Annotated in this window: 186 protein-coding genes, 1 tRNA gene and 1 pseudogene; 106 read left to right on the top strand and 82 right to left on the bottom strand. The window is 57.7% G+C overall.

Going from position 1 to position 182,606, the window contains the following annotated elements; translation table 11 throughout:
• Window positions 1-14 precede the first annotated feature (14 nt).
• A tRNA-Met gene (locus tag ACR0I1_RS11750) sits at window positions 15-91 on the top strand.
• A gap of 1,436 nt (window positions 92-1,527) precedes the next feature.
• Here the strand turns inward: ACR0I1_RS11750 and iolG are convergent.
• The 6 genes from iolG to iolD are packed head-to-tail and all read right to left on the bottom strand — an operon-like array spanning window position 1,528 to window position 7,897.
• Window positions 1,528-2,517: an inositol 2-dehydrogenase gene (gene iolG / locus ACR0I1_RS11745; RefSeq protein ID WP_480591651.1), complete on the bottom strand. Its 990-nt coding sequence runs from the start codon at window positions 2,515-2,517 to the stop codon at window positions 1,528-1,530.
• 1 nt (window position 2,518) lies between these two features.
• Entirely contained in the window at window positions 2,519-3,349 is an 831-nt protein-coding gene (locus ACR0I1_RS11740) for a class II fructose-bisphosphate aldolase (protein ID WP_480706601.1), read from the bottom strand.
• Window positions 3,346-4,203, bottom strand: coding sequence for a 5-deoxy-glucuronate isomerase (locus ACR0I1_RS11735; RefSeq protein WP_480706599.1), 858 nt, complete (start codon window positions 4,201-4,203; stop codon window positions 3,346-3,348). The genes ACR0I1_RS11740 and ACR0I1_RS11735 overlap by 4 nt, the downstream gene beginning before the upstream one ends.
• Before the next feature lie 12 nt (window positions 4,204-4,215).
• On the bottom strand, window positions 4,216-5,193 hold the full coding sequence (gene iolC / locus ACR0I1_RS11730) for a 5-dehydro-2-deoxygluconokinase (RefSeq protein ID WP_480706597.1): 978 nt from the start codon (window positions 5,191-5,193) through the stop codon (window positions 4,216-4,218).
• Window positions 5,190-6,029 carry a phytanoyl-CoA dioxygenase family protein gene (locus tag ACR0I1_RS11725; protein ID WP_480706595.1) on the bottom strand — a complete coding sequence of 280 codons (840 nt, stop codon included), beginning with the start codon at window positions 6,027-6,029 and terminating at the stop codon, window positions 5,190-5,192. The genes iolC and ACR0I1_RS11725 overlap by 4 nt, the downstream gene beginning before the upstream one ends.
• On the bottom strand, window positions 6,029-7,897 hold the full coding sequence (gene iolD / locus ACR0I1_RS11720) for a 3D-(3,5/4)-trihydroxycyclohexane-1,2-dione acylhydrolase (decyclizing) (RefSeq protein WP_480706593.1): 1,869 nt from the start codon (window positions 7,895-7,897) through the stop codon (window positions 6,029-6,031). The genes ACR0I1_RS11725 and iolD overlap by 1 nt, the downstream gene beginning before the upstream one ends.
• 129 nt (window positions 7,898-8,026) lie before the next feature.
• Here iolD and ACR0I1_RS11715 point away from each other — a divergent pair, with 129 nt between their 5' ends.
• Genes ACR0I1_RS11715 through ACR0I1_RS11705 form a run of 3 tightly spaced genes read left to right on the top strand, consistent with a single transcriptional unit; the run spans window position 8,027 to window position 11,190 of the window.
• The gene (locus ACR0I1_RS11715; RefSeq protein ID WP_480706591.1) at window positions 8,027-9,130 is read left to right on the top strand and encodes a Gfo/Idh/MocA family protein; all 1,104 of its coding nucleotides are present in this window, start codon (window positions 8,027-8,029) and stop codon (window positions 9,128-9,130) included.
• 19 nt (window positions 9,131-9,149) lie between these two features.
• Window positions 9,150-10,043 (top strand): TIM barrel protein, encoded by an 894-nt coding sequence (locus tag ACR0I1_RS11710; protein WP_480706589.1) that lies wholly within the window; start codon window positions 9,150-9,152, stop codon window positions 10,041-10,043.
• 13 nt (window positions 10,044-10,056) lie between these two features.
• Window positions 10,057-11,190: a Gfo/Idh/MocA family protein gene (locus ACR0I1_RS11705; RefSeq protein ID WP_480706587.1), complete on the top strand. Its 1,134-nt coding sequence runs from the start codon at window positions 10,057-10,059 to the stop codon at window positions 11,188-11,190.
• On the opposite strand, the gene ACR0I1_RS11700 is transcribed toward ACR0I1_RS11705, so the two are convergent.
• Window positions 11,187-12,191, bottom strand: coding sequence for a LacI family DNA-binding transcriptional regulator (locus tag ACR0I1_RS11700; RefSeq protein WP_170395012.1), 1,005 nt, complete (start codon window positions 12,189-12,191; stop codon window positions 11,187-11,189). The two genes, ACR0I1_RS11705 and ACR0I1_RS11700, sit on opposite strands and share 4 nt — an antisense overlap.
• A gap of 187 nt (window positions 12,192-12,378) precedes the next feature.
• Here ACR0I1_RS11700 and ACR0I1_RS11695 point away from each other — a divergent pair, with 187 nt between their 5' ends.
• From ACR0I1_RS11695 to ACR0I1_RS11685, 3 genes are all read left to right on the top strand, one after another.
• Window positions 12,379-13,329, top strand: a complete 951-nt coding sequence (locus tag ACR0I1_RS11695) for a sugar ABC transporter substrate-binding protein (RefSeq protein WP_170395010.1) — start codon at window positions 12,379-12,381, stop codon at window positions 13,327-13,329.
• 87 nt (window positions 13,330-13,416) lie between these two features.
• A complete protein-coding gene (locus ACR0I1_RS11690) occupies window positions 13,417-14,541 on the top strand; it encodes an ABC transporter permease (RefSeq protein WP_170395008.1) in 1,125 nt (374 codons plus the stop codon).
• A gap of 1 nt (window position 14,542) precedes the next feature.
• A complete protein-coding gene (locus ACR0I1_RS11685; RefSeq protein WP_170395006.1) occupies window positions 14,543-15,331 on the top strand; it encodes an ATP-binding cassette domain-containing protein in 789 nt (262 codons plus the stop codon).
• Window positions 15,332-15,367: 36 nt separating this feature from the next.
• On the opposite strand, the gene ACR0I1_RS11680 is transcribed toward ACR0I1_RS11685, so the two are convergent.
• The 5 genes from ACR0I1_RS11680 to ACR0I1_RS11660 are packed head-to-tail and all read right to left on the bottom strand — an operon-like array spanning window position 15,368 to window position 19,568.
• A complete protein-coding gene (locus tag ACR0I1_RS11680) occupies window positions 15,368-15,910 on the bottom strand; it encodes a DUF3833 domain-containing protein (RefSeq protein WP_170514209.1) in 543 nt (180 codons plus the stop codon).
• Window positions 15,907-16,524 (bottom strand): DUF3833 domain-containing protein, encoded by a 618-nt coding sequence (locus ACR0I1_RS11675; RefSeq protein ID WP_170408586.1) that lies wholly within the window; start codon window positions 16,522-16,524, stop codon window positions 15,907-15,909. Before ACR0I1_RS11675 ends, ACR0I1_RS11680 begins: the two co-directional genes overlap by 4 nt.
• A complete protein-coding gene (locus tag ACR0I1_RS11670) occupies window positions 16,521-17,744 on the bottom strand; it encodes an MFS transporter (protein WP_480706584.1) in 1,224 nt (407 codons plus the stop codon). The genes ACR0I1_RS11675 and ACR0I1_RS11670 overlap by 4 nt, the downstream gene beginning before the upstream one ends.
• Window positions 17,744-18,283, bottom strand: coding sequence for a hypothetical protein (locus ACR0I1_RS11665; RefSeq protein WP_170394996.1), 540 nt, complete (start codon window positions 18,281-18,283; stop codon window positions 17,744-17,746). Before ACR0I1_RS11665 ends, ACR0I1_RS11670 begins: the two co-directional genes overlap by 1 nt.
• Window positions 18,240-19,568 (bottom strand): NAD(P)/FAD-dependent oxidoreductase, encoded by a 1,329-nt coding sequence (locus tag ACR0I1_RS11660; protein ID WP_480706582.1) that lies wholly within the window; start codon window positions 19,566-19,568, stop codon window positions 18,240-18,242. The genes ACR0I1_RS11665 and ACR0I1_RS11660 overlap by 44 nt, the downstream gene beginning before the upstream one ends.
• A 185-nt stretch (window positions 19,569-19,753) precedes the next feature.
• Between ACR0I1_RS11660 and ACR0I1_RS11655 the strand changes: the two genes are divergently transcribed.
• Window positions 19,754-20,479, top strand: a complete 726-nt coding sequence (locus tag ACR0I1_RS11655; protein WP_480706580.1) for an SDR family NAD(P)-dependent oxidoreductase — start codon at window positions 19,754-19,756, stop codon at window positions 20,477-20,479.
• A 2-nt stretch (window positions 20,480-20,481) separates the two neighbouring features.
• On the opposite strand, the gene ACR0I1_RS11650 is transcribed toward ACR0I1_RS11655, so the two are convergent.
• Window positions 20,482-20,769 (bottom strand): I78 family peptidase inhibitor, encoded by a 288-nt coding sequence (locus tag ACR0I1_RS11650; RefSeq protein WP_170394986.1) that lies wholly within the window; start codon window positions 20,767-20,769, stop codon window positions 20,482-20,484.
• Between the two features lie 129 nt (window positions 20,770-20,898).
• Here ACR0I1_RS11650 and ACR0I1_RS11645 point away from each other — a divergent pair, with 129 nt between their 5' ends.
• Entirely contained in the window at window positions 20,899-22,011 is a 1,113-nt protein-coding gene (locus ACR0I1_RS11645) for an S-(hydroxymethyl)glutathione dehydrogenase/class III alcohol dehydrogenase (protein ID WP_170394983.1), read from the top strand.
• 54 nt (window positions 22,012-22,065) lie between these two features.
• On the opposite strand, the gene ACR0I1_RS11640 is transcribed toward ACR0I1_RS11645, so the two are convergent.
• Window positions 22,066-23,004, bottom strand: a complete 939-nt coding sequence (locus ACR0I1_RS11640; protein WP_480706577.1) for a DMT family transporter — start codon at window positions 23,002-23,004, stop codon at window positions 22,066-22,068.
• A gap of 196 nt (window positions 23,005-23,200) precedes the next feature.
• Here ACR0I1_RS11640 and ACR0I1_RS11635 point away from each other — a divergent pair, with 196 nt between their 5' ends.
• Window positions 23,201-23,668: a DUF1203 domain-containing protein gene (locus ACR0I1_RS11635; protein WP_170566845.1), complete on the top strand. Its 468-nt coding sequence runs from the start codon at window positions 23,201-23,203 to the stop codon at window positions 23,666-23,668.
• Here the strand turns inward: ACR0I1_RS11635 and ACR0I1_RS11630 are convergent.
• Window positions 23,665-24,657: an ABC transporter ATP-binding protein gene (locus tag ACR0I1_RS11630; RefSeq protein WP_170514245.1), complete on the bottom strand. Its 993-nt coding sequence runs from the start codon at window positions 24,655-24,657 to the stop codon at window positions 23,665-23,667. The two genes, ACR0I1_RS11635 and ACR0I1_RS11630, sit on opposite strands and share 4 nt — an antisense overlap.
• Window positions 24,658-24,744: 87 nt before the next feature.
• Between ACR0I1_RS11630 and ACR0I1_RS11625 the strand changes: the two genes are divergently transcribed.
• From ACR0I1_RS11625 to polA, 3 genes are all read left to right on the top strand, one after another.
• The gene (locus ACR0I1_RS11625) at window positions 24,745-24,930 is read left to right on the top strand and encodes a zinc-finger domain-containing protein (RefSeq protein ID WP_480706575.1); all 186 of its coding nucleotides are present in this window, start codon (window positions 24,745-24,747) and stop codon (window positions 24,928-24,930) included.
• Between the two features lie 44 nt (window positions 24,931-24,974).
• Window positions 24,975-25,637 (top strand): YrbL family protein, encoded by a 663-nt coding sequence (locus tag ACR0I1_RS11620; protein WP_480706573.1) that lies wholly within the window; start codon window positions 24,975-24,977, stop codon window positions 25,635-25,637.
• A gap of 104 nt (window positions 25,638-25,741) precedes the next feature.
• Window positions 25,742-28,543: a DNA polymerase I gene (polA, locus tag ACR0I1_RS11615; RefSeq protein WP_480706571.1), complete on the top strand. Its 2,802-nt coding sequence runs from the start codon at window positions 25,742-25,744 to the stop codon at window positions 28,541-28,543.
• Window positions 28,544-28,588: 45 nt separating this feature from the next.
• Here the strand turns inward: polA and ACR0I1_RS11610 are convergent, their stop codons facing one another.
• On the bottom strand, window positions 28,589-28,819 hold the full coding sequence (locus ACR0I1_RS11610) for a DUF2798 domain-containing protein (protein ID WP_170408576.1): 231 nt from the start codon (window positions 28,817-28,819) through the stop codon (window positions 28,589-28,591).
• 73 nt (window positions 28,820-28,892) lie between these two features.
• Window positions 28,893-29,648: a hydroxypyruvate isomerase family protein gene (locus tag ACR0I1_RS11605; protein WP_480706569.1), complete on the bottom strand. Its 756-nt coding sequence runs from the start codon at window positions 29,646-29,648 to the stop codon at window positions 28,893-28,895.
• 179 nt (window positions 29,649-29,827) lie between these two features.
• On the opposite strand from ACR0I1_RS11605, the gene ACR0I1_RS11600 reads away from it, so the two are divergent.
• Window positions 29,828-30,835, top strand: a complete 1,008-nt coding sequence (locus tag ACR0I1_RS11600; RefSeq protein WP_480706567.1) for a DMT family transporter — start codon at window positions 29,828-29,830, stop codon at window positions 30,833-30,835.
• On the opposite strand, the gene ACR0I1_RS11595 is transcribed toward ACR0I1_RS11600, so the two are convergent.
• Window positions 30,760-31,338, bottom strand: coding sequence for a DUF1285 domain-containing protein (locus ACR0I1_RS11595; protein WP_480706565.1), 579 nt, complete (start codon window positions 31,336-31,338; stop codon window positions 30,760-30,762). The two genes, ACR0I1_RS11600 and ACR0I1_RS11595, sit on opposite strands and share 76 nt — an antisense overlap.
• A gap of 64 nt (window positions 31,339-31,402) precedes the next feature.
• On the opposite strand from ACR0I1_RS11595, the gene ACR0I1_RS11590 reads away from it, so the two are divergent.
• From ACR0I1_RS11590 to ACR0I1_RS11565, 6 genes are all read left to right on the top strand, one after another.
• The gene (locus ACR0I1_RS11590; RefSeq protein WP_170394959.1) at window positions 31,403-32,410 is read left to right on the top strand and encodes an AAA family ATPase; all 1,008 of its coding nucleotides are present in this window, start codon (window positions 31,403-31,405) and stop codon (window positions 32,408-32,410) included.
• Window positions 32,407-33,282 carry a DUF58 domain-containing protein gene (locus ACR0I1_RS11585; RefSeq protein WP_170733952.1) on the top strand — a complete coding sequence of 292 codons (876 nt, stop codon included), beginning with the start codon at window positions 32,407-32,409 and terminating at the stop codon, window positions 33,280-33,282. The genes ACR0I1_RS11590 and ACR0I1_RS11585 overlap by 4 nt, the downstream gene beginning before the upstream one ends.
• Complete coding sequence (locus ACR0I1_RS11580; protein WP_480706563.1) at window positions 33,279-36,041, top strand: DUF4159 domain-containing protein; 2,763 nt, start codon at window positions 33,279-33,281, stop codon at window positions 36,039-36,041. The genes ACR0I1_RS11585 and ACR0I1_RS11580 overlap by 4 nt, the downstream gene beginning before the upstream one ends.
• The gene (locus tag ACR0I1_RS11575; RefSeq protein WP_480706561.1) at window positions 36,038-38,080 is read left to right on the top strand and encodes a hypothetical protein; all 2,043 of its coding nucleotides are present in this window, start codon (window positions 36,038-36,040) and stop codon (window positions 38,078-38,080) included. The genes ACR0I1_RS11580 and ACR0I1_RS11575 overlap by 4 nt, the downstream gene beginning before the upstream one ends.
• 67 nt (window positions 38,081-38,147) lie before the next feature.
• Window positions 38,148-40,361, top strand: a complete 2,214-nt coding sequence (locus ACR0I1_RS11570) for a response regulator (RefSeq protein WP_170408570.1) — start codon at window positions 38,148-38,150, stop codon at window positions 40,359-40,361.
• Between the two features lie 9 nt (window positions 40,362-40,370).
• Window positions 40,371-40,832, top strand: coding sequence for a VOC family protein (locus ACR0I1_RS11565; RefSeq protein WP_480706559.1), 462 nt, complete (start codon window positions 40,371-40,373; stop codon window positions 40,830-40,832).
• Here ACR0I1_RS11565 and yaaA read toward each other — a convergent pair.
• The 3 genes from yaaA to ACR0I1_RS11550 form a co-directional block, all read right to left on the bottom strand.
• The gene (gene yaaA / locus ACR0I1_RS11560) at window positions 40,823-41,593 is read right to left on the bottom strand and encodes a peroxide stress protein YaaA (protein WP_170426033.1); all 771 of its coding nucleotides are present in this window, start codon (window positions 41,591-41,593) and stop codon (window positions 40,823-40,825) included. The two genes, ACR0I1_RS11565 and yaaA, sit on opposite strands and share 10 nt — an antisense overlap.
• 33 nt (window positions 41,594-41,626) lie before the next feature.
• Window positions 41,627-43,666: a DNA helicase RecQ gene (gene recQ / locus ACR0I1_RS11555; protein ID WP_480706557.1), complete on the bottom strand. Its 2,040-nt coding sequence runs from the start codon at window positions 43,664-43,666 to the stop codon at window positions 41,627-41,629.
• A 78-nt stretch (window positions 43,667-43,744) separates the two neighbouring features.
• Window positions 43,745-44,032, bottom strand: a complete 288-nt coding sequence (locus ACR0I1_RS11550) for a YggT family protein (protein WP_170394943.1) — start codon at window positions 44,030-44,032, stop codon at window positions 43,745-43,747.
• A 133-nt stretch (window positions 44,033-44,165) separates the two neighbouring features.
• Here ACR0I1_RS11550 and ACR0I1_RS11545 point away from each other — a divergent pair, with 133 nt between their 5' ends.
• From ACR0I1_RS11545 to smpB, 10 genes are all read left to right on the top strand, one after another.
• On the top strand, window positions 44,166-45,533 hold the full coding sequence (locus ACR0I1_RS11545; RefSeq protein ID WP_480706555.1) for an MFS transporter: 1,368 nt from the start codon (window positions 44,166-44,168) through the stop codon (window positions 45,531-45,533).
• Complete coding sequence (mepA, locus tag ACR0I1_RS11540; protein WP_480706553.1) at window positions 45,530-46,393, top strand: penicillin-insensitive murein endopeptidase; 864 nt, start codon at window positions 45,530-45,532, stop codon at window positions 46,391-46,393. The genes ACR0I1_RS11545 and mepA overlap by 4 nt, the downstream gene beginning before the upstream one ends.
• Window positions 46,366-47,250 carry an esterase-like activity of phytase family protein gene (locus tag ACR0I1_RS11535; RefSeq protein ID WP_480706551.1) on the top strand — a complete coding sequence of 295 codons (885 nt, stop codon included), beginning with the start codon at window positions 46,366-46,368 and terminating at the stop codon, window positions 47,248-47,250. Before mepA ends, ACR0I1_RS11535 begins: the two co-directional genes overlap by 28 nt.
• Window positions 47,251-47,341: 91 nt before the next feature.
• Entirely contained in the window at window positions 47,342-47,989 is a 648-nt protein-coding gene (locus tag ACR0I1_RS11530; RefSeq protein ID WP_170394930.1) for a queuosine precursor transporter, read from the top strand.
• Between the two features lie 263 nt (window positions 47,990-48,252).
• The gene (gene arfB, locus ACR0I1_RS11525) at window positions 48,253-48,672 is read left to right on the top strand and encodes an alternative ribosome rescue aminoacyl-tRNA hydrolase ArfB (RefSeq protein WP_170394928.1); all 420 of its coding nucleotides are present in this window, start codon (window positions 48,253-48,255) and stop codon (window positions 48,670-48,672) included.
• A 60-nt stretch (window positions 48,673-48,732) separates the two neighbouring features.
• Window positions 48,733-49,479 carry an SDR family oxidoreductase gene (locus ACR0I1_RS11520; RefSeq protein WP_480561903.1) on the top strand — a complete coding sequence of 249 codons (747 nt, stop codon included), beginning with the start codon at window positions 48,733-48,735 and terminating at the stop codon, window positions 49,477-49,479.
• 82 nt (window positions 49,480-49,561) lie between these two features.
• On the top strand, window positions 49,562-50,575 hold the full coding sequence (locus ACR0I1_RS11515) for a P1 family peptidase (RefSeq protein ID WP_480706549.1): 1,014 nt from the start codon (window positions 49,562-49,564) through the stop codon (window positions 50,573-50,575).
• A gap of 112 nt (window positions 50,576-50,687) precedes the next feature.
• A complete protein-coding gene (locus ACR0I1_RS11510) occupies window positions 50,688-51,101 on the top strand; it encodes a c-type cytochrome (protein WP_480706547.1) in 414 nt (137 codons plus the stop codon).
• A gap of 144 nt (window positions 51,102-51,245) precedes the next feature.
• Window positions 51,246-51,788, top strand: coding sequence for an isopentenyl-diphosphate Delta-isomerase (gene idi, locus ACR0I1_RS11505; RefSeq protein WP_170394917.1), 543 nt, complete (start codon window positions 51,246-51,248; stop codon window positions 51,786-51,788).
• A gap of 44 nt (window positions 51,789-51,832) precedes the next feature.
• Entirely contained in the window at window positions 51,833-52,315 is a 483-nt protein-coding gene (gene smpB, locus ACR0I1_RS11500; protein ID WP_170394914.1) for an SsrA-binding protein SmpB, read from the top strand.
• Here smpB and glpK read toward each other — a convergent pair.
• From glpK to panB, 3 genes are all read right to left on the bottom strand, one after another.
• Entirely contained in the window at window positions 52,312-53,790 is a 1,479-nt protein-coding gene (gene glpK / locus ACR0I1_RS11495; RefSeq protein WP_480706545.1) for a glycerol kinase GlpK, read from the bottom strand. The two genes, smpB and glpK, sit on opposite strands and share 4 nt — an antisense overlap.
• 70 nt (window positions 53,791-53,860) lie before the next feature.
• A complete protein-coding gene (gene panC, locus ACR0I1_RS11490) occupies window positions 53,861-54,712 on the bottom strand; it encodes a pantoate--beta-alanine ligase (RefSeq protein ID WP_170514138.1) in 852 nt (283 codons plus the stop codon).
• The gene (gene panB, locus ACR0I1_RS11485; protein ID WP_480706543.1) at window positions 54,709-55,548 is read right to left on the bottom strand and encodes a 3-methyl-2-oxobutanoate hydroxymethyltransferase; all 840 of its coding nucleotides are present in this window, start codon (window positions 55,546-55,548) and stop codon (window positions 54,709-54,711) included. The genes panC and panB overlap by 4 nt, the downstream gene beginning before the upstream one ends.
• Window positions 55,549-55,719: 171 nt before the next feature.
• Here panB and ACR0I1_RS11480 point away from each other — a divergent pair, with 171 nt between their 5' ends.
• From ACR0I1_RS11480 to ACR0I1_RS11460, 5 genes are all read left to right on the top strand, one after another.
• The gene (locus ACR0I1_RS11480; RefSeq protein WP_170408558.1) at window positions 55,720-57,207 is read left to right on the top strand and encodes an ABC transporter substrate-binding protein; all 1,488 of its coding nucleotides are present in this window, start codon (window positions 55,720-55,722) and stop codon (window positions 57,205-57,207) included.
• A gap of 155 nt (window positions 57,208-57,362) precedes the next feature.
• On the top strand, window positions 57,363-58,310 hold the full coding sequence (locus tag ACR0I1_RS11475; protein WP_480706541.1) for an ABC transporter permease: 948 nt from the start codon (window positions 57,363-57,365) through the stop codon (window positions 58,308-58,310).
• Complete coding sequence (locus ACR0I1_RS11470; RefSeq protein WP_170408556.1) at window positions 58,307-59,122, top strand: ABC transporter permease; 816 nt, start codon at window positions 58,307-58,309, stop codon at window positions 59,120-59,122. The genes ACR0I1_RS11475 and ACR0I1_RS11470 overlap by 4 nt, the downstream gene beginning before the upstream one ends.
• Window positions 59,119-60,717 (top strand): dipeptide ABC transporter ATP-binding protein, encoded by a 1,599-nt coding sequence (locus ACR0I1_RS11465; RefSeq protein ID WP_170515171.1) that lies wholly within the window; start codon window positions 59,119-59,121, stop codon window positions 60,715-60,717. The genes ACR0I1_RS11470 and ACR0I1_RS11465 overlap by 4 nt, the downstream gene beginning before the upstream one ends.
• Before the next feature lie 36 nt (window positions 60,718-60,753).
• The gene (locus tag ACR0I1_RS11460; protein ID WP_480706538.1) at window positions 60,754-62,205 is read left to right on the top strand and encodes an aldehyde dehydrogenase family protein; all 1,452 of its coding nucleotides are present in this window, start codon (window positions 60,754-60,756) and stop codon (window positions 62,203-62,205) included.
• Here the strand turns inward: ACR0I1_RS11460 and pncB are convergent.
• A complete protein-coding gene (gene pncB / locus ACR0I1_RS11455; RefSeq protein ID WP_170394888.1) occupies window positions 62,202-63,494 on the bottom strand; it encodes a nicotinate phosphoribosyltransferase in 1,293 nt (430 codons plus the stop codon). The genes ACR0I1_RS11460 and pncB overlap by 4 nt on opposite strands.
• A gap of 164 nt (window positions 63,495-63,658) precedes the next feature.
• Here pncB and ACR0I1_RS11450 point away from each other — a divergent pair, with 164 nt between their 5' ends.
• Window positions 63,659-64,189, top strand: coding sequence for a hypothetical protein (locus tag ACR0I1_RS11450; protein WP_480706536.1), 531 nt, complete (start codon window positions 63,659-63,661; stop codon window positions 64,187-64,189).
• A gap of 3 nt (window positions 64,190-64,192) precedes the next feature.
• Here ACR0I1_RS11450 and pncA read toward each other — a convergent pair whose 3' ends face one another.
• Entirely contained in the window at window positions 64,193-64,786 is a 594-nt protein-coding gene (gene pncA / locus ACR0I1_RS11445; protein WP_170408552.1) for a bifunctional nicotinamidase/pyrazinamidase, read from the bottom strand.
• Window positions 64,787-64,882: 96 nt separating this feature from the next.
• Between pncA and trhO the strand changes: the two genes are divergently transcribed.
• On the top strand, window positions 64,883-65,788 hold the full coding sequence (gene trhO / locus ACR0I1_RS11440; protein ID WP_480706534.1) for an oxygen-dependent tRNA uridine(34) hydroxylase TrhO: 906 nt from the start codon (window positions 64,883-64,885) through the stop codon (window positions 65,786-65,788).
• Between the two features lie 64 nt (window positions 65,789-65,852).
• Window positions 65,853-66,353 (top strand): potassium channel family protein, encoded by a 501-nt coding sequence (locus tag ACR0I1_RS11435; protein WP_480706532.1) that lies wholly within the window; start codon window positions 65,853-65,855, stop codon window positions 66,351-66,353.
• Between the two features lie 6 nt (window positions 66,354-66,359).
• On the opposite strand, the gene ACR0I1_RS11430 is transcribed toward ACR0I1_RS11435, so the two are convergent.
• Complete coding sequence (locus ACR0I1_RS11430) at window positions 66,360-66,689, bottom strand: hypothetical protein (RefSeq protein ID WP_170394874.1); 330 nt, start codon at window positions 66,687-66,689, stop codon at window positions 66,360-66,362.
• Between the two features lie 191 nt (window positions 66,690-66,880).
• Here ACR0I1_RS11430 and betB point away from each other — a divergent pair, with 191 nt between their 5' ends.
• Window positions 66,881-68,335 (top strand): betaine-aldehyde dehydrogenase, encoded by a 1,455-nt coding sequence (betB, locus tag ACR0I1_RS11425; RefSeq protein ID WP_480706530.1) that lies wholly within the window; start codon window positions 66,881-66,883, stop codon window positions 68,333-68,335.
• Window positions 68,336-69,015: 680 nt separating this feature from the next.
• Here the strand turns inward: betB and ACR0I1_RS11420 are convergent.
• From ACR0I1_RS11420 to ACR0I1_RS11400, 5 genes are read right to left on the bottom strand one after another with little or no spacing between them, the layout of a single operon-like run.
• A complete protein-coding gene (locus ACR0I1_RS11420; RefSeq protein WP_480706527.1) occupies window positions 69,016-71,163 on the bottom strand; it encodes a tetratricopeptide repeat protein in 2,148 nt (715 codons plus the stop codon).
• Window positions 71,160-72,029 (bottom strand): flagellar motor stator protein MotA, encoded by an 870-nt coding sequence (gene motA, locus ACR0I1_RS11415; protein ID WP_170408548.1) that lies wholly within the window; start codon window positions 72,027-72,029, stop codon window positions 71,160-71,162. Before motA ends, ACR0I1_RS11420 begins: the two co-directional genes overlap by 4 nt.
• Window positions 72,030-72,075: 46 nt before the next feature.
• Window positions 72,076-72,669, bottom strand: coding sequence for a MotE family protein (locus ACR0I1_RS11410; protein ID WP_480706525.1), 594 nt, complete (start codon window positions 72,667-72,669; stop codon window positions 72,076-72,078).
• The gene (locus ACR0I1_RS11405) at window positions 72,666-73,178 is read right to left on the bottom strand and encodes a hypothetical protein (RefSeq protein WP_480706524.1); all 513 of its coding nucleotides are present in this window, start codon (window positions 73,176-73,178) and stop codon (window positions 72,666-72,668) included. The genes ACR0I1_RS11410 and ACR0I1_RS11405 overlap by 4 nt, the downstream gene beginning before the upstream one ends.
• A 9-nt stretch (window positions 73,179-73,187) precedes the next feature.
• Window positions 73,188-73,685 carry a flagellar basal body-associated FliL family protein gene (locus ACR0I1_RS11400; protein ID WP_480591566.1) on the bottom strand — a complete coding sequence of 166 codons (498 nt, stop codon included), beginning with the start codon at window positions 73,683-73,685 and terminating at the stop codon, window positions 73,188-73,190.
• Window positions 73,686-73,804: 119 nt separating this feature from the next.
• On the opposite strand from ACR0I1_RS11400, the gene fliF reads away from it, so the two are divergent.
• From fliF to fliP, 4 genes are read left to right on the top strand one after another with little or no spacing between them, the layout of a single operon-like run.
• Window positions 73,805-75,394, top strand: a complete 1,590-nt coding sequence (fliF, locus tag ACR0I1_RS11395) for a flagellar basal-body MS-ring/collar protein FliF (RefSeq protein ID WP_480706522.1) — start codon at window positions 73,805-73,807, stop codon at window positions 75,392-75,394.
• A complete protein-coding gene (locus ACR0I1_RS11390; RefSeq protein WP_480706520.1) occupies window positions 75,394-75,990 on the top strand; it encodes an ABC transporter ATP-binding protein in 597 nt (198 codons plus the stop codon). Before fliF ends, ACR0I1_RS11390 begins: the two co-directional genes overlap by 1 nt.
• Window positions 75,983-76,270, top strand: coding sequence for a FliM/FliN family flagellar motor switch protein (locus ACR0I1_RS11385; RefSeq protein ID WP_480706518.1), 288 nt, complete (start codon window positions 75,983-75,985; stop codon window positions 76,268-76,270). The genes ACR0I1_RS11390 and ACR0I1_RS11385 overlap by 8 nt, the downstream gene beginning before the upstream one ends.
• Window positions 76,267-76,995: a flagellar type III secretion system pore protein FliP gene (gene fliP / locus ACR0I1_RS11380; RefSeq protein WP_480706516.1), complete on the top strand. Its 729-nt coding sequence runs from the start codon at window positions 76,267-76,269 to the stop codon at window positions 76,993-76,995. The genes ACR0I1_RS11385 and fliP overlap by 4 nt, the downstream gene beginning before the upstream one ends.
• Here fliP and ACR0I1_RS11375 read toward each other — a convergent pair whose 3' ends face one another.
• Together ACR0I1_RS11375 and ACR0I1_RS11370 are read right to left on the bottom strand one after the other, a co-directional pair.
• The gene (locus ACR0I1_RS11375; protein WP_480706514.1) at window positions 76,996-78,438 is read right to left on the bottom strand and encodes a sensor histidine kinase; all 1,443 of its coding nucleotides are present in this window, start codon (window positions 78,436-78,438) and stop codon (window positions 76,996-76,998) included.
• The gene (locus ACR0I1_RS11370) at window positions 78,435-79,172 is read right to left on the bottom strand and encodes a response regulator transcription factor (protein ID WP_480706512.1); all 738 of its coding nucleotides are present in this window, start codon (window positions 79,170-79,172) and stop codon (window positions 78,435-78,437) included. The genes ACR0I1_RS11375 and ACR0I1_RS11370 overlap by 4 nt, the downstream gene beginning before the upstream one ends.
• Window positions 79,173-79,389: 217 nt before the next feature.
• Between ACR0I1_RS11370 and ACR0I1_RS11365 the strand changes: the two genes are divergently transcribed.
• The 5 genes from ACR0I1_RS11365 to ACR0I1_RS11345 all read left to right on the top strand — a co-directional run bounded on the left by ACR0I1_RS11365 (window position 79,390) and on the right by ACR0I1_RS11345 (window position 84,477).
• The gene (locus ACR0I1_RS11365) at window positions 79,390-80,634 is read left to right on the top strand and encodes an ABC transporter substrate-binding protein (protein ID WP_480706510.1); all 1,245 of its coding nucleotides are present in this window, start codon (window positions 79,390-79,392) and stop codon (window positions 80,632-80,634) included.
• A gap of 57 nt (window positions 80,635-80,691) precedes the next feature.
• Window positions 80,692-81,564, top strand: a complete 873-nt coding sequence (locus ACR0I1_RS11360) for a carbohydrate ABC transporter permease (RefSeq protein WP_039543053.1) — start codon at window positions 80,692-80,694, stop codon at window positions 81,562-81,564.
• Window positions 81,557-82,456 (top strand): carbohydrate ABC transporter permease, encoded by a 900-nt coding sequence (locus ACR0I1_RS11355; protein ID WP_480706508.1) that lies wholly within the window; start codon window positions 81,557-81,559, stop codon window positions 82,454-82,456. The genes ACR0I1_RS11360 and ACR0I1_RS11355 overlap by 8 nt, the downstream gene beginning before the upstream one ends.
• 5 nt (window positions 82,457-82,461) lie before the next feature.
• Window positions 82,462-83,559: an ABC transporter ATP-binding protein gene (locus ACR0I1_RS11350; RefSeq protein WP_480706506.1), complete on the top strand. Its 1,098-nt coding sequence runs from the start codon at window positions 82,462-82,464 to the stop codon at window positions 83,557-83,559.
• A gap of 108 nt (window positions 83,560-83,667) precedes the next feature.
• Window positions 83,668-84,477 (top strand): methyltransferase domain-containing protein, encoded by an 810-nt coding sequence (locus tag ACR0I1_RS11345; RefSeq protein ID WP_170636568.1) that lies wholly within the window; start codon window positions 83,668-83,670, stop codon window positions 84,475-84,477.
• A 59-nt stretch (window positions 84,478-84,536) separates the two neighbouring features.
• Here ACR0I1_RS11345 and ACR0I1_RS11340 read toward each other — a convergent pair whose 3' ends face one another.
• Together ACR0I1_RS11340 and ACR0I1_RS11335 are read right to left on the bottom strand one after the other, a co-directional pair.
• Window positions 84,537-85,145 (bottom strand): MlaC/ttg2D family ABC transporter substrate-binding protein, encoded by a 609-nt coding sequence (locus tag ACR0I1_RS11340; protein WP_170408534.1) that lies wholly within the window; start codon window positions 85,143-85,145, stop codon window positions 84,537-84,539.
• On the bottom strand, window positions 85,135-85,950 hold the full coding sequence (locus ACR0I1_RS11335) for an MlaA family lipoprotein (RefSeq protein WP_170408533.1): 816 nt from the start codon (window positions 85,948-85,950) through the stop codon (window positions 85,135-85,137). The genes ACR0I1_RS11340 and ACR0I1_RS11335 overlap by 11 nt, the downstream gene beginning before the upstream one ends.
• A gap of 297 nt (window positions 85,951-86,247) precedes the next feature.
• Between ACR0I1_RS11335 and ACR0I1_RS11330 the strand changes: the two genes are divergently transcribed.
• The 4 genes from ACR0I1_RS11330 to ACR0I1_RS11315 are packed head-to-tail and all read left to right on the top strand — an operon-like array spanning window position 86,248 to window position 89,005.
• A complete protein-coding gene (locus tag ACR0I1_RS11330; protein WP_170394820.1) occupies window positions 86,248-86,703 on the top strand; it encodes a RidA family protein in 456 nt (151 codons plus the stop codon).
• Window positions 86,700-87,470 carry a glycerophosphodiester phosphodiesterase family protein gene (locus ACR0I1_RS11325; protein ID WP_170515125.1) on the top strand — a complete coding sequence of 257 codons (771 nt, stop codon included), beginning with the start codon at window positions 86,700-86,702 and terminating at the stop codon, window positions 87,468-87,470. The genes ACR0I1_RS11330 and ACR0I1_RS11325 overlap by 4 nt, the downstream gene beginning before the upstream one ends.
• A 45-nt stretch (window positions 87,471-87,515) precedes the next feature.
• On the top strand, window positions 87,516-88,703 hold the full coding sequence (locus ACR0I1_RS11320; RefSeq protein WP_480706503.1) for a GNAT family N-acetyltransferase: 1,188 nt from the start codon (window positions 87,516-87,518) through the stop codon (window positions 88,701-88,703).
• The gene (locus ACR0I1_RS11315; RefSeq protein WP_170394812.1) at window positions 88,700-89,005 is read left to right on the top strand and encodes a 4a-hydroxytetrahydrobiopterin dehydratase; all 306 of its coding nucleotides are present in this window, start codon (window positions 88,700-88,702) and stop codon (window positions 89,003-89,005) included. Before ACR0I1_RS11320 ends, ACR0I1_RS11315 begins: the two co-directional genes overlap by 4 nt.
• Here ACR0I1_RS11315 and ACR0I1_RS11310 read toward each other — a convergent pair.
• The 4 genes from ACR0I1_RS11310 to ACR0I1_RS11295 all read right to left on the bottom strand — a co-directional run bounded on the left by ACR0I1_RS11310 (window position 88,988) and on the right by ACR0I1_RS11295 (window position 90,518).
• Entirely contained in the window at window positions 88,988-89,296 is a 309-nt protein-coding gene (locus ACR0I1_RS11310; RefSeq protein WP_480706501.1) for a hypothetical protein, read from the bottom strand. The genes ACR0I1_RS11315 and ACR0I1_RS11310 overlap by 18 nt on opposite strands.
• Window positions 89,297-89,324: 28 nt before the next feature.
• Window positions 89,325-89,672 carry a penta-EF hand family protein gene (locus ACR0I1_RS11305; protein WP_170626752.1) on the bottom strand — a complete coding sequence of 116 codons (348 nt, stop codon included), beginning with the start codon at window positions 89,670-89,672 and terminating at the stop codon, window positions 89,325-89,327.
• 11 nt (window positions 89,673-89,683) lie between these two features.
• Window positions 89,684-89,929: a glycine zipper 2TM domain-containing protein gene (locus ACR0I1_RS11300; protein WP_170394802.1), complete on the bottom strand. Its 246-nt coding sequence runs from the start codon at window positions 89,927-89,929 to the stop codon at window positions 89,684-89,686.
• Window positions 89,930-90,032: 103 nt separating this feature from the next.
• A complete protein-coding gene (locus ACR0I1_RS11295; protein ID WP_170408529.1) occupies window positions 90,033-90,518 on the bottom strand; it encodes a peroxiredoxin family protein in 486 nt (161 codons plus the stop codon).
• Window positions 90,519-90,617: 99 nt separating this feature from the next.
• On the opposite strand from ACR0I1_RS11295, the gene ACR0I1_RS11290 reads away from it, so the two are divergent.
• The 4 genes from ACR0I1_RS11290 to ACR0I1_RS11275 are packed head-to-tail and all read left to right on the top strand — an operon-like array spanning window position 90,618 to window position 93,225.
• Window positions 90,618-91,829, top strand: coding sequence for an NAD(P)/FAD-dependent oxidoreductase (locus tag ACR0I1_RS11290; protein ID WP_480706499.1), 1,212 nt, complete (start codon window positions 90,618-90,620; stop codon window positions 91,827-91,829).
• On the top strand, window positions 91,826-92,383 hold the full coding sequence (rsmD, locus tag ACR0I1_RS11285; RefSeq protein ID WP_480706497.1) for a 16S rRNA (guanine(966)-N(2))-methyltransferase RsmD: 558 nt from the start codon (window positions 91,826-91,828) through the stop codon (window positions 92,381-92,383). Before ACR0I1_RS11290 ends, rsmD begins: the two co-directional genes overlap by 4 nt.
• Window position 92,384: 1 nt before the next feature.
• Window positions 92,385-93,020, top strand: coding sequence for an HAD family hydrolase (locus tag ACR0I1_RS11280; RefSeq protein ID WP_480706495.1), 636 nt, complete (start codon window positions 92,385-92,387; stop codon window positions 93,018-93,020).
• A gap of 25 nt (window positions 93,021-93,045) precedes the next feature.
• The gene (locus ACR0I1_RS11275; RefSeq protein WP_170394788.1) at window positions 93,046-93,225 is read left to right on the top strand and encodes a hypothetical protein; all 180 of its coding nucleotides are present in this window, start codon (window positions 93,046-93,048) and stop codon (window positions 93,223-93,225) included.
• Here the strand turns inward: ACR0I1_RS11275 and map are convergent.
• Complete coding sequence (gene map / locus ACR0I1_RS11270) at window positions 93,213-94,025, bottom strand: type I methionyl aminopeptidase (RefSeq protein WP_480706493.1); 813 nt, start codon at window positions 94,023-94,025, stop codon at window positions 93,213-93,215. The two genes, ACR0I1_RS11275 and map, sit on opposite strands and share 13 nt — an antisense overlap.
• 109 nt (window positions 94,026-94,134) lie before the next feature.
• The gene (gene sfsA / locus ACR0I1_RS11265; protein ID WP_170426107.1) at window positions 94,135-94,836 is read right to left on the bottom strand and encodes a DNA/RNA nuclease SfsA; all 702 of its coding nucleotides are present in this window, start codon (window positions 94,834-94,836) and stop codon (window positions 94,135-94,137) included.
• A 51-nt stretch (window positions 94,837-94,887) separates the two neighbouring features.
• Here sfsA and ACR0I1_RS11260 point away from each other — a divergent pair, with 51 nt between their 5' ends.
• The 5 genes from ACR0I1_RS11260 (at window position 94,888) to ACR0I1_RS11240 (ending at window position 98,760) form a co-directional block, all read left to right on the top strand.
• Window positions 94,888-95,610: a molybdopterin-binding protein gene (locus ACR0I1_RS11260; RefSeq protein ID WP_170394779.1), complete on the top strand. Its 723-nt coding sequence runs from the start codon at window positions 94,888-94,890 to the stop codon at window positions 95,608-95,610.
• Window positions 95,607-96,317 (top strand): GNAT family N-acetyltransferase, encoded by a 711-nt coding sequence (locus ACR0I1_RS11255; protein WP_480706491.1) that lies wholly within the window; start codon window positions 95,607-95,609, stop codon window positions 96,315-96,317. Before ACR0I1_RS11260 ends, ACR0I1_RS11255 begins: the two co-directional genes overlap by 4 nt.
• A gap of 25 nt (window positions 96,318-96,342) precedes the next feature.
• The gene (locus ACR0I1_RS11250) at window positions 96,343-96,900 is read left to right on the top strand and encodes a peroxidase-related enzyme (RefSeq protein ID WP_480706489.1); all 558 of its coding nucleotides are present in this window, start codon (window positions 96,343-96,345) and stop codon (window positions 96,898-96,900) included.
• A complete protein-coding gene (locus ACR0I1_RS11245; RefSeq protein WP_480706487.1) occupies window positions 96,897-97,796 on the top strand; it encodes an OmpA family protein in 900 nt (299 codons plus the stop codon). The genes ACR0I1_RS11250 and ACR0I1_RS11245 overlap by 4 nt, the downstream gene beginning before the upstream one ends.
• Before the next feature lie 148 nt (window positions 97,797-97,944).
• Window positions 97,945-98,760 (top strand): DUF2189 domain-containing protein, encoded by an 816-nt coding sequence (locus tag ACR0I1_RS11240; RefSeq protein ID WP_170514036.1) that lies wholly within the window; start codon window positions 97,945-97,947, stop codon window positions 98,758-98,760.
• Window positions 98,761-98,827: 67 nt separating this feature from the next.
• Here ACR0I1_RS11240 and ACR0I1_RS11235 read toward each other — a convergent pair whose 3' ends face one another.
• On the bottom strand, window positions 98,828-99,733 hold the full coding sequence (locus ACR0I1_RS11235) for a LysR family transcriptional regulator (protein ID WP_170394766.1): 906 nt from the start codon (window positions 99,731-99,733) through the stop codon (window positions 98,828-98,830).
• Between the two features lie 228 nt (window positions 99,734-99,961).
• On the opposite strand from ACR0I1_RS11235, the gene ACR0I1_RS11230 reads away from it, so the two are divergent.
• A complete protein-coding gene (locus ACR0I1_RS11230) occupies window positions 99,962-100,402 on the top strand; it encodes a DUF4399 domain-containing protein (RefSeq protein ID WP_170819197.1) in 441 nt (146 codons plus the stop codon).
• 26 nt (window positions 100,403-100,428) lie between these two features.
• Here ACR0I1_RS11230 and ACR0I1_RS11225 read toward each other — a convergent pair whose 3' ends face one another.
• The 3 genes from ACR0I1_RS11225 to ACR0I1_RS11215 form a co-directional block, all read right to left on the bottom strand.
• Window positions 100,429-100,818 carry a hypothetical protein gene (locus ACR0I1_RS11225; RefSeq protein ID WP_480706485.1) on the bottom strand — a complete coding sequence of 130 codons (390 nt, stop codon included), beginning with the start codon at window positions 100,816-100,818 and terminating at the stop codon, window positions 100,429-100,431.
• A complete protein-coding gene (locus ACR0I1_RS11220; protein ID WP_480706483.1) occupies window positions 100,815-101,066 on the bottom strand; it encodes a hypothetical protein in 252 nt (83 codons plus the stop codon). Before ACR0I1_RS11220 ends, ACR0I1_RS11225 begins: the two co-directional genes overlap by 4 nt.
• Window positions 101,067-101,162: 96 nt before the next feature.
• On the bottom strand, window positions 101,163-103,190 hold the full coding sequence (locus tag ACR0I1_RS11215; RefSeq protein ID WP_480706481.1) for an FAD-dependent oxidoreductase: 2,028 nt from the start codon (window positions 103,188-103,190) through the stop codon (window positions 101,163-101,165).
• A 137-nt stretch (window positions 103,191-103,327) separates the two neighbouring features.
• On the opposite strand from ACR0I1_RS11215, the gene ACR0I1_RS11210 reads away from it, so the two are divergent.
• Window positions 103,328-103,813 (top strand): RNA pyrophosphohydrolase, encoded by a 486-nt coding sequence (locus ACR0I1_RS11210; RefSeq protein WP_170426121.1) that lies wholly within the window; start codon window positions 103,328-103,330, stop codon window positions 103,811-103,813.
• A gap of 6 nt (window positions 103,814-103,819) precedes the next feature.
• On the opposite strand, the gene ACR0I1_RS11205 is transcribed toward ACR0I1_RS11210, so the two are convergent.
• The 5 genes from ACR0I1_RS11205 to ACR0I1_RS11185 form a co-directional block, all read right to left on the bottom strand.
• Window positions 103,820-105,157 carry a serine hydrolase domain-containing protein gene (locus ACR0I1_RS11205; RefSeq protein WP_480706479.1) on the bottom strand — a complete coding sequence of 446 codons (1,338 nt, stop codon included), beginning with the start codon at window positions 105,155-105,157 and terminating at the stop codon, window positions 103,820-103,822.
• Between the two features lie 83 nt (window positions 105,158-105,240).
• The gene (locus tag ACR0I1_RS11200; RefSeq protein WP_170466608.1) at window positions 105,241-106,230 is read right to left on the bottom strand and encodes an adenosine kinase; all 990 of its coding nucleotides are present in this window, start codon (window positions 106,228-106,230) and stop codon (window positions 105,241-105,243) included.
• On the bottom strand, window positions 106,227-106,871 hold the full coding sequence (gene nth, locus ACR0I1_RS11195; protein ID WP_170598366.1) for an endonuclease III: 645 nt from the start codon (window positions 106,869-106,871) through the stop codon (window positions 106,227-106,229). Before nth ends, ACR0I1_RS11200 begins: the two co-directional genes overlap by 4 nt.
• A 96-nt stretch (window positions 106,872-106,967) precedes the next feature.
• On the bottom strand, window positions 106,968-107,609 hold the full coding sequence (locus ACR0I1_RS11190) for a cysteine hydrolase family protein (protein WP_480706477.1): 642 nt from the start codon (window positions 107,607-107,609) through the stop codon (window positions 106,968-106,970).
• Between the two features lies 1 nt (window position 107,610).
• Complete coding sequence (locus tag ACR0I1_RS11185) at window positions 107,611-108,060, bottom strand: MarR family winged helix-turn-helix transcriptional regulator (RefSeq protein WP_170636552.1); 450 nt, start codon at window positions 108,058-108,060, stop codon at window positions 107,611-107,613.
• A 120-nt stretch (window positions 108,061-108,180) separates the two neighbouring features.
• On the opposite strand from ACR0I1_RS11185, the gene ACR0I1_RS11180 reads away from it, so the two are divergent.
• The gene (locus ACR0I1_RS11180; RefSeq protein ID WP_170394731.1) at window positions 108,181-109,032 is read left to right on the top strand and encodes a bifunctional helix-turn-helix domain-containing protein/methylated-DNA--[protein]-cysteine S-methyltransferase; all 852 of its coding nucleotides are present in this window, start codon (window positions 108,181-108,183) and stop codon (window positions 109,030-109,032) included.
• Between the two features lie 175 nt (window positions 109,033-109,207).
• The gene (locus ACR0I1_RS11175; protein WP_480706475.1) at window positions 109,208-109,642 is read left to right on the top strand and encodes a glyoxalase superfamily protein; all 435 of its coding nucleotides are present in this window, start codon (window positions 109,208-109,210) and stop codon (window positions 109,640-109,642) included.
• Between the two features lie 55 nt (window positions 109,643-109,697).
• Here ACR0I1_RS11175 and ACR0I1_RS11170 read toward each other — a convergent pair whose 3' ends face one another.
• Window positions 109,698-111,137, bottom strand: coding sequence for an aldehyde dehydrogenase family protein (locus tag ACR0I1_RS11170; protein ID WP_170394725.1), 1,440 nt, complete (start codon window positions 111,135-111,137; stop codon window positions 109,698-109,700).
• 218 nt (window positions 111,138-111,355) lie between these two features.
• Between ACR0I1_RS11170 and ACR0I1_RS11165 the strand changes: the two genes are divergently transcribed.
• The gene (locus tag ACR0I1_RS11165) at window positions 111,356-112,006 is read left to right on the top strand and encodes a peroxiredoxin (protein WP_170408508.1); all 651 of its coding nucleotides are present in this window, start codon (window positions 111,356-111,358) and stop codon (window positions 112,004-112,006) included.
• A 39-nt stretch (window positions 112,007-112,045) separates the two neighbouring features.
• On the opposite strand, the gene ACR0I1_RS11160 is transcribed toward ACR0I1_RS11165, so the two are convergent.
• Both ACR0I1_RS11160 and ACR0I1_RS11155 read right to left on the bottom strand, forming a co-directional pair.
• Window positions 112,046-113,041, bottom strand: a complete 996-nt coding sequence (locus ACR0I1_RS11160) for a Hint domain-containing protein (RefSeq protein WP_170566942.1) — start codon at window positions 113,039-113,041, stop codon at window positions 112,046-112,048.
• Window positions 113,042-113,357: 316 nt separating this feature from the next.
• Complete coding sequence (locus ACR0I1_RS11155) at window positions 113,358-113,987, bottom strand: TIGR02466 family protein (RefSeq protein ID WP_170426142.1); 630 nt, start codon at window positions 113,985-113,987, stop codon at window positions 113,358-113,360.
• Between the two features lie 250 nt (window positions 113,988-114,237).
• On the opposite strand from ACR0I1_RS11155, the gene ACR0I1_RS11150 reads away from it, so the two are divergent.
• The gene (locus tag ACR0I1_RS11150; protein ID WP_480706473.1) at window positions 114,238-114,804 is read left to right on the top strand and encodes a hypothetical protein; all 567 of its coding nucleotides are present in this window, start codon (window positions 114,238-114,240) and stop codon (window positions 114,802-114,804) included.
• Between the two features lie 36 nt (window positions 114,805-114,840).
• The gene (locus tag ACR0I1_RS11145) at window positions 114,841-115,341 is read left to right on the top strand and encodes a helix-turn-helix transcriptional regulator (RefSeq protein WP_480706471.1); all 501 of its coding nucleotides are present in this window, start codon (window positions 114,841-114,843) and stop codon (window positions 115,339-115,341) included.
• A 292-nt stretch (window positions 115,342-115,633) separates the two neighbouring features.
• On the opposite strand, the gene pnp is transcribed toward ACR0I1_RS11145, so the two are convergent.
• The 4 genes from pnp to ACR0I1_RS11125 all read right to left on the bottom strand — a co-directional run bounded on the left by pnp (window position 115,634) and on the right by ACR0I1_RS11125 (window position 119,130).
• Window positions 115,634-117,784: a polyribonucleotide nucleotidyltransferase gene (pnp, locus tag ACR0I1_RS11140; RefSeq protein ID WP_170394709.1), complete on the bottom strand. Its 2,151-nt coding sequence runs from the start codon at window positions 117,782-117,784 to the stop codon at window positions 115,634-115,636.
• Window positions 117,785-118,008: 224 nt separating this feature from the next.
• Window positions 118,009-118,377, bottom strand: coding sequence for a DUF1761 family protein (locus ACR0I1_RS11135; RefSeq protein ID WP_480706469.1), 369 nt, complete (start codon window positions 118,375-118,377; stop codon window positions 118,009-118,011).
• On the bottom strand, window positions 118,374-118,796 hold the full coding sequence (locus ACR0I1_RS11130; protein ID WP_170394703.1) for an SRPBCC family protein: 423 nt from the start codon (window positions 118,794-118,796) through the stop codon (window positions 118,374-118,376). The genes ACR0I1_RS11135 and ACR0I1_RS11130 overlap by 4 nt, the downstream gene beginning before the upstream one ends.
• Window positions 118,777-119,130 (bottom strand): metalloregulator ArsR/SmtB family transcription factor, encoded by a 354-nt coding sequence (locus tag ACR0I1_RS11125; RefSeq protein ID WP_170408502.1) that lies wholly within the window; start codon window positions 119,128-119,130, stop codon window positions 118,777-118,779. The genes ACR0I1_RS11130 and ACR0I1_RS11125 overlap by 20 nt, the downstream gene beginning before the upstream one ends.
• Before the next feature lie 268 nt (window positions 119,131-119,398).
• Here ACR0I1_RS11125 and ACR0I1_RS11120 point away from each other — a divergent pair, with 268 nt between their 5' ends.
• Window positions 119,399-121,000 (top strand): BCCT family transporter, encoded by a 1,602-nt coding sequence (locus tag ACR0I1_RS11120; protein ID WP_170394697.1) that lies wholly within the window; start codon window positions 119,399-119,401, stop codon window positions 120,998-121,000.
• Between the two features lie 116 nt (window positions 121,001-121,116).
• On the opposite strand, the gene ACR0I1_RS11115 is transcribed toward ACR0I1_RS11120, so the two are convergent.
• On the bottom strand, window positions 121,117-121,326 hold the full coding sequence (locus tag ACR0I1_RS11115; protein ID WP_170566948.1) for a hypothetical protein: 210 nt from the start codon (window positions 121,324-121,326) through the stop codon (window positions 121,117-121,119).
• A gap of 450 nt (window positions 121,327-121,776) precedes the next feature.
• On the opposite strand from ACR0I1_RS11115, the gene ACR0I1_RS11110 reads away from it, so the two are divergent.
• The gene (locus ACR0I1_RS11110) at window positions 121,777-123,024 is read left to right on the top strand and encodes an MFS transporter (RefSeq protein WP_170408500.1); all 1,248 of its coding nucleotides are present in this window, start codon (window positions 121,777-121,779) and stop codon (window positions 123,022-123,024) included.
• A gap of 389 nt (window positions 123,025-123,413) precedes the next feature.
• Here ACR0I1_RS11110 and rpsO read toward each other — a convergent pair whose 3' ends face one another.
• The 3 genes from rpsO to ACR0I1_RS11095 all read right to left on the bottom strand — a co-directional run bounded on the left by rpsO (window position 123,414) and on the right by ACR0I1_RS11095 (window position 125,461).
• Complete coding sequence (gene rpsO, locus ACR0I1_RS11105) at window positions 123,414-123,683, bottom strand: 30S ribosomal protein S15 (RefSeq protein WP_050605082.1); 270 nt, start codon at window positions 123,681-123,683, stop codon at window positions 123,414-123,416.
• A 143-nt stretch (window positions 123,684-123,826) separates the two neighbouring features.
• Entirely contained in the window at window positions 123,827-124,861 is a 1,035-nt protein-coding gene (locus ACR0I1_RS11100; protein ID WP_480706466.1) for a calcium-binding protein, read from the bottom strand.
• A 96-nt stretch (window positions 124,862-124,957) separates the two neighbouring features.
• A complete protein-coding gene (locus ACR0I1_RS11095; protein ID WP_170819207.1) occupies window positions 124,958-125,461 on the bottom strand; it encodes a DUF1643 domain-containing protein in 504 nt (167 codons plus the stop codon).
• Between the two features lie 106 nt (window positions 125,462-125,567).
• Here ACR0I1_RS11095 and ACR0I1_RS11090 point away from each other — a divergent pair, with 106 nt between their 5' ends.
• The gene (locus ACR0I1_RS11090) at window positions 125,568-127,016 is read left to right on the top strand and encodes a pyridoxal phosphate-dependent decarboxylase family protein (protein ID WP_480706464.1); all 1,449 of its coding nucleotides are present in this window, start codon (window positions 125,568-125,570) and stop codon (window positions 127,014-127,016) included.
• A 7-nt stretch (window positions 127,017-127,023) separates the two neighbouring features.
• Here ACR0I1_RS11090 and truB read toward each other — a convergent pair whose 3' ends face one another.
• The 3 genes from truB to rbfA are packed head-to-tail and all read right to left on the bottom strand — an operon-like array spanning window position 127,024 to window position 129,119.
• Window positions 127,024-127,932 carry a tRNA pseudouridine(55) synthase TruB gene (gene truB / locus ACR0I1_RS11085; protein ID WP_170426161.1) on the bottom strand — a complete coding sequence of 303 codons (909 nt, stop codon included), beginning with the start codon at window positions 127,930-127,932 and terminating at the stop codon, window positions 127,024-127,026.
• A 54-nt stretch (window positions 127,933-127,986) separates the two neighbouring features.
• On the bottom strand, window positions 127,987-128,727 hold the full coding sequence (locus ACR0I1_RS11080; RefSeq protein ID WP_480706461.1) for a phosphodiester glycosidase family protein: 741 nt from the start codon (window positions 128,725-128,727) through the stop codon (window positions 127,987-127,989).
• Window positions 128,724-129,119 carry a 30S ribosome-binding factor RbfA gene (gene rbfA / locus ACR0I1_RS11075; protein ID WP_480706460.1) on the bottom strand — a complete coding sequence of 132 codons (396 nt, stop codon included), beginning with the start codon at window positions 129,117-129,119 and terminating at the stop codon, window positions 128,724-128,726. The genes ACR0I1_RS11080 and rbfA overlap by 4 nt, the downstream gene beginning before the upstream one ends.
• Window positions 129,120-129,208: 89 nt before the next feature.
• Between rbfA and dapB the strand changes: the two genes are divergently transcribed.
• Entirely contained in the window at window positions 129,209-130,018 is an 810-nt protein-coding gene (dapB, locus tag ACR0I1_RS11070; protein WP_480706458.1) for a 4-hydroxy-tetrahydrodipicolinate reductase, read from the top strand.
• A 72-nt stretch (window positions 130,019-130,090) separates the two neighbouring features.
• Here dapB and tmpB read toward each other — a convergent pair whose 3' ends face one another.
• Together tmpB and tmpA are read right to left on the bottom strand one after the other, a co-directional pair.
• Entirely contained in the window at window positions 130,091-130,681 is a 591-nt protein-coding gene (tmpB, locus tag ACR0I1_RS11065; RefSeq protein ID WP_170648778.1) for a (R)-1-hydroxy-2-trimethylaminoethylphosphonate oxygenase, read from the bottom strand.
• Window positions 130,678-131,814 carry a 2-trimethylaminoethylphosphonate dioxygenase gene (tmpA, locus tag ACR0I1_RS11060; RefSeq protein ID WP_480706455.1) on the bottom strand — a complete coding sequence of 379 codons (1,137 nt, stop codon included), beginning with the start codon at window positions 131,812-131,814 and terminating at the stop codon, window positions 130,678-130,680. Before tmpA ends, tmpB begins: the two co-directional genes overlap by 4 nt.
• Before the next feature lie 99 nt (window positions 131,815-131,913).
• Here tmpA and ACR0I1_RS11055 point away from each other — a divergent pair, with 99 nt between their 5' ends.
• Entirely contained in the window at window positions 131,914-132,774 is an 861-nt protein-coding gene (locus ACR0I1_RS11055) for a LysR family transcriptional regulator (RefSeq protein WP_480614451.1), read from the top strand.
• Here the strand turns inward: ACR0I1_RS11055 and ACR0I1_RS11050 are convergent, their stop codons facing one another.
• Window positions 132,775-132,957, bottom strand: a complete 183-nt coding sequence (locus ACR0I1_RS11050; RefSeq protein ID WP_170394659.1) for a DUF1674 domain-containing protein — start codon at window positions 132,955-132,957, stop codon at window positions 132,775-132,777.
• Between the two features lie 90 nt (window positions 132,958-133,047).
• On the opposite strand from ACR0I1_RS11050, the gene ACR0I1_RS11045 reads away from it, so the two are divergent.
• The 8 genes from ACR0I1_RS11045 to ACR0I1_RS11010 all read left to right on the top strand — a co-directional run bounded on the left by ACR0I1_RS11045 (window position 133,048) and on the right by ACR0I1_RS11010 (window position 141,967).
• Window positions 133,048-134,307, top strand: a complete 1,260-nt coding sequence (locus ACR0I1_RS11045) for an RsmB/NOP family class I SAM-dependent RNA methyltransferase (RefSeq protein WP_480706453.1) — start codon at window positions 133,048-133,050, stop codon at window positions 134,305-134,307.
• Window positions 134,308-134,395: 88 nt separating this feature from the next.
• Entirely contained in the window at window positions 134,396-136,135 is a 1,740-nt protein-coding gene (locus ACR0I1_RS11040) for a heparinase II/III domain-containing protein (RefSeq protein ID WP_170566965.1), read from the top strand.
• A gap of 22 nt (window positions 136,136-136,157) precedes the next feature.
• Window positions 136,158-137,747, top strand: coding sequence for a bifunctional phosphoribosylaminoimidazolecarboxamide formyltransferase/IMP cyclohydrolase (gene purH / locus ACR0I1_RS11035; protein ID WP_480706450.1), 1,590 nt, complete (start codon window positions 136,158-136,160; stop codon window positions 137,745-137,747).
• A complete protein-coding gene (lspA, locus tag ACR0I1_RS11030) occupies window positions 137,747-138,217 on the top strand; it encodes a signal peptidase II (protein WP_170394647.1) in 471 nt (156 codons plus the stop codon). The genes purH and lspA overlap by 1 nt, the downstream gene beginning before the upstream one ends.
• Before the next feature lie 50 nt (window positions 138,218-138,267).
• On the top strand, window positions 138,268-138,783 hold the full coding sequence (locus ACR0I1_RS11025; protein ID WP_170566971.1) for a DUF3035 domain-containing protein: 516 nt from the start codon (window positions 138,268-138,270) through the stop codon (window positions 138,781-138,783).
• A gap of 85 nt (window positions 138,784-138,868) precedes the next feature.
• Window positions 138,869-140,209, top strand: a complete 1,341-nt coding sequence (locus tag ACR0I1_RS11020) for a M16 family metallopeptidase (RefSeq protein WP_480706448.1) — start codon at window positions 138,869-138,871, stop codon at window positions 140,207-140,209.
• Window positions 140,206-141,510, top strand: coding sequence for a M16 family metallopeptidase (locus ACR0I1_RS11015; protein ID WP_480706446.1), 1,305 nt, complete (start codon window positions 140,206-140,208; stop codon window positions 141,508-141,510). Before ACR0I1_RS11020 ends, ACR0I1_RS11015 begins: the two co-directional genes overlap by 4 nt.
• A gap of 292 nt (window positions 141,511-141,802) precedes the next feature.
• A complete protein-coding gene (locus tag ACR0I1_RS11010) occupies window positions 141,803-141,967 on the top strand; it encodes a hypothetical protein (RefSeq protein WP_170515005.1) in 165 nt (54 codons plus the stop codon).
• A gap of 69 nt (window positions 141,968-142,036) precedes the next feature.
• Here ACR0I1_RS11010 and ACR0I1_RS11005 read toward each other — a convergent pair whose 3' ends face one another.
• From ACR0I1_RS11005 to deoC, 3 genes are read right to left on the bottom strand one after another with little or no spacing between them, the layout of a single operon-like run.
• Window positions 142,037-142,852 (bottom strand): SDR family oxidoreductase, encoded by an 816-nt coding sequence (locus ACR0I1_RS11005; RefSeq protein WP_223117187.1) that lies wholly within the window; start codon window positions 142,850-142,852, stop codon window positions 142,037-142,039.
• A gap of 25 nt (window positions 142,853-142,877) precedes the next feature.
• Window positions 142,878-145,211, bottom strand: a complete 2,334-nt coding sequence (locus tag ACR0I1_RS11000) for an aldehyde dehydrogenase family protein (protein WP_480706444.1) — start codon at window positions 145,209-145,211, stop codon at window positions 142,878-142,880.
• 11 nt (window positions 145,212-145,222) lie between these two features.
• Window positions 145,223-146,221, bottom strand: a complete 999-nt coding sequence (gene deoC / locus ACR0I1_RS10995; RefSeq protein ID WP_170408484.1) for a deoxyribose-phosphate aldolase — start codon at window positions 146,219-146,221, stop codon at window positions 145,223-145,225.
• A gap of 199 nt (window positions 146,222-146,420) precedes the next feature.
• Between deoC and ACR0I1_RS10990 the strand changes: the two genes are divergently transcribed.
• From ACR0I1_RS10990 to ACR0I1_RS10965, 6 genes are all read left to right on the top strand, one after another.
• Window positions 146,421-147,374, top strand: coding sequence for a metal ABC transporter solute-binding protein, Zn/Mn family (locus ACR0I1_RS10990; protein WP_170408483.1), 954 nt, complete (start codon window positions 146,421-146,423; stop codon window positions 147,372-147,374).
• Between the two features lie 3 nt (window positions 147,375-147,377).
• Entirely contained in the window at window positions 147,378-148,181 is an 804-nt protein-coding gene (locus ACR0I1_RS10985) for a metal ABC transporter ATP-binding protein (protein WP_170426192.1), read from the top strand.
• Window positions 148,182-148,183: 2 nt separating this feature from the next.
• Entirely contained in the window at window positions 148,184-149,389 is a 1,206-nt protein-coding gene (locus ACR0I1_RS10980; RefSeq protein ID WP_480706441.1) for a metal ABC transporter permease, read from the top strand.
• Window positions 149,386-150,315, top strand: a complete 930-nt coding sequence (locus ACR0I1_RS10975; RefSeq protein ID WP_480706439.1) for a metal ABC transporter permease — start codon at window positions 149,386-149,388, stop codon at window positions 150,313-150,315. Before ACR0I1_RS10980 ends, ACR0I1_RS10975 begins: the two co-directional genes overlap by 4 nt.
• Before the next feature lie 283 nt (window positions 150,316-150,598).
• On the top strand, window positions 150,599-152,449 hold the full coding sequence (mutL, locus tag ACR0I1_RS10970) for a DNA mismatch repair endonuclease MutL (protein WP_480706437.1): 1,851 nt from the start codon (window positions 150,599-150,601) through the stop codon (window positions 152,447-152,449).
• 52 nt (window positions 152,450-152,501) lie between these two features.
• Entirely contained in the window at window positions 152,502-153,731 is a 1,230-nt protein-coding gene (locus ACR0I1_RS10965; RefSeq protein WP_480706435.1) for a DNA recombination protein RmuC, read from the top strand.
• A gap of 3 nt (window positions 153,732-153,734) precedes the next feature.
• On the opposite strand, the gene ACR0I1_RS10960 is transcribed toward ACR0I1_RS10965, so the two are convergent.
• The 3 genes from ACR0I1_RS10960 to ACR0I1_RS10950 form a co-directional block, all read right to left on the bottom strand.
• Complete coding sequence (locus ACR0I1_RS10960) at window positions 153,735-154,076, bottom strand: hypothetical protein (protein ID WP_480706433.1); 342 nt, start codon at window positions 154,074-154,076, stop codon at window positions 153,735-153,737.
• A 112-nt stretch (window positions 154,077-154,188) separates the two neighbouring features.
• Entirely contained in the window at window positions 154,189-154,839 is a 651-nt protein-coding gene (locus ACR0I1_RS10955; RefSeq protein WP_170648750.1) for a ChrR family anti-sigma-E factor, read from the bottom strand.
• A 10-nt stretch (window positions 154,840-154,849) separates the two neighbouring features.
• Window positions 154,850-155,365, bottom strand: a complete 516-nt coding sequence (locus tag ACR0I1_RS10950) for a sigma-70 family RNA polymerase sigma factor (protein ID WP_370644455.1) — start codon at window positions 155,363-155,365, stop codon at window positions 154,850-154,852.
• Between the two features lie 288 nt (window positions 155,366-155,653).
• Between ACR0I1_RS10950 and ACR0I1_RS10945 the strand changes: the two genes are divergently transcribed.
• The 4 genes from ACR0I1_RS10945 to ACR0I1_RS10930 all read left to right on the top strand — a co-directional run bounded on the left by ACR0I1_RS10945 (window position 155,654) and on the right by ACR0I1_RS10930 (window position 157,454).
• Complete coding sequence (locus tag ACR0I1_RS10945; protein ID WP_480706430.1) at window positions 155,654-156,424, top strand: DUF1365 domain-containing protein; 771 nt, start codon at window positions 155,654-155,656, stop codon at window positions 156,422-156,424.
• Window positions 156,425-156,511: 87 nt separating this feature from the next.
• The gene (locus tag ACR0I1_RS10940) at window positions 156,512-156,829 is read left to right on the top strand and encodes a DUF3775 domain-containing protein (protein WP_170408475.1); all 318 of its coding nucleotides are present in this window, start codon (window positions 156,512-156,514) and stop codon (window positions 156,827-156,829) included.
• 130 nt (window positions 156,830-156,959) lie between these two features.
• Entirely contained in the window at window positions 156,960-157,196 is a 237-nt protein-coding gene (locus ACR0I1_RS10935) for a DUF1127 domain-containing protein (protein ID WP_480706428.1), read from the top strand.
• Window positions 157,197-157,253: 57 nt separating this feature from the next.
• A complete protein-coding gene (locus tag ACR0I1_RS10930) occupies window positions 157,254-157,454 on the top strand; it encodes a DUF1127 domain-containing protein (protein ID WP_480563455.1) in 201 nt (66 codons plus the stop codon).
• A gap of 66 nt (window positions 157,455-157,520) precedes the next feature.
• Here ACR0I1_RS10930 and ACR0I1_RS10925 read toward each other — a convergent pair whose 3' ends face one another.
• From ACR0I1_RS10925 to ACR0I1_RS10910, 4 genes are read right to left on the bottom strand one after another with little or no spacing between them, the layout of a single operon-like run.
• Window positions 157,521-158,663 (bottom strand): saccharopine dehydrogenase C-terminal domain-containing protein, encoded by a 1,143-nt coding sequence (locus ACR0I1_RS10925; RefSeq protein WP_170394592.1) that lies wholly within the window; start codon window positions 158,661-158,663, stop codon window positions 157,521-157,523.
• Window positions 158,664-158,666: 3 nt separating this feature from the next.
• A complete protein-coding gene (locus tag ACR0I1_RS10920) occupies window positions 158,667-159,722 on the bottom strand; it encodes a saccharopine dehydrogenase (protein ID WP_170394589.1) in 1,056 nt (351 codons plus the stop codon).
• Window positions 159,723-159,736: 14 nt separating this feature from the next.
• Complete coding sequence (locus tag ACR0I1_RS10915; protein ID WP_480706426.1) at window positions 159,737-160,351, bottom strand: glutathione S-transferase family protein; 615 nt, start codon at window positions 160,349-160,351, stop codon at window positions 159,737-159,739.
• Between the two features lie 10 nt (window positions 160,352-160,361).
• The gene (locus tag ACR0I1_RS10910) at window positions 160,362-161,012 is read right to left on the bottom strand and encodes a histidine phosphatase family protein (RefSeq protein ID WP_170513888.1); all 651 of its coding nucleotides are present in this window, start codon (window positions 161,010-161,012) and stop codon (window positions 160,362-160,364) included.
• Between the two features lie 129 nt (window positions 161,013-161,141).
• On the opposite strand from ACR0I1_RS10910, the gene ACR0I1_RS10905 reads away from it, so the two are divergent.
• The 7 genes from ACR0I1_RS10905 to ACR0I1_RS10875 all read left to right on the top strand — a co-directional run bounded on the left by ACR0I1_RS10905 (window position 161,142) and on the right by ACR0I1_RS10875 (window position 170,751).
• Window positions 161,142-162,329, top strand: coding sequence for a Zn-dependent hydrolase (locus tag ACR0I1_RS10905; RefSeq protein WP_480706424.1), 1,188 nt, complete (start codon window positions 161,142-161,144; stop codon window positions 162,327-162,329).
• A gap of 291 nt (window positions 162,330-162,620) precedes the next feature.
• Complete coding sequence (gcvT, locus tag ACR0I1_RS10900) at window positions 162,621-163,718, top strand: glycine cleavage system aminomethyltransferase GcvT (RefSeq protein ID WP_480706422.1); 1,098 nt, start codon at window positions 162,621-162,623, stop codon at window positions 163,716-163,718.
• Between the two features lie 17 nt (window positions 163,719-163,735).
• Window positions 163,736-164,101 (top strand): glycine cleavage system protein GcvH, encoded by a 366-nt coding sequence (gcvH, locus tag ACR0I1_RS10895; protein WP_170393732.1) that lies wholly within the window; start codon window positions 163,736-163,738, stop codon window positions 164,099-164,101.
• A gap of 111 nt (window positions 164,102-164,212) precedes the next feature.
• A complete protein-coding gene (gene gcvP / locus ACR0I1_RS10890) occupies window positions 164,213-167,068 on the top strand; it encodes an aminomethyl-transferring glycine dehydrogenase (protein ID WP_170663326.1) in 2,856 nt (951 codons plus the stop codon).
• Between the two features lie 96 nt (window positions 167,069-167,164).
• The gene (locus tag ACR0I1_RS10885; protein WP_170596135.1) at window positions 167,165-168,160 is read left to right on the top strand and encodes a helix-turn-helix domain-containing protein; all 996 of its coding nucleotides are present in this window, start codon (window positions 167,165-167,167) and stop codon (window positions 168,158-168,160) included.
• 317 nt (window positions 168,161-168,477) lie between these two features.
• On the top strand, window positions 168,478-169,494 hold the full coding sequence (locus ACR0I1_RS10880; RefSeq protein ID WP_170394570.1) for a GlxA family transcriptional regulator: 1,017 nt from the start codon (window positions 168,478-168,480) through the stop codon (window positions 169,492-169,494).
• Window positions 169,495-169,602: 108 nt separating this feature from the next.
• Complete coding sequence (locus ACR0I1_RS10875; protein ID WP_480706419.1) at window positions 169,603-170,751, top strand: amidohydrolase; 1,149 nt, start codon at window positions 169,603-169,605, stop codon at window positions 170,749-170,751.
• A gap of 89 nt (window positions 170,752-170,840) precedes the next feature.
• Here ACR0I1_RS10875 and ACR0I1_RS10870 read toward each other — a convergent pair whose 3' ends face one another.
• Entirely contained in the window at window positions 170,841-172,820 is a 1,980-nt protein-coding gene (locus ACR0I1_RS10870; RefSeq protein ID WP_480706417.1) for a bifunctional 2',3'-cyclic-nucleotide 2'-phosphodiesterase/3'-nucleotidase, read from the bottom strand.
• A 240-nt stretch (window positions 172,821-173,060) separates the two neighbouring features.
• Window positions 173,061-173,450 (bottom strand): annotated as a pseudogene (locus ACR0I1_RS10865) (IS5/IS1182 family transposase); the annotation flags it as partial.
• A gap of 511 nt (window positions 173,451-173,961) precedes the next feature.
• Here ACR0I1_RS10865 and ACR0I1_RS10860 point away from each other — a divergent pair.
• Window positions 173,962-174,126: a hypothetical protein gene (locus ACR0I1_RS10860; protein WP_170732836.1), complete on the top strand. Its 165-nt coding sequence runs from the start codon at window positions 173,962-173,964 to the stop codon at window positions 174,124-174,126.
• Between the two features lie 104 nt (window positions 174,127-174,230).
• Here ACR0I1_RS10860 and ACR0I1_RS10855 read toward each other — a convergent pair whose 3' ends face one another.
• The gene (locus tag ACR0I1_RS10855) at window positions 174,231-174,887 is read right to left on the bottom strand and encodes a GntR family transcriptional regulator (RefSeq protein ID WP_170423179.1); all 657 of its coding nucleotides are present in this window, start codon (window positions 174,885-174,887) and stop codon (window positions 174,231-174,233) included.
• A gap of 138 nt (window positions 174,888-175,025) precedes the next feature.
• Here ACR0I1_RS10855 and dctP point away from each other — a divergent pair, with 138 nt between their 5' ends.
• The 7 genes from dctP (at window position 175,026) to ACR0I1_RS10820 (ending at window position 182,082) form a co-directional block, all read left to right on the top strand.
• Window positions 175,026-176,012, top strand: a complete 987-nt coding sequence (gene dctP, locus ACR0I1_RS10850; RefSeq protein ID WP_170423177.1) for a TRAP transporter substrate-binding protein DctP — start codon at window positions 175,026-175,028, stop codon at window positions 176,010-176,012.
• A gap of 101 nt (window positions 176,013-176,113) precedes the next feature.
• Window positions 176,114-176,656: a TRAP transporter small permease gene (locus ACR0I1_RS10845; protein WP_170423175.1), complete on the top strand. Its 543-nt coding sequence runs from the start codon at window positions 176,114-176,116 to the stop codon at window positions 176,654-176,656.
• Between the two features lie 5 nt (window positions 176,657-176,661).
• On the top strand, window positions 176,662-177,978 hold the full coding sequence (locus ACR0I1_RS10840; protein WP_170423173.1) for a TRAP transporter large permease: 1,317 nt from the start codon (window positions 176,662-176,664) through the stop codon (window positions 177,976-177,978).
• Window positions 177,975-179,231: a malonyl-CoA decarboxylase gene (locus ACR0I1_RS10835; RefSeq protein WP_170423171.1), complete on the top strand. Its 1,257-nt coding sequence runs from the start codon at window positions 177,975-177,977 to the stop codon at window positions 179,229-179,231. Before ACR0I1_RS10840 ends, ACR0I1_RS10835 begins: the two co-directional genes overlap by 4 nt.
• Window positions 179,232-179,236: 5 nt before the next feature.
• A complete protein-coding gene (locus ACR0I1_RS10830) occupies window positions 179,237-180,751 on the top strand; it encodes a malonate--CoA ligase (RefSeq protein WP_170465649.1) in 1,515 nt (504 codons plus the stop codon).
• Window positions 180,752-180,878: 127 nt separating this feature from the next.
• Window positions 180,879-181,286, top strand: a complete 408-nt coding sequence (locus ACR0I1_RS10825; protein ID WP_170423167.1) for a universal stress protein — start codon at window positions 180,879-180,881, stop codon at window positions 181,284-181,286.
• A 121-nt stretch (window positions 181,287-181,407) separates the two neighbouring features.
• Window positions 181,408-182,082 (top strand): adenylate kinase, encoded by a 675-nt coding sequence (locus ACR0I1_RS10820; RefSeq protein WP_480706414.1) that lies wholly within the window; start codon window positions 181,408-181,410, stop codon window positions 182,080-182,082.
• An 83-nt stretch (window positions 182,083-182,165) separates the two neighbouring features.
• Here the strand turns inward: ACR0I1_RS10820 and ACR0I1_RS10815 are convergent, their stop codons facing one another.
• Window positions 182,166-182,477, bottom strand: coding sequence for a helix-turn-helix domain-containing protein (locus tag ACR0I1_RS10815; RefSeq protein ID WP_480502965.1), 312 nt, complete (start codon window positions 182,475-182,477; stop codon window positions 182,166-182,168).
• Window positions 182,478-182,606: the final 129 nt, after the last annotated feature.

Genomic DNA, 182,606 nt, shown 5'->3' with positions numbered 1-182,606 from the left:
GTCACTTAAAGTGTCGCGGGATGGAGCAGCCCGGTAGCTCGTCAGGCTCATAACCTGAAGGTCGCAGGTTCAAATCCTGCTCCCGCAACCAACTTTAGAAAATCCAAACACAGCCCGTGCGGACTACAATTGATCAACCCGATCAATTGCTTAACGATCAAACCTCGTCAGGCTCATAACATGAAGGTCGTAGTATCGTAGTCTCTACTGAGATGGACAAAAAGACAACGACGATCCGCTTGTCAGCATGCCTCTTAGAAGAGTGAGCAATGTAGTAGAGTTATCAGTTAAATTCAAACTTTCGTCACTGGACGCTTTCGAAGTGCAGGTTTTTCCGTAGTCCCGAGGATCTTTCCGAAACATCTTGTTTCCAATTCACGAACTAAGAGTTTCGAATTTAGCCGTGGACACATTTTTGCCATAATGCCATCCTGGCACAGAGGGCGGCATGTCTTTATTTTTAGCACTTTCTAGTTTTTCCAACTGGATTTGAGGGGGTTACCTAGTTCGATATGCCGCCCCACGAGCAATCTTCTGATCGTCCAATGAATGAAGCGCATTCTCGGTGGCGTTGATACAATGCGCGTTCAAACCTTTTGTATCGCGCATCTGGGTGTAGTTATGGTGTACCTCGACAGCGCCATTAGTTTCTATGGGCGCAGTTTCAGGTATCTTTCCATTGATCGTTGCGCGCCGAATGATGTGCAATCGGCGATGCAGAGGTGCAACAGGTCAAGATAGAAATGCCATCAGAACGACCCCAACTAACGTCCTGAGAGCGGTATCTGAGCAAGTAAGCGCTGCCTGGATAGCAAGTTTCCGCGACGTAAACATAAGCTCACTTTTCGCCTTTCAAGACTTGCTCTATGCCGGGTGCAGCATTCCGGTGGGGGCCGATATGAAACTCAGTGCGTTGGAAATCCTTTGCGTCATTTTGGCAAGTGTTGTGGCAGTGGCTGGTTTTGCCGGAGCCGTGAATGCGCTTGTTTCAGCGATCTAATGTAGCACCGCAAAGTTGTAGGGCCTTTAGGCGCATGTTGTCGCGCTCGTGACAACTGTTCTCTCGGGGTGTCGGTGGCTTTGTAGTAAGACATTGAAACTAAAAAATTAAAGAAACACCATGCACTTCTTTTTCGTTCATCGTTGACGCCGTCGTCACCCAAAGTGAACAGGTCTAGGGCCCGAAAACAAGCCCGCTTCGTCCAAATCTCGCGGAGGCGGTATTAGATTGAAAGCGTCGCCTTACATTCCACATAGCAGAGGGGTTGGCGAGGGGGTCGAGCCAACCCCTCTGAAGGGGATACACGGAACAGTGAAAGTGGTCCGTTGAGCTCAGGTTATGCGATGCGTGTAGGCCCGTATATTGGGGGTTCCCCGTAGTTGGGAAAATTAATCTTTCAGACACATTCCGGACATCTCGCCCAGATACCAAAACGATACGGCGCGCCTAGAAGATGTCTGATGATTTCTTGAGGGGGTACGAGTTTGGCGCGTCGTACCTTGAACCTCGATGATTTCCCAAAAACCTCAAGCGAGGCTGATAACGATGCCCTGCTTCAAGGACGCGTCCGCCGCATCGGCCAGCAACTGAGCCCGCAGCCCATCGATGATACCTGGTGCAAGTTGTCCTGATCCGGACACAGCGGCAGTGAAATGGGCCATCTCGGCTTGATAGGCGCCTTCGTAGCGTTCAAGAAAGAAATGCTGGGCGGGGGCTTTGCGGAAACCCGACGGAGTCGCGACCTCAACCGCATTCTCCAACATGTTTTCGGCCCGCAACATGCCCTTCTCGCCATGCACCTCGATGCGCTGATCATAGCCATAGCTGGCGCGGCGCGAGTTGGAGATCTGGCAAATCTTGCCACTGGCTGTCGTCAGGGTTACGGCTGCGGTGTCGACGTCTCCGGCTTTGCCGATCTCGGGATCGACGAGCGATGATCCAACAGCGTAAACGCTGATAGGTTCTTCGCCCAGCAAGAAACGTGCCATATCCAAGTCATGAATCATCATATCGCGGAACAACCCACCCGAGCTTTCGATATAGCTGATCGGTGGCGGCGAGGGGTCGCGGGACAGAATGGTAACAATTTCGACCGCGCCGATCTCACCTTCGGCGATGCGGGATTGAATATTGGCAAAGCTCGGATCAAAGCGGCGGTTGAAGGCCGTCATGAAGGGCACGCCGGTGGCTTCGACCACCTTGATGCAATCGCGGATGCGGTCAGCGGACATGTCCACCGGCTTTTCGCAGAAGATCGCTTTGCCGGCATTCGCCGCTTTATGGATCAGATCGTAGTGGGTGTCGGTCGGAGTACCGATGACGACAGCATCGACATCTTTGCTTTCGATCAGTTCGTCCGCCGACAGGATCTGTGCGCCAGTTTTGTCGGCCAGCATCTGAGCCGGTTCTGTGAATGCGTCCGCCACTGCGCTCACCCGTGCGCCATCAATCTGCCCGATCGAGCGCGCATGAACCTGACCGATCCGCCCGCATCCCAATAGCCCAATATTCAGCATGTCATGCCCCTTTGAACGCTTTCAGTACTCGGCGCGTCGCCTCGACCACCGGTTCATGTGTATCTTTCAGTATTTGAACGCGGTCGAACCTGTCCGGATCGGCATTCACGGCCGTTCGCAGGGCATTCCCAAAGGCCATTCGCAGCTCGGTCCCGATGTTAAATTTGCAGATTTTCGATCCGCGCGCCAGCGCAGCACGTTGCGCAACCGGCACGCCCGAGCCGCCATGGATCACCAGAGGTATCTCGGTCACGGCTTCGATGGCGCGGATACGGGTCTCGTCCAGACCGCCCTCTTTGTTCTGCTGCAAGTGGACGTTGCCGACCGAGATCGCCATTGCATCCACGCCGGTCTCTCGGGCGAATTGCGCGGCTTCCGCCGGGTCGGTTCCGTCCGAACCTTCACCACCCGAATAGCCGACAAAACCGATTTCACCCTCGCAGGAGACACCAGCGGCATGGGCCATCTCGGCAATTGCAGTGGTCTCGGCGATATTCTGTTCCAAAGGCTTGCGTGAGCCGTCAAACATGACAGAGGTGAAGCCGCTGTCGATGGCGATGTGGCATTCGTCATGGGTGTAGCCATGGTCCAGATGCGCCACGACGGGCACGCTGGCACTTTCGGCCAGATGGCGGAACATCTTGCCCAGAACCGGCAGCGGCGTGTGTTCGCGGCATGATGGGCCGGCTTGCAGGATGATCGGTACGCCTTCGGCTTCGGCAGCGGCCACGTAGGCACGCATGTCCTCCCAGCCCAGCGTCACCAACCCGGCCACGGCATAGCCGTCGCGCAGCGCGGGTTGCAGCACGTCCGATAATGTCACAAGGCTCATTTGAACTTGGCCACCATGTCCATAATGCCCGGGATCGTATGCAGCTGGGCTGCATGGGTCGGTTGGAAATACTGCTTCAGCGAGCGCTGACTGAGCCCGCCGAGGATGGTGAAATAGTACATTTCATACCCCGGCAAAACTGCGCAGGGGTGATAGCCCTTGTCCAGCAGGATCGTCGAGCCATCCATGATGTGATAGGCATCACCCGGCTTGTTGTCTTCGCGCTGCAGCATCTGGACGCCAGAACCATAGTTGGGCCGGAAGCGGAAATTATAGGTTTCGTCATGGCGGGTTTCGATCATTTCGCCATCGTCGCTTTTGCGGTCGGTGTCATGTTTGTGGCTGGGAAAGCCGGACCAGCCGCCCTGACCCACGGTATAAAGTTCAGACACCAGCAAGCGGCCGACCTTGTCGTGATGGTTCGCGCCCAGAATGTGTTTGATCTTTCGATGGGTTTTGGTGTCGTCCGATCCATACTGCACCAGATCCAGCTCGGGTACGCGGACATCAAAGGGTTCAAGCACACGGTCGAATTTTGCGCCCGCGATGAAGGTTTCGGTTTCATCCGTCATGCAGGTTATTCGAACCTTGGCGCCGACGGGAACGTATACGCCCTCGGGCTCGCCATCCCAGACGTCGATGGTGCGGTTGCCAAGGTTGGTATAGATCGCGCCGTCCACATCGACATCCACGGTACCGGTAGCGGGCACGATGCAGGTCTCATAGCCCGGTACGGCATATTGGAACACCTCGCCCTTTTTCAGTTTGACGATGTTGAAATAGTTTAGCGGCACCAGATCATGGTCGGCATCGACGATAGGTTTGTTCTGGTTGTCATGGGGCGCAATATGCATCTGCGTCTCCTTTCAGGTATCCGTGGAGCCCGGGTGTTGGGCCAGAAATTCGTCAAGTTCGGGCGTCGTCGGCATGGCCCCGGCGCAGCCGGGTTTCGACACGACGATCGACGCGCAGGCCGAACCGCGCAGCACCGCATCGCGCAGGTCATGCCCCGCAGCGATCGAGGCCAGCAGACCGGCCAGAAAACTGTCGCCTGCGCCGTTGGGCTTCACGGCGGTAACCGGGTAGATGCCGGTGCGGACCTCTTGCCCGTCTGCCAGCGTAATGGCCCCCTCATGGCCCATCTTGTAGATCACCATCTTGCCGTTGGCCGCCAATTCGCGGGCCTTGTCTAAACCTTTTTCGATGCCGCCCGCCATAAAGCCGAACTCTTCATCATTGCCTACGATCAGATCGCTTTCATTCCCTGCGCGGGTCAGAACCTCTGAGGCGACTTCGGGTGATGGCCAACTATAGGGGCGGTAATCGATGTCGAAGATCACCGGCAGGCCTGAGGCGCGCGCATTTTCAAACGCGCGGTAGGTGGCCGAGCGTGAGGGTTCCGCAGCAAACACCGTGCCCGCCGTGATCAGGGCAGAGAAGGCGCTGTAGTCGACCTCATCCATATCCGCCTCGGTTACCTGGAAATCAGCGGCGCCGTTGCGGTAGATGACATTCTGAAAGTCTTCGATGCAACTTTCGTAGACAGCCAAGGACGTACGCGCCTCGCCACCCACAGCTCGGACATATCTCGTTTCAACGCCATAGTCGCGCAGCCGGTTCACACAGAACCGCCCCACGGCATCATCCGAGACCGAGGTGACCAGCGCCGCTTGCGATCCCAGCTTCACCAGTCCGGCGCAGATATTGGCGCTTGATCCGCCCAGATCGGCGCGAAACACCTGTGCGTCTTCGCTTTTGGTTCCGACCGGATCCGCAAACATGTCCATTCCGGCCCTGCCGAACACGGCAAAGCGGTTACCTTTTATACCTTCAATCAGAGTCACGTGCGCCCCTCGGTATTGCCTGCCCGCGCGGCATCCAGCACCTCGGGGTAGGGATAGTTCAAGCCCAGCAACTGCCGCAGATCGGGACTTGCCTGATCAAGGAAATCCTGCGGTAGCGCAGCGGGCATATCTTCCATCGGTTTAACCCATTTGGGCAGGTACTGGATCAGGATCGCGCTGCGGTCGTGATCCGCTTTGTTCGGCATCGCGCAATGCCACGTCACGCCATAGAACAGAGCAACATCGCCAGGCTCACCGGTCATCTGCTCGCATTTGTCATAGAACTTGTCTTCGGGCGTGGGATAACGCAGCTCTTTCTGCGATCCGGGTACATAGCCGGTCGCGCCGCTTTCCTTGGTGAACGGGTCCAGCAAAACCGAGACCTGTGCATTCATCGGAAATGATCCATTCAGACCGACGGGATGCGTTTCGGGGCTGTGAAAGTCCCAATAGGGATAGTCGACATGCGGCTCCTGCCCCGGCCCGCCCGGCAGGATGCGATTAGCAGCGATCGAGCCCATGATGAACTCGGTCCCCAGAAACTTGCGGAGGATATTCATCAGAACCGGATGCGCAGCCATGCGTGAAAACACGTCGCCCTTGGCCAACAGATTCCAGACCCGCCGCTGCAGGTTCAGTTTGCCATCCTCTTCCGCAGCGCCTTGGAAATGGGTCACTTTCTCGGCCGCCGTTTCGGATTCGGCCATGACGATGGCACGTGCCTCGGCGATCTCTTCAGGGGTGAAAAGGCCCGAGATTGCGACGACTCCATCACCGTTCATCAATTCATCCACAATGACGTCTGGGTCAGCCGTTTCTACCTTGAACCGTTTCATCAGATGCCCTTGCGTTGTTTTTCGCGGGTCGATTCCCATTCGACATGGGCGTCACGAACCCTTTCGTCAGCCGAAGTGTGGGGCGTTCCAACCTCCCACCATGCATGGCCTTCAGTGGTCCAGCCTTCATAGGCGTCCACGTCCATCACAATCACATATGTCTTGTCGCTGGCCTTGGCGCGCTTGAACGCTTCGGCCAGTTCCGCCGGGTTCGCGACCTTTTCGCTGGTGGCCCCCATCGAGGCCGCGTGGGCCGCGAAATCAACGCCAAAGGCTTCGGGGATGGTGGGGCAGTCTTCCAGCAGGTTGTTGAAGCTTTCGTTGCCTGTGTTGTTCTGCAGCTTGTTGATGACTGCAAAACCGCCATTGTCCAGCACCAGAACAATCATCTTCTTGCGGCTCAGAACCGAGGAATAGATGTCCGAGTTCAGCATCAGATATGAGCCATCACCGCAAAACGTAATCGTGTCCTTATCCGGCTCACGCTCAGATTGGGCAATGCGCGCGCCCCAAGCGCCCGCGATCTCATAGCCCATGCAGGAGAATCCGAACTCAACATCAACGGTGCCAATATCCAGCGTGCGCCAGTTGGCGGTGACTTCAGCGGGCAGACCTCCGGCAGCGGCGACCACGCGGTCACGCGGGTCGCAAAGTTCGTTCACAACGCCGATGGTTTGAGCATAGGAATTTGGACGGTTCCCGTAAGACACATTTTCGGCCACGTAGGCATCCCACTTGCGCCGTTCGACTTGTGCCAGAGCCACCCAGTCGGGCGGGGCGGTATAGTCAACAGCCTGTGTTAGAGCCTGAATCGACAGCTTGGCATCCCCAACAACTGGCAAGGACATGTGCTTACCCGCATCATGCCGCGCAGCATTGATCGAGATGAACTGAGCGTCCTTGGCAAAGGCAGTCCACGAGCCGGTTGTGAAATCCTGCAAGCGCGTCCCGACGGCGACAATCACATCGGCTTGTTCCGCAATTGCGTTGGCACTGTCCGATCCAGTGACGCCAATCGGGCCAATGTTCAGCGGATGGGTCGCCAGCATATTGGCGCGGCCCGCGATGGTTTCGACGACCGGAATCTGAAACTTTTCGGCGAATTCGGTCAAATCGGTCACGGCTTTGGAATACTGCACGCCCCCACCCGCGATGATCATCGGGCGTTTCGCGCCGGCCAACGCGGTAGCGGCATCGGTGATTTCATGAGCATCGGGAGATTGGCGGCGAATGCGATGCACTTTTTTCTCAAAGAACTTCACCGGGTAGTCATAGGTCCAACCCTGCACATCCTGTGGCAACCCAAGGAACGCCGGCCCGCAATCGCCCGGGTCCAGCATTGTCGCTATAGCGGCGGGCAGAGATTGAATGACCTGTGCCGGATGCGTGATGCGATCCCAATAGCGGCTGACCGGTTTGAAGGCGTCATTCACACCAAACGTCGGGTCATAGTAATTCTCCATCTGCTGCAGAACCGGATCCGGTAAGCGGGTGATGAACGTGTCCCCGCACAACATCAGCATTGGCAGCCGGTTCGCATGGGCCAGTCCAGCAGCAGTCAACAGATTCGCAGTGCCGGGGCCTGCGCTAGCGGTGCAGAACATGAATCGCTGACGCAGCCACTGCTTGGCATAGCCTGCGGCGGCGAATCCCATGCTCTGTTCATTCTGTCCGCGATACAACGGCAGCTCATCCCGGACAGTATTCAGTGCCTCGCCCAGGCAGGTTACATTGCCATGACCAAAAATCCCGAAGCCCCCGCCACATAGGCGATATTCCTGACCATCGATCTCTATAAACTGGTTCGACAGCCAGCGAATGATCGCCTGCGCCGTTGTCAGGTAAACAGTTTCGTGTTGCGCGGACATGTCTGCGGGCTCCTTTAGGAAAATTATGATGCAGTGCCGAATGCAGCTTGCGAGAGTCCTATTCTCACGATACAAGTTTTGCAACCGGTTGCAAATGGTTTTCAAGAAAAAGCGAGGGAGGACGTCGGAATGGCAGAGATCGGCATTGGCATTCTAGGCGGCGGATATATGGGCAAGGCTCATGCGGTCGCCATGTCCTCGGTTGGGGCAGTGTTCAACACGGCCTTGCGACCACGGTTAGAGATGGTGTGCGCCTCGTCATCGGAAAGCGCTGAGCGGTATCGTCAGGCCTATGGATTCGCGCGCTCGACGGATGACTGGCGTGTGTTGGTGAACGACCCGAAGGTAGAGGCCGTTGTGATCGCCACGCCTCCGGAAACACATCGCGAGATCGCTCAGGCAGCGTTTGCGCTGGGCAAACCTGTGCTGTGTGAAAAGCCTTTGGGCGCGTCGCTGGAGGATGGTGCGGCGATGTCAGCAGCGGCCGAGGCCTCGGGCTTGGCCAACATGGTTGGTTTCAACTATATCCGCACCCCGGCCAGCCAATACGCTCGCGCTCTGATAGCCGAAGGAGAGATCGGCGACATCACATGGTTTCGGGGTGAGCATACCGAAGATTTCTACGCGCACCCTCAAGCCCCGGCAACCTGGCGTACAACAGGAATGTCGAACGGAACGATGGGTGATCTTGCGCCTCATATGATCAATGCCGCACTGGCTTTGATCGGCCCGATTTCACGCGTGATGGCCGAGGTCGAAACCGTGCACAATAGCCGCCCGGGTGGCGAAGTTGACAATGACGACCACGCTCAGATGATGGTGCGGTTCGCGAACGGAGCAATGGGATCGATCTATATCAGTCGAATCGCGACTGGGCGCAAGATGGGCTATGCCTATGAGATCAGTGGCACCAAGGGTGCGATCCGCTTTGATCAGGAAGACCAGAACGTTTTGTGGCTCTACCGTATGGAGGGCCCCGAAGCTGAGCGTGGCTTTCGTAAGATCCTGACCGGCCCTGCGCACCCGGACTATGAGCCGTTCTGTCAAGGGCCGGGCCATGGCACGGGCTATCAGGATCAGATCATCATCGAGGCGCGAGATTTCCTGAGCGCGATCGAGACAGGTAAACCGGTCTGGCCGACCTTCCACGACGGGCATGAGGTCAACCGGGTCGTCGCTGCGGCATTGGCATCGTCAGCGGATGAAAGCTGGAAAAATATCGAAGATTTCTGAGCATCGGAGACAAGACAAGATGAGCATCAGAATTGGCAATGCGCCCTGTTCCTGGGGCGTGGAATTTGCGCAGGACCCGCGCAATCCGCATTGGAAAACCGTTCTCAGCGAATGCGCTGCGGCCGGGTATAAGGGTATCGAATTGGGCCCGGTGGGCTTCATGCCCGAAGACCCTGCGGTGCTGGCCGATGCGCTGGCCGAGCATGATCTTGAACTGATCGGCGGCGTTGTGTTCCGCAACTATCACGACCCCGACGCGTGGGAAGACGTGCTGGACGCCACCCACCGCACCGCTCGCGCATTGAAAGCGCATGGGGCGCAGCATATGGTGCTGATCGATGCGATCTCACCCCGCCGCGCGCCAACCGCTGGTCGCGCCGATGAGGCTGAGCAGATGGACAAGGCCGAGTGGACGGCGTTCCGGGATCGCCTTTCTGAAAGCGCGCGGATCGGGTCCGAGGAATACGGGCTGACCGTTGGGATGCACGCTCATGCTGCGGGCTTCATGGACTTTGAACCTGAACTTATCCGTTTGCTGGACGAGGTCGATGAAAGCCTTTTGAAAATTTGCTTCGATACGGGGCATCACTCTTATGCCGGGTTCGATCCGGTCGGCTTCATGAAGCGCTACGTTGATCGGATCTCGTACATGCACTTCAAGGATATCTCTCCGACAGTGAAAGCGGATGTAATTGCCAATCGGACGGGCTTCTATGATGCTTGCGGGCAGGGGATTTTCTGCAATCTGGGCGACGGCGACGTGGACTTTCCGACCGTTCGCCAGGTGCTGCTGGACGCTGGTTTCACAGGATGGTGCACGGTCGAGCAGGATTGCGACCCAACGCTCGACCCTGATCCTGTAGGGGACGCGCGGAAGAATCGTGAATACCTTGAATCAATTGGTTTCAGTTAAGGAGGTCCAGACCATGACCAAGCTGAAATGGGGCATGATCGGAGGCGGCGAAGGTAGCCAGATCGGACCGGCGCACCGGTTGGGGGCGCTGGCGGACGGGCATTTCCAATTCACCGCCGGAGCGCTGGATCACAGGCCTGACATTGGTCGCGAATACGCCCAACGATTGGGTATCGCGGCAGACCGAGCCTACGGCGACTGGACCGAGATGCTGGAAGGTGAGCGCGGGCGCGAGGATCGGATTGATCTGGTCACTGTAGCCACTCCAAATGCGACGCATTTCGAGATCACCAAAGCGTACCTTGAGGCCGGGTTCAACGTGCTGTGCGAAAAGCCCATGACCATGACGGTGGAAGAGGGCGAAGAGATTGTCAAAGTCGCCGAGAAATCAGGGAAGATTTGCGCGGTAAACTACTGTTACTCGGCTTATCCGATGGTGCGTCAGGCTCGCGCGATGGTGCGCGCAGGTGAGATCGGCAAAATCCGTCTGGTCGTTACCAATTTCAGTCACGGCCATCACGGAGACGCCACTGATGCTGACAATCCACGCGTGCGCTGGCGCTATGATCCTGCGATGGCGGGTGTTTCCGGGCAGTTCGCTGATTGCGGTATCCACGCGATGCATATGGCCGGATTCATTGCGGATGATGAGGTTGAGACCCTGTCTGCAGATTTTGCCTCAACCATTGGCAGCCGTGAACTTGAAGATGATGCCATGGTCAACTTCCGCACGACAAAAGGCGCTGTTGGCCGGTTGTGGACCTCTTCGGTCGCCATCGGTCGGCAGCACGGGTTCGACATTCAGGTGTTCGGAGAAACCGGCGGTCTGCGATGGGCGTCGGAGCAGCCGAACCAGCTTATCTACACGCCTGTTGGTGGTCGCCTGCAGATCATAGAAAAAGGCGAAGGCGGGCTGCATGAAGACGCGCAGCGACTCAGCCGGGTGGCGATTGCGCATCCCGAAGGGTTCCCGTTGGCGGTTGCGAATATCTATTGCGATCTCGCAGATGCTATTGCCGGGGAAACCCGCGACGGCTTGCCAAATGCGGCAGACGGCGTGCGGTCGATGGCGGCTGTGCATACAGCGGTCGAGTCGGCGAAAAAGGGCAGCGCGTGGATGGATGCCCGGCCACCGATGTTTCGTTAACTCTCAGATACGGGGCGCAATGTGCCCCGTTCCACCACCGAACATGGGAATATCCGCGCCTCCGGATATCGGTCGGGTTCGTTCAGGGTTGCCACCATTAGCTCGATCGAGGAACTCACGATTTGCCGGATCGGCTGATGGATGGTGGTGAGATCAATATTCTCCCACCGTGCCATTTCCATGTCGTTCAGGCCGATGATGCCGATGTCTTCGGGCACCTTTAGGCCACTATCCAGAATTGCGGACAACACCCCGATGGACAACACGTCATCGCCGCAGAAATATGCATCAGCCCGCTCAGATTGGAGCAAGCGTAGCATTTCCTGACGACCTGCATCGAATGAGTAAGCCTCAGCAAACGAGCAGGTCACATCAATGCTAGGATGCCGGGCCATCTCTGACATGAAGCCTGCATGGCGATCCTGGGTCGAGGTCGCCGCTTCGGGTCCGCCTAGAAAGGCTACTTTCGTATAACCACGCGCGACCAGCTCGCGGGCCGCCATGCGTCCGCATTCCACATTGTCAATCCCGACCACATGAACCTGCGGTGAAGAGGATGACCGGCCAAAGCTGTGCACCACTGGTACGCCAGCATCCCGAAACGCTTTTGCGAACCCGGGCGGTAAGGTCGACGACGCTACGACAACGCCATCGACCGAATATTGGCGCAGCATTCGTACCGAATTTTCGGGTTCAACCTCGTCGGTCAGATTCACCAGCAATGGGCGCAGGCCTCGGTCCTGCAGCCCCCTGGTAAAGAGGTCGAAAACTTCAAGAAATATCGGGTTGTGGAAGTTGTTCGAGACCAGTCCGATCAGCTTAGTTCGGCCTGTGGTCAGAGATGAAGCCAGTGCATTTGGGCTGTATCCCAGCTCACGCGCGGCCTTCTCGACTTTTCGGCGCATCTTGTCGGAAACCGAGGCCCCATCGGTGAAAGTGCGCGACACCGCCGAGCGTGAAACGCCGGCGCGTTCTGCAACCTCTTTCAATGTGACAGCCATGATCCGTCTGACCTTCCTGCGTTTAGTGGCAGTCCTTTTACCTGTATTCTTTGGCAGATACAGTATGAAACACATCTGACACCGTTTGCAACCGGTTGCAAAATTTTGACAGATATGCTCTAACTCGAGTCGGAGAGGTGCGAAGGACTGCCTCAATCCGCGATAACATGAGTTTTGGGAGGACATCATGACTTCACTGACGAAGAAGTTGGCGCTGGCGGCGGCGGTAGCTGCGACGCCTCTGATCGCAGCCACGGGCGCTGCGGCGGAAGGTGAGAAATACATTCTGGTCAGCCACGCGCCAGACAGCGACAGCTGGTGGAACACGATCAAGAACGGCATCGCGCTGGCAGGCGACCAGATGGGTGTCGAAGTCGAATACCGCAATCCGCCCACTGGCGACCTTGCTGATATGGCGCGGATTATCGATCAGGCGGCTGCTTCGGGTCCGAACGGGATCATTACCACGTTGGCGGATTATGATGTGCTGAGCGGACCGATCAAATCAGCGGTCGATGCGGGCGTTGATGTCATCATCATGAACACTGGTACGCCGGATCAGGCCCGGGAAGTTGGTGCCCTGATGTATGTGGGGCAGCCCGAATATGATGCCGGATTTGCTGCAGGCCAGCGCGCCAAGGGTGACGGCATCGGCTCGTTCCTTTGTGTGAACCACTATATCGTTCAGCCCTCAAGCCAGGAACGTTGTCAGGGCTTTGCAGACGGCTTGGGCATTGAACTGGGGGATCAGATGATCGACGCCGGCCAGGACCCAGCCGAGATCAAGAACCGCGTGCTGGCCTATCTGTCGGCGAACCCGGATACTGATGCGGTTCTGACACTGGGTCCAACCTCGGCTGATCCGACAATTCTGGCGCTGGAAGAAAATGGTATGGCCGGTGACATCTATTTCGGCACCTTCGATCTGGGTGGTGAGATTGTCAAAGGCATCAAGTCTGGCGTGATCCAGTGGGGAATTGATCAGCAGCCCTTCCTGCAGGCTTACCTGCCGGTTGTTGTGATGACCAACTACCACCGCTATGGCGTTTTGCCGGGCAACAACATCAATTCGGGTCCCGGCTTCGTAACTGCTGATGGTCTGACCAAGATCGAAGAATTTGCTGGCGAGTACCGCTGATTCTTACAGCGCGGGCGCCCCGCCAAAGCGGCGCCCGCCAACAACTATCTGACGCAAAATCACTGCTTAACTCGGAGGGGCGTTCTAATGAGCGAGTCTGCTCAAAACACGGCTGTAACCGACGAACGGATTAAAGAAATATCGCCGCTGCGCAAGGCCTTGATCCGGCCTGAACTTGGCGGGATGGTCGGCACCGTTGCCGTCTTCACCTTCTTCCTTTTGTTCGCTTTTGACAGCGGCATGTTCAATGCACAGGGCATGATGAACTGGTCGGTTGTCTCGGCGCAGTTCATGATCATCGCCGTGGGTGCCTGCCTTCTGATGATCGCGGGTGAGTTTGACCTGTCAGTCGGATCGATGATCGGCTTTTCGGGCATGATGATCGCAATTTTTTCGGTCACGCTGGCGTGGCCGGTCTGGATGGCCATTATCGTCACATTTGCGATGGCGGTGGCAATCGGCGCGCTGAACGGTTGGATCGTGATCCGGACTGGGCTGCCTAGCTTTATCGTAACGCTGGCCTTCCTGTTCATCTTGCGCGGCTTTACAATCTTCCTGCCGCAGGTGATCGAGCGCAAAACTATTATCGGCGGTGTGAAAGACGCAGCCGAAGGCGATTGGCTGGCGCCGATCTTTGGTGGTAAAATTTTGCAGGGATTGTTCCAATGGCTCGGGGATGCCGGGATTATCGCCGTATTCGAGCGTGGCACCCGCGCCGGTCAGCCAGTTGTGGATGGTATTCCAATGCTGATCGTCTGGGCGATCGCACTGATCATCTTTGGACACGTGCTGCTGACCAAAACGCGGTTCGGCAACTGGATCTTCGCCTCGGGCGGGGATGCTGAGGCGGCGCGCAACTCGGGTGTGCCTGTGAACCGGGTCAAGATTCTGATGTTTATGTTCACGGCCTTCTGCGCCACCGTCTTTGCCGTCTGTCAGGTGATGGAGTTCGGATCGGCTGGTGCTGACCGGGGTCTGCTAAAAGAGTTCGAGGCGATCATCGCCGTGGTCATCGGCGGCGCGCTTCTGACCGGAGGATACGGCTCGGTACTGGGCGCAGCGCTGGGCGCGCTGATCTTTGGGGTGGTGCAACAGGGGTTGTTCTTTGCCGGTGTCGAAAGCTCGCTGTTCCGGGTCTTCCTTGGGGTGATCCTGCTGGGGGCTGTGATCCTCAACACCTATATTCGCCGCATCATCACGGGAGAGCGTTGATATGAATCCCGAACATGAACCCATCATCCAGATGAAAAACATCGAAAAGCACTTCGGCAGCGTGATCGCGCTGGCGGGTGTCTCGGTGGACGTGTTCCCCGGTGAATGCCACTGCCTTCTCGGCGACAACGGTGCTGGCAAGTCGACCTTCATCAAAACCATGTCGGGCGTGCACCAGCCTACGCATGGAGAGATTCTGTTCGAAGGCCACCCCATGCATTTCGCCGACCCGCGTGATGCCATCGAGGCCGGGATCGCAACCGTGCACCAGCATCTGGCCATGATCCCGTTGATGTCGGTCTCGCGCAACTTCTTCATGGGTAATGAGCCGGTAAAGAAGGTCGGACCTCTTCACTTTTTTGATCATGACTATGCCAACAAGGTCACGATGGAAGAGATGAAGAAAATGGGGATCAACCTGCGCGGCCCTGATCAGGCGGTGGGCACGCTGTCAGGTGGTGAACGCCAGACCGTCGCCATCGCGCGGGCGGTGCATTTCGGGGCGAAGGTTCTGATCTTGGATGAACCGACCTCGGCCCTTGGGGTGCGCCAAACAGCCAACGTTCTGGCGACCATCGACAAGGTGCGCAAGCAGGGGATCGCGGTGGTCTTTATTACTCATAACGTCCGCCATGCGTTGGCAGTGGGGGACCGGTTCACGGTACTCAACCGCGGTCAAACGCTGGGTACGGCGCAGCGTGGCCAGATCACCCCTGAAGAGCTGCAGGACCTGATGGCCGGTGGTCAGGAGATGGTCGAGCTTGAAGGCAGTCTGGGCGGAACCGTCTGATACTTTTTTGCCCCGCTGGCTGTGCTGGCGGGGTGACTACTTCTTCTCGAAGTACAATATGACTTCACCCAGCCTTACGCCAAAACGCGAAACATAGGCTCGGTTCAATAACCGGTCATCCGACAACAACCACATCCAGTCATCAAAATTGACACGCATGGTGCCGTCTTTGACGGGCAGGTCGATTTTGTACTTCCAGTTAAACGTATCGCCCCTTTCGACCCCACTGGCTGTGCCCAGCACACCGGGAGCGGTGCCGGTCCAGGTGTCATCGCCGGTCTTGGTCAGGGTCCAGATCCGTTGTTCGGTCGCACCATCGTCATAGACGAAATCTTCGACAAGCGTCAGAGTCTCTCCGTCCCATGTGCCGTCAATATCGACCTGGAAGCGACGCGGGACATTACCTAGTACATCCTGAAACTGACCATAAGCGACAGTCTTACCTTCGAAGAACTCTTCAAGGTTCAGCTGACGATCTGACAGAAACGATTTTGGTATACGCGGTTTGGCCGAGCATGCGGCGAGGATGGCCAACCCCGCGATCGCGATACCTGCAATAAGGGTACGGCGGGCGATCATTGCAAAACCCTCAGCTCAGAGTCTGTATCGTGGCCGTTTGCGCCATGCAGATGGGCGGATTTCACTTCAGGCGCAGGGCGCATCGTGGCGACCAGCTCGGCCACCTTGATCCCGAATTTTCGCATCTCGGACCGGTTCATGATTACACCGTTCTCCGTCAGATACATCCAGTCGGTCACATCCAGTGTATGCCCGCCCGCGTCCTCGGGCAGGATGATGCGATAGGTCAGCTTGACGGTTGAGCCCGAAATCACGCCTTTTCCCTCGCCGACAATATCGTCCGCTGTTGCGGTGAAAGTGTTGCCCGTGCCCAACGTCAGATGCCATTTGCGGGTCATCTGTTTGCCGTTGGAATAGGTGAAATACTCGGACAGCGTACCGGTGTTGCCGTCCCATTCGCCCACCATACGCGCGACAAAGCTGTTCGACATCTTGCCATTCGGGCCATAGATCAATCCTTCGGACAGGATTTCGCCATTCAGGTTCTTTTTGAGTGAAAACTCAGGTCCGGTTCCGCTGTAGTCGGAGGGTGATTGCGAGCGGAAACTGAGGAACCGGTTCTTCACAGCAAACAGCGCAAAAATCGCAAGCAGACAGATCAGGAGCGTTTTCATTTGGCAGAGACCTCTGTCGGGAGGGTCAGGACCATGCCAAACGCTCCGAGTTTCAAGATGCAGGGCAGCACCGCATAGGCGAGGGTGAGTGTATTCAAAGCCTCGGCAGAATTGGCCTGTCCAGGTGTAAAGCCGCTGCGTTCCAGTAGCGGCAGTGTGAAAAAGGCGGCCAGAGCTAGACCCAGCTTACCTGCGAAAGACCAGATGCCGAACGCAGCAGATGCGTTCAGCCCGGCCCGGGTCAGAACGACCGAGAACATTGCAGGCAGGACAACCATGTCCGCCCCAAGCGCCGCGCCGGATGCGAGGCATATGATGGCGAAACCAATGAGATTCCCAGGGGCTAGAAGAGCGGCCCCGACAAAGCCGAGAATGGCCAGCGGCATGGCGATCATCAGAGTCTGTTTCGGGCCAATCCGATTGCTGAGCCTGGCCCAGAACGGAACGCTGAGCCCGGCGCTGAGGAAGAACAGGATCAGCAATGGCCCCGCTTTGCCTGGCAGTTGCAGCCGATCTTCAACAAAGAACAGAAACAGGGTCGAGGTGATGGCGACGGGCAGGCTGTTGACCAACGCAAGGGCAAGCAGACGTAAAGCCCCAGCCTGTCCTAGGCCTGCAAAGGACAGCCCTTGACCGGTGATCGGCGTGCGTCGCCACATTGGCAGGGTAACAGCCAGAGTCACAACGCTCAGAAGCCCGAGAAACATTCCAAAGGCCGGATACCCTTGCGCGGCTGCGCCAAGCGCCACGAACACAGCGGGTGCTGCGGCTGCTATGATAACTCCGGTCAGTTGTCCGCCTTCGCGGAAGGCGGCCAGTGTCATCAGTTCCTTCGCACTAGCATGTTTCGCCAGTGTGGCGCTGCGGCCATAAAGCAAGATGGTCCCGAGGCTGTAGGCCGAGAATAACAGGATCAGAATAGACACTAATATGGTGATACTTGCCCCTTCTGGCAAACCAAACAGCAATGGGAATCCAATCGCCAGACCCAGCGCAGAGGCGGCGGCAAACAACATTTGCCCACCGGGCCAGCGATCAATGGCCCAGCCAATCAGTGGATCTTGCACTAGATCGACCAGCCGGATGACCAGCAGAATGGTGCCAATCACCCCCAGCCCGATACCGAGATTCACGGCGGCAAAGCGCGGCAGGTGGATGTAAAGCGGGATACCTGCTGCAGCAAGCATCAGCGCATAGAGGCTGACACGCGGGTACAGCATCACTGCCCCTTCAACTGCTGTGTGAACGAGGCGGATCGTGTATTGTTACCCAGAAAAATTGACATGAAGCTGCGTGTGATACCCGGATTTGTCAGGGTGCAGGTTTTGCTTCCGTTGCGCCAGAAGCTGACGTTGTTGGGGCCTTGCGCGATGGCCAGGTAGCTATCGCCTTTGCTGACCGCCTGAAAACAGCCCTGCAATTGGGCTTCCGTCGGCGCAGGATTGCCTTGTCGGGCCATCTCTTCCCGGGTCGACTCGACCAGCGCTTTTTGTTTCAGGTTTTTTCGATAGGTCAATTGTAGGCCGAAATTCTCGTTCCAGCTGAATGCGGCACCGCCGGGCGTGTAAAGCTTGGCGTCATAGAGCGGCAGCCCCAGAAAACGGAATGTCCCGGTGCCGCGCAGCTTAGGGTCTTTTATTGCATCCGACAAAGGCGAAGCCGCCAGTCCGCCGGGGACCATCAGCGCCAGTGACAGCAGCGCAGCGCAACAGGTTCTATACGCTGGCCGAAACAGCGAGGTCCGTTTCAGGGATACCATTGTCAGCTCCGATGCTCTGCGGGATGGCGGTGAGGCGCTCGACAACATGCATTGCGCTGGCAATCCCGTCTTCGTGGAAACCATGCCGGTTATACGCCCCGGCAAACCAGGTTCGGTTCTGTCCCTGCATCTCGCGGATTTGCCCTTGCGCGCGCAGGGCGGCTTTGTCGAACACCGGATGGGCGAACTCGACCTCGTCATAGATTTTGTCCGCGGGAATGTCTGATGCGGCGTTCAGGGTCACAAACAGTGGGTCACTGTCGGGGATATTCTGAAGCCGATTCATCCAATATGTGACCCCAACATTGCCCTTTTGCGATCGATAGGTCCAACTGGACCAGCAAGCACGCCGCCTGGGCATTTGGCGGGGATCACAGTGCAGGATAGCTTTGTTCGGTTGATATCTAATCGCGCCGAGCGCCGCTTTTTCCGCTTCGGTCGCTGCATCACCCAAGATGGCGAGAGACTGATCGGAATGGGTTGCCAGTATGATTTCTTCAAACAGAGCGGCCTCACCTCCTGCATGGACGGTGACGCCCAGATCATGCCGCTCGATCCGCTGCACGGGTGCGGACAGTCTGATGTCAGCACCGCGCGCACGTAGCGCAGTTTCGATCCGGCGGACATATTCGATGCTGCCGCCTTTCACGGTGTACCACTGGTGCTGATTGGCACGGCCCGAGGCCAGCAGCGCGTGATTGCGGAAGAACTGCACCAGCGAGCGGGCTGGGAACTGATCGACGAACTCGACCGGAGTTGACCAGATCGCGCCGCACATCGGCATCAGATAATTGTGCCGGAACCAGTGGCCGAGACGCAGCTGATCCACAAGCTCACCGATCGTGGTGTCGTCGTCCTGCGCGGCTTCGGGGGCCTCTTTGCCAAACCGCAGGATATCGGCGATCATCTTGTAATAGGCTGGACGCGCGAGGTTGCGCTTCTGCGCGGTCAAAGTGCGCAGATTGTTCAACCCATATTCGATGCGGCCATTGTCGATAGTTGCACCAAAGCTCATCTCACTTTTGGTGACCGGCACGTTCAGCTCACCAAACAGCCGGGTCAAATAGGGGTATGTGACATAGTTGAAGACGATGAAACCGGTATCTACCGGCTGATCTCCGTTCTTTCCGGCCATCACCGTGCGGGCGTGGCCGCCCAGTCGGGGCTCAGCCTCGAACACGGTTATATCGTTGTCTTCGGAAAGGTAATAAGCTGCGGAGAGACCTGAAATGCCTGCGCCTATGACTGCGATTTTCTTGCGTACGCCCCGGGTTTCGTCGAACATTCCATCCTCGTTATTCGGTATTTACAACAAGATACGCAGGGAATGAGCCTTTGGATCAACCGCATTAGAAGTTTTTTTCCGACGCGCTATGTAGTGTTATCTGGCCGAATGCTACGAGCGCTGGGCGTGATCCATTGCTGCTGTCAGAACGTATTCGTCCTAGTAGTACGAAAAAAGACTTACGCATGAGCAGTTTTGACGGAAAAACCTATTGGATCATTGGCGCCAGCGAAGGGCTGGGCCGTTGCTTGGCCGAAAAGCTGAGCCGCGAAGGCGCGCATCTGATCCTTTCTGCTCGCAATGCCGAGCGATTGGATGAAATCTGTGGCACCTTGCCTAATGCACGTGCTGTACCGATGGATGTGACTGATCTCGACACTGTGCGCCGCGCTGTGGTGGAGGCTGGCTCAATTGACGCGCTTGTCTACAACGCAGGCGCCTATGAGCCGATCAGTACGTCAGATTGGGACACCGATGCCGCTTTGGCGATCAGCGATGTGAACTATTCCGGCGCGCTTCGGGTGTTGGGTGAAACCGTCCCAGGATTTGTGGGCTCAGGCAGTGGTGATATCACGCTGATCGGGTCGCTTGCCGGGTATCATGGGCTTCCCAATGCGATCTCGTACGGGGCCAGCAAGGCTGCGCTGATCTCGCTGGCCGAGACCATGCGGCACGATCTGGCAGGGTCAGGCGTGACGGTGCGCATTGTCAATCCGGGGTTCATCAAGACCCGTCTGACCGACAAGAACAGTTTCAAAATGCCGATGCTGATGACACCCGAAGATGCGGCCGATCGCGTATTGCGCGCCATGTCCCGTCGCCGGTTTCGAACCGATTTCCCGATACCGTTCTCATGGGTTGTGCGCTTGATCGATTATTTGCCCGATATTCTGGTGTACCGGGGAAAGTGACCCTATCCGCAAGTAAGCCTCTGAATTGTGCCTGCGCCGTTCACATAAACGTTCAGCCGGTCGATGCGATAATCCTGCGTGGCAATATCATCCGGGCCCAGAACGCGCGACCGTTCAGGCAGTTGGGCTTGTATGGTTGAAACCGGCTCACCAATGGTGTTCGCAAACGGTTCTCCCTTACAAAATGCAAGATCAACCGGTGCCTCCTCTAGTTCAAGCGCCGCGTCCTGCGGTGCAGAGGTCTCAGAACATGCGGTCAGAAGAATTAGGATCGGAAATAAACGGTACATTGGCGCAGGGCTTTCTGGTGATGTCGTTTCTGAAATATCAAAGATTTAGCCAACCTGTCATGAAAGCGCAGTTGAAAAAACCCTGTATTTGACGCAGGGTCGGGCAAAACAGACAGGGAGACAAGCACCATGCGTACCCGTGCCGCCGTCGCCGTTCAGGCAGGCAAACCTTTGGAAGTGATGGACGTAAACCTTGAAGGCCCCAAAGCGGGCGAGGTTCTGGTCGAGATCAAGGCGACAGGCATTTGCCATACCGATGAATTCACCCTGTCGGGCGCCGACCCTGAAGGCTTGTTTCCCGCCATTCTGGGCCATGAAGGCGCAGGTGTCGTGCTTGAGGTCGGCCCGGGTGTAACCAGCCTGAAACCCGGCGATCACGTCATCCCGCTTTATACGCCCGAGTGCCGTGAGTGCGAATACTGCCTGCATCCCAAGACCAACCTGTGCCAGGCAATTCGCGAAACCCAAGGCCAGGGCCTCATGCCGGATGGCACCTCGCGTTTTTCTACGTTGGATGGCGATCCGATCCTGCACTACATGGGCTGCTCGACCTTCTCGAACCATACGGTTCTGCCTGAAATCGCGCTCGCCAAAGTGCGTGAGGACGCGCCCTTTGACAAGATCTGCTATATCGGCTGCGGCGTGACCACCGGAATTGGCGCGGTGATCAACACTGCCAAGGTAGAAATTGGCAGCCGTGCCATCGTGTTCGGTTTGGGCGGTATCGGCCTGAACGTGATTCAGGGCCTGCGTCTGGCTGGCGCGGATCAGATCGTGGGCGTTGATTTGAATCCAGCCAAGGTGGAAATGGCGACCAAGTTCGGCATGACCGATTTCGTGAACCCCTCTGAGGTCGAAGGTGATCTGGTGCCGTATCTGGTCAACCTGACCAAGGGCGGCGCGGATTATACCTTTGACGCCACAGGCAATGTCGGCGTAATGCGCGCGGCACTGGAATCGGCTCACAAGGGCTGGGGTGAATCGATCATCATCGGTGTGGCACCTGCGGGCGCTGAAATCTCGACTCGACCGTTCCAACTGGTTACTGGCCGCTCATGGCGTGGCACCGCGTTTGGCGGAGCGCGTGGACGCACCGACGTCCCGAAAATCGTGGATTGGTACATGGACGGGAAGATTGAGATCGACCCCATGATTACCCACACCATGGGCCTGGATGACATCAACCACGGTTTCGACCTGATGCATAAGGGCGAGAGTATCCGATCAGTGGTCGTCTACTAAGGCTCTATAAGGGCTGAAATGGATTGCACGGCGCGCTGCAATGCGCGCCGTTTCTTATTCTCCGGGCCTCGTCGCTCCAGTATCTGACCGGGGCGACCTGACGCGCAGCACAGGCGTATTAGCAGAGGTAGTGTTTGATCGGCTCTCTCGCCAAACCACGAAAACACCTGATGCGATGATGATACTTGCGCCAACGGCGACCCAGATATCCGGGTGCTCGCCAAAGAAAATCACGCCGAAGATCGTGGCCCAGATGATCTGGCTGTATTGACTAGGGGCAATGACGCCGGCGGGGGCGGCGCGATAAGCAAGGATGATCAGGTGCTGTGCGATTACCGAGAACACCCCGACAAACGCCATCATCGCCAGATGCAGCAATGATGGTGGTTGATAAACTGCCGGTTGGGCGACGCTCATGACGGCGATGGCCAGCAGCATAGGATAAAGGATCAGGACGGCAGAGCGTTCTTCATTCCCGATTTTGCGGACAAGAACCGAAGCAAATGCGCTGCAGAAGGCTGCTGCCAGAGCCGCTAAATGGCCCAGGGTGATTTCGGTCGCGCCAGGGCGCAGGACGATCAGGACGCCGATCAGGCCGACGCCCACGGCCGCCCACCTTTGGGCACGGACCACCTCACCCAGAATCGGAATCGACAGAACAGTTACGATCAGCGGAAAGGAAAATAGCAGGGAATAGACTTCGGCCAGCGGCAGCACCGAAAAAGCGTAGAAGGCACAAGACATGGCCATGATCATCGTCGCTGATCGCAACAGCACCAACCACGGATGCCGCGGCAGGAAATTCCCAGTGGTCCGATCGGCTAGAATTGTTACTGCCATAGGGACAAAGGAAAACAGCGTCGCAAAGAAGATGATCTGCAAAACCGAATAGGTGCCACCCAGCACCTTGATCAGCACGTCATGCGTCGCGAAGACGGCAAAGCCTAAGAACGCAAAGGCAAGCCCACGAAGGGCGGAGTTCTGAGCGCTCATGACAAAAGCCTCAATCATAGATGGATCGTTTGGGGTGTTTGATGTTTGCTTAGACCCAAATTGGTCTGACGGGTAGCCCTTATTTTATCGCTAACATTCTTTTGCAGGCAGGGTTGCAGATTTTGCAATACGCAGGAAACGGGTCGAGTCCAAAACAAGCGATTGCCATGATCATCTCAAATCAAGGAGAAACAACATGCACGGAATTTCAGCCCTACCAACACAGCAGGTTCAGGCATATCGCGCCGGTGCGCCGGATGGATATGGAAACCCACCAGAGCGTGCGATTTCCAATGGGGCGGGCAACCCATGCCGTCATTGTTTGAAATACATACCGGAAGGCAAAGAGATGCTGGTGTTGGCGCACCGACCCTTCCCGGAAACGCAGCCTTATGCAGAGACTGGACCGATCTTCCTTTGTGCCGACCCCTGCGCACGCTATGAAAGTGAGGATGTGCTGCCCGAGGCGTTGACCGACTCGCCCAACTACCTGATCAAAGGGTATGGTCCGGACGACCGAATTGTCTATGGAACCGGGATCATCACCCCACAGGCGCAGTTGCATGAGGCGGCTAAAAAAATCTTCTCCCGCGCTGATGTCGCTTACATCCACATCCGATCTGCTCTGAACAACTGTTATCACGCACGGATCGATCGTGTCTAAAGCTTGACGCGGTGCATCCCCCGATGTGGTTGGTTCGGGTCGTTGACAGTTGCGTCGTCGACCCGACTGGAGGTCAACGCAAGGAACACATCCTCAAGATCAGCTTCTTCAGTGCGGACGTCCTGGATGCGAATATCGGCCTGACGTACAGATTCCAGCACCTGCTCGGCTGTAGTTAGGTTGCTGTGGTATTGCAGCACAAGGTCGCCGTTCTCACGTTGCGCTGCAATCACGTTATCCGCTACAGGCAGAGTCTGTATGGGGCTATCCGGCACGATCACCATGGTTCGGCTGTCCATGCGGCCCAGCAGATTGGCCGTGCTGTCTTGTGCGATCTTTTCGCCGTGATTGATAATGGCGATCTCGTCACACATCTCTTGCGCTTCTTCCAGATAGTGCGTGGTCAGGATGATGGTCATGCCCTGTTCGTTCAGCTTGCGCACATTGGCCCAAAGCATCTGTCGCAGTTCGATATCCACACCCGCCGTGGGTTCGTCGAGCACCAGAATCTTGGGATGGTGCACCAGCGCCTTGGCCAGCAGCAGGCGCCGCCGCATTCCGCCCGAAAGCGTGCGCGCATAGGCCTCGGCCTTGTCGGCAAGGCCAACGAGGTCGAGGATCTCATCGCTTCGCCGATCAGACTTGGGAACACCGTACAGCCCGGCCTGAACTTCTAATGCGCCTCGAGGTGTAAAGAACGGATCAAGGTTCAATTCCTGAGGCATCACGCCGATGGCGGCGCGGGATTGGCGCGGGTTTTGATCCTGGTCGAACCCCCAGATCGAGACGCTGCCAGACGTTTTGACCACCAGCCCCGCCAGAATGTTGATCAGGGTCGATTTGCCGGCTCCATTCGGGCCAAGCAGACCGAAAACGGACCCCTGCGGTACCGTCAGGTCGATCCCTTTCAAAGCCTGTTTCTCGGGCTGGCTCTTGCCGCCGCGATAGGTCTTGCGCAGTGATCTGATTGTGATTGCCGCATCGGACATGTGGCCCTTGCCCCCGGTTTGCTCATCGCCCATAAACGCACCTAATACATGCCCGCGAGGCCGACAACCAAAGAAGGATCGCCAGCCGTGACCATCGAAGCGCCGGAAACCAAGATTGTCGAAAATACCCGCGTCGCCTGCGATGGTGGCGAGGGTCCGCTGGGTCATCCGCGCGTCTGGCTGCAGATTCCCGAAGACACTGGTTGGGTCGAGTGCCCCTATTGCGATTGCAAATACGTGCTGCGTGGTGAGGACTCTGGTCAGGACGCGTAAGGGCGACCAGGACGGCAGGCGGTCGTAACTGGCGAGGATGGATAATGCTGTTCACAGCCAAAACGATTGACCTTTCCGACAGCCAGCCAATCGCGAACGGGACTGTGCGCAGTGTCTATGACTTTCCCGGTCATCCTGACCTACTGATCAAAGTTTTTACCCGGTCCCAAGATCGTGTCTCGCACAGGCTTGGCAAGCGACTGGCATGGAAACTGTTCCCCGAGGCGCAGTATCGCAGCACATTGAAAGAGCTGGAATGCGAACTGCGGGTATCGCTGAAACTCGGGACAGAAATTGAGCGTTCACCCCTGTCCAGGATGTTGGGCGTGGTTCAGACGACGCATGGGGCGGGGGTTGTTGTTGAGCGCATTTCTGGCATTGATGGCGGGCTTGCGCCCAAGCTTTATGAAGTCTGCCGCAGTGGATTGGACGCCCCGGTTTTGGAAGCGTTGAATGCATTCGTTGCGCAGATGTTTGACCTTCACATCGTCGCGCGCGACGTCAAAAGCTCGAACATCGTCTATGGAACGCGGGGGGCGGGCCCAGCCTGTTTCCTGATCGATGGATATGGTGAGCGGAACCTCATCCCACTGCGCAGCCTGTCCCCACGTCTGAATGATCGCTCGCTGAACAAACAGTTCTCGTTGATCGCGCAAAAAGCAGGCTTGGCTTGGAATGCGGATAAGCGCACTTTTTCGAATAGCTAAGGCCAGACCACGGGCAAATTAGGTCGCAACGAATTGGCCAGGTGGCCTCGTCTTTCGTGCAGCCCTTCTGTACAACTTGGCGCAACCCAGCGCAGGAGCCTCATATGACCACCACCCAATTCGGAAAAGGCTGCCATCTGCATCTGATTGATGGATCAGCCTTTATCTTCCGCGCCTATCACGCTTTACCGCCGTTGACGCGGAAATCGGATGGGCTACCAATTGGGGCGGTATCGGGGTTCTGCAATATGCTGCAGAAATATGTCGAAGGGAACGCCGGGCCGGATGCGCCGACCCATGTTGCGGTGATCTTCGACAAGGGCTCGCATACGTTCCGTAATGATCTGTATGATCTCTACAAGGCCAACCGTGAAGCGATGCCTGAGGATTTGCGCCCGCAAATGCCGCTGACTCGCGAAGCCACCAAAGCGTTCAACATCGCCTGCAAAGAACTTGAAGGCTATGAAGCCGACGACATTATCGCGACCCTCGCCGTTCAGGCACGTGAGGCCGGTGGGCGGGTGACCATTGTCAGTTCTGACAAAGACCTGATGCAGCTTGTGGGTGGCGGTGTCGAGATGCTGGATGCGATGAAGAACAAGCGCATCGATCGCGACGGGGTGGTTGAGAAGTTCGGCGTCGGGCCCGAGCGGGTTGTCGATGTGCAGGCTTTGGCCGGGGATTCGGTGGATAACGTACCGGGCGCTCCGGGCATTGGTGTGAAGACGGCAGCGCTGTTGATCAATGAATATGGCGATCTGGAAACCTTGCTGGATCGCGCTGAAGAGATCAAACAGCCCAAGCGCCGCCAGACCCTGATCGAAAAGCGCGACCAGATCGAGCTATCGAAGAAACTTGTGCAATTGGACGAAAACACACCGTTGGATTTCACTCTGGATGACCTTGAGGTGAAGGATCCCGATGCTGAGACTTTGATGAAGTTTCTGGCAGAGATGGAATTTCGTACGCTTACCAAACGCATTGCTGACAAGCTGGGCGTCGAGTCCCCCGTCATCCCCGATATATCCACGCCCGAGGCGGAGTCACAGGCCGAAGACGTCCCATTTGATGCAACGAAATACGAATGCGTGCGCGATGCAGCGGCATTGCAGAAATGGATCGATCAGGCCTACGAGCGCGGCTGGGTTGCGGTGGATACCGAGACCACCGGCTTGAATGAGATGATCGCCGATTTGGTCGGGATTTCGCTATGTGTCGAGGCGGGTGAGGCTTGTTACATCCCGTTGACTCACCGTGAAAGCGCGACCGATGATCTGTTCGGATCGGATGCGCTGGCCGATGGACAGATGCCGCTGGATGCGGCTCTAAACTTGCTGAAACCGATGTTTGAGGATCCGTCGATCCTGAAGATCGGACAGAACATGAAATACGATGCCAAAATCTTTAAGCGATATGGCGTCGACGTCGCCCCCATCGACGACACGATGCTGATGTCCTACGCCATGCATGGCGGTGAGCATGGGCATGGCATGGATACGCTATCTGAACGCTATCTGAGCCATACGCCGATTCCCATCAAACCTCTGCTTGGCTCGGGCAAGTCTGCAATCACTTTCGACAAGGTGCCGATTGACGAGGCCACGGCCTACGCTGCCGAGGATGCGGACATCACCCTTCGCCTGTGGAAATTGTTCAAGCCGCAGTTGCATCAGGTGCAGGTGACGACGGTGTATGAAACACTTGAACGTCCATTGGTGCCGGTTCTCAAAGAAATGGAGATGCATGGCATCAAGGTCGATCGCGATGTTCTCAGCCGAATGTCAAATGCATTTGCGCAGAAGATGGCCGGATTAGAGGCTGAAATCCACGAATTGGCGGGTGAGAACTTTAACGTCGGTTCGCCAGCGCAACTGGGTGAAATCCTGTTCGACAAAATGGGGCTTGAGGGCGGCAAGAAGGGCAAGACCGGTAAGTACTCGACCGGGGCGGACATTCTTGAGGACCTTGCAACGGAACATGAACTGCCGCGCCGGGTGCTGGACTGGCGGCAACTCTCCAAGCTGAAATCGACCTATACGGACGCGCTGCAGACCCATATCAATCCTGATACGGGCCGGGTGCATACGTCATATTCGATTACGGGGGCGAATACGGGCCGTTTGGCCTCGACCGATCCGAACCTGCAAAACATTCCGGTGCGTACTGAGGAAGGTCGGCGCATACGTGAGGCGTTCATTGCCGAGCCGGGCAATGTGCTGGTCAGCCTTGATTACAGCCAGATTGAGCTACGGATACTGGCCCATATCGCCGATATTCCGACCCTGAAACAGGCGTTTGCGGATGGATTGGACATTCACGCAATGACAGCGTCCGAGATGTTTGATGTTCCGTTGGACGAGATGACGCCGGATATCCGTCGTCAGGCCAAGGCGATCAACTTTGGTGTGATCTACGGCATTTCGGGCTTTGGGTTGGCGCGCAATCTGCGCATTCCCCGGGCGGATGCGCAGGGTTTCATCGATCGCTATTTCGAACGTTTCCCGGGCATCCGGCGCTATATGGACGACACGATCGCGTTTGCCAAAGAGAATGGCTATGTCCAGACCCTGTTCGGCCGGAAAATCCATACACCCGAGATCAATGCCAAGGGGCCGCATGCGGGGTTCTCGCGTCGTGCTGCGATCAATGCTCCGATCCAAGGGACGGCAGCAGATGTGATTCGGCGCGCGATGGTGAGGATGCCGGATGCGATCAACGGCTTGCCCGCCAAGATGCTGTTGCAGGTGCATGACGAGCTGCTGTTCGAAGTGGCTGAAGAGGCTGTGGATCAAACCATTTCGGTCGCGCGCGCGGTGATGGAAGGGGCGGCTGATCCGGCAGTGAAGCTGGATATCAAGCTGGTCGCGGATGCCGGACAAGGCGCGAACTGGGCCGAGGCCCATTAGGGGCGGCGCTGCTCATCAAGCCCTGCGGGCCCTCTTTGCAGCGGGTCAGGCTTCTGGCCTGACCAGGCGGGCGATCAGGCGTTTTACGAAAGGGCCCAGCGTCAGGATGACGGTAAAGGCGATAGGCCAGCAAAAGGCCCAAGAGGCCATCCAGTCTCCGAGTGTTGAAGGGCTGAAGCCGATAGCTTTGAGCGTGGCTATGCCGGTGACGACGCAGGACATCAGGCCGGACATGATCAAGGCGAACAGGGCATTGGCATAGCGGGCAGATATCATGCGAGGCATCCTTGGCGTGTCGATGCCCTCAATTGCGCCATTTCAGTCTGAAAATCCAGCGTTCATGCAGGGTTTAATACTGTATCCAAGCCAGTGAGTCCTCAGTCCGCCGGGTTGAGGGGTTGTATTCGGCGCTGACCCAGCCGCTGTAATCCGACTGGTCCATCGCAGCAAACAACGCGGCAAAGTCCATTGTACCCAGCCCGGGTTCCGAGCGATCCGGCGCAGCCCCGATCTGTGCATGGACAATACGGGGCTGAAAACGGTGCCAAATCGCCAGCGCGTCGCCGTGGATCATCTGCGCATGAAAACTGTCATATTGTAGGCCGACATTTGCGCGGTCGACGCGGTCCAGCACTTCGGCGGCCAGATCATAATTGTTCAGGAAGTAACCGGGTTGCGATACGGGGTTGAGCGGTTCGATTGTAAACCGCTGTGCCGGCGCGAGGTCGGCGGCCCATTGCAGGTTCTCGACAAAACAACGCAGGGCCTCGGGGCCGGAAGCGTATCCGGCCATAACGTGAATCATCTCTGGCCGCAGCACATCCGCGTAGCGCAGAACGCGCCGGATATCGGACTTAAACCGGTCGGAGCTGCCGGGCATGGCGGCGTAACCCGGTTCACCGCCGGTATAATTCGGGGGCGGGGCGTTGATCAGCACCAGATCAAGCCCGCTGGACAGCAGCGCGCGGCGGGTCTCTTTGGCTGCGAGGTCGTAGGGGAAGAGAATTTCAACAGCCGTAAACCCGGCCTGCGCGGCGGCTTGAAACCGGTCGAGATAGGGCAGTTCTGCAAACAGCAGTGAAAGATTGGCGGCAAATCTGGGCATCGGGCATCCGGTGTCGAACTTTGCAGAGCCTAGCGATCACGACGGCCACGTGAAAGAGACTGAAAACGACAGATTGTCGAAAATCGGCCAGATAAAGGCTTTCGAATCAGGGACCATCAGGCTCGAGCGGTATCCCGTTGCGAGGGCCGCGCCAACAATAAGGTCTGATCACGATGGCCATGAGCCCTGAACCCGCGCGCGGGACCGCTATAGCTGTATCTGACGGTCGACAGACCGCGTTCACCGGAAATACGCTGGCGGTGGCTTCGATGCTGACGTGGGCGGCGGGGTTCCCGGCGGCTGAGATCCTATTGCAAAGCTGGCCACCTATCGCACTGTTCGCGGCACGGATGTCTCTTGCGGTGTTGGTCATGGTACCAATCTGGCTGATTCTGGACGGACCGGCTCAGGTATTGCGCGCCCGTTGGGGCCATGCCCTCGTGGTCGGCGGTTTGGGGCTAGGGTCGGGGATGTTCCTGATCCTTGTAGCGCAGAAGCTGACTGACCCAGTTACCGTTGCCATTATCGCCTCGTGTGCGCCTTTGATCGCTACGATCATGGAGCTTGTGGCGGGAACGCGGCGATTGCGCTGGAGCTTTGCGCTGGGATTGGTGATTTCAATCATTGGCGGCCTGATTGCCACCAGCGCGGTGGCACCGGCACAATTAGGACTGGGCGCGATGTGCGCAGTGGTGTCTACCGCGCTGTTCTGTTGGGCCAGCATGGCCACTGCGCGCGACTTCCCCGAGCTTAGCCAGTTGGGCCGTAGCACCATTACATTGGTCGGAGGATTGTCGACCGCAGCCATTCTGGTGCCGTTAGCCGGATTGCTGGGGCTAGAGGTCTTGCCTACACGCCCCGTAGATGTGGCGCAGATGGGTATGTTGGTGTTCTACGCACTGTTCTCACTGGGCCTGAGCCAATTTTTCTTCATAGCATCAGTGGGAAAACTAGGGGTCGCCCTGGCGTCATTCCACATCAATATCGCGCCATTTTATGTGATGGTGATCATGATGGCGCTGGGCGAGGACTGGAACTGGACCCGCGCGCTGGGCGCGTCGCTGGTGGCGCTTGCGGTCGTGCTGGCGCAGGACCGCAAACCGCGACCGGTTCAATCCTCTAGCACATCAGATGCGATCAGTGGGAAAAACTGGCCGTCCGACCAGACGCCAAACCAACCGTCGTGATGTCTGGCGATCTCGACCAACCGGTAAAAGCTCTTGCGATCAATACGCGCCTCAAGATTCGCGCGCACCAATATGTAGGGTGAGGGCTCATCAGTTTCCGTATTTAGGACAATGCGAATCGGGTGATCGGGCCCGGCGATGGCTGTATCGCCCACTTGCGTCGTAAAAGTCAGACGTTGGGCTTCGCCTTGTCCCTCATGCTCAAAATCAACGGCAACAAACGGCGCATCCTCGACGGTGATTCCCACCTTTTCAGCGGGAGTGACGAGAAAGTACCCACCCTCTTCTTTCTTAAGAATTGAGGAAAATAGCTTAACAAGCTCGACCCTGTTGATCGGTGACCCTAGATAACTCCAAGTGCCATCTTTGGCGATCCGAATGTCCAGATCGCCACAAAACGGAGGATTCCATAGGTGAACGGGCGGCAAACCCCGCGTTTTGGCCGCTTTGACCGAAGCCGCCAGACCGTCTGGTGAAGGGGTCACGGGTTTTTGTCCGCTCATTGCTTTTGCCATTTCCTCTCAGCGCGATACACTTCAATCATAACAGTCCACGGAAGGGAACCTCATGTCCGAACCTGCCGACCTCGTGTCCGAGATCGAAGCGCTGGAAAACAAGCTGCAAGAGGCCAAATCCTCGATCACCCGCCGCTTTATCGGGCAGGAGAAGGTCGTGGACCTGACCCTGACCGCGCTTTTGTGCGGCGGTCACGCGCTGCTGATCGGTCTGCCGGGGCTGGGCAAGACGCGGTTGGTCGAGACGCTTTCGACCGTGATGGGCCTGCATGGCAACCGCATCCAGTTCACGCCGGACCTGATGCCTGCTGATATTCTGGGCTCGGAAGTGCTGGATACTGCCGAAGATGGCAGCCGCCATTTCCGGTTCATCTCCGGCCCGATTTTCTGTGAGTTGCTGATGGCGGACGAGATCAACCGTGCCAGTCCCCGGACCCAATCGGCGCTGTTGCAGGCGATGCAAGAGCGTACGGTGACAGTCGCGGGCGAAGACCGCGAATTGGGCGTACCGTTCCATGTGCTGGCAACGCAGAACCCGATTGAGCAGGAAGGGACCTATCCATTGCCCGAAGCTCAACTGGACCGGTTTCTAGTGCAGGTCGACGTGGAATATCCGGATCGCCAGACCGAGCGTGATATTCTGCTGGCTACCACGGGTGTTGAGGAAGCCGAGGCGCATCAGATTTTCACCAAAGAAGAATTGCTGGCCGCACAGGTTCTGTTGCGCCGGATGCCTGTAGGAGAGTCGGTTGTCGAACTGATCCTCGATCTGGTCCGCGCCTTCCGCCCGGATGAGGCAGGTGTGTCAGAGCGGGTGAAGGAAACTGTTGCCTGGGGTCCCGGACCGCGCGCTGCGCAGGCTCTGATGATGACCGTGCGCGCAAATGCGATGCTGGAAGGCCGTTTGGCCCCCAATGCCGAGGATGTTCTGACCATGGCGCGTCCGGTTCTCAGCCACCGTATGGCGTTGAACTTCGCGGCGCGGGCACGTGGTGACAGCCTCTCTGACCTGATTGAGTCCACCGCTACTGGGCTGGTCCGAACTGAGGCCGCGGCGTGAGCGCCGCCCAGACCCTACGCGAACGCTCCGAGGCCGAAGCGTCCCGGTTGCCGCCGTTATTGGCGCGGGCCGAGCATCTGGCCGGAACCGTTTTATTGGGCGATCACGGGCGGAGACGCTCGGGTCTGGGGGATGATTTCTGGCAGTACCGCCCTGCGCAGATTGGCGACAGTCGCCGGTTGATCGACCATCGCCGTTCGGCCCGTGGTGATCAGCAGTTTGTACGTGAGCGCGAATGGCAGATTGCACAGTCGATCATGCTTTGGGTCGATCAGGGCGCGTCGATGCGGTTTGCTTCGGACAAGAACTTGCCGACCAAGGCCGATCGTGCGCGCCTGCTGGGGCTGTCGTCCGCTATCCTGCTTGTGCGTGGTGGCGAGCGCGTTGGTCTGACTGGCACGACGCTGCCCCCGCGCAGGGGGAATGCTCAGATCATTCGGCTGGCCCAAGCCTGGTCTGAAGATGCGCAAACCGATTACGCGCCACCCGAACACCGCGCCATGATCCCGCATGCGCGTGCGGTGTTTATCTCGGATTTTCTTGGGCCGCTGGACGAGGTCGAGCTGGCCCTTACCAAAGCCGCTGACCGGGGCGTGCGCGGCGTGTTGCTGCAGGTTCTGGACCCCAGCGAGGAGTCCTTTCCCTATTCGGGACGTACCATTTTTGAAAGTGTTGGTGGCACCGCTCGACATGAAACCTTGAAGGCCGCTGATTTGCGCGATCGTTATCTGGATCGCTTAGCGGCGCGCAAGGATGCGCTGACCCACCTGTGCCGCGCGACTGGCTGGCAGATGGGGCTCCATCACACCGATGACAGCGCTCAATCGGCTCTGTTGTGGCTTTATCGCGCCTTAGATGGGGGTGCGCAATGACGGTTCTTGCAGGAATCGGATTTACCGCGCCTTGGGTGCTGCTGGGTCTTCTGACCCTTCCGATTTTGTGGTTGATTCTGCGTGCCGTCCCACCTGCACCGATCCGACGTCTTTTCCCGGCGGTCACCTTGCTGCTGGGATTGAAGGATGATGAAAGCGTTTCGGACCGTACACCATGGTGGTTGCTGCTACTGCGGATGCTGGCAGCCGCAGCGATCATCATCGGGCTGGCAGGGCCGGTGCTGAACCCCTCACGCGATGAGACCGGATCCGGGCCGCTTCTGCTGGTGCTGGATGCAAGCTGGGGGGGCGCGACACGTTGGTCCTCGACACTTGATCAGATTGATGCGCAATTGACGGAAGCCGGGCGGGCGGGTCGTCCTGTGTCGATCTTGCGTCTGACTGAGCCTGAGGCACCTGTGTTTCAGGCCGCCGAGGCGTGGCGTGGGCGTCTGCCGGGCCTTACACCGATGCCGTGGCAGCCAACCGAAGCGCAGATTGACCAAACTCTGATCGCGTTGGGACAGGTCGAAGGTGGCTTCGACACCCATTGGTTCAGCGACCGTCTGTCCTATGTCGGCCATGATCGTTTGACTTCTGCCCTGCAGGCGCGTGGGGACGTGATTGTCTACCAATCCTCTGCACCTGTCACCGCGATCTTGCCCGCCACCTATCAGGACGGCGCAATCCGACTAAGCGTACAGCGCGCTAATCCAGGACCAGAGGAAAGAGTCACCGTTCTGGCGCAAGGGCGCGACCCGGCAGGAGCAATGCGGGTGCTGCAATCGACCAATCTTGAGTTCGAAAACGGCTCTACGCAGGCGGAAATTGATCTTGCGCTTCCATCGGAACTGCGCGCACGCATTACACGGTTCGAGATTCAAGGCCAGCGCTCTGCCGGTGCCATTACACTGACAGATGACAGCCTGCGTCGACGCGAAGTGGCGTTGATCGCAGGCACCCTGAACCGCGAAGGGTTAGAGTTACTGTCGCCGCTTCACTACCTGACACAGGTGCTGATTCCGACTGCTGATTTTGTCGAAGGCGGCCTGGCCGAGGTTCTCCCCGCGAACCCGGATGTGATCGTATTGGCGGATGTGGCCAAGCTGTCCGAGTCGGAACAGGCTGAAGTCGTCGAATGGGTTGAACAGGGCGGCCTACTGCTGCGCTTTGCCGGCCCACGCATGGCCGCCAGCGATCTGGGGCGCGATACTGAGGATGCACTGTTGCCGGTTCGACTTCGTAGCGGTGGCCGCTCGGTCGGCGGCGCCATGAGCTGGGGTGAAGCGAAGGGGCTTGCTCCGTTCACTGAAAACTCGCCGTTCTATGGGTTGGAGATTCCTGCGGACGTCTCTGTGACCACTCAGGTCATGGCACAACCAGATCCTAATTTGGCGGATCGGGTCATTGCGTCACTGTCGGATGGCACACCATTGGTGACCCGAAAACCGCTGGGGCTGGGGCAGGTGGTTCTGTTCCATGTCACGGCTGATGCGGAATGGTCCAGCCTGCCGCTGTCCGGGCTGTTTGTCGAAATGCTCGACCGGCTTGCCGTTGCCTCTGCTGCCAAATCGCGTCAAGAGGCTCAGATGCAGGGCACCGTATGGGAGCCGATTCAAATAATGGATGGCTTCGGTGTTTTGACTGACGCAGGAACGCTGCCCGGTGTCGATGGAGACGAACTGGTTTCTGGGCAAATCGGGCCGGACCTGCGCCCGGGGCTTTATGAAAACGGCAAGCAGAAACTGGCGCGGAATGTTCTTGCCGAGGATGCTGTACTATCCCCGGTGATCTGGCCGTCTGACGTCCCAATCCGGGGTCAGGAGATCAGCAATGAGACTCCGTTGGAAGGGCTGTTGCTTGGCCTTGCATTGTTGTTGCTGACAATCGATGTGATTGCCTCTTTGGCGTTGTCGGGGCGCTTGGCCAAGGCAACCCCTGTTGCATTTGCGCTTGCTGCCCTGTTCCTTGCCCCCGAGGTGCGGGCACAGACCCCTGAAGACACCGATTTTGCATTGAACGCGACGCATGAGCTTGTGCTGGCCCATGTACTTACCGGGAATGCTCAGGTCGACGATATCGCGCTGGCCGGGCTGCGCGGGTTGGTGCAGACGCTGCATTTTCGCACTTCGGTCGAACCCGCCGACCCGATTGGCATCGACCTTGAACGTGATGAGCTTGCATTCTTTCCGCTGCTCTATTGGCCTGTTACTCCGGACCAGCCGCAGCCCTCGATTGAAGCTTATGCAAAGCTCAACGCCTATCTGCGGTCGGGTGGGATGATCCTGTTTGACACGCGCGATGCCGATATCGCCGGTTTCGGGGCCTCCAGTCCCAATGGGCGCAAGCTACAACAGCTGGCGGCACCGCTGAATATCCCCTCGTTAGAGCCTGTTCCGCGTGACCACGTGCTGACTCGCGCCTTCTACCTGTTGCAGGATTTTCCCGGACGATATTCTGGCACCGAGGTCTGGGTCGAAGCCGCGCCACCCGATGCCGAGCAGATCGAAGGAATGCCCTTCCGAAACCTCAACGATAACGTGACCCCGGTGGTGATCGGCGGTAATGACTGGGCCGGGGCCTGGGCGGTGGATCGCAACGGTCAGTCCCTGTTGCCCGTGGGTCGCGGTTATGCCGGAGAACGACAGCGCGAGTTGGCCAATCGGTTTGGGGTTAATCTGGTAATGCATGTGCTGACCGGGAATTACAAATCCGATCAGGTTCACGTGCCCGCGCTTTTGGACAGGTTGGGACAATGACCGGAACCGTCATATTTGACCCGCTAATCCCGTGGCCGTTTCTGGCAGCCGTGGCATTGATTGCCATGTCAGGTGTGGTTCTGGCGCTTTGGCGCGGTCTGTCGGGCTGGGCCCTGCGCGGCTTGGCGGCCTTGGTCATCCTCGGGGCGCTTAGCGGTCCTGTTTATCAGGTCGAAGATCGCGCGCCGCTTACCGACATCGTGTTGATGATTGAAGATGAAAGCGCCAGTCAAACCCTATCGGATCGTGCCGAACAGACTGCTCAGGCTGCCAACGACCTCGCGACCGAGATCGAAGCTCGAGACAATACCGAGCTGCGCCGCATCCAGGTTGGTGACGGCGATGGTGACGAGGGCACGCAGGTCATGGCTGCGCTGAACGCGGCGCTGGCCGAAGAACCCCGTGCGCGGATTGCGGGCATTATCGTGGTGTCAGACGGCATCGTTCATGATGCAGACCTGGCACCCGACCTGCCTGCTCCAATGCATCTGTTGCAGACCGGGCGGGAAGGCGATTGGGATCGGCGCCTGATCGTGCGTAACGCCCCAGCCTTCGCCATTATCGGTGAACCCGTGACCCTGACCCTGCGCGTCGAAGATACTGGCGCTGCGCCTCCTGGAGTTACTAACGCTCCGCTTGAGATATCCGTCGATGGAGGTGAACCCGAGCAGTTCACCATTCCAATCGGTCTGGACGTCGAGCTCCCGATCACGCTGCCGCATGGTGGTCGGAACGTCATCCAGTTCACGGTCCCGCAGGCCGAGGGCGAACTGACCGACCGCAACAACACGGCTCTGATCCAGATGAACGGTGTGCGGGATCGCCTGCGTGTTCTGCTGGTATCGGGCGAGCCGCATCCGGGCGGGCGTACTTGGCGCAACCTGCTGAAATCTGACAGCTCGGTTGATTTGGTCCATTTCACCATCCTCCGGCCGCCGGAAAAACAGGATGGCGTACCGGTGGATGAGCTCTCACTGATTGCCTTCCCAACGCGAGAGTTGTTTCTGGAGAAGATCAATGATTTCGACCTGATCATCTTTGACCGCTACAAACGGCGCGGCATCCTGCCTGCGATCTATCTGGATAATGTTGGCGACTATATCGTCAATGGTGGCGCGGTGCTGGTCGCTGCTGGCCCTGATTTTGCCACGGCTGACAGCCTGTACCGATCCCCGCTTGGGCCGGTCCTGCCCGCAAAACCCAGTGCGCGGGTTTACGAGGAACGGTACGTGCCCATGGTCACCGATCTGGGCCAGCGTCATCCGGTTACCGCTGATCTGGGCGATGCTGAGACTTGGGGCGCTTGGCTGCGCCAGATCGATGTCAGCCAGCTGTCCGGCAATATGCTCATGACCGGCGTGGATGATCGTCCGTTGCTGCTGTTGGATCGCGTGGGTGAAGGCCGTGTGGCGCTGATGGCATCAGACCACGCCTGGCTATGGAGCCGCGGCTTTGAGGGTGGTGGCCCGCAGCTGGAACTACTCCGCAGGCTGGCGCATTGGATGATGAAAGAACCCGAGCTTGAGGAAGAGGCGCTGTGGGCCGAAGCGAACGGCCAGTCCATGCGTATTATCCGTCAAACGCTGGAGGATGAGGTTGGCCCAGTCACGGTCACCCTCCCCAATGGTGACACCTTGGAGATTACGCTAAACGAAGTCTCGCCCGGTCGGTTCGAGGCGCAGTACTTCGGCCCTGAAATTGGCCTGTACCGTCTGGAAGAGGGTGCGCATTCTGCCGTGATCGGTCTTGGTCCTGCTGCACCAAAGGAATTCGAGCGCACGATCGCGACCGATGAGATTCTAAGCCCCGTTCTGGCCAGCCTGCGCGGGGGAACGATCCGGTTGGAAGAGGGTCTGCCCACAATCCGGAATGTCCGTGCGGGCCGACCGGCAGCAGGTCGGGGCTGGATCGGTCTGACCCCGCGCGACGCCTATGAAACTCGCGATGTTACACAGGCCGGGTTGCTTCCACCCTGGCTGGTGCTGTTGCTGGCCGGTGGGTTCCTCTTGGCCGGTTGGTTGCGTGAGGGACGTCGCTAACGCTGCTTAAGCACTTTTTCATGCTCTACCGCGATGCTCTGAGCAGATTATCGCGGGAAAACTTTACATGAGTCTTGCTGAGAAACTGGCGCAGGAACGGCGCGCACGACTGGCGGCCGAGCGGTTGTTGCATCTGAAACAGGCCGAGTTGTCTGCTGCCAACCGCAAATTGGGACGTCATGCTATCGCATTGACACGTCAGATCGATGAGACTCAGGCCGAGGTTGCGACGGTTCGCGATGAAAACGAAAAGGTCAAATCCGATCTGACCGTGGCCAATGCCAAGATCGAAGAGGCTGAACGCCGCCTGTGGCATTCGATCCAGACCATCCCTGACGGGTTTGCCTTTTTCGACGGCAACAACACACTGATCGGTGCCAACGCCGCTTACCTAAGCGTTTTCGATGGGCTGGAAGAGGTCGCGCCGGGGATCAGCTACACGCGTATTCTCGAAATTCTGACCCATGAAGGTATCGTGGACATCGGCGCGGAGAATATCGCGGACTGGCAGGCGCGTATGCTTGCACGCTGGGCGCAACCGCACCCCGAACCCGAGGTGATCCAGTTGTGGAACGGCCAGTATATCCGGCTGATTGATCAGCGGGGCCACGGCGGTGACGTGCTGAGCCTGGCGTTGAACATCACAGCCTCGGTCCGGCATGAGGCCGAGCTAAACGCTGCACGTGAACGGGCCGAGGCCGCAAACCGCGCCAAATCCGCCTTTCTGGCCAATATGAGCCATGAGATTCGCACGCCGATGAACGGGATCGTCGGTATGACCGAACTGCTGACCGAAACCCCGATGAACGAAGAACAAAGGCTCTATGTAAGCACAATTCGCAATTCGGGCGAGGCTTTGCTGGTCATCATCAACGATGTTCTCGACTATTCCAAGATCGAGGCCGACAAGTTGACGCTGCACCCCGAACAGTTCGATTTGGAGCGCTGTATCCTTGAGGTCGCGATGCTGTTGCAACCCAGCGTACGCGACAAGGGCCTGACCTTGCTGGTGGACTATGACCTGTTCCTGCCGACGCTTTATGTGGGTGATCCGGGGCGGATTCGGCAGATTCTGACCAACCTTGTCGGCAATGCAGTGAAGTTTACCGCGCAGGGCCATGTCCTTATCCGGGTGACCGGTGTTCCTGACGCGACAACTGAAACCTGCGACATCCACGTGGCCATCGAGGATACGGGTATCGGAATCAAAGCCGACAAGGTCCCGCACATCTTTGGTGAATTCAATCAGGTTGAGGATGCCCAGAACCGCCAATTCGAAGGCACGGGTTTGGGGCTGGCAATCACCAAGCGGCTGATCTCGATGATGGGCGGTGCCGTCTGGGTCGAAAGTGACGCGGGCAAAGGATCTTGCTTTGGGTTCCGTATCACACTGCCCACGGCTGAGGGTCCGCAGCCCGTTCCGCCTGATCTGGCGGGGCAGTTGGGCCGTGTTCTGGTGGTCGAGGATATGGCCGTCAACCGCGCCATTTTGACCAAGCAACTGAGTCGCCTTGGGTCTCAGGCGCTCACCTGTTCAACAGGGGCTGAAGCGCTTTCTGCAATGGACAAAACTATTGATCTGGTGCTGTGCGATCACGATCTGCCGGACATGGACGGTCTGGAACTCGCCACAACACTGCGCGACAAAGGATGGGGTGGTCTGCCAATTGTGGTGATGTCGGCCAATCCGGGTGTGATTCATGCCGACCCGGCCCATCGCCTGATTGACGGCGTATTGCAAAAGCCCATTCCTCGCGCCGAGCTGTATTCACGGCTGATGGCGCTGGGTGCTCCTGTATTCAAGTCGGATCGCAGTGACGACTGCGTCGCTGATCCCGAGACTCATGCGCAAGTTCCGCAGAATCAGAGGCTGATGCGGGTTCTGGCAGCCGAGGACAATCGAACCAATCAACTGATCCTTCAAAAGATGACCAAAGATCTGAATATCGATTTGAGATTCGTCTCCAATGGGTTGGAGGCGATCGAAACCTTCGCCAGTTTCGACCCGGACCTGATTTTCATGGATATCTCGATGCCCAAGATGGATGGGAAAGAGGCGACGGGTGAAATCCGGCGGCGCGAGATCGGAACGGATCGACATGTTCCCATAGTGGCCCTGACGGCCCATGCCATGACAGGGGATGATCAGGGCATACTGGCAGCCGGGCTTGATCATTATCTGACCAAACCGTTGCACAAGAAACTGATCCACAAGATGATACTGGAACATCGTCCAGCCGATGCCCAATTGGTCGGTGCAGAAGGTGAAAGTACGGAATAGGATCGATTTATGTCAGATGAGCGCGGTTTTCGCCCCCGGGGATTGGGTGAGATTGCAATTCGCTGCACCGATATGGCGGCAATGGTGTATTTCTATGAGAAGGCGATCGGGTTGCAGCGATTGCAAGGCGACCATAACAGCGCCATCACCTTTTTTCGGATTGCCGAAGGGTTTGGTGGACATACACAGGTGCTGGCCCTGTTTCACCAGTCTGTTGGCTCTGAGCGTGGATCGGGCCAGACTGGCGCGGCAGTGCCAGTAACAGGGGGTGCCTCGGCCCTGCACCATATCGCGCTGTCGCTGCCCTTTGTCGAACAGGATGCTGTCATGCGCTGGTACGACCAGATCGACCAGCCTTATCGGGTCGAGCATTTCGGCTGGATCGGCTGGCGCGGTATCTTCACCCAAGACCCCGAAGGGAACACCGTTGAGCTTGTAGCCTACGACCCTTCACTGCTCGATCAGGCCTGATAGGGGCGAACAAACACAGGTTTGTAGTCGTCAGACAGATCTGCCCTGTATTCATAACCACCGCTGTCGAAATCCAACAGGCCAATGGGATCGGTCAGGCGGTGCTGGATGATGTAGCGTGCCATCGCACCGCGCGCTTTCTTGGCGAAGAAGCTGACGATCTTGGGGGTGCCGCCCTTGTCCTCCATGAAGACCGGGGTCACAACGGGCAGCTTCAGTGCCTTCAGGTCGACCGCGCCGAAGTATTCCTGACTGGCGCAGTTCACCAGAACCTTGCTGTCAGTTTCGGCGGCCTGCGCGTTCAGCACCTTGCTTAGCTGATCGCGCCAATATTCGTACAGGTTTTTTCCGCGTCTGGTTTTCAGTTTACTACCCATCTCAAGCCGGTAGGCCTGTATGGCATCCAGCGGGCGCAATACGCCATAAAGCCCGGACAGAATGCGCAGGTGATCCTGTGCCCAGGCCATTTCGTCGGCATCCAGCGATGCGGCTTCAAGCCCTTGATAGGTATCGCCGGCAAAAGCCAATGCGGCAGGGCGTGTCGTCTCCGCATCGGGCGCGTCCGAGAACATACGATACCGGTCGCGGTTCAGGCGGGCCAAGTCGTCGCTCAGGTCCATCAGTTTTTTCAGATCGCCCAATGTCAGATTGCGTGCGGTCTTCGACAAGCGGATCGCGTCATCCTGAAAATCGGGTTGGGTTACTTCGACGTTTCGTTCTGCCCAATCCAGCCGCTTGGCCGGGGAAATCACTACCAGCATATCCGCCCTCGTTTCTCGCCTGTTCAGGCGTTTCTAGCCCGCCTGTCGCAGCACGTCCAGAAACGCCGCGCCAAACCTTTCGTGACGACGGTCACCCAGAACCTGCTCCATCGCTCGTGGATCATCCGGGTGCAGTTGCGCCACTTTCGCCAGTTGCGAAGCCGTACAGCTTAGTGGTTTGTCGATCCCGTCGGGGCCACGCGACAATTGCGATTGAACCTCAAGCAACTGATCGTAAATGTCGCCCTGATTGCGGCCGGCAAGTTTGCGCCTTGCGGGGTGCAGCTCTTCTACCGCGCCGGTCAGCACCTCAAGGAAAGTGGAACCATAGCGTTCCAGTTTCTTTGACCCGATACCGCTGATCCGCGCCATGTCATCCAGATTTGCAGGTCGGGTTTCTGCCATCTCGATTAGGGTGCGATCAGGAAAAATGACATAAGCCGGGACCCGAGCGGCCTCGGCCAGTGCGCGCCGCTTGGCCTTGAGCGCCGAGAGCAGCGGCGCGTCTTCCTCGGACACCATCGCTTTGACAGCGGGTCGTCGGGTGGCTTTGCGGATGGTATCCTTGCGCAGATCGATCAGCGCTTCACCTTTCAGGATGGGTTTGGCGGCTTCTGTCATACGCAGCGCGCCGTGGCGTTCAGGGTCGGGGCGCACCAAATCATGGCCCATCATCTGCCGGAAGATCGCTTGCCATTGCGGGCGCGACCAGTCCTTGCCGATGCCGTAGGTGGACAGATTGTCGTGTCGCCGTGCGCGAATTTTATCGGTCTCGTTGGCAAGCAGAATGTCGATCAGATGACCTGCCCCGAACCATTCCTCGGTGCGTAAAATCGCGGACAGAGCCATACGGACGGGCGTTGTGCCGTCGAAGATTTCTGGCGGGTTGTCGCAGAGATCGCACTTGCCGCAGGATTCAGCCTGTTCCCCAAAATACCCCAGCAAGGTCTGGCGGCGGCATTTCAGTGCTTCGGCCAATCCCAGCAGCGCGTTAAGACGCGCATGATCCGCCATGCGCCGTTCAGGTGGGGCCAGCCCTTCGTCGATCTGTGAGCGTCGTAGTCGTATATCGTCAGGCCCGAACAAGGTCAGGGTCTCGGCTGGTCCACCATCGCGTCCGGCACGACCGATTTCTTGATAATAGGCCTCGATCGATTTCGGCAAATCCGCATGGGCGACCCAGCGGATGTCCGGCTTGTCGATACCCATGCCAAAGGCGACCGTAGCGACGACAATCAGCCCGTCCTCGCGCGCAAAGCGAGCTTCCACGATGCGGCGATCCTCGGCCTCCATCCCGCCGTGATAGTGGCAGGCCGTGTGACCTTCGGCGCGCAGGGCTTGCGCCAGCACCTCGGTCTTGTTGCGGGTCCCGCAATAGACGATGCCGGATTGGGTTTTGCGCGCGGCAGCGAAATCGAGGATCTGTTTGCGCGGTCCATCCTTGGCGGCAAAAGCCAGATGGATATTGGGCCTGTCGAACCCCCGCAGGAATTTGCGCGGCGCGACACCGTCGAACAGTTTTTCGACGATCTCGTCCTGCGTTTCCGCATCCGCTGTCGCGGTGAACGCGGCGAGGGGAACATTCAAAGCGCGCCGCAGCTCTCCGATCCGCAGATAGTCAGGGCGGAAATCGTGGCCCCATTGGCTGACACAATGGGCTTCATCCACCGCGATCAGATTGACGTTAATCCTACGCAGCATCCCCAGCGCCGACCCGGCGGCCAGACGCTCGGGCGCCATATACAGAAGCTTGAGCCGCCCAGCCTCTAATGCGTCCCATACCGCATCAGTTTCTTCGGGGGTGTTGCCCGAGGTGAGCGCGCCCGCCTCGACACCGGCTTCCTGCAGCCCACGCACCTGATCGCGCATCAAGGCGATCAGCGGAGAGATCACAACAGTCACGCCGTCTCGCAGCAACGCAGGTAACTGAAAACATAAGGACTTGCCCCCACCAGTGGGCATGATCGCCAGCACGTTTTCACCTGCGGTCACGGCGTCGACGATCTCTTCCTGACCGGGGCGGAAGTCGTCGAATCCGAAAACGTCTCGCAACAAGGGTGCGGAGTCGAACATGCGACGGAGGGTCCTGTTTTATGGTTTATCTGCTCTTAAGACAGGACCATCACATACTAAGATTCGGTGAACAAGAGGTCAGTAGAAATAGACCGCGTTGTTGATCAGGATGATCCGCAACGCATAGACCCCGATCAGCACCACCAGAGGGGTCAGATCCAGACCGCCCATGGCGGGCAGAATGCGGCGAATGGGGCCGTAGATCGGCTCTAACAAACGGTTCAGTCCGTACCATATTTGCGCCACCAGTTGCTGGTGCAGGTTCAGCACCTGGAAGTTGATCAGCCAGCTCATGATCACATGGGCAAGGATGATGAACCAGACAATGTCCAGGATCAGCAGAAGGATTTGGATCAGCGACAGCATGGGCACTCCGTTCGTCAATTGTCCTGAGACCTAAGCGTCACAGCCGCAAAGAGCAAGTGCGCCCCAACAGAACGCTTGCGAATTGACCCAAAGCCCCGTCTTATGATCGCAACAATAATAATATGGGGCAGAGATGGCTGATATTTCCAAGCGTAAGCGCATCTGGGGCTGGTGGTTTTTCGACTGGGCCAGCCAGCCGTTCCATACATTGCTAGTGACCTTTGTCTTTGGCCCCTATTTCGCCGGGGTGGCGGCTCAATACTATGCGAATACCGGATTAGACACCGATGCAGCGGCGGCGCAGGCGCAGACCGTCTGGGCGAATTGCCTGACCATAACTGGGCTGATCATCGCGTTCGGAGCGCCCCTGTTGGGCGCGATGGCGGATGTTTCGGGTCGACGCATCCCGTGGATTCTCGGGTTTTCGGTGATGTACGCGGTGGGGTCTGCCGCGTTGTGGTACACGATGCCCGATGGCTCGAACATGTGGTTGATGCTGTCGGCTTTTGGTCTGGGCTTTGTGGGCGCAGAATATGCACTGATCTTCATCAACTCTCAGCTGCCCGATCTGGGTGACGATAGAGAAGTGGGCGAGATTTCAGGTTCGGGCTTCGCCTTCGGCTATTTCGGAGGCCTGTTGTCGCTGGCCATCATGCTGGCGCTGTTTGTTGAACAGCCCAACGGCAAGACCTTGATTGGTATGAATCCGTTGTTCGGGCTGGATGCGGCAACGCGTGAAGGGACGCGGTTTGTCGGCCCCTTCACCGCGGGATGGTTCGTGTTGTTCATGGTGCCGTATTTCCTGTGGGTTCGGGATGATCCTGAGACCAACAAACAGGGTAGCGTGGGTGAGGCGCTGCGCTTGCTGGGCAAGTCCGTGGCGGCGCTGCGTCACCGGGTCAGTCTGGCGACCTATCTGGGGTCTTCTATGTTCTATCGCGACGCGTTGAACGGGCTATACAGTTTCGGAGGCGTCTATGCACGGCTGGTGCTTGAATGGGATTTGATCAAGATCGGCGTGTTCGGAATTGTCAGCGTTCTGGCCTCGGCCATCTTTGCCTGGATCGGAGGCAAGATGGATCGTAAATACGGCCCTAAACCGGTGATATTGGTTGCGATTTGGGTTCTGATCTTTGTCTGCGTAACGGTTGTATTGATGGATCGAACACAGATCTACGGAATTTCATTGCCCTTAGGCTCGGGTCTGCCGGACATGGCGTTCTTCGGGTGCGGAGTTCTGATCGGCGGCATGGGAGGTATTCTGCAATCCGCCAGCCGTTCAATGATGGTACGCCATACTGATCCCGCCACCCCGGTCGAGAGTTTTGGGCTGTACGGGCTTTCGGGTCGGGCGACCGCCTTTGCAGCGCCGCTATTGATCGGAATAGCAACAGTAGCAACCGGTAGTGCAAGACTGGGGGTGTCACCGATCATTCTGTTGTTTATTCTGGGCCTAGTCCTGATGCGCTGGGTGAAACCGGAAGGGGATCAGAGCAGATGATTTTACTACGTTTTTTGGCCGTTCTGGCCGCAATAGTACTGGCAGGCGTGGCCACGGCACAGCCCTTGGCCAAACAGTTGTTTGGAGCCCAGAAGGTGGGGTCGCAGCAAAAGTCCGCCGCATTCGGCAGTTATTCGCGCGGGTGCGCCGCCGGGTCGGTGCAACTCCCTGAAACCGGGCCAACTTGGCAAGCCATGCGCCTGTCGCGCAATCGCAATTGGGGGCATCCTCAGGCGATCGACTATGTGCAGGATCTCAGCCGGTTTGCCGCGAAACAACCGGGGTGGAATGGTCTCTATATCGGGGATATCAGCCAACCGCGGGGGGGGCCGATGACCTCGGGCCATCGTTCGCATCAGTTGGGTTTGGATATCGATATCTGGATGCTGCCGGGCGATAACATGCGCCTAAGCCGCAAAGCACGCGAGAATATCTCGTCTATATCCTTGCGCCGCGCGAACGGCGCGTATGTAAACGGCAACTGGACCAAGCAGCACCATGCGGTATTGCGCGAAGCCGCTAAGGACAAGCGCGTTGCCCGGATCTTCGTATTCCCGGGTGCAAAGGTGCAGATGTGCAATGACGAGAAGGGCAACAAAGCCTATCTGCGCAAGATCCGGCCATGGTGGGGACATCACTATCATTTCCACGTGCGGCTGAAATGCCCGAAAGGATCGAAAGGCTGTGTAAATCAGGACCCGCCACCCAAGGGTGATGGTTGCGCCGAGGCGCAGCAATGGGTGCGCAATATTCTGAACCCACCGCCACCTGATCCAAATGCGCCGCCGCCCAAGAAACGTCGTGAATATCGAATGGCGGACCTTCCCCAGCAATGCGCCGCAGTCTTGCAATCCAACTGACTGTTGCAACGCTGTTGGCCAGTGCCGTTTCGGCAGTTGGTACCAGCCCGGCAACGCTTCTAGCCCGATTTGACTGGTACAACAGTGCCGGTTGGTTTGGCGGGTTCTCGGCCCTTCATTTGTCGGAAAACGGCCGGCAAATGATCGTGCTCGGCGACCGGTCGAGGCTTGTGACCGCGCGGATCAACCGGGATGGAGACCAAATCAGGAATATCCAGATACTGAGATACGGACCCATCTTCTCGAGCAAAGGGCGCAGCCTGAGCGGTCGGGCAGGGGATTCCGAAGGGATCGCTGTCGCTCCGGATGGGAGCCTATATATCTCGTTCGAAGGTGTGCACCGAGTGGTCCATTATTCCACACCGGGGGCCAAAGCCAAGGTATTGCCCCGCCCGGAGGCTTTTCATGATTTAGAGCGCAATGGCTCGTTCGAAGCATTGGCGATCGATGATCGGGGCAGGCTTTACACCCTGACCGAGAAATCCCGCACCGCAGACGGTAAAATCCTCGTCTATCGGTGGGATGGCCACCACTGGACAAGGCCGTTTGTTTTGCCGCCGAGTGGAAGGTTCCTGCCGGTTGCGGCAGATTTTGGACCCGATGGGCGTTTGTATGTGTTAGAGCGCGCGGTGTCATTTTTCGGCTTCCGCTCGCGACTGCGGCGCTGGGTGATCGCAGATGATGCACCCGTGTCACAAGAGATTCTGTTCGAAACCAGCACCGGGACGCATGACAATCTCGAGGGCCTTTCTGTCTGGCGCGATGTGCAGGGGCGGCTGCGCGCAACGATGATTTCCGACGACAACTTCTTCTTTCTGCAACGCACTGAATTGGTCGAATACTTGCTGCCTGATTGACAGGCGGCAGACAAAGGTCTAAACGCACGGCCTGCCTCGGGATGAGCCTGGGGCCAAGTCGCCGCTACCTTGTCAAAACGGGCATCTGAAAATGCAACGCAGCTTTATTCCCGGCATCCTTGCCATGGCCTCGATCGTCGTGGCCTCAAACATCCTGGTCCAGTTCCTGATCCTTGACGGCCTGTTGACCTGGGGTGCCTTCACCTATCCGTTGGCCTTTCTGGTCACCGACATCATGAACCGCGTCTACGGCGTGGGTCCGGCCCGCAAGGTCGTATTCGCCGGATTTGTCACCGGTATCATCTGCTCGCTGATCGGCAGCCAGATCATGCTGCAGGGTGACGGCTTCACCTATGCCGCCGTGCCGCTGCGCATCGCAGTCGCTTCGGGCACCGCCTTCCTGATCGCGCAATTGACCGACGTCACTGTGTTCAACTCACTGCGTGGTGGCCGCTGGTGGCGCGCGCCGCTGGTGTCGACACTGGTCGGTTCAGCGCTGGACACCGCGATCTTCTTTACGCTGGCGTTCTCGGCCTCGGTTACCGTCTTTGGTGCCAATGCAGACGCTGCGATCAACTGGGCGTGGGAGCCTGTGCCCTTCATGCTGTCCGGCCCGATGGCCCCGCTGTGGGTGACGCTGGCCTTCGCTGACTGGCTGGTGAAACTGTCGCTGGCACTAATCGCCCTGATTCCGTTCAAGGTGATCGTCGCCCGTCTGACCGCTGCACAGCCTGCGTAAAAAAGTTCTTTGAGATTGGCACAACTTGTGTCACGCTCCTTGTTAACCGCAACAGATAGAAAAGGAGGTGATCCAGTGTCGAGAAAGAGATTGGAGAGAGGTGTTGGAACAACCGGGGGGATCGCCTGTTAAGGCAGCCCTTGGCGGAGCGCTCGCTCCGGCTGGTCGATTGATCTAACCGACCCAACCTCCTGAACTTTCGAAGGGCCGTCCCGCCGGGGCGGCCCTTTTTGTTTTCAACTGCGCCCTGTAAGGTCCGATCCATGTTGCGCATCACCGACGATATCGCCCTGCAAGACTGGGAAATGACCGAAAGCTTCGTGCGGTCCTCTGGTCCGGGTGGGCAGAACGTCAACAAGGTCTCCACCGCCGTTGAGCTGCGGTTCGAGGCCGCGCGCTCACCCTCCTTGCCTGATCCGGTCAAGACACGTTTGAAACGGCTGGCCGGACGTCGCTGGACCAAGGACGGCGCCATCATCATTCAATGTGAAGAAACACGGTCTCAGGCCCGCAACCGCGACATCGCGCGCGCCCGGTTGGCTGAACTGATCACGCGGGCTTTGGTCAATCCCAAGCGCAGGATCGCGACCAAACCCACTTATGGTTCGGTCAAGCGAAGGCTTGCTGCTAAGAAAGCCCGCGCGGATGTCAAAGCCCTGCGAGGCAAAGTGTCCGAAGATTGATCTGGCAGTTTCGCTGCACGTTGCTACTCTGCCGGTGCAAGACGCAGGGGAGGTAAAGCCATGAGGCTTGAGGGAAAAACCGCCATCGTAACCGGCGGCGCATCCGGGTTCGGCGCAGGGATTGTGCAAAAATTCTTGGCCGAAGGTGCCCGCGTGATGATCGCAGATATCAATGGCGAAGCGGCTTCCGACATGGCGTCCGCGGAGGGCACGAATGCCATCGCACAGCACGTTGATGTCTCGGATGCGGCATCGGTTCAGGCCATGGCACATGCGGTATCGGAAGAATTCGGAAAACTTGATATTCTGGTGAATAATGCGGGCGTGACGCACCTGCCGGCCCCACTTGAGGACGTCGATGACGATGAATTCGACCGCGTCTTCGCCGTGAACATGAAATCCGTCTACCTGACCGCGCGCGCCTTTGTTCCGCAGATGAAGATACGCGGCGCGGGGACGATCCTGAACGTGGCCTCAACGGCAGGCCTGTCGCCGCGCCCTAATCTGAACTGGTACAACGCCTCCAAAGGCTGGATGATCACCGCGACCAAGACGATGGCCGTCGAACTTGCCCCCTCGGGCCTGCGCGTTAACGCGATCTGCCCGGTGGCGGGTGAAACCCCGCTGCTGAAATCCTTCATGGGTGAAGACACCCCGGAAATCCGCGCCAAATTCCTGTCGACGATCCCGCTTGGTCGCTTCTCAACCCCCGAAGACATGGCAAACGCCGCCTGTTTCCTCTGCTCGGACGAGGCCAGCATGATCACCGGCACAGCCCTAGAAGTGGACGGAGGCCGATGCATCTGATCCGCCCTTCATCTGGCCATAAATATCTCCGCCGGAGGCAGCGCGCCCCGGCGCGCTTTTTGGCCCAGTGCGCGAGACGAAAATGAACCCCGGACCCAGAAACCTGATCACTGATGTCGCTGGCCTCAAGGTTGGCAATGCGCACGATGATACGCTTAAATCAGGCACAACTGTCCTGACGGCGGACAACCCGTTCATAGCTTCGGTTCATGTGATGGGCGGCGCCCCCGGCACGCGTGAGACCGACCTTCTGGCGGTCGACAAAACTGTTGATCGGGTTGACGCGATTGCTTTGTCCGGCGGCTCGGCCTTTGGACTGGATGCGTGCTCGGGCGTTTCAGACGCATTGCGCGCTCAGGGGCGCGGATTTCAGGTCGGTTCGGCCGTCGTGCCCATCGTGCCGGGCGCGATTCTGTTCGATCTACTCAATGGTGGAGATAAGAACTGGACCGAAAATCCTTATCGCGATCTGGGGAAGTCTGCGTATTTGACCGCCTCACCAGAATTTGAACTGGGCTCGGTGGGGGCTGGTACCGGCGCATTGGCCGCGATGCACAAGGGTGGCTTAGGCTCGGCTTCGTTAAAGCTTGAGGGTGGCGTAACCGTCGGCGCGCTGGTGGCGGCCAATCCGCTTGGCAGCGTAACCACACCGGGTGATCGGCATTTTTGGGCTGCGCAGTTTGAGATCGATGGCGAGTTCGGTGGATTGGGGCCAGATCCGACCTCGGGTCTTGGTTCCTCTCTTGTCAGCCGTAAGGCGCAGATGATGCATTCTGCTCCGCCAGATCGCGCAAACACCACGATTGCTATAGTTGCAACTGATGCAGCGCTGACCAAACCGCAATGCCAGCGTCTGGCGGTAGCAGCCCATGACGGCATCGCCCGTGCCATTGTTCCTGCGCACACGCCTGGCGATGGAGATCTGGTATTTGGTCTCAGCACCGGCGCGCGCACGATTGGCCCCGAGGCGATGGCGATGATCGGCCATGCGGCCTCGATCTGTCTTGCGCGCGCGATTGCACGGGCTATCTATCTGGCTTCCCCCCGCGCTGGCGACCTGCTGCCCTGCTGGTCGCAGTTACATGACTTCGGTTAAGTACGACACCGATCGCCTGTGACACAGTGCCGTCGCGCGGCAATCTGCGCGTTGACTCTCTGCTGTGCCAGCGATCCATTCGGTGCAGCCAATTCATATCGGAGCAAAAGCTATGAATCGTATCCTTGCCACCGTAATTGCCGGTCTGCTGGCCCTTCCTGTCTATGCAGAAGGTGATGCCGAAGCGGGTAAGAAGACCTTCAACAAATGCAAATCCTGTCACATGATTGCTGACCCTGCGGGTGAAGTTATCGTTAAGGGCGGTAAGACGGGTCCGAACCTGTACGGAATCGCAGGCCGCACCGCCGGCACTGAAGAAGGCTTCAGATACGGCGACAGCATCGTGGCCGCGGGCGAAAATGGGCTGGTCTGGGATGAAGAGACTTTCGTGGCCTACGCCCAAGACCCCAAAGCATTCTTGAAAGACTATTTGGGGGAAACCTCGGCCAAGTCGAAAATGACCTTCAAGCTGAAGAAGGGCGCCGAAGACGTTTACGCCTATATCGTGAGCGTTTCGGGAGAGTAACTCCGCCAACAGGTTTACAGACGAACTTCGAAATGCCGCAGCCCCTGCGGCCTTTCGTGCGATTGATTGACATTGTAATCAGCGCCACTTTGGGGAAAACCGGTAAGGCCATGTGCACCGGAGATCGCCAACAGGAGACGACAGATGGGAATCTTGATCCCGGCTTGGGTTGAGGGCGAACTGACACCCGTCGACAAGCTGGAGGCGCATGAAAAGGGGCTGCGACACAAGGCTGTGTCCGTGTTTGCCGTGCGCGGGACCGAGATATTGCTGCAACGCCGGGCGATGGGCAAATACCACACGCCGGGTCTATGGGCGAATACCTGTTGTACGCATCCGGATTGGGACGAAAGCGCTTCGCATTGTGCCGTCCGGCGCCTGCGCGAAGAATTGGGCATCACCGGACTTTACCCCGAATACCGGCATCGATTGGAGTATCACGCCGATGTCGGCAACGGAATGGTCGAGAACGAGGTGGTCGACGTCTTTCTGGCCCATGTTCGTGGAGCCTTGAAAATCGAGCCTAACCCGGAAGAAGTGATGGATATCCGCTGGGTCGATTACCACGATCTGCTGGCCGAGGTGAAGCGGCACCCCGACCGTTTTACCCCGTGGCTCAAGATTTATCTGCACAATCACGCTGACACGATATTTGGACCTGACCTGATAATCTCGGCCAATTCATAACCCTGCCTTGCAAGGCGGACGCAAGCGGCATACATCAACGCGTCATGGCCAAGCAGAAGCAGAACACTGACCCGAATTACAAAGTGATCGCCGAAAACCGGCGTGCGCGCTTCGATTATGCGATCGAAGACGATCTCGAATGCGGTATTGTCCTGGAAGGGTCCGAGGTCAAATCCCTGCGTGCCGGTGGGTCGAACATTGCTGAAAGCTATGCGTCGGTTGATGACGGAGAGCTATGGCTGATCAACAGCTATATCGCGCCCTATGAGCAGGCCAAGGTCTTCAAACATGAAGAACGCCGCCGCCGTAAACTGCTGGTGTCACGCAAGGAACTGTCGAACCTGTGGAACGCGACCCAACGCAAAGGCATGACGCTGGTGCCGCTGGTGCTTTATTTTAATCACAAGGGTCGGGCGAAGCTGAAGATCGGCATCGCCAAAGGTAAGAAGCTGCACGACAAGCGCGAAACGCAGGCCAAGCGCGACTGGTCACGGCAGAAACAGCGCTTGATGAAGGACCACAGTTAGAACGCCATGGCCGCCTGAACCGCGCGTTGCCAGCGTGCATAGGCCGCGTCTCGGTCAGCTACGGGTTTTGCAGGCTCAAACCGCCGGTCCAGATCCCAGGTTTCGGCGAATCCGGCCTGATCCGGGTAGACACCCGCTTTCATGCCCGCCAGCCATGCGGCACCAAGCGCGGTGGTTTCCTGCATCACCGGGCGGTCGACCGGGGCGCCCAGAATGTCGGAAAGCCCCTGCATGGCCCAGTCCGAGGCGCTCATTCCGCCGTCGACGCGCAGGATCACGTCAGTCTCTGCGCCCCAATCGCCCTGCATGGCGTGCCACAGGTCGCGGGTCTGGAACGCGATGCTTTCCAGCGTGGCGCGCGTGATTTCGGCGCGGCCTGAATTGCGAGTCAGGCCAAAGATTGCGCCCCGGCAATCGGGTTTCCAATAAGGCGCGCCCAGCCCAGTAAAGGCAGGGACGAGAACAACGTGCTGGTTCGGATCAGCTTTGGCGGCCAGTTCACCGCTTTGCGGTGCGGTTTCGATGATTTGCAACGCATCGCGCAGCCATTGCACCGCCGCACCGGCAATGAAAATCGAGCCTTCAAGCGCATAGGTTTTCTGCCCGTCCAACTGATAGGCAATTGTCGTTAGCAGCCGGTTTTTCGATTCAACTGGCTGCGTACCGGTGTTGAGTAGTGCGAAACAGCCCGTGCCATAGGTGGATTTCATCATGCCCGGCTGGAAACAGGCCTGTCCGATGGTGGCAGCTTGCTGATCCCCCGCCACGCCGAGAATTGGAATATTACCGCTAAACAGCGAGGTCGATCCGAAGTCTGCGGCGCAATCGCGCACGTCGGGCAACAAAGCTTGGGGGATGTCCAGCAAGTCGCAGATCTCGGTACTCCATTCCCCTTTGTGAATATCGAATAGCAATGTGCGGGCCGCATTGGTGGCGTCGGTGGCGTGCACACGCCCTTGTGTCAGTCGCCAGATCAGGAAGGTATCGATTGTGCCGAACAGCAGTTCTCCGGCGGCAGCACGGTCGCGTGCGCCGGGGACGGTATCCAGCAACCATTTGACCTTTGTGCCCGAAAAATAAGGATCTAGCAGCAGACCGGTCTGGGCAGTTACGTCATCCTCGCATCCCGCTTTGCGAAGACGCTCGCAAATCTCAGCGGTGCGACGGTCCTGCCAGACGATTGCGTTGTGAATGGGGGCCCCAGTGGCGCGATCCCAGATGACAGTGGTTTCGCGTTGGTTGGTAATCCCGATACCAGCGATCTGTGCCGCGGATACACCTGTCGTTTGCATCACTTCACGACAAACCGTCAGAACGCTGTCCCATATCTCCTCGGCATCATGCTCAACCCAGCCTTCCTGTGGGAAATGCTGTGTAAACTCGTGCTGCGCAGTGCCGACGCGCTGCATTTGCGCGTCGAACAGGATTGCACGAGACGATGTGGTGCCCTGATCGATTGCCAGAATATAGGTCATTCCTGCGCCCCTCCCGCTTTGGTTTTGCAGGACTTTAGCGCAAACACAACCAAACGTGCCAGAGGGGAAATCAGACCGGAGACACCGGTAGATTGTCGATCAGCCGCACGCCGTCGACCAAGGCTGCCGCAAACAGTCGTGCGGGTCGTTTGGCATGGGTCATAGGCTCCAGCGTTTCAGCGCAGCGTAGTTGCAGATACTCCACTTCGTTGAAACCGGCGGCCAAAAGATCGGCCTGTGCCTGAGAAGCCAAAGCTTCGAATTCTTCGCCGTTTTCCAGCGCCTGAACAACTGCACGCATGATACGATGTTTTTCGGCTGCGATGGCCAGACCATCCTCGGATAGCCTTTGATTGCGCGAAGACATTGCTAGGCCCGAAGGTTCACGCACCGTGGGGCAACCAATCACCTCGATAGGGATATCGAGGTCGCGGGCCATCCGGCGGACGATCATAAGCTGCTGATAGTCTTTTTCCCCGAAATAGGCTCGATCCGCTTGCGTTTGCAGGAACAGCTTGGCGACAACTGTTGCCACACCATCGAAATGACCCGGGCGAAATTCTCCCTCCATCGCGTCGGTCAGACCCGAGACCGAGACTGTGGTGGCGAAGCCATCAGGGTAAATCTCATCCGGGTCGGGCACGTATATCGCATCGACGTTGTAAGGCGCGAGCTTTTTCGCGTCTTCTTGTTCGGTGCGCGGATAGTTGGCGAGGTCTTCGGGGTTGTTGAACTGCTTGGGGTTTACAAAGATCGTCACGATCACCCGGTCGCAAGCCGTCTTCGCGGCTTCGGCCAGCGACAGATGCCCCTGGTGCAGCGCACCCATGGTGGGGACAACTCCGATCACCTCACCATTCAGATGCCAATCACGGGTCAGAGCGCGCAAGTCTGCCAGTCGACGCAGAATAGGCGCGGTCATGACTTGGGTCCTTTGTCGGGTACGGCATCGGCAAAGACATGTTCGTCTGCCGGGAAGCTTCGCGCACGAACCTCGGCTGCGTATTCAGCAATGGCGGCTTCGGCCAGCGGGCCAAGATCAGCATAGCGTTTGACGAATTTCGGTTTGAAGGCGGTGAAAAAGCCAAGCATATCGTCCACCACCAGAATTTGCCCGTCGCACCCGGCCGAGGCACCAATGCCGATTGTGGGGATCGCAATCTCAGCGGTAATCCAGTTGGCCAAACCCTGCGGAACTTTCTCTAACACGACCGAAAACGCGCCTGCGTCGGCGACGGCCCGGGCGTCGGCCAATACGGCATCGGCCTGTTCGTCGCGCCCTTGTACCTTATAGCCACCCAAAGTGTTTATCGACTGCGGTGTCAGGCCAATGTGTGCCATCACCGGGATCCCGCGTTTGACCAGAAACCGGATGGTTTCAGCCATCTCGACGCCACCTTCCAGCTTAACCGCCCCAGCTCCTGTTTCCGACATCAGCCGGGCTGCGTTGCGGAATGCCTGAGCCGGGTCATGCTCGTAGCTGGCGAAAGGCATGTCGATCACCATCATTGCCTTGTCCAGACCACGGGCAACGGCCTGGCCGTGCATGATCATCATCTCCATCGTCACACCAAGAGTCGACGTCAACCCGTGCAACACCATGCCGACGCTGTCACCGACCAGAACGAAGTCACAATGCGCATCCATCAACTGCGCCATCGGTGTTGTGTAGGCGGTCAACGAGACCAGTGGATCAGTACCTTTCCGGGCGCGGATATCCTCGGCGTTCGGGGCTTTCTTGCGGGCGGTGGCGCTCATGCTCGCTCCTCGCAGGGTTCATGTTGCAGCGCGGCATAGCAGATGCGGCAGGCGCAAAGAAACCCCGGTTGCGCCAACAATTCCTTGATTGACCCCGGGTTTGCGAGGACATTGGTCGCAGATCGGCCCGAAAAAAGCAGGGCTAGCCAATTTCAGTGGGGAGAGATTTTCATGACAAAGCAGCGCTTTCGCTCGTTCGCGTCGGCCCTGGTCCTTGGCGCGGGCCTGTTTGCCACGCAGGCCATGGCCAAATCTGACATCACCATCGCCATGCAGCTTGAGCCACCGCATCTGGACCCGACCAGCGCTGCGGCGCAGGCTATCGATTCGGTTGTCTACACCAATATCTTCGAAGGCCTGACCCGGTTCATGGGGGATGGCTCGGTGGTGCCGGGGCTGGCCGAAAGCTGGGAAATCTCGGATGACGGTACCGTTTACACATTCAAGCTGCGCGACGGTGTGACATTTCACGATGGCACAACGATGGATGCCGAGGACGTCAAGTTTACCCTTGATCGCGCCACGGCAGAAGACAGCGCCAACGCGCAGAAGGCTTTGTTTGCGGGCATTAAAAGTGTCGAGGTGGTGGACCCCCTGACCGTTCAGGTGACGTTGAATGAGCCAAACGGGAACTTCCTTTTCAATCTCGCCTGGGGTGACGCGGTGATCGTTGCGCCCGAAAGCATCGAGAATATCAAGACCAACCCGGTTGGCACGGGGGCCTTCACCTTCTCTGACTGGCTGCAGGGTGACAGCATCATCCTGAATCGCAACCCCGACTATTGGGGCGAACAGCCCGCGTTAGAGACCGCAACGTTTAAGTTTATCTCGGATCCGACCGCCGCCTTTGCCGCCATGATGGCCGAGGATGTAGACGTGTTCGACAACTTCCCCGCACCCGAGAATCTGCCGCAATTCGAGGCTGATCCGCGCTTTCAGGTTCTGGTCGGCTCGACCGAGGGAGAAACCATTCTGTCGACCAACAACAAACAAGCCCCGTTTGATGACATATTGGTCCGACAGGCATTGGCCCACGCGATTGACAGGCAGGCAATCATTGATGGGGCTATGTTCGGCTATGGCACACCCATCGGTACGCATTTTGCTCCGCATAATCCGGCTTACGTCGATCTGACCGGCAATTCGGCCTATGACCCGGAAAAAGCCAAGGCGCTGCTGGCCGAGGCCGGGTATCCCGATGGGTTCGAGACCACGCTGCACTTGCCGCCGCCTTCCTACGCCCGACGCGGGGGTGAAATCATCGCTGCGCAACTGGCTGATATTGGCATCACCGCCGAGATCATCAATGTGGAATGGGCGCAGTGGCTGGAAAGCGTGTTCAAGGGCAAGGAGTTTGGCCTGACCATCGTCAGCCATACCGAGCCGATGGATATCGGTATTTATGCCCGGCCCGACTATTACTTCCAATATGACAGCACCGACTTTCAGGCATTGATGGACACGCTGAATTCGACCACGGACCCTGATGAGCGCACACGTTTGCTGGGTGAGGCACAGCGCTTGATTTCGACCGATTACGTCAACGGGTACCTGTTTCAACTTGCCAAGCTTGGCGTGGCCAAGGCCGGTGTTGAGGGGCTATGGGAAAACGCACCCACGGCAGCGATCGATCTGACCGGGATCAGTTGGTCCGAATAGAAGAACAGAGTTGGACCGGGGCGATGGCCAGCGCCCCGGCGCGAACTGTTGCACCATGAAACCCACAAGGATTCTGGCTTGGCGGGTTTCTTTTTGTCTATCTTCTCGTGCCTTAGGCGCTGGACCCACACGGGATGTGACCCTAACGTTTCCAAATGCTCCGCTACGCCCTCAAACGTCTGCTGTCGCTGATCCTGAGCCTGGCCGTCGCCTCGGTTGTCATCTTTGCAGTGATCGAGGTCGCGCCCGGTGATCCGGCGTCGTTCATGCTGGGCGTGAACGCGCAGGCCGATACATTGACTGCGCTGAGAGCTGAACTGGGCCTCGATGTCTCGAAGATCGAGCGGTACTTTAACTGGGTCGGCGGGATGCTGGTAGGGGATTTTGGTACGTCCTACACCTATCGCACACCCGTGTCGCAGATGATCGCAGATCGATTGTGGGTGTCATTGCCGCTGGCTTTGTACGCGCTGACCCTGTCCACGCTGATTGCTTTCCCCGCCGGTATCTACGCAGCCTCACGGCGCGGCAAACCGGGTGATCTGACCGTGATGGGTGCGACTCAGCTTGGTATCGCGGTGCCAAATTTCTGGTTCGCGATGATGCTGGTGCTGGTCTTTGCCATCAACTTGCGTTGGTTCAATGCCGGCGGGTTTGCAGGGTGGGAGAACGGCATTTGGATCGGTCTACATTCGCTGACCCTTCCAGCCATTGCATTGGCCCTGCCGCAAGCGGCGATCCTTGCGCGGGTTATGCGCTCGGCTCTGTTGGATATTCTGGCCGAGGATTTTATGCGCACCGCACGCGCCAAGGGCCTTTCGCGTCGGCAGGCGCTTTGGCGACACGGAGTGCGGAATGCTCTGATCCCGGTACTGACGATCATTGGACTCCAATTTTCCTTCCTGCTGGCGGGTTCGATCATCATCGAACAGGTGTTTTATCTACCTGGCCTCGGGCGGCTGGTTTTTCAGGCCATATCGGCGCGCGATCTGATCGTCGTGGAATCGGTCGTTATGCTGCTGGTCTTTGCCGTCATCATGGTGAACTTTTTTGTCGATCTGGCCTATGCCGCAGTCGATCCAAGGCTGAGGAGCAGGACATGAGCCGCAACCTGATCCTTGGCGCAACGCTGTCCTCACTGGTGGTGCTGGCAGCGCTGGTGTCCTTTGTCTGGACCCCATACGACCACGCCGCGCTGAGCATTCCGGCCAAGCTGCAGCCACCCAGCGCACAGCACTGGTTCGGTACCGATCATTTCGGACGCGACATGTTCTCGATGATCATGGTTGGTGCGCGCACCTCGATAGCGGTGGCGCTGGTCGCGGTCGGGATTGGCATGGCGCTGGGAGTTCCCTTGGGTCTGGCTGCCGCTGCGCGCAGTGGATCGTGGCTAGATGAATTCATCATGCGCGGCAATGATCTGGTCTTTGCATTCCCCTCTCTCGTCATCGCCATTCTGATCACCGCCGTCTTTGGTGCCGGGGCCATAAACGCGATCATCGCCATCGGTATCTTCAACATCCCCGTTTTTGCCCGCATCACCCGAGGCGCAGCTTTGTCTCTTTGGGAGCGCGAGTTTATCCTTGCCGCCCGCGTGTCAGGCAAAGGCGCGGCACGGATATCGGCTGAACATATCCTGCCCAATGTCGCCAATCTGCTGATTGTTCAGGGAACAATCCAGTTCTCACTTGGCATTCTGGCCGAGGCTGGGCTGTCCTATGTCGGTCTTGGTGCGCAACCCCCTACGCCAAGCTGGGGCAGAATGCTGGCCGATGCGCAGACGATGGTTAGTTTTGCCCCGCATTTGGCTCTGATTCCGGGTCTTGCCATCATCGTGACGGTTCTTGGCCTGAACCTTCTGGGTGATGGCTTGCGCGATTGGTTGGACCCTCGGATACGGGTGGCCCGCGCATGAGTCTTTTGCAGATCAAGGACCTCTCGTTGGCTATCCACGGCACGCCGATTTTAAAGAAGATCAACCTGTCGATTGCCCCTGGGCAGATCGTGGCTGTGACCGGAGAAAGCGGTTCGGGCAAATCAATGACAGCCTTTGCCGTGATGCAGTTGCTGCCAAACGATGCCGAAGTAGATGGGGTGCTAGAGTTAGAGGGCCAGAACCTGCTGAACCGGTCTGAGGCCGAGATTTGTGCGCTGCGGGGCGCTGCGATCGGAATGGTTTTCCAAGAGCCGATGACTGCCCTGAACCCGGTGAAGACCATCGGCGATCAAGTTATGGAGACTATCCTGATCCACAAGGCCATGCCCCCGGCCAAAGCGCGCGCTCGGGCCGAAGAGGTTCTGGCCCGGGTTGGATTGCCAACCGACAGGTTTCCGTTGAAGCGTTATCCTCACGAACTGTCAGGCGGTCAGCGCCAGCGAGTGGTGATCGCCATGGCGATTGCACTGCGCCCCCGACTCTTGATCGCGGATGAGCCGACAACGGCGCTTGATGTGACCACGCAGGCGCAAATCCTTGATCTGCTAAAAGGGCTCGTGTCGGAGTATGGCATGGGTCTGCTGATGATCACGCATGATTTGGCGGTGGTTGCAGACATGGCGGATCAGATTGTGGTCATGCGGCATGGGGAGGTTGTTGAAACGGGCGCAACAGATCATCTCCTGCGCCATATGCAGCACCCTTACACCCGTATGCTGTTCGAAGCTTCGGGGCATCAAGTCAACCTGCCGACCTCTCCTGCACCGCGAGCGTTGCTTGAGGTCGAGAACGTGGTGCGGGACTACCGTCTGCCCCGAACGCGCCTGTTTGCCACGCCCGGTCATCATCGGGCCGTCGATCAGGTCAGCTTTACCCTGAATCGGGGGGAGCGTTTAGGGCTGGTTGGAGAGTCCGGTTGTGGAAAATCGACCCTAACACGAGCTATTTTGGGCTTGGAGGAGGTGCAGCAAGGCCGCATTTCCCTTGATGGTCAGCCTGTTTTCACCGGCCACAAACCCAATCTGGCAGTGCGACGCAAGATGCAGGTGGTGTTTCAGGACCCTTATGGCAGCTTCAATCCCCGCCATCGGGTCGCGCGCCTGATCACCGAGCCATTTCATTTGCTGGACACCCCGCCAACCGGTTCTGAACGGCAGGATCGCGTCGCTGAGATGCTTACCGCCGTTGGCCTAAGCCCCGATGATGCGGGCCGCTACATTCACGAATTCTCGGGTGGGCAGCGGCAACGTATCGCTATTGCGCGCGCTCTGATTATTCGACCCGAGTTGATCTTGTTTGATGAGGCTGTCTCGGCGCTGGATGTCTCGGTCCGCGCCCAAGTTCTCGACCTGCTGGCCGAGCTTTGTGCGGCTTACGATCTGACTTACCTGTTCATCAGCCATGACCTGAGCGTGGTTCGAACCATCACCGACCGTGTGTTGGTGATGCAGGCCGGCAAGATTGTGGAACAGGGTGAAACCGAGCAAGTCTTCACAGAGCCTCAGCATCCTTACACAAGAACTCTGATCAATGCGGCACCGAAATTGCCGGAGACTGGACGAGGCGCTGCATGAAAAACCCTTGTATAGAGCCTGATATTGGAGCTTCCGATGACTAACCCCCTCTGGTTCGATCCCAACCTTTGCCTAATCGGCGGAGAATGGAAAATGCCCGCGTCAGGTCAAACCTTGCCGCTGGTGAATCCCTCGGACGGTTCCGAAATTTGCCAGATCGCTCGAGGTGGCCAAACCGATATTGACGCTGCAGTGCGGGCCGCCCGATCCGCGTTCGATGGCGATTGGGGTCGCATGACGGCCCTGGAGCGAGGGCGTATCCTCACCCGACTGGGGCAACTGGTTCTGGACCGAGTGGATGATCTGGCACAGCTAGAGGCGATGGATGTCGGCAAACCGTTGACCCAAGCGCGGGCAGATGCGGTAGCATTGGCGCGGTATTGCGAATTTTATGGTGGTGCTGCGGATAAAGTGATGGGCGAGACCATTCCCTATCTGGATGGCTATACCGTCTACACGTTGCGCGAGCCGCACGGTGTGACCGGCCACATCGTGCCGTGGAATTATCCGATGCAGATCATTGGCCGTTCTGTCGGGGCGGCGCTGGCAATGGGTAACGCCTGTGTTCTGAAACCGGCGGAAGAGGCCTGCCTGACCGCACTGGCCTTCGCGCATCTGGCGATACAGGCGGGCCTTCCGCTTGGTGCCCTGAATGTGGTGCCCGGCCTGGGGGCTGAGGCGGGCGCGGCCCTGTCGGCACACCCGGGTGTGGATCACATTTCATTCACCGGTTCGGTCGCGACAGGCGCGTTGGTTCAGCAGGCGGCGGGTCGAAACGTTGTTCCGGTGACACTGGAACTGGGCGGCAAGTCGCCGCAACTGGTTTTCGATGACGCCGATCTGGATGCCGCGCTGCCGTATCTGGTGAATGCGGGTATACAGAATGCGGGCCAGACCTGCTCGGCCTCGTCGCGCATTCTGGTGCAGCGCGGTGTTTATGATGCGGTGAAATCCCGTATGGCCTTGGCATACCAAGAGCTTACCGTCGGTCCGGCGATCCGGGATTTGCGCGTTGGTCCGCTGATCTCAACACGGCAAAAAGAAATCGTGACCGGTTTCCTTCACCAAGGCTCGGACTTGGCGATTGCCGCCGAGGGCCAGATTGCGGCTGGCGCACCCGAATCCGGCGCATATGTCCGGCCCACATTGTTCTCGGATGTGCCGCCCGATCATGCCTTGGCGCGGGATGAGATCTTTGGCCCCGTACAGGTTCTGATCCCGTTTGACACCGAAGAACAGGCTCTAACCATAGCAAATAGCACCGAATATGGCCTTGTTGCCAGCGTCTGGACCCGAGATGGTGGGCGGCAGATGCGGCTGGCCAAGGGTTTGCGTTCGGGGCAGGTGTTCATTAACAACTACGGCGCGGGCGGAGGTGTCGAGCTGCCTTTTGGCGGCGTTGGAAAATCCGGCCATGGCCGCGAAAAAGGGTTCGAGGCGCTTTATGGGTTCTCGCAGCTCAAGACGGTTGCGGCCTACCACGGCTAAACGATCACTTCGATCGGCTCCTGCGCTCCAACGCCAAAGACGCGCTTGTACCGCTCAATCTGCTCGGCGGGTCCCATCGCCTTTTCCGGGTTGTCAGATAGTTTGACCGTCGGGTAGCCATTGGCCGAGACCGCCTTGCAGACTAGCGAAAAGGGAGCCAATGCGTCATTCGGTACAAGTTCGCGGAAGTCATTGGTCAGCAACGTACCCCAGCCGAACGAGACATTGGTTTGATCCGCGAACTGAGCGTGCAATTCGCGTATCTTGTCCACATCTAACCCGTCCGAGAAAATAACCCGCTTCTGCGTCGGGTCTTCGCCGCGTGATTTCCACCAGTCTATTGCGATTTTTGCGCCGGTTGCGGGGTCGCCGCTGTCAACGCGAATGCCGGTCCAGCCTGCCAGCCAGTCAGGCGCGCGGTCCAGAAACCCTTTGGTGCCATACGTGTCGGGCAGAATGATGCGCAGATTTCCATCATGTTCCTCGTGCCAGTCGCTTAGGACGTCATAGGGCGCCTGGGCAAGCGCGGCGTCGTCTTCGGCGAGCGCAGAATACACCATAGGTAGTTCATGTGCGTTGGTGCCAATAGCCTCAACTTCGCGTCGCATTGCGATCAGACAGTTGGACGTTCCGGTAAAGGACGATCCCAAACCTTCAATCATGGCCTGCACACACCAGTCCTGCCAAAGGAAGGAATGCCGCCGCCGCGTGCCGAAATCCGCGATCCCAAGCCCCTCAATAGTGCGAAGCTGGGCTATCTTTTCCCATACGCGTGTCATTGCACGGGCATAGAGCACCTGTAGTTCGAACCGGCGCATATCGTTCAGAACCGCGCGTGAGCGTAATTCCATCAGTACGGCCAGCGCCGGGATCTCCCATAGCATGACCTCGTGCCACTTACCCTCAAAGGTCAGCTCATACTGATCACCCTTACGCTCCAGATGGTAAGGGGGCAGGCGCAGGTTCTCGAACCATTCCATGAAATCCGGGCGGAACATCTGACGCTTGCCGTAGAATGTATTGCCCCGCAACCACGTGCTTTCCCCACGACTCAGACTTAGCGAGCGGATGTGATCCAACTGCTCGCGCAGCTCGCCTTCATCGATCAAACGGGCCAATGGCACGTGATTCGACCGGTTGATCAGCGAAAACACCACATCGGTTTGGGGCTTATTTCGAAACACTGACTGGCACATCAGCAGTTTGTAGAAATCTGTGTCGATCAATGACCGGATAATCGGGTCAATCTTCCATTTATGATTGTAGACCCGCGTCGCGATATCGACCATGGGGACCTCCTGCAATTTCCGTTGTTAGATCAATCGGAGCACGAAATGGCAAGAGTCGCGGAATTGGGAACAATGCCCACGACAGAACACATTACGGGCTTATTGTGGGTTTCCTTCACGCTTTAGTGAGGGGTGGGGATGGAACTGAAGGTTGAAGTTAGTGAATGAGTCTCGAGTACGATTTTGACATTGTTGCAATAGCTCCGGATGAGGTTGATCCTGAGCATGGGCAAACATCGATAACTGGGCGGCCCCCGGTGCGGGCGCGGTTCAGGGATATCAAGACGGCAGACGCTTTGCGCGCTGCATCGCCCAAGATTCGCAGAATATTTCTGGAATCAGGATTTAGCCTGAACGAGTCTGATGGGCATCTTGCCCGCGGTTATTTTCGGCCAGAAGACGCTGAAGATCGCCTCCTGATCCTAAAGCGGCTTTTTGCGAATATCCGGAATATGGGTATCCAGGGAGAGTATAGTGGTGAGTTCGATTTCCATCACTTCTTGGGCCATATCAGGACCGCAAAGCCCGGGACCGTGAACCGGAAAATGCCCGAGCGACAATTGCAAGCGCCACGCCCAAGACCAGTGCGTCCAAAGCGTCGCACGGTTTCTGGGCGTATCGGTTTCGCGTTAGGTCTTGCCGTGATCCTGTTTGTGTTTCTGAAACTGCTGGCCGAGCATGGTGCCGCGCTTTGATCCTCAGGCCAGTGTCACACCTGCTGCGCGCATGGCCTGTTCTGCGACAGCCAAAGATCCGTCCATATCAATGGCGCGGCACAAGTTGCTTAAGACAGTGACATCAAACCCCAGCTGTGCCGCATCTACCGCCGAATAATGCACGCAGAAATCTGTCGCCAAACCGACCATGGTCAGCTGCGTGATCCCGCGCGTCTCAAGATAGCCTTTTAGACCAGTGGGCGTGGAATGGTCGTTTTCGAAAAACGCGCTATAGCTATCGATAGCGCTGCGAAATCCCTTGCGGATGATCAGATCGCCATCTGTTCGCAAATCCGGATGGAAGTTCGCGCCTGCGCTGCTCTGAACACAGTGATCGGGCCACAAGACCTGAGGGCCATAAGGCATGTCGATCATCTCGAACGGCGCTTTGCCAGTATGAGAACTGGCGAATGAAGAATGCCCCGCCGGGTGCCAATCCTGCGTCAGGATCACCGTATCGAATGTATCCATGATTGCGTTGATCGGTGCGACGATCTCATCCCCTCCGGCTACGGCAAGTGCACCGCCGGGGCAGAAGTCATTTTGAACATCAATCACGAGCAGCGCGTGGGACATATCGGCCTCCTTCGATTGTATTATCGGTATGGTGCACTGCTGCGATCGTCAATGCGGTCTCTTGTGTGTTTTTGCCAAGGGCATTAGATCGCCCACATGTACACAATCGCTGCCCTCTATCATTTCACGCGTTTTCCCGACCCCGATGCGCTGCGCCCTGCCTTGCAGGAGCTTTGCCGCGCGCAGTCGGTAAAAGGCACCCTGCTGCTGGCGCAGGAGGGGATCAACGGCACCATTGCCGGGCCCTGCGCCGGGATTGATGCGGTGCTGGCGCATATACGCGCGCTGCCAGGATGCGCGGATCTTGAGTGGAAAGAGGCGACCTCGGACCATCCACCCTTCGGCAAGATGAAGGTACGCTTGAAGAAAGAGATCGTGACGATGGGCCAGCCCGATGTCGATCCACGCGCAAATGTCGGGAATTATGTCGAGCCTGAGGACTGGAACGCGCTGATCCGTTCGGATGATGTGGTGGTGATCGATACCCGCAACGATTACGAGGTGGCGATTGGCACATTCGAGGGTGCAATAGACCCTAACACGGCCAGTTTCCGCGATTTCCCGGCGTGGTGGGAACAGAATAAGGATCGCTTTCACAACAAACGCGTTGCGATGTTTTGCACCGGAGGCATCAGGTGCGAAAAGTCCACCAACTACCTGCTGGGGCAGGGGGTCGAGGATGTCTATCACCTGAAAGGCGGCATCCTGCGGTATCTGGAAGAAACGCCGCCCGAGGACAGCACTTGGCAGGGTGAGTGTTTTGTCTTCGACAACCGCGTCTCGGTTGGTCATGGTCTGGTCGAGGGGCCGCACAAGCTGTGCCATGGCTGCCGCCGTCCGATCCTGCCCGAAGATGTGAAACGCCCTGAATACGAGCATGGCGTATCCTGCCATCGGTGCATCGATGAGACATCGGAACAGGACAAGGCGCGGTTCCGCGAGCGGCAAAAGCAGATACAGCTGGCCCGCGCGCGGGGCGAGGAACATCTGGGTTCTGACTGAAATCAGCTTGCAGGCCGCGTTTGAAATCGGATGATTGTGCGCAAGCCCAACCGACGGAGCGCCCATGACCCACGAACCGCGAACCCTGGAAGAATGGAAATCGACCCTGTTGGCGGCGGCTGGGCTGGTCTTGGCCAGCTTTCTTGCATGGTACGGCCTGTCGCGCCTGAACGAAGCCACAGCAGGCGACACCATTGGCACTCTTTCTTCGGTAGGCCTTCTGATCTGGATCGCCTCGCAGTCCTGGTACTACATGACCCAGGTGAAATCCCCCCGGAGGTTGTTGTTCCTGATGGGGGTGTCCTTCATCCAGGTCGTGCCATTCCTGTTCGCAGCCGTCTACGGCGCGTTTGGATATAACGACCATTGTGTGATCGGCGCCGAAGGGCCAGCCGATATTCTGTATTTTTCATACGTCACCTTCACAACGGTCGGATATGGGGACATGTCCCCAACTGGCTTTTGCCGTGGGCTGGCTGTGGCCGAGGCTGTGACGGGTTACATCCTGTTGGGCATGTTTGTGGCCGCCGCCGTCGCGCTATACGCGCGCAACCACGGCAAATAGAGCGATCTATTTATTATGATCGATCCAGCGCGACATCATTTGTTTGTCGCGGAAACATTCGGACGGGATCGGGCGGCGCTTGCTGCGCGAGATACGTTCGGCAAAAGCAACCTGCTTACCTGTTGGGTAGTTTGCAAAGGGCGACGGATCATGCGGCTTATGGGCTGAAATCCAGTCTGACAGGGATTTGCGGTCACGCTGCGCCTCGACCGGAATCTCAAGCGCTGATTGTTGCGCGATGGCGCGGGCAAAGCGCATCTGCCGATCTGTAACTGGCAGCAGGTGATAGTCGTTTGTTGGGCCGCTCAGGGCGGAATTTCGCATGTTCTGGGCCATCGGGTAATCCTCTGACTATGTAGAACATAAATAGAACATTAACCTTTCGTTTCAAGGGAAGACCCTTTGGATTAGGCGAGAACCTGCCAATTCGCGGCTTGATTGACTGATCAGTCAATAATCGATAATTCGATCCTCAACGCACGCGATCTCTTTGCCTAAAGAGATTTCTGAACACAAAGGGAACCGGCATGAAGTTTCAACCCAAGGCCAGCCATTTCATCAATGGCGAGTATGTCGAGGACACCAATGGCGCGCCCATCGACGTTATCTACCCCGCCACTGGAGAGGTCATCGCACGGCTACATTCCGCCACGCCTGAGATTGTTGAAAAGGCTCTAAACAGCGCAAAATCGGCCCAAGCGGCTTGGGCTGCCCTATCGGGCACCGAGCGAGGCCGTGTGCTGCGACGCGCGGCCGAGATCATGCGGGATCGCAATCGTGACTTATCGATCATCGAAACCCATGATACCGGCAAACCTTTGCAGGAAACGCTGGTGGCCGACGCTACCAGCGGCGCGGATGCTCTGGAGTATTTTGGCGGTCTGGCGGCCTCGCTGACCGGCGAACATATCCCTCTGGCAGACGGGGATTTTGTCTATACCGTCCGCGAGGCGCTCGGCGTTTGTGTGGGCATTGGGGCATGGAACTACCCGACGCAGATCGCTTGCTGGAAGGGTGCCCCGGCGTTGGCGTGCGGAAACACAATGATCTTCAAGCCTTCCGAGACTACTCCGCTGTCGGCATTGCAAGTAGCCGAGATTTTGATCGAGGCAGGTGCACCCAAAGGCGTCTATAACGTTGTTCAGGGCTACGGTGATGTAGGCGCCAGCCTGGTGACCGACCCCCGAGTGGCCAAGGTCTCGCTAACAGGGTCGGTTCCAACGGGCCGCAAGGTGTACGCTGCTGCCGCCGATGGCATGAAACATGTCACCATGGAATTGGGTGGCAAGTCCCCGATGATCGTGTTCGACGACGCCGACATCGAAAATGCCGTGTCAGGCGCTATCCTGGGAAATTTCTACTCCTCGGGACAGGTCTGTTCCAACGGCACTCGAGTTTTTGTGCAAAAGGGAATCAAGGAAGCGTTCCTTAAGCGCCTGTCTGAACGCCTTGCTACGGCGAAAATCGGCGACCCGATGGATGAAGAGGTCAACTTTGGCCCGATGGTCAGCGAAAACCAGATGAATATCGCGCTTGGCTATGTCGAAAAGGGGAGGGCCGAAGGCGCGCGGCTGATCTATGGCGGCGAACGGGTCGAAGGCGATGGTTTCTACATGCAGCCCACGGTTTTTGCCGATGTTAAGGACGATATGACAATCGCGCGCGAAGAGATTTTCGGCCCGGTGATGTCGGTGCTGGACTTCGACACCGAAGAAGAGGTTCTGGCCCGTGCCAATGACACCGAATTCGGTCTGGCCGCCGGCGTCTTCACCAACGACCTGACCCGCGCCCACCGCATCGTGGCAGGTTTTGAGGCGGGAACTTGCTATATCAACACATATAACCTGGCCCCGGTAGAGGCGCCTTTCGGCGGCTCCAAGATGTCGGGCGTCGGTCGCGAGAACTCGAAACTGGCAATCAACCACTTCAGCGAGATGAAGACAGTCTACGTCTCGATGAATGATACGGAGGCCCCATACTGAGTAAATCCGGTTGAATAGTCTCTGTTCTTGATGGTTCACGTCGGGGACAGAGCACATGCTGGCTCGTACATATGACTAAATTCCTCAAGACGCCTCCTCCGCAAACCGGAGATCAGCCTGTGAAAACACACGCCCAAGCTTTTGTGATCGGTGCAGTTTGATCCTTTATCATCTGGCCAAGTTTGGTTGGATTGACGTGGCGATGCTGGAAAGGGTGAGCTATTTTCGGGCCAACCCCAGACCATGTCCCCGGCACAATACGCAATGCCAATTGTAGCGATTGTTTTGGCGGTGCATGTTCGCATCTGGGCTGAACACATTTCTGGGGCGGGTCTGCCGGATCCCGATGTGGCAACCGTAGTGCCCTGGAATACGGTTTCAGAAAGTCCGAGTCACTCGGCCCGGTTTACCAAGGGCAGATGTGGTGATCGTAATCTCAGATGGAGTTGTCCGAGAACCAGCACACTTGAACGCGTGCGGTGGTCCTGAATGATCATTGAGCCAGCTGTAGATCTTCGACACGTTCACTGAGTTTACCGCCACTGTCCCATGGGCATCATGGATTGGCGCATAGGAAGTCCAAATGAATTCAATACCTTTGTTAGAGGCTGATTTTGGCGTCTATCAGCCTACAGGCCAAAGCAGTTACACTTGTCTCTGCAAGAACAGACTTCCAAGGTTCAGTTCGGGTCGATTGCGCGCACTGTCTCAAGCATTTCAGTGATCTGCGCGCGTGCGATGGTGCTGTCCTGTATTAGCATTGCGGCGTCCGACAATGGCTTGTCCGGCTGTCGCGCAACCGGCTTGATCAGGGATGTTCGGATGCGGGACAAATCGGTGAAGGTGTTTGACCTCTCTTCATCCGCACCGCCGGAGCCCGCCAACCAGTTGTATCGATCGGCCATCTCGTGCTTCCCGCCTGCCTGCAATGCGCGCGCGACGGCATCGAAATCCTGTGTTTGCATCATGGCCTGGGCGCGCAACTCTTGCGCGGTGTCCGAGGAATCGTCCGCGATTTCCAGCAGCGCCTGACGGGGACGGTTGTCCATCAGAGCCGCCTTTGCCCGAAGCCGAGCACGATCACGGCTGCGTTCCCGATCTTGCGGTCGGTTTGCCAGCGCGTAAGCCTGCGCTGAAAACCCAAGGTCAGCCAATCGCTCTGCCATGGACACGGCAGTTTCGACCGCCAGCGCGTTGCGTCGCCTGTCCTTCAATTCCATCACATGGCGCAGGAAAGTAATGTCGTCCGCCCGCTCCGCCAGCAATTGGAACACCTGATCTCGTGTCCTCTGCCATTCGTCGGAATCTGAGACATCCTCAAAACCGGCAAGAGCTCCGGTAAAATCCTGGGACAAAGCCATCGCCAAAGCGTGAGCACGCGCCAACATCGGGCCAAGTTCGGACTTCCGAAGCTCGCGCGCATAACTTGCAGCTAAATCGAGGTCGCGGGGCGAGACCGTACCCCGGTCCGACCACCGCTTTTCGATCAACCGCGCAAGTGCCAACGGCGCATCGGTCGCGGCATCGGGCGCCGATATGACCTCGGTCAACAGCGTTTCCGCGGTATCGGTATCCCCTGCAGCATCCGCGATTTTGGCTTGGGCAAAGGTTACATCAGCGGGTTCGTCCTCTAAGATCCGTTCGACCGCACGCAAGATCCGGCGCGATGCTTCAAGCCGGCCTGCCGAGACAAACATCTCGGCGATATCCGGGCCGAGATGTTGCCTGAGATGCCACGGCAGCCGACCAAAACTGCGTTCGATCGCTTTCACATGCGCATCGGATTGAAGTTTACCCTCACTCAAAAGCGCCCAGAGTGCGGCGGCACCATCACATCTTTGCTGCCCTTCCAAAGGGTTCGGCGTCGGTGCAGGCAACCCGTCCATCACTGATGCGATGGCCGCTACTCTGCGCTGCTCAACCGAGGTCTCCGACAACAAAGACAGGGCTTGGTGCGCTTCTACACCGAACCCGAAATACGTATAGAGCTTCGCCAAATCCATTGCATACGCCTGGTCGACACGATCGAATTCCTGAAATAGCCCGACCCGCAATTCGGCCACATCCTCGGAAAATGATCGAGCGCCCGACCATGTCTCAAAACCCAGTTCGCTGACCGTGATACATTCCGGTTTTCTATCAATCTGAGGAACTGCCAGATTGCCCAGCCCCGAAATCTCATCGAGCACTGAAGACAGTCGCAGATTTGGCACCAGCTTTTCCGAAGATCGCAGCGGACCAAAACTGGACGATTCCCTGCGTCCGACACCTGCCAGTTCAAGATCAACAACCTCTCGATCAGCGCTTTGCAATATACGTGATGCCAACTGCTCCTCAAAATTTCGTTGATTTAACTGCAGCAAAGGCAAGGCCAGTTCGGTGGCTGGAATATCAGTAGGTAAGGGTTTTGGGGCCGGGATACTTGCAGTCCTGGGAAGCGCCTCTGGCTCTACCGGGTCATTTGCAGGTGTACCCTGGCCGGGTGCGATATCTATGACAACCATAGTTTGGCGATGCAGAAATGCCGTTGCCACGCAGTCGCACCCAAATGTCATCTCCAACGCTGCACCTGGCCCGGCCTGTTGAAGCGATTGCAGACGGTTCCCCGACAGGCGGTCGAAGACAGCTGAAGTGTTGAATGTCGCATTATCGATGCCAATGCTCAGCCGCGCGCCGTTCTCGACCGGATCCAACATCCAACCGGTGCCAGAGGGGACCTGTACCACCAGACGCGTGTATCCCTCATGCTCGCCCGATCGCACGGTCAAAGCCTGTGCTGACGCGCTTGTGCCCCATGTGAGCAAGACCAAAGACAATGCGCGGATCATGCTGCAGCCTGCTTGAGTTCCTTAAGCGCGTCTTCAAGTTCCGAGAAACCGGGCCGGTTGTGGGTCGGTGTGTTCTGGCGGCCGACCTCTATACACATGGCCGCGTTGTGGTTGTGAAGATTAGCCACCAGAACCTCTTTGATGAGTTGGTAAAAGTGGTTGTCTTCTTCGACAACAGATTTCAGCTTGCCCGCAAAAGGGCCCACCAATCCATAAGCCAGAAAAACCCCCAGAAACGTCCCAACCAACGCGCCGCCGATCAGCTTACCTAGGACTTCCGGTGGTTGGTCGATTGATCCCATCGTCTTGATCACACCCAGAACGGCGGCCACGATCCCCAGAGCGGGCAACCCGTCAGCAACGGTTTGCAGCGCGTGGCTTGAATGCATGGCATGGTGGAAGTTCGCCTCCATCCGCTTCTCCAGCACCTCCTCAACCTGGTGCGGGTCGTCATAGTTCATCGCCGCCGAGCGCATGGTGTCACAGATCAGGTCCACCGCTTCTTTGTCGGCTTGAATCTTGGGATATGCGGAAAATAGCGATGAGCTTCCTGGCTCTTCAATGTGCTGCTCTACCTCGACCGGGTTCGCGCGTGCGATCCGGATCAGAGAGAATAACAAGCATAACAGATCGCGATAATCCTCGGGCTTCCATTTGGGTCCTTTAAAAACTTTCGCGATATCCTTGGCGGTGTGTTTTACGCCGCCGATATCATTGCTGATCAGAAATGCGCCGACTGCGGCCCCTCCGATCATCATCATCTCGAAGGGCAGTGATTTCATAATGATGGCCATCTTTCCGCCTGCGGCAAGGTAGCCGCCGAATACCATGACAAAGATGACGGCAATTCCGATGAGCCCGATCATGAAAGGTCTCCAGCGTTGAGGGTGCAGATAGATATGGCCATGAGGGTCATTCCTGTGGGGCACGTGCATTGCGCCCGGCCATGATCAGGCTGATGGTGTAAGCAGCCTCGGGGCTGAGACCGGCCATAACTTCAGCGGCAGCTTCCGGTGGCATGCGAGACAGGAAGCCAGCGGCGAATACCGCGTCCATCGTTTCGAACAACGCGGCGGCATCTTTGGGCTTCATGCTCTGATACACGTCAGTCAGTTGTGTCAGATCGTTTTCGGCGGCCTTTTCGGCAATCGCCACCGTTTCACGCAGAGTGTTCTCGGCGTCCTCCAGCATGGTGAGCCGGGTTTCGATGGCCTGATCGGCAATGTCGAGCGCCCGTTCCCGGTCCAAAATCGTGCTTTCACGCTGGTTTAGAGTCTTTTCACGGCGCAATAGTTCCGTAAGCAGCAATTGTAGATCTGCCGCATTCGCCTCTTTGCGTTCACCATCGACCGGCGAGGCCATGTTTGGTTCTGCGCCGCGGGCAAGTGCAGGCCCGGCCTCAAGCCCGATGCGAATAATCGCAGAGCCGACCATCAGCAAGGAAATGATGGTCAGAACACCGCCCCGCGCTCGGCGATCAGGCGCTTTTGCCCGGTTGCGACTCATTTCGCTGCTCCGCCAGATGGAGCGGCGTGCCGAAAAAACATCAGGCCTTCTGGTTTCTTTGCGGGCGGCTCTTGTGGCGTGTCCGATGGCTCAGTCGAGACCTCAGTTGGTTCACCAGACGGATCGGATGCAGTTTCTTGTGCTTCGCCGGGCTGCTCAGACCTGTCCTGAGCAGGTGCGTCATCTGGCTGATCCATGGGAACGTCCGGCTCAGAGGGCTCTTCCTGAACGACATCGTGCATCGAGGCCATCATAAGCTCCAACCGTTGTGCGACGGTTTCCGCCCGTTCGGTCAGCGTCTGCAACGCGGTGCCGGAATCATCCGAAGCCTGACGCGCGCTATCCAGCGATTTTCGCAACTCTTCTGCTTGCGAGGACAGCACGGAAACGGCGCCACCCACACCCTTCTCAAGATCGGTAAACCGCTTCAGGCGTCGCGACAGAACGAAACAATACAGACCAGCCCCAAGAGCGCCCGCAACCAGAAGAATATCGGCAATCAACTCCACCATCGCCTCCTAATTCAGTACAAATTCCATGACCAGAACGTCACGCACACGGCCTTCGCCCACGACGATCCCAATGCGTCGTAGCAGATGTCCGCGGATCCTCATCAAAGCCAGAGAATCTTCCAGATCGGTTAACTCAAGGGCGCGCAAATAGCTGTTCAGAACGTCCATGATTCGCGGCTGCATCTTTTCAACCTCGGCGGCGTAGCCCGCGTTCACTTCAAGCTGCGCGTGAAATTTCAAATGTCGCGAATCATCTGACTTGACCGAGATTATCACCGGCGGAAGATCGACAAATTTCACATCGGGAAGTGCCTTTACGGAAGCGTCTTCGCCTTTCTTTTTGGCCTCTTTCACCATCTCGGACCCACCTATGGGAAGCAGGCCGGATGCAGTTATGAAATAGCCGCCAACACCGCCCGCGATAGCCAGAATCAGCCCAAGCAGAAAGCCTTTTTTCCCTGATTTTTTAGGGGCTTCCGCCTCATCTGCAGTTGCGTCGGTCATGCCGTCCTCATGAATCTGTTCGGCAACCGTCATAACCCCTCAGGGACTAACCGATTGTTAAGGGCAATCGTCCAAACAAGGGCAGAGCCGCACAGAATGTCGGTGAGTCGGAGGTAAGCGTGCAGCAGATCGGAACTGTCTGGGCAAGTTTGGACAGGCGCAAACAAATTATCGTGGCCGGTGCCGTGGCACTGGTGTTTCTGGGTGTGCTTGCGATGTCACGGATTGTGACAGCGCCGTCGATGACGCTGCTTTATGCGGGGCTCGAAAGCGGTGCGGCAGGGGATATCGTGCGGGCGCTGGACCAGCTTGGTGTGACCTATGAAATAAGGGGTGGCTCGATCTACGTCCCCGGCGTTCAGCGGGATGAGTTGCGGATGACTTTGGCCAGCGAGGGCCTGCCTGCGAACGGCAATCGCGGTTACGAACTGCTGGATTCGCTCAGCGGCTTTGGCACTACGTCGCAGATGTTTGATGCCGCCTATTGGCGCGCAAAAGAAGGGGAGCTGGCGCGCACGATCGTGGGCAGCCCGCATGTCAGCAAGGCCCGGGTGCACATCGCCAACAGCTCCTCCAACCCGTTTCAGCGCAGCATAGCACCAACCGCTTCGGTTTATCTGGTCCCGTCGGGTGCACCGATTAACGGAGATCAGGCAAAGGCGATCCGGTTTTTAGTGGCGTCGGCGGTTAGCGGGCTGGCACCGGAAAACGTCACTGTGATTGATTCAAACGGGGCCGTGATTGGCGCGCAGGACACGGCGGTGGCAGCCGATACTGCAGATGATAAGGCGCGCCAATTGCGTGAGAAAGTTCTACGTCTGATCGAAGCCCGGGTCGGGGTCGGCAACGCGGTGGTTGAGGTCAGCGTAGATACGGTGACCGAAACCGAGTCTATCCGGGAACGTCGCTTTGACCCCAAAGGCCGTGTTGCGATCAGCACGGATGTTGAAGAACGGTCGGACAGTGCGCGTAATCAGTCGGCGGATGTGACAGTGGCGTCGAATCTGCCGGATGGCGACGGGGCAGGAGGCGATGAATCCAATTCGAATGCCACTCAGACCCGCGAACGGGTGAATTATGAGGTGTCAGAGACCGAGTTGGAAGTTCATCGCGCGCCAGGTGCGATCAAACGTCTGACTGTCGCGGTGCTGGTCAATGGTGTTCGAGCGGCAGGTACAGATGGCGTCGAGATTTTTGAACCCATGCCGCAGCCCGAGCTTGATGCACTGCAAGAGCTTGTGGCTTCTGCGGTCGGGTTTGATGCTGAACGCGGCGACGTCATCACACTGAAATCGCTCGACTTGCCCATGGTTGAACCCCAGGGCGAGTTGGTGTCCGGGTCGATCTGGCAGAACATGCATATCGACGCTATGTCGCTAATCCAGATGGTGGTTTTGGCGCTGGTTTCCCTTGTTTTGGGTCTGTTTGTCATACGGCCAATTCTGACGAAATCTGCAGCATCGGCGCTGCTGCCAGCAGGTGCACCGGTCGAGGTCGCCCCAGCGCCTTCCCTGACCGGGGAAATTGCGACCGCAGATGTGCAGGACTTTGCACCGCTCGCGGATGCGGCGCAGCCGAGTGTTCCGGCGATTGCCGCTGCCCGCGGCGAGGATCCCGTTGACCGTTTGCGCGCCATGATCGGCGACAAGCAGGAAGAGACGGTTGAGATCCTGCGCAGCTGGCTTGAAGAAGGCGGGGAGAAGGTGTGATGTCGATCGCTCATCTTCTTGAAGACTTCACTGCCCCTGCGGCTGGGGTGGCCGTACATCTACTGGATGAAGACGCACTGGAAGAACAGCGGCTTGCTGCATTTGAACAAGGCTATGGGGCGGGCTGGGAAGATGCGGTTCAGGCGCAGGAACAGACTGGCACACAGCTAAGCTCCGATCTGTCGGTGACGTTATCCGACCTGTCCTTTACCTATCAAGAAGCATTGACCCGCATGACCCTGTCGCTGGAACCGATGTTCCAGAGCCTGGTTCAGACTATTCTGCCTGAGACGATCGAGCATGGCTTTGCGAAGCGATTGACCGAGCAGATTTGCGACATGGCGCGTGAGCAGGTCGGCCAGCCACTGCAGCTGACTGTTCCGGCGGGCACTTCGGATCAGGTCGAGGCGATGCTGCCGCAGGATATCTCGCCGCGTCCCCAGGTCATCGAGGATGTCTCGCTCCAGCCGGGACAGGCGCGATTGCAGGTGGGGATCGCCCAACGCGAGGTGGACTGCGCTGCCTTGCTCTCATCCATTGCTGCAGCGTTCGACGCATATCTGTTTGAAGCAAAAGAGGCTTTGTCAAATGAGTGATCCTCAACCACCGAAACCCGAAAAACCCAACCCGTTCGAGACTGTTCCGATCGAAGTCACCGTCTCAGTCGGGCGTGCGCGGCCTTTGATCCGTGACCTGTTGAGCATGGGTGAAAATGCCTTACTGACACTGGACAAGCGGATCGAGGATCCGGTTGACCTCTATGTCGGGGATCAATTGGTCGCGCGCGGTCTGTTGGAAGAGATGGAGGGCGATCAGGCCGGGCAACTGGCTGTTCGGCTGACCGAAATCTCAGATCTACAGAACGGGATCGGATGATGCGCCACCTGTTTTGGTTGGCATTTTTGCTGGTCATACCCTCCGGTGGCGCGGCGCAAGAACTGTCGCTGTCCCTGGGCGAGGGCGGGTCGATCTCGGCCCGGACCATCCAGTTGATTTTGCTGATCACGGTGCTCAGCCTGGCACCGGGACTGGCGATCATGATCACCTGTTTCCCGTTTTTGATCACGGTTTTGGCGATCCTGCGGCAAGGAATCGGCTTGCAGCAGTCACCGCCAAATATGTTGATCGTCAGTCTGGCGCTGTTTCTGACCTATTTCGTCATGGAGCCGGTTTTTACCGAGGCGTGGGAGACCGGGATTCAGCCGATGGTCGAGGAAACGCTTGACGTAGAGCCTGCGCTGGAACGCGCGCTGGTGCCGTTTCGCAGTTTTATGGCAGCGCGCATTGATGTCGACACGTTTCAGGCCATGGCAGACCTGCGCCCGGATGATGCTGCGATCCAACTATCGCCCGAGGCCCCGTTATCCGTGCTGATGCCGTCCTTCATGTTGTCGGAAATCGCGCGGGCCTTTCAGATCGGGTTCCTGATTTTCCTACCTTTCCTGATAATCGATCTCGTTGTCGCAGCGGTTTTGATGTCGATGGGAATGATGATGGTGCCCCCGGCTACAGTCTCGCTGCCGTTCAAATTGGCGTTTTTCGTCATCGCTGATGGCTGGGCCTTGATCGCCAGCGCCTTGGTGCGCAGCTATGCGCCATGACTATTGCCGTGTGATCTGTAGTCGGGCGCGCAGACCCTGATCTCCGGCCTCGAAACTCAGCGTTCCGCCATGTTGTTCGGCAACGGTGCTGACAATTGTCAGGCCCAATCCGAACCCGTCCGAAGATCCGATGTTTGATCCGCGCTGGAACGGTGCCAGTAGCGCCTCGATATCCGCGACCGATAGGTCGGTGCCCTTGTCCTCGACGACGATCGTGGCGGTCTGAGCATCGGTTTCCAGTTCAACCTCGGCGTGACGACCGTATTTCAGGGCATTATCGATCAGATTGGACAAAGCTCGTTTCAATGCGATGGGCTGACCCGTCACCAGGATGCGCCGCGTTTCCGGCAGCGACGCATGCCCACGGCGTGACATGAAAACAGACGACGCACTTTCGACGATAACGGGATCAACGGCTTTCAACGACACAGGCCGGTCCATATCCTGATAATCGGCCACAAGCGACTCAACCAGCGAGGTCAGCGATATCTGGCGCGGTTCCTCGACGCTGAGTTCCGATCGCGTGTAAGTAAGCACGCTTTCTATCATGCCGGTCATCTGGTCCACGTCGGCCTCGAGCTTTTCGCGCAACTCGCCATCGGGAATCAGCGCCGCACGCAGCCGGACGCGGGTTGCAGGTGTCCCCAGATCGTGGCTGACGCCCGACAGTACAATGGCGCGTTTCTCAAGCTGCGCACGTTCGGCATCCAGGTGATCATTCACCGCAGTCACGATATCGCGCAGCTCTTCGGGCCCGTCCGCGTCATAGCTTTGCGGCCCGCCGCGACGTCGGCGGTCGCCTAGTGCCTGAGCGAAACGTGCGAAACTGTCAGAAACATTCCCGACCGAGGTCAGAAGCACCGCCAAGGACACAATTCCCAGCAATATCGCGGGCAAACGCAGATCAACCGGCGCAGCCTTACAGCCCCAGATTTCGGTGCCGTCGACTTGCTGCCAGACTCCGCGCCCGAATTGCGCGATCAGGATAGGTTCGCTGCAATATGTGGCCAACAGACGGGTCAGGTTCCCCATCTTCTCGGGGCCGGTCTGATCGCTGCCAGATACGATGTCTGAAACCGGATAGACCAGTCGATCCGATAACACCGCAAGCGTCAATTCGCGGCCACTCAGGGGGGCTGAACTGTCGGTCAGAATCGACAGATTGGTGACAAAGCGGCGATCCGCAAAGCCGGGCATTTGCTGGAACGCTCCCCTATCAGCAAGCGCGGCTGCCTCGGTTGGCAATGGGTTGATCAATAGGCCGGGTGGCGGCGCCATCCCCGTTCGCAAGTCTTCGTATATGGTGAAACCGGCAACAAATGCTGCGGTCTGATACCGGTTCCAAGCCTGTGCCGAGGTGAACCACATCCCGGCAGCCACCAGCCCCGCGACAAAGGCGGACAGGGTCCAGAGCCACCCAATACTGCGCAGGCGCAGGGTCATGCTTCCTCATCCACCATAACGTCAGCGGTAAACAGATAGCCAACACCGCGCTCGGTGCGCAGCATCTGGGGGTCTTTCGGGTTGGCCTCGATTTTCGACCGCAACCGCCCCACCAGCATATCTATGGCACGGCCTTGCGCCTCGGGCTTGTCGGCCTCACCGGTTACATCCAGTGCGGCGGCGATCTCATCACGGGTCAGCGGAATATGCGGGTTCGCCAGCAAAACCTTCAGCAGGGCGGTCTCCCGTTGGGACAGGGAAACCAGATAGCCTTCGGGCGAATGCACCTCGTCCCGTTTGCCGTCAAAGACCCAGCCGTCAAAGTGAAAGGTGCGCGTGCGGCGGCGGTATGCCAGCGAAGGCGTGCGTCGGGCGCGTTGCATCACCGCACGGACGCGGGCCAGCAACAGTTGCGGGTTGAATGGTTTGGCGATGTAATCGTCTGCTCCAACCTCATATCCTGCCATGCGCTGATGATCCGCCGACAGGGCCGAGACCAGAATGATCGGTACATCCTGTTCGGCCCGCAACCGGGCACAGATCTCGACGCCGTTTTCATCGCCCAGCATCACGTCCAACAGGATCAGGTCGATCCGCCCCGAGGTTAGATGCGTGCGTATTTGACTTTCGGAACTGGCAGGCAGAGCAATATACCCGTTCTGCTGAAAGAACTGGGTCATCATCGACCGCATCTCCGAATCGTCGTCCACCACCAGGAGCCGGGGAATGCCCACTCTGTTTCTCCTCCTCAGGGTTCTCCGTCGCCGCCAATTGTAACGAATGGAAACGGATTCAAGGCCAACGTAACACGGGGTAACAAAAGCGGTGAAAATTTCCACCTTGTCAGGATATTGCATCGCATTCTGCGTTGCCAGGCGGCAATCTGTTAGCGCTATATCGCGTATGGCCGCCCTTGGGGTGGCACCGAATTCTCAGGGAGGAGAACAAAAAATGAAGCGTTTTGCATTTGCCACCGTGTCGACATTGGCCGTAGTGGCCGGGTCGGCTGTTGTGGCTGAACCAAAGGCCGAAGTTCTGCACTGGTGGACGTCCGGTGGTGAGGCGAAATCGGTCGCGGTTCTGCAGGAAGAGTTCGCCTCGAACGGCGGCACATGGACCGATATGCCGGTCGCAGGTGGCGGCGGCGATGCGGCCATGACTGCGCTGCGGGCCCGGGTTCTTGCGGGTAACGCGCCGACTGCTGTTCAGCTGAAAGGACCTGCCATTCAGGAATGGTATGAAGAGGGCGTTTTGGCAGACATTTCATCCGTGGCAGAAGCCGAAGGCTGGGCCGATGTGCTGCCAGCATCGATTGCAGGCCACATGATGTGCGAAGGTACGTGGTGTGCAGCACCTGTGAACGTGCACCGCATCGACTGGATTTGGGCCAATGCTGACGTTCTGGCCGCCAACGACATTGAAATGCCCACAACATGGGAAGAGTTCAACGCCGCTGCCGAAAAACTGCAGGCTGCCGGAGTGATCCCTTTGGCCCATGGTGGCCAGGCATGGCAAGACGCCACAGTGTTCGAAGCGGTTGCGCTGGGTCTGGGTGGCCCCGAATTCTATCAAAAAGCCTTTGTTGATCTGGACCCCGAGACGCTGACCTCGGACACCATGGTGCAGGTCTTTGATCAGATGCGCACCCTGCGCGGTTATGTGGACGAAAACTTCTCAGGCCGCGACTGGAACCTTGCCACCGCCATGGTGATGAATGGCGAAGCAGCCTTCCAAATCATGGGTGACTGGGCCAAGGGCGAATTCCTGGCGGCTGGCAAGAAGCCCGGCGAAGACTTCCTGTGTGCCTCGACCCCCGGCGACGGATATCTGTACAACGTCGACAGCTTTGCCATGTTCGAAGTGGAAGGTGATGACAACCGCGCTGGTCAGGAATTGCTGGCCAAGCTGATCGTCGCGCCGAAATTCCAGGAAGTGTTCAACCTGAACAAGGGCTCGATCCCTGCGCGGACTGATGTGGCACTGGATGCGTTCGACATCTGCGCGCAAATCTCGGCCGAAGATATGGGTTCGACCTCGGCAGGCGGTTCGCTGCTGCCGTCTTATGCCCATGGCATGGCGCTGCGCGGGTCGCAGGCCGGTGCGATTACGGATGTTGTGACCGCACATTTCAACTCGGATATGTCCTCGGCTGACGCGGTTCAGCAACTGGCGGACGCGGTAGCAAACAGCTTCTGATCCAACACGCTCTGCCCCCTATAATGCGGGGCAGAGCATCTTTCCCCGGAGGCTAAAATGTCCGAATGGCTGGAAAACCACCTGCCCAAGGTGGTGCTGGCACCGTCGTTCATCGCCGTATTGATCTTTGTCTACGGATTTATCGGATGGACCGCATGGGTGTCGCTAACCCGATCGAAACTACTGCCGAAATACGAGATCAAAGGCTTCATTCAGTACGAACGCCTGTTCGACTCTCCCCGCTGGGATACGGCGATCAACAACCTTTATATCTTTGGTGCGCTGTTCATCGTGATCGCGATGGTACTGGGCCTGTTGCTGGCCATCCTGCTGGATCAGAAGATCCGCGTCGAAGGCGCGATCCGGACGATCTACTTGTACCCGATGGCGTTGTCGATGATCGTGACAGGTACGGCGTGGAAGTGGATTTTGAACCCGGGCCTGGGCATCGAATCCATGGTGCAGGGCTGGGGCTTTCCGAATTTCGAATTCGACTGGCTGGTGAACCCTGACTATGCGATCTACACTATCGTGATCGCCGCGATCTGGCAGAGTTCCGGCTTCGTCATGGCGTTGTTTTTGGCCGGTTTGCGTTCGGTCGATGGCGAGATCATCAAGGCCGCACAGGTCGATGGTATCCCCACGTGGCGCATCTATACGGCGATCATCATCCCTTCGATGGCCCCGATTTTCCTGTCTGCTTTCATCGTGCTGGCGCACCTCGCAATCAAAAGCTTCGACCTTGTCATCGCCCTGACTGGTGGCGGTCCGGGCTACGCAACCGATCTGCCCGCTACTTACATGTACGCCATGGCCTTTTCGCGCGGCGATATTGGTCAAGCGGCCTCGTCCGCGATGATCATGATGCTGGTCGTCTTTGCCATCGTGGTTCCCTATCTTTACTCAGAGCTGAGGGCGAAAAATGACTGATCTGTCGATGCCCCAAACACAAACCCGCACCCAAAGCGCTACGGGCAAGATTGCCCTGCGTTGGTTGCTTTATATCCTGCTTGGCCTGTTTGCACTGTATTACCTGATGCCGCTCTTCGTGATGTTGACGACTTCATTGAAAAGCCTTGAGGAAATCCGCACCGGCAGCCTGGTTTCGCTGCCGCGAGAGGTCAGCTTCGACGCCTGGAAAACCGCATGGTCCGGCGCTTGTACCGGTATCCAGTGTGAAGGTTTGCGACCCTATTTCTGGAACTCGGTTCTGATCGCGGTGCCTGCGGTATTTTTGTCGACCCTGTTGGGTGCGCTGAACGGCTATGTCGTGGCGCAATGGCGGTTCAAAGGGGCCAATATCATCTTCTCGCTGATGCTATTCGGTTGCTTCATCCCGTTCCAAGTTGTTCTGCTGCCAATGGCACGTCTGCTGGGTATGATGGGGATTGCCGGGACCATTCCGGGCCTGATCTTTGTCCATGTGATCTACGGGCTGGGCTTCACCACGCTGTTCTTCCGCAACTACTATGTCACCATTCCGGCCGAGCTGACCAAGGCCGCTCGTGTCGACGGTGCAGGCTTCCTGCGAATTTTCTGGTCAATCTTCCTGCCGCTGTCGCTGCCGATCATCGTGGTGACCGTGATCTGGCAGTTCACGCAGATCTGGAACGACTTCCTGTTCGGTGTGTCGTTCAGCCAAGCAGGGACACAGCCCGTGACCGTTGCGCTCAACAACATCGTAAACTCCACCACCGGCGTCAAAGAATACAACGTCGACATGGCCGCCGCGATCATCGCGGGGCTGCCGACGCTGCTCGTCTATGTCGTTGCCGGTAAGTATTTCATCCGCGGCCTGACCGCTGGCTCAGTGAAGGGATAAGACCCATGGCTCCCATCCTTGATATCAACAAACTCTACAAGAATTACGGCGCGACCGAGATTCTGAAAGACATCAACATCTCGATTGAACCGGGCGATTTCCTGGTGCTTGTCGGCCCCTCGGGCTGCGGTAAGTCTACGCTGCTGAACTGCATTGCGGGACTGGAAGAGATCACCGGTGGCACATTGTCCATCGGTGGCAACGATATGACCCATGTCAGCCCCAAGGATCGCGACATCGCGATGGTGTTCCAGTCTTACGCTTTGTATCCGACCATGTCGGTGGCCAAGAACATCACCTTCGGCATGAAAGTGCGCGGGGTCGATCAGGCCACGCAGGAAGCCAAGCTGAAAGACGTCGCCTCCTTGCTGCAGATCGAGCCATTGCTGAACCGCCGCCCCAGCCAACTGTCGGGTGGTCAGCGTCAGCGGGTCGCGATGGGCCGGGCGTTGGTGCGCGACCCCAAGCTGTTCCTGTTCGATGAACCGCTGTCGAACCTTGACGCCAAGCTGCGGGTCGAGATGCGGACCGAGATCAAGAAGCTGCACCAGACACTGGACGCCTCCATTGTTTATGTCACCCACGACCAAATCGAAGCGATGACGCTGGCCACCAAGATCGTGGTCCTGAAAGGCGGGATTGTACAGCAGATCGGTACTCCGGCTGAGATCTACAACAACCCGGCCAACCTGTTTGTGGCGGATTTCATGGGCTCACCTGCGATGAACCTGATCCCGGCACAGGCATCGAACAATGGCTCGGGGACGCAAATCTCGATCGCGCGCGAATCCGGTGAAACGCTGGTTCTGAACGATGCACGCGTCTTGTCTCTGCCGCAGGATGTCATCCTTGGTCTACGCCCTGAAGATATCGCCGAGGCGGGGTTCCGCGCTGGCGCAGGCGTGCAGGAAGCCGCCTGCATGGTCGATATGGTCGAACCCGCAGGGGCAGATACCTATGTGGTGTCGGAATTGGGTGGCAAGCAGGTCACGGCGCGGCTGCATGCTGAAACCAGCGCGCAGGCCGGTCAATTGCTGAACCTGGCGTTCGACATGAGCAAGGTGTCCTACTTTGCCAAGGAAACGGGTGAACGGCTGAATTAAGTTGCCGTTGGCCCGCACCAACCCGGGGTGGGCCATACCAATCACAGTCGGTTTTGGCCGGTAAATTTGAAATATGCTATCTTGGGACGTAGCGAAGGGAGGCGCGCTATGTCCGATCCGTATTCCGATCTGGCCGGGCAGGATACCTCGGTCCAAGAGCGTATCGCCGAAGCTATGGAAGCGCGGTGTCTGGAGCCAGCGCAGAAAGAGATCAGGGATAGCTATCTAAGTGATTTGATTGTCCCTGAGGGCGGGTTCGCGGTTGAGCTGGGTTCAGGCACCGGGCACATCACGCAAGAGCTGCTGTCAGTTGGCGGGGTGGAGCGCGCGCTCGGCATTGAGCCCTCACCGGTTATGGTCGAACGTGCGAGAAACAGCTTCGCCAGCGAGAGCAATCTTGTTTTTGAAACCGGCGATGCAAAGGCAACCAGGCTTGAAGATAGCTCAGCAGACCTTGTTCTGGCGCATACACTGTTGTGCCATGTACCCGGCCCCGAAGATGTGGTTTCCGAGGCCTTTCGGATACTGAAACCGGGCGGGATATTCGCGATTTGCGATGGGGACTACGATACCGCCACAGCGCAGATTGCCGATTTTGATCCTCTGGATCAACTCATTCGGTTCATGATCAATCAGAACGTCACCAACCTCTGGATCATGCGCCAGATTGGCGGTGCACTCTCTCAAGCAGGTTTTGAGTTGGGCCGTCGCCGGGGACACGGTTATGTGGCCGAAGGAGAGGCGACTTACTTTCTGACCGTTATCGACCGTGGTGCGGATCGAATGGCCGAGACCGGGTTGTTGGCGCCTGAAACGGCACAGGCGCTGAAATCCGAGGCCCGGGCGCGTGTGTCTGCAAACACGTTTTTTGGCTACATGTCTTATGTCAGCCAGATCGCGCGCAAGCCTGCAACCTGAACAAAAAAGCCACCGCGCGAACGGGTCGAGCGGTGGCCGGCGTAGGATAATACCTCTGATCAGCCAGTCTTTTTCAGATCCTTGATCAGGCGATTCAGGTCGCCGCCGCGCGCATCCAGCATTGCGCCAATCTCTGTGCGCTCGGTCAGCAACAAATTCACACCTTCGATGAACATGTTGTAGAACTTTCCACGACCCGATTTGTCGGACACCAGGAATGTCACTTCGAACGGGGATGAGCCGCGCAATTTGACCGAGGTTCTGACCTCGTATCCGGTCTTGATCTTGCGCGCGTTACGCACGGTGACCTCACCGCCGATGAACTCGCGGAACCGGCGACCATATTTGCGCGAAATATAGCCTTCGAACGCTTTGGTGAACTGACGCAGCTGTGCGGATGAGGCTGTGCGTGCATCCGCCCCCAGCGCATAGCGGGCCATGATCGGCACATCACCGTATTGCACAAAGATCTTTTGAAAATCACGCAGCATGGCATTTTCGGATTTACCCGAGTCAATGATACGCGTGATATCGGCCACAACGCTGTTGACCAGCTGTTTGGCCTGCGCTTCGGTCAGCGCGAACGCGGGCAGAGGCAATGCGGCAACTGTCATCCCGGTCAGGGCGGTGGCCACAAAACGGCGTCGGTTCAACAGGTTATTCGGCATAGGGGTCCTCGTACGGGTCAAGATAGGGGTCTCTGACAGGGTCGGTCCCGGTGGTGGCGTAGGGATCGTCATACAGACCCAAATAGGCGTCTTCATCATCCCTTGCCAGTTCAAAGCGGCGATTTTGCAGGTAGATCGTGCGCGCTTGCGCGTAACTGTCTGCACTTTCGTACAGAATCGAATCAACTGTATCCGAGAACCGACCGCGATCTCCCATCCGCCGCACGACCTCGGCATAGACACCAATATTGTCGACCGGGCGGGTCGGGCTAAAGTTGATCGGATTCGAGAACAGGTTGACCACAACGCCGACCGCATCGCGCGCGGTGGACGGGCCGTAGAAGGGCAGTTCCACATAAGCACCTTCGCCCACGCCCCAGACATGCAGGGTTTCGCCGAAATCAGTATCAACAGGCGGCAGGTTCAGCTCATCCGCCGGGGCTGACAGGCCAAAGCCGCCCACGGTCGAGTTGATCAGAAAGCGCAGCAGCGCATTGCCGGACTGTTTCAGATTGCCTTGCAGCAGATAGTCCAGCGCCTGCCCGGGCATCGTCAGGTTTTCGGCAAAGTGATTGAAACTGGTAACCATCGGATCTGGTACGATCTTCACATAGCCTTTCGAGGCCGGTCGGAACAGGAATCGGTCCACACCCAGATTGAACTTGTGAATGCCCCGGTTGGTCCCTTCATAGGGGTCAAAAATCTCACCCCGCGCCGCTGCGTCCTGAGGCTGCGTCGCGCATGCCGATAGGACCGTCAGGATGCCGAATATGATCAGGTGCTTCAGACGAATGTAACTTGGCACTGTCTTCGTTACTCCGAAAATTGCCCAGCGGTATCCGGGCCTTCAATCAATACAGCCTTTGCACCCTTGGTGGCGCAATTGGTCTCACATAGAGGTTTCGCGCAGGATTTGAAACAACAACTCGCGTTTACCTCAGCCGATGGGGCGACGTAAAGTGACACGAATTCAACACTTCCTGAATAAGAGAAGACCTGCCCAGTTTGCAGGCAATGGGAAAAATCCCGCTTTCACGCTTTCGGAAACAGGTTTTCCCGGTTAGCGTCCGCGCGGAATCACTATGAGATGAGGATAATCCACATGAGCATCGCAGCAAAACTGGACAGCCTGGGTGTCAGCCTGTCGGACGCACCTGCTCCGGCAGCGAACTACGTTCCTTTCGTGCGCATTGGCAACATTGTCTACGTGTCGGGCCAGATCTCCAAGGCGGATGATCTGATCACTGGTAAGCTCGGTGATGATATGGATGTTGAGGCAGGCGCCGCTGCAGCCAAAGTCTGCGCCATCAACCTGTTGGCTCAGGTCAAGGCGGCCTGTGGTGGCGATATCGACAAGCTGGTGCGCGTGATCAAGCTGACCGGTTTTGTAAACTCGACCGCTGATTTCACAGAACAGCCGAAGGTGATCAACGGGGCCTCCGACTTCCTGGTCGAAGCGCTGGGCGACGCCGGTCGTCATTCGCGCTCGGCCGTCAGCGCAGCCTCATTACCTTTGGGTGTTGCCGTTGAAATCGAGGGTATTTTCGAGGTTCAATGAAACCGTCCCTTCCGTCTGAGTTCCTGCAGCGCCCGATAGCACATCGCGCGCTGCATGACATTTCTGATCAGCGGCCCGAGAATAGCCGGGCCGCCATTCGTGCCGCAATTGACGCCGGTTATGGGGTCGAGATTGATCTGCAACGCACCCGTGACAATCGGGCCATGGTGTTTCACGACTATGACATGACACGTCTGACCGGGCAGCCCGGACCGATCCAACAGATCACCGAGACACAAGCGCGGGCCCAGACGCTTCTGCATTCTGACGGTGAAGGTATCCCCTCGCTCGAAGAGGTGCTGGCCATTGTTGCAGGACGGGTGCCCTTGCTCATCGAGCTGAAGGATCAAGATGGTGCAATGGGCCCCGATATCGGCGCTTTGGAAGCAGATGTTGTAAGCGCACTGAAAGACTATGAAGGCCCGGTCGCGTTGATGTCGTTCAACCCGCATTCAGTCGCAGAGATTGCACGCCTTGCGCCACATTTGCCGCGCGGTCTCGTTACCAGCTCTTATGAGCCCAAGGTCGAGCTTCTGCCGCAAGCCGTCTGCGATCATCTGCGCAACATCCCGGATTTCGACCGCGTTGGAGCCAGCTTTATCAGCCATGAAGTCATCGATCTTGACCGCCCCCGGGTCGCTGAGTTGAAGGCACAGGGTGTGCCGATCCTGTGCTGGACCGTGCGTTCGCTTGAACAAGAAGCAGAGGCACGCAAGGTTGCCGATAATGTTACGTTCGAAGGCTATCTGGCCGAACATCCCGCTTGATCCCGGCGCGCGCGATCACAGATAAAGGTGCAGCGCGGAGGGGATATGGATCAGGCACAGATTGAGGTTCGGGTTCTGACATCGGTCTCGCAGATTTCCGCGAGCGACTGGGACAGTTGCGCCTGCCCTGAGGTTGCCGATGGCGGGCGACCGCTTGATCCGTTCACGACACATCGGTTTTTGCATGCCCTGGAAGAAAGCGGCTCGGTCGGGCGTGGTACTGGCTGGCAGCCGCAATACCTGACAGCCTATCTGGACGGGATGCTGATTGCGGCAGCCCCGATGTTTGCCAAGTCGCACTCCCAGGGTGAATACATCTTCGACCATAGCTGGGCTCATGCCTATGAAAGCGCGGGCGGGCGATATTATCCCAAGCTGCAGATCGCGGTGCCCTTCACACCCGCGACTGGCAGGCGTTTTTTGGTGCGACCCGGCTACGATGCTGTCGGGATCTCGGCGCTGGTGCAAGGAGCGGTGCAACTGGCCGCCGAGAATCGGATTTCTTCCCTGCACGCGACCTTCTGTACCGAGGCCGAGGCGCTGGCAGGGGAACAGATGGGCCTGATGGTGCGTCACTCGCAGCAATTTCACTGGCTCAACGACGACTACACAAACTTTGATGGCTTTCTCGCCGCGCTATCTTCGCGCAAACGCAAGAACATCAAAAAAGAACGCGCGCAGGCCTGCGATTTCGGCGGACAGATTCGCACCATCACCGGCGATGATCTGCGGCCCGAGCATTGGGATGCCTTTTGGCGGTTCTATCAGGACACCGGCGCGCGGAAATGGGGCTCACCTTATCTGACGCGGCAATTCTTTGATATCGCTCAGGAAACCATGACAGATGACATCGCTCTGGTGCTGGCGGAACGCAACGGATACCCCATCGCAGGGGCGTTGAACTTCATCGGGCGGGAAACGCTCTTTGGCCGCTACTGGGGCTGTGTCGAGCATCACCCCTGCCTGCATTTCGAACTGTGCTATTATAGGGCGATCGACTTTGCCATTGCAGAAGGACTGGCCCGGGTTGAGGCCGGTGCACAGGGCGAGCACAAGCTGGCGCGCGGCTATCTGCCAACGCGCACGCATAGCTTGCATTGGGTTGGCGATCCGGGTTTTGCTGATGCGGTTCAGAAATATCTGGACGCCGAGTCCCACGCAGTGGGAGAAGAGATCGAGATTCTGACGGATTATGGCCCGTTCAGGAAATCGAACCCGGAGGAACAGCAATGACCGAACTTCTGTCAACCGAGACCCGCGGCCCGCTGCTGGACCCGCTGTTCAGAAATGGCTGGACCATGGTCGAAGACCGCGATGCGATCACCAAGACCTTCATCTTCGATAATTTTGTCGCCGCCTTTGGCTGGATGACGCAGGTGGCGATCTGGGCCGAGAAATGGAACCACCACCCCGAATGGTCGAATGTCTACCGCACGGTAGAGGTGGTCCTGTCGACCCATGATGTTGGCGGTCTGTCTGCACAAGACGCCAAGCTGGCGCGTAAGATGGACAGCCTGCTAACGGTCTCCGCGTGAACCCGTCCCACCGGCCAGCAATGTTGCCGTTCCCAGCTGCTTGAATTCTGCCGGGGTGATTGTGCCGTCGCTGACATTGATATTGCCCGGAATTCTGATCGTACGGGTGCCGACGGACCGCACGCTGCGGGCCGACGGATTGATGTCGAGACACCGATTTTCATAGCAGGTCAGACCGCTGGTATTGATCTGAATCTGCACATGACCATCAGGGCCGCTGATCACCGGGGATTGCTGTACGTCACATGCGGCCAAAGCCACCAGGCTACCGAGGCAGATCCATTTATTCATGACACGCTCCTGCCAACCAAGTTGGCGTTTAATCTAAGAGACCGTTGCCATCCTTATCCGCAGCGTCAAAATCGTTCTGCATTTGGCTGACATACTCTGCCTTTGAGATAAGACTGTCGCCATCCCGGTCAACGGCTTCGAACTGTTTGATATCCAAGAACGGTTTTGCTTCGCTCAGGCCCAGAGTGCCGTTCTTGTCTTCGTCCATTGCCTGAAATGCATAGTCCGAGAAGGCGTTGAATTCGTCCTTGGACAGGAAGCCGTCATTGTTGGTGTCGATGTTATTCAACTCGGCCTCGTGCAGTTCTGCGACAGTCTCGGCGTTTGCAGCAGCAGCCATCACGAATACGGTGGTGATAATCAATACTCGTTTCATCTCAAATCTCCTCAGCACGCGTAACGTTCGCCAGACACGCCACCCGCAGCGGCGCCCGCCGCCGTCAGGATGGTCTTGCCTGAACCACCGCCAAATTGATTGCCGATCACTCCACCGATCAGGGCGCCGCCTATGGTACCACTCAGGCAGGCGATCTCGTGCTGTCGGGCAGCCTGTTGTTGGGGTGTGGGTGCAGGTCCGCACGCCGCCAGGGCCCCGGCGGTGCCAAGAAACAATGTAAGCAATTTCAGTCGCATCAATGAACTCCCCAGTTGTATGGGCCAAGTATTGGCGCATCGGGGCGTTGCATCAAGTTAAATGCGTTTCACGTGGCCCCGGTCAAACCGGGGCCGACAGGGATCAGATACTATCAAGCAGGCCTTCACCAGCCGAGACCTCACAGACACCGGGGTTTTCTTCCAGATTCATCGCCACAACCTTGCCGTCTTCAACCAGCATTGCATAGCGTTTGGAGCGTGCAATCAGGCCTACGGGCGGGGCGTCGAAATCCATGCCGATCGCCTTGGTAAACTCGGACGCCGCATCGGCCAGCATGGTCAGCCCGGCCGCTGTTGCACCGGTGCTTTCTCCCCAGGCGCCCATCACGAAAGGGTCGTTGACCGAGATACAGATGATTTCCTCTACACCCTTGGCATCGAACTGGTCCTTGGTCCGCATGAAGCTTGGTACATGAGCGGTTGTGCAGGTTCCGGTGAACGCACCGGGTACAGCGAAGATCACAACCTTGCGCCCTTTGGTCTTGTCTGAAATCCGAACCTCCTCGGGGCCTTCGGCACCCATCTGGATCAGCGTGGCCTCGGGCAGCATGTCACCTGTTGCAATCATTTTTACGCTCCTGTCATTTGGATTTGCAGAGTCGGGCTTTGCCGCAATATAGGTGGTCGAAACAAAGTAACCACGTGAATTCTGCAGGGTGAGCGAAACATGAGCCATATTGTCGTGATCGGGGCAGGGCAGGCCGGTGCTTCTTTGGTAGCACGGCTGCGCAAGGACGGGTTCGAAGGTGACATCACCCTGATCGGTGCCGAGCCGCATTTGCCCTACCAACGCCCGCCCTTGTCCAAGGCTTACCTGTTGGGCGAGATGGAGCTGGAGCGCCTGTTCCTGCGGCCCGAGAGCTTCTATGCCGAAAACAACATCACCCTACGGTTGGGTCAACGTGTGACGGCGATTGATCCAAAGGCCAAGACGGTGATCCTCGGCGATGAGGTGATCACCTATGATGAACTGGCGCTGACCACTGGGTCCGACCCACGCCGCCTGCCCGCAGCGATCGGGGGCGATCTTGAGGGTGTCCATGTGGTGCGAGATCTCGCCCATATCGACGAGATGGAACCTCGGGTATCGGATGGCGCCCGCGCGCTGATCGTTGGTGGCGGCTATATCGGGCTTGAAGCCGCCGCCGTTTGTGCCAAGCGCGGGGTCAAGGTGACTTTGGTCGAGATGGCCGACCGCATCCTTCAGCGTGTCGCGGCCAAAGAGACAAGCGACTACTTTCGCACGCTGCACACCGAATACGGGGCCGACATTCGTGAGGGCGTCGGGTTGGATCGTCTGGTTGGTGAAAGTGGCAAGGTGACGGGCGCCGTCCTGACCGATGGCACCCAACTTGAGGTGGATTTTGTTGTCGTCGGCGTCGGCATCGCGCCGTCGACTCAACTGGCTGAAATGGCCGGGTTAGAGCTGGATAACGGCATCAAGACCGACGCCCATGGCCGCACCTCAGATCCGTCGATCTGGGCGGCGGGCGATTGCGCGTCGTTCCCGCATGGCGAAGGCCGTATCCGCCTGGAAAGCGTGCCGAACGCCATTGATCAGGCCGAGATCGTGGCCCAGAACATGTTGGGCGCGGCTAAGGATTACACTGCAACGCCATGGTTCTGGTCCGATCAGTATGACGTCAAGCTGCAGATCGCCGGGCTGAATACCGGCTATGACCGTGTGGTGACTCGCAAGGGTGAGGGCGCGACGGTGTCCTTCTGGTACTACAAGGGCGATCAGCTGATCGCGGTCGACGCGATGAATGACCCGCGCGCTTATATGGTCGGCAAACGCCTGATTGATGCGGGCAAGACCGCTGATCCGGCTGTTGTTGCCGACCCAGAAGCGGACCTGAAACCGCTGCTCAAAGCGTGAGGATCATCGCCGGAGACTTCCGGGGCCGGGCTCTGACTTCGGTTGGCAAAGGCGATGCCGGTGCGCATCTTCGCCCGACCACTGACCGGGTAAGGGAAAGCCTGTTCAACGTTTTAAATCATCAGATCGACTTCGACGGCTTGCAGGTTCTCGACCTGTTTGCGGGCACCGGTGCATTGGGACTTGAAGCGCTGTCTCGCGGCGCGTCCCACGTCACGTTTGTCGATGATGGGAGGGTCGCGCAGAGTCTGATCCGCAAGAATATCGCCCTAACTGGCAGTGCCAGCCAGACCACTTTGATCCGGCGGGATGCGATCCGTTTGGGCGAAAACCCGGGCGCTGTTTGTGATCTGGTTTTTCTGGATCCGCCTTACGGAAAAGCTCTGGGTCAAAGGGCACTGGCCGCCGCCACCCAAGGTGGTTGGCTGTCTGATGACGCTCTGATCGTCTGGGAAGAAAGCACCCCAATGACTGCGCCCGAGGGCTTTACGCTGCACGACACGCGGAAATATGGCGACACGCATATCTCGCTAATGTGGCGCACAGGGGGCTGAGATGCACGATCTGGTTATCTTTGATTGCGACGGCGTTCTGGTCGATAGCGAGGTTTTGTCCAATCAGGTCATGGTCGACAATCTCGCTGGCCATGGCCTGCACTTGTCCTTAGCCGAATGCATGTCCCTGTTTGTTGGCGGCACCATGACCGGTGTGCGCGACAAGGCGCGCGAGCTGGGGGCTGATCTGCCGGATGACTGGACTGATCAAATCTATGCGGAAATCTACGAGACGCTGAAAGCAGGCACGCCTCTGGTCGCGGGTATCCGTGAATTGCTGGCGCAACTGGATGCAAGCGACATTCCCTACTGTGTCGCCTCAAATGGGCGGCCTGAGAAAATGAAGATCACTTTGGGCCAGAATGGTCTTTGGGAGCGTTTTCAAGATGTGATGTTTTCGGCTCAGGTGCTTGGAACGGGCAAGCCCGACCCGACCCTGTTCCTGACCGCTGCCCAGCATTTCGGCGCAACGGTGCCGGTTGTGATCGAAGACAGCGAAAACGGTGTCACCGCAGCAATGCGCGCCAATATGCGCTGCCTGGGCTATGCGGCCCATGATGATGGTGTGCGATTGGAAGAACTAGGGGCCGAAGTGTTCTCCGACATGTTACATGCGCCCAAGCTTTTGGGACTTTGAGCCATAAACGTGTTATGCTTGGTCCATGGACCGCGCTATCACACCTCCGCTCTGGGCTTTTTCGAAAGACGCCGACACCACAACTGGGCCTCCGCCCAAACCGATGCGCGCGCCGGTGTTCATTCACGACGCGGTCATCCCGTGGCGGGATGAAACCTTGCTACTGAAGCTACTACGCGATCAGGCGACCGATCAGGACGAATAGGTCGGGTGATATTTGCCGCCCGGTGACAAGGTGAAAATCTCAACCCCATCTGCGGTCACACCGACCGAATGCTCGAACTGCGCCGACAGCGATTTGTCGCGGGTCACGGCAGTCCAGTCATCGGACAGTGTCTTGGTTTCAGGACGCCCCAGATTGACCATCGGCTCGATGGTAAAGAACATGCCCTCTTCCAACACAGCTCCGGTACCCGGACGACCATAGTGCAGGACATTTGGTGGCGCGTGGAACACCCGGCCCAGACCGTGGCCGCAGAAATCGCGTACAACGCTCATCCGATGCGCCTCGACATAGGCCTGAATGGCGTGGCCGATATCGCCGAAGGTATTGCCCGGCTTGACCTTCTCGATACCTTTGAACAGTGCGTCGTGGGTCACCTGAATCAGCCGTTCGGCCTTGCGCGGCAATTTACCCGCCACATACATGCGCGACGTATCACCGAACCAGCCATCAACGATGACGGTCACGTCGATATTCAGAATGTCGCCATCCTTCAGCTTTTTGTCACCCGGAATGCCGTGACACACCACGTGGTTCACGCTGATGCAGCTGGCGTGCTGATAACCCTTGTAGCCAATGGTTGCCGATTCCGCACCTGCATCCTCGACCATCTGAGTGATCAGCCCGTCAATCGCACCGGTGGTCTGGCCGACAAAAACATGTTCAGCAATGTCATCCAATATCCGCGCAGCCAGCGCCCCTGCCGCATGCATGCCGGCAAAGTCACTCTGTTCATAGATGCGGATACCGTCTTTGGTCAGACGGCCACGATGTTCTTTCATCGGTGCGGGACTCCAAATATTTCACGCAGCACTTCTTTTACGCTGCTTGTGCAGAAAGTACCAGAGGGCTCGGTTTTCAACTAGTAAATAGGGTCTATCAAAGAAGTTTCTAGCCCGCGCCCCATTGCCGGGCGGGCTCAACCCAGACGCCTTCGGGCGTGATCCGAGTTCCAACGACAAAGCGTTCAACCCCTATCGCCGCCTCAAACGCCGCCGCATAGGCTGGGTCAATATCATCGGCCAGTGCAAACCGATCGCAATCGGTCCTTTGCACCAGATAAAGCATGATCGCCCGATGGCCCTGTACGGCCATCTTTGCCAGTTCGCCCAAATGTTTGGTGCCGCGTGCGGTGACGCTGTCGGGAAACTCGGCGAGGCCCGCTTGGCGTGAGAGGGTGACGCTTTTGACCTCGACATAAGCATCGGGTAGGCCCGGCCCGGTCAGTAGGAAATCGATACGGCTGTTTTCACCGTATTTGACCTCGGGGCGCACGGTTTCATAGGCGGCCAGCTCGGGGATTTCACGCGCCTCGAGCGCCAACCGAAGCGCCTTGTTGGGGACTGATGTGTCGACCCCTGTGAAATGCCCGTTCTCATGATCGACCAGCCGCCAGCCGTATTTCAGCTTTTTCTTCGGATCGTCGTTGGGCTCCAGCCAGATTTTCTCACCCGGTTCTGCCAGCCCCATCATTGAGCCCGGATTGGCGCAATGGGCTGTCACCTCGCGCCCGTCTTCCAGCCTGCAGTCTGCCAGAAAGCGTTTGTAGCGGCGGATCAGTCGAGCGGGGACAAGGGGGGTTTCAAATCGCATGGCCAAGGGCCTATACCTGCCCTAACGGTCGATCAAGAGGGAGGGCGCGTCATGGCCAATCCAACCGCTGCAATGTTGGTGATCGGGGATGAGATCCTTTCGGGCCGCACCCGCGATGCCAATATGCATTATCTGGCTGGAGAGCTGACCAAACACGGCATTGACCTGAAAGAGGTGCGCATTGTCAGCGATGATGCACCCGCGATTGAGGCAGCCGTAAGGGCGCTATCAGAGGCCCATGACCATGTGTTTACCAGTGGTGGTATTGGTCCGACCCATGACGACATCACCGCTGACTGCATCGCCCGTGCCTTTGGCGTGCATATCGATGTTCGCGACGACGCGCGTGCATTGCTTGAGGCGCATTACGAGAAATCCGGGCTGGAGCTGAACGACGCTCGCCTGCGCATGGCGCGTATTCCGGAAGGGGCCGAATTGATCGACAACCCGGTCTCGACCGCGCCCGGCTTTACCATCAACAACGTCCATGTCATGGCCGGGGTGCCTTTGGTTTTTCAGGCCATGGTTGCGAGTGTTCTGCCTTCGCTCATCGGAGGTAGCCCGCTTTTGTCGCAGACGCTGCGTGTGGATCGGGGTGAAGGCGATATTGCAGCAACTTTGGCCGCACTGGCCAAAGACTTCGGCGATCTTTCGATCGGCTGTTATCCGTTTCAGACGAATGGCGTCTTCGGAGCCAACGTCGTCGTGCGTGGCACCGAGGGTGGACGGATCGATGCCGCCATGACCCGCCTTGCGAAAGAGATCGAGCTTTGAATCCCGATTGGGCCGCTGTTGTCGATGGCACATGGCCTGCCGCCGGCTATCAAACGCAAGGCCCATTTCGACTGCGGCAAGGACAGGGCGGAGGTTCACGCGTCTCTGCCGCCAATCGCACCGGGGACGTCACCAGTGCCGATATCGATGCGGCCGAAAGCGCCATGCAGGCGATGGGTCAAAAACGCCTCTTCTGCCTGCGGCCCGGAGATGAGGCGCTGGATGCCATGCTTGCGCAACGCGGCTACGACATCCTTGATCCGGTCAATATTTATTCCTGCCCGGCGCAGCAGTTGACCGATATCCCGATCCCGCGCGTGACTGTTTTCAACATCTGGGAACCGCTGGCCATCATGCGTGAGATCTGGGCGCAGGGCGGTATCGGCCCCGAACGGATTGCGATCATGTACCGGGCACCGGGCCCAAAGACCGGCCTTTTGTTGCGCCACAGCGATCAGCCCGCAGGAACCGGCTTCGTGGCGATCCATGAAGGTATCGCGATGGTTCACGCGCTGGAAATCCTACCGGATCACCGCCGCAAGGGGTTGGGCCAGTGGGCCATGCGCGCCGCGGCCTTTTGGGCGCTGGACAATGGCGCGCAGACGCTTAGCGTGATCTGTACCAAGGCGAACGCGGGGGCCAATGGCCTCTACCACTCGCTTGGGATGAAGATCGTCGGAGAATACCACTATCGCCAGCGCGTCTGAGGAGGACGAATTGACCAAACAGGACATGCCTACTGCCCTGGATCTGCCAATGGTGGACCCACTACCGTCAGAGACGCAGAAATACTTCGATATATGTGTCGAGAAACTGGGAATGGTGCCGAATGTCCTGCGCGCCTATGCCTTCGATATCGACAAGCTGAATGCCTTCACTTCGATGTATAATGATCTGATGCTGGCCGATAGCGGGCTGACCAAGCTGGAACGCGAGATGATTGCGGTCGTGGTGTCCTCGATCAACAAATGCTTCTACTGCCTCGTGGCTCATGGCGCAGCGGTGCGGCAGCTTTCGAGCGATCCGCAGCTGGGTGAGATGCTGGTCATGAACTACCGCGTCGCCAAATTGGACGCGCGCCAACGTGCAATGCTGGATTTCGCCGCCAAGATGACCACCGCCAGCACCACAATCGAAGAGCCCGATCGCCAGCAATTGCGCGACGCCGGGTTCTCGGATCGCGACATCTGGGACATTGCCAATGTCACCGGTTTCTTCAACATGACCAATCGCGTCGCCAGCGCCACTGCGATGGTCCCTAATCCCGAGTATCACGCCCAGTTCCGATGATCCGTTTCCTGTTTCTTAGCCTCCTTCTGGCTGTGCCTGTGCAGGCGCAGGAACTGACGCTGCCTGCCAACGCCCGGCAGATATCTGACCGCACCAGCGCGCTGGACAGCTATGATTTGCCGACCGGTGAGTTTGCCGATGGCTCGGTTCCGTCGCGCACCGTCGAAGGGCGTGTTGAGCGGCTGACATGGCGACTACAGGCTGGATCCAGCACAACGCTGCAAATTCTCGCGCCGCTACGGGATCAGTTGCAGGAACAGGGCTTCGAAATCGCCTTCGAATGCGAGGCGCGCTCCTGTGGCGGGTTCGATTTCCGCTTCGGCACCGAGGTGGTGCCGACCCCCGACATGTATGTGGCGATACACGATTATCGCTTTCTGTCCGCGATCCGGGGCGCGGAGGTATTAAGCCTGCTAGTCAGTCGCAACCCGCCGGATGGCTATGTGCAGATGATCCGGGTAACCCCGCAAGGTACGCAGCCTGCGCAGCCACTTGTGATCGAGGAAACCGTTGAGGGCCCTGCCGGATTGCTAAACGATCTCAGCAGTACCGGACATGTCATCCTTGATGACCTGCACTTTCGCACCGGCGAAGTCGCGCTGGGCGAAGGGCCGTTTGCCTCGCTTGCGCTGCTTGCGGGCTATCTGGCCGACAATCCGTCGACCCGTTTGGCGCTGGTAGGGCACACGGATGATACGGGCGCATTGCAGGCCAATATTGCGGTCAGCACCAAACGGGCGGAAGCCGTGCGTGCGCGCCTGATCGAAGCGCACGGTGTTGCCGCCGACCGGATCGAGGCGCAGGGCGTAGGCTATCTTGCGCCCATCACCTCTAACGCTACGCCCGAGGGCCGCGATCTCAATCGCCGGGTCGAGGCGGTGTTGCTGGTCAACTAACAGGCGCGAGCACCGCGGACGCCCTGTGTCCCCCTTGCCCTGATGGCGCGGCCTGATGCACACTTGCAGCTAATCGGTGCGTCTGTCTTGCCATCAGGCCTGTTGGCAGGCAGTCCCACCAGTCACCATGCTTTGGGAGGAATGCGTCATGGCATCCAAAACCGAAGATACCACTCCGCCGGATAACACGGTCCCACAGCAATCCATGCCCGAGGTTAACAGGCTGACGGCCGAGGATATTACCGCATCGCTGAAGGCCGGGTTTTCCGACTTCCTCGCACACCCGGTCATGAGCGGCTTTTTCGGCCTGTTCTACGCGGTTTTCGGCATCCTGTTCGTTTGGTGCCTGGTCGGGCTTGGCAAGATCTGGATGATCATTCCTGCCGCCGTAGGCTTTCCGCTGGTTGCCCCATTTGCGGCCGCCGGGCTTTATGAAATGTCCCGTAGGATGCAGAAAGGAGAAAGCTTCGGTTGGTCCGAAATCCTCAGCGTCATGGCCCATCAACGCAAGCGCGAGATGGGTTGGATGGCCTTTGTCACCCTGTTCATTTTCTGGGTATGGACCTACCAAATCCGCCTTTGGCTGGCGATCATCCTGCAAAAGGCGTCCTTCTCGGATTTCGAAGGGTTCATGAACACCATCTTCTTCACACCGCAAGGCTGGACCTTTCTGGCGGTCGGCACCTGTATCGGCGCTTTTTTGTCGGCGGTCCTGTTCTCGGTGACTGTGGTGGCCATGCCCATGCTTCTGGATCGGGAAACCAACTTTGTTTCCGCCATGCTCACGTCCATTCGCGTGGTCGCTGAAAGCCCGGTGGTAATGCTCAGTTGGGCGGCGATCATCTCGGTCACCATGCTGTTGTCGCTGGTTCCGGCGTTTCTGGGGCTGATTTTCACACTGCCGATCCTGGGCCACACCACGTGGCACCTGTATCAGCGGGCCGTATCACCAGAGACTAACTGATGCATCGCTAGACAAAAAAAGACCCGTGCTATTCAGCACGGGCCGTTTAGGTGCCACAGGGAGAATTCTACCAATCCATCGGACCCTTTTCGGCAAAGGACTCGACAAGAAAATCAATGAAAGCCCGCACCTTGGGCTGGGTGAACCGGCCCGGCGGGTAGACCGCATAGACGCCCTGAACCTCATCCGGCAGCGATGGCATGGCGTCTACCACCTCGCCCGATTTCAGTGCTTCGGCATATAGATAGCTGGGCAGATGCGCGATCCCAAGCCCCGAGATCGCGGCGTTCAGCAGCGACTGCCCATCATTTACGCTCAGCCAGCCAGCAGTGCGGACCTGACGCTTCTCGCCCGAAGGCGCCGTCAGCTTCCACACGCTGCCCGAGGATTGGCTGGAGTAATGCAGCAGTTTGTGTTCGTTCAGATCGTCGATCTTCTGCGGGCGTCCGAACTGCTCGATATATCTCGGCGACGCGACCATGCGTTTCACTGTTTCGGTCAGCTTACGGGCGCGCAGCGTGCTGTCTTCCAGCTCGCCAATGCGCACGGCCACGTCAAAGCCTTCGGAAATCAGCTCAACATAGCGGTTGTTCAGAACCATGTTCACGGTGATGTCCGGATAGGCCGATAGGAAGTCCGACAGGACCGGCGACAGGTGATTGACGCCAAAATCTGTTGCCACAGAGATCCGCAGCAGACCAGAAGGCGCAGATTGCATCGAAGTCACCAGCGCATCCGCTTCGCCTGCGTCGTTCAGCACGCGACGGGCGCGATCATAATAGGCCAACCCGATCTCGGTTGGCGAAACCCGGCGCGTTGTCCGGTTCAAAAGCCTTGCCCCCAACCGCGCCTCGAGGCTCGAGACGTGTTTAGACACGGCTGATTTGGAGATGCCCATTTTCTTGGCCGCGTCGGTGAAACCACCCTGGTCCACCACGTTGGAAAAGGCCTCCATTTCAGTTAGTCGATCCATTCTCGTTCCCCAGGTCTTCCGTTCGTTGTCTCTTTATCGCGATCAATCTGGGCAAGAACTGGGCAGACATGGGATAATATCAGGGTTTTGAATCGGATCGTTTGCAACTAGGAAACGCCCGGGCCTATATGCCGCGGACCATGCCTTTCGATACAAAACCCCGTTTTCTGGACTTTTTTCCAATCGTGCTATGATGAGAATGGCATTTTTGTGACCACGGAGGAGACTATGAAAGCCCTATTTGCTGTCATTACCCTGTGTCTGACCGCCAGCCTTGCGTGGGCCGGAGGGGAAACACCATCGAATCCAGATGCGAAGGTCTATTTCGTCAACCTGTCTGACGGGGACACCGTGCAATCACCTGTGACCGTAGTCTTTGGCCTCAGCGGTATGGGCGTTGCCCCTGCAGGAACCGAGAAGGAAAATACAGGGCACCATCACCTCCTGATTGATCGCCCACCACTTGGTCAGGGAGAAGACGGTGCGGACGAACTGTCATACGGTCTGCCCGCAGACGACAATCACATTCATTTCGGTGGCGGTCAGACCGAGGTGACTTTGGAACTTGCTGCGGGTGAGCATACTTTGCAGCTGGTGCTTGGGGATGCAGGCCACGTCCCTCATGCGACGCCCATTGTGTCCGAGGTGATTACGATCACTGTAGAGTAACAATTCACCTTCGCCGCAAAACACGATTATGCGGCGGCAGGCAGCAGGAATATATCGCGGGCAAGCTGCATGTTGAGACGTTCCGCAGAATACCATTGGTTGAGTACTGACTTGGCCATCAGGTCGGAATTTTCCTGTGCGAAACTCTTAAAGTCAGTAGCTTGCGTGTTGGCCAGCCGCTCTGCGATCAGGCTCATGAATGCGTAGGTGATTGTCAGATTGAACTTGTCCGGTGCGCCTGCGTTCGCTGCTAACGTGCGAATTCCCTTAGCGTAGATCGCTGCGGCATCGATGAAATCATACTTGTGTAGCAGGTCATAAGCGACTTGCACATGTTCGGCGTGTCCGAACGTTGCGTTGTCGATTGCGTGTGCTTCAAATGCGATGGTGACGTCGGCGTATCGCGATGCGCTCATTCTTCATCCTCCTTGAAACGGTGGCTGTCTTCGGCTGTCCAATCGAAGTCGTAGACACTTTTGAGCTGTTTGATCTTCTTCAGTGTCTCTTCAGAGAAGGCTGGCTTGTTCTCAAGGCTGTGCAGCGCGATGCCCTCAATCAGGTCGCCAAGGGTCATGTCCAGCGATTCTGCCAGCCCTTTGAGAACTTTCAGAAGCCGCTTCTCGATTCGAATTCCTGTTTGGGTGCGTTCTATTTTCTGACTCATGTTGTACATATGTATATTGATAACAACTGAGTCAAGGAAAACGAAAAAAGCCGCCTCTTCCGGGGCGGCTTTCTCCAGCGCACTGGCATTACAACGTCAGAACGCTGCTGCCAGACGTGTGCCCTGATTGATCGCACGTTTGGCGTCCAGCTCAGCTGCCACATCTGCTCCACCAATCACATGCGGGGTCATTCCACGTTCGATCAGCTCATCCGCCAGCGATCGGTCCGAGACCTGCCCGGCACATAGGACGATCGACTCGGCTGCGATCACGGTTGGATCATCGCGGGTTTCACCAAAGCTGACATGCAGGCCGTCCTCGTCGATGCGCTCATAATTCACACCACCAACGAAACTGACGTCCTTCATCTTTAGCGTCGCGCGGTGGATCCAGCCCGTTGTCTTTCCCAGCCCCTTGCCGTGACGCTGCGCCTTGCGCTGCAGCAGCGTGACCTGCCGTGCTGGTGCTTCGGGCTGCGGGCCCTCGGGGGCCAGGCCCGAGCGGTGTTCTGCGGGGTCGGTCACGCCCCACTCCTTCATCCACAATGGAAGGTCCGTGGTTGGGCTGTGACCGTCTTCCAGCAGAAATTCGGAGACATCGAACCCGATGCCTCCGGCCCCGATCACGGCGACGGTGCTGCCGACCTCGGCCTTGTCGCGCAGCACGTCGATGTAGCTGAGCACATTGTCCCGATCCTGGCCGGGAATCTGTGGATCACGTGGAGTGACACCGGTGGCGATGACCACCTCATCATAACCGGTCAGATCATCCGCGCTGACCTCGCGGTTCAGTTCGACCGTCACGCCTAGGTCGTCCATCATGGTACGGTACCAGTCGACCAGTCCCCAGAACTCTTCTTTCCCTGGCACCTGTTTGGCCATGTTCAACTGCCCGCCTATCTCGGCCGCGCGATCAAACAGGGTTACATCATGGCCGCGCTGGGCAGCTGTCATCGCGGTGGACAAACCTGCAGGGCCAGCGCCGACAACGGCCACTGTCTTGCGTGTCTCGGCCTTGCCGATCACCAATTCAGTCTCATGACAGGCGCGCGGATTCACCAGGCATGAGGTCAGCTTGCCGCTGAAAGTGTGGTCCAGACAGGCCTGATTGCATGCGATGCACGGGGCGATCTTCGCGGCCTCATCCGCAATCGCCTTGTTCACGAAATCCGCGTCGGCCAGCATGGGCCGCGCCAGAGACACCATATCGGCGCAACCGGTCGATAGAACTTCTTCGGCAACCTCAGGCGTGTTGATCCGGTTCGAGGTGATCACTGGAATCCCGACTTTACCCATCAGCTTCTTGGTAACCCACGCAAATGCAGCACGGGGAACGCTGGTGGCAATCGTTGGAATCCGCGCCTCGTGCCAGCCGATACCGGTGTTGATGATCGTTGCCCCGGCCTGCTCAATCCGCTGCGCAAGTTCAACGACTTCGTCATGGGTCGACCCATTGGGCACAAGATCAATCATCGAAAGGCGATAGATGATGATGAAATCGCTCCCCACGGCTTCCCGCGTGCGGCGCACCACCTCAATGGGCAGACGCATCCTGTTCTCGTATGACCCACCCCAGCGATCCTCGCGCTTGTTGGTGTGGGTCACGAGGAACTGGTTCAGGAAATACCCCTCGGAGCCCATGATCTCGACCCCGTCATAGCCCGCCTTCTGGGCCAGAACAGCCGCGTTGACGATATCGCCGATCTGCTTCTCGATGCCCTCTTCGTCCAGCTCATGCGGCGGAAACGGAGAAATTGGAGATTTCACCGGGCTGGGGGCGACGCATTTCGGCCCATAGGCGTACCGCCCCGCATGCAGGATTTGCATGGCGATCTTGCCGCCAGCCTCATGCACGCGTCGGGTGACGATGGAATGGTTCGCCACCTCTGTATCGTTGGTCATCATCGAAGCCCCCGGCAGCACCGAGCCTTCAAGGTTTGGGCCAATCCCACCGGTCACCATCAGCGCCACACCGCCGCGCGCCCGGTCTGCGTAGAATTCAGCAACCCGATTCCAATCGCCAGTCTCTTCCAGCCCGGTATGCATCGAGCCCATCAGCACGCGGTTCTTCAACGTGGTAAAGCCCAGATCCAGCGGGGCCAGCATGTTTGGGTACGCAGTCATGGCAAACTCTCCCTCCCGACTTTGACCGTCAGATTGACCTTCGCGTCACCTTTGTCACGCGAAACCTAACGTCATTCCCTTTGCCTTTACTGCGGCGCTTGCTAGAGACGCAGCAAAGCTTAATCACGAGGCCGCGCATGACCCCTGATGAAATCGCCAAACTGCCCTATCGCCCCTGCGTGGGACTGATGTTGATGAATGCCGAGGGTCTGATCTTTGTCGGTCAGCGCAATGATCGCCACAAGGACGCCTGGCAGATGCCTCAGGGCGGCGTGGACAAGGGCGAAGACCCGCGCGATGCGGCCCTGCGCGAGCTTTGGGAAGAAACTGGTGTAACCAGCGATCTGGTCGACATCATCGCCGAGACCGACGGCTGGCTGCCCTATGACCTACCGCATGACATTGTGCCGAAAATCTGGAAGGGCCGGTATCGCGGACAGGAGCAGAAGTGGTACCTGATGCGGTTCTTAGGCCGGGATGATCAGATCGATATCGCAACCGAGCACCCCGAGTTCACCCACTGGAAATGGCAGACCACGACGCGGCTGGTCGATGAGATCGTGCCGTTCAAAAAGGACGTCTACCAGCAGGTGCTTTCTGCGTTTCAGCCGCATCTCGGGTAGTTCGGGTTAGGAACCAAGCGCCGTAATCACCGCTTTGGCCAGCGGCAGCGGGGAATAACCGGTATCGGACGGTGTAAGCCCCAATCGCACGATCACCAAATCACGCGAAGGGAATATCCCGACCGATTGCCCATCATGTCCGGCCATCCAGACTGCATCTTCGAACGGGGGTTCTCCACCCGGCACGTCGCGCCACAAGTGACCTTTGGCATATGCCCCGCCCGAGACAGCAACCGGTTCGAACATCCAGTCAGTGAACCTTTCGGGCAGAATTTGCTGCCCTTCCCATGTGCCGCCCTGCAGCAGGAATTGCCCATATCGTGCCCAATCCCGCGCTGTGGCGTACATATAGCTTGAGCCGACAAAGGTGTCAGAAACATCAGTTTCAAGTATGGCCGAGGTCATGCCCAGTGGCAGCAGGAGTGCGCGCTGCGGATAGGACAAGCTGTCATCTTTGATCTGATCCTGCCAGACCCGCGCCAAGACGGTGGATGTGCCCGACGAATAGTTGAATTCAGTATTTGGCTCAGCCTCGGCCTCAAGCGAAGTGACAAACCCCGCCATGTCGTCGCTCAGATATAACATCCGAGTCACGTCCGAGACGTCACCATAGCCTTCGTTCCATCGCAGGCCGCTGGACATGGTCAACATATCCTCGACGGTAATGTGTTGCCGGTTGTCCTCTGCCCAATCGGGAAATGAGTCGACCAGTGTATCCGTCAACTTCATCTGACCGGATTTTATCAGCGTTCCAATCAATCCAGAGGTTATGGTTTTGGTCATTGACCAGCCCAGAAGAGGGGTATTTTCGTCGAATCCATCCGCATAAGCCTCACCAATGATCCGGCCATCATGCACCACAACTACGGCGCGGAAGCCCTCTCCCAGAATGGTCGGGTCCGACAGAACCATTGCCAATTTGGAGTTCTGCGTTGGGGCCACTGTGGTGCCTTCCGGCCAAAGTGCATCAGACAGCGCGGGCAGAGTGTTTAGCTGGGTGTTGACCGGTTGGGCCTCATGCGTATTCGCACATCCCAGCCCCTCGCGATATTGGCTGGTCGCAGGGGCGAAGATCCCGAGTAGCTTTGCAGATACTGATTGCGCCTCGGGGTCAACCGAGACCGAGACGTGTTTCAGCAACGGATGCCCGGGCGCCTGCACATCAACCGCCAGAACCTCTTGCGCATCCCGCCCGGCGATGAACACGTTAGAACAGACGATCTTGGCCGAATAGTTGGTCCCGACTCGCAACAGGTCGGGCGGAGAGATCAGCAGGTACCCAACGCCGGCCACAAGCCCCAACGCCAATGTTCCTGCGGTGATCCTGAGTGCTCTGCCCAACATGAATTGGCTCCCCCCCTTACATCCAAAAAAAGGGTAGCCATCCCGAAATGTGACGCACCAGCGTTACGTTGCGTTTCGCGGGATCAGAGCAATCCCTCAGCCCGCAGCAATTCCTGCATATTCGCCTCGGGCCGGGGGCCGATATGGCTGATGACTTCGCGTGCGCAGACGTTGCCAATTTTTGCGCAGGTCTCGTAATCGCGGCCCGTCGCCATGCCGAACAGGAATCCGGCGGCGAATTGATCGCCCGCGCCGGTCGCGTCCACCGGTACGACCTTTTCAACCGGTACATCGATGCGCGCGTTGCCGTTCAGAACAGTCACCCCGTCGCCCGACCGGGTGCAAACGACCAGAGGGCAAATCTCGGCCGTTTTCGCCAGCGCCTCCTCAAGATCGTCGGTTTCGAACAGCGATTTGATCTCGGCCTCGTTGCCGATTACAAAATCCAGCTCATTCTCGATCAGCAGCAGGAAATCGACCCGGTGCCGTTCTACACAGAACGGGTCAGAAATGGCGATGCCCGCCTTGCCGCCACCCTTATGGCAGTTGCGCGCGGCTTCAAGGAACGCGGCTTTGCCCTTTTCCTTGTCGAACAGATAGCCCTCGAGGAACATGATCTGGCTGTTGCCCGCGACGTCTTCCGAGACATCCCGAGAAGACAGCTCGGACGAAATACCCAGATAGGTGTTCATCGACCGCTCGCCATCCGGTGAGACAAAGATCATCGAACGCGAGGTTGGCAGCTCGCCCCCCGGCACCGGCGGGTTCACAAAATCCACCCCGTCTTCGTTCATCGCATCGGCATAGAAACGGCCCAGCGCATCATCATGCACCCGCCCGATAAACGCCGAATCCAGACCCAGTGCACCCGCACCCGCAATGGTATTGGCAACCGAGCCACCCGGAGTCTGCACCCGGCCTTCCATCGAGGCGTACAGTACCTCGCCGCGTTCCTGTTCGATCAGCTGCATGATGCCCTTTTCGATGCCCATCAGCTCAAGGAAACTGTCATCGGCTTGGGAAATCACGTCCACAACGGCGTTTCCGATGCCGGTCAGTTGGTAGGTTTTCATAGAGTCTTGTCCTCAAATTCGCAGAGATCGCGGATGATACAGGTAGGGCACTGCGGTTTGCGTGCCTTGCAGTGATAGCGGCCATGCAGGATCAGCCAGTGATGCGCATGCAGCTGAAAGTCGGTCGGTATGTTGTCTTCGATGGCGCGTTCGACGGCGTCCACATTCTTGCCCGGACAAATGCCGGTGCGGTTACCGACGCGGAAGATATGCGTGTCCACCGCCTGCGCCGGATATCGCCACCACATGTTCAGGACAACATTGGCTGTCTTGCGCCCCACACCCGGTAGCGATTGAAGCGCCGCGCGGGAGTTGGGCACCTCACCGCCATAGTCTTCGACCAGAATGCGACTCAGCTTGATTACGTTCTTGGCCTTCTGGCGGAACAGGCCGATGGTCTTGATATGTTCGATCAGACCTTCTTCGCCCAGATCCAGCATCTTCTGCGGCGTGTCGGCGATCTTGAATAGCGCGCGCGTAGCCTTGTTGACGCCGGCATCGGTCGCCTGCGCTGACAGTGCGACGGCAACGACCAGAGTATAGACGTTTACATGCTCCAACTCGCCCTTGGGTTCAGGGTCGGCGTCGTGAAAACGCGTAAAGATCTCGCGGATCTTGTGGTATCCAAGTTGTTTGGCCATCCGAGCCTTAATGCCCTGCCAGACAAGCGGTCGCAATTGAAAAGGTGCGTTTTGGTTTTGCCTAGGCGCGGGTCTTGGTCGATTTATCCCTATGCCTCACGTCTGCAGTCGGAAATCCACCCCCGCCGTTGCAAGTTGATCCCTGATCCCCTGCCACCGGTTCGGATCAGCTGCCAGTACAGCCGCCGGATCGATCTGAACCCGATATCCTCGATTAAGCGCGCCCTGCGCGGTCTTATTCACGCAATGACACCCGTCCAACCCTGTCAGAACCAGCGTTCCGATCCGTTTGTCTTGCAGGAACCGTTCAAAGCCCGGCGAAGAAAAGGCGTCACCTACGGATTTTACAAACTCGGCATCGGGATTCAGCGCAAGACGCGGATCCAACCCAACTCCGTCGGAACCTGCGTTGCCGCGCCCCTGATTGAACCACCCGTTCAGCAAGTTCGCCAGCCGTCCCTTGAATTCATGACGGATGGCAATCACGGACCAGTCAGACTGGCGGGCGCTGTCCGTCGTTGACCGGATCGTCGACAAGACACCTTCAATTTGTGCGTCATCCCAGGTGGGTATCGAGGTAAAATCTGTTTGCATATCGATCACCAGCAGCGCCGTTTCAGGCCGCGATGCCAGGTCTATTTTGGCTCCGGTTGTCGGAGTGCCAATCTTTCGGATTTGCAAGAGGATGTACAACACGGCGATCATGATGCTTGCCGCCATTATCCAAAGGACGGTCATGTCAGGCCTCCTTGGCGAGTTCTGCGAAATAGCGGGTCAGGGCCAGCTGAACCTTGTGATAGGCGGCAAGCTCTGACGCAGAAAAATCCTGTGCAAAGCGTGTCAGCTTGGCCATCTCATCCGCTCTGATAGCCGTGATCGTCTCTTCGCCCGCAGGGCTCAGCCGGTAGCAGTAGGTGCCTGCACGTTTGGGATTGGGCTGGCTTTCGATCAGCTGTGCGCCCATCAGCTCTTTTAAGATGCGCGAGACATATTGTCGTTTCAGCTGCAGCTCGGCGCATAGCACCGGGGCTGTCGCGCCGGGAGATAGCGACAGACCTTCCAAAAGGGCACGTTGCCCGACGGTCACGCCTTTGCGCTGGCTGCCCTGCTCAACCGCTGCCGTGATGTTCCGCAGCAAAGGCCGGGTGGCCTGAACTGCCTGATAAAGCTGATCCAACCTGTGTCCCATACCTGAATGGTAGGAGAAATCGATTTGATTCGTCAACTCAGTTGACAAGATAAAGCGCAGGTTCCGGGTCGCAAGATCGACAGGGGCAAGTTACTGTTCCTGTAACTGATGAGGTGACCGATGAACGTCCAGACAGCAGAAAGCGGATATCATTATAACGTCATGCGGCGCGCGATCGAATTGATCGATCAAGGCGGAGAGAGTCTCAGTCTTGATGAGTTGGCTCGCCAGATGGATATGAGCCCTGCCCATTTTCAGCGTCTGTTCTCACGCTGGACCGGGGTCTCTCCGAAGCGATACCAGCAATACCTGACCCTTGGCCATGCCAAAGCTCTGTTGCACGAGCGTTTCACCACGCTGGAAACCGCTCATAATGTGGGGCTGTCCGGCAGTGGGCGGCTTCATGACCTGTTCCTGAAATGGGAATCCATGAGCCCCGGTGAATATGCCCGCAAAGGCGCAGGTCTCACGATCTACTGGGGCTGGTTCGAGTGCCCCTTTGGCCCTGCGCTGGTTATGGGAACTGACAAGGGAATCTGTGGAATCGCCTTTGGGGCCGAGACAGGCGAGGAGGCGGCGATGGAAGACATGATCTCTCGTTGGCCCAATGCTGATTTTGTCGAGGACCCCATGCGCCTGCGGCCTTGGGTGCTCAGCGCCTTCGGTGCGGCCAGCGACCGGTTGGAGCCGACCCCGCTCTACCTGATCGGCTCACCACTGCAGATCAAGGTATGGGAAGCGCTGATGCACATCCCTTCGGGCCAGGTCACCACCTATTCCGAGATCGCGCAGCGGGTCGGCTCACCCCAAGCGGTGCGCGCCGTGGGCACCGCAGTTGGGCGCAACCCGGTCAGTTGGCTGATCCCCTGCCACCGTGCCTTGCGCAAATCGGGCGGCTTAGGCGGCTACCACTGGGGGCTGCCCGTCAAGCGCGCCATGCTGGCCTATGAGGCGGCGCAGGCCGACGCCTGATTGACATTCTGGCGCGTCGTTGCCATATGCACGGCAGGTTCGGGTCCCCTGCCGTTCGCGGCCTTAGGCTTTGGTGAAACCCGATTGAATCACATCTGTTGCCCTTTCCAGGCGCGCGGATGGCAATGCGAACCCCGTCCAGATTTCGCGCCCGTTTCAGGAAACGAGGCACACCATGACACATACTCAGATCATCGCTCCGGTTGCGGAGCTGAAAGAGCAGGCAAAACGCCTGCGCAAACGCCTGCAGGACGCCGGAGTGAAGCTATCGCATAGCGAGGCGCTGGAACTGTTGGCGCATCAACTCGGTGCGCGGGATTGGAACACGTTGCACGCGATGGCAGGAAATCGAGTGCAGTTGCGCGTCGGTGACCGAGTTGAGGGTCGATATCTGGGTCAGCCCTTCACCGCCGAAATCCGCGGTCTGACCATGATTGGGGATGGCGGACATCGCCGGGTGACCCTTCAGTTCGACGTGCCCGTAGATGTGGTCCGGTTCGACAGTTTTTCGTCCCTTCGCCAGCGGGTGACAGGTGAGATTGGCTGGGATGGTCGATCCACCCGCCACACGTCGGACGGAGAGCCGCAGCTTATCGTCCGACCTGCCTAAGAAACAAAGCGAGGCACCCTTGGGGTGCCTCACATTTTGATAGCACCAAGATTGACTATTCGGCGGCCCAACCGCCAACGGCCTTGACCTCAAGGAAGTCCTCCAGTCCCCAAACCCCGCCTTCGCGGCCATTGCCGGACTGTTTCATCCCACCAAACGGGGACCCAGCGCTGCGCGACTGGCCGTTCATCTCAACCATGCCCGACCGCAAGACGCGAGCCATTCGGTTGGCGCGTGCACCGTCTTGGGTCTGAACATAATTGGTCAGCCCGTAAGGTGTGTCATTGGCAATCTCGATGGCTTCTTCTTCGGTGTCGAAGGGGATCATGGTCAGAACCGGGCCAAAGATCTCCTCGCGCGCGATCGTCATCTGGTTATTGGCATCGGCAAAAACCGTTGGGCGCACATAATAGCCCTTGTTCAGCCCCTCTGGCCGACCCGTGCCGCCTGCAACCAGACGCGCGCCCTCATCAATTCCTTTCTGGATCAGGTCCTGAATTTTGGTCCACTGCACTTCGTTCACCACCGGTCCGATATGTCGGCCTTCCTCGGCGGCACTGCCGACGGTGACCTTGTTTGCCACTTCGGCGGCTGTCTCAACCGCCTGATCATAGATCGGACGCTGCACCAGCATCCGGCTGGGCGCGTTACAGCTTTGACCGGTGTTGTTCATCATGTGCAGGACGCCGCGTTTTACAGCCTTTTCGTCGGCATCGGCGAAGACCACATTGGCCCCTTTGCCGCCCAGTTCCAGATGCACTTTCTTCAGTGTATCCGCCGCATTCTTGGAAATCGCAGTGCCCGCGCGGGTCGAACCGGTGAAGCTGACCATATCAACATCTGCGTGCCCCGAGAGCTGAGAGCCCACGCCCACGCCATCGCCATTCACCAGGTTGAAAACACCAGCCGGGAAGCCAGCCTCATCCATCATCTCAGCAAAGATCATCGCGTTCAGCGGGCTTTGCTCGGACGGTTTCAGCACCATCGTGCAGCCCGCAATCGCCGCCGCGCCGACCTTGAGCGTGACCTGATTCATCGGCCAATTCCATGGGGTGATCAGGGCTGCCACACCCACCGCTTCATATATGATCCGGTCATTCGGCGCATGATCGCCCAACGGACGTTCGAATTGGAACGCCTTGGCGGCACGGATGAAGTTTTTCAGGTGATAGATCCCCGCGCCCGATTGCTGGCTGCGCGCCATTTCGATCGGTGCACCCATCTCCATCGACATCGCCTGGGCCAGATCCTCAGAGCGGGTGGCGTAAATATCGACCAGTTTCTCGACCAAAGCGATGCGCTCGTCCACCGGGGTTGCCATCCAACCAGGCAGAGCAGCTTTGGCCGCGGCGACCGCTGCGTTAGTGTCAGCCTCTGACCCTAGCGAGATCACCGCGCATGGTTCTTCGGTCGACGGGTCGATCACTTCGAAATCATTCGGCTCTGATGGGGCGACCCATTTGCCGTTGATATAGAAATCGCGTTTTTCGATCATGGCTCATCCTCCGGATCAGGAATCAATCGACCGAACGGTCGGTTTTCATTCGCACTCTGTCACCCACCCGGGTGTCGGGCAAGGGTAAAACATAATTTGATCAAATTATCTACCTACTGAATCTTCTGACAGCGCAACATGAATGGTTTAACCTCTGCGCAAAGTGATTAGGTTGGCAGCAATCGACTCGCGATTTTTCACAGGAAAGGAGTTTCCCAATGGGTTTGCGCATCAATGATACGGTCCCGAATTTCACCGCAGAGACAGATCAGGGCACCGTCCAGTTTCATGACTGGATTGGCGATAGCTGGGCCATCCTGTTCTCACACCCCAAGGACTTCACTCCTGTTTGCACGACCGAGTTTTCGGCAGTTGCGCAGCTGAACGATGAATGGGCGGCGCGGAACACCAAAGTGATCGGCGTGTCGGTCGATGGTGTCGAAGATCATAAGAAGTGGAAAAAAGATATCGAGGCCTATGGCAACGCCAACCCCGGCTTCCCGATCATCGCCGATGACGGTCTGGCTGTTTCCAAAGCCTTCGACATGCTGCCGGCCGAGGCCTATCTGCCCGACGGCCGCACGCCTGCCGACAGCGCAACTGTACGCTCTGTCTTTATCATCGGACCCGATAAGCAGTTGAAACTGTCCATGACCTACCCGATGACCGTGGGCCGCAACTTTGCCGAGATTCTGCGTGCGCTGGATGGCCTGCAGATGAGCGCCAAGGGCGTGGCAACCCCCGCAAATTGGGTGCCGGGTGAGGATGTGATCATTCCACCTGCGGTCTCCAACGATGAGGCAAAAGAGAAGTTCGGCGAGTTCGAGACGATCTTCCCCTATCTGCGCAAAACCAAAGCGCCGTCGTAATCGGATCAACGGGCAGGGGGCGAAAGCCCCCGCCTTCTTCTAATGCGCAAACGCCGAGGTTGCGCCGCAAGGGGCAGATAGCTCCGGGCGCAGCATCTGCACTTCGTACGGTTTCAGAACCGGCAGCACCGTATCACCATAGCCGCCTGTATCGGAATGAAGCTCAGGGAACAGCTCGAATAGTTCCTCCTTCACTGCACTGCTCATCGCGTCCAGCGTATATCCGCCGGGATAAAACGATTCCGACCACAATCCTTCGACATTCACCAGCTCATGCTGGTCGAATAGAATGTGAATGTACTCGACGCCCCCGCTTGGCGGAACTTGCGTGATAGACTTGCCGTTGAGCAGAGACTTGGCCGTCGCCAACATCATCGGGTGACTATGATGCAATTCCAATGCAGGTGAGGACACGACAACCCGATGCTGAGGTGACAGCAGCAGATCTCGCGATGGTGTCTGCGGCCCAAGACTGCCCGCACTGATCCGGATCGGGCAATGCTTAGGGGTCTGTCTCAGATCCGCCTCACTCAGCCGTCGCCGACCCACCCAGCGCACGGCCCGACCGGTGCCATCTGCGGTGATCACATGATCGCCTGCTTTGACTTCTTCGATCAGACGCTGGCCCGATGGTGTCAGAATATGTGACCCCGAAGTAAAGCAGACAAAGCTGGGAAGGTTATCATATTCGACCGCAGGTGCAGTACTCTGGGCCAGTGAGTTGCCTGTCAGTACATCGTTAACAGCAACGTTTCCCGAGGTCACAACGATGTATTGCGTACCCGAGAATTGCAGCAGTGTGTAGGTGACCGGTGCACCTCCGACCGTCGCGCTGTAGCCTTCAAATATCTGAAAGCTGCCGGAGTTGTTCAGCCCGGGGATTGGGAGGGTATCGAACTGTTGGCTGCCGTTGTTGTCCGGATTTTCGAGAAAATTATCATCATCAGTAATGGTGACCTGAAACCCCTGGGTCACCGTCACACTGGGGTTGCCAAACGGATCTCCGTTGATCTCAAAGATGGTGATAGAGGCCAAAGCGCGGCGACGTCCCAGATGATTTGGATTTCCTTAACTTTGAGCTAACTCAACTTAGAAGTGTTAACATATCGTTTACCGTGACGCGCAGGGCTCGAAAGCGGCACTGATCGAAAAAGGCAGATTGGCTATGGTTGGATCGACTGTGGGCACGCCTGCCGAGGTGGTGGTTGGGATCGGATACGTCAGTTGAACGCGGTCTCGCTGCCAAAGGATTGTAGCTTCTGATGGAAACTGAAAGCCGCGCTGACTGCGTTGACCAGGCGAAACATTGCCATGATGTTCGATACCACAGAGGCTGCGTATCTCGAGGCGATTAACTGGGATCCGATTTTGGACGTCGAAAGGTTGCGTTGAAGGCAACCGTGACGCGGCTTTCTTTACTTTGGTTTGGGTGGACCCAATGAGTCAGATAGGATGGAAAAAGGATCATTTCGCCGGCTGCCGGGCGCAGCTTCTTTTTGTTCCGAAACGCACTCGCCTGAAGTATGCGCCAGTGAGGCAACTCGTTTCGGGGGTCGAGAAACTCAATCATTCCAGACGAACCTTCTTCGATCTCGGGTTGAGAAACATAGTACACTCCAGACCAATGCGCGCCGGGATGAGTATGCGGCGCATTGTACCCGCCGGAAGGATTGTCGTTTATCCACCCGAACAGTTTCAGGCGAAGTTTATCCAGTTCAACCTTGTCGGAGACCTTTCGCGTTATTTGAAACACCGCATCTTCGGCTGCGTCTCGCAAATTCTGAATAGCGGGCGTATCGCGATCAAAGAGGTTTCCGTTTGAGTGCCATCCGCCGCGATTGGATTTTGAGGCACCCTCGTCTTCCTCACGCATCTTTTCGGCCTCAAACAGAATCGCCGCATTAAGCGCTGCACTGTTAGGCACCACAAATCGCATCATTGGAGTAGAGAAGAGCTTTTCGAATTTCTTGGCTTCGGGCATATCCTCGGTGTCACCTTCAAAAACTACATGGCTGTAAATTCAGATCGGTCCGAGATCAAATTCAGGAATTTGCTCCTGAAAAATTTTTCGGCGCTCTCCAAATCCACGTTCCCGCACATTGCGCGCATTACCCAGTACCGTTGAGGATATAGTTCTTTGGTTCAAGTCTGGCCTAACCAACCTAAGTTATATTCCCATCGCAAAGCGCCGATGTTTTAGTTCAATTGGCAATTCCTTTGAGGATGGGAACATGAACAAGAAAACTATCGGTCTGACATCAACTTTCGTTCTGATGGCCACCACGGCGCTTTCGCAAACCACCAAGCAAGACATCATCGACGAACTCACAGAACAAGGTTTCCAACGAATCGAAATAACCAACACGCTGTTTGGGAATCTTCGCTTTGAAGCGACTGGACCTGGAATCGAGAGAGAAGTGGTGCTGGGGAAAGACGGAACCATCGTTCGGGATCGTTCAGAGCGAGACGATGAGTTCGACGATGAGGAAGATGACGACGAAGATTTTGATGACGAAGATGACGACGAAGATGACGACGAAGGATTTGATGACGAAGGTGACGATTACGAAGGCGATGGTGAACGCGACAGCGAAGGCGACGATGGTGAACGCGACAGCGAAGGCGACGATGGTGAGCGCGACAGCGAAGGTGACGATGGCGAGCGCGATAGCGAAGGCGACGATGGCGAACGCGATAGCGAAGGCGATGACGGCGAACGCGATAGCGAAGGCGACGATGGCGAGCGCGACGGTGAAGGTGACGATGGCGAAGGGGATGACGAAGGCGACGATGATTAATTCAGCTTCCAACTTGAGCCCAAGCGAGATTGGGGTTTGAACAAATGGTTTAAAAAAGAAGCCATGTTCAAAGCGGGGATCGCTGTATATGCGATCTCTGCTTTGACGTTTGTGATCGAATTGATTGGCGAAATAACAGGGTACTACATTTTTTCCGCGAGTTGGGTGGTCCATGAAATCACGGCTCTCATCACCCTATTTGGGTTTATTCTTGGGGGGCTTTTGATTTGGCAAAGCCACAGGCTGTTTTTGCGACGTCACCAAGAAGTCAAACAGAACCTGCGGAAGGCTCAAGGCGAGTTTTTTCGAATGCTGGAACTACAGTTCGACCGTTGGGGCCTTAGTGCTGCGGAACGAGATGTTGCACTTCTCACCGTAAAGGGCCTGTCCCTCGCAGAAATAGCTAAACTGCGCGAGACCAGCGAGGGAACAATCAAGTCCCAGAACAATTCAATCTACAAAAAAGCCATGGTCAAATCGAGGACGCAACTGTTAGGCGCGCTCATAGAAGAGCTTTTGATCGAAGAAAAGAAATAAACCAAGAAACGATCGGATATCGTCGTAAATTCATTCATTTATCGGCAATGAGTAGAAAAGAATGCCCAAGTAGATGCCCCGGGCCTGTAAAGCCAACGTTATAAGTGGTTGCGAGGCTCTGTTTCAGGGCAATGCACTCAACAATCAGAATTGTAGCCTCATCAAAATTGAAGCCTACCCCAGCAAGCAGATGGTCGGCACATTCCACAGCATCGCTACGGCACTCGTCATTCGCCCAAAGAAAAAGGCCCCGGCGGATTACCGGGGCCTTCGTTCTTGCAAAAGAGGCAGATTACTCTGCGCTTTCCTCTTTCTTTTCTTTCTTCTCGGGAACGATCTCTTCGCCGGTTTCCTGATCGACAACTTTCATCGACAGGCGCACCTTGCCGCGATCGTCAAAGCCCAGCAGCTTGACCTTTACTTCCTGACCTTCTTTCAGAACATCCGACGGATGGTTCAGGCGTCGGTTTTCGATCTGGGACACGTGCACCAGACCGTCGCGCTTGCCAAAGAAGTTCACGAAGGCACCGAAGTCGACGATCTTGACCACTTTACCGGTGTAGATCTGGCCTTCTTCCGGCTCAGCAACGATCGAGTGGATCATCTCATAGGCCTTCTTGATCGATTCACCGTCGGGCGACGCGATCTTGATGACGCCGTCGTCATTGATGTCAACCTTGGCGCCCGAAACCTCGACGATCTCGCGGATGACCTTACCGCCCGAGCCGATCACTTCGCGGATCTTGTCGGTGGGGATGTTCATGGTCTCGATGCGCGGCGCGTGGACCGAGAATTCGTTGGTTTCGGACAGGGCTTTGCCCATCTCACCCAGAATGTGCATCCGGCCGTCCTTGGCTTGCGCCAGGGCTTTCTCCATGATCTCAGGCGTGATGCCCGCAACCTTGATGTCCATCTGCAGCGAGGTGATGCCGTTTTCGGTACCCGCAACCTTGAAGTCCATGTCGCCCAGGTGATCTTCGTCACCCAGAATGTCCGACAGGATGGCGTATTCGCCGTCATCTTCCAGGATCAGACCCATGGCCACACCGGCAACCGGTGCTTTGAGCGGAACGCCCGCATCCATCATCGACAGCGAACCGCCGCAGACCGACGCCATTGAGCTGGAGCCGTTGGATTCCGTGATCTCCGACACGATGCGGATCGTGTAGGGGAAGTCGGTCGCCGCAGGCAGAACCGCCTGCAGGGCACGCCATGCCAGCTTGCCGTGGCCGATCTCACGACGGCCCGGACCACCCACGCGGCCAACTTCGCCAACCGAGTAGGGAGGGAAGTTGTAGTGCAGCAGGAAGTTCGATTTGAAGTTGCCGTGTAGCGCGTCGATGAACTGTTCGTCGTCACCGGTGCCCAGCGTGGTCACGGCCAATGCCTGAGTCTCACCACGGGTGAACAGGGCAGAACCGTGGGTCCGCGGCAGCATCGAGGTTTCTGCGACGATCGAACGGATATCGGTGGTCGAACGACCGTCGATACGCTTGCCGCCTTTGACGACGTCACCGCGCAGAATGCCAGCTTCCAGCTTCTTCATAGCGGAACCGAGGTTGCCGTCTTCTAGTTGCTCTTCGGTCAGCGCTTCCTTGATCGCTTCACGGGCCGCGGCAACAGCGGCGGTGCGCTCTTGCTTGTCGGTGATCGCGAACGCGGCGCGCATCTTCTCTTCACCGGCAGCCGAAACAGCGGCGGACAGCTCCGAGTAATCGGGGGCGACAAATTCGAACGGCTCTTTCGCGGCTTCTTCGGCCAGCGAGATGATCAGGTCGATCACGGGCTGAATTTGCTCATGCGCGAAGTTTACCGCGCCCAGCATTTCCGCCTCGGACAGTTCGTACGCTTCCGATTCCACCATCATCACGGCGTCTTTGGTACCGGCGACAACCAGGTCCAGACGCTGTTCAGGGTTCAGGCGCAGGTCCTGCATGTCGTCGACGGTCGGGTTCAGAACGTATTCGCCATCCTCGAAACCAACGCGGGCACCGGCGATCGGACCCATGAACGGCGCGCCGGAAATGGTCAGTGCGGCAGAGGCTGCGATCATCGCAACGATGTCGGGGTCGTTGACCAGATCGTGGGACAGCACGGTGCACATCACCAGAACTTCGTTTTTAAAGCCGTCAACAAACAGCGGGCGGATCGGACGGTCAATCAGACGCGCGGTCAGCGTCTCTTTCTCGGTCGGGCGCGCTTCGCGCTTGAAGAAGCCACCCGGAACCTTACCGGCGGCATAGTATTTTTCTTGATAGTGCACGGTCAGCGGAAAAAAATCCTGACCGGGCTTTTGAGCACGGGCAAAGGTCACGTTTGCCATGACGCTGGTTTCGCCCAGCGTGGCAATCACGCTGCCGTCGGCCTGACGGGCAACCTTGCCGGTTTCCAGTGTCAGCGTCTCTTCGCCCCACTGAATCGATTTCTTTGTTACATCAAACATATGCGTATCCTAGAACGGAGCACTCCCGCCCCTGCGGGTCTCCGGTTTGCATGGCGGCCCCATTGCCGCCGACCCCACTTTATCTTCCATTCGAGTGCCGGGGTCAGGGCACAACGTCTCAGATGACAGGCCCATACATCAGTTTGCAAGCTTTGGAAAGTCGGGAGTTTTTGGGGGGCAGGGGATTGCCTAACCCCCGCCCAAGCTGGGCAGGGGCCGATGTATCAAAGGATAGCGTGCGCCATTATCATCACCACGCCGCAGCCCAGCGCATATCCGGTGTCGACTGCGATGGCGAAGCCGCTTTTCTGTGCCCATGCCCCGACCGATGCGGCCTGAGCAGCCACTGCGAGGATCGCCAGCACCGCAACGCCAAGGCTGTTGTTGGTCTCGGTCACCGCGATCACAGCGGCTAGCAGGATCAGGAAAACGATCTGGGCCGCCATCTGCGGCAGGGGTGGAGATTCGGGCGGGGTGGGGTCGATCCGTGTTCCCTCGGCCCAGCGTTTCTGAAAGCCGACGGGTCCGTAGACCAGCCAGCCCAGCAGAAAGGCCGCGATCACACCCACGCCAAGGGCGAGCCAGTTGATCACAGCGCACCCTCCAGCGTCTCAAGGATTCGGGTCCAGCCACCTTCGTGATTGTTGCGGCTTTCTTCCGAAGGGAAGCGGATGTGGTGCAGGCGCAATTCCGTACCCTTGTCGGTGGGCGTGAAATCTAGCGTCACGGTGGAATCGTCCTGACTGTAAGGCGAGTTCCAAGTGAATTGCAGCCGATTGGGCCGGTCGATCACCTTGTATTCGCCCTCATGCGGAAGGTCCCCGGCCTCGGGCGCGCGCATGATGATCTTGAACCGGCCCCCTACCTTGGCGTCAGAATAAGCTTCGGGCACTGACATGTTGGGACCGGGCAGCATGAACTTGGCCAACATTTCCGGGTCTAGCCAAGCATCAAAAACCTTTTCCGGCGGGTGCGGAATGGCGCGGGTTATTTCAAGGGACAGTTCCGTCATCTTCTGGGTCCTCCAAAGCAGTTTCCAAGGCGTCCAGCCGAAGCGCCCAGATCGAACGCAGCCCGGCGAACCAGTCATCCACGGCTGACAAGGGGGCCATCTGCACCTCGATCAGATGCTCGCGCCATTCCGTCCGACGCCGCACCAGCCCGGCATTCTCGAGCACCTTGATGTGCTTGGACACCGAGTTGAGGCTCATATCGAATTGCTGCGCAATATCCGTCACCCGCAAGGGGCCCTGCTGCGCGAGCATCGTTAGGATCACGCGGCGGGTTGGGTCGGACGCGGCCTTCAATATAGCGCTTAGGTCATAGCGATTCTCTCGTTCAACCATTTGGATGAATTACATGCCTTTTCTGCTTCAGTCAACCATTTGGTTGAATAACAGGATATTTGCAGCTCTGAAAGCTAATTCGGTCGCTCCCACCGCCTAACTATTCGCGAAATCGAATATATTTGGTGAAAATTTAGTATCCGTATAGGCTGAAACCACCATACCTGCGGTCGAAACGACGGAAACGCGCCAAGGTAATACGAATATCACCTCCGTCCGCCGGTCGAATACCTTGGCGTTTGCAAGTAGCGAACAGAAGGGCAGACGCATGGCACAAACCAAGAAAATGCTGGATCCGGATCCCCGGATTTATGACTTTGAGACCGAATATGAGCTTGGACAGGACAATGTCCGGCCTTTCGGTCTGGATATCCATAACCCGGTCTTTTTGATCTCAAGCATCCTGATCTTCGCGTTCGTCCTGATCGCGCTGGCAAATCAGGAATCCGCAGCCACGTTCTTTGGCTGGCTCCGGCCATGGCTGACCAGCACGTTTGACTGGTTTCTGGTGCTGTCGGTTGACGCAATCACCCTGTTCTGTCTGGTGCTGATCATCTTGCCTGTGGGCAAGGTGCGGATCGGCGGCAAGGACGCCAAACCCGACTATTCCTACGCCGGATGGATCGCGATGATGTTCGCGGCCGGGATCGGCATCGGGCTGTTGTTCTTCGGCGTGATGGAGCCGGTCTATTACAACTTTGCAGAAGACGGCAACGCCCGCCCGCTGGGCATCGATATCGCTGTGCCGGGTAACGAATATATCGGCATTGTCGGCACGATCCATCATTGGGGTCTCGAAGGCTGGGCGGTATATGCGGCCGTTGGTCTGGCGCTTGCAATCTTCAGCTATAATCTCGGGCTACCATTGACCCTGCGTTCGGCTTTTTATCCGATCCTGGGCGAGCGCGTCTGGGGCTGGTGGGGCCACATCATCGATACTCTGGCAGTATTCGCGACCCTCTTCGGCCTGACCACATCATTGGGTTTGGGCGCACAACAGGTGGCCGCCGGGCTGTATGAGGTCTTTGGCATCGAACCCAGCCCCACCGTCACCGTCCTGCTGATCATAGGCATTACGATGATCGCACTGGGCTCGGTCCTGATGGGCATGGATGCAGGAGTCAAACGGTTGAGTGAGATCAACATGATCATGGCCGTAGGACTGTTCATCTTCGTCATTGTAGTTACCGGTGTCGGCACCGCCATTGCACGGTACTTCAACGTGATGGTGGATTACGTGACGCACCTGCCTGCTCTGTCCAATCCGTTCGGTCGGGAAGACACCAGCTACTTCCACGGCTGGACAACCTTCTACTGGGCCTGGTGGATTGCGTGGTCACCTTTCGTGGGCATGTTCATCGCCCGCATTTCCAAAGGTCGTACGGTGCGTGAGTTCGTGATCTGCGCCTTGTTGGCACCCACTGCGGTTTGCGCCCTGTGGATGTCGACCTTTGGTGGCGCCGCAATTGACATGCTGAACGCAGGCGGAGCAGAGGGCGTCCGCGCCACAGTGATCGAAAGCTATGCCCCCGAGGGCGCGCTGTTCGGCTTCCTGAAAGAGCTGCCGCTTTACGGCATCATAGCCCCGATCGCTCTGATCCTGATCGTTGTGTTCTTTGTCACATCGTCGGACTCAGGCTCGCTGGTGATCGACACGATCACGGCAGGCGGAAAGATGGACGCACCGGTTGTGCAACGCGTGTTCTGGTGCACGCTTGAAGGCCTCGTCGCAATCGCACTGCTGCTGGGCGGAGGTCTCTCTGCCTTGCAGGGGGCAGCGGTGTCGACTGGAATTCCGTTTACCTTGGTGGTTCTGATCATGTGCTACTGCCTGTGGCTGGCGCTTAAATCAGAAAAGGCCAAGATGTAACTGGGATTATCCTGAGAAAGCCGAAACGCCCGCCAATTCGGCGGGCGTTTTTGGTCCGGAGCGGCCCCTGTAGTGCGTACCCATGCAGAAGTCGTCAGGAGCGTACCAAACGGCGGTCAGTGCAGCGAATCCTTGCGTTTGCCTTGGGTTGGATATTCCATCTTTTCATCTTCTAGGATCCCGCGAAGAACCGCCGCTGTCTCAACCTTCGAAATTGCCTTCTTATGGTCGTAGGGATTATTCAAAATCGACCGCGCATTTGTGGCGTTGGACGTCTCGGACATCTTGGTTGCAAACACCCGGCTCAGAATTGTCTTCAATGGCATCATTCAACTCCCGCAACATATGGTCATCAAATCCTTGCCGCTGCGGGTCAGGTCCAAGCCACTTGAGGGAAGGGCTCAAAGACCAACTTCCGTGAGTGTGAACCCGCAGCGACACCGTCCATGTAAGAAAAATGGGGTGCCGAGAAAGGGGGAAGAAATCTGCTGTTTGCATCATTTTTTTGACCGCTTGGAAAAAAAATCACGGCACTGCTTACGCTTACGTCAACCTTCTAACCTAGGGCCCGGCTTTCGCGACGCGGCGTCACAATTCGAAATCCAAGGTCAGCCCCCCGGATACCGCTCGTCGCCGCGCCAAATTGGACAGAAAACAAAAGAGCCCATACCCTGACTCCGGGCAACTCTTGGCGCAGCGCGTGTTTCTTGTGATGTGGCCGGCCCCCTCGACGTTTTGAAATTGGATTATTCCGGGACCGTAATGGGGAAGCTGTTATGAACCTTTCACGATTGTCTCTGTTGCTGGTCGTATTCATTGACGTGATGGGTTTTGGATTGATCGTGCCGATTTTCAACACGATCCTGCTGGATCCACACCAGGCTTTCCTCGCACATGGAACAGCGACGAATATCCGCCAGCTCGACTATACGATTCTGATTGTCGTCTTCTTTCTGTTCTACTTTTTCGGGGCGGCCTTTATCGCCAAGTTGTCGGACTATATCGGGCGTAAAACAGGCATCATGATCTGCCTTACCGGTGCCCTGATCGGCTATGTTCTGACTGTGGCCGCGATCATGACGTCCAGCTATTGGCTGTTACTTTTGGGGCGCGCCATTTCCGGGTTTACGACGGCCAACCAACCCATTGCGCAGGCCGCATTGATCGACATCAGCCATGACGATCAGGAGAAATCAAAAAACCTCGGGATGATTGTTGCGGCATCCGCGCTGGGCCTGCTCGGGGGGCCACTGATTTCAGGATTGCTCAGCGACCAAAACCTGATGGGGTCATTTGCGTCACTGGAACTGCCTTTCTACGTCGCCATTGCCCTGATCCTGATCAACATGGCACTGATTCTGTTCTTCTTCTCCGAACCCGGTTTCAAAAGACAAAAAATTGACTTCGGGCTTTTAGATGTTGTTTTGAACCTGTGGAAAGTCTTCTCGCACCCGGTCGTTTTGCGGCTTTCGGTCGTCATGTTGTTCTCGCTGATGTGCCTGAATGCGTTTTTCTTCTTCATCGACACGTATCTGCTGACCCGGTTCAAGTTCAGTACGCTTCAAAACAGCATGGCCCTCGCCGTGTTCGGAGGCTCCATGGCCTTTGGCAGTGCCTACCTCACCGCGCCGCTGCACGAGCGCTATAAAAAGTTTCCGATTCTGTATGTCTCCATTGCAGCGATGGCACTTGGGATATTGGCCTTCATGCTGAACCCCATGGCCGATCTGACCTATGTCCTGATTGTTCCGATAACCATCGCGTTCGCGATCATGTACCCGACCATGCTTTCGTTGTTTTCCGCGAGCGTCGGCCCAACCGAGCAAGGTTGGGTCATGGGTGTGACAGTCGCCATCTACGCGTTGGGCTCCGGGACCATTACGGCCCTCAGCGGGTCCCTCATGGCTATCAATTTGCGGATGCCTTTCGTGCTCGCGGTCATCTGCGGTGTACTGGCATTGATTGCGATGGCGAAACTGTTTCGCCATCCCGGCGTTCAGGCGCTTGATACCAAAGGCAAGTAGGTTTCATCAGTGTGTCCCGAACGAAAATGGGCGCGCCCGCTACAGGCACGCCCAGTAAAAAAGGGAGGACTATGAAAAACCTGACGCTCGAAACAAAAGAAGCGCCTACTCACTAACATCCTCAGAATGGCGCAATCTTTGACCGCGTTCAGTGAAGTGGTTCACAGGAAGTTAAAAAAAAAGTTTGCGCTTCTTTGCGTAGCGGTAAGGTTTGGGCCGCAGGTATGTGTGTGCCGTCTCTCATGAACATGGCGGGAAATTCGCGCGCCGCACAGTTCACTAGATTAGACAGTGACCAAAACAAATACGCCCACCAAATGGCGGGCGTACAAGATGTACTATTTGTACGAACAGGGCCTCAGCGCCTGTACAACATGAACAAAACGCGTTTAGCGGCGGATGCCCAGCTTTTTGATCAGGTCCTGATAGCGTGCTTCTTCTTTGCCCTTCAGATAGTCCAGCAGCTTACGGCGCTGAGCAACCATCTTCAGCAGACCACGACGACCGTGGTTGTCTTTCTTGTGGGTTTTGAAGTGCTCGGTCAGGGTGTTGATGCGCGAGGTCAGGATAGCAACCTGGACTTCGGGCGAACCAGTGTCGCCGTCCTTGGTTGCGAATTCTTTCATGACGCGTGCTTTATCAGCGGCAGTAATCGACATCGGGGTCTCCTTTAAAGGTTAGAGTTGATGGCGCAGGCCGGGATGTCGTCCAGCACAGGCCCATGGAGAAAACCGCACCGATTCCGATGCGGATGGGCGCGTATAGGCGCATTCACCGCAAATGGCAAAGGGATTCTGCAGGCTCAACTGGTGAAGGCGTACTGCTCCAACTGGGCTTCGGTCACAAACTGAATATCTTCAACAGTCAGTCCCTCTGCGCCAAAAAGCTGAGCGACGTCTTCGCCATTGACCCGAACATGGGTCAAGCTGTTGTTTTCACTGTCCTGTTCGATCGTTAATTCCGGTTCTTCCGGGTTGTCCCAGGTGATCAGAAGCTTGTCGTGACCGATCTGGAAATCCATGATTGTCGTGGCTTCCTGCTCGGGGTCGGACTGCACAACGATCTCGTCCTCACCCTCTCCACCTGTGACCACATCGCCGTCTTCGGCAAGAATGACGTCGTCCCCAGAGCCCCCGTTTAGGAAGTCGCGCGCAGGCTCGTCCGGGCCGTCTTCTCCGGACAAGATGTCATCACCATCTCCGCCAAACAGGGCGTCTTCACCGGCACCCCCAACAAGGTAGTCGTCGCCATCTCCGCCTTGTAGCGCGTCGTCGCCGTTATCGCCGCTTAACGTGTCATCGCCCTGACCACCAAAAAGCCGGTCATTCCCATCACCGCCGCTCAGATCATCTGTTCCGAAATGACCATACAGGTCGTCATTTCCTGACATTCCGTCCAGCGCGTCGTCACCATATTCACCATGGAGCACATCATTCCCGAGGTTGCCAAACAGGACGTCCCCGCCACCACCGCCATACAACACGTCGTTGCCGGCGCCGCCGTCGATCCAGTCGTCCCCGCCATATCCGTTGATCTGATCGTTGCCTTCCTGCCCGGTCACAACATCCGCATCCTCATCGCCCGCAATGACCAGATCGCCCTCATACTCAGACACAATCTCGCCAGTGTCAGAGTCGGTTTCCTCGGCAGAGCTGGGCTCGTCGACATTCTCGTCCGCGTCAAGCAAATTGCCTTCCGACAGGTCGTCGTCGGTCGTTTCCTCGATGCGATCGTCTTCCTCCTCGTCATCGCCTTTGTCTTCTGGCACAAGTACGTCGCTGATTGCGTAGGCCGCACCACCCATGGCGGCCATTCCGAATAATCCGATCAGAAACATATCTACCCTCCGCAAGCACAATGGCTCCGAGTGTAAAACATCTCATGCAAACAATGGCTTGGTCAAAGCGAAGCTGAGAGCGTGGTTAATCCTTTATCACCAGGGTTCGGGCTGCTGAGTGTACGCAATGTAGAGAGGATGCTTCGGATGCCCGTCCTTGGTCAGCCCAAGGTGGAACAAGGGCTGGCCCGTGCCGCGCAGCAAGTCCTCAACTGCGGGGCCGCGTTCCAGATGTGCGCCATGGGTGCCCCAGGCGGCGATGACCTGATCCGCCCATTCCACGCCGTCCAGGATGGCTGCGTCATTCTCAGGCCCCACCGGATCTGCAGATGCACGCATCTTGCGCGGATCAGTGTCGCGCCAGGCAAAGATATTGGTGACCTGAAAAGCTCCGAAACCCAGTGTGCGTGCGCGACGCTCGCAACGTTCCACCGTGGGGTCGTTCTGCACCTCGGTCGCCGTCGACGGATTCAGCATCACAAACAACGCCTTGCGGCCCCCCGGGTTCCAGATACGGGTCAGGCTATAGCGGTATTTTTCGCAATCGGAGTAGATAGCAGTCGAGGGCGCGTCGCCCTTGGTATGAGAACGGGTGATCATGCAGTCGGGTTTGGCTGGAATTAGGCCCGTTTACAAGGGGCGATGTCCTGATCCTTAACTTGTGCTATACCTGCCTTCATTTGAACGGCTTATTCTGGGGGAAGACATGACATTCGAGACATTGGATCCGGCGGATTGGGAGCAGACCCGCAAATTAGCACATGAGATGTTGGATATGGCGTTGGATCATACGCGTGATGTGCGTGATAGGTCGATATGGAAAGATATGCCGACTGTTATACGCAACGGGTTCGAAACGCCTGCACCTCAGCAGGGTATGCCGTTGGGTGATTTGATGGATGATGTCCAGTCTCAGGTCATGCAGTATCCAATGGGCAATATTCATCCCCGGTTTTGGGGCTGGTATATGGGCGCGAGCAATTTCACAGGCGCGATGGCGGATTTTCTGGCTGCGGTTCAGGGATCGAACCTAGGGGGAGGGAATCATGCGGCAGCCCTGATCGACCGACAAGTCGTCGACTGGCTACGCGAGATGATCGGTCTGCCGGAAGGAGCCAGTGGGACATTGGTCAGCGGCGGCAGCGTGGCAAACTTGATCGGGCTGACGGTGGCCCGCAACGTTAAATCCGGGATCGACATGCGCGAAGAGGGCATCGCCGCCATGGATAAGCCGATGCGGTATTACGGATCGGATCAGATGCACAGTTGTCACCAAAAGTCGCTCGAAACACTGGGTCTGGGCAACAAGGCGCTGCGGCGTGTTCCTACGCAAGACGATTTGACGATGGATCTTGAAGCGCTTGCCGGCATGGTCGCGCAGGATCGCGCAGACGGCCTTAAACCCGCTTGTGTGATTGCCACCGCCGGAACCGTGAACACAGGCGCCATCGACGACTTGTCGGCGATTGCCGATTTCTGCCGCGAGGAAGGCCTGTGGTTTCATGTTGACGGCTGTATCGGTGCGTTAATTGCAATCGCCCATGATAACAGTTGGCGCGTGTCCGGCATCGAACGCGCGGATTCCGTCGCGCTCGACCCACACAAATGGTTACATGCGCCTTTCGAAGTGGGTTGCGCATTGGTGCGAAGCCATGATGCCCACCACGCGACATTTACTCTGACCCCGGAATACCTGGAACCGCAATCCCGAGGCGTCGCCGGGGCGGCGTTTTTGCACGATTACGGCATTCAGACTTCGCGTGGGTTTCGAGCGCTCAAGGTCTGGATGTCCTTGAAGGAGCACGGCGTTCAGAAATTCGGCAGGCTCATTGATCAGGATATCGAAAAGGCGCGTTATCTGACTTCGCTGATCGAGGCAGAGGATGACCTCACCTTGATGTTCCCCACCAACATAAACATCGTTTGTTTCCGCTATGACCCGGGCGGTCTCAGCCCCGAAACTCTGCGTGCGATTAACAGCGAAATCATGTTGTGCCTGCAAGAGGAAGGCACAGCGGTTTTATCGGATACAACGGTTCAGGGAGCGCATTGCCTACGGGTGGCGGTCAACAATCACCGCACGCAAAAGCAGGATCTGGATCTACTGGTTTCCGAGATACTTCGACTGGGTCACAAATTGCGTATCGCCGCCTGAACAGTCATCAGTTGGCGGCAAAGACGCGGCTTGGGTGCAATTCGCCCGACTTGTAAATTCCTACGGCCACGGCCTTGCCATCCAGCGAGGCCCAGGCCTCGTCGCCGTATTCCACGTCAGAGGCGAGCACCATGCCCGGATTGCCATTCCTCAGACGGGTGGCTCCTTCAGAGGTGCATTTCAGCTCGGGCAGGTCCGACAAGCCGGTTTCCAGCGGATGCAGATAATCATCCAGAGCGGTGGTTTTGGCCATCTCGTCGATCTGTTCGATGGTCAGGCCATCCTCGGCCTCAAACGGGCCGGACCAGATGCGGCGCAGTTTTTTCACGTGGCCGTGGCAGCCGAGCGCCTCGCCCAGATCACGCGCAATGGAACGGACATAGCCACCTTTGCCACAGGTCATCTCCAGCACGACGTGGTCTTCGTCGGGGCGGTCGATCAGCACCAGTTCCTCTACCCAAAGAGGGCGGGCGGTCAGTTCCACATCCTCGCCATCTCGGGCCAGCTTATAGGCGCGTTGACCGTCGATTTTCACGGCCGAGAACTTGGGCGGCACCTGTTTGATATCGCCCAGAAACGGGCCGAGCGCTTGTTTGATATCCTCATCCGAGGGGCGCGCAATGCTCTCAGCGATGACTTCACCCTCAGCATCATCGGTGTTGGTGGCCTGCCCCAGCCGCACGGTGAAGGTGTAGGCCTTCAGCGCATCGGTGATGTAGGGGACGGTTTTGGTTGCCTCACCCAGCGCAACGGCCAAAACGCCGGTTGCCTCTGGGTCCAGCGTGCCCGCATGGCCCGCTTTCTTGGCGTCCATCGCCCAACGCACCTTGTTGACCACCGCGGTCGAAGTCATGCCAGCGGGCTTGTCCACCACCAGCCAACCGGAAATGTCGCGGCCCTTGCGTTTGCGTCCCATACTACACCTTGAGTCTTGCTGAGGCGCGCGAGTTAGCGGATCGTTTCGATGCTGTCAATTTGCCGGAACGTCCTCGACGACACCCACGATGGGTCCCAGCGAAAACCCGATATCCGACCGGTTGCTGGCGCGATCATACATGCGGGAAATGTTGCCATCCAGAAACAGCGCATTCGGTGTTTTTAAGACGTCGCGGAATAGGCTGCCGAATTCATAGAAAGTGACGTAATCGTCCGATATCGCAAACACCACACGCGTGCCATCGGCGCTGGTGCCCACCCCGTTTCGGGTGTAGCGCGAGGTTGAATCCGGCAGAAAGCGAGGGTGTAACTCTCCGTTGATCACCAGCATGGGGCCCGATTGTGTCGCAAAGCGGCACTGCGGCGCCTGATCGACGAAATCCAAAGTCTCGAACACATCGGCACGGTTTTCACGGATGCAGAACACACCGTTGGGCAGCAGTCCGAAATTGCCGGGTCCGGCATTCGGTATCACGCGCATCTGCTCTTCCCCGTCTTCGACATAGTGGCCGACGGGCGAGCGGTCGTCATGGTACATGCCCGCATTCATCGCAAAGACGAGCCTTTTCCCCTGAGGCTCCAACGCCTCATTCACCGAAGAGAAATGACCCAACAGATCGCCATTTTCATCGTTCAGAAACAGGCGCAAATCTTCCGAGGTATCCACCTCGCAAACCGTATATCGCTTATCCTCATGAGTCAGCTTCTCGCAAGTGACTGCAGAGACTTGCGCGGCCCAAAGGACAGCACACAGCGTGACAAGGGTACGGATCACTCGTCCAGATCGCGGCGTACCGCGTCCTGATTAAACATACGGCGGGTGTCGTCCAGTCGATCAAACGTGTCGTCCAAACGGAACCGCAGGTCGGGTGAGAATTTCAGGCCCACCTTCTTGCCCACTGCGCGCCGCAGTTCGCCCTTGTTGCGGGCCAGCAGGTCAATCACGTCTTCCTGCCCTTTGCCGCCCAGGGGCAGCACATAAGCGGTGGCGATCTTCAGATCGGGCGAGGTGCGCACCTCACCCACGGTGATCGACATGCGGTTCAGGTCGGGGTCGTGGACATCTCCGCGCGCCAGAACCTCGGACAGGGTGCGGCGGATCAGTTCGCCGACGCGCAGCTGTCGTTGGGATGGGCCGGGGCCATCGTGGAATTTGTTCTTTGCCATGCCCCCGATCTAAGCCCAAAGCGGGGCTTTGCCAAGCGGGCGCGAACGGGTTAGGAGGCTTTGAGCCGACTTTAGAAAGGACCAGCGCAATGACCCATATTCCGGGGATCGTTATCACAGGGGCTTCGGGCCGTATGGGGCAGATGCTGATCAAGACCGTGTCTGAGAGCGATCAGGCGCGTCTGGTTGGTGTGGTCGAGCGTAAGGGCCATGACTGGATCGGTCAGGATGTAGGTCAGGTGATGGGCGGGCAGGCGCTCGGTGTTACCGTTACTGACGATCCGCTGGAGGCATTTGCACAGGCACAGGCCGTCATCGACTTTACTGCGCCCGAAGCGACACTGGAATTTGCCGCACTGGCCGCGCAGGCGCGGTGCGTTCACGTAATTGGCACTACCGGCATGAATAACGAACAGATCGCCGCGCTGGAACCTGCCGCGCGCCATGCTGTGATTGTGCGGGCCGGGAATATGAGCCTTGGGGTCAATCTGTTGGTGCAGCTCACCAAAAAGGTTGCCGCCGCGCTGGATGAGGATTTCGATATCGAGGTCATCGAGGGGCATCACCATCACAAGGTCGATGCGCCTTCAGGCACAGCTTTGATGCTGGGCGAAGCCGCCGCCGAGGGGCGCGGTGTCAAGTTGTCGGATGTGGCCGATAGGGGCCGCGACGGTATTACCGGTGCGCGCAAACGCGGCGACATCGGCTTCCACGCCATTCGTGGCGGAGACATTGTCGGCGAACACGATGTCCTGTTCGCGGCACCCGGTGAGCGTATCGTGTTGCGCCATCTGGCTACTGACCGTGCGATCTTTGCCCGTGGGGCGCTCAAAGCCGCGTTGTGGGGTCAAGGCAAGGCGCCGGGCCAGTATGACATGGTGGATGTTCTGGGGCTGTAGGCTTTAGGATCAAGAGCCAAGAAAATTCGACGAATTTTCTTGGCTCTATCGATCGGGCAGATGAAAGTTGTCTCAGCTTGCCTGAATGTGCCGGTCGACCATCCGTTGTACCATCGGTGCGAAATGGGCGAAATCCGGGGTCTCCATATCAGCGCGTTTTCCCGCTTCGTCCAGATAACGGACCTGAATGATTTCTTTCAGGTTCGGATTTGCCTCGAACTCGGCTATCTCCTTGGCACTCATCGGACCACCCTGCAGTTCCAGCGTATGGACTGAGGCTGCGGACAGGCGATTGAAATACTCCGGCTTGGTGGCGCAGAGATACCGCTTGGCTGCCACGTGGTACCGGCAGCAATCGGTGATGACCGACGGAAAGAACTGCTCCAACACCTCGGCACCTGCATCTTCATGATGCCGGTCCTCGGTATCGTCCGGATGGTAAGTGCCGAATTCCGAAGTAAAATGGCCAATGTCGTGCAACAGCGCACCGACGATGATTTCTTCAGACTGTCCGTTCTGTTCCGCAATCGTGGCACCTTGCAGCATGTGCTGGGCCATGGTGACGGGTTCCCCCAGATATTCCTCTCCCCCCCGACGATCGAAGATGTCACCGATAAAGGCCACGATATTGTCCCGGTTTAAGGTCGAGAAATCGGGTTTCATTCCGCCGCCTCCGGTTGTGTCATCTGCATGGCGGCCAGTGTCGAAAGCAGCCCATCCTTGTCAGCATAGCATCCCTGCAACCAGCGAGACCCGGCCCCGGAATAGCCCAGCCGTGCATGCATTACGCGAGTGTTGTCGACGATGAAACTTTCGCCCGGTTCCAGCTTGAAAGACACGCCCATAGCGGGATCGTCAATGATCTCGCCCAGCTGGCGATAGGCTGCATAGTAGGCTTCCATCTTGTCAAAGGGTACATCCACGAACGGCGCAGACGAGCGGTTGTTGAAGCGAATGCCGATCAACTCGCCATCGGGGGAAAGCTCGATCATCGGGCGACGTGACCGCAAACAGACCCCGTCCGAACCTTTATACTCGAACCGTGCCGGATAGCCTGCAAGCAAGGCGAAGCCCTCGGGGTTCAGATCGCGCAGACGCTCAGCCGCGCGGAAACCATCGACAACGATGGAATCGCCGCCTTCGGCCGAATTCTCAAGGCAGTAGAGGATTTGCAGTGTCGGCACCGGGTCGCGATAAGGGTTGTCGGTATGGGCCTGCAACCCCAACCCAGTATAGGCGAGGTTGGTCGGGTTCACCTCGGTCCGAACTTCGAAATAGGGGCCATAATTTGTCTGGCGCACGTAGCCGAACAGATCGGCCACTTTCAGCAGCGATTCCGGCTCGGTCGGGCCACCTGTCAGCTTGGCAAAGCCGTACTCCGCGACGGCAGCCAGCCAGCTGCGCTTGGCCTCAGGGTCGGTGTGCACCCTTTCCCAGTCACCGCTGGGGGCGCTGATACCACGCTCCCATGTGGTGACGCCGGATGCGGTGCGGCCAACTTCTTGCGCCTGTTCGCGGTCATAAACGTGATCGGCCAGCCAATCGGCAGGGAACATCACGGATTTGTTTTCGGGCTGAAAGGTAACACTCAGATCGCCATTTTGGATCTCGGCAGCGCTGACCGAGATATCGGTGGGGATATCGCCGATGGTAATCAGGCGCTGCCCGTTGCCGGGGGCGCGGGTCTCGGGGTCCAGCGCATTGTCGCGCAGCCAAATGGCGTGAAATCTGGCCTGGGTACCATCGGAAAACGCGATAGTGACCACAGATGGGTCGAAAGTGGCTGAGCGCAGCATGGGGTCTCTCCTGTTCGGCGCGGGCTTTGCTTGAGGAGATACGCGCTCCGTGGCATTACTACAATTAAACCTTATTGCCACTGAGGGCTGGGAATACTTATGGCTAAGAAGAAGATTGGACTACCTCCATTGGACTGGCTGCGTGTGTTCGAAGCCGCCGGGCGGCTGGGTGGTTTTTCTGCTGCTGCGCGCGAATTTGGTTTGACGCAGGCGGCGGTCAGTCAACGGATAGGCAATCTTGAGGCGTGGCTGGGCCGGTCATTGTTTGTGCGCGAAGCCCGCGGTGTTTCGCTGACCATCGAAGGCGAAAGCTATCTGCCATTGGTGCAGGACAGCCTGCAAGCACTGGAACGCAATACCGAGGATCTGTTCGGCAAAACTCCGCGCGAGCTTCGGGTCGCGGGACTTTCGTCGCATATCCACGCGCTGGTTCTACCAGCCTTGCCCACGTTCCTTGAGGCGCAGCCAAATGTGCGTGTAATGACAGATTCGATGGCCCGCCGCGCCTCGCTGGAGGAAGAACGTACTTGGCTGCAGATCCGCTATGGCAGAGGTGTCTGGCCTGGACGAAAGGCAAAGCTTATTGCGCCCGAAGTGCTGGCACCGATGGCCGCATCCGGCATCAACTGGGGTGCGCCGCTGATTGATTTGCGCGGAGAACGCCCCGGTTGGAAGGACTGGGCGCAGGTAGCGGGGGTTGATGAATTACCGGCTGGCCGGATCAGTTTTGATTCGGTAGGTCACGCGATCACGGCGGCGCGTCAGGGCATGGGGATCGCGTTGGGTTCACTACCGTTGGCTTCGGGCAGCTTAAAGACTGGTCAATTACACAGATTGGATATGCCCGAGCTTAGGACAAAGGATGGCTATTGGCTGACATGGCCCGAGGATCGGGCAAGGTCGAAACGGCAAAGGGCTTTGATAGACGACTTTCTGCAAGCGCTGCGGGGCGGGGCCTGATCAGAAGTCGATGGCGATGCCCTTTTTTTCCCAATCACCATAGCGGGCCGGATCGGGACCGTCGCGCCCACCCAGTTCCTTGGGCTGCGCCTTGGCTTCCGCTTCGGCCTTTTTGCGACGTTCCTCAGCCTCGGCCAATGCGCGCTGAGCGGCGGGGGGCAGGTCTTTGCGCTCGTCACTCATGACATCGGGTTCCTTTCTGTTCAGGGCCTTGATATACGCCCTCGTCCGCCCAAGGCAATGCGGCAAAAGTCACGAGAGGCACTCAGCATCATGTCAAACTCTGCAACCGCCGCGCGGCGCAGTGCAATCTATCTGCTGGATCAGATATTGGGCGAGGGGCGGCTGTTACCTGAATGTCTGGCGGCCGGCGCATTGGATCGTCTGGTACCCGAGGATCGCGCGCGCGCGCAGCGTCTGACTATTGAAACCCTACGCGGACTTGAGCGTGCCGACCGGCTGTTGGCGGATCACTTGCGGCAGACACCGGCGCTAACGGTGCATAACGCGCTGCGGCTTGGAACGGTCGAGTTGTGTCAGGGCGAGGCCGCGCATGGCGTGGTCAATTCGATGGTCGAGATCGTGGGACGCTCGCGCAAGCATGGGCGGCTCAAGGGGTTGGTGAATGCAGTCTTGCGCAAGATTGCCGCCGATGGACCGGATGCTTGGCCCAAGATGCGCGTGCCCCGTCTGCCCGACTGGCTGCGCGATCCTCTGATCATGGCGTGGGGCGATGACGCAGTAAAGGGTATGGAACAGGCCCATTTCAATGGTGCACCGCTGGACGTGACGCTGAAACCGGGCGCTGAGGCGCCGGGCGGAGAAGCCCTGCCCACCGGCTCAGTCCGTTTGCAGGATGCGGGGCAGGTGTCGGCTTTGCCGGGCTACAAGCGTGGAAACTGGTGGGTTCAGGATGCGGCAGCGGCGCTGCCTGTGCGCGTGCTGGCCCCGAAAGCCGGGGAAAAGGCGTTGGACCTTTGCGCTGCGCCCGGTGGCAAAACGTTGCAATTGGCTGTGGTAGGGGCAGAGGTCACGGCGCTGGATATCTCTGAAACACGGTTGGAGCGGGTGCGCGAGAACCTGAAACGGACAGGTTTGGAGGCTAAGGTGATCGCTGGTGATGCGCTGGACCATCGGGGCCAGTATGATGCCATCCTGCTCGACGCGCCGTGTTCGGCCACGGGCACGATTCGCCGCCATCCTGATTTACCCTTCGCCAAGGATGGCTCGGAATTCGGGGGATTGATCGAGCTACAGGCCCGTATGCTGGCCCATGCCTGGACCCTGCTCAAACCCGGAGGCCGATTGGTATATTGCACCTGTTCCTTGTTGCCGGACGAAGGAGAGGTGCAGATCGAAGAGGCGCTGGATCAATATCCGGATATGCAGATTGACCGTGCGGCGCTTGAGATTGCGGGCGTTGAACCGGACTGGATTACAGAAGAAGGTGGCTTGCGTCTGCGCCCGGATTTCTGGCCGGACAAGGGTGGCATGGACGGGTTCTATATCGCCTGTCTGAACAAATCCGCTTGAGGCGACGCTTTTCGATGACTTGACGCGCGGACCGGTCTATCGTGTGTTCAAGCGCCCGCAGAGCGCAAGGGGCAGAGTCGCAAGCGTCATGTCAGAATCGGACACAATGGCCAATCGCTGGATGCGGTTTCAGAACCGCCTTTACGCGCGCCTGAGCCAAAGGCGGAAGGCGGTTTCGGGATTCGTCAGCCAGCCTGAGCCGCGCACCGTCGGTTCGTTTGCACGCGGGCGACAACTGGTGGCCGGGAATCTCCTTTTCGCTGGATATCTGGTCGAGGCGGATGACACCGATCTCTGGGATGTTGCTGCGCCCAGTCCGGATTTTGATGATGAACGCCACGGTTTCATCTGGCTGGATGATCTGGCAGCCGTCGGCGATATGCGCGCCCGTGAAAAGGCGCAGCGATGGGTCTGGGGCTGGATCACCGCACATGGGCGCGGGAAGGGGCCCGGCTGGGCGCCGGACCTGACCGGGCGCCGGGTGATGCGCTGGATCAACCACGCGCAATTTCTGCTACGCGGCGCTGACGAAGCGCAAAGCAGAGCTTTCTTCCGCTCCTTGGCACAACAAACATGGTTTCTTTCCAAACGCTGGACAGCAGCAACACCAGGATTGCCGAGATTCGAAGCGCTCGCAGGGCTGGTTCAGGCTGGTTTGGCCCTGGAGGGGTTGGAGCAACTGGCTGATCCCGCATTGCGCGCACTGGCCCGGGAATGCGACCGCCAGATCGATGCCGAGGGCGGCATTCTCACCCGCAACCCTGAGGAATTGCTGGAGGTCTTCACTCTGCTGGCCTGGACCTCTGCTGCACTTGGTGAAGTTGGCCGAGGCACGCCTGCCTCTCAGACCGGGGCGATCAAGCGCATTGCACCTACTCTGCGAAATCTGCGTCATGCAGATGGATCTCTGGCCAGATTTCACGGGGGCGGGCGTGGGCTTGAAGGGCGGCTGGATCAGGCACTGGCACAAAGCGGTGTCAAGCCGCAGCAGCATTCGGACCTGTCAATGGGTTATGCACGGCTTGCCGCCTCGAGAACCACGGTTCTGGTGGATGCCAGCGCGCCTCCCAAAGGTGCTGCGTCGTTCAACGCCCACGCATCCTCGCTTGCGTTTGAGCTGACCTCGGGGCGCCGTCCTCTGATCGTGAACTGTGGATCAGGCGGCAGTTTTGGGCAGGAATGGCGCAGGGCAGGGCGCGCGACCCCGTCGCATTCGACCCTATGCGTCGAAGGGTATTCCAGCGCCCGGCTTGCAGAAGGCGCAAATGGGTCGTCGCAGGAAGCATTGGTGGATGGCCCGCAGGATGTGCCCGTGGATTTCGAGGATGCATTCGAAGGCACCCGCTTTATGGTGGGTCATGACGGCTACGCTAAAGTGTTTGGCCTGACCCATGCCCGCACGCTTGAACTGCGCTTTGACGGGCGTGAGCTGGTGGGCGAGGATATTCTGCTGACCGCAACCGACAAAGCCAAACGGCAGTTCGATCGCGCGATGGACGGGGCAGGTCTGCAGGGGATAGCCTTTGACATCCGGTTTCACCTGCATCCTGACGTTGATGCGGCACTTGATCTGGGTGGCGCTGCGGTGTCGATGGCGCTCAAGAGCGGTGAGATATGGGTTTTCCGCCATGATGGCGTTGGAAAGTTGTCAGTTGAACCAAGCGTTTACCTTGAAAAAGGCCGTTTGAAGCCACGCGCGACAAAACAGATCGTTCTATCTGGGCGCGCAATGGAGTATGCGACGCGCATCCGGTGGACGCTCAGCAAGGCTCAGGATACAGCCTATGCCGTGCGGGATACGCACCGGGACGAGCCCGTTTTCGACTGACGCCAAAAGGACCTTTGGACCCATGACCGACCTTCACCCCGTGCGCCGCGCGTTGCTTTCCGTTTCCGACAAAACCGGGCTGATCGAGCTGGGAACGGCGTTGGCCGAACGCGGGGTTGAACTGCTTTCGACCGGCGGTACCGCGAAGGCGCTACGCGATGCGGGGTTGGAGGTGAAAGATGTCAGCGAGATCACCGGCTTCCCCGAGATGATGGATGGCCGGGTCAAAACGCTGCACCCGATGGTCCATGGCGGGCTGCTGGCTCTGCGCGATAATGACACCCATGTCGCCGCGATGAACGAACATGGTATCGGCGCAATCGATCTGCTTGTGGTAAATCTCTACCCATTTGAAGCGACCGTGGCCAAGGGCGCTGCCTATGATGAGTGTATCGAGAACATCGATATCGGCGGCCCAGCCATGATCCGTGCCGCATCGAAGAACCATGCTTTTGTAAACGTGGTTGTGGACGTCGAAGACTACTCGTCGCTGCTGGATCAGCTGGAAGAGAATTACGGTAAGACTTCTCTGGGCTTCCGTCAGTGGTTGGCGCAAAAGGCCTATGCCCGCACTGCCGCTTATGACACAGCCGTGTCTAACTGGATGGCCGATGCGCTGGAGCTTGAGGCCCCCAAACGCCGCGCCTTTGCCGGTGAGCTGAAACAGACCTTACGATATGGCGAGAATAGCCACCAGTCGGCAGCGTTCTATGTAGATGGCTCGGGTCGTCCGGGCGTGGCGACGGCGGTACAGCATCAGGGCAAGGAACTGAGCTATAACAACATCAACGATACCGATGCCGCCTTTGAGCTGGTGGCCGAGTTCGACCCGGCCGAAGGGGCAGCTTGTGCGATTATCAAGCATGCCAATCCGTGTGGTGTAGCGAAAGGTGCGACGTTGCTTGAGGCCTATAAAGCCGCGTTCGACTGCGACAGGACGTCGGCATTCGGCGGTATCGTGGCGTTGAATCAACCGCTGGACGCGGAAACCGCGCAGGAGATCACGGGGATTTTCACCGAGGTTGTGATCGCTCCGGGGGCGTCAGACGAGGCCAAGGCGATCTTCGCCGCCAAGAAGAACCTGCGCCTGCTGACGACCGAAGCTCTGCCGGATGTGACCGCCGGTGGTAAAACTGTGCGACAGGTGGCCGGTGGCCTGCTGGTGCAGGACAAGGATAACGGCTTTGTTGGTATGGATGATTTGAAGGTGGTCACCAAAGAAGCGCCATCTGAGGAGCAGATGCGCGACCTGCTGTTCGCGTGGAAAGTGGCGAAACATGTCAAATCCAACGCCATCGTCTATGTCAAAGACGGCGCGACCGTGGGTGTCGGCGCGGGGCAGATGAGCCGCGTTGACTCGGCACTGATCGCGGCAAAGAAAGCCGAGCGTATGGCTGATGCGCTGGGCTTGCCCCAGCCGCTGACCATCGGTTCGGCCGTAGCTTCTGATGCATTCTTCCCCTTCCCCGATGGGCTTATGGAGGCCGCCGAGGCAGGCGCAACATGCGTTATTCAGCCCGGCGGTTCGATGCGTGATGATGAAGTGATCGCGGCGGCAGATGAAGCCGGTCTGGCCATGGTCTTCACCGGCATGCGGCATTTCCGTCACTGATGCGCGGTTCGTTCATCCTATGGGCCGGATTGGCGGCGTTTTTGATCGACCAGATCAGTAAGTATCTGGTCGTCCACGTAATGCGCGTGGCGCAGGGCGATATCGACGTGCTGCCACCGCTTCTGGTTTTCAGATACGGCGAGAATCGCGGCATCAATTTTGGCCTGTTTCAGGGCGACGGTGACGCCGCCCGCTGGGTGCTGATCGGGGTTTCCGTGGCGATCTGCCTGGGCGTCCTGATCTGGCTGGGCCGCATCGCTCCTACGAAGCTTCAACAATTCTGCGGGGGTCTCCTGATCGGCGGTGCGCTGGGAAATGTCGTGGACCGGGTGCTTTACGGCTATGTTCTCGACTTTTTGAACATGTCCTGCTGCGGGATCAGCAACCCTTTTGTGTTCAATCTGGCGGATGTGTTCATATTTGCGGGAGCTTTGGGATTGGTCCTGTTCGATGGCAAAAAGCCCTCGTGACCTGCCGGTCGATATGCGATAAAAGCGCCTGAAACTGGCTGGAGACACTGATGCGTATGCCACGCGCCATTCTTGTTCTGACACTCGCCGTTGTCGTTGCGGGCTGTTCCGATATTGGTTTGCGCAATCTTGATCCGCCCGGAGCGGGGCCGGATGAATTTTCGGTATTGCCCGTCAAGCCGCTGACCCAGCCCAAGGACTACGCCTTTCTTCCAGCGCCGACTCCCGGCGGTGCAAACCTGACCGATCCTAACCCCAAAGCGGACGCCGTTGTGGCGCTGGGTGGTAGTGAGGCAGCGCTGAACCCGAATACCTCAATACCGGCCAGCGATGCGGCGCTTGTGACGGCCTCAAGCAGATATGGCGTTCCTGCCAATACGCGTCAGATAACGGCCGAAGAGGATGCGGCTTTCCGCAAAAATCGCGGTCGCTGGACCCGCCTGCGCCTGTTCCCGGTTGATCGGTACTCGCAGGTCTATGAACGTCAGTCAATCGATGCGAACGCGACCAATGAAGCGGCGCGTCGTCGTGGGATCGAAACGCCGTCGGCCCCGCCGCTGGAATGAATTCTTCTTAACTTTCCGTCATTGGCCTTGAACCCCGGCGGCACCACCGTAGTTTGAATATCAGAAATGAAACGGAGGATGCCCCATGGTTCGGGCCCTGGCATTGTCGGCTGCCCTGATCGCCGCCACCCCCTTGTTCGCGAAAGAGGGGCAAGAGGCTGTCACCACATTTACGCTGGAAAACGGCATGGACGTCGTAGTGGTCGAGGATCATCGCGCTCCTGTTGTGCAGCATATGGTCTGGTACCGGGCCGGATCCGCCGATGAACCGATCGGATCCTCTGGCGTTGCGCATTTCCTGGAACATCTGCTGTTCAAAGCCACCGACACAATGGAGGCGGGCGAGTTGTCAGCCACTGTCGCGGCCAATGGCGGCAATGACAACGCTTTCACTTCTTACGACTACACCGCCTATTTTCAGCGCGTCGCCGCTGACCGGCTGGAACTGATGATGCGGATGGAGGCAGATCGTATGCGCAACATCCGCCTGACCGAGAATGATATCATCACCGAACGCGACGTGGTTCTGGAAGAGCGTAATCAGCGGACCGAAAACAATCCACGCGCTCTGTTCGGAGAACAGATGAATGCAGCACAATATTTGAACCACCGTTACGGAGCGCCGATTATCGGCTGGCGCCATGAGATGGAGGCGTTGGATATGGACGACGCCCTGTCCTTCTACCAGACCCATTATGCACCCAATAACGCCATATTGGTCGTCACCGGAGATGTTGACCCCGACGAGGTCAGGGCGTTGGCCGATCAGTACTACGGTGTCATCCCAGCCAACCCTGATTTGCCCGAGCGGGTACGCTCGCAAGAACCACCCCAGACTGCCGAACGTCGCCTGACCTTCAAGGATGCGCGTGTCGCACAACCCTACGTGCAGCGCAGCTATCTGGCCCCTGAACGGGACGCCGGTGAGCAGGAGAAGGCCGCCGCCCTGTTCCTTTTGGCGGAGTTGCTGGGAGGAAGCACAACCTCATATCTGAACGAAAAACTGCAATTTGAGCAGCAGAAGGTGGTCTATACCGGTGCGTTCTACAGGGGGGTCTCATTGGATGACACGACCTTTGATCTGATCGTTGTGCCGGCTGAGGGCGTTTCGCTTAAGGATGCAGAGGATGCCATGGATCAGGCCGTTGCGGATTTCATCGCGGAAGGTGTCAATGATGAAGACCTGGAGCGCATTAAGATGCAGCTCCGCGCCGCGCAGACCTATGCGCGCGATAACGTGGACGGTATTGGAAACCGCTATGGTCGTGCGTTGACCAGCGGGTTGACGGTCGAGGATGTGCAGGCCTGGCCCGACATCCTGCAGGCTGTGACGGGTGACGAGATCATCGCGGCTGCCCGTGAAGTGCTGCAACCTGAAACCTCGGTCACTGGCTGGCTGATGCGTGACGATGAGGTGACACAATGAAACGGTTTGCCGCAACGCTGATTGCGCTGATCATTGCCCTTCCCGCCTGGGCCGAGATTAAGATCAAAGAGGTAACCTCGCCCGGTGGTATTACCGCTTGGCTGGTCCAAGATCATTCGATCCCCTTCACCGCGCTGGAACTGCGGTTTCGTGGAGGAACGTCGCTGGATGATCCCGATAAACGCGGCGCGGTCTATCTGATGAGCGGCCTGATTGAGGAAGGCGCCGGCGACATGGATGCCCGCACCTATGCACGCGAACTTGAATCTCTGGCAGCGTCCTTCAGCTACAGGGCAACAGATGATACGGTCTCCATTTCGGCGCGGTTCCTGACTGAGAACCGGAATGAAGTGATTGATTTGCTGCAGACCACGATTCATGAACCGCGTTTCGATGAGGATGCGATCGATCGGGTGCGCGCTCAGGTGATTTCGGGTCTGAAGTCCGACCAGACTGATCCAAGCGATATTGCCGGACGCAGTTTTGCTGAAATGGCATATGGGGATCATCCTTATGCGTCGGACGGTAAAGGTACGATTGAAAGCGTTTCAAGCCTGACCCGCGACGACATCGTCGCTGCCTACGACAATGTCTTTGCCAAGGACAGACTGTACGTCGGGGCTGTCGGCGACATCACAGCAGAAGAGCTGGGGGTACTGTTGGACGAATTGCTGTTGGATCTGCCAGCAACCGGGAAACCCATTCCAGACAAGGCGAAGGTCACCATTGACGGCGGTGTCAGCGTAGTGGACTTCAACACTCCGCAATCCGTCGCCCTGTTCGGGCAAAGTGGCATTGATCGCGACGATCCCGATTTCTTTGCGGCCTATATCCTGAATCACATTCTGGGCGGCGGCGGATTCGAAAGTCGCCTTATGCAGGAAGTACGTGAGAAACGTGGTTTGACCTATGGCGTGGCGACCTATCTGGTGCCCAAGGATCTGGCGTCGGTGTATCTGGGCTCGGTCTCATCTGCCAATGACCGTATCGCCGAAGCGGTCGAGGTGATCCGACAGGAATGGGCGCGCGCGGCTGCGGAAGGTGTGACGCAGAAAGAATTGGATGACGCCAAGACCTATTTGACCGGGGCCTATCCGCTGCGTTTTGACGGCAATGGCCAGATTGCCGGAATCATGGTCGGGATGCAGATGGAAGATCTGCCTATCGACTACATTGCGACTCGCAACGACAAGGTGAATGCAGTGACCTTGGAGGATGTGAACCGGGTGGCGTCTGAACTGCTGAACCCCGAGGGTCTGCATTTCACCATCGTCGGCAAACCGGAAGGGGTGGACGGCTGACGTCGTCCATCTACCCGCTGCCGAACAGAATTATTCGTTGTTATTGAATGATTTTTCTTGGAATTGACGGCAGGGGGTGATGCGAACCACTGGCGGAAACAACGAGTTTGTGACCTCTTGCAGGGCGCAGCGCCTGACAGAAGATCGGCAATTCTCCGCCTTAAGTAATCGTTAACTCGCCTTGGCCATACTTTGGCCAGAAATGTCGAGAATTCTATGTTAGTCGGGAACGGAGATGGGATTCAGAAGATCAACATCTCCTGAGACGAGGCTTGGGACGGATAGCGGCACCATGATAGTTGCGATAATGGGATTGGGAATACTTGCAGGGTTTTTAACCTTTGCTGCCGCTTTGGTTGTCGGTCAATCTCTGCTCAGCGCTTTCGCACTTTACGTGGTGGCTGGTACGCTGACATCGCTTTTGGTAGCAGCGGGTATCTATTTCAGAAGCTCTTGAATTTGGTAGGTTGGAAATAAAGCCCAGCGACTGAAAAGTTTGTCACCAATCGGACCCCTGTGTTCTAACCTAAGCCTGGCCCTTTTTCGCTGCGCGCAGCATCTGACCCATCATCTGGCCAAACTTGCCCGAGCCGCGCTGATACAAAGCCCCGTCAACGGCCATGACTGTTCCGCTGATATAGCTCGCCATATCAGAGCTAAGGAATAGGCAGGCATTTGCCACATCCTGGGGCTGACCCCAGCGACCCAGCGGGACGTCCCGACGCAGCTCTTCATGGGCATTTTCGGTAGGGGCCAGCCGTTTTGCGCCTTCGGTTCCTTCGATAAAACCCGGAACGACCGAATTCACGCGAATCCCTTCGACGCCCCATTCCATTGAAAGGGTTCGGGTGATCTGATCAACGCCCGCCTTGGCGGCGCAAACATGGGCTTGCCCTTCGTAAGGCAGATAGGATTGCGGGGCCGAAATGTTGATAATGCTGGCACCGGGACGTTTGAGATAGGGGTAGGCCCCTTTCATGACGTGGATCGTGCCCATCAGATCGATATCTATGACCGCCTTGAATGCATTGACCGACATTTCAGATGCCAGCGCTGGGAAGTTGCCGGCAGCACCAGAAATTAGGACATCGAAATCTCCAAAAGCGTCGTGGAATTGCTTAAGGCCTTCGGCTACGGCCTCTGGATTGCGAACGTCGAACGCCGCTCCGATCGCGTCGGATGCGCCTGCTGCTTTCAACGCGGCCACGGTATCATCGACCTTTGCCTGCGACCGGCTGGCGACAGCCAGATTAGCACCCGAGGCCGCAAAGGCCTCGGCAATGCCGCGATTGATACCGCTGGTGCCACCAATGACGATGACGGTCTTACTTGAAAAATCCATTTAGGCCTCCGGTGGTACGGGGGCCTTACTCTCCGTAGGGCACCCAGATGTTTTTCACTTCGGTCGCAGCCTGCAGGAAGCGGCGCGAATGGTCCACGCTCCAGTCAAATGCCGTCGCGTTATTGACCCAAGTCCGCTTCAGATTTCCGGCCGAGACGACCTCGATATCTTTAGACAGATCGGTGGACGAGAACGACCAGACCGCATCCACGTTCAGATGCGAGGCCAGCGGCTTTGCCAGCTCTGCGTGGCTGCCGGTCAGGATGTTGACCACACCGGCGGGCACGTCCGAGGTTTCTAGGATCTGGTAAAAATCCGTTGCTGCCAGCGGGTAGGGCTCACTTGCCGCCAGAACCACCCGGTTGCCCATCGCAATCGCCGGAGCCATGGCTGAGACCAGGCCCAACAGGGGCGCTTCGTCGGCGCACAGGGCGCCGATCACGCCAACGGACTCTTTCATGGCAATCGCCACACCTCGGATCGGAACGCCATGCACCTGACCGTCATACTTGTCAGCCCACGCAGCGGCGGAGAACAGGCGCTGGATCGAGGCCTCAACCTCTTTCGCGCCGTCCTTTTTGCCGGTCATTGCGTCGATACGAGCGGCGAACTCACCCGCACGCGCCGAGAGGTTTTCGCCGATGTAGTACAGGATCTGAGCCCGCAGATGGCCGGTGGTCTTGGACCAGCCCTTGGCCCCTGCCGCCGCCTCAACCGCATTGCGCACGTCCTTGCGGTTGGCCAGTCCCACATGGCCCAGTAGGCCGGACTTGCCCCAGACAGGTTTCGAATAGCCGCCATCGGGCCGCGCCTGCTTGCCGCCGACATACATCTTGGCGGTGCGGTCAATAGGATCGACGGGAGCGCCTTCGCCCATTGCCGCCTCAATCTTTGTCAGCGGTTTGGCCTTGGCTTTGGGCTTGGTATAGGCCGTCAGCCCTTCCCAACCGCCTTCACGGCCAAAGCCGCTTTCGCGTACACCGCCGAACCCGGCAGCAGCGTCGAACAGGTTGGTTGCGTTCACCCAGACCACGCCCGCAACCAGCTTGGGCGCGATGTCCAGCGCGAGGTTTACGTTTTCGGTCCAGACCGTTGCGGCCAACCCGTAACGGGTGTTGTTGGCCAGCTCGACCGCCTCTTCCGGAGTGCGGAAGGTCGAGGAGACCAGAACCGGGCCAAAGATCTCTTCCTGCATCAGCGGGTCCGAGGTTTCGAGGCCCGAGATCAGGGTCGGCGGGTAGTAGCAGCCATTTGCGGGCAATTCGCAGGCGGCTTGATGCACGTGGCCAGCCGTGTTGCTCTCGACCTTGCCTTTGATGGTCTGCAGCTGAACAGGGTCCACCACAGCGCCCACGTCGATGCATTTGTCCAGCGGATCCCCGATGCGCAGTGTGTCCATCCGGGCGCGCAGTTTGTCATGAAAACGATCAGCGATACCCTCCTGCACCAGAAGGCGCGAACCTGCACAGCAGACCTGACCCTGATTGAACCAGATTGCGTCGACCAGACCTTCGATGGCTGAATCAATATCGGCGTCATCAAAGACAACATAAGCAGATTTGCCGCCCAGTTCTAAGGTTAGTTCTTTGCCTGATCCCGCTGTCGCTTCACGGATACGCCGCCCAACTTCGGTCGAGCCGGTGAAGGCGACCTTGTCCACATCCGCGTTCACGATCATCTCGCCCACCGCACCGTCTCCGGTCACGATATTGACGACGCCTTTCGGCAGACCGGCCTGCGAGCAGATATCAGCAAAGAGCAGTGCGGTCAGCGAGGTGTACTCGGCCGGCTTCAGAACCACGGTGTTGCCCATGGCCAACGCAGGCGCGATCTTCCACGCCAGCATCAGCAGTGGGAAATTCCAGGGGATGATCTGGCCGCACACACCCAAGGCTTGCGCATCGGGTAGCTCGCTTTTCATCAGCTGGGCCATGCCCGCGTGGTAATAGAAATGCCGTTGCGCCAGCGGGATGTCGATGTCGCGCGATTCACGGATCGGCTTACCGTTGTCGAGGCTTTCGAGCACGGCAAACAGGCGCGAATGCTTCTGCAGCAGGCGCGCAATCGCATAGAGGTATTGTGCCCGACCCGCACCGCCCAGCTTCTCCCACTTGGGTTGCGCATTGCGAGCGGCAGAAACGGCGGCGTCCACGTCAGCCTGTTTCGCTTGTGTCAGCTTGGCCAGAACCTCTCCGGTTGCTGGGTTGCGGCTGTCGAATCCTTTGCCGGGTTTGGTAAACGCGCCATCGATGTAGTGGCCGAACTTGTCGCCCTGATCGACCAGCCAGGCCAGTGCCTCGGCTGCGCTTTCGGGGGCAGGGCCGTAGTCCATGGTCTCGAAAATCTCTTTGACTGTCATTGTTTTTGTCCTCAGCCCATGGAGTGACGGTAACCGGCGGAGTATGCGCCGGTGACATAGTGTTCCAACTGCCGCTCAATGTCGCCCAGCAATGATGAGGCACCAAAGCGAAACAGATCCGGCTCCAGCCAGCGGTCGCCCAGCTCGTCCTTGATCAGCGACAGATAGACCAGCGCATCCTTGGCTTTCGAAATCCCACCCGCAGGCTTGTAGCCTACGCGATAGCCGGTACGGTCATAATAGTCGCGAATAGCTCGGATCATCACCAGCGACACAGGCAAGGTGGCGTTGACGCTTTCTTTGCCGGTCGAGGTCTTGATGAAATCAGCGCCCGCCATCATGCATACCAGCGAAGCACGCGCGACGTTGCGCAGGCTGCCCAGCTCTCCGGTCGCCAAAATGGCTTTGACATGTGCATCGCTGCAGGCGACGCGGAAGGCCTTCATCTCATCATACAGGGCCTGCCAGTCGCCAGACAGCACATGACGGCGCGAGATGACGATGTCGATCTCCTCGGCTCCGGCCTTCACGCTTTCTTCGATCTCTGCCACACGCAGATGAAACGGAGAGAGCCCAGCCGGGAAGCCAGTGGATACCGCCGCAACCGGAATACCAGTGCCTTCCAATGCGTCCACAGCCGTTTCGATCATGTCATGGTAGACACACACCGCTCCTGTTGTGATCGGCGGCATGTCCAGCGCCTGCAGAACTGAAGACGCGATAGGCTGACGAGCCTTTGCGCACAGGCGACGAACCCGCCCAACCGTGTCATCGCCCGATAGCGTGGTCAGGTCGATCATTGTGATCGCTTTGAGCAGCCATGCGGCCTGGTATTCTTTTTTCACTGACCGCCGACCGGGCAGCGTCGCTGCGCGGCGCTCGATGGCCGAAGTGTTGGCCTGCACGGCCCGCACCCAATCCAGATCCAGATCCATTCCTGGGTTCCGGGGCTCGGTCACTTGCGGCAGATGCGGGGTGCGCACGGTGCTTTCTGAGCTCTGCGTTTCCATTATTCCGTCCTTTTGGAGGTTCGCGTCAAAATCGCATGGGTCGCAGCGAAAGGGAAGGTGTGCCAGCGTCGTAAGGGGCAAATTTTTGACCAAATGGACAAATATAGTCGTTTTCTTGCGAGTAATTCGCATTTGCATTGACTTAGTTGCGAATGGTTCTCATATTTTGACTTAACAGGATAACCGTTCGGAGTCTGAAATGATTCGTCGATCGCTACTTACGGCATTGGCTCTCGTGCTTGTGTGGCCCGTTGCCGCAATCGCTCAAGCGCCGCTGAAAGTCGTCGCCACCACCGGCATGATTGCAGACGCTGCGCGCCAGGTCGGCGGTGAACAGGTCGACGTGAAGGGCTTGATGGGACCCGGTGTCGACCCTCACGCTTATCGCCAGACCCGCACCGATATTGTTGCGATGACCCGAGCTGATCTGGTGCTGTGGCACGGCCTCTATCTAGAGGCTCAGATGGAAGGTTTCTTTGACGATCTGGGCCGCAAGCGGACAGTGGTTGCCGTGGCGGATGGCATCGACACATCGAAACTGCGCGCCCATGACGACTACGCTGACAAATTTGACCCGCATGTCTGGATGAGCCCGGTTCTGTGGCGCGATGTCGTGATCGAAGTGCAGGAAGCTCTGACCGAAGCCCGACCCGAAGCGGCAGATGAGTTCGCAGCCAACGCACAAGCTTTTCTGGCCGAGATCGATCTGCTGGCCGCCTATGGCAAGCAGGTTTTGGCGGCCGTTCCCGAAAACAACCGCGTGCTGGTGACTGCGCATGATGCATTTGGCTATTTCGGTGATGAATATGGCTATGAGGTGCTGGGTATTCAGGGCATCTCGACCCAATCCGAGGCAGGGTTGAACCGGATCGGTGAGTTGGTCGAAACTCTGGTAGAGCGTCAGCTGAACGCCGTGTTTGTGGAGAGTTCCGTTTCAGATCGATCCATGCGTGCCTTGATCGAGGGTGCTTCGGCCGAAGGTCACAAAGTGGGCGTCGGCGGAGAGCTTTATTCCGACGCCATGGGCGAGCCGGGCACTTATGAGGGCACCTATATCGGTATGCTCGATCACAACATTACTGTGATTGCCGGCGCGTTGGGGGCGGATGTGCCCGAACGCGGCATGAACGGAAAACTGTCGGCGGGGTTTTGAGCCATGATTGAACTCGCCACAGTTCAAGGGGTTTCTATCGAAGGGCAGGACATCGATCTTTGCCCTCTCGCCATACGGGGTTTGACCGTCTCGTACGGTCAGAAACCCGCAGTCTTCTCGGTCGATATGACGGTGCAGCCCGGCGCCATGACGGCAATTATCGGGCCAAATGGGGCTGGCAAATCAACCTTGCTAAAGGCTGCTTTGGGGATCGTGTCTCCGCTGTCGGGTCAGGTGACCGTGTTTGGTCAGCCGCTCGAGGACCAGCGGGCCCGCATCGCCTATGTACCACAGCGCGCCAGCGTGGACTGGGATTTCCCGACGCGCGTGATTGATGTGGTGCTGATGGGCTTGTCGCGTCAATTGGGCCTGCTGGGTCGTGTTCGTGCCCGCCATACCGCCCGTGCCATGGACTGTCTGCACCGTGTCGGTATGCGGGAATTTGCCGACCGTCAGATCGGGCAGCTTTCTGGTGGTCAGCAACAGAGGGTCTTTCTTGCGCGCGCATTGGCACAGGATGCCGACATGTATTTGTTGGACGAACCTTTTGCAGGCGTGGACGCCGCGACTGAAAAGGCGATCATCGCCGTGCTGAAATCGTTGAAAGAGGCTGGCAAGACCGTTGTTGTAGTGCATCACGACCTGGCCACGGTCACCGACTATTTCGACCATGTGTTCCTGATCAACACCCGCAAAGTGGCCGAGGGACCGGTGGAGCAGGCCTTTACCGCTGAAACGCTGCAGGCCGCTTATGGCGGACGTCTTGCAACGGCTCAAATCGATCAGATTTCGCGCGCGCTGGGGTAGTCATGCTTTGGGAGGCTTTGACGTTACAGCTTGGCTATAACGCCACGCTGGTTGCTATTGGTGCGACGTTACTGGGCGTTTCGGCAGGTGTGACGGGCACGTTCTTATTCCTGCGTAAACGCGCGCTGGTTAGCGATGCCATCAGCCACGCGACCCTACCGGGCGTTTGCCTTGCCTTCATGGTGCTGGTGGCTTTCGGTGGTGATGGTCGGAATTTGATCGGACTGCTTGCAGGTTCGGCAATATCTGCATGGGTTGGTTTGCTCTGTATGAACTGGCTGACCAGTCGCACACGTTTGGCAGAAGATGCAGCGATCGGCGCAGTGTTATCGGTGTTCTTCGGTTTTGGTGTCGTACTGCTGACCGTTATTCAAACCATGGGGGTTGGACGCCAGGCAGGATTGGAAGGATTCTTGCTGGGTTCTACTGCTGGGATGCTATGGGCTGATGCTCTGGTCATCGCGATCGGTGGCGCGGCAACGTTGGTACTGGTGATGATCATCCGCCGCCCGATGACGATGGTCGCCTTCGATCCCGAATATGCCGCTGCGCGCGGGTTGCCCGTGCATCGGATTGATCTGGCGATGATGGGGCTCGTGATGGCGGTGACCGTGGTCGGGCTAAAGATCGTTGGTCTGATCCTGATTGTTGCTCTGCTGATCATCCCGCCTGTGACAGCGCGGTTCTGGACGGAGCGATCCGACCGCGTGGTCGTTCTGGCCGGTTTGGCCGGAGGTCTTGCAGGGTATCTGGGGGCAGGTATTTCGGCCTCGGCTCCGAACCTGCCGACCGGACCGATCATCGTTCTGGTCAGCTTTGGGTTCTTTGCCCTGTCTCTCCTGTTCGCGCCGGTTCGGGGCGTGTTGGCAGCTATTCTCAGCCACCTTCGGTTCCAGCGTCGAGTGCACATTCGGCAGGGACTGCTGGCACTGGCGCAGGGGCAGCAAATCTATGAACCCCTAACCATTCGCCTGTTACGCCGCACCGGCCTTGTGCGCGCCGATGGAGTTGCAACAGAGGAAGGGAGGGCGCGTGCGGCCAAGGCCCTACGAGACGAAAAGCGGTGGGAGATCGTCCGCGCGGATCAGGCGCATGAGGCCACTGCGGCGCTGTACGATGGGCTGCGCGATATCGAGACCGTGCTGACTCGCGATCAGATCGCCGAGATCGATCGCCGTATCGGCGGCCCGCAGGAGGTCACGCCATGAGCGGAGAAGAGTTCGTACCCCTGTCGCTGACGCCTTTGTTGATTGGGACATTCGCGGCCATCGCATGCGCTCTGCCCGGCAACTTTCTGGTGCTGCGCAAGCAAGCGCTGATTGGCGACGCGATCAGCCATGTGGTGTTGCCCGGTATTGTCGTCGCGTTTCTGTTGACAGGCGCAATTTCAACTTGGCCGATGATGCTTGGCGCAGCAGGGGCTGCTGTGGTCGCCGTGGTTATGATCGAAGCGATCCGGCGATTGGGTCAGATCGAGCCGGGGGCAGCGATGGGTGTCGTATTCACGACCATGTTCGCCGGTGGTGTCCTACTGCTTGAGCAGACTGACACTTCGACCGTCCATTTGGATGTTGAACATGCGCTTTACGGCAATCTGGAAAGCTTGATCTGGCTGGATGCAACGGACTGGTCGTCGCTGCTGGATCTACAGGCATTGGCAGGGTTGCCACCTGAATTGCCGCGCATTGCGCTGACACTGACGGGGGTCTTGCTATTCACGTGGTTGTTCTGGCGACCGCTCAAGATATCAACCTTCGATGAAGGCTTTGCGCGCACAATTGGTATCCGCACTGGTGCGTTAGGGATGGCGCTGGTGATCATAGCTGCGATTGCTGCTGTCGCGGCATTTGATGCAGTGGGGTCGATCATCGTGATTGCAATGTTTATCTGCCCGCCAGCTGCAGCACGGATGATGACCAACCGGTTGGAAGCCCAGATCGTCTGGAGTGTCCTGTTCGCAACCCTTTCCGCCGTGTCCGGTTATGTTTTAGCGGGCTATGGCCCATTGTGGTTGGGGGCTGCGGATGCTGTCAGCGCCGCTGGAATGATCGCCACGATATCAGGCCTGATTCTGGCGCTGACCGCTGCTTTTGGCCCATGCCGAACCCGCAGCGGAGCGCCCAGTCAGGCTTGACTTGGCGTATTCACGCCAACGCCCATCACGCAGTTTCGGCTGAACTTCGCCAAGTGGAAACAATCACGAATTCTTAACAAGATTTATTCCATTTTCGGTGATACCAAACTTTCAATTGGAAACCACAAGACCACCACTCACTCTGGTATATCCGGCCAGTTCTGACCTTAGTCGCTACCCCCTTAACGGCGCGGTCAAACTGGCCGGATACCTCGTTTAAAGCCCGCTCTTCACAATTCAAACCGGTGGTCGAATCGCGTGCGCCTATGCTAGGTCTAGCGGTATGGTGTATGCTAACCCCAATATCAGCGACGATCGGCCGGTCATTCGACAGCTTGACGACGCAGCGATCAACCGGATTGCAGCGGGTGAAGTCGTGGAACGGCCTGCTTCTGCCGTCAAGGAACTGGTCGAAAACGCCATCGATGCCGGGGCCACACGCATCGCCATTGAGGTCGCGGATGGCGGCAAGACCCTGATTCGTGTCACAGATGATGGGTGTGGGATCGCAGCCGGGGATTTGCCACTGGCGCTGTCGCGCCATGCGACGTCGAAGATCGACGGCGCCGACCTGTTGAATATCCACACCTTTGGATTTCGCGGTGAAGCACTGCCCTCGCTGGGGGCTGTCGGGCGTTTGACCATCACCAGCCGTGTCTCGGGTGCTGATGCGGCCTCGATCCAAGTGTGCGGTGGCAAAATGGATGCAGTGAAGCCAGCAGCCTTGCGCGCTGGGACTGTGGTTGAGTTGCGAGACCTGTTCTACGCCACCCCGGCACGGCTGAAATTCATGCGCACTGACCGGGCCGAGGCGCAGGCGATCTCGGACATTGTGAAACGTTTGGCGATGGCCGAGCCTTCGGTCGCGTTCACTCTGCGCGATGTCTCGGGCGGGGGAGAGGGGCGCGTGACCTTTCGTGCCGACCGCGAGAATGGCGATCTGTTTGATGCGCTGCATGCCCGATTGGCGCGCGTTCTTGGCCGTGAGTTCGCTGAGAATGCTTTGCAGATCGATGCCACACGCGAAGGGCTCAGGCTTTATGGCTATGCCGCGCTGCCGACCTATTCGCGCGGGGCTGCAGTGGCGCAGTATCTGTTCGTCAATGGGCGACCCGTGCGGGACAAGATGCTGACCGGTGCGCTGCGAGCGGCCTATTTCGATTTCCTCAGCCGCGACCGGCATCCGGCGGCGGCGCTGTTCATAGATTGCGATCCAACGCTGGTGGATGTGAATGTACATCCGGCAAAATCCGAGGTTCGGTTCCGCGACCCCGGCCTCGCGCGTGGCTTGATCGTGTCCAGCCTGCGTCACGCGTTGGCCGAGGCCGGGCACCGGGCATCTTCGACCGTGGCCAACGCAACCTTGGGTGCGATGCGGCCCGAGCCCGCACCCGCAACCCCGGCGCGGGTGTATCAAATGGATCGCCCGTCACCCGCGGCGCGTCAGGCGGCCTATCGGGCGCAGTCTCCGGGCTTTGCGGAACTGTCTCAGAACTATAGTGGACGCATCGTGGAACCGGTGCCCGAAACTGCACCGGAGGATGAGCCGCAAGACCTGCCCTTGGGGGCGGCGCGCGGGCAGGTGCACGAGAATTACATCATCGCCCAAACGGCAGACGGCATGGTGATCGTGGATCAACACGCCGCACATGAACGGCTGGTGTACGAAAAGCTCAAGGCTCAGATGGCCGAAAATGGCGTTGCCGCACAAGCGTTGTTGATCCCCGAAATCGTCGAACTGACAGACGGTGACTGCGCACGTCTGATGGCCGTTGCAGAGGACCTGTCGCGCTTTGGATTGACCATCGAATCCTTTGGTGGCGGAGCAATCGCCGTGCGCGAAACTCCGGCCATTCTTGGCGAGGTCGATGCCCGCGCGATGATCCTCGATATCCTTGATGAGCTCTCCGATCAGGGCGAAAGCCAGATGGTGCAAGCGCGGATCGAGGCGATCCTGAGCCGCGTGGCCTGCCATGGCTCGGTTCGGTCTGGCCGTCGGATGCGGGCCGAAGAGATGAATGCCCTGCTGCGCGAGATGGAGGCGACGCCCCATTCCGGGCAGTGCAACCACGGGCGGCCAACTTATGTGGAACTGAAGCTGAGCGATATCGAACGCCTGTTCGGCCGCAGTTGATCCGCTGGCCCGCTCGGGCTATGAAGAATAAAACAAGAACATCTGAGGCGATATGATCGAGATTGCTGGCACTCAATATGCGTTGAATGACCCTATTATCCTGACAGTGGGCGGGGTGGTGGTGTTGATTCTGCTGCTTCTGTTTCTGTCACTTCGAGCGTCACAGCGTTCAGCTCGGATGGCGGAGCCGCTGGCCCGGCAGATGGCGCACCTTGGGCAGCATGTGCAGCAACTTGGCCAGGGGCAGGAACAACTGCGGGGTGGCCTACAGCATGTCTCGGACACGCAGGCCAACGCGCAGGTGCAGGTGATCCAGACCGTTGAATCCCGCCTGTCATCGGTGCAACAGCAGATGAATGACCGGCTGGCCGATAACGCGATGAAATCGGCGCGCGCTCTGGCTGAGATGCAGGAGCGGATGAAGGAATCGCTGCATGGTTCGTCGAAACAGACGGCGACCTCGCTGACGCAATTGCAGGAACGTCTGGCAGCCATCGACAAGGCGCAGGACAATATCACCAAGCTTTCAGGCGACGTGCTGTCATTGCAGGATATTCTGTCGAACAAGCAGACGCGCGGGGCTTTCGGGGAAATTCAGCTGAACGATATCGTTTCGAAGGCGCTGCCATCAGATAGTTTTCTGCTGCAGGCCACGTTATCGAACGGACGGCGCGCTGATTGCCTGATCAACCTGCCGAACCCTCCCGGACCGATCGTGATCGACAGTAAGTTCCCGCTGGAAGCCTATGAGGCACTGATCGGATCGACCAATGATATGGAGCTGAAAGCAGCGGTACAAATGTTCCGCAGTACCGTGCGTAAGCACATCAACGATATTGCCGAGAAGTACATTCTGGACGGTGAAACTGCAGATGGGGCGCTGATGTTTCTGCCCTCTGAGGCAGTCTATGCCGAGCTGCACGCCAAGTTCCCTGAATTGGTGCAAGAGAGTTTCTCGAAACGCGTTTGGATCGTTTCACCCACAACTTGCATGGCGACGCTGAACACCATGCGGGCGATCCTTAAAGATGCGCGCATGCGCGAACAGGCCGGTGCGATCCGCAAGGAATTGGGGCTGCTGCATAAGGATGTGGAACGTTTAGGCGACCGGGTGTCGAACCTCGACCGTCATTTCGGGCAGGCTGCAAAGGATATCTCGGAAATCAAGATCAGCGCGGAAAAGGCGGGTCGCCGGGCGCAACGGTTGGACAATTTCGATTTCGAAGAGCTTGCGCCGGATGACCAAACAAACGTCGTGCCGCTGGGCAAAACCGAAGGGTAAGCGTTATTGGATCGACAGGTCCAAATTGTAACCAACCGTCTTGCCTGTGTCGCGATCGTTACCCATCAGATAAACACGTATGGTGTAGTCGCCATCATCGGGAAGCGCGATCCGGGCGGTATTTCCATCGATTGAGCCGTTGTAAATTGCGACGCCGTCGCTATCCGGCGGCAAGATGTTAAAGTAGATCACGCCGTTGCCATTGGTGTCACTGACCTTAAGGTCGGCGAACATCTCCTGCCCAGCCTTGGCTCCGAGTTTATAGTCGAAATATTCGTCGCCGGTGACAGTCCCATTCACCATCGTGCCGAAATTGCCCGGTTGGAATTTAACGTCTGCGGACATCTGTGCGGAAACGCTGGCTCCAAAATTCAGCAAAAGCGCTGTGACTGCCATCCTTAAGAACATTTAAAACCCCGATTTAGTTAGCGTCGATAAACAACCCTACCACGACGGATCAGATTCGAAGGAATGGCTGGAACAGGCGCGGCATCAGCTTGCTGAACTTCAGTGGAGCATCAGTGACGGCCAGGCAAATGCAGTCTTCAAAAATATCTGCCGTAGGGGTATGATGGATAGACTGGTCAGCGATTTCGACATCGCCGCGGTCGAAGCGGTCGATCTCGTCAGAGAATGCACCCTGCAGGACCATCGTCAGTTCTATGCCATTATGGCTGTGATCCGGCACTGCTGCCCCGGCGGGGATAAACAACAACCGGGCGGTGGCTTCGCTGGTCGTGGGCAAGATTGCCTGTTTGACACCCATGCCGACGGGCTTCCATTTGATCGCGTTCACGTCGCCACCGACATAGTCCTGCAGCGGTGTCGGAAGAACTGCGCAAGACGGGTGCGCGGGTTTCACCTTTGGTGCGCCCTGAGCAATCAATGCCATTGTTGCCGCCAGTGAGCCGTCACTCATGCTTGCTGACGCATCTTGTTCCTGCAAAACGCATCCGCCAACTGCGTCAAAGCTTTCAGCGCGGGCGCGGCAGTGGTCGCACAGAGACAGATGCGTTGCGACCATCAGGTCAAACGCTTCGGGCAGATTGCCTGCGGCATAGGCCATCAGCAGGTCGTCTGTCAGGTGATGTTTAATCTCGTTTTTCATGCTCGTCATCTCAGTTCATCGCGTGGCGCAAGCGGTCCAGCGCCAGCCGTATCCGTGATTTGATCGTTCCCAAGGGCAACCCGGTCTGAGATGCGATTTCTCGATGGCTCAGATCTCCGAAGTAGGCCTTCTCGATCAGCTGTCTTTGCGCCTCAGGTAATGCCGCCATGGCATCACGCAGCTGCGCGGTTTCCTGTTGCAGAGCTAGAACGTCTTCCTGTTCCGGCTCCGCCTCCGGCCCCCACCCGAGGTCTTCGGGTTCGGGGCGGCGTTGCTTGCGCAATACGTCAATGCGCTTGTTCCTTGCGATCGTGAACACCCAGGTCGCAACCGTTGCCCTTGTCGGGTCAAACAGATGAGCCTTGTGCCACAAGGTCGCCATGACCTCCTGCGCGCATTCTTCAGCCAGGGCGGCATCCGAACCGGACTTGATCAGGAACGCCTTGATACGAGGCGCGAAATGCTGAAAAAGTTCGGCGAAGGCCGCCTGATCCTGAGCGTCTCGGATTCGACGGACGTGTTCCACCCAATCCTTTCTGGCGCCGCAAGTATTATTCTGTCCGTTCACCGAGTTGCCCTTAAAACGCTTAGGTCCGCGCCAAACAATTCTTCCAGCAGCTTCTGCCGCCGGTTCGTCCAATGTCGCGGTGTCAGTCTCGGTAAACATAACCACAATACGTGGGGACACCCAAGGTGGATCAGTCGGTTGGATAAATTTCATCCAAAACCGGCTGAATATCGTATTGTGAGATACCAGATATGCGGAAATGCATGTCAATTGAATGATTTGAGGGCAGGACGGAAAATCTGTTTCATGAACAGAATTGATTATATCGCGGGCCATACCTTTCACGGGCGCAAAGGTGCGGTCGAGAATGCGTTTCGCTATTCCGTCGATTACATCTTGCTAGACCCCGAGGCCCACCCCAAGACCCCATCCCTGTTTTCGATCAATGGCGCGAACATGACAAGCTGGCGAGATTGCGATCATGGGGGTGAACCTGGTCAGGGTCGCGGGGCGATCTGGCTGCGTGAATGCTTTGAGGCGCAAGATATTCCACAACCGGACAGGATGACCTTGCTGACACAACCCCGTGTGTTAGGGCATGTGTTCAATCCGGTCAGTTTCTGGTTCTGTTTTGATAAAGATAACCAGCTTTATGCTGTGGTGGCCGAGGTGACCAACACTTATGGCACACGCCACAGCTACTTGTGCCACAAACCCGATCTTTCATCGATTGCACCTACCGATCGGATACTTGCGGACAAGCTGATGCATGTCTCTCCGTTTCAGAAGATCGAGGGCACCTATACCTTCCGCTTTGACTATCAGGACGAACGTGTTGGTGTCTGGATCGATTATGGGCGTGCCCGAGGCGGTTTGATTGCCACGCTGACCGGTCCGCGCCAGCCGTACAGCAACCGGATCATTCTAAAGTCTCTCTGGCGGCGTCCGTTCGGCGCGCGCCGGGCGGTGTTTCTGATCCACTGGCAGGCGGTGAAGCTGTGGTTCAAACGGGCGCGGTTCAGCCCGTTTCGCACCGCGCCGGTTCCCGATCAGCCTGTATCCCGGTCGCGGCACTAAAGCCCTCCGCTTTGCGCAAGATCAAAGACGGTCACCTGTGGGATCGTGCAGAAATGCCTGGACCGCGAACACGAGGAGTTGAGACAGATGTTGGAAATCTCGGCAAGAAAAATCGCCCAGGTCGCCATGATGGGGCGTGAACTGGACCGGGCCGAGGGCGAATTGCGCGCATTCATCGACCGTATGGGTGAGGATGAGCAAGCAGAGCTGGTGGCCGTCATGTGGATCGGTCGAGAAAGCTTTTTTGCCGAGGATTTGGCCGAAGCGATTGCGACGGCTAAGTCCGAAGCCTCGACGCCTTGCGCGGATTATCTGATCGGAACACCGCATTTGTCGGACCATCTGGAAAACGGTTTGGATGCGCTGGGAATTTCAGCCGAGGACGTTGAAAACGATCTGATGTAGTCGGTGATCTGGCGACGGGTCAGCTTATCCTAGCGTATGAAGCAAAATTAATGCGGCCTTCCGTCGGGGTTAATGTCGAGTTCTTTGATCAGGTTCATCAAACACAGCGATGAATCTAGGAGGAACCGTCATGGCACATGTCAATGCAACCGGAGCAGATCATCGGGATCTGCTTTTTGGTCAACTTGTGAACCAAACAGTGCCAAAGTCAGGATGGCAGCGCCGCAAGGTCTACAAGAACACGATCCGGGCGCTTGAAGAACTCAGCGATCGTCAGCTTTTTGATATCGGCATTCCGCGTGGTGAGATCAGGCGGCGCGTATATCGGAACGTCTATCAGAGCATACCCTATCTGAACGGCGTTTAAGCCTTTCCGGCGCTGAACGGAAATCGGTCCATTTTAAATTTTGCTGAGGTAACAAGTATGCTGGATGCCAACCCAATCCCGAAACAACCCCCTTCAAAAAGCGCATTGATGCTGTTTGACCGGGCGATGAGAATACACGCGATCAGGGCGGATATCGTTTGTGCCGCCCAAGAACTGAACCGGCTTTCTGATTCCGATCTGTCAGAACTGGGCATCAATCGCTGTGATGTTGAAGCGGTGATTGCGCAATACATCTGACGATAGCGGGTTAAGCCGCATTAAGAACGCAGCCGCTCCGAAAGTACCGGAGCGGCTGTTTGTGATTTAGGCCGTGTGGTCCACGATCTGCAGGTGCTGCGCCAGCGTGTCGATCTCGCGCATCCAGTCCTGCACCAGCTTCGGGTCGCTGGGTGCAGCGTGAACTCCTGCGGGAATAGCGCGGTTCAGCACGGCCTCGACGGCCAGTGAAACCGGGATCGAAACCAGCCGCGCCATCGCCGTCCCGCGCGCGTCGCCCCAGGCATCCATGACATAGGTTTTGTGCCAAACTTCAACGCCGTCCTTTTCCGCCTTCAGGCCCACACATAAAACCACGCGGTCAGGCTCGCCCTCGTCATAGGCGTTCTCGGCCCAGAACTGATCCGACATCTCTTTCAAGCGCGCATCGCCTTCGGGGCCGGACAGCGTTTCGATTTCGGTGAACACATCCGACCACGCCTCAGCCCAGCCGTTCAGGCGCAGGGTGCCACGGACAAATTCCTTGACCGGCCAGTGATCCTCGAACTGGTACTCGGCCTTGAAGGGGATCGAGTCGCGGTTCGGGTAAACTTCGAAGCTTTCCGGAGTGGGCAGCGGCGCGATGTAGCTGGTGATCGCGTCCCAAGGTCGGGCGACATCCAGCGGCGCGTAGTCCCGGATTGACTTGGATGGAGAGCGCAGCGCCTTGAGCACACCCAGAGGCGACCAGCTGAATTTGTAGCGGAACGGGTTGGGATTCTTGGGAACGCCTCCGCAATAAGAGATAAAGCTCAGGTGGTTTTGGGGATCAAACGCGTCCGAGGCGCGGTAATCGGCAACCAGCGCATGCGCCATCAGATGGTCGATGCCCGGGTCCAACCCAACTTCGTTAACCAGCGCTACTCCGGCCTCGCGGGCCTTGCTGTCCAGCGCGCGCATCTCAGGTGCGATATATGAGGAAGAGACAAAGTTGGCTTCTTTCGAGATTGCCAATTCTGCCAAAGGTACATGCCAGTCACCAGGCAGCATCGATACGATGGCGTCACCTTTTTCCAGCACCGCACCCAATGCGTCGATGTCGAAGGCGCGGATGTCGTCGGTGAGGTCACCGACCTCTGTCTTGGCCTTCTCAATGGTCCGGTTCCAGACAGTGACTTTGTGCCCGCCTTCAATAAGACGGCGCAGGCCGGGGATGGCCGACAGGCCGGTGCCGCACCAGTGAATCGTCATCGCTCAGATCCCTTCAATATGAGTTTCGTAAGTTGCTTCTGCCCGGCCCCAGACGCCGCTATCCAGATCGGTGAGGGTCAACAACGACGGAAGTAATTGCGCCGCGTAGTCCTCGGAACTTTCGACAGGCAGCATCGACGGCAGGTTGTCGATCGCCATAACATCCATCACCGGATCGGTGGCCACGCGCAAGGCGGGGGCATCCCATGTGGTCGCGCGGTCATAGACCGGCACTGGGTTGTAATCGCTATCCGGGTCGCAGGCCACATCGCCGATAGCTGTAAGGTTCCGCGAGGTGGTCAGCGCTGACCGTGGGACAAAGACCGGTGTGCCGGGACGAGCGAAGATACAGTTCAAGAACAGGTCGTGATCGAGGATTTCTGGGAATGGTCCGCCGCGGGCGGTTTCGGCCATGTCCCACTTGGTAACGCTGACGCCCATTGCCTCGCAGAGATCAGCCGCGCCTGTGCCAACACGGCCCAACGCACCGATGACGATGGCGCGGGGACGGTCGGCGCCGGTGGAGTCCAGCTCGGCCAGCAATTCGGCATTCAACGTGTCTTTGTTCTTATAAACACCAACCGGCGGGCATTCTTCATTTCGTTGCTGGGCCGCCCATGTCTTGAGCGTCACGGCAGCCCCCGCGTATCCAGCCCAATAGCCGAAAGCGGCAACCCGGCGGCCGTTTTCCTCGACCAGATACTCCAGATCATAAAGTGTGCCGCCGCCAGCCTTGAACCGCTGCAAAAGCGCGCGTCCTGAATGTTGCCCCTTATAGGCATGGCCGAACATGATATGGCGGTGGGGCAGGGGCGTGCCGTCCTCGGGCAGCTCCTTGAGGCCAAAGATGATCGCGTCCAGCGGGGCATTGGGCCAGGAATTCTCAGCCGCGATTTCACAGCCCGCGTCCTTGTAGCCATCAATTGCGATGGCGCGGACGGAACTTTCCTCGACCGTCACGCGGATGCCTGCCGCGATCAACGCGGCAGTGCCTTCGGGGGTCAGCCCGACCCGTTCCTCGTTCGGGCGCTGTTCTGCCCGGACCCAGAGATGTGTCATTCCAATTCCTTTTGTCAGAGCATACCGGCAGCGCGTACCGCCTGTACCGAGGGACGCGCCTCCATCGCTTCTCGGAAGGCGATGATCTTTGGAAAGGCCGAGACGTCAACACCGTCGCCCTCCAGCCAGCTGCAAACCACGTACAGGTACGCGTCGGCCAGCGAGAACGCCTCGCCCAAAACAAACGGCCCACGCAACCCGTTCGACGAGATATATGCGCAGGACTCAGTCATGTTTTGCGCGACTTTGTCCTTCATGTCTTTCCAGCTGGATTTCTTGTCTGCCCAACGGGGCCCGCGCATCTTGTGGGCATGGTTCACATGCATGGTCGAGGCGAGATAAAACATCACCTCTCGCATCCGCGCCGCCATAACCGGATCTGATGGCACCAATCCCGCCTCAGGCGCTTTAGCGGCAGTGTATTCCAGCAACGCTCCGGTTTCGGTCAGAATGACGCCATCCACAACCAGTGCCGGGACCCGACCTTTTGGATTGATCTGCTTATAGGCGGGTTTGGTTTGCTCACCTCCGGCAAAGTCCAGTTGGATGGCCTCATACTCAAGCCCGGCCTCTTCCAGCGCAATTGCCACGGCGACCGAGATTGTGCGGGGGGCATAATAAAGTTGCATTGTAGCCTCCTTACAGATGGGTCTGCGCGAACTGACGGTCTGGCGCTTCCAGATGGGGTACTGCGTTGAACAGAACCGGACTTAGCTGCGCGCCAATCGGGTGCAGACGATGCATCGACGTGTTCATGATGGCAAGCGCCACCCGCGCCATCGATGGGATGTCCAAGCCCATCGCCTGCCGCACCACCATCGAGATCAGCCCGCCCGAGGTCACGACAATTGCCGGACCGCCTTCGGTGCCTATCTCACGCAGAGCATCGCGAACGCGAGTCTCGAACTCTTCAAAGGATTCTGGCGTATCTTCGATCTCGCCCCGGGACCAGGCGGCAAAGGTGCGGGGCAAGTGCTCGACAAAGCCTTCGCGGTCGGTTGGTATTTCAACCCCGTGCTGCTGTTGGAATAACTGGGCAAGGGTGAAATACTCGATCTCATTCAGCCGCGCATCCCGAGTTGGCTGCGGCAGCCCCATGCTGGCCGCAGTTTCCACGTGCCGGTTGAGTGTGCCGCAATAAACCCGAGGGTAATGCAGGCGGGTATCGCGCAAATGCGCGCCCAGCCAACGGGCCTGTTGGTGACCGAGTTCGCTCAGCCGGTCATAGCTCAGCTCATCCCGTGCGGTTGTGTTGGCCTGCCCGTGGCGCACTAATGTGATATGTGACATGATGATCCCTCTTGCGTTGACGTCTTAGGGCAGGTTCGGGGCCGGGACCAGAGGGCTTTCACGCGGGCCCGAAAAAACTCCTATATCAGGCGAAGTTTACCGCTATGGTCACCCCGACAAGGAGGACCCATGGCTGTCGATCACACACGGTTTCTGACCGATCTGCACACGCTGCGTTCATTCGGGGCTTCGGGCGTCGGCAAGGGCGTCATCCGTCCCGCCTATTCCAAAGCTGATATCGCCGCGCGCCAGTGGCTCGCCGCGCGCATGGCCGAGGCTGGGCTGACCCCGCATGTCGACCCGGTTGGAAACATGTTCGGGTTGGCCGAAGGCCGATCACTGCTGATGGGCTCGCATTCCGACAGCCAGCCCGAGGGCGGTTGGCTGGACGGAGCCCTGGGCGTCATTGCGGCACTGGAAATCGCGCGCTCCAGTGACCGACCCATCTCGGTCGTCAGTTTTCAGGACGAAGAGGGGCGGTTCGGCGTCACCACCGGATCGGCGGTCTGGTCAGGTGGATTATCTTTGGAACAGGCGGACGTGCTGACTGATGGCTCAGGCGTCACCTTTGGCAGCGCGCGGGCTGAAATGGCAAAGAAGTCGCAAGGCTTTGTTGATCCTGTCCGGTTCAGCGGTTTCATCGAAATGCACATCGAACAGGGCCCGGCACTGGATGCAGCCGGTGAACAGATCGGCGTTGTCACCGATATCGTCGGCATCCGCGATATGGTCATCACCTTCCAAGGCCAGCAAAACCATGCTGGAACCACGCCAATGCACTTGCGACGTGACGCGTTTCAGGCCCTGTCGCTGTTCAACACGCGCCTCAATGACCGTTTCCGTAATGTGGTCACGCCGCAAACCGTCTGGACCATCGGGCGTGTTGATGTTCACCCCAATGCGTCCTCTATCGTGCCGGGACGGGTGCGGTTTTCGATGCAATGGCGCGACGGCGATCCTGAGCGTCTGGTGCGTATGGAAGACATCATTCGCGCGACCGCACAGCAGATTGCCGAAGAGCAGGGCGTAACACTAACCTACGGCCCGATGCTGGGGTTAGAGCCCGTCAGCATGGACCCGGTTTTGCGCGGTGCGCTGGAAAGCGGCGCGCAGGCCATTGCGCCTGGGCGTTGGCGCAATATGCCATCCGGAGCGCTCCACGATGCCACCAATGTCTCGCGCCTGATGCCGGTTGCGATGCTCTTTGTCCCGTCGATTGACGGAATCAGCCACGATTTTGCCGAAGACACAGCCGAAGAGGATTTGGTTGCAGGTCTCAGGGTGCTTGATCGCGCAGTCCATTCCCTTGAGGAATGAAGGTAAGTTGAAGACCATTTCACGATTTTCCACGCTAAACCAAGTTACTATCGAGGATGTCTACCAGCTATGGGTGGGTGCTCGGCACAGTTTTACTGACTCCGAACAAGGAGTGTTGCCTAACGGAAAAAAGTTTCCTATAGGAACATTATTGATGCATGCACCCGTATACTGTTCTGCCGTGATCGAGGCGATCTGCTGAAATCCTGGGCTGAATCGTTGCAATCTGTGCAGCTTGGGTCAGACTGACAGGAACGTTTCTGGGTAACTGATACAAAGCAGGTGGCCACCATGACTTCATCCTTAAAACGCACGCCTCTTCACGCTTTGCATGTTGAGTTGGGGGGTAAGTTGGTTGATTTTGCGGGTTGGGAGATGCCTGTTCAGTATCCTTTGGGGATCATGGGAGAGCATAAGCAGTGTCGTGAGAAGGCGGCGGTGTTTGATGTGTCTCATATGGGTCAGGTTATTCTGCGCGGCGAGAATGTGGGCGAGAAGCTGGAAGCTTTGTGCCCGCAGGCTTATGCGACGCTGAAAGAGGGCAAGGCGCGGTACGGGTTCTTTACGAACGCAGAAGGCGGGATCATGGATGACCTGATCGTGTCGAACGCGGGCGATCATTACTTTGTGGTGGTGAACGCGGCGCTACGCCATCAGGACATTCCGCATATGCGTGAGCACCTCGAAGGCGTCGAAGTGATCGAGATTTTCGACCGCGCGCTGGTGGCGGTTCAGGGCCCTGCGGCGGAAAACGTTGTGGGCGAACTGTGCCCCGCCGCGCGGGATCTGAAGTTCATGGAAACCACGGTGGCCGAGATCAACGGCGTCGAATGCCGCATCTCGCGGTTGGGGTACACGGGCGAGGACGGGTACGAGATCTCGATCCCCGAAGACAAGGCGATCGAGATCACCAAGGCGTTTCTGGCGCATGAGGATTGCGAAGCGGCCGGTCTGGGCGCGCGCGACAGCCTGCGGCTTGAGGCAGGTCTGTGCCTTTATGGCAATGACATCGACCAGAGCACCTCGCCGGTCGAGGCCTCGCTGGGCTGGGCGATGCAAAAGCGCCGCAAGGAAGAGGGCGGTTTCCCGGGCGCGGCCCGCGTGCAAAAGGAACTGGCCGAAGGTCCCGCGCGCAAGCTGGTGGGCATCAAGCCCGAAGGCCGTGCGCCTGCGCGTCAGGGTGTGGAAGTGCGGTGCCTTGAGGGCAACAGCATCGGTCAGATCACCTCGGGCGTGTTTGGCCCCACGGTGGGTGGACCGGTGGCGATGGGCTATGTGAGCAAAGGCCATGGCGAGCCGGGCGAGAAGGTGAACCTGATCATCCGGGGCAAGCCGCAACCGGCTGAGATCGTGGCGCTGCCCTTCGTCAAACAGAATTACAAGCGTTGAAGTCAGGAGAGAGAGACATGGCAACCTATTATTCCGAAGAGCATGAATGGCTGAGCGTTGACGGCGACACCGCCACGCTGGGCATCACCAAACACGCCGCCGAGCAGTTGGGTGACGTGGTGTTCGTGGAACAGCAGGAAGCAGGCGACGAGTTCGAAAAAGGCGGCGAGATCGGCGTGATTGAATCCGTCAAGGCGGCGTCCGAGCTTTACGCACCGGTCGACGGCGAGATCACCGAGGTGAACGAGGCGCTGGCCGACAATCCCGGCGCGCTGAACGAAGACCCCGAAGGCGAGGCCTGGATCTACAAGATCAAGATCGCGGACGCCTCGCAGCTCGAAGACCTGATGGACGAGGCCGGCTACAAGGCCTTCATCGGTTAACTCAGGCGGCGGGTCCGTGCGCGGCCCCGCCCCTTCATCTGTTTCCAAATACTTCCGCCGGAGGCTCCTGCCGTCTCCGCCGGGCCTGACCTATCCTTGAGGAGCGCACACATGGCCTTCAAACTGACCGATTACGAAGCCTATGACTTCGCCAACCGCCGCCATATCGGGCCCAGCCCGACCGAGATGCGCGACATGCTCAAGGTGATCGGCTTCAAGACACTGGACGAGCTGATCGACGCCACCGTCCCGCCGGCGATCCGGCAGAAAGAGCCGCTGGACTGGGGTCCGGCGATGACTGAGCGCGATGCGCTCTTTCACATGAAAGAAGTGGCGAGCAAGAACAAGGTTCTGACTTCGCTGATCGGTCAGGGCTATTATGGCACCACCACGCCGGCGCCGATCCTGCGCAACATTCTGGAGAACCCGGCCTGGTACACGGCCTACACGCCTTATCAGCCCGAGATCAGCCAGGGCCGACTTGAGGCGCTCTTGAACTTCCAGACCATGGTCAGCGACCTGACCGGGCTGGACGTGGCCAACGCGTCCTTGCTGGACGAAGCGACTGCTGCGGCGGAAGCCATGGCGATGGCCAAGCGCGGTGGCCGGTCCAAGGCCAACAATGCAGCCTTCTTTGTCGACAAGAACTGCCACCCGCAGACCATCGCGGTGATTAAAACGCGCGCCGAGCCTCTGGGCATCGAGGTGCAGGTGGCTGATCCGGACACGCTGGATGCGGGCGCGGTCTTTGGCGCCATCTTCCAGTATCCGGGCACGCACGGCCATGTGCGCGACTTCACCAAGGAAATCGCGGCGCTGCATGAACACAAGGCGATTGCCATCGTCGCCGCCGATATCCTGTCGCTGGCGCTGCTGAAGTCGCCCGGCGAGATGGGCGCGGATATCGCCATCGGCTCGACCCAGCGCTTTGGTGTGCCGATGGGCTATGGTGGCCCGCACGCCGCGTATATGGCGACCACCGACAAGCTGAAGCGCTCGATGCCGGGCCGGATCATCGGTGTCAGCATCGACAGCCGGGGCAACAAGGCTTACCGCCTGGCGCTGCAGACCCGCGAACAGCACATCCGGCGTGAGAAAGCCAACTCGAACGTCTGCACCGCGCAGGCGCTGCTGGCGGTGATTGCCTCGATGTATGCCGTGTATCACGGCCCCGACGGCATCAAGGCCATCGCGCAATCGGTGCACCGCAAGACCTCGCGTATGGCCGCCGGTCTGGAAGAGGCAGGCTTTGCTGTGGAGCCGGAAGTGTTCTTCGACACGATCACGGTTGAGGTTGGCCATCTGCAGAAAACGGTCATGGAGGCCGCTGTGGCCCGGGGCGTCAACCTGCGTAAGGTCGGCGACACGAAAGTGGGCATCAGCCTGGACGAACAGACCCGGCCCGAGACCATCGAGGCGGTCTGGGGGGCCTTCGGCATCGACCGCAAGGATGACAGCTCAAACGTGGCCTATCGCCTGCCGGATTACGCGCTGCGCGAAAGCGAGTACCTGACCCACCCGATCTTCCACAAGAACCGGGCCGAGGCCGAGATCACGCGCTACATGCGCCGTCTGGCCGACCGCGACCTGGCGCTGGACCGGGCGATGATCCCGCTGGGCTCGTGCACCATGAAGCTGAACGCCACGATCGAGATGATCCCGGTCACCTGGCCCGAGTTCGGCAACCTGCACCCGTTCTGCCCCGAAGATCAGGCGCAGGGCTATCATGAGATGATCGATGATCTGAACGACAAGTTGTGCCAGATCACCGGCTATGACGCGATCAGCCAGCAGCCCAACTCGGGCGCGCAGGGTGAATACGCAGGCCTCTTGACCATCCGCAACTATCACTTCGCCCGGGGCGAAGGGCAGCGCAATGTCTGCCTGATCCCGACCTCGGCGCATGGGACCAACCCGGCCTCGGCGCAGATGGTCGGCTGGCAGGTTGTGCCTGTGCAGGCGGATGAGAAGGGCAACATTGATCTGAATGACTTCCGCGCCAAGGCCGAAAAGCACTCCGATCATCTGGCCGCCTGCATGATCACCTACCCCTCGACCCATGGCGTGTTCGAGACCACCGTGCAGGAGGTCTGCCAGATCACCCATGATCACGGCGGTCAGGTCTATATCGACGGCGCCAACATGAACGCCATGGTGGGTCTGTCGCGTCCCGGAGACATCGGCGGTGACGTCAGCCACCTGAACCTGCACAAGACCTTCTGCATCCCCCATGGCGGCGGCGGCCCCGGCATGGGTCCGATCGGCGTCAAAGCGCATCTGACCGAGCATCTGCCCGGCCACCCGGAATACGGCACTGCCGTGGGTCCGGTCTCGGCGGCGCCCTTTGGGTCGCCCTCGATCTTGCCGGTTAGCTGGGCCTATGTGCTGCTGATGGGCGGCGCGGGTCTGACGCAGGCCACGAAAGTGGCGATCCTGAACGCCAACTACATCGCGGCGCGGCTCAAGGATGCCTACCCGATCCTCTACACCTCGGAAACGGGTCGCGTGGCGCATGAATGCATCCTCGACACCCGCCCGCTGGACGAAGCGGCCCATGTCAGCGTCGATGACATTGCCAAACGTCTGGTGGACAGCGGCTTCCACGCGCCCACCATGTCCTGGCCGGTGGCCGGCACCCTGATGGTCGAGCCCACGGAATCGGAACCCATGGACGAGCTGGACCGCTTCTGCGACGCCATGCTGTCCATCCGCTCCGAGGCACAGGACATCATCGACGGCAAGATCGATGCGGAAAACAACCCGCTGAAAAACGCTCCCCACACGGTGCGCGATCTGGTCGGCGACTGGGACCGTCCCTACACCCGTGAACAGGCCTGCTTCCCCCCGGGCTCCATGGGCGTCGACAAATACTGGTCCCCCGTCAACCGCGTCGACAACGCATACGGCGACAGAAACCTCATCTGCACATGCCCGCCAATGACCGAATACATGGACGCAGCTGAATAAACCTCAATCAATAAACCCCCGCCAACTGGCGGGGGTTTCAATCCGAATTCGGGAACGACTGCTCGCGGCCGAAGTGCTAAAGAAGGTGGAGGAGAAATGAAGCATTATGTCCCTGTAAATGACCATGCGCATTTGACCGAAACCACGTTGGCACGTTCCAAACGAGATCATCAGATCGAGATCATTCTTTGCGAGGGCGGAGCGGAAGCATCGGCAGATATGCTGGTTGATTTCTATCGTGCCCTGAATGAACTGAACGAAGGCCATACATACATTACAAATATCCGCACCATTGCCGACGGTGCTGCGGGCGGACCCTTGCACTGGGCCGGGCGAACCGCGATTTTCTGGGGGGATATCTATAAAAGCTGGCCTCTGACACCGTCGGACAAAACCTGGATCGCCCAAGTATTGAACCTGTCCTACCGATCAATTCTCGTTGGCGGTGCAGTGTTTCTTCTCGCCCAGACTAGTCGCGCAACCAAGCGGATTGCATCGGTTCACCCCAACTTTTCTGCCGCAGCGCAAGAGGTTGGACTGATCGACGTCGGTTCGGGTACATACTGGTCCTCGGATAGCCGCACCCATAGCGCATCAACCAGATTGGGCACGTTGCGTTTGTTGTCCGATTTTGTTGCCTTTGATCACGGCGAGCATCTGGCCGAGTCAGTACGCAGCTATATCGGGTTGGCCGACAGGCAAACTACATGCGCAAGCCAACTGGCAGCTCGATTGATCAGACGTTCAAAAGCCGACCCAATGGTGCGACAGGTTGTTGAAAAGATGCAGAACAATCTGGAGGATCCGCTTAGGATACCGGAACTTGCGATGGCGCTTGGTACATCAACGCGCCAGTTACAGCGGCGGTTTCTGGACAGAACGGGTGTAAAACTGCTGACAACGTATCGGGAACTTCGCCTAGAACGGGCCTATGGCCTGCTTCAATTTACCGAGATGACCTATCTTGAAGTGGCGACCGCTACGGGCTTTTCTTCCACAAGTGCATTGGTGCGTGCGTTCCGGGATCACTATGATGCATCGCCCGAAAGTGTACGAAATCGGCGATTTGCAGGCAAAACTCAGGCTGTTTAGCTTGATCGTGTGAATCGACAGCGCAGTCGAATGCGGTTGATATCACACTGGGCCTGAACTTTTGGCATTCACCATTCATGAGGTTGACGACAGATACGATTGTTAGTCCAGTTAACAATGCTTTGCCACCGGCCCAAATATTGGCCCGGCTAAATCCTCAGTTGCCGTCTTTCAGACAAGCTCGCAGCTACGCGCTGGCCAATTGTTGTCGTAGGACCTCTCGCTTGTGATCTGCGAAGTTGATACGCTGGTGTTTCGATCGATACGATATTGTACGGGCCGGTTATCCATCCAGGTCCGCACTGGGAAAAGAGAGCATGAAACCTAGGAATTTCGTTCCGAAAGGGGCCGCGACCTTCGACATCGATTATGACGGATCATCCAACGAGATCTATTTTCTGTTGCTGCCGAAACTCACCATGCTTGCCTTTAGCGCAGCGGTTGAACCGCTGAGGATCGCCAATCAGGTCACCAACAAAGAGCTCTACAAGTGGTTTCTGATCTCTGAGGATGGGAACCCTGTTCGATGCTCCAATGGAGTCGAAATAGCAGCTGACTTGGCTCTGCATAATTTACCGCGATCATCCAGATTGTTTGTGTGTTCAGGGATCGAACCATCGGAAAGCATTAATTCAACGATCCTTTCGTGGATCAGCCGTCAGAAAGCGTTTGGCTGCAAGCTTGGTGGAATTTGTACCGGCGCATTTACGCTGGCCAAGGCAGGCATGCTGACCGGCAAGAGGTTCACACTGCATTGGGAAAACCAACCCGCCTTTGTTGAACACTTCGAACACCTGACACCATCGGCTAACCTGTATGAGATTGACAATGATCTGATGACCTGCGGTGGAGGTAACGCGGCAACCGACATGGTACTGGACATGATTGAAACCGACTTCGGAAAGGATCTGGCCATCATCGTCTCGGACATGTGCATCCACTCACGATCCAACAATCAAAAAACGCTCCAGAAATCCGCGTTTTCTGTCGCGTTGGGCAGTCGGAACCAATACCTGATCAACGCCATCCAGATCATGCATGAGAATCTGGAAGAGCCTCTGGATATCTCTGAGATCGCCAAGATCGTTCAGATTTCTCGCCGACAGTTGGAGCGGCTGTTTCAAAAGTATGTCGAGGTTTCCCCGGTACAATTCTACATCGAGTTGCGTGTGGCGCGCGCCTACGCGTTGCTAAGCGAAACAGAAATGACCGTTGCTGAAATTGCGGCCGCCACGGGTTTTGGCAGCGCGACCCAACTGACAGTTCGGTTCAAGAAACGATACGGCGCAGCGCCGACTTCATTCAGGCGTGGCTGGTCGGGACAGAACGATTGAGAGATGCCGTGCCGGTGGACCCGTCTGCCATCGTACTCTACCAATCAGGGCTAGAGTCCGAGTTCGCCCCGCTCGGATAGCACCTATAATCTGGGAACATTAACCGCCATGGAATTGAACCAACCCGAACTTCGCCAACTTAGGCGGTCATTCCACAGACACCCCGAATTGGGCTTCAATGAAACGAAAACCAAAGCCAAAGTTGCGGCGCTGCTACGTCAATACGGGCTTGAAGTTCATGAAGGCGTGGGCGTGGTGGGTATCCTCAGGGCCGGTCAAGGCAACCGCGCGATCGGATTACGCGCAGATATGGACGCGCTACCCATTCAGGAAGCCAGCGATCATGATTACGTGTCACAAAATCCCGGCATTATGCACGCCTGTGGCCATGATGGTCACATGACGATGCTGTTGGGCGCAGCAAAGACTTTGTCCTCGGATCCCGGTTTCAGCGGCACGGTGGTGTTCCTGTTTCAACCGAATGAAGAGCTTGGACTGGGGGCTAATGCAATGCTGGACGAGAATGTCTTGACGCGATTTCCAATCGAAGAAGTCTACGCCATACATAACCTGCCTGGGGCACCCGCCGGGCAGATGTCGACCCGAACCGGTTTAATATGCACATCAGAAAGCCTTTTCGAAATTACGATCAATGGACAAGGCGGCCATGCGTCCATGCCGCAGTCTGGACGTGATGCGCTAACCGTTGGGTCAGAAATCGTTCTGGCGCTTCAGACAATTGTCGCACGCAAGCTGGCCCCGGGCGCCGGGGCGGTTGTGTCAGTGACCGAATTTCTGACCGACGGGCAGCGCAACGTTCTGCCAGGAACGGCAACGCTAAAGGGTGATGCGCGGGCTTGCAGCCCTGAAGATCGAAACAAGATCGAAGAACACATGCGCAAGATTGCGCATGGCATCGCATCCGCCCATGGCGTTGAAGTCCAAGTGGATTTCAAAACCGAATTCATCGAAACAGTCAACGCACCGATCCCGACCGAGGCTGCCATCCGCGTCGCGCAGCTATCCGGGCTGGACACACTTCCCAATCGTCAACCGATGAGCTTTTCAGAGGATTTCGCGCATTTTTGCAAAGCCGTACCCGGCTGCTTTATCCTACTGGGCAACGGTGAATCCGGCCCCAACGGTCAACCGCTGCATTCGAACGACTACGATTTCAACGATGCGTTACTGCCGATCGGCGCGGAATTCTGGGCAAATCTCGTGCGCGACAGGCTTCCGCTGCAAGACGAAGACTGAACGAGGCCCAGCAACATAGCACCTTCGAACGGCCGTCAGATGAATGATCTAAGACGGCCGCTCACACTATAATTTGGACCTTACCCTTGCTAGAGCCTGATGCGGAATGCCGCAAACCCATCAGCGCCTTCACCGGCATCCTCGATGGTGACGCCTTTGACTTCGCCCATGTAGTCGCGCGCCTTTGGACCAGTTTCAAACAACACGGTAGTGTCAGAAAGCGGCGCGAACGACCAGTTTGCATCGGCCTTGGGATCGATTGTTCCTTGCTCGACGATATACCGCACGATCACGTCGCGGTTGGTGTCAGGGGCTTCGAACACGACGGTATCACCCATTGCGCCCGGGAAAGAGCCGCCGCCCGAAGCACGATAGTTGTTGGTGGCAATGATGAACTCCATGTCATCCGTGACCGCCTCACCGTTGAAGGCCAAATCTACGATACGGGCTGCATCCGGGTTGATCTCTTCCCCCTTGGGTCCAAAGCGCGACGGTTGCGATAAGTCGATCTGGTAGGTCACACCGTCCATCACGTCGAAATTGTAAGACGGGAAGTCCGGGTTTAGCAAAATCGCATCCTCTGATCCCGCCTCGATCTGGTTGAACATACCCGCCGAGCGTTCCAACCAACCCCGAACCTGTGCACCGTTCACCCGCACCGCGCGCACGGTATTGGGATACAGGTAAAGATCAGCCACGTTTTTGATCGCAACATCGCCCACCGGAACATCTGTGTAATAGTCCGGGCCGCCGCGACCCCCTGCCTTGAACGGCGCTGCAGCCGATAGAATGGGCAGACCTTCATGTTCGGTGCCCTTCATCATCTCTTCGACGTACCATTTCTGCGCAATCGAGACGATTTGCACCGATGGATCATCCGCAACCAACGCGAAGTAGCTGTGCAGCGGGGCCGAAGTCTTGCCGACCGCGCGGCGTACATAGGCCAGTGTTTCGTCATGATCTTTCGCCACCGAGTCCAGCACCTTCTGATCGTCGCCAACAAGTGCCGTGATCGAACGATCTTCGTTGCGCTTTGAAATCGGGCGCGCCTCAGACGTTGTCGTCACAACCCGCCATTCGTTCCCGTCGCGCTCAAGCAGCAGGTCCAGCAGGCCAAGATGTGACCCCCAAAAGCCGCCCATGACCGCCGGTTTGCCCATCAAGGTCCCCTTGTCGACATCAATTCCAGGGCGATCCGCAAAGGTAGCGGACGGGAATACCAGGTGATTGTGCCCGGTCACCAGCGCGTCGATGCCATCGACCCCTGCCAAAACGACCGACGCATTTTCCATTCCATCAGCGTGATCCGCATCCCCAATGCCGGAATGCGACAGGGCGATGACCAGGTCGCAACCCTGCTCTTGCATCTCGGGGACGTAAGCCTGCGCAGTTTCGACAATGTCACGCGCCTGCACGTTGCCTTCCAGATGCTTGCGATCCCAGTTCATGATCTGAGGTGGCGTGAAACCGATGACACCAATCTTGATCGGATGCTTGCTGCCATCCCCCATTTCAATCTCACGCTCAAGGATGGCATAGGGCTTCACCAGAGTCGTATCATCGCGGGGGGACGCCCCAGTCTCTTTTGCGACATTGGCCAGAACCACGGGGAATTCTGCACCAGCAAGCGCTTTTTCAAGGAAATCTAGGCCATAGTTGAACTCGTGATTGCCCAAAGTGGCAGCGTCATAACCAACAGTATTGAAGGCAGTGATGATCGGATGGCTATCGCCTTCTTTCATGCCACGCTCATAGGCGATGTAATCGCCCATCGGATTGCCTTGCAGAAAATCTCCATTATCGACGAGCAGCGAATTTGTCGCCTCGGAACGGATCTCATTAATGATCGAAGCGGTCCGCGACAGCCCGACAGTATCGCGCGGTTTGTCCGCATAGTAATCGTATGGGAACACGTGAACATGGATGTCGGTGGTTTCCATGATCCTCAGATGCGCCTGATTGTTGGCCGCCGCCGCCGAAAAGGGATGCAAGGTGATGGCAGCTGCGCTGGCGGTCGTAGTGGCAAGAAACTGACGGCGCGAAATCAAACTACGATTGGAATAGGACATAAGGCACCTCTCAGGTTTGTGGATCGACGCGTGTTCTGGATGCTTTTCACAACAAGGGTATGACAGTGAAGATCTTTGCAACAAACATGTCGAACTTGGGGGTAGGATCCTAAAAGCCTATTGTATTGAGTTGCACAGTCCAAGCCACTTTACGCACCAAAGGCGATTGCAGCGAACTGCCCCCATCGTCAGGCCTTCCAACCGATGGATGGCGGTTTCCGCGAGAGCGCTAGCTGAGAGTCAGACCCCCGAACAGCGGTCAAAGAGCGTCGCAACGCGCATAAGACCCTTGAGCCTGCCGGACATGATCTCGACGCGGTTTTGCCGTCTGTACCGACGCTTGTCATATTTGACCGGGGTCTTGCTTTGCGTTCAGCCTGCATTGCAGGCACGTATCCCCTTGTCTTGCAATGCTTCCCGGAACCGGTCGGCATCGTGGCCGCGTTCCCTGGGCAATCATTCGACATTTAGAAAGTCGCCAAGCATCGCGCATGCGCCAATGCCGACGCTGACCTGTCCGGCGGTGACAATCAGGTTAAGCGAACGCCTCTGGCTATCGCAGATGGCGTGTGACTTGGTGTTCGTGCCGCGCTTGGTTCGACCAATCAGACGCCCCCCTGCGCCGTTTTTCAAGAATTAACAAACACTTGCAACTTGCTTACATCAATTTTCTTTCAGAACATTCCCGTGTCCGGCCCGCCCAAAGTAAACATATTCAGAGCTGTATTCATCGCCGTCAGTTCGATTCTGGTGCTCGTTATCGTTGCCGCGTCAGTAGTCATATGACCCTCATTGCTGGTCTGGCGGCTCATCATCTTCACCAATATTTGTTTGTTCCGCACGGGTGGTCAAAACCGAATTGGGCACCACTTATCCGGATGAAGGCGAGCTGATCGACTAGGTGCAGCGGGCATTCGGCGATGGGATAAGCGCGCGGTACTCTTGGCTTTATCGAACCACTCGTGCGCTTCAGGTTTCAGCGGTTTTCTATCTGTTTGGCCTCGTTATGGTGCGAATTCAGGGTTTCAAGCTCTGCCCTGGAGGCGTTACGATCATTGCCATCGTGTTGGGTTGGTTCATGATACTGATCACTATGCAGATTATCTAAAAGATACTTTGGATTCTAAATGTTGGCTGGGTGATGAAATCCGCCATAATGATCCTGCTGCTGGTCTGCGGTAACCTTGGGAGCCTTCAATGTGGCTTCGCCAATGAAATCATCCTACCGACCATCATTCCTTCGTTTGTAGCCGGGATGGTCTATCTTACGGTCATCATCTTCACCTACATGGGGTTCGAAATTTGACCCGATTATATTTGAGATCTGATTCAAAGGCGCACTGGCATCAACGCTAGCTGACCAGCCCAGTCGCGCTCACAATGAAATTCCGCGTGTATTAATGGCAACTGCTACTCAGCTGCGCTCTTTAGTGAAGCCATAAGGTTGCGAAACTTCTCACCCTGTACGGCGACATGGTCACGCAGCGCATTCGCTGTTTCTTCCGGTACGCCTTTTTTCAGGGCTCTGACAATTTCTTCGTGTTCGGCCATGGACTGGGCCATACGACCACGGAACCGAAGCTGCTGTCGACGGAATGGTTTGAGCCTTCTGTGCAGCTTGGAAGTTTCTTGCTCTAAGAATGCATTGCCGGACTGTTGATAGATGATTCGATGGAACCGCTCGTTTTCCAGGTAGTACGCATCGGGATTGCCCGCATCCACGGCCAGTTGGCATTTGCTGTTAGCTTCGGTCAGTTCAAGCAAAGCTTCATCGGAAATGCGCAACGCCGCAAGTCGACCGCACACGGCTTCAAGCTCGGCCATGACCTCGAACATCTCCATCAGTTCCACCGGGCCGGGCTGTCGGACAAAAGCGCCCCGCCGCGCTATCAGATCGACCAACCCCGACAAGGCAAGTCTCTGGAATGCTTCCCTAAGTGGCGTTCGTGAGACCCCGAACTGCTCAGCCAGTTTGACCTCATCTAGACGGTCACCGTCCGAAAATGTCCCGTCAAAAATCAGCTCTTCCAAATCCTGAGCGATGGTATCTGCAAGTCGTTGGTCCATAGGTTTCTGTTTTACTTGTGATTAGGCGAGAACTCAAGAAATCATATCTTGTATACAAAAACCTTGACTAAAAAAACATCACTGCCCTATGCTTCTATTCATCCCCGGCTCATCCGGGACTGAAAACGGGAGGAAAAAATGAAATCAGTGTTCAAAACGGCCGTCGCTGCGTTGGCGCTTGCATCCGCAGGTACATTGGTGTCAGCGGAGGAACTGCGCCTGTCACATCAGTGGTCGAACAAGGACATTCGCCATCAAGTAGCACAGATTGTTGCAGACGAGGTTGCGGCGGCGGACGTTGATCTGGAAATCAAGATTTTCGGCTCGAAATCGCTGTTCAAGCCGCGCGAGCAGTACAAGCCGCTCAGCCGCGGTCAATTGGATATGACCATACTGCCGCTGTCCTACGCCGGCGGTCAGCAGCCTGCCTATAATCTGACGCTGATGCCGGGATTGGTGAAAAACCACGATCACGCTGCCCGTCTGGCCGACTCGCCCTTCATGGAGGCGTTGGAAGAGAAAATGGCTCAGGACGACGTGATGGTGCTGGTGCATGGCTATCTGGCCGGTGGCTTCGCCGGTAAAGACAAGTGCATCACGAACCCTGAGGATGTCGCAGGCCTGCAGACTCGCGCGGCAGGTAAATCCTTTGAGCAGATGCTGGCCGGCGCTGATGCCTCGATCGCATCAATGGCGTCGTCGGAAATCTATAACGCCATGCAAACCGGCGTTTTGCAGGCGGCCAACACGTCGTCCTCGTCCTTTGTCAGCTACCGCATCTACGAGCAGGTTGCCTGCTATACCCCTGCGGGCGATGTGGCGCTGTGGTTCATGTATCAGCCGCTGCTGATGAACAAATCCACCTTCGACGGACTGAACCAAGATCAGCAAGCCGCATTGCTGGCTGCATCGGAAAAGGCACAGGCCTTCTATTTGGAAGAGGCCAAGAAACAGGACGCCAACTCGGCGAAAGTTTTTGCCGACGCCGGTGTTGAGATTGCGGAGATGAGCGCCGAAGACTTCGAAGCATGGCGTACGCTGGCAATGGAAACATCTTACAAGGCCTTCGTAGAAGAGGTTCCTGATGGGCAGGACCTGCTGGACAAGGCTCTGGCAGTCGAATGACCCCATCTTGCCGGGCGGCCTGCCGCCGCTCGGCATCCGATCTTGGTTCTGATCTTCTCTGATCTTCAGACTTAATTGCATCTCAATCACAGGAGGCGCAAATGGCCGGTCATAGCTCTGCCGTTGCTTCCCACACAGGGAACAATCCCTTCCTTCGCTTTGTCGCTGCGCTTTCAACTCTGGCTGGATGGTGTTCCGCAGGCATGATCGTCGCTGCTGTCGCCATCACCTGCCAGATGATCATCGTGCGCTTCGTGCTGAATCAATCGACCATTTGGCAAACCGAAGCGGTCATTTATCTGGTCATCGCCGCAACCCTGGTCGGTCTGCCTTATGTGCAGCGCCTGCGCGGTCACGTGAATGTTGACCTGATCCCGATTTCGCTCGCACCTCGAGCCCGCTTTTACATGGCGATCCTGACTTCGGTTCTGTCCATCGCCATCGTCTCAGTCATGCTGTTCTACGGCTACGAGTATTGGCACTTCGCATGGGAGCGCGGATGGAAATCCGACACCGTTTGGGGCGTTCGCCTGTGGATCCCCTACCTCGCCATCCCAGTTGGCTTTGGTCTGCTGTTGTTGCAACTGATCGCCGATCTCGTCGCCGTCCTGCTTGGCATCGATAAACCATTTGGTCTGGAGTAAAGCCGATGGATCCCCTTCTGCTCGGCGCTATTGTCGCCATCGCCACCATCCTTGTTCTTTTCTCGGGCGTGTCCGTGGCCATCGGCCTGCTGATCGTCTCGGCTGGGTTCCTAATCGTCTTTGACGGACCGCGCTCGCTGGAACTGATGCCGGAAATCCTGTTCGGCAAACTCGATAACTTCGCCCTTCTGTCTATCCCGATGTTCATCATCATGGGGGCCTCAATCGCCTCTACCAGAGCTGGAGCGGATTTGTACGAAGCGCTGGAACGCTGGCTGACCCGTGTTCCCGGCGGTCTGGTCGTATCAAACCTCGGTGCCTGTGCCCTATTTGCGGCTATGTCCGGTTCGTCACCCGCGACCTGTGCCGCCATCGGCAAGATGGGTATCCCGGAGATGCGCAAACGTGGCTATCCTGACGGCGTCGCCGCCGGTTCGATCGCTGCAGGCGGTACTCTGGGAATCCTGATCCCGCCATCGGTCACCATGATCGTTTACGGTATTGCCACCGAAACCTCGATTGGCCGTCTGTTTCTGGCCGGTGTGATCCCGGGCCTTATGCTGGTGGGTCTGTTCATGGCCTGGTCGCTGTATTCGACCTGGAAATCCGGTGACGCGACCCGTCTGGGTTCGGGCAGCTACACCTGGGCCGAACGGTTCGAGATTCTGCCGCGCGTGCTGCCCTTCCTCGGCATCATTCTGGGTGTGCTTTACGCCATGTATGGCGGTATCGCCACCCCGTCGGAAACGGCTGCTGTCGGTGCCCTGCTCTGCCTGCTGATCGCGATGATCATCTACAAGCTGTGGAACCCCAAGGACATCTGGGTCGTGCTGCGCGACAGCACCAAGGAAAGCGTGATGATCCTGTTCATCATCGCTGCTGCCGGTGTGTTCTCTTACATGCTCAGCTCGCTGTTCATCACACAGGCGATTGCCGAATGGATCGGTACGCTGGACGTGAACCGTTGGGTTCTGATGGGTGCGGTCAACGTGTTCCTGCTGATCGCCGGGTTCTTTCTGCCGCCCGTCGCTGTGATCCTGATGGCGGCACCGATCCTGCTGCCGATTATCACCACCGCTGGCTTCGATCCGATCTGGTTTGCGGTTGTACTGACCATCAACATGGAGATTGGCCTGATCTCGCCCCCTGTCGGCCTGAACCTCTATGTGATCAACGGCATTGCGCCCGACATCTCGCTCAAGACCATCCTGACAGGCTCTCTCCCCTTCGTGGCCTGCATGGTGATCGCGATTGTCCTGCTGTGCCTGTTCCCCGGTCTAGCCACATGGCTGCCTGACCTGGTGATGGGAGCAGCGGTATGACCCTGCTGGCGGATCTTCTATCCACCGTGTTCGAGCGGCGTTACCGCCGCGACGGCGCGGTGGCTCCGGATGGCCGACCACTGACCGAACTGGCCGACGCGCTGGTTGGGTCAGCGGGGGAAACTTCGGGGCTGGCGCTGGCCGAGGAAATCCTGACCCGGTTCGATACGCTGAGTGATGACGATAAGCTGGAGTTCTTCCGCTATCTCGCCACCGCCATGAATATCGATCCCGAGGCGGTACGTTCGTCACTGGACGAATACGAGCGCAACCCTTCGAAAGCGACCTATCGCACCTTTGCGGCTGCGGTGGAACCGGCCCGGCAGGAAATGATCCGCCGTCTGAACCGGGTACCCGGTGCCACCGGAGCGCTGGTTCAGATGCGCGCCGACCTATTGCGACTGGGCGGCAAGGAGCCCGAATTGCAGGCGCTTGACCTGGACTTCCGGCACCTGTTTGCCAGCTGGTTCAATCGTGGCTTTCTGGTGCTGCGCCCGATCAACTGGGAAAGCCCGGCGCATATTCTGGAAAAGATCATTGCGTATGAGGCGGTCCATGCCATCGACAGCTGGGATGACCTGCGCCGCAGGCTGGAACCCACTGACCGGCGCTGCTTTGCCTTTTTTCATCCCTCGATGCCTGATGAGCCGCTGATCTTTGTCGAAGTGGCGCTGAACAGCGGTATTCCGGGTTCCGTACAGGCCTTGCTCGCCGAAGACCGCGATCCATTGCCCGAAGATCAGGCCGATACGGCTGTGTTCTACTCGATCTCCAACTGTCAGGCCGGGTTGGCCAGCATCTCTTTCGGCAATTCGCTGATCAAACAGGTGGCCTCGGACCTGTCGGCTGAGTTGGCGGGGCTGAAAACCTTCGTCACGCTCTCGCCAATTCCGGGGCTGACCAAATGGTTGTCGCAGGAAGGCATCGATTGGAACATCGAAGAGCCCGATCAGATGAAAGCACTGGCCGCACATTACCTGTTGAACGCCAAAGGTCGGGGCGATCTGCCGTTCGATCCGGTGGCACGGTTCCATCTTGGCAACGGTGCGCTGGTCCATGCGGTTCATGCCGACGCGGATGTTTCGGACAAGGGCCGGGCACAGTCCGGTGGCACCATGGTCAACTATCTTTATGACCTTGGCCGCGTAGCGCAGAACCACGAACAGTTCGCCAACACCCGCGAGGTAATCGCCTCGTCCGAGGCCAAATCGCTTGCCGCGTCAGCCTCTCTCACCACGACACAGGAAAGGTAACCCTTATGGCCAATCCTCTCTATGACGGTTTGTTCGGCGCACATGCCGGTAAAGACACAGCCTTTTTGCAGTTGCTCGACGGAACGACCATCACCCATCAGGACTTCCTGAGCACCGCGGCACAAATCGCCCATGTGGCGACGCAGCTGGGCCTGAAACCCGGCGACCGGGTTGCGGCACAGATCGAGAAATCGCCCGAAGCGCTGGCGCTATATGCTGCCTGTGCGCAGGCAGGTCTTGTATTCCTGCCGCTCAATACCGCTTACACTGTGGATGAATTGACCTATTTCATCGAAAACAGTGGCGCCTCGCTGATCGTTTGTGACAGCCGCAGCGAAGAGAAACTCGCCCCGGTTGGTGCGCAGCTAGGCGCGAAGGTGGAAACCCTGAACGCCGATGGCAGCGGCAGCCTGATGGAGCAGGCTGCAGCAATGCCTGCCAGCTTTGAGACCGTTGACCGTGATGGCGACGATCTGGCCGCATTCCTCTATACATCGGGGACTACAGGCCGATCGAAGGGTGCGATGCTGACCCAGAACAACCTGTTGTCGAATGCACAGACGCTGGTCAAAGAATGGCGCTTCACATCCGACGACGTGCTGCTGCATGCGCTGCCGATCTTTCACACTCACGGACTATTCGTGGCCACCAATGTCACGCTGGCTGCAGGCAGCAGCATCGTTTTTATGCCCAAGTTCGATCTGGATGAGATCATCGGGCGGATGCCCAATGCCACGACCATGATGGGCGTGCCAACCTTCTACACCCGCCTTCTGGACGATGACCGCTTCACCAAGAATCTGGCCGCACATATGCGCCTGTTTGTTTCAGGCTCGGCACCCTTGCTGGCCGAAACCCATGTACAGTTCGAAGAACGCACCGGCCATCGCATCCTTGAACGCTATGGCATGACCGAAACTAACATGAACACCTCGAACCCCTATGACGGTGACCGCCGCGCAGGCACGGTGGGCTTTCCATTGCCTGGGGTCGAGCTGCAGATCTGTGATTCAGACGGCAATGCGCTGGCTCAGGGCGAGATCGGCGAGATCGAGGTGCGCGGGCCCAACGTGTTCAAAGGTTACTGGCAGATGCCGGAGAAGACTGCCGCCGAACTGCGCGAGAACGGGTTTTTCATCACTGGCGATTTGGGTCGGATCGACGAAGACGGCTATGTTCATATTGTTGGCCGCAACAAAGACCTTATTATTTCAGGCGGTTACAACATCTATCCCAAAGAAATCGAGCTGATTCTGGATGACCAGTCCGGCGTGCTGGAAAGCGCCGTTGTGGGCGTTCCACATCCCGATTTCGGCGAAACTGTTCTGGGCGTGATCGTTGCAGAGCGGGGCCAAACCCCCGATCTGGACGCAATGATGGAGGCCGTGCGCGGTAGCTTGGCGCGGTTCAAGCATCCACGCAAACTGATCCTGCTGGACGAACTGCCCCGCAACACCATGGGCAAAGTTCAAAAGAACATCCTGCGCGACCGATACAAAGACATGTTCGTGGCAGCGTAAGATGACCCTCCCCGGCCCAGTAGCCCCTCTTCTCGATAATGCTACGGGCCTAACTTCAACAACCAGGGCAGGCGGACCTGTTCCCTGCTCTGGTTGTTGAATTTTTCTACCTGCTGGAGAACCAGAAATGTATGGAAATATTCTAGTCCCTGTTTCCTTTGATACCGACCGCGACGCGCAAAGAGCGCTGGATGTCGCACAAACTCTCCGCTCGGATGGTGGTCATATCACTCTATTGCATGTCATTGAGCACCTTCCGCAATACACAAGCGACCTGCTTCCAGAAAACCATCTGGATATCGCAAAGACCAGTGTTACTGACAAACTGGGCCCACTAGTGGACGGGGTAGCGGACTCCAAAATTGAAATTGTCGAAGGACAGTCGGGCCGTGGAATTCTCGATTATGCAACGAATAACAATGCAGACTGCATCGTTATCGCAAGCCACCAGCCTGGATTGCAGGATTATCTACTGGGGTCCACAGCGGCACGCGTAGTCAGGCATGCAAACTGTTCCGTACACGTGGTGCGATAGTCTGGTCTAGGGATCAGAAGCAACGCCCACACACGACCGTCATACACCGCTAATACATCTGAAATGGCACTGAGCGGTCTATTCTAAGTCGTGTTTACGATATTCTCTAAGAGGAAAAAGAGTGACCAGCCCGAATACGTCTAAAGTGTTAATCCTTCTCGGCCCTCCTAGTGCCGGTAAGGGAACGCAATCCCGACTGCTTGAGCAAAAATTTGACTTGGTTCAGTTGTCGACAGGCGATTTGCTCCGCAGATCGATTGAAAGCGGCAGCGAAACAGGCAAGGCGGTGGAATCCATCATGGCTGAAGGCAGGCTCGTCGGAGATGACATCGTCATTTCGATCTTGCGTGACCGTATGAGGGATTCGGACTGTGCCGGAGGGGTGATATTAGACGGATTTCCACGCACGCTTAGTCAGGCGCGCGCATTGGATCAACTATTGGCGGAAACGGGGCAGCAGATCAGTGCTGTCGTCAGTCTTGCGGTGGATGACAAGAAGATGGTCGACCGCATTTCCGGTCGCTTTACCTGTGCAGGATGTGGCGAAGGTTACCATGATACATTCAAACCGCTTGAGGCAGCGGAACGCTGCGACAATTGCGGAGGCTCTGAGTTTATGCGCCGCGCTGACGACAAGGCCGAAACAGTCGCTGCACGTCTGATTGAATATCGTGAACAGACTTCACCCTTGATCGACTACTATAGCCATATGGGCGTTTTGGCGAATGTTGACGCAATGGGACCGATCGAGGCAATCAATCGAAGCATCGAGGCCGCCATATCGTCAAGGTCGTGATGACAAAAGAAAGCAGAGGAATAAGACCTTTGCAATTACGCTTAGCCAAAGCAAAAACAGACCCAAGAAAGGCTGTTCAGACGTCATTTTCTTAAATGCGAAGCGTCTTTAAGAAAAGAAAAGCGCTTGCGGTAATCTCCCGGCGAGAGGTCGACTATTTCGTGAAACATTCCGCGGAATGCTGAAACATCCATATACCTCATATCCCGGGCGATGGTTTCGATACTGGACTGCGATAGTTCCAGTCTCTGACAGGCATTGGTGATGCGACGCTGTTGCAGGTATTCCGATGGCGTGAAACCCGTGGCCGTCAGGAATCGGAATCCAAAAGTGCGCAGCTCAAGTCGGGCGGTGCAGGCCAATTCGGAAACCGGGATCGGGCCCGCATAACGCATTTGCACCCAATGCTGCGTTCGAAGGATTGCGTTGCCCCCATGAGTCAGGTTGGGCGAAAACGAGATGTAAAAGCTCTGCGCCCGCTCGCCAGGGTCGATCAGAAAAAAACCGGGCGACCTGCATCAGTG

This window comes from Ruegeria sp. B11 (assembly GCF_056539785.1).
The sequence above is the reverse complement of the archived record's forward strand: the minus strand, read 5'-3'. Positions and strand labels throughout refer to the sequence as shown.

Excerpts from the sequence above, each read along its gene's own strand:
- iolG (WP_480591651.1), bottom strand. The coding sequence starts at position 2,517 with ATGCTGAATATTGGGCTATTGGGATGCGGGCGGATCGGTCAGGTTCAT.
- ACR0I1_RS11740 (WP_480706601.1), bottom strand. The coding sequence starts at position 3,349 with ATGAGCCTTGTGACATTATCGGACGTGCTGCAACCCGCGCTGCGCGAC.
- ACR0I1_RS11735 (WP_480706599.1), bottom strand. The coding sequence starts at position 4,203 with ATGCATATTGCGCCCCATGACAACCAGAACAAACCTATCGTCGATGCC.
- ACR0I1_RS11725 (WP_480706595.1), bottom strand. The coding sequence starts at position 6,029 with ATGAAACGGTTCAAGGTAGAAACGGCTGACCCAGACGTCATTGTGGAT.
- iolD (WP_480706593.1), bottom strand. The coding sequence starts at position 7,897 with ATGTCCGCGCAACACGAAACTGTTTACCTGACAACGGCGCAGGCGATC.
- ACR0I1_RS11715 (WP_480706591.1), top strand. The coding sequence starts at position 8,027 with ATGGCAGAGATCGGCATTGGCATTCTAGGCGGCGGATATATGGGCAAG.
- ACR0I1_RS11710 (WP_480706589.1), top strand. The coding sequence starts at position 9,150 with ATGAGCATCAGAATTGGCAATGCGCCCTGTTCCTGGGGCGTGGAATTT.
- ACR0I1_RS11705 (WP_480706587.1), top strand. The coding sequence starts at position 10,057 with ATGACCAAGCTGAAATGGGGCATGATCGGAGGCGGCGAAGGTAGCCAG.
- ACR0I1_RS11700 (WP_170395012.1), bottom strand. The coding sequence starts at position 12,191 with ATGGCTGTCACATTGAAAGAGGTTGCAGAACGCGCCGGCGTTTCACGC.
- ACR0I1_RS11695 (WP_170395010.1), top strand. The coding sequence starts at position 12,379 with ATGACTTCACTGACGAAGAAGTTGGCGCTGGCGGCGGCGGTAGCTGCG.
- ACR0I1_RS11690 (WP_170395008.1), top strand. The coding sequence starts at position 13,417 with ATGAGCGAGTCTGCTCAAAACACGGCTGTAACCGACGAACGGATTAAA.
- ACR0I1_RS11685 (WP_170395006.1), top strand. The coding sequence starts at position 14,543 with ATGAATCCCGAACATGAACCCATCATCCAGATGAAAAACATCGAAAAG.
- ACR0I1_RS11680 (WP_170514209.1), bottom strand. The coding sequence starts at position 15,910 with ATGATCGCCCGCCGTACCCTTATTGCAGGTATCGCGATCGCGGGGTTG.
- ACR0I1_RS11675 (WP_170408586.1), bottom strand. The coding sequence starts at position 16,524 with ATGAAAACGCTCCTGATCTGTCTGCTTGCGATTTTTGCGCTGTTTGCT.
- ACR0I1_RS11670 (WP_480706584.1), bottom strand. The coding sequence starts at position 17,744 with ATGCTGTACCCGCGTGTCAGCCTCTATGCGCTGATGCTTGCTGCAGCA.
- ACR0I1_RS11665 (WP_170394996.1), bottom strand. The coding sequence starts at position 18,283 with ATGGTATCCCTGAAACGGACCTCGCTGTTTCGGCCAGCGTATAGAACC.
- ACR0I1_RS11660 (WP_480706582.1), bottom strand. The coding sequence starts at position 19,568 with ATGTTCGACGAAACCCGGGGCGTACGCAAGAAAATCGCAGTCATAGGC.
- ACR0I1_RS11655 (WP_480706580.1), top strand. The coding sequence starts at position 19,754 with ATGAGCAGTTTTGACGGAAAAACCTATTGGATCATTGGCGCCAGCGAA.
- ACR0I1_RS11650 (WP_170394986.1), bottom strand. The coding sequence starts at position 20,769 with ATGTACCGTTTATTTCCGATCCTAATTCTTCTGACCGCATGTTCTGAG.
- ACR0I1_RS11645 (WP_170394983.1), top strand. The coding sequence starts at position 20,899 with ATGCGTACCCGTGCCGCCGTCGCCGTTCAGGCAGGCAAACCTTTGGAA.
- ACR0I1_RS11640 (WP_480706577.1), bottom strand. The coding sequence starts at position 23,004 with ATGAGCGCTCAGAACTCCGCCCTTCGTGGGCTTGCCTTTGCGTTCTTA.
- ACR0I1_RS11635 (WP_170566845.1), top strand. The coding sequence starts at position 23,201 with ATGCACGGAATTTCAGCCCTACCAACACAGCAGGTTCAGGCATATCGC.
- ACR0I1_RS11630 (WP_170514245.1), bottom strand. The coding sequence starts at position 24,657 with ATGTCCGATGCGGCAATCACAATCAGATCACTGCGCAAGACCTATCGC.
- ACR0I1_RS11620 (WP_480706573.1), top strand. The coding sequence starts at position 24,975 with ATGCTGTTCACAGCCAAAACGATTGACCTTTCCGACAGCCAGCCAATC.
- polA (WP_480706571.1), top strand. The coding sequence starts at position 25,742 with ATGACCACCACCCAATTCGGAAAAGGCTGCCATCTGCATCTGATTGAT.
- ACR0I1_RS11610 (WP_170408576.1), bottom strand. The coding sequence starts at position 28,819 with ATGATATCTGCCCGCTATGCCAATGCCCTGTTCGCCTTGATCATGTCC.
- ACR0I1_RS11605 (WP_480706569.1), bottom strand. The coding sequence starts at position 29,648 with ATGCCCAGATTTGCCGCCAATCTTTCACTGCTGTTTGCAGAACTGCCC.
- ACR0I1_RS11600 (WP_480706567.1), top strand. The coding sequence starts at position 29,828 with ATGAGCCCTGAACCCGCGCGCGGGACCGCTATAGCTGTATCTGACGGT.
- ACR0I1_RS11595 (WP_480706565.1), bottom strand. The coding sequence starts at position 31,338 with ATGAGCGGACAAAAACCCGTGACCCCTTCACCAGACGGTCTGGCGGCT.
- ACR0I1_RS11590 (WP_170394959.1), top strand. The coding sequence starts at position 31,403 with ATGTCCGAACCTGCCGACCTCGTGTCCGAGATCGAAGCGCTGGAAAAC.
- ACR0I1_RS11580 (WP_480706563.1), top strand. The coding sequence starts at position 33,279 with ATGACGGTTCTTGCAGGAATCGGATTTACCGCGCCTTGGGTGCTGCTG.
- ACR0I1_RS11575 (WP_480706561.1), top strand. The coding sequence starts at position 36,038 with ATGACCGGAACCGTCATATTTGACCCGCTAATCCCGTGGCCGTTTCTG.
- ACR0I1_RS11570 (WP_170408570.1), top strand. The coding sequence starts at position 38,148 with ATGAGTCTTGCTGAGAAACTGGCGCAGGAACGGCGCGCACGACTGGCG.
- ACR0I1_RS11565 (WP_480706559.1), top strand. The coding sequence starts at position 40,371 with ATGTCAGATGAGCGCGGTTTTCGCCCCCGGGGATTGGGTGAGATTGCA.
- yaaA (WP_170426033.1), bottom strand. The coding sequence starts at position 41,593 with ATGCTGGTAGTGATTTCCCCGGCCAAGCGGCTGGATTGGGCAGAACGA.
- recQ (WP_480706557.1), bottom strand. The coding sequence starts at position 43,666 with ATGTTCGACTCCGCACCCTTGTTGCGAGACGTTTTCGGATTCGACGAC.
- ACR0I1_RS11550 (WP_170394943.1), bottom strand. The coding sequence starts at position 44,032 with ATGCTGTCGCTGATCCAAATCCTTCTGCTGATCCTGGACATTGTCTGG.
- ACR0I1_RS11545 (WP_480706555.1), top strand. The coding sequence starts at position 44,166 with ATGGCTGATATTTCCAAGCGTAAGCGCATCTGGGGCTGGTGGTTTTTC.
- mepA (WP_480706553.1), top strand. The coding sequence starts at position 45,530 with ATGATTTTACTACGTTTTTTGGCCGTTCTGGCCGCAATAGTACTGGCA.
- ACR0I1_RS11535 (WP_480706551.1), top strand. The coding sequence starts at position 46,366 with ATGCGCCGCAGTCTTGCAATCCAACTGACTGTTGCAACGCTGTTGGCC.
- ACR0I1_RS11530 (WP_170394930.1), top strand. The coding sequence starts at position 47,342 with ATGCAACGCAGCTTTATTCCCGGCATCCTTGCCATGGCCTCGATCGTC.
- arfB (WP_170394928.1), top strand. The coding sequence starts at position 48,253 with ATGTTGCGCATCACCGACGATATCGCCCTGCAAGACTGGGAAATGACC.
- ACR0I1_RS11520 (WP_480561903.1), top strand. The coding sequence starts at position 48,733 with ATGAGGCTTGAGGGAAAAACCGCCATCGTAACCGGCGGCGCATCCGGG.
- ACR0I1_RS11515 (WP_480706549.1), top strand. The coding sequence starts at position 49,562 with ATGAACCCCGGACCCAGAAACCTGATCACTGATGTCGCTGGCCTCAAG.
- ACR0I1_RS11510 (WP_480706547.1), top strand. The coding sequence starts at position 50,688 with ATGAATCGTATCCTTGCCACCGTAATTGCCGGTCTGCTGGCCCTTCCT.
- idi (WP_170394917.1), top strand. The coding sequence starts at position 51,246 with ATGGGAATCTTGATCCCGGCTTGGGTTGAGGGCGAACTGACACCCGTC.
- smpB (WP_170394914.1), top strand. The coding sequence starts at position 51,833 with ATGGCCAAGCAGAAGCAGAACACTGACCCGAATTACAAAGTGATCGCC.
- glpK (WP_480706545.1), bottom strand. The coding sequence starts at position 53,790 with ATGACCTATATTCTGGCAATCGATCAGGGCACCACATCGTCTCGTGCA.
- panC (WP_170514138.1), bottom strand. The coding sequence starts at position 54,712 with ATGACCGCGCCTATTCTGCGTCGACTGGCAGACTTGCGCGCTCTGACC.
- panB (WP_480706543.1), bottom strand. The coding sequence starts at position 55,548 with ATGAGCGCCACCGCCCGCAAGAAAGCCCCGAACGCCGAGGATATCCGC.
- ACR0I1_RS11480 (WP_170408558.1), top strand. The coding sequence starts at position 55,720 with ATGACAAAGCAGCGCTTTCGCTCGTTCGCGTCGGCCCTGGTCCTTGGC.
- ACR0I1_RS11475 (WP_480706541.1), top strand. The coding sequence starts at position 57,363 with ATGCTCCGCTACGCCCTCAAACGTCTGCTGTCGCTGATCCTGAGCCTG.
- ACR0I1_RS11470 (WP_170408556.1), top strand. The coding sequence starts at position 58,307 with ATGAGCCGCAACCTGATCCTTGGCGCAACGCTGTCCTCACTGGTGGTG.
- ACR0I1_RS11465 (WP_170515171.1), top strand. The coding sequence starts at position 59,119 with ATGAGTCTTTTGCAGATCAAGGACCTCTCGTTGGCTATCCACGGCACG.
- ACR0I1_RS11460 (WP_480706538.1), top strand. The coding sequence starts at position 60,754 with ATGACTAACCCCCTCTGGTTCGATCCCAACCTTTGCCTAATCGGCGGA.
- pncB (WP_170394888.1), bottom strand. The coding sequence starts at position 63,494 with ATGGTCGATATCGCGACGCGGGTCTACAATCATAAATGGAAGATTGAC.
- ACR0I1_RS11450 (WP_480706536.1), top strand. The coding sequence starts at position 63,659 with ATGAGTCTCGAGTACGATTTTGACATTGTTGCAATAGCTCCGGATGAG.
- pncA (WP_170408552.1), bottom strand. The coding sequence starts at position 64,786 with ATGTCCCACGCGCTGCTCGTGATTGATGTTCAAAATGACTTCTGCCCC.
- trhO (WP_480706534.1), top strand. The coding sequence starts at position 64,883 with ATGTACACAATCGCTGCCCTCTATCATTTCACGCGTTTTCCCGACCCC.
- ACR0I1_RS11435 (WP_480706532.1), top strand. The coding sequence starts at position 65,853 with ATGACCCACGAACCGCGAACCCTGGAAGAATGGAAATCGACCCTGTTG.
- ACR0I1_RS11430 (WP_170394874.1), bottom strand. The coding sequence starts at position 66,689 with ATGGCCCAGAACATGCGAAATTCCGCCCTGAGCGGCCCAACAAACGAC.
- betB (WP_480706530.1), top strand. The coding sequence starts at position 66,881 with ATGAAGTTTCAACCCAAGGCCAGCCATTTCATCAATGGCGAGTATGTC.
- ACR0I1_RS11420 (WP_480706527.1), bottom strand. The coding sequence starts at position 71,163 with ATGATCCGCGCATTGTCTTTGGTCTTGCTCACATGGGGCACAAGCGCG.
- motA (WP_170408548.1), bottom strand. The coding sequence starts at position 72,029 with ATGATCGGGCTCATCGGAATTGCCGTCATCTTTGTCATGGTATTCGGC.
- ACR0I1_RS11410 (WP_480706525.1), bottom strand. The coding sequence starts at position 72,669 with ATGAGTCGCAACCGGGCAAAAGCGCCTGATCGCCGAGCGCGGGGCGGT.
- ACR0I1_RS11400 (WP_480591566.1), bottom strand. The coding sequence starts at position 73,685 with ATGACCGACGCAACTGCAGATGAGGCGGAAGCCCCTAAAAAATCAGGG.
- ACR0I1_RS11390 (WP_480706520.1), top strand. The coding sequence starts at position 75,394 with ATGTCGATCGCTCATCTTCTTGAAGACTTCACTGCCCCTGCGGCTGGG.
- ACR0I1_RS11385 (WP_480706518.1), top strand. The coding sequence starts at position 75,983 with ATGAGTGATCCTCAACCACCGAAACCCGAAAAACCCAACCCGTTCGAG.
- fliP (WP_480706516.1), top strand. The coding sequence starts at position 76,267 with ATGATGCGCCACCTGTTTTGGTTGGCATTTTTGCTGGTCATACCCTCC.
- ACR0I1_RS11375 (WP_480706514.1), bottom strand. The coding sequence starts at position 78,438 with ATGACCCTGCGCCTGCGCAGTATTGGGTGGCTCTGGACCCTGTCCGCC.
- ACR0I1_RS11365 (WP_480706510.1), top strand. The coding sequence starts at position 79,390 with ATGAAGCGTTTTGCATTTGCCACCGTGTCGACATTGGCCGTAGTGGCC.
- ACR0I1_RS11360 (WP_039543053.1), top strand. The coding sequence starts at position 80,692 with ATGTCCGAATGGCTGGAAAACCACCTGCCCAAGGTGGTGCTGGCACCG.
- ACR0I1_RS11355 (WP_480706508.1), top strand. The coding sequence starts at position 81,557 with ATGACTGATCTGTCGATGCCCCAAACACAAACCCGCACCCAAAGCGCT.
- ACR0I1_RS11350 (WP_480706506.1), top strand. The coding sequence starts at position 82,462 with ATGGCTCCCATCCTTGATATCAACAAACTCTACAAGAATTACGGCGCG.
- ACR0I1_RS11345 (WP_170636568.1), top strand. The coding sequence starts at position 83,668 with ATGTCCGATCCGTATTCCGATCTGGCCGGGCAGGATACCTCGGTCCAA.
- ACR0I1_RS11340 (WP_170408534.1), bottom strand. The coding sequence starts at position 85,145 with ATGCCGAATAACCTGTTGAACCGACGCCGTTTTGTGGCCACCGCCCTG.
- ACR0I1_RS11330 (WP_170394820.1), top strand. The coding sequence starts at position 86,248 with ATGAGCATCGCAGCAAAACTGGACAGCCTGGGTGTCAGCCTGTCGGAC.
- ACR0I1_RS11325 (WP_170515125.1), top strand. The coding sequence starts at position 86,700 with ATGAAACCGTCCCTTCCGTCTGAGTTCCTGCAGCGCCCGATAGCACAT.
- ACR0I1_RS11320 (WP_480706503.1), top strand. The coding sequence starts at position 87,516 with ATGGATCAGGCACAGATTGAGGTTCGGGTTCTGACATCGGTCTCGCAG.
- ACR0I1_RS11315 (WP_170394812.1), top strand. The coding sequence starts at position 88,700 with ATGACCGAACTTCTGTCAACCGAGACCCGCGGCCCGCTGCTGGACCCG.
- ACR0I1_RS11310 (WP_480706501.1), bottom strand. The coding sequence starts at position 89,296 with ATGAATAAATGGATCTGCCTCGGTAGCCTGGTGGCTTTGGCCGCATGT.
- ACR0I1_RS11305 (WP_170626752.1), bottom strand. The coding sequence starts at position 89,672 with ATGAAACGAGTATTGATTATCACCACCGTATTCGTGATGGCTGCTGCT.
- ACR0I1_RS11300 (WP_170394802.1), bottom strand. The coding sequence starts at position 89,929 with ATGCGACTGAAATTGCTTACATTGTTTCTTGGCACCGCCGGGGCCCTG.
- ACR0I1_RS11295 (WP_170408529.1), bottom strand. The coding sequence starts at position 90,518 with ATGATTGCAACAGGTGACATGCTGCCCGAGGCCACGCTGATCCAGATG.
- ACR0I1_RS11290 (WP_480706499.1), top strand. The coding sequence starts at position 90,618 with ATGAGCCATATTGTCGTGATCGGGGCAGGGCAGGCCGGTGCTTCTTTG.
- ACR0I1_RS11280 (WP_480706495.1), top strand. The coding sequence starts at position 92,385 with ATGCACGATCTGGTTATCTTTGATTGCGACGGCGTTCTGGTCGATAGC.
- ACR0I1_RS11275 (WP_170394788.1), top strand. The coding sequence starts at position 93,046 with ATGGACCGCGCTATCACACCTCCGCTCTGGGCTTTTTCGAAAGACGCC.
- map (WP_480706493.1), bottom strand. The coding sequence starts at position 94,025 with ATGAAAGAACATCGTGGCCGTCTGACCAAAGACGGTATCCGCATCTAT.
- sfsA (WP_170426107.1), bottom strand. The coding sequence starts at position 94,836 with ATGCGATTTGAAACCCCCCTTGTCCCCGCTCGACTGATCCGCCGCTAC.
- ACR0I1_RS11260 (WP_170394779.1), top strand. The coding sequence starts at position 94,888 with ATGGCCAATCCAACCGCTGCAATGTTGGTGATCGGGGATGAGATCCTT.
- ACR0I1_RS11250 (WP_480706489.1), top strand. The coding sequence starts at position 96,343 with ATGCCTACTGCCCTGGATCTGCCAATGGTGGACCCACTACCGTCAGAG.
- ACR0I1_RS11245 (WP_480706487.1), top strand. The coding sequence starts at position 96,897 with ATGATCCGTTTCCTGTTTCTTAGCCTCCTTCTGGCTGTGCCTGTGCAG.
- ACR0I1_RS11240 (WP_170514036.1), top strand. The coding sequence starts at position 97,945 with ATGGCATCCAAAACCGAAGATACCACTCCGCCGGATAACACGGTCCCA.
- ACR0I1_RS11235 (WP_170394766.1), bottom strand. The coding sequence starts at position 99,733 with ATGGATCGACTAACTGAAATGGAGGCCTTTTCCAACGTGGTGGACCAG.
- ACR0I1_RS11230 (WP_170819197.1), top strand. The coding sequence starts at position 99,962 with ATGAAAGCCCTATTTGCTGTCATTACCCTGTGTCTGACCGCCAGCCTT.
- ACR0I1_RS11225 (WP_480706485.1), bottom strand. The coding sequence starts at position 100,818 with ATGAGCGCATCGCGATACGCCGACGTCACCATCGCATTTGAAGCACAC.
- ACR0I1_RS11220 (WP_480706483.1), bottom strand. The coding sequence starts at position 101,066 with ATGAGTCAGAAAATAGAACGCACCCAAACAGGAATTCGAATCGAGAAG.
- ACR0I1_RS11215 (WP_480706481.1), bottom strand. The coding sequence starts at position 103,190 with ATGACTGCGTACCCAAACATGCTGGCCCCGCTGGATCTGGGCTTTACC.
- ACR0I1_RS11210 (WP_170426121.1), top strand. The coding sequence starts at position 103,328 with ATGACCCCTGATGAAATCGCCAAACTGCCCTATCGCCCCTGCGTGGGA.
- ACR0I1_RS11205 (WP_480706479.1), bottom strand. The coding sequence starts at position 105,157 with ATGTTGGGCAGAGCACTCAGGATCACCGCAGGAACATTGGCGTTGGGG.
- ACR0I1_RS11200 (WP_170466608.1), bottom strand. The coding sequence starts at position 106,230 with ATGAAAACCTACCAACTGACCGGCATCGGAAACGCCGTTGTGGACGTG.
- nth (WP_170598366.1), bottom strand. The coding sequence starts at position 106,871 with ATGGCCAAACAACTTGGATACCACAAGATCCGCGAGATCTTTACGCGT.
- ACR0I1_RS11190 (WP_480706477.1), bottom strand. The coding sequence starts at position 107,609 with ATGACCGTCCTTTGGATAATGGCGGCAAGCATCATGATCGCCGTGTTG.
- ACR0I1_RS11185 (WP_170636552.1), bottom strand. The coding sequence starts at position 108,060 with ATGGGACACAGGTTGGATCAGCTTTATCAGGCAGTTCAGGCCACCCGG.
- ACR0I1_RS11180 (WP_170394731.1), top strand. The coding sequence starts at position 108,181 with ATGAACGTCCAGACAGCAGAAAGCGGATATCATTATAACGTCATGCGG.
- ACR0I1_RS11175 (WP_480706475.1), top strand. The coding sequence starts at position 109,208 with ATGACACATACTCAGATCATCGCTCCGGTTGCGGAGCTGAAAGAGCAG.
- ACR0I1_RS11170 (WP_170394725.1), bottom strand. The coding sequence starts at position 111,137 with ATGATCGAAAAACGCGATTTCTATATCAACGGCAAATGGGTCGCCCCA.
- ACR0I1_RS11165 (WP_170408508.1), top strand. The coding sequence starts at position 111,356 with ATGGGTTTGCGCATCAATGATACGGTCCCGAATTTCACCGCAGAGACA.
- ACR0I1_RS11155 (WP_170426142.1), bottom strand. The coding sequence starts at position 113,987 with ATGCCCGAAGCCAAGAAATTCGAAAAGCTCTTCTCTACTCCAATGATG.
- ACR0I1_RS11150 (WP_480706473.1), top strand. The coding sequence starts at position 114,238 with ATGAACAAGAAAACTATCGGTCTGACATCAACTTTCGTTCTGATGGCC.
- pnp (WP_170394709.1), bottom strand. The coding sequence starts at position 117,784 with ATGTTTGATGTAACAAAGAAATCGATTCAGTGGGGCGAAGAGACGCTG.
- ACR0I1_RS11130 (WP_170394703.1), bottom strand. The coding sequence starts at position 118,796 with ATGACGGAACTGTCCCTTGAAATAACCCGCGCCATTCCGCACCCGCCG.
- ACR0I1_RS11125 (WP_170408502.1), bottom strand. The coding sequence starts at position 119,130 with ATGGTTGAACGAGAGAATCGCTATGACCTAAGCGCTATATTGAAGGCC.
- ACR0I1_RS11120 (WP_170394697.1), top strand. The coding sequence starts at position 119,399 with ATGGCACAAACCAAGAAAATGCTGGATCCGGATCCCCGGATTTATGAC.
- ACR0I1_RS11115 (WP_170566948.1), bottom strand. The coding sequence starts at position 121,326 with ATGCCATTGAAGACAATTCTGAGCCGGGTGTTTGCAACCAAGATGTCC.
- ACR0I1_RS11110 (WP_170408500.1), top strand. The coding sequence starts at position 121,777 with ATGAACCTTTCACGATTGTCTCTGTTGCTGGTCGTATTCATTGACGTG.
- rpsO (WP_050605082.1), bottom strand. The coding sequence starts at position 123,683 with ATGTCGATTACTGCCGCTGATAAAGCACGCGTCATGAAAGAATTCGCA.
- ACR0I1_RS11100 (WP_480706466.1), bottom strand. The coding sequence starts at position 124,861 with ATGTTTCTGATCGGATTATTCGGAATGGCCGCCATGGGTGGTGCGGCC.
- ACR0I1_RS11095 (WP_170819207.1), bottom strand. The coding sequence starts at position 125,461 with ATGATCACCCGTTCTCATACCAAGGGCGACGCGCCCTCGACTGCTATC.
- ACR0I1_RS11090 (WP_480706464.1), top strand. The coding sequence starts at position 125,568 with ATGACATTCGAGACATTGGATCCGGCGGATTGGGAGCAGACCCGCAAA.
- truB (WP_170426161.1), bottom strand. The coding sequence starts at position 127,932 with ATGGGACGCAAACGCAAGGGCCGCGACATTTCCGGTTGGCTGGTGGTG.
- rbfA (WP_480706460.1), bottom strand. The coding sequence starts at position 129,119 with ATGGCAAAGAACAAATTCCACGATGGCCCCGGCCCATCCCAACGACAG.
- dapB (WP_480706458.1), top strand. The coding sequence starts at position 129,209 with ATGACCCATATTCCGGGGATCGTTATCACAGGGGCTTCGGGCCGTATG.
- tmpB (WP_170648778.1), bottom strand. The coding sequence starts at position 130,681 with ATGAAACCCGATTTCTCGACCTTAAACCGGGACAATATCGTGGCCTTT.
- tmpA (WP_480706455.1), bottom strand. The coding sequence starts at position 131,814 with ATGCTGCGCTCAGCCACTTTCGACCCATCTGTGGTCACTATCGCGTTT.
- ACR0I1_RS11055 (WP_480614451.1), top strand. The coding sequence starts at position 131,914 with ATGGCTAAGAAGAAGATTGGACTACCTCCATTGGACTGGCTGCGTGTG.
- ACR0I1_RS11050 (WP_170394659.1), bottom strand. The coding sequence starts at position 132,957 with ATGAGTGACGAGCGCAAAGACCTGCCCCCCGCCGCTCAGCGCGCATTG.
- ACR0I1_RS11045 (WP_480706453.1), top strand. The coding sequence starts at position 133,048 with ATGTCAAACTCTGCAACCGCCGCGCGGCGCAGTGCAATCTATCTGCTG.
- ACR0I1_RS11040 (WP_170566965.1), top strand. The coding sequence starts at position 134,396 with ATGTCAGAATCGGACACAATGGCCAATCGCTGGATGCGGTTTCAGAAC.
- purH (WP_480706450.1), top strand. The coding sequence starts at position 136,158 with ATGACCGACCTTCACCCCGTGCGCCGCGCGTTGCTTTCCGTTTCCGAC.
- lspA (WP_170394647.1), top strand. The coding sequence starts at position 137,747 with ATGCGCGGTTCGTTCATCCTATGGGCCGGATTGGCGGCGTTTTTGATC.
- ACR0I1_RS11025 (WP_170566971.1), top strand. The coding sequence starts at position 138,268 with ATGCGTATGCCACGCGCCATTCTTGTTCTGACACTCGCCGTTGTCGTT.
- ACR0I1_RS11020 (WP_480706448.1), top strand. The coding sequence starts at position 138,869 with ATGGTTCGGGCCCTGGCATTGTCGGCTGCCCTGATCGCCGCCACCCCC.
- ACR0I1_RS11015 (WP_480706446.1), top strand. The coding sequence starts at position 140,206 with ATGAAACGGTTTGCCGCAACGCTGATTGCGCTGATCATTGCCCTTCCC.
- ACR0I1_RS11010 (WP_170515005.1), top strand. The coding sequence starts at position 141,803 with ATGATAGTTGCGATAATGGGATTGGGAATACTTGCAGGGTTTTTAACC.
- ACR0I1_RS11005 (WP_223117187.1), bottom strand. The coding sequence starts at position 142,852 with ATGGATTTTTCAAGTAAGACCGTCATCGTCATTGGTGGCACCAGCGGT.
- ACR0I1_RS11000 (WP_480706444.1), bottom strand. The coding sequence starts at position 145,211 with ATGACAGTCAAAGAGATTTTCGAGACCATGGACTACGGCCCTGCCCCC.
- deoC (WP_170408484.1), bottom strand. The coding sequence starts at position 146,221 with ATGGAAACGCAGAGCTCAGAAAGCACCGTGCGCACCCCGCATCTGCCG.
- ACR0I1_RS10990 (WP_170408483.1), top strand. The coding sequence starts at position 146,421 with ATGATTCGTCGATCGCTACTTACGGCATTGGCTCTCGTGCTTGTGTGG.
- ACR0I1_RS10985 (WP_170426192.1), top strand. The coding sequence starts at position 147,378 with ATGATTGAACTCGCCACAGTTCAAGGGGTTTCTATCGAAGGGCAGGAC.
- ACR0I1_RS10980 (WP_480706441.1), top strand. The coding sequence starts at position 148,184 with ATGCTTTGGGAGGCTTTGACGTTACAGCTTGGCTATAACGCCACGCTG.
- ACR0I1_RS10975 (WP_480706439.1), top strand. The coding sequence starts at position 149,386 with ATGAGCGGAGAAGAGTTCGTACCCCTGTCGCTGACGCCTTTGTTGATT.
- mutL (WP_480706437.1), top strand. The coding sequence starts at position 150,599 with ATGGTGTATGCTAACCCCAATATCAGCGACGATCGGCCGGTCATTCGA.
- ACR0I1_RS10965 (WP_480706435.1), top strand. The coding sequence starts at position 152,502 with ATGATCGAGATTGCTGGCACTCAATATGCGTTGAATGACCCTATTATC.
- ACR0I1_RS10960 (WP_480706433.1), bottom strand. The coding sequence starts at position 154,076 with ATGTCCGCAGACGTTAAATTCCAACCGGGCAATTTCGGCACGATGGTG.
- ACR0I1_RS10955 (WP_170648750.1), bottom strand. The coding sequence starts at position 154,839 with ATGAAAAACGAGATTAAACATCACCTGACAGACGACCTGCTGATGGCC.
- ACR0I1_RS10945 (WP_480706430.1), top strand. The coding sequence starts at position 155,654 with ATGAACAGAATTGATTATATCGCGGGCCATACCTTTCACGGGCGCAAA.
- ACR0I1_RS10940 (WP_170408475.1), top strand. The coding sequence starts at position 156,512 with ATGTTGGAAATCTCGGCAAGAAAAATCGCCCAGGTCGCCATGATGGGG.
- ACR0I1_RS10935 (WP_480706428.1), top strand. The coding sequence starts at position 156,960 with ATGGCACATGTCAATGCAACCGGAGCAGATCATCGGGATCTGCTTTTT.
- ACR0I1_RS10930 (WP_480563455.1), top strand. The coding sequence starts at position 157,254 with ATGCTGGATGCCAACCCAATCCCGAAACAACCCCCTTCAAAAAGCGCA.
- ACR0I1_RS10925 (WP_170394592.1), bottom strand. The coding sequence starts at position 158,663 with ATGACGATTCACTGGTGCGGCACCGGCCTGTCGGCCATCCCCGGCCTG.
- ACR0I1_RS10920 (WP_170394589.1), bottom strand. The coding sequence starts at position 159,722 with ATGACACATCTCTGGGTCCGGGCAGAACAGCGCCCGAACGAGGAACGG.
- ACR0I1_RS10915 (WP_480706426.1), bottom strand. The coding sequence starts at position 160,351 with ATGCAACTTTATTATGCCCCCCGCACAATCTCGGTCGCCGTGGCAATT.
- ACR0I1_RS10910 (WP_170513888.1), bottom strand. The coding sequence starts at position 161,012 with ATGTCACATATCACATTAGTGCGCCACGGGCAGGCCAACACAACCGCA.
- ACR0I1_RS10905 (WP_480706424.1), top strand. The coding sequence starts at position 161,142 with ATGGCTGTCGATCACACACGGTTTCTGACCGATCTGCACACGCTGCGT.
- gcvT (WP_480706422.1), top strand. The coding sequence starts at position 162,621 with ATGACTTCATCCTTAAAACGCACGCCTCTTCACGCTTTGCATGTTGAG.
- gcvH (WP_170393732.1), top strand. The coding sequence starts at position 163,736 with ATGGCAACCTATTATTCCGAAGAGCATGAATGGCTGAGCGTTGACGGC.
- gcvP (WP_170663326.1), top strand. The coding sequence starts at position 164,213 with ATGGCCTTCAAACTGACCGATTACGAAGCCTATGACTTCGCCAACCGC.
- ACR0I1_RS10885 (WP_170596135.1), top strand. The coding sequence starts at position 167,165 with ATGAAGCATTATGTCCCTGTAAATGACCATGCGCATTTGACCGAAACC.
- ACR0I1_RS10880 (WP_170394570.1), top strand. The coding sequence starts at position 168,478 with ATGAAACCTAGGAATTTCGTTCCGAAAGGGGCCGCGACCTTCGACATC.
- ACR0I1_RS10875 (WP_480706419.1), top strand. The coding sequence starts at position 169,603 with ATGGAATTGAACCAACCCGAACTTCGCCAACTTAGGCGGTCATTCCAC.
- ACR0I1_RS10870 (WP_480706417.1), bottom strand. The coding sequence starts at position 172,820 with ATGTCCTATTCCAATCGTAGTTTGATTTCGCGCCGTCAGTTTCTTGCC.
- ACR0I1_RS10860 (WP_170732836.1), top strand. The coding sequence starts at position 173,962 with ATGAAATCCGCCATAATGATCCTGCTGCTGGTCTGCGGTAACCTTGGG.
- ACR0I1_RS10855 (WP_170423179.1), bottom strand. The coding sequence starts at position 174,887 with ATGGACCAACGACTTGCAGATACCATCGCTCAGGATTTGGAAGAGCTG.
- dctP (WP_170423177.1), top strand. The coding sequence starts at position 175,026 with ATGAAATCAGTGTTCAAAACGGCCGTCGCTGCGTTGGCGCTTGCATCC.
- ACR0I1_RS10845 (WP_170423175.1), top strand. The coding sequence starts at position 176,114 with ATGGCCGGTCATAGCTCTGCCGTTGCTTCCCACACAGGGAACAATCCC.
- ACR0I1_RS10840 (WP_170423173.1), top strand. The coding sequence starts at position 176,662 with ATGGATCCCCTTCTGCTCGGCGCTATTGTCGCCATCGCCACCATCCTT.
- ACR0I1_RS10835 (WP_170423171.1), top strand. The coding sequence starts at position 177,975 with ATGACCCTGCTGGCGGATCTTCTATCCACCGTGTTCGAGCGGCGTTAC.
- ACR0I1_RS10830 (WP_170465649.1), top strand. The coding sequence starts at position 179,237 with ATGGCCAATCCTCTCTATGACGGTTTGTTCGGCGCACATGCCGGTAAA.
- ACR0I1_RS10825 (WP_170423167.1), top strand. The coding sequence starts at position 180,879 with ATGTATGGAAATATTCTAGTCCCTGTTTCCTTTGATACCGACCGCGAC.
- ACR0I1_RS10815 (WP_480502965.1), bottom strand. The coding sequence starts at position 182,477 with ATGCGTTATGCGGGCCCGATCCCGGTTTCCGAATTGGCCTGCACCGCC.